This is a genomic window from Sphingobium lignivorans, assembly GCF_014203955.1.
GTDB lineage: Bacteria > Pseudomonadota > Alphaproteobacteria > Sphingomonadales > Sphingomonadaceae > Sphingobium > Sphingobium lignivorans.
Genome location: NZ_JACHKA010000001.1, coordinates 280760 through 504956 on the forward strand (window position 1 = coordinate 280760; position 224197 = coordinate 504956).

Genomic DNA, 224197 nt, shown 5'->3' on the forward strand with positions numbered 1-224197 from the left:
GGGAGGAATCACGACGAAGCCGCGGATCGCGTCCCGCTCCATGAGCGCGCGCGCGGGCGCGACGCCGCGCAGCAGCGTGACGCTGAAATAAGGCGAATGGACATAGGCCTGCGCCAGCCGCGCGGCCGGGGCGCTCTCGTCCTGCACCACCAGGGCGATTTTCGTCTCGCGCGGGTCGAGCGAGATGGCATAGCCGAAGAGGAAGAGCAGCAGCAGCGGCATGGCGAAGGCGATCAGGAACGTTGAAGGGTCCCGCCGGATCTGCGCATATTCCTTGATGACCAGCGCGCGCATGCGCCGGCTCGCGCTGCCGCGCGGCGCGGGCGCCGGCTCGCCGGACGGGGGCGGGAGGGCGCTGTCGCTCATGCCGCTTTCTCCGTGCCGTCTTCGTCGCGATGGGCGTCCGAGGCTTCGATGAGCGCGATGAAGGCATCTTCCATCGTCGGGTCCGGCCGGCCGGTCAGCACGGCCGTCTGCTGCTTGAGCGCATCGGGCGGGCCGCTCGCGATCTGCCGGGAGCGATAGATCAGGGTCACCTGATCGCAATATTCCGCCTCGTCCATGAAATGGGTCGTGACCAGCACCGTGACGCCCCGGCGGACGAGCCCGTTGATATGCGTCCAGAATTCCCGGCGCATGACGGGATCGACACCCGAGGTCGGCTCGTCGAGGAACAGCACCGGCGGCTCGTGCATCACCGCGCAGGCGAGCGCGAGCCGCTGCTTGAACCCGAGCGGCAGGGTGCCGGCATTGCGGCGCAGATGATCGCCCAGTTCGAAGATGTCCGTTACGCGCTCGATCGCCGCGCGCGCCCGGCTGCCGGAAAGATCATAGGCCCCCGCGAAGAAGTCGAGATTCTGGGCCACGGAGAGGTCGCCATAGAGCGAGAATTTCTGCGCCATGTAACCCAGTGAGGCACGGGCCTGCGCAGCGGCTCGGCGCAGATCATGGCCGGCGACGGACCCGCTGCCCTCGCTCGGCGTCAGCAGGCCGCAAAGCATCTTGAAGGTCGTCGACTTGCCGGCGCCGTTGGGGCCGAGGAGGCCGAAGGTCTGGCCGCGCGGCACGGTGAAGCTCACGTCCTTGGCGGCGGTGAAATCGCCGAAGCGCCGCGTGAGGCCTTTCGCCTCGATGGCAGGCGCATCGCTCGGCGGGATCTCGCGATAGGCCTGGGCCAGCGCGCTCGTCCCTTTCGGCCCGCCGCCGAGCTGTTCGATGAACCCGTCCTCGAAGCGGGCGGGCGTGGGCTCCACGTTCGTGTCCGGCCCGAGGTTGAGCGCGGCGGCGTCGGGGACTGCGTGGCCCTGCCCGATCAGCAGGCGAATGGCCCGGCCCTGCAACGTGCCGTCGACCACATCGGGCCTGTCGAGCGCCTTCGTCAGTGCCTCGCGCCGCCGGTCTGAAAAGCCGGTGACACGGATCACCCGGTCCGCGATCGAATCCGTCAGCGTGGCGGGCGGACCGGAGAAGATCAGGCGGCCCTCGTTCAGCAGGTACACATGGTCGCACAGCTCGGCTTCGTCGAGATAGGCCGTGGACCAGAGCACGCCGATGCCTTCGCTGGTCAGCTCCGCCACCATGGCCCAGAGTTCGCGCCGGCTGATCGGGTCCACGCCCACGCCCGGCTCGTCGAGCAGCAGCAGTGGCGGCGTGCTCACCAGCGCGCAGGCGAGGCCGAGCTTCTGCTTCATGCCGCCCGAGAGCTTACCCGCCGGGCGCGTTTGAAAGCGCGCGAGATCAGTGAATGTGAGCAGCCGCTCGAACACCGCGCCCTGTTCGGAACGCGGCAGGCCGCGCAACTCGGCATAGAGGACGAGATTCTCCCGGACGGTCAGGTCTTCGTAGAGGCCGAAACGCTGCGGCATGTAGCCGATCGAATCGAGGCGTTCGACAGGCGGTCCGCCCAGGATCGAGACCGCGCCTTCGTCCGGTTTCATGAGGCCTGCCAGGATGCGGATGAGCGTGGTCTTGCCCGCTCCGTCCGGCCCCACCAGTCCGGTCACTTGGCCCGGCGCGATGGTGAGGCTTACGCCCTCCAGCGCGGCGGGGCCGGTGCCGAAGCGCTTGACGATGTCGCGGACCAGCGCGACCGGCGCGCTGGCGTCTCTGGGAGTGGCGGCGGCGGTCATGCCAGTCGGCTGCGCGCCGGACGGCGATGCCACCGCCCGCGCGCCTGCTCGCTGCGCCAATCCCGGATGGGCCATGACATGGAGGGCATGACCTTAGTTCGCTTTCGCGTTCGGCCCGGTGATCTCCACCGTCACCGGCTGTCCCTGGCGCAGCTTGCCATCCGGATCCTCCACGATGATGCGCAGGCGATAGACAAGGTCCGTGCGCAGGTCGCTGGTCTCCACCGTCTTGGGCGTGAACTCCGCGCGCGGCGAGATATAGCCGATCGTGCCGGTATAGCGCTTGGGGTTGCCGTCCGCCGTGACGGCAACCTTCATGCCGGGCGCCACGCGGCTGAGCTGCTTCTCGCCCACATAGGCGCGCACGCGCAACGGCCGATCGATGGCGAGCGTGAAGACCGTTTCCCCGGGCGCAACGATGGCCCCCGGCTCGCGCGCACGCGTGATCACCGTGCCGTCGACGCTGGCGGTGAGCCGCGTATCACCAAAGTCGGTGCCGACACCTGCCCGCGCGGCCTGCGCTGCCTGCAATGCGGCCTGCGCGGCTTCGATGTCTTCGCGGCGCGGCCCCGTGCGGACGAGCGAGAGCGCTGCCTGCGCTTCGCCAAGCTGCGCCCGCGCGCGATCCCGGGCGGCGACGGTCGCGTCCCAGACATCGCGGCTGATCGCGCCGGGCTCGACCAGCGGCGCGCGACGGGCATAATCGCGCTCGGCTGCGTCGGCGGCGGACTTCGCCGCGGTGAACCGCGCCTGCGCCTGCGCGACGTCCTCGGCGCGGCTGCCACGCTGCAGCTTGAGAAGTTCGGCGCGGGCCTGCGCGACCTGCGCTTCCGCCTGCGCCACTGCGCTGTCGATCGAGGCACGGTCGAGTTCGGCGAGCAGATCGCCCCGCTTCACGCGCGCGCCTTCCTCCACCGGTATTTCCGCGATGCGCCCGCCCACCCGAAAACCGAGATCGACCTCGCGGATATCGACATTGCCGTAGAGCAGGAGCGGGCCATCACCGCGTTCGAACAGGCCGAAGCCGCGCGTTACAAGCGCTGCGATCAACAGGGCGGCAATGGCGACGAGGATGATCAGGCGCTTGCGGTTCATGGCATCAGCTCTCCATGAGCAGGGTTCGGGCGGAGCGACGGACGCTCGCAATCAGCATGTCCGCCGTCTCGGGATCGATGTCCTCGGCCTCCATGGTCCGCGCCACGCAGGCGCGCGCGATGCGCAGCACCAGCGCCATGCCGAGGCAATGGAGGACGAGGGCGCGCCGGGCCTGTTCGTCCAGCGATGGCCGGGCAAGGGCGAGCAGTCCCACGGCGGTTTCCAGCACAGGTGCCATCACCCGCGCATATATCCGCTCGAAAGCCTCGGTGGGCCGCTGCTGCTCGCGCACCACGAATTGCGAGAAGCGCTCGGATTGCGGCGCCAGCATGAACCGCGCGAAGTTTTCCAGCAGCGCCAGAAGCGCCGTCCGCGCCGACTCCGCGTCAGCGGGCGGATGCGCGCGGATCTGGTCGAGCAAGGGCGCATGCACGGCGCCGATCTGCTCGGCCACATGGTCGGCACAGGCCAGATACAGGCCTTCCTTGCCACCGAAATGATATGTGATCGATGACATCGCCGTGCCGGATGCCCGCGCGATCTCGCGCGTGCTCGCGCCCGCGAACCCGGCGCAGGCGAACTGCTGGATCGCCGCCTCGATGATTCGCAGGGATACGAGGCTGCCGTCCTGACCGGCACGGTCCTGAGCCGGGCGGTCGGTGGCCGTGACGGACGGCATTCCTGGCGCCGAACTGGCCAGGCCAGCCGCGCTCCCCTGAACACTCGCGCTGGCGAGTCCGGGAGAATCGGGGAGAGGCGTCAGGGAAGAGCCCATGCAAAATTACTGTTCGATCGAACGAACATTGTCAAGCGGAGCTTCTCCTTCGCCCGATTTGCCAGGCCTCGCCGTCAGTTCACTGGATCGTTGTCCCCCGGCGCTGGCTGCTCCGGTCCGCCTGTCAGGCCGCCTGCCCGCTCGCGCGCCTGCCCCTTGCGGCGGCGAAGATTGTTTCGCAGCGCCCGCGCCAGTCGCTGCTGCCGGTCTTCCTTGCTCTCGCTCATGCACCGCGCCTACCGAATCCCGGCCGTGCACCGCAAGTCGCCTTGACAAGAGCCGTACCGCAGGGCCATAGGCGCGACCTTGCTGACGCGGGGCACCCTCCGCGTACGGTCGTGCTGCCGTAGCTCAGTGGTAGAGCGCATCCTTGGTAAGGCTGAGGTCGTGAGTTCAATCCTCACCGGCAGCACCATCATTTCCTGATCGATCATTTCCCCGTTGGGGGGCTCCGCGGGGCTCTCGCTGCCGCAATCCGTCGACGCCGCGCTTTCGCGGCTCTTCGGTGCGAACCTAACCTTCATATGCGATGATCTGCCGGCGGCACCCAGGTTGGGGGGCGGACGGGTGCCGCCGGCAGGGGCGCCCTTAGCGGGCGCGCCGGGCGGCGGCTTCCTTGCGGAATGCCGCCAGCTCTGTCGGGTCGACCACGCCGTCACCATTGGAATCGGCGCGATCGAACACGGGCATGGGGGCCTTCTGGAACTCCTCGCGCGTCACGCGTCCGTCGCGATTGGCGTCCATCTGCTCCATGAGCTGCGCGATGCGTTCGCCGATCTGGCGGCGCGCCAGCATGCCGCCGGACTTGTCGTCGTCATTGATGACGCCATCGCCATTGCGATCCAGCCGCTCGAACATCTGCATTCGCGCTTTCTGATATTCGGCCCGGGTGATGCGTCCGTCGCCATTGGCGTCCGCACGCTCGAGCAACTGGCCGGGGTCACGCTGCGGCTGGGCATGGGCCGCGCCGGCCAGGGCTGCCATGCAGCCGGAAAGCGCGAGCGCCATGATGGGGGTGAGGGAAAGTTTCATGATCTGGGCCATCCTCAATCGCGCCGGGAGTAAGTGCGCGTACTGCTCACCGCACGCCCGGAGCCGGTTGCGGCGTTGCGGTCGACGGTGACCGAGTCGCCGTTCACCGAGACGTCGCGTGTCGCCGAATAGCTTCGGCCGCTGGACGTAGCGCCGCTCCGCGTGCGCGTGTAGCCATCGTCCGTCCGGTAGATCGTGCTCCAGCCTGACTGGCTGTTCCCCGCGGGGCCCGTGCGATCGCGCTGGACGCTTACGGAGCCGTCGCCATTGCGCACGAGCGAGCTGTCGCGCGACATGCCGGTGCCATTGGCATAGCGCCTATCGACGCTGTTGGTCACGGCGCCGTCGCCCCATTGGGTGGAGCGGGTCTGGCCGTAACCGCGCCCGCCATAGGTGGCCGCGCCGCGCGTCACCTGCGTGGAGCCGGGCTGGCGGGACACATGGCGGCCGGCCACATAGCCCCCACCATAAGGGCCCTGGGCCCTCACGATCCGGCCGTGCTCACGCGCTTCGGCCGGCGCAGCGACAAGGGCGCCGGCGCCACCGGCCGCCAGCATCGCAAATGCCGGAATGATCGCAGATCTGAACATGAATAATCTCCTGCATGGATGAGGCACCCTTCATCCCCCGCCCCGGTAAGCCGGCCATGAACCCATGGTGAGGAACGGCAACGAAGTGTAACAGCCGCCGATTCGGTCTTGAGATGCGCTCGCCATCCGGTGACATGAAGCGCATGACCCGTGCCGAGCCCGCTGCGGAACGCACTTTCATCGCCCTTGTCGAGGATGACGAGGACATCAGCGAACTGGTGAGCGATCTGCTTGTCCGGGAAGGCTTCGAGGTGGGTGCCTGCCGCTCAGGCGCCGAGCTGGACCGGCTCAAGGACCGACGCCGGGTGGATCTGGTGCTGCTGGACCTCATGCTCCCCGGCGAGGACGGCCTGTCCATCTGCCGCCGCCTCCATGCCGCGGCGCTGCGCATCCCTGTCATCATGATCACGGCCAAGGGTGACGATATCGATCGCATCCTCGGGCTGGAGATCGGGGCCGATGATTATCTGCCCAAGCCCTTCAATCCGCGCGAGCTCATTGCGCGCATCCGCGCGGTCCTGCGCCGGACGCGCGAGGCGCACCGGCCATCCCCCGTGGCCGGCCGATGGTATCGCTTCGCCGGGTGGAACCTGGACGCCGGCTCGCGGCTGCTGCGCGACCCCGGAGGCGAGGCCGTGGAACTGACCGGGGGCGAGTTCGATCTCCTGATCGCCCTGCTTGATCATCCCCAGCGCGTGCTGACGCGCGACCAGCTGCTCGACTGGACGCGGGGCCGCGATGCCGGCCCCTATGACCGCACGATCGACGTGCAGCTGAGCCGCCTGCGCCGCAAGCTCGGCGACGATCCACGCAGCCCGGTGATGATCCGCACCGTGCGCGGCGGCGGCTATCTGTTCGCGCCCGCGGTCGAAACCGGCGGCGCCTGAGATGGGGCGGATCACCGGCAGCCTGCTGTTTCGCATCGCAGCGCTATTCCTGCTTGGCCTTCTCGCGCTGCAGATGACGATCCTGCTCGCGGCGATGTGGCCCGACGGGCGGCCTATCATGTTCCGCCTGATCGCGCCGGAAGATGCTCGCGAGATCGCGGAAGCGATCGAACAGGCGCCCCCGGCACTCCGTCCCGCGATCGTGGCGGCCGCGAGCACCGGCCCGACCAGCGTTGAGCTTCTTCCGTACTTTCCCGAGGAAAACGGCGCCGGCGCGCGCGAGGGTGAGGCCCGCCCGGCGCCATGGCTCGAAGAGCGATTTCGCCGCTATGCCGAGGCGCTGAGCGGCCGGCCGCTCCGGGTCCAGGCGCGCGAGGGCACCATCTTTTCCTGGAACCGCCGGCCCGGCGAGCCGCCGCGCGGGCCGATCCGCGTCCTCATTGGCTTGCGCAGTGGCGAAGTGCTGGCCATCGAGCGCGCCCCGCTCGCCCTCCAGCAGCTGGCCTCGCGCTATCTCCTCGTCGGGCTGGTGGCCGGCGCAGTGCTGCTGCTCATTCTGTTGACCCTGCTCTGGCAGGTGGTGCGGCCGGTCGCCCGGCTCGCGCAGGCGACCACGGCCTTTCGCGAGGATATCGCGGCGCCGGACATCGTGCCGGGCGGCGCACGGGAAGTCCGCATCCTGGGCGAGGCCTTCAACGCCATGAAGCAGCGGATCGGCGCGCTGGTGGGGGAGCGCACCCGCATGCTGGCGGCCATCGCGCATGATCTGCGAACCTGCCTTACCCGCTTGCGGCTGCGGGCCGACCATATCCCCGAAGACCGGCAGCGCATGCGCGCCGTCAATGATATCGAGGAAATGAGCCGGCTGCTGGAGGACATCCTGCTTTTCGCCCGTGCAGAGACGGGCCCGCCGGCGCAGGACCAGATCATCGACGCCCGGGCGGAAGCGCTCGCTTATGTGGAGCTGCGTCAGGAGACGGGAGACGAGATCAGCTTCTCGGCGGCAGAGCAGGCCATGCCCTGCCGGTGCGCGCCGCTCGCCTTCCGTCGCATTCTCGCCAATCTGCTCGACAACGCGATCCGCTACGGCGCGCGCGCGCATGTGTCGCTGCGCCAGGAAGACACGAGCATCGCCGTTGTGGTGACGGACGAAGGCGCAGGCGTGCCGGAGGATATGATCGCGCAGATCACTGCGCCGTTCGAGCGGCTGGAACAATCGCGCGGCCGTCACGGCGGCGGAGTCGGCCTTGGTCTTTCGATCGTGAAGGCGCTGGCCGAAAGCCATGGGGGCAGCCTGACGCTGGAAAGCCCGGGCGACTGCGGTCTTCAGGCAACGGTCAGACTACCGGCGGCGGCCGGAGGATGAGAAGCGCCAGGATGGCCAACCTCAGTTGAACTGCGCCTTGCGATAGTCGCCGGGACTGACGCCGAAACGCCGGCGATAGGCGCGTGTGAAGAGCGGCAGACTCGTGAAGCCCAGCCCATAAGCGATCTGGGCGACCGTCGAGCCGCGCCAGCGCGGGTTGCGGAGCTGGCGCGCCGCCAGTTCGAGCCGGCGGCGCAGGATATAGGCCCGCAGGCTGTCGCCTCGGCGCGAGAACATGGCGGCCAGCTCGCCAGCGTCGATGCCGATCGCGCCGGCCACGAGCTGGGCGTTGAGGCCGGGATCACGGATATGGTCCTCGATGAAGTTGAGTACCCGCTCCTGATAGACCGCATCCAGGTCGGGCCCGTTCAGCTCGCTGCCGAAGGCGACGCTGTAGGAAGTGGAGATCATGTCGAGCAGCTGATGGGCAATGCTGTCGTCATGGGCTGATCGGAAGCCGCGTTCGAGCTGCTTCCACAGGCCGCAGGCCATCAGGGCTGCGGTCGGGGTGAGCCCTTCGCGCGCCGGAAGGCGGCGGCCGCACAGCAGCTCGGGATGCGGCAGATAATCGTTGATGACATCTCCCGGCACCCGGACGAGCAGCATTTCCGCGTCATCGTCCAGATTGAAGAAATGCGGGACGGCATTGTCGCACATGGTGAAGTCGCCTGCGCGCAGCATCGCCTCATTGAGGCCCTGATGGAAAAGCCCGCGCCCGGCGAGCTGGATCAGGAACGAGTAGACGCGCGGCGTACTCCCGCTGATATGGTCATCCGTGCGGCGAATGGTGCAGGGGCCCGTGACCAGCCGCGCGAGGCTGATCTGCCCCAGCCCGCCCAGCTTGAGGCCGGCGCTGAAATTCCCGTGCTGCGGAATGAAGTCGGTTGCGGACAGGCGTGTCGAATAGATTTCGTTCCAGGCCTGGGCGCGCCCCCTGCACACCAGTGCCTCCGTGCTGAAGCTTTCCATAGCCCTCCGCGCTCCACGCCTCCGGACGAGCCGGCGACGCTTCCTCTCCCGCTGATCCTCTCGCTCGGAAATCCTATATCAGATAGGAAAATTCTTTCCACGAGAAGAGTTCAGCTCTCCATCGCTCGCCTTAGGGCCGATGTCGATCCGGGACTTGCACCAGTCGGAAGGAAAGAGGGCCATTTCCCGCGTCTCCGACGCCGCACACTGTGAGCGCGCAATCGGCCGCTGATCGCCCGTCATGCCGGGACATCGGCAACTCGTTATATTTTCTCGTTATATTGTCGACCCTTTATCCACCCGCCCCGGTCGAGGAACGGATGGTCGACCAATATTTGTCACATATCGGTCAGCGCCTAGATTGGAGGGGACGGTCCCCAAAAAAGGAAGGCATTCATGATGAGAAATTCCCTCAAGATGGCCCTTGTCGGTGCCGCGATGGCCGCAAGCGCTCCGCTTTTGGCTCAGGAAGCGGCCCCGGCGCCCACCCCGGCGCCCGCGCCGGCCCCAAATTCGCCTGCTGATCCCGCACAGCCTGGCATGCCGCCGGCGGCGACCGAGCAGTATTCCGACGCGGACCTCAAGGCATTCGCCCGCGCCGCGATCGAGGCCAGCAAGATCCAGCAGGACGCCGCTGTGCCTGCGGAAGAAAAGCAGCCCAAGATGCTCGCCGCGGTCCAGGCGGAGGGGCTCGATCCAGTGAAATTCAATGAGATCGCGCAGGCTTCGCAAGCCAATCCCACGCTTCGGCAGCGCATCCAGCAGGTCGCTTCGGCTGAAGCGCAACCTGGCGCTCAGCCGCAGAACTGAGGCAAAAAATGCCCGACGGTCGCCGCCGGCTCCGGAAACGGGGCCGGCGATCCGTTTTTGCGGGGCACCTTATCCCCTGCTGACCAGCCCTTTCGTCCATGAGCGATCGGGGCGTGCCTGCCGCCCCTTTCCAGCGTGTGTTTGTTGCTGATAATGCCCCTCATGACGCCAGAACGAGCGGGTGAGGATCAGCAGCGCCAATGTCGATGATAGAAGTGCATCACCTGCCTCCCGGCACCCGGGCGGGACGAGCACGCGCCTGGGAAGAGCTTTACGCCACTCAGGTGGAACGGGCCACTGTCACGCTTGGCGAATCCGAGACGGGGCCGACCCTCAGCAGCGGGACGCTGGGCCCGATACGACTGGTGCGCATCGAGATGGACTCAGGCTTGCTCCAGCGGACGGCCGAGGAAATCGGCCATGTCGCCGAACCCGCTTACTCCTTCCTGCTGCAGATCGCGGGTCAGGCCAGCTTCTCCCACTACGGGCAGGATTGTGTCCTGGGTCCGGGCGACATGTCGCTCTGCAACAATGCTGTCCCCTACAGCTACACCGCGCACGGCCCTGTCGAACTGCTCCTCATCCGCGCGGGGATCGGCACGATACGCGAGCATCTGCCTTCGCCGGAACAGTTTTGCGGGCGGCACCTGCGCGCCGCGGAGGGGCTGGCCGAACACGCTGTTGGGCTGTCCCAAAGTGTCTTTTTCCAACTCGCCGCGGACCTGCCGGAAGCCGTCCACAATCGCGTAGCCCGCAATTTGCTGGACGCGCTGGCCACCGCCTTCGCGATCGGCTTCGATGACCTGATCTCCTCTTCTGCAGTCCTCACCGGCCGCCATGCCCGGGTGCGTCTCTTCATCGAGGAGAATCTCCGAAATCCCGATCTCAGCCCCGGCTTCATCGCCACGCGCCTCAAGGTATCCTCCCGTTACCTGCGCATGATCTTTGCGGCGGGCAACGAGACCGCCTCGGCCTATGTCCTGCGTCGCCGGCTGGAGGAGTGCGCCCGGCAGATGGCTGATCCAGCCTGCGCCCATCTCACCATCACCGACATCGCGTTCGGCTGGGGCTTCAACAGTGCGCCCCATTTTGCCCGCAGCTTTCGGGAACGGTTCGGCGAGGCGCCGCGTGTCTATCGACGCGAGAAACTGGCAGCGCTTGCCACCGGCGGCGGCGCGCTATCCGCAGGCGCCACCGAGAGCGTCTGACGCGGCATCAACGCCCGGCCGGTGCGCCGCCGCGCGCCCTGTTCAACGCGTAGTTCCGTCTCGTGCAAGTCGCAGGTGGCGTTCGCTCGCAATGGTGCGCCGTTTCCGAAATGGCCAGACGGACCTGCGCGCATGAGCCTCAACCGCCCCGTTACGATCTTCAATGTCGGCGTGGTCCGGATCGGACAGGGCGTCGTCCTGTCCTGCGCGGAGGATTTCGCGGCACGGGGTGCGACCTCGGTGCTTCTCGTCACCACCCCGCCGACACGCGGCCTGTGCGCGCCCCTGATCGCGGCGCTGGAAGCCCGCGCGATGAGCGTGACCGTCTGGGACGCGCTGACCGGCGAGCCAACCATCGAGAACTTCCACGATGCTCTGGCGACCACGCGCGCCTGCGGGGCCGATGCCGTCATTGGCTTGGGCGGAGGCAGCGCGATGGACGTTGCCAAGCTCGTCGCTGCATTGGCGGACGGACGGCAGGGCATCGAGCAGGTCATTGGCGTGGATCTGCTTGCCGGCCGGGCCTTGCCGCTCGCCTGCGTGCCCACCACGGCCGGCACCGGCAGCGAAGTGACGCCCATCGCCATCCTCGGGGACGAGGAGGAGGATCTCAAGAAAGGCGTAGTCAGCCCCTGGCTCATACCCGATTTCGCTTATCTCGATCCGGAACTCACCGTCTCCATGCCGCGTGCCGTGACGGCCTCGACCGGCGTGGATGCGCTCACCCACTGTATCGAGGCTTATGCGAACCGCTTCGCCCATCCCGTGGTCGACATCTTCGCACTGGAAGGCATAAGCCTGATCGCATCGCATCTCGAGCGCGCCTGTGTCGACGGCACCGATCTGGTGGCACGCGAGGCGATGCTGCGCGCAAGCTATTATGGCGGCCTGTGCCTCGGCCCGGTGAATACCGCCGCGGTGCATGCCCTGGCCTATCCGCTGGGAGGGGAATTCCACATCCCGCACGGGGTCGCCAATTCCATCCTGCTCCCGCATGTGCTGCGCTTCAATCTCGCGGCGGCTCCGGGGCGCTATGCCGCCATCGCGCGCGCCATGGGCATCCCCGACGGGCCGGACGACGAAGCGACCGCCCGTGCCGGCATCGAATTCGTGGCCGATCTGTCCGCCCGCGTCGGCATCCCCGCCGGTCTCTCCGGCATGGGCATCAGTGCCAACGCCATTCCCCGGATGGCCAGCTCCGCGATGAAAGTAACGCGCCTCCTCGAACGCAACCTGCGCGACCTGACCGAACAGGACGCAGCGCGCATCTATGAAGCGGCGCTGTAGCGCGGGACGACATTCATCCAATATTTTCGTCATGCTGAACTTGTTTCAGCATGACGTTTTACAGGGAGGCAACGCGCCCCAGAGGTTGAATGTCGATCAGCCTAGAGCGCGGGGCGACAGCTTGACAATCTGAGCAAAGTGGCCGGGCCGCCTTTCGTGTGAAGTGCGGAGGGATCGCCGCCCGGCCATGTCTGGGCTCTCGATCTCTCGGGCTATGAGGAGCCCTCGCTCAGCCTGTGGGGCGCCTGGCAGGGCGAGGCGCTCGCCGGTATGATTGCGCTCAAGCGGATCGCCCCGGGCCATGGCGAGATCAAGTCGATGCGCACACATCCCGATCATCTGCGGCAGGGTGTCGGCAAGGCACTGCTCGTCCATCTCGTGGAGGCGGCACGTGGGCTGGATTTCGTGCTGCTCTCACTGGAAACGGGCCGTGGCGAAGCGTTCGAGCCCGCGCTGGCGCTCTATCGCGCCCATGGTTTCACGGATGGGCCGGCTTTCTCGCATTATGAGGCCAACGCGTTCAGCCAGTTCCTGCACATGCGCCTGACCTGACGCCTCTCCTCCAGCAACGGCGACGAGTTTACGGCTTCAGTCGGTCGTGGCGCTCACCAGCAGCTTGTCGATCTTGCGCCCGTCCATGTCGAGCACCTCGAAGCGCCATCCTTGCTGGTCGAAATTCTCACCTTCCTCGGGCAGGCGACGCAACACCGCCAGCACGAAGCCGGCCACCGTTGCGAAGTCGCGGTCCTCGGGCAAGCTGATATCCAGCCGCTCGGCCAGCGCATCGATGGACATCTGACCGGAGACCAGCAGCGATCCGTCCTCCCGCTCGGTCACCATGGGCTGCGCGTAGAGATCGCTGTCGGAGGCGAACTCGCCTGCGATGGCCGACATGAGGTCGGACGGCGTCACGATCCCTTCGAAGTGACCATATTCGTCATGGACCATGAGCATGGGTACGTCGGCTTCGCGCAGCCGGTTGAGCGCGTCCATCGCGTCCACCTGATCGGGAACGATCGGTACGGTGCGCATCAGGGCGCGCAGGTCAAGCGCTTCCCCGCGAAACAGCGCCGCCATGATGTCGCGAGCCTGGACCACGCCGATGATGTCTTCCACGCTGCCCTGCGCCACCGGCAACCGCGTATGGGGCGTCGCCAGCAGTTTCTGGCGCAGGTCCGCAGCGTCACCGTCCGCGTCCAGCCAGTCCACTTCCGGCCTTGGAGTCATCACTTCGCGAACCGGCCGGTCCGCGAGGCGCACGACGCCCGAGATGATCGCCCGTTCGCTTTCCTCGATCACGCCCTGCCGGCTCGCTTCGGCCACGATGAGCTGCAGTTCCTCGGCCGTGACATGGTTGGAGGAATCCGGCTTGATCCGCAGCAATCGGAATACCAGCTCGCTGGACTTGTCCAGCAGCCAGACGAGAGGGGCCGTGGCCCGGGCCAATCCCTGCATCACCGGCGCGATCACCACCGCCAGCGGCTCGGGATTGCGCAGGGCCAGCTGCTTGGGGACCAGCTCACCAATGATCAGCGAGAGATAGGTGGCGAAGAGGATGGCGATCGTGAAGCCTGCATTCTCGGCGATATTCGGCGCGACGCCATAGCTGGCGATGATGGCGCCGAGCGGCCCGCCCAGCTTATCACCGGAATAGGCGCCCGACAGCACGCCGATGAGCGTGATGCCGATCTGCACGGTGGACAGGAAGCGACCCGGCTCGGCGCTCAGTTCCAGCGCGGCGGCCGCCCCTCGCTTCCCTGCCTTGGCCATTCCCTGAAGGCGCGGACGGCGCGCGGAGACGATCGCCAGCTCGGACATTGCGAACAGGCCATTGATGGCGGCGAGCGCAACGACGATCGCCAGATCGATCCATGGAAAAGCGGGGGTGACTTCAGGGAGGGGCATGAAGTGAGACTCTAATAGACATTTTTTTGCGGCGCGCCACAACGGAGAGCATGTCCAGGCAGTCAGTGTGATGGCGGATTTCGGCAGATTATATTGCCCTGCTTCCCGGAGCCTTTTATTTTGGCGCGAGAGCGAGCGACCGGCGCCGGGTGCCAGAATTGGTTCCAAGGAGAGATGGCCGTTCAGGGAACGATCAGGTTTTGAGGTGCGTTATGGGCGCGCCCGTGCTGGGCGGGCCCTGTAGAGGATGAGGGAGAAAGACATGAACGTTCGCAGCCACCCCCGAATTGCCCTAGCCGGGGCGGCGCTCGCGGCACTGGCTCTCTCCGGCTGCGTCACGGATCCCGAGACCGGTAACCGCACAATCTCCAAGGCAGCGATCGGCGGCGTCGGCGGGGCTCTGGGCGGCTATCTCCTTGGCGATCTGCTCGGCGGCCGGAACGACAGGACCGAGAAGATCGTCGGCGCAGGCATCGGCGCGATCGCCGGCGCGGGCGTCGGCGCCTATATGGATGCGCAGGAAAAGAAGATGCGCGAACGCACCGCCGGCACTGGCGTGGATGTCGTGCGTCAGGGCGACGAGCTGCTGCTGCGCATGCCCTCCGGCATCACTTTCGCAACCAATCAATCGAGCATCCAGCCGCAGTTCCAGCCCACGCTCAACGAGGTAGCAGCGACGCTCGCCGAATATCCAAAGACCATGATCGATGTGCTCGGCCACACCGATTCGGATGGTACGGAAGCCTATAATCAGGCGCTCTCCGAGCGGCGCGCGCAGAGCGTAGCCGATTATCTGGCGTCGCACGGAGTCGCGCGGGTGCGCGTGGCGACGATGGGCTATGGCGAGACGCGGCCCATCGCATCGAACGAGACCCCCGAGGGCAAGGCGCAGAACCGTCGCGTCGAGATCAAGATCGTCCCGGCCGTGGAAGGCTGAGGCCGGATCTCGCCCGGGCGCCGCATTCGTTTCACGCGGCGTCCGGGCCCCCTTCTGCCGTGTGGTCACCGTGTGAAGGGGCTGGGTCGGCCTTCCCGGTCCACGGCGACCATCGTGAAGGTCGCCGCTGCCGACTGCCGGCGCTCCCCCGTCATCAGATCTTCCGCCCGCAGGTCGACTGCGACCCGCAACGAACTGCGTCCGACTGACAGCACGCGCGCGGCAAGATCGACCATTTCGCCTGACCGGATGGGCGAGGCGAATTCGATCCGGTCGGAAGCCGCCATGACGATCACGGCCCTTGCATGGCGGGACGCGGCGATGAACGCGGCCTTGCCCATCATCTTGAGCGCGTCGCCGCCGTAGAGCGTGCCATAATGATTGGTCTGCGGCGGGAAGACCATGTCCACCATGCGCAGCATGCCCTCTTCGGGAGCGGCGCTTGGCTCCCCGTGTCTCTCCGTCGTCAGTGGTGGCAGCGGAAGTTGCGTGCCAGGCCCCTTGACCGCGACGAGCGTGAAGCGTCCCCGGGTGCACAGGCGCCGCTCGCCGGTCACCGGATTTTCGGCGACCAGTTCCACGTCAACATCCAGCGCGCTGTTGCCCACGCGCGCCACGCGTCCGCTCGCCTCGATCATGTCCCCGGTGCGTGCCGGCGCGGCGAAGTCGATCTTCTCGGAGGCCGCCGTCACGAACGGCGCCCGGCCGTGACGGGTCGCGGCAAGGAAGGCGATCTTGTCCATGTGCGCCAGCGCAACACCGCCGAAAAGCGTGCCGTGGTGATTGGTGTCGCCGGGAAACACCATGTCGATCAGCCGGACGGTGCTGTCGTTCGTAGCGGGCTGGGTGGTCTGGGTCATTGCATCGTAATCCCGATTGGGACGGAGCAACGGACGGACGCCAGAATCCATCGCGCGCCCGTGGCGGGCACGGCTGGGCAAGCGGCCAGCCCGGACACCCCGCCGGTGGACGTTATCGCGCCTGAGGCAGGTCTCCTGGCTCGCGGGTCAGCGCGGACGGTCTGGCCTTCCCGGCAAGTGTGCTTGCCAGTGACGCGTAATGACCGCCGCTCGCCGCTTACAGTTGCGGGGGCAGCGCCGGCTTTCCACCGGCTTCCCTCTTGGCTCCGTCCGGCACGGGCCAGACGGAGAACCTCGACGGCGTGGACATCGCCGGAGCGGAGAGAGGCGTCAAGGGGCACGGTTCGTATCCGTGCGCCCGGTTCGTTTGGCCGCCGTCGGGAGGCCGGGCGCTTCAGCCCTTCGCGTTGACTGCCGAATAAAGCACCGGCCATTCCCAGGCGCCGCGACACACCGGCATGGATCGCGCCTCGGTCAGCCGGAACAGGGCGCCGTCCCAGCGATAGGTCTCCGCAGTGCCGCAATCGCCCAGACCCCGCCCCTTGGCGAAGCTGGAGAGCTCGCCGCGAGCCGGATTCCAGCGCGCATTGACGAGCATGGGCGGCGTGCCGGGATCGCCGGTGAAGCCCGGCACATGGTCGAAGCGGGCGATGCTGAACCGCCACTGGCCGTCCCCGCCGGTCGCAAGGAGCGGCACCATGCTGACATTATAGGCGCCACTGTCGCAGGGCAGGAGAATGAGAGCGTGCTGCGGATCGAGCCGGTGGGTTTCCAGTGGGGGCCCTGCGTCGACCTGTCCCTCGCAAGCCGCGAGCTGCCGGGCCGCGATCTGCTCCTGCGCCGTGAAGATGGGGGGCGGGCTGTCCGGTACGGCTGGCGCCGCGGGGGCGAGGTCGCTGTCCGGCGGCAGGGGCTTGGCAAGATCGGCCGGGCCGTCGCCCAGCGCAGCGAGCGCGCCCTTGCTGCCCACCCGGCCCTGCTGTTCGTCGATGTAGCGCAGGGCGGCGGGCAATCCGCGCAGGGACGGCGCGTCGATCAGCACCGGCGCGCTCTTCCGTTTATTCGGGCGCTCCCGCACTTCGAAAGCGTAGCTCGATCCGAGCGCGCGCATGATGTCCAGCGCCAGGGGGCCAGTCAGCTCGATCATGTCCTTGTTCGCGGTGGCCTGGGTCAGGCTCTTGTTGTCCACCACGATGTCGATCTGGCCACTGAGATGATCGGCGCCGATGAGGCGCAGCGTCGCTTCGCCCGTGGAGCCTCCAGCCCGCTGGATGGAAACGAGTACGGAATAGGCCGTGCCGGCCCCCTCCGGCACGAGTGAAACGGCACTGCAGCTGAGCCTGTTGTCGCAGCCGACTGCCCAGTCCTCGAAGATCTGGATGCGCCCGAGCATGGGACTTTCGACGCCGGGAAGTCCGGCCGCGATGGCGCCCATGCCGGGTGCGGCCGGGATCGACTGGCCCGCCTGCGATGCCGCGGCCGGTTGCGGCACTGCGGCGGACGGCAGTGCGCTTGCGGTACAGGCAAGCGACAGGGCCGCGATTCGGTTCAGGGCAGTGACTAATCTTGTCATCGTAGCTGTCATAATGCAGTTGCTCAGGATCGAGTAGAGCCTAGCATGGTTGCCGGTTCATTCATCGAAAGGATAGCGCATGCGCAAGATCGGAGTGATCGGGGCTGGCCAGATGGGCGCCGGAATCGCTCATGTCTCCGCCCAGGCCGGCTATGAGGTCCTGTTGCGCGACATGGATCTCGGCCGGGCCGAAGCAGGCAAGGCCGGCATCAGCAAGCGCATGAAACGCGCGGTCGAGGGCGGCAAGATGGCGGAGAGCGACGCGCAGGCGGCGCTGGCCCGCATCACGCCGGTTGCCGAGCTTGCGCCTTTTGCCGACTGCGATCTGGTCATCGAGGCGGCGACGGAGCGGGAGGAAATCAAGCGCACCATCTTCGGTGAGGTCGGCAAGCTGCTCGGCCCCGATGCGATCCTTGCGTCCAACACCTCATCCATTCCGATCACGCGGCTGGCGCAGGCGACAGGGGACCCGGCACGGTTCGTGGGTGTGCATTTCTTCAATCCGGTGCCGGTGATGGGCCTCATCGAGCTGATCCGGGGCCTTGCCACCGCGCCGGAGACGGTTGACGCCGTGGAGGCTTATGCACGTGCGCTCGGCAAGGAAGTGGTCCACGCCTTCGATGCCCCAGGCTTCATCGTCAACCGCATCCTCATGCCGATGCTCAACGAGGCGATCTTCGCGCTGGGCGAGGGTGTGGCGAGCATGAAGGATATCGACACCGCCATCCGCCTGGGCCTCAATCATCCCATGGGTCCACTGACGCTGGCGGATTTCGTCGGCCTCGATACCTGCCTGGAGATCTGCAAGGTGCTTCACGAGACCACCGGCGATCCCAAGTTCCGCCCGGCCCCGCTACTGGTCAAATATGTCGAGGCGGGCTGGTATGGCCGCAAGACCGGCAAGGGCTTCTACGATTATTCGGGCGAGGAACCGGTGCCGACGCGCTGAGGCGCCGGCACCGTGCCTCACGCGGAAATCAATCGGCGCGGCGTGCCCGCGCCGCCTCCTGAATGAAGCGGAAGACGGCGGCGTCGAACCCGGGGTCGGCCTTGCCTTCGCCCGTGCCGTGCCAGCTTTCCATGTCGCCGTAGAGCCGCGTCACGCCCTGCATCATCGCCGGGGTCGCGACGGACTGGAAGGGTGCGAGCAGCGCTTCCCATTCCCGCAGCAACGCCTGTGCCTCTTCCCCGGCCGGGTCGAGCGGCAGGGCGTCCTTGATCCGTGCGCCGAGGTCGGCCCACCGTGCTGCATAGCGTTCCTGATCGAAATCCGCCGGCAGTGCGGCGTGAGCCGTGGTGAAATCGTCCTTTGCGTCTTCGGTCAGATATCGGTCGGTGATCGTCCGCCAGGTCTGTGTGTTCATGGTGTTTTCTCCATCCCGGATCAGCGAGCAGAAGGTCGCGACATCGATGGGCTCGCTGCGATCGATGCGGGACAGGATGGCCGAGAGGCGCGTGCGTGCGTCGGCGATCTCGCGTGCCTGCGCCGCCAGCGACGCGATCTGTGCGGCGATCAGCGCGCGCAGGTCCAGCCGTCGGCCGGCGGCAATGCGCTGGATCTGCGCAAGGCTGAGTCCGGCCCGTTTGAGCGCGAGGATCTGATGCACCCGCTCCAGCTCCGCCGGGCCGTAATGTCGCCGACCGGATGCCGTGCGCAGCGGCGTCACCAGTCCCCGCGCTTCATAGAAGCGCAGCGCGCGGGCCGTCAGGCCCGTGCGGCGGGCGACTTCGGCAATGTCGAGCGACTCGGTCATGCCGCGTCTATGCCACTTGACGCTGCGTCAACTTCAAGGGTCCTTGGACAGCGCGTCAGAGGCTGAGCATCAGCCCTGCCAGCGCCGCGCTCATCAGATTGGCGAGGCTGCCGGCGATCAGCGCCTTGATGCCCAGTTTCGCGATCATGGGCCGTTGATTGGGCGCGAGATTGCCGGTGACCGCCATCTGGATGGCAATGGACGAGAAGTTGGCGAAGCCACAGAGCGCGAAGGTCGTGATCGCAATCGTGGCCGGCGAGAGTGCGCCCTGGACCTGGCCGAGCTCGATATAGGCGACGAATTCGTTGAGCACGACCTTGGTGCCGAACAGACCGCCCGCGATCTGTGCCTCGCTCCAGGGAATGTTGAGCAGCAGCATGACCGGCGCGAATATCTTGCCGAGCAGCATCTGGAAGCTGAGGCCCGGATAGCCGAACCAGTCGCCAACGCCCGCGAGGAGCCCGTTCGCCAGCGCGACCAGCGCCACGAAGGAGAGGACCATGGCACCCACGGCCACGGCCAGCTTGACGCCGGTCTGCGCGCCCTGCGCCGCCGCCATGATGATGTTGGCGGGCTTCTCTTCCTCATGCGTCGCGTCCGGCAGGATCACCGGTTCGATCTCGGCATCGTCGGGGTGGTCCGGCATGATGATCTTGGCCATCAGAATGCCGCCCGGCGCTGCCATGAAGCTCGCGGCGAGCAGATAGTCGATCTGGATGCCCATGGAGGCATAAGCCGCGAGGATCGTCCCGGCCACGCCGGCCATACCGCTCGACATGACGGTGAAGAGCTGCGCGGGCGTGAGGCTGGAGAGATAGGGGCGGATGACCAGCGGGCTTTCGCTCTGCCCCACGAAGACGTTCGCGGCGGCGCACAGGCTCTCCACTTTCGAGACACCGGTGACTTTCTGGATGCCGCCGCCCACCCAGCGCACGACGAGCTGCATGATGCCGAGATAATAGAGGATGGAGACGAGGCTGGCGAAGAAGATGATGACCGGCAGTGCCGCGATGGCGAAGCTGGTGCCCCCGACTTCCGGCCGGGCCAGCGGGCCGAAGATGAAATCCGTGCCCGCCTGCGCATAATGCAGCAGGTTCGAGACGCCCTGCGCCATGCCGGCGATGACAGCCTTGCCGGCCGGCACGTAGAGCACCAGCAGCGCGATGCCGGCCTGCAGTGCGAAGGCGGAAGCGACGACGCGCGGACGGATGGCGCGCCGGTTGTTCGAGAGCAGGAAGGCGATGGCGAGAATGGCGAGAATGCCGCCGAGGCCGATGACGATGGGCATGAAGAAGTGCGCGGTCCCCTGACCTCCTGCCCGAGCGGCGGAGGCACGGTCGCCCCTTATACAGGGGCGGGGCGCCGCGGCAATCCGGTGGCTCGGTCCGGGAGGATGGCGCCGTCGCGGCCGGTGCGACCTGTGGCACTTCGCCTTCGCTCGGGCCCTCCCGACGTCTCCTCAGAGCGCCGCGAGAATCGATCCGGCCAGCTTTTCGGGCTGCCGGGAGCCGATGAAGAGCACTGTCCCGTCGCGCAGCACGATCTTCACCGCGCGGTTGCCGCGCGCGCTGTACATCCGCCCCTCGCGTCCGATCCTGAGCCCCCAGCCGCCGAAATCGCGCAGCGGCCGGTATGTCACCGCTTCCACATGAGCGATGTCCATGAGCGGCACGCGCCGGCGCAATCCGGCCGGAAAGCCGAACTCGATCTCCTTCTCGTCCACCCTGGTCACGAGGCGGAAGGCATATTGGAGGGTCGCGAGGATGGCCGCCACTGCCGCGAGCAACGCGAGCGCGCCGGCGACCTCATCGCGCGGCGCGGAGACCAGTGCCGCGATCGCGACCGCGCCGATGACGGCTAGCACTGCCGCGAGCACGCCGGGGGAGAACCGCTGTTCCTCGTGAAATCGCATCCATGTCTCTCCCCGGACGGGTCAGCTCCGTGGCGGTGCCAGCAGCTCCAGCGCCGCTGCCGTCATGGCCGTGGCACCGGTCACCACCGCCGGTTCGGGCGATATCTTGAACAGCGGCGAGTGATGGGAGGCAATCGGCGCGCCGCCTGCCTTCTCCGCGTCCAGCCAGGCCTGCTCGGCGCCACCCACGGCGATGTAATAGCCTTTTACCCCGGTGTCCGGCGTGACGAAATAGGCGAAGTCCTCCGCACCCATCGTCTTCTGTTCGAAAGGCGTCACCTTGTCCGGCCCAAGCGCCTGCGCCACTGCCGCGTTGAGCTGCCGGGCGAGGGCGGGATAATTCGCGGTGACCGGCGTGCTCTCCACGACGTTCACGACCGGCATCTTGTCCTTAGGCATGCCGTTCAGTGTCGCGATGCCGCTCGCGATGCGGCGGATGCCGTCGATCAGCCGATCCCGTTCCGTCTGGTTGTTTGCCCGCACCGTGAGTTCGAGCTTGGCCTCTTCGGAAATGATGTTGTGCTTGGAACCGGCGTGGAAACTGCCCACGGTGATGACGCCCGGATCGAGCGGGGGGCGTTCGCGGCTGATGAGCCCCTGCAGCGCGATCACCATCTGCGAGGCCATGTAGACCGGGTCCTTGCCCATGTGCGGCGCCGCGCCGTGGGCGCCCACGCCCGGAAAGATCACGTCGACCGCGTCGGCCGAGGAATATTGCGTGCCTTCCGCCGCCGAGACGGTGCCCGCGAGCCGGGACGCGTCGACGTGGAAGGCAAGCGCATAGTCCGGCTTGGGGAAGCGCGTGTAGAGCCCGTCCTTCACCATCGCGATCGCGCCGCCGATCCGCTCTTCCGCCGGCTGCACGACGAACAGAACGGTGCCGGACCAGCGATCCTTCATGGCCGCCAACTGCCGCGCGGTGGCGATCAGCCCGGTAATGTGCGTGTCATGCCCGCAGGCATGCATGACCGGCTTCTCCACACCGTCGATGTCGACCTGACGCGCCTTGCTGGCCATGGGCAGGCCGGAGCGTTCCTCGACCGGCAGGCCGTCCATGTCCGCGCGGATTAGTACGGTCGGGCCAGCGCCGTTCTTCAGGACGCCCACCACGCCGGTGCCGCCCACCTTCTCCGTCACCACCACGCCGGGCACAGCCCGCAGCGCGGCGGCCATCTTCCCGGCCGTGCGGTCTTCGCGGAAGGAGAGTTCGGGGTTGCGGTGGAAGTCCTCCCACATCGCGCCGAGGTCCTTCTTGTAGTCGGCGCGGATCGCGGTGGCGTAATCGGTCTCGGCAAGCGCGGGCTGGCCGGCAAGAACGGCCGCCAGGACGGCCGGGATGGTGATGCGCATATATTTCCCCTTTTGGGCAAGCCTATCCAGCGCGGGGGCGGATGTCATCGGGATTTTTTGCGGACGCGAAGAGACGGCCGGGGCGCGCAGGGCGCCCGTTCCGCTGGCCGGAGCGACCAGCCCCGACGAAGGAAAGCGCACCGGCCGGGCGAGGGCACCGGAGCGGGAAGGAGTCCGCTGCGCCCCCTCCTCAAGGCCGCTCTTTCCGCATGGCGCCAAAGTGGATATGGATCGCGCATGCCAGCCTCCTCCACGCCGGATTTCCCCCGCGCCCGCCTCTCCACTTCGCTGTTCTTCTTCTCGGTCTTCTACGGGGGAATGGTTTGCGTCGCCGGCGTGCTCGGCAACAAGCAGGTGTCCTTGGGCCCGTTGTCGGCGATCGGCCCACTGCTCGGCGTGGGAACGTTGGCGGTGGAAGCGGGCATCTTTGCCTTCCTGCTGCTCGTGGTGGTGTCGAGCGCCGTTGCCGAAGTGCATGGGCGTGCCCTTGCCAACCGGCTGGTCGTCTACGGCTTCGTTCCGTTGCTTACCTCCATGGCGCTTTCCTGGCTGGTGCACTGGCTGCCCGCCTCGCAGGAGATGCAGCCGGCCAATCGCGAGGCGATCCAGCTCGTGCTGGGCGCGACATCGCGCATCTGGGGGGCGGGCATCATCGCTTACGGCATTTCGCAGACGCTCAATGTGACGCTCTTCGCCTGGCTCAAGGGGCGCGAGGGCAGTCGCCTGCTCTGGCTGCGCGCCGCAATTGCCAGCATCCTCTCGCAGATCGTCGATACGCTGCTGTTCGTATCGATCGCCTTCTATGGGGTGTTCCCGATCGGCGACCTGCTCATCGGGCAGATGCTCGCCAAGGTCGTGCTGTCGGCGCTGATGGTGCCGCCGCTCATCTATGTTTTCGTGGCGCTCGCACGTCGCCTGGACGCGCACTGACCCCAGGCGAACGCACCCGGGACGGCGGCATTTCTTGCGCCTGTTCCCGCAAGGGCTTATGCGCGCGCGCATGACCAATCATCACGCGCCCGACCCCGCCCTGCTCGCCAAGGCCGAAACCCTGACTGAAGCGCTGCCCTACATGCAGCGCTATGCCGGCGAGACGTTCGTCGTGAAATATGGCGGCCATGCCATGGGCGATCCGGAAGCCGCCCGCGACTTCGCGGAGGATGTCGTGCTCATGAAAATGGTCGGCATCAACGTGGTCGTCGTGCATGGCGGCGGTCCGCAGATCGGTGCCATGCTCAAGAAGCTGGGCGTGGAAAGCAAGTTCGTGAACGGCCTGCGCGTGACCGATGCGGAGACCGCGCAGATCGCCGAGATGGTCCTGGCGGGCTCCATCAACAAGGAGATCGTGGGCTGGATCAGCCAGGCCGGCGGCCGGGCGGTCGGCATTTCCGGCAAGGATGCCGGCCTCGTGCTGTGCGAGAAAGTGGGCGACAAGCGCGAGCCGGACCCGAACAGCGGGATCGAGCGCAATGTCGATCTCGGCTTCGTCGGCGATCCGGTGCGGATCGACCGGCGCATTCTCGACAGTCTCTCGCGTGACGGCATCATTCCGGTCGTGGCGCCGGTCGGCATCGGTGCCGACGGCCAGACTTACAATGTGAACGCCGACACCATGGCCGGGGCGATCGCGGCGGAGCTCAACGCGCGGCGTTTCTTCCTGCTGACCGACGTCCCGGGCGTGCTGAGCAAGGAGAAGGCGCTGCTGAGCGACCTCGATCCGGCGAAGATCGGCGCGCTGGTCGCGGACGGCACCATTTCCGGGGGAATGATTCCCAAGGTCGAGACCTGCGTGAAGGCGGTCGAAGGCGGGGTGGATGCCGCCGTGATCCTCGACGGGCGCGTGCCGCATGTCATGCTGCTGGAGGTCTTCACCAGGCAGGGCGCGGGAACGCTGGTGCATCTCTAGGCCGTACGGCGCGGGCTTGCATCCGGACGGTCGCGGACACATCTCCCTTCGGTCGGTTTTCCACGCCTCGCCCCTAAGCGCTTGTCCCCGGTGTATTAGCTGGGCTAGACTCCCTCCATCCCTTCTTCCACAGGATAAATCATGGCCCTTGCCCTCATCCAGACGCTGGCGATCCTGCTCAACGTGGCATGGTGGATCATCATCGTGCAGGCGATCCTGAGCTGGCTCATCGCGTTCAATGTGATCAACATGAGCAATGACATCATGCGCAGCATCTGGATCGCGCTCGATCGACTGACGGAACCGCTCTACCGGCCGATCCGGCGCATCATGCCCGATCTTGGCGCGCTCGATCTCTCGCCGATGGTTGTGCTCATCATCATCATCATTCTGCAGGGGCCGGGCCTGACCGCGCTGGCGTCCTTGCTGCTCTGACGGCGCGTGCCGGTCCGCCGCGACGGCGCCGATCTCATGCTTGCCGTCCGGCTCACGCCGCGCGCGGCACGCGAGCGGATTGGCGGCACCTTCGCGGACGCGCATGGCCAGCGCTGGCTGCAGGTCAGCGTCACTGCGCCGCCGGACAAGGGCCGGGCCAATGCGGCGCTCGTCGCGCTGCTGGCCAAGCGGCTCCGGCTACCGCAATCATCGATTTTACTGGAGACAGGGGATACCAACCGGCTAAAGCGCCTGCGGCTCACGGGCGCAGATCCGGGGGCTGAAGAGTCTTTGAGAGATATTGCCGGACAGGAGCGTAGCACAGCATGACTTTGGGCAAGGAAATCGACGGCAAGGCTTTCGCGGCGGGGCTGCGGGGACGCATCGCAGATATCGTGCCGGGTTTCGTGGCCCAGAAGGGCCGCAAGCCGGGCCTTGCCGTGGTGCTGGTGGGCGAGGATCCGGCCAGCAGCGTCTATGTGCGCTCCAAGGGCAAGGCGACGGTCGAGGTCGGCATGGAGAGCCTCGAGTTCAAGCGCCCCGCGATGATCAGCCAGGAAGAGCTGATCGAGCTGGTCGAGGAGCTGAACGCCGATGACAGTGTCGACGGCATTCTCGTCCAGTTGCCGTTGCCCAAGCATCTCGACGATGCGGCGGTGATCGCCACAATCGATCCTGCCAAGGATGTCGACGGTTTCCATGTCGTCAATGCCGGCAAGCTGGCGGTGGGCGATCCCACGGCGCTGGTGCCATGCACGCCGCTTGGTTGCCTGATGCTGCTGAAGGATGAACTCGGCGATCTGTCCGGCAAGGAAGCGGTGGTCATCGGCCGCTCGAACATTGTCGGCAAGCCGATGGCGCAGCTTCTGCTTGGCGAGAGCTGCACGGTGACCATCGCGCACAGCCGCACGCATGATATCGCCAGCGTCGTGCATCGCGCGGACATCGTCGTTGCGGCGGTGGGCCGGCCGGAGATGGTCAAGGGCAGCTGGATCAAGCCCGGCGCCACGGTCATCGATGTCGGCATCAATCGCGTTCCTGCCGAAGAGGAAGGCAAGACGAAGATCGTGGGCGATGTGGCCACGGCCGAGGCGATCAATCATGTCGCGGCGATCACGCCCGTGCCGGGCGGGGTCGGCCCCATGACCATTGCCGTCCTGCTGCGTAACACGCTGGTCGCGGCGCATGTCCGTGCCGGCCTGCCGGTGCCCGAGGGGCTTTGATCGGCCGGGCCGCCTCCTTCGCGGCCTGCGCGCTGCTGCTCGGCGCGACCACGGTCGCGGCCGATGCGCAGCAGCGCCGGCCGCGCGGCGCGCTCAGTGCCAATCCCAGCGCCATCGTGTCGGCGGAGCTCGCCTTTGCCCGGCTGGCGCGGGAGAAGGGGCAGTGGACGGCCTTCCGCGAAACGGCGGAAAAGGATGCGGTCATGTTCGTGCCGGATGCGGTGAACGCGCAGAGCTGGCTCCGGAAACGTGCCGATCCTCCCGAAACCGTCTCCTGGCGTCCCGATCGCGTCTTCGTGTCGTGCGACGGCACCTATGCCCTCTCCACCGGACCCTGGAGCGGGCCGAATGATACCGCTGGCAGCTTCTACACCGTGTGGCGTCGCCAGAAGAATGGCGACTACAAGTGGGTTCTGGATTTCGGCACCACCAAGCCGGCTCCGGCGCAGGAAGAAGGCGTCATCGAGGGCAAGGTCGCGACCTGTGCGGGCGGCTCACGGCCGGACCGGCGCGGGGATGATCCCGCGCGCGACCCGGTGCTGATCGCCAATCCGCCGCCGCTTTCGGGCGAGGGGCAGTCCGCGGATGGTTCGCTGCGCTGGCGCTGGGCGCGCGAGGAGAAGAGCCGCGTGTTCGAGCTGTTCATGCGGCAGGCCGATGGCGAGCAATCCGTCCTGCGCGTGGTCGAGCCGGTCGCGGAGACAGCTCCATGATCGAGTTGTTCCTTTCCGCTTTTGTCACCTTGTTCGTGGTGATCGATCCGCCGGGCTGCGCGCCGATCTTCTACGGCCTGACCACGGATGCGACATCGGCGCAGCGGCGGCGCATGGCGATCCGCGCCGTCCTGGTCGCGACGTTCATTCTCGTCGGCTTTGCCGCGGTCGGCGAGCAGCTGCTGCACGCGCTCGGCATCAGCCTCGAGGCTTTCCGGATCGCGGGCGGCATCATGCTTTTCTTCATCGCCATGGACATGGTGTTCGAGAAGCGGACCCAGCGTCGCGAGGACCGGGCCCAGAAAGTGAAGGAGACGCCCGAGATCGAGGACGTCTCCGTCTTCCCCATGGCCATGCCCATGATCGCGGGTCCGGGCTCCATCGCCACGGTCATGCTGCTGATGGCACGGGCAGATGGTGCGCCGGAGAGCTTCGCCGTGCTGGCAGCGCTGGCCGCCAATCTCATCCTCATGATCCTCGCGCTGCTGGCGGTCGGGCCGATCATGCGGCTGTTCGGCGGGCAGGTGGAAGCCGTCATCACGCGCCTTCTGGGCGTGATCCTGGCCGCGCTCGCCGTCCAGTTCGTGCTCGACGGGCTGGAGGGCAGCATCCTGTAGCGGCCCGGCGGGTACGTCCCGCTGCGGGCCGCTCGGGCGCTGCTTACTGTTTGCCCGCCACCGAATAAGTGATCGCGGCGTTGCGGGTCTTCTGGAACTCGGGAACCGAAAGACCGCGGAAAGCGGCGTAGACGTCGATATTCCCGATGCCCAGCACGGCCGCCATCTTCTCCAGCATGAAGAAGATCACCCCATAATGGATCATGCCGATCCAGTCGCGGTTTCGGATGAGGCTCTTCTCCTCTTCCGTGAGGTCCGATTCCGCAAACAGCCCCTCCGGATCCTCGACGAAGCGCTTGCGGAAGTCCGGCTCTATGAGGCGGTGCAGGAAGTGGTTGATACGGAAGCCTTTCACGGCCCTGTCGATGGTGAAGGGATATGTGCCCTCGATCTCCTCGACGCCGGCCAGCTCGCGCTTCGCCCGGGCGCGCAGTGCCTCGTCGCTTTCCGCTGGCGGCGCGGCATCGCCCTGGTCCTCGAAGAGCATGGTCGCGATGGCCGTCATGGAGGGGAGGAAATAGCTCTGGTGCAGCGTTTTCACGTCCGGCGAGAGCGCGCCGCGCATCAGCAGCCACATCACCACTTCCGCACCTTCCCAGCCGCCCTTCTTCGCCAGGTCGGTCACGGTCGCGCCGAGCAGCGATTCGGGGTCGTTGGCGAGGCGCTCCATGAACTCCATGTCCCACTCGGTATTGTTGAAGCCCGCGCGTTCGCCATGGACCTGGTGCGAGAGGCCGCCTGTGCCGGCGATCGCGACCTTGATGTCCCTGGGGTAGCTCTGGATCGCGCGGCGCAGTGAGCGACCGAAGTTCCAGAAGCGCCGCGCTTTGGGGATGGGGTGCTGCAGCACGCCGCACTGGAGCGGCACGATCCGGCATGGCCAGCCATGCTCATGCGGCAGCAGCACGGACAGCGGCGAGAAGGCCCCGTGATCGAGCCCCATGCCCTGCCAGTAGGCAAGGTCGAATTCGTCGGCGACGAGGCACTCTGCGATATGTTTGGCGAGCTCGGGATCGCCCTTGATCGGCGGCAGGTCGCGCTGGCCGCCGCCTTCGTCCGCAGGCGAATATTCCTCGCCTACGCCCAGCGCGAAATGCGAATAATGCTCGAAAAAGGAGGTCATGTGGTCGTTATAGACGTAGAAGATCACGTCCGGCTTCTGCTCGGCCAGCCACTGCTTCACCGGCTCGAAACCCTGGAAGATCGGCGCCCAGACCGGATCGTCATATTTGTTCGCATCGTGGGCGAACGCGATGGTGGGCGTATGCGAGACGGCGAAACCGCCGATGATCTTTGCCATATGACCTCTCCTGCATGTTCGGCTTCCGGGTCCGCCCGGTGCTGAGCAATGCCGGCAGACTGCCGAACTTCTGTATGTGACACAAACGAAATTTTTCGAATGGGCAGTGCGTGAAACCGGCCGGAAAATCCGGTCACTCCGGGCCGTCCACGGCCAAGCTCTGTCCTTGATCCGGCGCAAGGCGCGGACCTTTGTCGATCTCGAGCGCCTGAGAGGGGAACGGCGCGACGAGTCGCCGGGCCGTCCTCCAGTCTTCGCGCAGCCAGTGTTCCTGATCCTCCCTATGCAGGATGACCGGCATGGAGCGGGGATTGATCGCCCCGAGCAGCCTGTTCGGCTCGCATGTCAGAAGTGCGAAGCTCTGCACCTCGCTGTCGCGCCACAGGCCGGCAAAGGCGAAGGGACGCGATCCGGGCAGAGAGACCCGGTGGACGGCATGTTTTCCGGTGCGCGGGTCCACAGCCTGCGACCAGATCTGGAAGGATGTGGCCGGTATGAGGCACCGAAAGGCCGTGTGCCGCAGTGAGCCGATCCAGAACGGGCTGTCGAGATTGCGGACATGCGCGACGGGCGGCTCGCCGGCGAGCATGGCGCGTGGCGCGGGCGGCACGCCCCACAGGCGCGGCACCATGCGCCGCCCGCCTCGCGCCGTGCCGACGATGACAGGCGCGAAGCTGCCCGGCGTCACATAGCCGCCCGCCCAGGGGTCATCACCGCGATCGGCGCCGAATATGGCCGCCACCGCTTCGGCCGACGCATCGAGGCGATAGAGCCGTGTCATGCGGTGTCGATGGCCATGCGAAGAGTGGGAGCACACGGGAAAGCCTTGCGCGGCCCCGCGGCCATGGCCAGACAGGAGCCATGAGTGATCCGCAAGCCCGCGCTCTCATCGAGCGTCTGCAGCTTCAGCCGCATCCCGAAGGCGGCTGGTACCGGGAGACATGGCGGGCCGGGGCGGCGCCCGGCGCGCGGGCCGGCGCGACGGCGATCCATTTCCTGCTGGAGGCGGGGCAACGGTCCCATTGGCACAAGGTCGATGCCACGGAAATCTGGCTCTGGCATGCAGGCGATCCTCTTCTGCTCTCCACCGCACCGGGCGAGAACGGCCCCATAACCTCCCTGCGCCTCGGCGGCGATGCGCTTTGCGGACAGGTGCCGCAGCATGTCATTCCGCCGGATTGCTGGCAGGCGGCCGAGGCGGATCAGGGGTGGACGCTGGTGTCCTGCATCGTGTCGCCGGGCTTCGAATTCGCCGGGTTCACGCTTGCCGAACCCGGCTGGGCGCCGCGCGGCTGAGCGGAGGCGTTTCAGAACAGGCTGCCCTGCACGGGCTCCGGCGAGCGGAGCGGCCAACGGGCAATCACATCGTGCCGGTGCAGGCCGACGAAGCTGTGGATCAGCACGAAGTCACGCACGGCCCACCCGAACCCGGTCACTGGTCGGGAAAAGGGCTCGCCCTTGCGATAGCAGAGCGTTTCGTGCGGGCTGAATGCCCAGTCCGGCCGCAGGGCCACATCATGCGCGGCCATGGCCGCGACGATCCGCGCCTGGAGTTCCATGAGCGGCGCCACGGTCCTGCCCGGCCGCAGCGCGATGGTGTGCCGGCCGGCCGACAGCCGGTCGAGCGACAGATCGAACGGTGCAGCCCGCACTGTGTCGCCTGCCCGCCGCAGCGCATCGATCAATGACGTCGGCGCATCTGTCCTGTCGGGCGTCAGCGCCAGCGTGACGTGCAGGCGCTCCGGCTCGAGCAGGCCTGTCTGCCCGCACTCGCTTTCGGCGAAGGCATGCGTTCGCCGGGCGGTCACCGGATCGGGCCGGAGCGCGAAGAAGAAGCGATGCGCCGTCAGGCTCGGAGCGCCGGGGGCGGGAGGAATCAGGTCCATGATGTTCTTGTTATGTTCTAGACGGCGGCGGAGTCCAGCCTCAATGGCTTCCTTGGTGCCGCGCGAGCTTACGCAAAGCTGAAACCCGAGATCGCGCTCTCCATCACCACCGCGCCAAAATCCTGTCGGCCGGGTGACGACGATGCGCCGGCCGCGACCATGAGGGGCAGCAGGTGCTCCGCGCGCGGGTGGCTGGCGCGGGCATAGGGCGCGTCCTTCCAGTGGATCAGCCGTTCCGCGCGGGCGTCCGCCGGGGCAAGCGCGGCCTGCGTCAGCCACCGGTCGAACAGCGTGGAGGGCTCCAGCGCGCGTGGATCGCCATAAGCGCGCAGATTGTGAAAACTCATGCCCGAGCCGATCACCAGCACATTCTCCTCGCGAAGGGCCGCGATCGCCTCGCCGGCCTGGATGTGCAGCGCCGGGTCGAGGCTTGCGTCGAGCGACATCTCGACGAGCGGAATGTCCGCCTCGGGGAAAGCGACTTTCATCGGGATGAAGACGCCATGGTCAAGGCCCCGGTCGGGATCGATCGTCGCTTCCAGCCCGGCAGCCCGCAGCAGGTCTGCCGTCCGTTGCGCCAGCCAGGGTGCGCCGGGCACGGGATAGGCAATTTCATAGGTCTCGGGCGGGAAGCCGTAATAATCGTAGATCAGGTCCGGTCGCTCCGCGCCGGTGAGCGCGAAGCCCGTCGTTTCCCAATGGGCGGAGATGAGCAGGATCGCCTGCGGCCGCCGGGGGAGGCGTGTCGTCATATCGCGCAGATAGTTTTCCATCTCCCGCCAGATGCCGCGCGGATCCGGCATGAAGAAGCAGGGGCCCCCGCCATGGGGAATGTAGAGGCTGGGTTGCGGCGTGGTCTGATCGTTCGTCATGGGCCTCATGTGGCGTGCGCCAGGGTCGAGGAAAAGGGGTCACTCTTCCGGTGCGCCCTCCGCGCCTTCATCGGCCGGGGAGTCTTCCTCGAGGCTCGACGGGTCGAAGTCCTCGAGGTTTTCGCCGGAGGTCAGTCGGTCGATCACCCGGCGCGCGAAGGCCGAGCCCGATCCGCCATGCGGATTGTAGGCGACCGGCCCCAGCGTGACGACGGCAGCGTCATAATGTTTGTCGCGGATCTGCTGGAAGGCGAGCTGCTGACGCAGGCCGAGATCGAAAGGGGCGAGCTCGACGGCCCGCTGCAGCGCTTGCACCGCCGTGTCGGTGGGAGTGACGCCTTGCCCGACGAACGCCAGATAATAATAGACCAGCGGCAGGGGATGGTCGTTCTCCAGCTTGTTGAGCGCGAGGAAGGGAGCGCGCGCCGCGCGATAGGCGGATTCCGCGTCCTCGGCCTTCTCGGCCTTGCGGAACAGCGAGAGACCCTTCTGGACATAGGCATTGACTTGCCGGGGATCGATGGCGAGCGCGGCGTCGGCTGCGCGGATCGCGGCATCGTCATCGCCCGCGTCGTGCGCCGCCTCGGCAAGGGCGGTCAGCACGGCCGCGTCGCCGGGGTAGCGCGCGGCGATGGCCTTTGATTCGGTGAATATCTGCCCCGCTTCCTCTTCCGTCACGCCGAGCTGCGAGCGGATGCGGATCGGCATGATGGCTGCCTCGCCGTCGCTCAGTTCGCGCAGCGCTACCGGGCTCGCCTGGATCACCGCGGGAGAGAGGTGAATGTAGCTGAGCCGGGGCCGCTTCATATATTGCGCGACATAGCGCTCCAGCACATCGAGATCGCCGAAGGCTTCCTGCGCGGCGTCCACGGAGCGCTTGCCGCTCTGGAGCAGCGAGAGATATTTCTTGAGCTGCCCGCTGCGGCTCTTCTCGAGCGAGAGATAATGATAGAGCAGCCAGGACTTGCCGTAATAAGCGTCATAGCCCCGGCGGTTCTTCTTTTTCTCGTAGCTTTCCGGGTCGAGCAGGTCGCGCGCGGTGACGTCCGGCACGTAGAAAAGCTCCGCCGCCCGGTGCCGGGCGGGCATGCCGAGCATCACCGTGCCGTCCCGGCTGAACTGCGCCGAGGCGAAGAATTCCGCCGAGCCTTCCATGAACCAGAGCGGCCAGGGAAACTGGGCGATCGAATAGAGGAAGTGGTGCGTATATTCGTGGAGCAGCGCGATCATCGAGAAATCGAGCCGGCCCGTGCCGGTGTTGACGCGTGGCGTGACCGCGATCGAGGCTCCCGCGCGCGGCTTGTAGAAGGCGTAGACGAAGCCGGAGTTGTCGCGGGCCAGCTTGCGTACCTCCCGCTCGTTCTTCACCACGAAGATGGTGACGCGATTGGAGGGGCTGGGCGGCTCCTTGCCCGCGTTCAACAGGAAGGCCATGCCGCTGTGATAGCGTTCAAGCTGGTCCGAGAACTGGCGCAGCTCCTCTTCCGTGTCGTTGGCGTAGATCACGAAGTGGGCGGACGAGGCCTCGAGCCATTTGGCCTGCGCGGCGGCAGGCATCACCAGCATGGCGACAAGCAGCAGGAGCATCCTGCCCATAGCAAAATCCCCCCTTTGCTGCGGCAATGGCCGGCTTTCTCCTAACCGCTCCCGGTGCGGCCGACAACTCCCGGCAAAGCGAGGTGGGTCAGGCTGTTGATCGATTGCAGCGATCAGACTGCGCATCTTTGCTTCCTTGAAGTTGATAATCGTTCGCAATAAGTATGGAGCCTTCCACAAGGGGACCTCCGCCATGCCGCGCGACCTGCTCAAGACCTTCACTTATCTGTCGATCCACCTCATCGTCGGCTTCTCGGTGGCTTATGCCTTCACCGGTTCGGTGGGCCTTGCCGGCGGCATTGCGCTCATCGAGCCCTGCATCAACGCCGTGGCCTTCTTCTTCCACGAGAAGGCGTGGAAGCGGGCCGATGCGCGCGCGATCCGCCCGGGCGCGACGCGGGATCCCTTCTTGCGCGACGCCGTGGCGCATGGTTGAAGCCTCTCCGAACCGGTGCGGCGCCGGCACCGTCACGATTTTCTCGCACCGCGCGCCACCAAAAGCGGTGCCGGGCATTGAGGGGCCATGAAACTCCAGATCCACGCCACGCTCGATTATTCCGTTCCGGTGCCCACTGACCTTCTGCTTCATGTCGAGGCTGCACATCTGCCTGAGCAGACGGTGTCGGACGCCGTGATCCAGCTTGGCGACCATGAGCATTTCGCGCGGGTGCCCGCACAGGACAATATCGGCGAGCGTATCTCCCTCCGCGTCGCCGAGCGGCTGAGCGTCGATTACCGCGCCACCGTGGACATCAACCGGAAGCTGGCGGACATCTCGGGGCTGGAAGCCGTGCCGCCACATCTGCTGCCCGGCCCTACCGTGCCTTATCTGCTCGACAGCCTCTATTGCCCCGCCACCCGCTTCCGCAGTTTCGTGGAAGGCGAGTTCGGCCCGCTGAGCGGGGGCGCGCGCATTGCGGCGCTGCGCGATTATATCCACCAGCGCTTCCGCTATGTCCCCGGCTCCAGCACGCCGCAGACCGACGCGATGGACACCTTCGTGCAGCGCGAGGGCATCTGCCGCGATTTCGCGCATCTGCTCGTCACGCTCGCTCGCGCCTCGACCATCCCGGCGCGCTTCGCCAGCGTCTATGCCCCCTCGGTCAATCCGCCCGATTTCCATGCCGTCGCGGAAGTCTTCCTGGATGGCGAGTGGCATCTGGTGGATGCGACCGGCATGGCGCAGGAAGGCGAGATGGCGAAGATCGGCATCGGGCGGGACGCGGCCGACGTCGCATTTCTCACGGCCTTTGGGTTCGCCAACATGGTCGGCCAGAGCGTCGAGGTCACGGCGCTGTAGCGCTCGGAGCAGGCGCCGTTCCCGCCCCCGGCACTGGACATCGCCGCTGCCAGCCGCCATGCCGCCCCGGACGCGTGGGGCGGGAAGGACCAGGGCATGAGCGACAGCGAAGAAGACTATGTCTATGACGAGGCGAGCGGCGAGTGGATGCCGGCCTCGCAACTGGCGGCACAGCGCGCGGCGGCGGACGCCGTGGAAGTGCGGGACGCGGTGGGCAATCTGCTTGCCGATGGCGACCAGGTGACGCTCATCAAGGACCTGGAGGTGAAGGGCGCGGGCCAGACGCTCAAGCGCGGCACGCTCATCAAGTCCATCCGCCTCACTGGTGACCCCCAGGAAATCGACTGCAGGTTCGAGGGCATCAAGGGCCTCGTGCTGCGCGCCGAGTTCGTGAAGAAGCGCTGAGTTTTTTATCGGCGGCACCGGCCCGACGCGCCTTTCCCGAAGACGCTCAGGGCGCCTTGTCGCCCTCGAAGGGATATTTGCCCGACCAGCCGCAGCCATGGCGCAGCGCGGCCTCGCCCATCTGCAGCGTGACGACGAAAGGATAGGTCCGGTCGGACATGCCGTCGCTGCACGCGCCCGGCGTCACGGCCATGGTGATGCCGGTACCGTCGATCGTGCCGCTGTAGGAGAAGCCGCCGCGTCCGTTGAAGCGGGCGAGCGCCACGCGCTGGCCTTCCGGGCGCTCCGGCGTCTTCCAGATCATCGTCTCGCCCCTGATCTCGCCGGACCAGAAGGGCTCCGTGCCGACGATGCGCAAGATATCGTCCGGCGCCACGCCTTCATAAGGCTGGGTATCGCGCCGATCGCCTGGGATTTCCGCACCGTTCGTCCCGCCGGCATGGCAAGCCGCGAGCGCCATGGGCAGCGCCAGCGCCATCACCAGAGTGCGCGCACGCCCCGTTCGCGCGGGACTTGCGGAGGTGGCGGCAGCGGCGGGGCGCAGCGGGCGGCCGGCGGGGAGGATGGCGGTGCGTGTCATGCCGCGCCTATGCCATGGGTGGGGCAGGCTGGAACAGGGGGAATGCGCGGGGCCGGGGGCGGGGGCGCCTCGAGCCCCAGAAGTTCACGAAGATGACGACACGGGGGCATCATCTTCCGCGTCCACATCTTCCGCTTCCACCTCTTTCATGAAAGCCTCCCAGTCCCAGTCTTCCGTTTCCGACGTTTTCGAGCGGTCGGCCTTGGGCTTGTGCGCGTTCCTGAGTGCCTCGAACTGGGCCCAGAAGCGCCCGATCTCCTCGACCGTCGACAGGCGCGGCCGATAAGGCTCGTGTTTCGGGAGCGGCTCGCCCGCGTCATATGCATGGCCGTCCTTCAGCATGCGCAGCAGCAGACGGGAGAAGTCGAGCACCACCGCATCGGGATCATCGCGCTCGAATATATGTTGGTCGTTAGACTTCCCGTAGCGGATGGGATCGCGATAGCGCAGCAGGAAACGGGTGAGATTCTCGTCATAATAGCGCCGCTCGCCGATCTGCTCGCCCTGGAAGAAGACCGGGCGCGCCACGCCGTTCAACGCGCGGCTGAAGGCGGCATCGGACAGGCGCTGGACGGCATGATCCAGCGCCGCCTCCCACGCGAAGCGGAAGCTCTGCGCATCAAGGCGCGCGCGCAGGGCATAGGCCGAGTTGACCGACATGCCGACCCGCGCGCACGCCTCCGTGACGCAGCCGCTCTCGGCCAGTGCCTGGATGAAGGTCATTTGCCTTTCCGCTGTCCAGCCATCATGACGCTTGCGCACGATGACGGGCTCGAAGGCGAAATCGGGCTCATCGGGGCCATGGAAGCCGGCCCGGGGCTGCTTGTGCTTGCTCATGCGTGCATGGGGCATGAAAAGGGCGCTGTAGGACAGCTTTTTTGATGGAGACCGCGCGCTGGGCCGGGGCAGGCGCCGGGGGCTGGCGCGAGAGCGAGGCGCCAGAGCCAGCCGCCGCACTCAGGCACCGGGCTCAGGCCAGCGTGACGAAAATCTCCGCCTCGATCACCCATTGCCCGGCAACCTCGCGCCACTTGGCGGTGTAGATACCGGATGCGGCGACATCCTCCGTGCCCGCCGCCATGCCTTGCCACTCGCCCTGTTCCAGCGCGATCGGCTCGGCGGCCGAGGCAGTGATGGCGGTGGGCCGGCGCGCATAGACGAGGCGGTGCTGCGCAGCGAACTCGCGCTGCCAGACCTTCACTTGCGCCGCGCGCCCGGCAATGACGGCGCTGTCGGTGCCCGTGACCATCATGCAATCGCGCGCGAGGATGGGGCCGATGGCCTGGGCGTCACCGTCCGCGATGGCGCGATTGAAGGTCGCGCGGCGGGAGCGGATGAGGAGGTCTGCGGGGGTGGTCAATGAATGTCGAGCCCGGTTGTCATCAGATTGATCGTTCCTCATCAGAGAACAAAGCCACCAATGGGGTATTGATATAGTAATTGTTGCGCCCTGACTGATGCTTGATCAACAGCCCGGCCTCCGCAAGCTGATCGAGATAGCGAGCGGCGGTCTGTCTGGTGACGTTCAGGTCTTGCTGAACATATTCGATTCGCGTGTAGGGGTGACGGAAAAGGTTGTTCAGAAGATCCTGCGAATAGATGCGGGGATGATCCGTCCTCAGGCGGTTCTTGTAGTCGGCCATGAGGCCGCGAATGCCTTCGATCAGGTCCAGCGTCTCCCGGGCTGTATCGCCGACAGCGCGCAGCATGTAGATCAGCCATTCTTCCCATTCACCGGTTTCGCGCACGGTTTGGAGCAGGCGATAATAGTCTGCTTTTCGGGCGGTGATCGCTCGGCTGAGATAGAGAATGGGAATGTCGAGCAGGCCCTGACGGGTCAGATAAAGGACATTGATGATGCGCCCGATGCGACCGTTTCCGTCCGGAAAGGGGTGAATGCTTTCGAACTGATGATGGATGATAGCCATCTTCACCAGCGGGTCGAGGTCGCTTTGGTCGTCATCGTTTATGAAGCGCTCAAGCTCGGTCATCTGGCGAACGACATCTGTGCCATCCTGCGGCGGAACATAGACGATGTGGCCGCTTGCCTCGTTGAGCAGAGCCGTGCCGGGCGCGTTCCGGAAGCCTCCTGTCGTACGCTTGAGCACCCGGAACATGGCGATTATAGCGTTGTTGCTGAGGATGCCCTGCTGCTCCCTCAGCCTGTCGAAACCGCAGCGCAACGCATCACGATAGAGGGCGACTTCCTTGGCGGCCGGAGACCCGGGATGATCCGGGAACAGGCTGGCCTGAAACATTTCGTCCTGAGTGGTGACAATATTCTCGATCTCGGAACTCGCCTTGGCCTCCTGAAGCGAGAGCGTATCGATCAATATGCCTTGATTGGGAATGGCGGCTGCCCGGCCCTTGAGCTCAGCAAGATAACGATGGGCCCTTGCCGCTTCCCGCAGCACGGCATGGGTCTCAATGGCGCCGGAAGGCGGCAGGGCTGGGATAGTATAGGTGGGCTTGAGCGCCATATCATCCTGGTCATGTTGAGGGGTTCGCGCAGAACGAACATATCAAAAAGACGTGTTAAGGAAACGGGAATATATTAACACGTCTTTCTGAAAGGGCGGTGCTCCGGGTGACACCTTTAAAGAGAGGCGTCCACATAGTCTGTCTGGATGGACCGGATCAGAGTGCATAAACGCATTAACCCGTCACTATCATTTTCCAGCTTAGACTCCGGCAGCCTGTCCGGACCCGTGCAGGTCTCGGTATTTCGGAGCTTTCGATGCCGCACGAGATCATCGCCTTGATCGACAAGCCCTGGCTGCTGCTGGCCGTTCTGGCCGTCGGTGCGGGACTGGGCATGCTGACGGAGCGGCTTGCCGAAAAGGCCAACAAGACCAGGCGCAAGGCTTGGTGGCCGACTAGGAACAGGAGCAAGTTCAGGGCCAGAAATTCCGGCAACGGTGCGCTCGGCGCCGAGATTGCGGCTCTCAAGGGAGCGCCTTCTGCTCGACGGTTCCCGGACGCATCCGATCAGCTGCGCATCGTTCTGGGCGCACAATTTCGCGCAAGGCCGCTGCTCAACAAGCCGGAGCAACGTCTGCTTGCCCATCTCGACCGGACGCTGGCGCGTGAAGCGCCGGATTGGCGAGCAATGGCGCAGGTCTCGCTCGGCGAGATTCTGGCGAGCGAGGACCGCGAGGCCTTTCTGGCCATCAATTCAAAACGGGTCGACTTTCTGCTTGTCGACGCGGCCTCCCGGCCGCTGCACGCCATCGAGTTTCAGGGTACAGGTCATCATCAAGGCAGCGCGGCAGCGCGCGACGCCGTGAAGCGAGAGGCGCTCCGCCGGGCAGGCATTGGCTATGTGGAGATCGCCAGCGGCGACACGCCGGCGGAAATCGGTGCAACCATCCGCAAGTTGCGCGAGAAGGCGAGCTGAGCCTCCTTCCCGCGCGACCTGCATATCACTTCGGTGAGCGTCAGTCGTGCTCGCGGTCGCCGGCGCCGATGTAAAGTTCACGCCCGCCCTCGTTGTAGCGTTGCGCCATCTCCGCCATCCCCTTCTCGGCTTCCTCCGCCGCAATGAACCCGGTGCTCTCCTGATTCTGCTTCGCTGCAAATTCCCGCACTTCCTGCGTGATCTTCATCGAGCAGAACTTGGGCCCGCACATGGAGCAGAAATGCGCCGTCTTGGCGCCTTCGGCGGGCAGGGTCTGGTCGTGATATTGCTCGGCGGTATCGGGATCGAGCGACAGGTTGAACTGGTCGCGCCAGCGGAACTCGAAGCGGGCGCGTGACAGCGCGTCGTCGCGGACCTTGGCGGCCGGGTGGCCCTTGGCGAGATCGGCGGCATGGGCGGCGAGCTTGTAGGTGACGACGCCGACTTTCACGTCGTCCCGGTCGGGCAGGCCAAGATGCTCCTTGGGGGTGACGTAGCAGAGCATCGCCGTGCCGTACCAGCCGATCATCGCGGCGCCGATGCCGCTGGTGATGTGGTCATAGCCCGGCGCGATGTCCGTGGTGAGCGGGCCCAATGTGTAGAAGGGCGCCTCGCCGCAGGCTTCGAGCTGCTTGTCCATATTCTGCTTGATCTTGTGCATGGGCACATGGCCCGGGCCCTCGATCATCACCTGCACGTCCTGCTCCCAGGCGCGCTTGGTCAGCTCACCCAGCGTGTAGAGCTCGGCGAACTGGGCCTCGTCATTCGCGTCGGCAATGGCGCCGGGGCGCAGGCCGTCGCCGAGCGAATAGGCGATGTCATAGGCCTTCATGATCTCCGTGATCTCGTCGAAATGCTCGTAGAGGAAGCTCTCCTTGTGATGCGCGAGGCACCATTTCGCCATGATCGAGCCGCCGCGCGAGACGATGCCGGTGACGCGCTTGGCGGTCAGCGGGATGTAGGGCAGGCGCACACCCGCGTGGATGGTGAAATAATCGACGCCCTGCTCGGCCTGCTCGATGAGCGTATCGCGGAAGATCTCCCAGCTCAGTTCCTCGGCAATGCCGCCGACCTTCTCCAGCGCCTGATAGATGGGCACTGTGCCGATGGGGACGGGGGAATTGCGGATGATCCATTCGCGCGTGTCATGGATGTTGCGGCCGGTGGAGAGGTCCATGACCGTGTCCGCGCCCCAGCGGATCGACCAGACCATCTTGTCGACTTCGTTGGCGACATCGCTGGCCACGGCGCTGTTGCCGATGTTCGCGTTGATCTTCACCAGGAAATTGCGGCCGATCGCCATCGGCTCGGATTCCGGGTGATTGATGTTGCTGGGGATGATGGCGCGGCCGCGCGCGACCTCGTCCCGCACGAACTCGGGGGTGACGTAATCGGGGATCTCGGCGCCCCAGTCCTGCCCGTCGCGCACATATTCGGCGAGGCGCTCGCGACCGAGATTCTCGCGCTCGGCGACATATTCCATCTCCGGCGTGATGATGCCGCGGCGGGCATAATGCATCTGGGAGACGTTTGCGCCCGGCTTCGCGCGCAGGGGGCGTTTCACGACATTGGGGAAGGGGCGCACGCCGCCGGAGCGATCGGGCCCGAGCTGGCCATTGTCCTCCGGCTTCATCGCGCGGCCGTCATAGGCCTCCACATCGCCGCGGCCGAGAATCCAGTCGCGACGGAGCGCCGGCAGGCCGGCCATGATGTCGATGCTCGCCGCCGGGTCGGTATAGGGGCCGCTGGTGTCATAGACACGGATCGGCGGCTCGCCCGACGAAGGCTCCAGGTCGATCTCGCGCATCGCCACGCGGATGCCGCTGCCGGATTTCGCCGCGACATGAATCTTGCGGCTGCCGCGGATGGGGCCAGTGGTGACGCCGATCTCGGCCTTGGCGGGAATGTCTGCCATGCGGGAAATGCCTTTCTTCAGACGAAAACGGATTGCGCGGCGTCCGCCCGGCCCGTGAGCCCGGCCAGCGCGAGGAAGAGACCCAGCGCGATGCTCGCGAAGGCCCAGATGCGGGTGAAGCGCAGCGACGCCTGGCCGATGCGGATGAGCGGGCCGGGTGTGGCGATGAGCAGCGCGCCTTCCAGCAGCGCCAGCCAGCCGGCCACCGTGACGATGATCGCCAGCGGATCGACAAGGATGCTGTGAGCGATGGCCAGCGCCGCGCCGATGGCGAAGACAGTGACGCCCATCACCATCTGCAGTCCCGCCGAGCGCGCGAGATCGTCAACGATCGCCTGCCAGCGCTGCGGCGCCGCAAGGCCGGAAAGGCCCGCCACGATCATGTAGAGGCCGATTGCCTGCGCCAGATGCAGGGTCAGGCTGGTCGCCGTGGTCATTGTCCGCCTCCTTGCCTCTCGCTCGGCCGGATCGCGGGCGGGGAAGGAACGGATGACCGGTGATCCGGCGCGGTCCACTCCCTCCGCCGGTACGAGCCGGTTCAGGTTCGACGGGTCGGATGGCGCTACCCATCCCTCTCAGCCAGTCAGCAGGCTCCCCGGGGAAGGGCTATCCTTACTCTGCTTTGCCGATGGGGCCAAGCTGTAAACCGGGTTCGCCGAAGAGTAACTTGGTCAACGACCGTGCGTCCGGCGCGCTCTGGAAGCTGGAAACTGGCAGCAGACGCAAGGCGGGGCGCTGTGCCTTGTTCCCGTTTGCGTCCGCCTTGCTGTGCTTGGCGATCTTTCCATCCAATCGCGGCATTTTTTCGCAAGGCGGGCCTCCATAAAAGCCATATCCGGTGATCTTCAGCGTCCTGAGATCGTGACGGATAAGAACGACACAGCCGGAAGACTTCTCCTCTAGCCGTTTTTGAATGGAAAAGTTACGCGCACGCCCTGCCGAATGAAGTGCCTTTAGTTGAATGTGCCTCACAACGCTTCGCGCTTCGATGATCACATCGTATCCTGCGTTGTCGACCTCGCTATGCGAGACAGCGAGGTCGAATTCGCCTTCCTCCCAGAGCTGACTCCCTATTGCCGCAAGAAAGCGGTGTTCGAGAATAGCCTCTCGGGTCGATGAGTGCGTGAAAAGCGCTTGGGTCCAACGTTCCATGGCGCACCGGCGTACCGGCGCGCCGCCATTTCGTCAAAACGTGTAGGCCAGCCCCAAGCCCGCCATCCACTGGTCGCGCGATCCGGCGATGCGCACGACCGGGCTGTCCGCGATGTCGCCAAGCAGACGGGTGTAAGCGAGCCCGCCGACCAGCGAGAGACCGCCCGAGAGATCGCCGCTCAGTGAGACATTGCCCGCAGCGGCGAGCGTCCAGTCCTTCCAGCCGCTGCCCGCGCTGTGGACGGGCAGGGTGCTCGCGGCGCTCTGCTCCGGCGTGATGGAGAAGAAGGTGCGCGCATAATCATCATCCACATGATTGGCCGAGGCGGCGAGGATGACGAGGCTCTTCGTGCTGAGCGGCGTCATGTAGCTCAGCGAGGGCGTGATGATCGTGCCGCCATGCGCGCCCGCGACGTCCTTGCGGACAGTGACGGTGGCCGAGAGCCGGTCATAATTGCTGGTGATGAGACCCCAGCGGCCGATGCCCGCGAAGCCGCCCAGCTCGACCGAATGGCCGACCTTGCCGAGCGCACGGATACGCTCGTCATCGATATTCTTCACGCTCGCGCGATTGAAGCCGACGGTGGCGACCGGGCCGAGCTGGAAATCCCAGCGCGATCCGCCATCGTTGATGAGGTCGAGGCTGAGCCGATTACCGACATAGAGGAAATTGAGCCCGCCAACCTTGCCGACCGCGCCGGGCACCGGCACGAGGCTCGATCCGCTCGCCCCCTCATATTCCGGGATCAGCGCGCCGCCGAGCCCGACGGTGAGCCGGTCCCCCGCACGGGCCCGGGCCGCCGCACGCTCCTCGGCTGCCTCTGCGGCGTCCGTGGTCTGTGCGAAAGCGGGGAAGGAATGAGCGGCGAGAGCAGCGAGCAGGGCGGGCAGGACATGGAAGGGGCGCAAGTTGAAACTCCGGCATGGGGCTGATGCCATCAACGCAGTAGCTGGCACTTGGCTCCCGCTCCATGCCCGAGGCTCGTTCCACGCCCGATTTCGGGCGGCATCGGCGGGACGCTATCTGAATGGAGGCCCCGGGGCTTCCTGCCACCTTATCAATCGGATGACGGGAAAGAGGCGGTGATCCCGCTGTCTCCTCGCGTCCGGACCGGCCGCCGCGGCGTTCTGGGTGTCCTGCCCCGGGGGAAGCGGGAATGGAAAGGAGGTTGCGTCAGGCGACCAGGGTGGCGGATGCCAATTCAGCGTCGGTCTGCTCCACGGCCAGCACGAATGCTGCCAGCTTCTCGGGATCAAGCTGGCCGGCAGTCCGCACCCCGGAACACAGGTCCAGCCCATAGGGTCGAACCTGCTTGATTGCGTCGGCCACGTTCGCGGCGGACAGACCGCCCGCGAGGAAGACCGGCCTCTCCGTCGCTCGAACGAAGGCCGCACTGATGGCCCAATCATGGGCGCGGCCGGTTCCGCCAAGCTCCGCGACCGGGGCGTTCGGCCTGCCCGAATCCAGCAGGAAAGCGTGGACGTGCGGCGCATAGGCAGGGATCAGATCAAGAGCTTCCGGCCCTTCGACATGGATGACCTGAACACGACGCACATGCGGTTCCAGCGCCGCCAGCTTCTGGGATTCCGCCCGATCGATGTGCGAAACAACCTGAACCGTGGACGGATTGGTGGCTCGTATATGTGCGGAGATTGCTTCGGCCGTCGTCTCGGATGTCAGCAGGAAGGTGGCGACAGGTGGCGGAACGAGCGCCGTTATCTCGGCGATCATGGCGTCAGCGATAGGACCTGGCCCGGAAGGCATACGCGCCACCAGTCCCAGCGCGTCGGCACCCCCTCCGATTGCGATGCTTGCCTCATCAGGCGAAGCGATGCAGCACACTTTGATCCGCGTCCTCATGAGGACGCAATATCGCGACTGTAAAGCGGCGGCAATCTGTCACTTTCCCGCAGACGAACAGTATCTTGCCCGCCGGGCTAACGACTATCCGAACCGGGCCCGGTTTGCTGCAGAATGCCGGCGAAAGAGGCCACAAGGCCGCCCGCGCGCTGGGGCGCATGGCTCGCGGCGGACCTTTCGGACGTGCCCCCGCTTCTATCGCTTCTATCGCTCGTCCCGGGATCCGCGATCAGCTGCCGCGGATCGCGCTCAGCTTGCGCTCCCAGGCGAGGGCATGTTCGACGATGACCGGCAGGTCTGCATAAGCGGGCACCCAGGGCAGGGTCGCCTTGATCCGGCTGTTGTCGGAAATGAGGGCCGGCGGATCGCCTGCCCGGCGTCCCTCGATCCGGCGCTCGACCTTCATGTTGGTGACGCGGTCCACGGCGTCGAGCACTTCGAGCACCGAGAAGCCCCGGCCATAGCCGCAGTTCATGGTGAGATTGCGCGCCGGCTCGGCCATCAGCGCTTCCAGCGCCAGCACATGCGCGGCGGCGAGATCGCTGACATGGATATAGTCGCGCACGCCCGTCCCGTCCGGCGTCGGGTAATCGGTGCCGAACACGCCGACATGGCTGCGCTTGCCCAGCGCTGCCTCCACCGCGACCTTGATGAGATGTGTGGCGCCGGCCGTGGACTGGCCCGAGCGCCCCTGCGGGTCCGCGCCCGCCACGTTGAAATAGCGCAGCGCACAGAAATTGAGCGGATGGGCCGCCGCCACGTCCCCCAGCATGATCTCGGTCATCAGCTTGGACATGCCATAGGGATTGATCGGCTGCTTCGGGCTGTCCTCGCGCACCGGGCTTTCCTCCGGCACGCCATAGGTCGCTGCCGTCGAGGAGAAGATGAAATGGGGCACGCCCGCGTTCACCGCCGCCTCGATCAGCGCGCGGCTGTTGGCGGTGTTGTTGCGATAATATTTGAGCGGGTTTTCGACGGATTCGGGCACGATGATCGAGCCCGCGAAATGCATGATACCCCGCACGCCATGGGTGCGCAGGACATCCTCCATGAACGCCACGTCGCCGACATCGCCTTCGACGAAGGCCGCCTTCTCATGGACGGCCCAGCGGAAGCCCGTGGTGAGATTGTCCACCACGACCACCGGCCAGCCGCCGTCGACCAGCGCCAGAACGGCATGGCTGCCGATATAGCCGGCGCCGCCGGTGACCAGGATGGTGGGCTTGTCGGTCATGGAAACTCCCTCGCAATGGCGCCGGTGTATCGGCATGGCGCCTGTCTCCGCGGAAGGGCCAGCCTTCCCCGGTCAACCTTGTTCAATAGAAGCGCGCGATCAGCGGCACGATGACCATCACGAACAGCAGAATCGAAAGCGCAGCCAGCCAGTGTGGCCGGTTCATGCCGTTTCCGTGCCGCCCGCCGGTCATGTCTCGCCCTTCCGCTGCTTCATTGCCGCCACGGCCTTGCGCACTTCCTGTGAGCGGCCGCGCGGCAGGATGAGGATCTCGTCTCCGGTCGCGATGACGATGAGATTCTGCCCGCCGACGACGGTCACATGCGGGCCGTCGCTGCGGATCAGGCATCCATTGGCCTCGATCGCCTGCGCGGCGCCCTGCACGGCATTGCCGTCGGCATCGCGATCCGCGAGGTCATACAGCGCGTCCCAGCTCCCCACGTCGGACCAGCCCATGGCCACCGGTACGCAGGCGACCTTCTCGCCCCGCTCCATCACCGCATAGTCGATCGAATCGGACGCGCAGAGCGCGAATGCCGCTTCGGACGGGCGGATCACCTTCCCGTCCCGCTCGGCTTCCGCCATGGACTGGCGGGCGGCGGCGAGCATGTTGGGCTGATAGATCGCGAGCGCGTCGAGGAAGGCACGGGCGCTGAACAGGAAGATGCCGGCATTCCAGACATGGCCGCCCTGCGCGAGCATCGTCTTGGCCCGGTCCAGCGGCGGTTTCTCGATGAAGCGGGAGACCTTGCGTACGCCTTCAGCCAGCTCCTCGCCCAGCGCGATGTAGCCGAAGCCCGTCTCGGGCGCATCCGGCTCGATGCCGAACGTAACGAGCCAGCCTTCGGCCACGAGCGGCCGTGCCCGCTCGATCGCGGCATGGAAAGCCGCGACATCGGTGATGACGTGATCGCTCGGCATCACCAGCATGGCGCTGTCCTGTTCCTCCAGGGCCATTGCCGCAAGCGCGATGGCCGGCGCGGTATTGCGCGCGCAGGGCTCGAGAATGACGGTGATGTCCGGCCCGCCCTGGGCGCGGATGATGTCGGCATGGGCCGCGTTCGCCACGACGAGCGGCGTCTGCGCATCGGCCAGCCCGGCGACGCGCGCCAGCGTCAGCTCGAACATCGTCTGCGGCGCGGTGAGCCCGATGAACTGCTTTGGCTGGGCGGTTCGGCTGACCGGCCAGAGCCGGGTGCCCGAGCCGCCGGAGAGGATCACGGGCGTGACGGGCTGGATCTTGGGCAAGGCTGTCGCTCCTCCGGGCGTCTGGAATTCTCGTGGCCTAGTGGCGCAGGCCCGTTCGCATCGCAAGCCCCGTCAGAAGGCTTCGCTGATCGAACAGGCAGCCGGACCCAGAATGACCACGAACAGTGTCGGCAGGATGAAGAGGATGAGTGGCACGGTCATGATCGCCGGCAGGCGCGCGGCTTTTTCTTCCGCGCGCATCATGCGCTCGTGGCGGAACTCGGCCGAGAGGATTCGCAGCGCGGAGGCCAGCGGCGTGCCGTATTTCTCGGTCTGGATCATCGTCGTCACCACGCCCTTGAGCGCATCCAGCTTCACGCGCGTCGCCAGATTCTCGAAGGCCATGCGCCGTTCGGTCAGGAAGGAGAGCTCGATGGCGGTGAGCTGGAACTCCTCGCCCAGCTCGGGATAGGCGGCGCCCAGTTCCCGTGCGACGCGCGCGAAGGCGGCGTCCACGGTCAGCCCCGCCTCGGCGCAGATGACGAGCAGGTCCAGCGCATCGGGTATGCCCTTGCGGATCGCCTGCGAGCGCTTGGTGACCATATTGTCGACATAAAGGTCCGGCGCCTTGTAGCTCAGGAGCAGCGCGCCCGCGAACACGCCGAACTTCTTCATGGCGCCCCAGTGGGGCCAGAGATCGACCCCGTAGATGAGCAGGGCCGCCATGCCGCCCACCACGATCGGCAGCACGAGCCGGCCGAAGATGATGGCGATGGCCCAGTCCTTGGAGCGGATGCCGGCCTGCGCCAGCTTCACTTGCGCCACCTTGAGCTGGTCGTCCTGCAGCACCTTGAGCGACGACAGGAAGGTGCGCATCCGGTCCGTCGTGTCGTTCTGGTGAACGATCTTCGCGCGCCGCTTTCCGGTCGAGGCAGTGATGCCCGCCTTCAGTTGCTCGCGCCGGTCGTTGAGCGCCTTCACGCGCCGGTTCATCGGGTTGCGCACCGTCGAGGCGGCATAAAGCGCGACGAGCACGGCGAGCGTCGCCAGCGCCGCGAGCAGCGTGCCGAGATCGGCTGCGGTCAGTCCCATCAGGGTGGCGCCGGTGGATGACATGGTCCCTGGAGCTCCCCTAGATCTCGAAATTGATCATCTTGGACATGATGAACACGCCGATGCCCATCCAGCACATGCCGCCCAGCCCGACGAGTTGCATGAGGCTCAGCCCGAAGAGGCCGCCGGGATCGCCGTTGAAGAAGGGCGTCATATATTTGAAGTTGATCCAGCTGATGAGGCCGAACACCAGGAAAGGCAGCGCGCCGATGATATAGGCCGACGCCTTGGATTCGGACGACATCGCCCGGATCTTGAGCTTCATCTGCGCGCGCTGGCGTAGAACCGAGCCGAGATTGGCCAGCGTCTCGGCGAGATTGCCGCCCGTTTCCCGCTGGATGTTGAGCGTGATGCAGAAGAACTGGAATTCCGGCGTGCCGAGCCGCGCCGCGGTCTCCTGCAGCGACTGGTCCATGGACTTGCCGATCTTGATCCGCTCGGTGATCATCTTGAATTCCTCGCCCACGGGTCCGGGAATTTCCTGGCTCACCACCGTCATCGTCTCGCTGACCGGCAGGCCCGAGCGCAGGCCTCTCACCAGCAGGTCCAGCGCATCCGGGAAATTGGCGGTGAACTTGTCGATCCGCTTCGCGATCAGCTTGCCGATCACCCAGTGCGGCAGGCCGAAACCGGTCGCCATTGCCAGCAGCAGGGCCGGTACGAAGGAAAAACCGCGCAGCAGCAGCAAGGCGAAGACCGTGATGGCCAGCCCCACGCAGACCATCATATACTGGCTGAGCGTCCATTTCCGGCCGGTCATGGCCAGCCGCTTGGTCAGCTGCTCGGGCCGGGGGACGAGCGAGGTGAGGAGCTTGTGCTTCTCCTGCTGGGTGGAGGCGATCGCCTTGCGCATGCGCGCCTCGATCTGGTTGCCGTCATTGCCGGTGTGGCGCCCGCGGATCGCGGCCATGCGGCGCGCGCGCGCGCGCTCGGGCGACGGTCCGGAAAAGGCGAAGAACAGCATGGCGAGCATCGCCACCATGAGCAGGATCAGCAGGAGGAACCGTGCGTCCATCATCATCCCGTTCAATGACCGGGCGCGAAGTCAGCGCCGCCGCGATCCATCATCCCGAAACCAGGTCCGCACTGGCTGGGCCCTTTGCCTTGCCCTGCCGGGGCAGCTTGCCTTCCAGCAGGCGGCTGATGAGCGAGCCCCCGGCTGCCTTGCCGGCGCCCTTGCGCTCCGCCGGATCGACCGAACCGCCGCTGGTCGCGATCGTCCTGCCGAGTTGCGCGAGACCCTGGCCGAGCTTGCTGGCGCGGCCGCTTTCAGCAACCGTCTTGCCCAGCTTGGCAGCCTGCGCGGTGACCTTGGAATCATAAGGCAGGACAAGGTCGATCGGCCGCTCGATCGAATGTTCGAAATCCTTGCGCGCGATCTCCACCACGCCCGGCTGCGCCTTGTTGGCGACCACCATCACATGGCTTTGCGGCGCGTTGGACTTGAGCCAGGAGAGGATGCGGATCGTATCGCGGGCGGATGCGAGCGTGAACTCCGTCACCACGATCACCACGTTCGATTCATGCACCAGATGCGGATGCTGGATCAGCATCGAGCGCGGCAGGTCCACGAATGTCCATTCGAACGCGCTGCGAAGCTCTTCCTCCAGCTGATGATAGGCCGAGCCATCCGTGATGAGCGGCTGGCTGATCGGCGCCTCGGCGGAGAGGAGCGCGAGCGTCTCGCTGGCCCGCACCATAGCGCGCTCGATGAAGAGCCCGTCGATGCGGCTTGGATTCTCGACTGCGTCGGTGAGGCCGCGGCCGGGCTCCAGATCCATCGCGAGCGCCCCGGTGCCGAAATGCACGTCGAGGTCGAGCAATGCGGTGGGGCTCTTGCCCTTGGCGCTGCTGAGATAAGCGAGCGAGGTCGCGATCGTGGAGGCGCCCACGCCGCCCCGGGTGCCGATGACGCTGACCAGCACGTGCGGCCGGTCATCGCCGATGTCGGCCTTGGGCGCCAGGAAGACGGCGTGCGCGCCGGCCAGGGCATCGCGCAGCGTGTCGGCGGACAGCGGCTTGAGCAGATAATCCTGGATGCCGCTCGCGATGAGATCGCGATACAGGCGCACGTCGTTCACTTGCCCGCTCGCGATCACCACGGTGCCGGGCTCGCAGACTTCCGCAAGGCTGTTGATGTCGTTCAGCGGATCGCCGGATTCGGAGAGGTCGACGAACAGGACATTCGGGCTCGCCGACATGGAGAGCGACTGCACGGCATTGCGCAGGCCGCCCTTGTAGACCTTCTCGACCGGCCAGCCCAGTTCCTGGACCACGGCGCGAATGAGATCGAGGCTGTGATCATCGCACACATAGGCATGAAAGGGGTCGCGCCCATGGGGGCCGCCGGGTTTCCACGGTGCGTTCATCTCACTTGCCTCCCGCCGACATGGCCTGAAGTCCGCCGGCGCCGGTGGGCGCCTTTTCCTGATAGGCCTTGATCGCCTTGCCGCTCACGCCGTTGGTGGGATCGATGTCCGAGGCGCGTCCCTCGACGAGGTCGCGCGGGTCGGCCACCATCGCGGCGAGATTGGAGGCCGCGGCGCAGCCATAATTGTCGCTGAGGCCACCGACGAAATCGGCTTCCGCCTTGTCCCGCCAGCTCGGGCAGCCCGGCACGCTCGCCGTGGAGCGGCTGACCACGACGCGCACGCCGCCAGCGGGCGCTTCTCCGGCCGTGACCGGCGCATCGCCTTCCACCAGCAGCCCATAGCGCCCGACGACCTCGCCCACCGCGTCGCGCAGGGCGAGCGAACCGCCGGCGCTGGCCAGCGACACATGATCGCCATAGCCGAGGCGCAGCGCGCTGAACCAGGCATTGAGTCGGCTGCGGTCAGCCGAACCCAGGGTGCCGTCGCTCTCGCCCGTCACGTCGAAGACGAAGTCGGTGCGCTCGACCACCGGCTGATGCGCCGATTCGACGCCGCGCTCGGCCTTGCGGGCAACCGCTGGCGCAGCCGCCAGCACAGGCGCGATGACAAGGCAGAGCGCCAGCGCACGGGCGGCGGGCCTGAAGAAGAAGCTCGTCTTTTCCATCCTGCGTATCTTCCCTTGTCAGAAGCTGAAACCGGGCGCGGCCTGGCCCTTGTTCGACCGGGCGGCATTGCCGACCTTGTCCGGCGTCACGGTGGTCGGCTGCGCCGCCTTGGGCGCGGGCCGGCTGGCACCGGTCTCGCCGGCATGGATCTGGCCGCCGAGGATGCGCTGGCCGTCGTCGGCATTGCGATAGCCATCGGTCGGCAGCACGATCTGGCGCGCATCCACCGGCTTCACCAGATACGGCGTCACGACGATGACCAGCTCCGTCTCCTGGCGGCGATAGCCCTGCGACTTGAACAGGTTGCCGATGATCGGCAGGTCGCCGAGGAACGGCGCCTTCTCGATGGTGTTGCCGCTGGAGCTGGACAGCAGGCCGCCGATCATGAAGCTCTGGCCCGAGCCGAGTTCCACGGTCGTCTCCGCCCGGCGGGTGGAGATGCCGGGGATGGTGAAGCCGTTGAGGCGCACCGCCGAACCATTGTCGAGTTGCGAGACCTCCGGGCGGACGCGCATCGAGATGCGGCCGTCTGCAAGGACGGTCGGCGTGAAGGCAAGGCTGACGCCATATTGCTTGTACTCGACCGAGACCTGTCCCAGCGTCGTCGAGAGCGGAATGGGAATTTCGCCACCGGCCAGGAAGCTCGCCGTCTCGCCCGAGAGCGCGGTCAGGTTGGGATTGGCCAGCGTCGATGCCAGCCCCTGCGTTTCCGCCAGGTCGAGCGCGCCGAGCACGTCGAGGCCGAACAACCGGCCCTCGCCGAACAGCGACGTGCCGCTGGTGCCCGGCGTCACGGCCGTCGCGCCTTCCGACACTTTACTGCCGACCAGCAGAGGGCCGCCCATGGTCCATTGCGGATAGAATTCCCGGCCTTGCCCCACCCCGAACTTGAAGCCGCCGGTTGCGTCGGCGGTGGCGAGGTTGAAGCCGATATTCTTGGAAAGGCTCTTGTTCACCTCTGCGATGCGGACCTGCAGGTTGACCTGCAGTGGCGTCGCGGTCTTGAGGCGGCTGACGACATTGGTCTCCTTGCCCGAGAAGGCCTGGACGAGGCGCTCGACCTCGGCTGCGTCTTCCGGCGCGCCGACCGTGCCGGTCAGCAGCACCAGGCCGTTCATCGTGCTCACCTGGACATTGGCGTCCGGCATGGCGAGGCGCAGCATCTGGTCGATGCTGGTGATGTTGTTGCCCACGCGGACTGCATTGGCATAGAGCATCTTGCCATTGCCCGAGGTCACGAAGATGTTGGTCTCGCCCGGCGCTTTGGCGATCAGGTAGATCTGGCGCTGGGAGCGCACATGGACGTCCAGCACATTGGGATTGGCGATCACCACGTCAGTGAGGCTGTCAGGCAGGTTGACCACCCGGCTCTCGCCCACGGCGAGCAGCAGGGCGCCGTTTTCCTGCGGCGCGGCACCGGCGGCGAGCAGCCCGGACGGCGCAAGCGCGGCGCTGGAGGCGATGGCGAGTGCGGCGGCGAGAGCGCCGGCCGCGACGCGCGCCAGCGATGGCTGGAGGACATGGCTCATCTTCACTTGCTCCCGACCTCGACGGTAGTGACGCTGCCGCCGCGCGCCACGCGCACGACCGGCCCCGAGCCGCTGCCCCCGCCCGCGGCGACCACGGCCGGCGCATTGGGGTCGACGGGCTTGCCGGGCACGCTGCTGCGCTGGTAGCGCGAGACATCCGCGCCGGTGGAATAGGACGAGCGGCGGTCGGACGGGCTGCGCGCCAGCGCGGCGATCATCGCCTTCTCGCCCTTCTCGTCGCCCGCGCCGGACGCATCGATGTCCCCGGAGGCGAGCGCCTCCTCAAGTTCCTGATTGTTGTCCGCGATCGAGCGCAGCGAGAGCGTGATGGTGCCGACGGTCTGGGCCACGCTGATCTTCTCCGCCATGCGCGGGGTGACTTCGAGCGTGACGTTGGAGAATGTCTGGACGACCGGCTGGCCATCCTCGCCCACGGCATTGGTGCGCTGGTCAGTGGCGAGCACGCGCAGATTGCGCAGGATCGTCTCGGCGACCTTGAGCGGTTCGCCTTCGCCACCACCCACGACGCTCTGCGTGAGCACCAGATCCACCCGGTCGCCGGGGAACACGAACCCCGCGACGCTGCTCTGCACGGAAACCGGCACGGTCACGGCACGCATGCCCGGCCCGAGCGCGGCGGCAAGGAAGCCGCGGTCGCCGGCCTTGATGAGCGAGCCCTGCGTGACGGGCTGGCCCGCGGCGATCGCCGTGCGCACCACGGCGCCGGCCAGCTTCGCCTCGTCGGCCTTGCCCTGGATATAATAGGCTTCCTCGACCAGCTCTTTGGGCCAGGGCTGGTAGCGATAGGCATCCGGACCCATGATCGTGCCGACGGGCAGCGACTTGGTCGCGACCAGCACATGGGGCATGTCGGCAGGATTGGGCATCGCGGCCGCCGTCGCGCTGGGTGCGCCGCCGCCGCCGCCTCCGTTGAACATGGAGCGTGCGAGGAATGCCGTCGTCACCGCAATGATGAGGGCACCCGCCAGCAGCGCGATCTTCCTGGGTTCCATGTAGACAACCGCCTCCGATCGATGGGACCACGAGTCCCGGTCGCATTCATTATTAAGTCAAAGGGTTAAGATAGCGTTCGCCCATTACCCATAGCCCGGCGAGCGCGATGGCGACGCCATAGGGGATTTCCGGCCGGCCGATCCTGCGGCTCATCCGATGATGGACGACCGTCGCGAGCGTCACGACACCGCCGATCAGCGCCATCACCACGATGAGCAGAGACATGGCCTGGAGCGGCAGCCACAGCGCGATCGCGGCGAGCATCTTCACGTCGCCGCCGCCCATCATCCCGAGCGAGAACAGGACGGCGAAGAGCACGAACACCGTGAGCGCCAGAGCGATCTGGAGGACCACGTCCGGATAGAGCGCAAGGCCATTGGCCCACCACCAGAGGGGCGCCAGCAGCGCGATGCCGAGATTGAGGCGATTGGAGATGATGCGGCTGCGCAGGTCCGTCGCCGCGCCCCACAGCAGGAGCAGCGCCAGAGCCGCGCTCAGCAAAGAAGAAGCCCACACCCCCGACATACCGGATTATGCCTAGACGTTACGCCTTACCAAATCGTAACCAGCCGCTCATGTCCGCCCCCGCGCTCTCCCCGCTCTCGTCCGATCCCGCGGTCCTGTCCGCATGGTGACGACCGACATCCTCATCGTCGGCGGAGGCATGGCCGGGTTCAGCATGGCCGCGACTCTGGCGCCGCATGCCGGCGTCATCCTGATCGAGCAGGAGTCGCAGCCGGGCTATCACGCTTCCGGGCGCTCGGTGGCCTTCTGGGAAGAGAGCTATGGCGGACCGGGCGTGCAGCCGCTCACCAGCGCCAGCGGCCCGCTGCTGCGCGCGCCGGACCCCGCTTTTTCCGAGACCCCTTTCCTGGGCCCGCGCAGCGCCATCCACATCGGCAAGGCCGATGATGACGGGCTCGCCGAGGGCATGCTGGCGGCCTTCGCCGGGAGCGGCGTGACGTTCGAGCGGGTCGACCGGGCCGCCATGCTCCGCGCCCTGCCAGGCCTGCGGGAGCCATGGGTCGTGGGTGTCGCCGAGCCCTCCTGCCGGGACATCGACGCTGCCGGCCTGCTCGGCGCCTATCGCCGCGCGGCGATTCGCGCGGGCACCCGCGTGCAGCTCTCGACCCGCTTCGCGGCCGCGCGGCGGGAAGGGCGGGGATGGCAGGTCGAGACGAGCAGCGGAACGATCGCCTGCGGCATGATCGTCAACGCGGCGGGGGCATGGGCGGACGATGTCGCCCGGCGCGCCGGACTGGGGCCGCTGGCCATCAAGCCCTATCGCCGCACGGTCGTGCAGCTTCGCTGTCCCGAGGCGCCGGCGCATTTCCCGCTGATCGCGGATCTGGGCGGCGGCTTCTACTTCAAGTCGGAAGGCGCGGGCCGGCTCTGGCTCTCCCCGCATGACGAGACGCCGGACGTCCCGCGCGATGTGGCGCCCGAGGAACTGGATGTCGCCATCGCGATCGACCGCTTCTGCGCGGTCGTCGACTGGCGGATCGCGGCGGTCGAGCACAAATGGGCCGGCCTGCGCAGCTTCGCGCCGGACCGGCTGCCGGCCTATGGCTTCGATCCGCGCACGGAGGGCTTCTTCTGGTTTGCCGGGCAGGGCGGCTTCGGCATACAGACCGCGCCGGCCGCGGCCCTGATCGGTGGCGCCCTGGCGCTTGGCCAGCCGCTTCCGCCCGCCGTCGCGATGATCGACGCCGCGGCCTACGCGCCCGGACGGCTCATTGAGGACTGAAGCACGAGCGAGGGCGGCGGCGCGCCGGGCGCCGCCTGCCGTGCCTTATTTCAGCGTATCGAGATAGGCGATGATGTCGGCGCGGCTCTTGTCATTGGCGACGCCGGCGAACGCCATCTTGGTGCCGGGCACCACTTTCATCGGCGCGCGAAGATAATCGGAGAGGGCCGCGTTGGTCCACACCTTGCCGCTGGCCTTCATCGCCGGGGAATAATTGAAGTCGGGCAGGGCTGCCGCCTTGCGCCCGACCACGCCATGCAGCGAGGGGCCGAGGCCGTGCTTGCCCGGTTCGAGCGCATGGCAGATCTTGCACTGGGCATAGAGCTTCGCGCCATTGGCTGCGTCTCCGCCAGCGGCGGTCTCCACCGGGGCAGCCGGCGCGGGCTCGGTCGCGGCCGGCGTGGCGGCAGCGGTTGGCGTGGCGGTCGCGGCCGGAGTCGGCTGAGCTTCGGGCTCCGTCACATTGGCAGGTGCGGGCTCGCCAGCGACATTCCCAAGCGCTTCGTTTGCGGGGGCGTCAGGCACGGCCACGGCATTGCCGGCCGGTTCCGGCTGGCTGCCGCAGGCGGCGAGAAAGAGAAGCAGTCCCATGCTGATTGCGCCGGACGCGAGTCCAGCGTCGGTCTGACCTGGCCGACGAAGCTTGCCCACTTGATCACTCCCTGACTGTTCTGTCGTTCCCGTTGCCCGTGGGCAAACGGCGATCCTCTGCGCCGGGACGCGGACATCGTCAACTGGCAATCACCGCCCGCAGAGGCGCCGTGAAGCCGGGCGGTCGCGCGGTTCCGGGTGATGAGGGCAGTTGACAGGGACCGGCAAAGATGTCGATGAACGGCCAACCAGCCGCGATCACCGGATGGAAGGGGCCGAGATTGAACGAGACGGGTGAGACTCTCCTGGAGGAACCGGACGCGATGCCGAAACTGGACGGTACGACCAGGCTCGACCGGGAATATGGCTTCACTTACCGGATCATCCTGATCGCTCGGCGCTACCGGGCCCTGCTGGACGAGCAGCTTCGCCCGCTCGGCTACGGCACCGCGCGCATGGAAGCGCTGTCCACCATTGCCCGCTCCAAGGAGCCGAGCGCGCAGATCTCCATCGCCAAGCGCATCGGCATCGAAGGCCCGACGCTGACCCGGATGCTCGACACGCTCGAAGCGGACGGGCTGGTGGTCCGGCGGCAGGACCCCAATGACCGCCGCACCAAGCTCATCGAGCTGACCGCCGATGGCGAGAAGGCGCTCAAGGAAATCATGCAAGTCGCCAATGCCTTCCGCGCCAGCGTGCTGGACGCGCTCAGCGACGATGAGCTCGATCGGGCGAACGGCGTTACCGACAAGCTGATGCGACTGCTCTGCGAGGGCGCGGAACGCTGAAGGCCGGGTCGGCCGGGCGCGCGAAACGGGCCCGGGCGGTGCTGGACTTCGCCTGACAGCCCATATAGTTGCAGAGCGAATGATCTGCGGGAGGATGCGGGAATGACGGACGGCGCGGGAACGGTTGCGGGCGGTTTGCCCCGCATCGTGCATCTCGACAGGATGACGATGGGCGGCTTCGAGATTCCGCGCCCGGACTTCCCCCATGAGTGGATCGCCCATGAGTTCAGCGAGCCGGACGAGGTCGTCCAGCGCCTGCAGGGCGCGCAGGTCGCGGTCATCAACAAGGTCCGCATGGACGCGGCCACGCTCGCGCAACTGCCGGACCTGAAACTGATCGCCGTCACGGCGACGGGCACCGACGTGGTCGACAGCACAGCCGCGCAGGCGCAGGGCATCGCAGTGCGCAATGTCGTCGGCTATGCCGGCACTTCGGTGGCCGAGCATGTCATCATGCTCATCTTCGCCCTGACGCGCGGGCTCGTGCCGTTCCGCGATTCGGTGATCGACGGGCGCTGGGAGAGCGGCAAGGCCTTTTGCGTGTTCGCAGCGCCCGTGCGGGATCTGGCGGGGCAGCGGCTCGGCCTGTTCGGCAGCGGCGCCATCGCGCAGGCCGTCGCCGAACGCGCGCGAGCACTCGGCATGGAGGTCGTCTTCGCCGGACGCCAAGGGCAGGCCCCGGCGGAGGGCAGGCTGGCTTTCGAGGAGGTGCTGGCGACCAGCGACATCATCAGCCTGCATTGCCCGCTGACCGACGAGACCCGGCACATGCTGAACGCGGACAGCCTCGCCACGATGAAGCAGGGCGCGCTCATCATCAACACCGCGCGCGGCGCGCTCATCGATCTCGATGCGCTGGAAGCTGCGCTGGAGGCGGGGCGGATCGGCGGCGCGGGCATCGATGTCGCGCCGGTCGAGCCGCCGCCGCCGGGCAGCCCGATCCTGCGCCTCGCGCGCCGCAGCGACGTGATCGTCACGCCGCATGCCGCTTGGCTCAGCACCCAGGCCGTGCAGGACCTCGCCCGGCGCACCGGCGAGAACATCGCGACGTTCCTCGCCGGCCGATGAACGGCCCCATGCACAAGCGGGCGCTGCTGGAAGGCGCCTATGATGCGGCCGTCGCGGCCTGCAAGCGTCCGGAGACGATCATCGCCGCGCTGCCGCCCAAACCAGCCGGGCGCGTCATCGTGATCGCCGCCGGGAAGGGCGCAGTGCCCATGGCACAGGCGATCGAGGCGCACTGGCCGGACGCGACCGGCATTGCCGTCACGCGCACCGGCTATGGCGGCCCGCTCCGGCGGATCGAACTGGTCGAGGCAAGCCATCCGGTGCCCGACGCCGCCGGGCAGGCGGCCGCGGCCCGATGCCTGGCGCTGGCGGAAAGCGCCGGGGAGGGCGATCTGGTGCTCGTGCTGCTCTCAGGCGGCGCCTCCGCCCTGCTCGCCGCGCCCGCGCCGCCGCTCGACCTTGCGGCGAAGCAGGCCGTGACGCGCGCGCTGGTCCGCTCCGGCGCATCGATCGGCGAGATCAATCTGGTGCGGCGGCATCTCTCGCGCATCAAGGGCGGGCGCCTCGCCGCCGCCGCTTTCCCGGCGGACGTGCTCACGCTCGCCGTCTCGGACGTGGTGGGCGACATTCCCGAGGATATCGGCTCCGGCCCGACCGTGGGCGACGCCGGCACGACCGCCGACGCGCAGGCGGTGCTCGCGCGCTACGGCATTGCCGATCCGGGCGGCTGGAGCGAATCGGTGAAGCCGGGCGACCCGCGCCTCGCGCGCAGCCGGTTCGCGGTGGTCGTCCGCCCGGATGACGCGCTCGCCGCCGCCGCGGATTTCCTGCGCGCGCATGGCTACACGCCCGAAATCATCGAGAAGGAAGCGACCGGGGATGCACGCCTCGTCGCGCGGCGCCACGCGCGGATCGCCGTCGATTCCTGCAGCCGGGGGCAGCGCACGGCCCTCATCTCCGGCGGCGAGCTGACGGTGACGGTCACCGGATCGGGCTGCGGCGGGCCCAATCAGGAATATGCGCTGGCGCTGGCCGTCGCGATCAAGGGTCTGGCGGGTGTCGCCGCGCTCGCGGCCGATACCGACGGCGTCGACGGCAATCGCGATGTCGCGGGCGCCTATGTCGATGGCGAGACGCTGGACGATCTGGAGGAAGCCGACATCGACGTGGCCACCGTCCAGGCGAACAATGATGCGGGGAGCGCGCTGGGCGAGATCGGGGCGCTGTTCGTGCCGGGGCCCACGCTCACCAACGTCAATGACCTGCGCATGATCCTGGTCGATCCCTGAGATGACGCCCGAGCGCCTGGTCGTCGCCACGGAGCTGCTCGACATCGCGCTCGATGCCTGGGGCGATCCGTCCGGCCCGCCGGTGCTGCTGCTGCACGGCTTCCCTTTCGATCCGCGCTCATTCGATGCGGCGGCGGCGCTGCTGGCGCAGGCCGGCATGCGCGTGCTGGTGCCCTGGCTGCGCGGCTTCGGGCCCACCCGCTTCCGCAGCGCGGAGACGATGCGCTCGGGCCAGCAGACCGCCATTGCCGACGATGCGCGCGCGCTGCTCGATGCGATGGGGATCGATCGCGCGCTGGTGGCGGGCTTCGACTGGGGCGGCCGGGCGGCCTGCATCATGGGCGCGCTGTGGCCCGAGCGCGTGCGCGGCGTGCTCGTCGTCGGCGGCTATCTGGTGCAGGACCTTTCCGATCCGACGCGCCCCGTGCCCGCCGCCACGGAGCACATGATCTGGCACCAGTATTTCCTCTCGTCCGAGCGGGGGCGGCGAGCGCTTGCCGAGGCGCCGCGCGACATCTGCCTGCACTTGCGGCGGCAATGGTCGCCGGGACTGGTGGACGAGGCGCTGTTCGATCGCACTGCGCCCGCCTTCGACAATCCCGACTTCGCGGCCGTGAGCTGGCACAGCTATGCCCATCGCATCGGCGCGGCGCCGGGCGATCCCCGCTATGCCGCGCTGGACGCCGCGCTGCTGCCGCCACCGCCCGTCCCGGTCCCCGCCATCGTCCTCACGCGCGGCGGCGGCATGATGGGGGGCATGCGCGCCGCCGGCCAGTTCCCCGGGCTGGTGCGCGAATGGCCGGTCGAAGGCACGGGCCATGATCCCGCCGCCGAAAAGCCGCAGGCCTTCGCTGAAGCGCTGCTGGCCCTCGCTCGCGCCGCACCCTGAGCGCCACGGCGGGCCGGCGCGACATCGCGCGCCCGCCTGACAGATGGCGATCGCCCACGAACACCGGAAAAGGGCGCTCCCGAGCCGGGAATCACGCGTCTGACCGAGCAATTACCGGACAGATCAGGACACATAAACACTATCGGCTTCCTGCTGCATCGAGGCCGAGGCAGCCGGTTGACAGGCCTCGCGGCGGCCTTATGAATGATATGGTATATTATAACAATCGGGGGCATCATGATCTATCGAGGGACGGCGGTGATCGCCGCGGGGCTCTTTTCGTTTTCGGCGGCATGGGCGCAGGACGTCCCTGCGGAGCAGGAGGCAGGGGCGCCGGCGGCGCGCGATTCGCGCTCGCAGGAGGCCATCGTGGTCACCGGTTCGCTGATCCGCGGCTTGCCGCGCGAATATATCGCCAGCCCCGTGTTCACATATGACAAGACGGATGTCGTGCGCTCCGGCGCCAATTCGATGTCCGAATATATCCTCACCATCCCCCAGAACTTCGCTTCGGACCTCAGCGATTTCGGCACGGCGGCGACCAGCATCGGCACGTCGCTCAGCACCGCCACGTCCTACAACCAATATGATGCCTTCGCCGCCTTCGCGCTGCGCGGCCTGGCCTCCGACGCGACGCTGACGCTCGTCAACGGGCGACGCATGGCGTCCGTGGGCATGGTCGAGGCCTCCACCGTGTCGGTCATCCCTTCCGCGCTCATCGAGCGCATCGACATCATTTCGGACGGCGCCTCGGCAACATACGGCGCGGACGCGGTCGCCGGCGTCGTCAACATCGTCACCCGCAAGGCCGTCGACGGCGTGGAGCTGCGCGCGCGCGGCGGCGTCATGACCGAGACCGGCGCCACGAGCTGGGACGGCAGCATCCTCGCCGGCCACAGCTGGGGAAGCGGCAGCGTTTACGGCATTGCGAGCTATCAGCGCCGTGACGAGTTCGTCACCGATCCGGTCATCTCCGGCACCACGCCGCTCCAGATCAGCCAGCTGCCGCAGGAGGACCTGAGCGGCTTCTATGCCGGGGTGCGCCAGGAGGTGGGCGACGTCACGCTCTCGGTCGACGGATCGCGCTTCCAGCGGGACCGCCGTGCGCGGCTCGATTATCCGAACACGCCCAACAGCAACCGGGACTATCAGAGCCGCACGACCGGCTGGTCGATCAACGGCAACATGCACTGGGATGGCGGTGGCGAGACCGCCATCGACGTGAATCTCGACTATGGCGAGACCGATTCGGGCAGTGCCCTCACTTATGGCAGCGGCCGCGTCGTCCGTTACAATCACCAGAACACGCTGCTCGTCGCCGAGGTCACTGGCCAGACGGCGCTGGCCTCGCTCCCGGCCGGCCCCCTGATCGTCGCGGGCGGCGCCCAGTATCGCGACGAGACGCTCGAAACGGACGCCGCGATCTTCTTTCACAGGGCAGGCGGCAAGCGCACGGCCCGCTCCGTCTTCGGCGAAGTGAACGTCCCGTTCGTCAGCCCGGACATGGCCGTGCCGCTGGTGCGGAGCCTCACGCTTTCGGCGGCCCTGCGATACGAGGACGTGGAATTCGATTCCGCCCTTGCCCCCAAGATCGGCGTCCGCTGGCAGATCGACCGCTCGATCGCGCTGCGCGGCACCTACGCACGCTCGTTCCTGGTGCCGCGCTTCCGCGACACGATCGGCATCGCCGAGCAGGTCTCCTTCTGGAGCCAGCCTTACCCCTATCTGCCGGCGGGAAGCCAGAACAGCGCCCTGCCGGCCGGCGATGCGCTCGCCATCTATCGCGCCGGCGCCAATCCCGGCCTGGAAACACAGAAGGCGGACACGTTCACCGCGGGCATCGACCTCACGCCCGCCTTCATTCCCGACCTCTCGATCAAGGCCGGCTATTACCGGATCAAGATCAACGGCCGCGTGGTCACGCCCTCGCAGACCGACGCCGCCACGCTGCCGGACCTGCAGGGGTTCAACATCCTCAACCCCAGCGCAGCACAGATCAGCGCCGTCGTGAACAACCCGACCACCTTCCGCTGGTTCTCCGCCAATGTGCCGTTCGTGAACGGCGGCCGCACGGTGACATGGAATGCGGCCAGCGAAATCCCGGCCGACCTGCTCTCGCAAGTGCAGGTGATCATCGACATCAGGCCGCAGAACTTCGCGGTCGAGTTCACGGACGGGCTGGACCTCGACTTTGCCTACAGCACGAGGCTGCTCGGCGGCACCGCGCAATTCCATCTCACCGGCCAGTATATCCTCAATCTCAACCTGCAGGCCGGCAGCGGCGCGCCCGTCTCCCGCCTGGACGGCTATGCCCAGGCATCCGATCTGCGCCTGAACGGCAGCCTGGTATGGGGGCGCGGCGGCGTCTCGCTGGGCACGGTCGTCAACTATGTCGACGGGTTCACCGACAACCGGCCGAACGTCACGCCCGAGAAGGTCGGCTCCTATACGACGGCATCCCTGTTCCTGGGCCTCGATCTCGACCGCCTCACGCGGGCGCCCGCGCTCTCCGACGCGGAAGTCCAGCTTGTCGCTGCGAACGTCTTCGACCAGCGGCCGCCGACCATCCGCAACGGCTATCTCGGCTATGATCCCTACAACAACCCGCCCAATCCACGCACGATCAGCCTCGTCCTGGCCAAGCGCTTTGCCGGGCTGTGAGGGCCGCCTTGCCGGGGCCACCGCCGGGGGCCTCTCAGAACTGCCGCGAGCTATAATCCCGGCGGAAGCCGTCCGCGAAGGCCTTGAGGTCGCCGTGCGCGATCGCGTCGCGCAGGGCGGCCATCAGGGCCTGGTAGAAATGGAGATTATGCTGGGTCATCAGCATGGCGCCCAGCATCTCCCCGGCCTTCACCAGATGGTGGAGGTAGGCGCGGCTGACGCTGCCGCAGGCCGGGCAGGTGCAGCGCGCGTCGAGCGGCGTGGGATCCTCGGCGAAGCGGGCGTTGCGGATGTTGAGCGGCCCGCTCCAGGTGAAGGCCTGCCCGTTGCGGCCCGAGCGGGTCGGCAGCACGCAATCGAACATGTCGATGCCGCGTTCCACCGCGCCCACGATGTCGTCCGGCTTGCCGACGCCCATCAGGTAGCGCGGCTTCCCAGCCGGCAGATGATCCACGCAATGATCGAGGCAGGCGAACATCGCCTCCTGCCCCTCGCCCACGGCGAGGCCGCCCACCGCATAGCCATCGAAGCCGATGTCCACGAGCGCCTGCGCGGACTGGCGCCGCAGCTCGACGTCGAGCGCGCCCTGCTGGATGCCGAACAGCGCCGCCCGCGCGGCATGGTCCCCGCCGCTGTCGAACCCTGCGCGCGAGCGGGCCGCCCAGCGCATGGAGCGCTCCATGGCCTGCGCCTGCGCGTCGCGGCTGGTTGTCGTCGGCACCAGCTCGTCGAAGGCCATCACGATGTCACTGCCGAGCAGGCGCTGGATCTCCATCGATCGCTCGGGGCTCAGCATGTGGCGCGTGCCGTCGATATGGCTGGCGAAGGCCACGCCCTGCTCGGTCACCTTGGTGAGGGCGGAGAGGCTCATCACCTGATAGCCGCCGCTGTCCGTGAGGATCGGCCGCTCCCAGCCCGAAAGGGCGTGCAGGCCGCCCAGCTTCGCCACCCGCTCCGCGCCGGGGCGCAGCATGAGGTGATAAGTGTTGCCCAGGATGATGTCCGCCCCGCTGGCGCGCACCTCGGCCGGGCGCATCGCCTTCACGGTCGCCGCCGTGCCCACGGGCATGAAGGCCGGCGTGCGGATGACACCCCGCTTCATGACGATCTCGCCGGTGCGCGCCTTGCCGTCCGTGGCATGGACGCTGAAGGCGAACCGCGCCGCCTGCGGATCGGCCGGCACGCGAAACGGGGGCGGGGTCATGGATGCAGTCTCGCTCATGCCCGTGCCATAGCGGGCCACAGCTGCATTGAAACCCCCGCGCGCGGGGGTGGCTGGGCAGGGCGGCAAATTTGAGGGGCGGCTGTTGGTTTAGGGCGATGGGGAAAGTGGCGTGAGTGGATGCGACCCAAATAACGCCGTTCCGACGGAGCCCATGATTGTCAGCCCGCGCCTTAACTGGTCATCGTAGCGCCAAGTAGCAGAGCAGGTATGCGCCCATGATCGCCGTAGTACGGCGCGGTTCCACCGCCCGATTACAGTCATTCAGCTGCCAATGCGCCACGCAGCCCAGCTGGAGCTTTGCTGAAAGCGGTTGTCAGCGTTTACGCTTTGCCTCGCCCCTCCTATGGTGAGAATGGTTTAGAGGGGAAAACCAGGATGATGTTGGCTATTTTTCTGGCGGCCCAAGCCGTTGCGACTGAGCATTGCGAAAAGAGGCCTCTTGGCTGGGGCTGCCAATCACAATGGGTGGCCGAACTCCCACATGATGAGCAGAGGGTAGTCCTTCAATTACTTCATGGCGGGCTCAAGATCGAATTTCGCACCGTAGCAGAAAACGCAAAATCTAAGGCAGATTTCTGCTGGGCGACTGCGATTGCTGGATATGGCGAAGCGATGCTTATGATGGGTGCGACAAAAAATCCCGATGTGCGACGGTATCTGTCGTACAACTCTGAGGTGTTTCGTAGAGCCGCTAATCGCTCGATTTCTCTCAGTGAAGCTAACACATTAATCGCAGCGCAGCCTAATCCTTTCGAAATGAGCCCGGTTACTCCTAGCATTGCTGAGGAGATCGGCAACAAATATAAACATCAATACAAAGCGGCAGAAGACGCGTTAATTGCGTTCTCCAAGGTAGCCGCTTCCCGAACGCCAGAATGCCAATCCATTATTGAGTAGCTGCGCGGTGGCGGCTTCCCGTTCCTCTTGGCCGGCGAGCCGCCATTCGCCTACCGGCCAGGGTTGCTCGTTCCGGGGGCGATTACCGTGGAACGCGGACGTCCGCTTAACCGCAACCGGCCGGTCACCGGCACGATCGCTAATGACGGGTTTGTCCCTTTTCTACCGGAAACCGCCAGTCGACATCCCACAACCTTTCCGACATCCGATGACCCAAAAGGCCCAATAAAAGCGGCCCCCTCATCCACCTCCCGGTTTGTCCCCACTCCCTCTCTCCCCATCCCCAATTTTCCGGCTGGACCGGCCGTGCGGCCGCGCTAATGTTTGCTGGCCGAGGAGCGCATCAATGCCCCGGTCAACGCGCTGGCCCCATGCTGCCCGGGGGCTGGCTCTCATGGGGAGAGGTTCGTGGCAGAATTCGACATGATTGACGCGACGGCCTGGGCGGCGATGCTGCTCGGTGCCTTTACACTCGCCGCCGCCATCGGCGCGCTGCGCAAGCCGGGGCTGTGGCAGGCCATGGTCAGGGAAATCGAGCAATCGCCGGCGCTGCAATTGCTCTGCGGGCTGGTCGAGCTGATGCTCGGCGCCGCCATCTATCTCGCCAATCCCTGGATCCCGGCGGATATCCTCACCTGCATCATGAAGACGCTGGGCGGCATCATGATCGTCGAGGCGCTGGTGGTGCTCGCTTTTTCGGACCTCTATTTCCATTTCTGGTTGCGCAACCTGGCGCACATGCAGCGGACATGGGTGATCCTCACGCTCGTCTTCGGCCTCGCGCTCACCGTGGCGGGACTGGCGCGCCTGGCATAGCCCCAGGGGACGGGGCGGCAGGGTCGACCGGCCGCCACGCGCGCACCGCGCGGCCGGTCAGGCGGGGCTGTCCTCGAAGTGCCAGTGGCGGATGAAGGCCGAGGGCTTGTCCTCGAACAGATCCTCGCCCACACGCCGCGCCTTGCGCATGAGGCGCGCGATGCGCTTGCGGGCCAGCGCGGAGAGCAGGGCGGCGGCGGCCGGGTCCGGCAGGGCGTGCGCCTGCGCGCCGATCCGGTCCAGCAGCATGTCGAGATCATGGCGCTCGCCGAGCAGATCACCCAGACGGTCAGCCGGCGCGATCCGGTCGCCGGCATGATCGGGCGCGAGGCTGCGCAGCAGGCGCATGTGCTGCCAGTGATATTTCACCTGCTTGCGCCACTCGTGGCTGGCGGCCGATTCGGCAGGCGAGCCGTCGAGCGCGGCCAGCGTCGCCATGGCGCGCCGCGCCTTGCGATAGGTCTGGCGCAGGCCGGGCAGCAGGGCCGCCTTCCCATGATCCGTGAGCGACCAGCTTTCCGCCCGGACGCGGGCCGCGAGCAAGGGAGCCGCGCAGCCATCGAGCAGCGCCGCCGTCCGGCCGGCCGTGCGTGCGGCCTCGCCGGTCAGCGCTGTGCGCAGGGCGGCCAGCGCGGCGGGGGATATGTCGTCCCCGGCGTCGCGCGCCAGCAGCTCGATCGTCTCGCCCAGAACGCGCCTGTCGCGCGTGCCCGAAAGCGCCGCGCCGATATCGCGAAAGGCGGCATTCTCGGTGCGCCAGGCCGGGAAAGCGGGCCGCACGAGCCGCAGCAGCCCGCGCATCGCCTTGCAGGCGCGGCGGACCTGATGGATCAGGTCCTCGTCCGGCGCCGCGCGCTCCCGGACCAGCGCCAGCGCGCCATCCAGCGTCTCGCACGCGATGCGGCGAAACCCGGCTTCCACGGTGTCATCCGATGGCCTGAAACGAAAGGGCATGCGACCCCGATCCTGACCTCACCCGCCAGCGAGGCTAGTTATTTACCTCCCGAGCGGCAATGGTCCTTTTTGGGGAGGCGCCTCAGTGCGCCGCGCCCCAGCTCGCGCCGGTGCCGATCTCCACGCCCAGCGGCACGGACAGCGTCACCATCGGCGCGGCGGCGCCGGCCATGACCTCGCGGATGACGGGCGTGGCCGCGTCCACATCGCTTTCCGGCAGCTCGAACACCAGCTCGTCATGCACCTGCAGCAGCATCCGCACCCGCTCCAGCCCGGCCTCGCGCAGCGCCGGGCCCATGCGGGCCATGGCGCGCTTGATGATGTCCGCGCTGGTGCCCTGGATCGGCGCATTGATCGCCGCGCGCTCGGCGCCCTGCCGCACATGCTGGATGGATGACCGGATCTGCGGGAACCATGTCTTGCGACCGAACAGGGTGAGGGTGTGGCCGCTTGCCCGCGCTTTCTCCAGCGTCTCGTTGATGTAGACGGAGATGCCGGGGAAACGATCGAAATAGCGGGCGATCATGGCCTGCGCTTCCTCCGGGTCGATCTCCAGCCGGGCCGCGAGGCCCCAGCGCGAGATGCCGTAGAGAATGGCGAAGTTGATCGTCTTGGCGCGGCCGCGCGTATCGCGGTTCACTTCGCCGAACAGCTCCTGGGCTGTCGCGGCGTGAATGTCCTCCCCGCGCTGGAAGGCGGCGCGCAATTGCGGGACATCGGCCATGTGCGCGGCCAGCCGCAGCTCGATCTGGCTGTAGTCCGCCGCGAGGATGACATTGCCGGGCTCGGCGACGAAGGCGTCGCGGATCTGCCGGCCCATCTCGGTGCGGATCGGGATGTTCTGGAGATTGGGATCGGTGGAGCTCAGCCGCCCGGTCTGCGCGCCGGTGAGCGAGTAGCTGGTGTGGACGCGGCCGGTCTCGCGGTTGATCTGCGCCTGCAGCGCATCGGTGTAAGTCGACTTGAGCTTGGCGAGCTGGCGCCAGTCCAGCACCAGCCCGGCGATCTTCACGCCGTCCGCCTTCATTTTCTCGAGCACGGTCACGTCGGTCGAGTAAGCGCCCGACTTGCCCTTCTTGCCGCCCTTGAGGCCCATCTTCTCGAACAGGATCGCGCCGAGCTGCTGGGTGGAGCCGATGGCGAAGGCCTGGCCCGCCTCGGCATGGATCTCCTCTTCAAGCCGCGCCATTTCCTGCGCGAAGCGGCCGGACAGGCGGGAGAGATGATCCCGGTCCACTTTCACGCCGGCCCGTTCCATGCCGGCCACCACCGGGATGAGCGGCCGGTCGACCAGCTCATAGATGCGCGTGGCGCCTTCCTGATGCAGGCGCGGACGGAAACGCGTCCACAGCCGCCAGGTGACGTCCGCATCTTCCCCGCCATAGCGCGTCGCGGCGTCGAGCGGCACCTGCGCGAAGCTGATCGCCTTCTTGCCGGTGCCGGTCACGTCCTTGTAGCTGATGCAGCTGTGCTCCAGCACGGCATGCGCGATCTCGTCCATGCCGTGCCCGGCGAGCGACTGCCCGGCATCGAGATCGAAGCTCATCACCATCGTATCGTCGATGGGGCTGACCTGCAGGCCATGGCGGGCCAGCACGTTGATGTCATATTTGATGTTGTGGCCGATCTTGAGCACGGCCGGATCGACGAGCAAGGGCGCGAGGCGCGCGACGACTCCCGCCATCGGCAATTGCGGCGGCGTCTCGCCGAACATGTCGTCGCTGCTCTTGTGGGCAAGCGGGATGTAGCAGGCCGTGCCCGGCGCGGTGGCGAGGCAGATGCCGACGAGCCCGGCGGCGATGCTGTCCAGCGAATCCGTCTCGGTATCGATGGCAATGATGCCGCTTTCGCGCGCCTGCGTGATCCATGCGTCGAGCCGCTCGAAAGTCGTCACCGTCTCGTAGCTGTCGCAATCGATGGGCGGCAGGGGCACGAAATCGGGCGTGCCGGGGTCCGCCGGCGCGGCCGCCGCCGCCACCGGATCGGCCTTCGTGCGGCCCGGTGCATGGACCGCCATGCGCGAGAGCAGCGAGCTGAAGCCCTGATCCTCCAGGAAATGCCGCAGCGGCTCGGGCGGGATGCCGTCCAGCTTCAGCTCGTCGAGCGTCTGCGGCAGCGGCACTTCGCAATGCAGAGTCACCAGATCGCGCGAGAGGCGGGCGAGGTCGGCATGCTCGATGAGCCGCTCCCGCAATTTGGAGGGCTTCATGTCCGGCGCGGCGGCCAGCACGGCGTCGAGATCGCCATATTCGAGGATGAGCTTCGCGGCCGTCTTGGCGCCCACGCCCGGCACGCCCGGCACATTGTCCACGCTGTCGCCCATCAGCGCGAGCACGTCGCGCAGCTTCTCCGGCGGCACGCCGAACTTCTCCATGACATAGCTGTCGCTGCGCCGCTCGTTCTTCATCGTGTCGAGCATGTCCACGCCGGGCTGGATGAGCTGGGCAAGGTCCTTGTCCGAGGAGACGATGGTGACGTCCCAGCCCTGCGCGCGCGCCTGCACGGTATAGGTGGCGATGATGTCGTCCGCCTCGAAGCCGTCCTCCTCGATGCAGGGCAGCGAGAAGGCGCGGGTCGCTTCCCGGATCAGCGGGAACTGCGGCACCAGATCCTCCGGCGCGGGCGGACGGTGCGCCTTGTACTGATCGTAGAGATCATTGCGGAAGGTGTGCGAGCCCTTGTCGAGGATGACCGCGAGATGCGTGGGCCCTTCCTCCTTGTCCAGCGCATCGGCCAGCTTCCAGAGCATGGTGGTATAGCCATAAACGGCGCCCACGTTCAGCCCGTGGCGGTTCGTCAGCGGGGGAAGCTGGTGATAGGCGCGGAAGATGTAGCTCGAGCCATCGACGAGATAGAGATGATTCCGGGAAGACATGGAATGCGGGATAGCGCTCCCTTGGTCATGAAGCCAGCCTCCCTGCATCCCATGTCGTGCCGGGCCGCCGGCCGCGCGCGCCGCGCACTGGCGCGCTGAAATCGTCCGATGCCGCAGGCTTTCCGCCGTCTTGCGTCGATGAATACCGGCCGCACGCGCGACATTGGTCCGGGCCGCGCTTCCCTTCCGTGCGCAGCCGCCCGATTTCGGAACTGTTCGGTATCGGCACCGCCCCGTTGCCTCCGCGCCCCTGCCGCGATAGGAGGCGCGATCTTTTTCTGGGATCAAGTCGAAGGAGCCGGCCGTGGCAGGCCATAGCAAATTCAAGAACATCATGCATCGCAAGGGCGCGCAGGACAAGAAGCGCTCGGCCATGTTCTCCAAGCTCTCCCGCGAAATCACTGTCGCGGCGAAGATGGGCATGGCGGACCCGGACATGAATCCGCGCCTGCGTCTCGCCGTCAATGCCGCCAAGGCGCAGTCCATGCCCAAGGACAATATCCAGCGGGCCATCGACAAGGCGACCAAGGGGGAGGGCGAGAATTACGAGGAAGTGCGCTACGAGGGCTATGGTCCCGGCGGCGTCGCCATCATCGTGGAAGCACTGACCGACAATCGCAATCGCACCGCCACCAATGTGCGCACGGCCTTCTCCAAGAATGGCGGCAATCTGGGTGCGTCCGGCGCGGTGAGCCACGGTTTCGACCGGATGGGGCTCATCGAATATCCCGCCGCCGTGGGCGATGAGGAAAAGGTGCTGGAAGCGGCCATCGAGGCCGGGGCCGAGGACGTCGAATCCAGTGCGGACGGCCACGCCATCTGGACTGCCATGGATGCCCTGCACGAAGTCTCCAAGGCGCTGGAAGAGACGCTGGGCGCGGCCGACAGCGCCAAGCTCGCCTGGCGCCCGCAGACCACGGTGGAACTGGACGAGACCAATGCCGGCACGCTGCTCAAGCTCGTCGACATGCTCGACGATGACGACGACGTGCAGACCGTGTGGGGCAATTATGAAGTGCCCGACGAGGTGATGGAGAAGCTGGGCTGATGGACCCGCGAGGCGAGGCCATCGTCCTCGCCGCTCCGGGCGATGCACGGCCGGGCCTTGCAGGCGCGGGCGGCTCTTCCGATCGCTTGCCCACATGCTGATCCTCGGTCTCGATCCCGGGCTGGGGACGACCGGCTGGGGGCTGGTGAGAGCGCAGGGGAACCGGCTTTCGCATGTCGGCAATGGCCAGATCCGCACCGATGCCGCCTTGCCGCTGCCGAGCCGCCTCGTCGCGCTCGATGCCGCGCTTGCCGCGCTGATCGCCGCCAACGCGCCCGATGAGGCGGCGGTGGAGGAAGTGTTCGTCAACAGCAATCCGCAATCCACGCTCAAGCTGGGGCAGGCGCGCGGCGTGGTGCTGCTCGCGCCGGCGCGGGCGGGCCTTCCGGTCAGCGAATATGCCGCGCGGCTCGTCAAGAAATCGCTTGTCGGCGTGGGCAGCGCCAGCAAGGATCAGGTGCATGCCATGGTCGCCCGGCTGCTGCCGGGGGCCGTCATCAGCGGCGCGGATGCGGCCGATGCGCTGGCGGTCGCGATCACCCATGCGCATATCGGCGCGACGACCCGGCGCCGCGCGGGGCTTGCCTGAGCGCCTGTCCGGCGTCAGGCGAATAAATGTATACGATTCGTGTCCGGACTATGGCCGAGCGTTGCGCGATCGGATAAGGACCCATCAGCGGAAAGGAGGATGTTCATGACGTTACCCGTGCGGGCGATCACGTTGATCGTCCTGCTGGCATCCGTGGGCGTCCCCGCGAGGGCCGAACTGCCGGCGCCGGTCCGGGCCATGCTGGATGCGGCCATTGCGAGCGGCAACGAGAGCGATATCGCCAGCGTCGCCAAGGTCGCGAAGGTCGCAAATCCGACGGATGCGAAAGAAATAGACGCGATGGTCGCCAGCCATCGCCAGGCCGTCAAGCGGGCGGAGCTGGCGCACAAGCGTGAAGCCGGCACGTTCGAGGATTGGCACGGCAATGGCGAACTGGGCGGCTCCACGACCACCGGCAATACCCGGAGCGCCGGCCTGAGCGCTGGCCTTACATTGACCAAGACCGGCATCAAGTGGCGCCACAGGGTGCGGGCAACCACGGACTATCAACGCAATGACGGCGCGACCACCCGCAACCAGTGGATGGCCAGCTACGAGCCCAATTTCCAGCTGCGCGACAGCTTCTACCTGTTCGGCCTCGCCATGTACGAGAAGGACCGCTTCCAGGGTTTTTCCGATCGCACCACCGTGTCCGGCGGCTTCGGCTACCGCGCGGTGGAGACCGATGACCTGAAGATCGATATCAAGGGCGGCCCCGCCTGGCGCGGCACGCACTGGCTGGACGACCCGGCGACCAATGAACTTGAGGGGCTGGCCGGCACCGATCTGGTCTGGCGCCTCACATCGCGCATCGAGATCAGCGACAATGCCCAGGCGATCTGGGGCGCGGACAACAGCACCTACAGCAATACCGCCGCCTTCACGGCGAAGCTCAACGGCTCGCTGTCCGGCCGCTTCTCCTATGCCGTGCGGCACGAGACCAATCCGCCGCCCGGCTCGGTGGCGACCGACACCATCACGCGCGCCACGCTGGTCTACGGCTTCTAAGCGCGCGGCGATCAACATTCAGGGTTTCTGGCTGAACCGGCCCCCGGTCCATGGCTGCGAGATTGTTGACTAGGAAACTATAGTTGGCTAGTTTTCTGGCCGGCGTGGACAAACTGCCAGGCCATGGCGGCGTGCCCTGTCGCGTTATTCAGGATGTCATCCCGGACTTGCCCCGGGATCCCGCTTCTTCCGGTTTTCCAAGCCGGCTGGAGCGGGCGATCCTCAAGGTAGCGGGATCCCGGGGCAAGCCCGGGATGACAAAGGGAAATGGCTGAAATGCCGGCTTCCGGCTTCTTCGAAGGTCGCGAATTTGTCCGCGTTGCCTCGTCAACAAAAGGGAAGGTCATGGCTCACGGCATATCCGATCTCGAGGCGCATCTGGGCTATCTGCTGCGATCGGTCTCCAACCATGTCTCGCACAGCTTCGCGCTGGCGCTGGAAACGCAGGGCGTCACGGTGGCGGAATGGGTGATGCTGCGGGCGCTCTATGGGGAGGCACCGATGCCTCCGAGCCGCCTTGCCGAAACGCTCGGCCTCACGCGCGGCGCGATCAGCAAGCTCGCCGACCGGCTCGTCGCCAAGGCCTTCGTGCAACGCACGGCGGATGCGCGGGACGGCCGGATGCACAGCCTGTCCCTCACCCCGGCGGGCGAAGCACTGGTGCCGGTGCTCGCGCGGCTCGCGGACGAGAACGACGCGCGGTTCTTCGGAAGCCTCGCCCCGCCGGAACGCGCCGCGATCGAGACGGCGCTGCGGGCCATCATCCATCGGGAGGGCCTCGCGGCCGTCCCCGTCAACTGATCCACCATCCCATGGAGCCGCACGACATGCAGGACGAACTGAAGGACATCGCCGCCCGCTGCCTCGCCGGCGCGGAAGACGACAGCATGACATTCCCCCAGATCGTCGGCGCGCTCATCGATGCCGGCTTCGAGGGATATGCGGTGGACTATCGGGCCGGGACCGCCAGCTATTACCTGCCCGCCGGGCGCTGTTTCACGCTGCCGATCCGGGACGAGGGGCCGCCCGTGGCCGCCGCTTTCGATGCGCCCGCGATCCGCGCCGCCATCGCGCAGGCGCAGGCCCTGGCGCCCGGCTACACTTATGCCGGCTTCTGCAGGACAGTGCGGGACGCGGGATGCGCCGGCTATCTGGTGTCCTTCTCCGGCCGGCGCGCGCTTTATTATGGCCGGACTGCAGAGACGCATGTCGAGTTGTTCCCCGACGCGCCCTGAGAAGGTGCCGGGTGCGGCCCGGCGCGACGAACGCTCAGCATCTCAGTTCCGGCCCCAGAACAGGAAGGCCACCGCGCCCATCAGGCACAGGAAGGCGCCGGCATGCCGCCAGTTCACCGGCTCGCCGAGGTAGGTGACCATGAAGATGCCGAAGATGCCGAGCGCAATGACTTCCTGCACGACCTTGAGCTGCCCGGCGCTCCAGCCGCTGGCATAGCCGAGGCGATTGGCCGGCACGGCGAAGCAATATTCGAACAGGGCAATGCCCCAGCTCATCAGGATGACCAGCAGCAGCGGGCGCGTCATGCCGCCCTTGAGATGCCAGTACCAGGCGAAGGTCATGAAAATGTTCGAGACGAGCAGGAGCGCGATGGTCGGCATGGCGCCCTGAATGCCAGCAGGCTGCGGGAAACGCCATGGGGGATGTGCGGGCAGTCCGGCGGCGGGGTGACCGGGCGGCGGCGGGCGGTTCAGGTGCGCGCCACTCGCGCGAAGATCTGCCGGAGCGTTTGCGCGCATTGCTCAAGCTCCCGGTCGGAAAGATCGGCCAGCATGGCGCGCCGCTCGCTGTCGAGGATCGGCTGGATCTTGTGGACCACGGCAAGGCCCGCCGGCGTGAGCGTCACCAGCTTGGAGCGGCCGTCGCGCGGATTGTCCCGTCGCTCGATGAGGCCGTCTGCCGCCAGACCTTCCACCACGCGGACGAGGGTGGGCCACTGCACGAGCAGCCGCTGGCCAAGATCGGTCAGCGTCACCGGCTGGGGGCCGAAAGCGATGGTGAACAGCGCCTGCCAGCGCGCCCGGCTCTGCCCCGTCTCGGCGCGCAGCCGGTTGTCGATATGCGTGACCCACGAGCGGCCGGCCATCACCAGCAGGCGCGACAGGCGATACTCCCGGTCGAGCCGCTCGCCCACGGGATAGAAATCATTGTAGAAGCACGCCCAGTCGTCGAAATCGCTGATGGTGGCCCGCGCTTCGCTGTCCGTCTTCTTCATACCCCCGTCGGCAGCCATGCCCTCTCCGTCCCAGTCGTTAATCCTACCCTTGTAGACGGTTGCGGCGAGAAAGGAACGGCGTTCGTGGACAGGCTGTGGCCGGGCGCGCGCCACTTCCCGCTGGCCTCGCCGCGCGCGGCGCCTATATGGAGCGCATGACCAGTCCCACGTTCCGGCAGATCCTGGAAGATTACGAACTCCTCGAAGGCGACGAGCGCTATCGCCTGCTGATCGACCTCGGCCGCGCGCTCGAGCCCATGCCGGACGCGCTGAAGACCGACGCGACGCTGGTGCGCGGCTGCTCTGCCGCCGTGTGGGTCTACCCCACCCGGCGCGAGGACGGCGCGCTGCATTTCCTGGCGGACAGCAATGCCGCGATCACCAAGGGCATCATCGCGCTGGTGCTGCTCGCCGTGCAGGATCGCATGCCCGCCGAGGTGGCGACAGCCGACATCGAGGGCGCGCTGGCGCCCTTCGATCTCAAGCGCCAGCTCTCCTCCAACCGCACCCAGGGCCTGCCCAACATGATCGCCCTGATCCGCGAGACGGCCACGCGGCTGGCGGCCGGCGAACAGGGCTCGTAGCGGGGCATCGTCCGTCCGGCCGCCGGACGGAGGCGATGCGCGAGCGGCGGTCTTCGGGATGTGCCGCCCCTGCCTCAGGGCGCCGGGGGTGCCGGCATCATTTCCCCGCCCAGCGCGCGGTAGAGCGTGACGCGGTTGCCGGCCGCTTCGAGCAGCGAGGCGACGAGCGTGCGCCGGGCAGTGTAGAGGCTGCGCTGGGCATCGAGCGCGGCGAGGAAGCTGTCGATGCCGCCGCGATAGCGCGCGTCGACCAGATAGGCGGCATCCTCGCTGGCCTGCACGCGCAGCCGGTCCGCGCCGAGCTGGTCGTCGATCGTCGCCTGCCGCGCCAGTGCGTCGGCCACTTCGCGATAGGCGGTCTGGATCGCCTTCTCATAAGCGGCGAGCAGCGCGTCCCGCTGGGCCTGGCTGGCGGCGACACCCGCGCGCGCCGCGCCGCCCTGGAAGATCGGCCATGTGATCCCGGCCGCGCCCTGCTCAAGCTGCGTGCCACCGCTGCCGAACAGGCCATCCAGCGAGGAGCCGACGAGGCCGAACAGCGCGCCGAGCGTCACGCGCGGGAACAGCGCCGCGCGGGCCGCGCCGATCTGCGCATTGGCGGCGCGCAGGTCATGCTCGGCGGCCATGATGTCCGGACGGCGCAGCAGCACTTCGCTGCTGGTGCCGGGCGAGGGCGCGTCGATCGTCTCGCCTGCTTCCTCGATGCCGCCGGGCAGCAGGGCAGGATCGACCGGGGCGCCCACGAGCAGGGCAAGGAGATTGCGGTCCTGTGCGATCGCGGTCGTGTACCGCGCCATGTCGGATTGGGCGGTGGCGAGGATGGTCTGCGCCTGCCGCAGGTCGCTGCGCGGTGCGATGCCGCTGGCGAGCCGCGCCTGCGTGAGCGCTTCGGTCCGCTGCGCCGTCTCCGCCGTCAGCCGGCTGATCTCCAGCAGGCTCGCATCGGCCGCATGGGTGAGCCATGCCTGCGCGATGTCGCCGATCAGCGCGAGCCGCACCGCCTGCGCGTCCGCCGCGGTCGCGAGATAGCTTTCGCGCGCGGCATCGGTGAGCGAGCGGATGCGCCCGAACAGATCGATCTCATAAGCGGTGACCGACAGATCGGCAGTGGCGGTCGTCCGCGTCTCGCCGCCGGCCTGGTTGCCGCGCACCACATCAGCCCCCGCGTCGAGCTGCGGGAAGAGATCGGCGCGCTGGATGCGGAACTGGGCGCGGGCCCGGGCGACATTGGCGGCGGCCTGCCGCAGATCGCGATTATTCTCCAGCGCGATGTCGATCAGCGCGATCAGCCGCGCATCGCGGAACAGCGTGCGGTAATCGGCGGCGGGAAGGCCGGCCTGATCCGCCAGCGCGGCCGCGTCCCCGGGCCATTGCGCCTGCACGGGCGGCGCCGGGCGCTCATAGGCCGGGGCAAGCGAGCAGCCGGCGAGCAGGCAGGCCGCCAGTGGCAGGGCGCGGCGCATGCTCATGGCTCCTTCCGTCCGGCGCGCCGCGCCACGATCCGTTCGCTGATCCGCTGGAGCGTGTCGCGGGTCAGGCGGCGCACGATCACGAAGAACAGCGGAATGTAGAAGATGGCGAGGACCGTCGCGGTGAGCATCCCGCCGATGACGGCCGTGCCGATCGCGATGCGGCCATTGGCGCCCGCGCCGGTGGAGACGGCCAGCGGCAGCACGCCGAAGATGAAGGCGAAGCTGGTCATGAGGATCGGCCGCAGGCGGCGCCGCGCGGCTTCCGCCGCCGCATCGATGATCCGCATGCCCCGCTTCTCCGCCTGCTCGGCGAACTCGATCATCAGGATCGCGTTCTTGGCGGCAAGGCCCATGGTGGTGAGCAGGCCGATCTGCAGGAAGATGTCATTGATGAGGCCGCGCAGGGTCACCGCGAGGACGGCGCCCACAAGGCCCAGCGGCACGATGAGCAGCACTGCGATGGGAATGCTCCAGCTCTCGTAGAGCGCCGCCAGGAACAGGAAGACGACCAGCAGCGAGAGCGCATAGAGCAGCGGCCCCTGCCCCTGCAGCAGCCGCTCCTGATAGGAGAGGCCGGAGAAGGCGAGGCCGATCCCGGGGATGTCCGCCACATGCTGCTCGATCCGCCGCATCGCCTCGCCCGAACTGTAGCCCGGCGCGGCCTGGCCGAGCAGCTGGTAGGAGGGAATGCCGTTGAAGCGCGAGAGGCTGGGCGGCGTCATCGACCAGCTCAGCGTGGCGAAGGAGGCGAAGGGCGTCATCTGGCCATTGCCGCCGCGCACATGCCACTGGCCCAGATCCTCGGGCTTGGCGCGATAAGGCGCATCGCCCTGCACATAGACGCGCTTCACGCGGCCACGATCGACGAAATCGTTGATGTAGCGGCCGCCCCATGCGGAGGAGAGGGTGAGATTGACATCGCTCTGGTTGAGGCCAAGCGCCGCCAGCTTCTGATGATCCACGTCGACGCGCAAGGCGGCCTGATCGGGCAGTTCCTGCAGGCGGACGGCGGCCAGTTCCGGGTCCGCCCGCGCGGCGGCCACGACCTTGTCCCGCGCCGCGGCGAAATCGGCCGCGCTCAGATTGCCGGTGTTGAGAATCTGCGCCTCGAAGCCGGTGGACTGGCCGAGGCCAGGAATGGCGGGCGGCGTCAACGCAAAGATCTGCGCGTCGCGCAGGCCCGAGAGGGCGCCGCTGGCGCGCCGCGAGACGGCTTCGGCCGTGTTCTCCGGCCCCGGCCGCTCTTCCCATGGCTTGAACATGATGAAGCCGCGGCCGACATTCTGGCCGATGGCGCCGCCCGGGCCCGAGGTGCCCGCGACCGTGAACAGCGTCGCGACGGTGCCGCTCTCATGTTCCGCGAAATAATCCTCCACGGCCTTCTGCACTTCGGCCGTGCGATTGATGGTGGCGCCGGTCGGGAGCTGGAAGCTGACGATGCCCACGCCCTGGTCCTCATTGGGCAGGAAGCCGGTGGGCAGGCGCTGGAACATGACGATGAGCAGCAGCACCACCAGCGCATAGATGGCCAGCGAGAGGCCCCGCCGGTCGACGATCTTGCGGACGGCCGCCACATAATGGTCGATGCCCCGGTCGAACCGGCTGTTGAAGCCGTCGCGCGCCCGCAGGAGCCAGCCGTGAAGGCGCGGCAGGCGGCGCTCCATCCAGCTCCTGTCACCCTCCCGGATGGCGTCGCTCTCCCGGTGGGGCTTGAGCAGATGCGCCGTGAGGGCGGGGGACAGAATGATCGCGACGAACACCGAGAGGATCATCGCCGAGACGATGGTGATCGCGAACTGGCGGTAGATCACGCCGGTCGACCCGCCGAAAAGCGCCATGGGCATGAACACGGCGGACAGCACCAGCGCGATGGCGATCAGCGCCATGGTGATCTCGCGCATCGAGCGGATCGTCGCTTCCCGGGCCGTCATGCCGGGATTCTCCGCCATCAGCCGCTCGACATTCTCGACCACGACGATGGCATCGTCGACGAGCAGGCCGATCGAGAGCACCAGCCCGAACAGAGTGAGCGTGTTGATCGTGAAGCCCGCGACATACAGCACCCCGAAGGTGCCGAGCAGCACCACCGGCACGGCGATGGTGGGAATGAGCGTCGCGCGCCAATTCTGCAGGAAGACGAACATCACGATCACCACGAGGATGATCGCCTCGATCAGCGTCTTGGTGACTTCCGAGATGGAGAGCTTGATGAAGGCCGTCGTGTCCTGCGCGAAGCCATATTCGAAGCCCTCGGGGAAAGTGTCGGACAGCTCGGCGACGCGCGCCTTGATGAGCTCCGCGGTGGTGAGCGCGTCCGCGCCGGGCGCGAGCATGAACGCCACGCCGGCGCCGGGGTGCCCGTTCACATGGATGGTGACGGTGTAGTTGTCCGCCCCGATCTCGACGCGCGCGACATCGCCCAGCCGCACCGTCGCCCCGGTGGGCAGCGTCTTGACCACGATGTCGCGGAACTGCTCGGGCGTCTGCAGCCGCGCCTGCGCGGTCACGTTGACGTTGAGATACTGGTCCGGCGCGGACGGTTCCGCGCCGAGCTGGCCGGCCGCGACTTCCGTGTTCTGCGCCTGGATCGCGGCGATCACGTCGCCTGGCATGAGCTGGAAGCTCGTCAGCCGCTCCGGGTTCAGCCAGATGCGCATGGCGTTGGGCGAGCCGAACACATTGACGTTGCCCACGCCCGGCACGCGGCTCAGCGTATCCTGCAGGTTCGAGGAGAGATAATCCGAGACCTGCTGCGCGGACATCCGGTTGGACGCATCGTAGAAGCCCACGATGAGCAGCATGTCCGAATTGGCCTTGCGGACCTGCACGCCGCTCTGCTGCACCTGCTGGGGCAGGCGCGCGATGACCGACTGGAGCTGGTTCTGGACCTGCACCTGCGCGATGTCCGGGTCCGTGCCCTTGTCGAACGTGGCGGTGATGTTGGCGCGCCCGCGCGCGTCCGACGAGGAGGTGAAGTAGAGCAGGCCGTCAATGCCGTTGAGCGACTGCTCGATGACCTGCGTCACGCTGTTCTGCACCGCCTCCGCCGATGCGCCCGGATAATTGGCGCTGATGCTGACCTGCGGCGGCGCGATGTCCGGATATTGCGCGATCGGCAGCGAATAGATCGCGCCGATGCCGGAGAGCATCACGATCGTGGCGAGGACCCAGGCCAGGATGGGCCTGTCGATGAAGATGCGGGAGAGCATGGCCGCTCAGCCCCCGGCGCGCGCGGGCGCCACCGGTTGCGGAGCATCCGCCGGCACGGCCCGGATATCCTGTCCGGGGCGCAGGTCGCCGGTGCCCTGCACGATCACGCGATCGCCGGCCTTCAGGCCGTCCGTCACGACCCAGTTGGCGCCGAGCGTGCGTGGCGCCTGTACCGAGCGGGCCTCGGCCTTGTTGTCCCGCCCGGCGATGAACAGGCGAGCGCCGCCCTTGCCGTCCCGCGTGACGGCGGCCTGCGGCACGAGGAAGGCGCCGCGATCCACGGCCTGGGCGAAGCGGGCCCGCACGAACATGCCGGGCAGCAGCAGGCCATCGGGATTGGAGAAGCGCGCGCGCAGCGTCACCGTGCCGGTGGCGGGATCGACAAGCGTCTCGGAGAACTGGACGCGGCCGACGCCTTCATATTCGCTGCCGTCCTCCAGCAGGAGGCGCACGTCCGCCGAGGAGGGCGAGGCGCCGCCGCGCGCGAGCAGCCGCCGCAGCGCGAGCAGATTGCCGGCGCTCTGCTGGATATCCACGAAGATCGGATCGAGCTGGTTGATAACCGCCAGCGCAGTGGCCTGATTGCTGGTGGCGAGCCCGCCGGGCGTGACCAGCGAACGGCCGATCCGGCCACTGATGGGGGCAGGCACGGTGGTGAAGCGCAAATTGATGCGCGCCGTCTCCAGCGCTGCGCGCCGCTGGGCCACCGCCGCTTCGGCCTGCTCGGCCGCCGCGACGGCATTGGTATAGTCCTGCTCGCTGATCGCCTGGATCGCGACCAGCGGCTTGTAGCGCTCCGCAAGCGCGCGCGCCGCTTGTGCGCTGGCCTGCGCGCTCGCCAGATTGGCTTGCGCTTCCGCCGCCGTGGCGCGGTAGGGCGCGGGATCGATCTGGTAGAGCGGTTCGCCCGCGCGCACCAGCGCGCCCTCGGTGAAGAGGCGGCGCAGGATCACGCCGGAGATCTGCGGCCGCACTTCCGAGGTGAGATAGGCGTTCACGCGCCCCGCCAGCACGGTCTCGAGCGGTACATCCTGCGGCTGGACGACCACGAAACCGACAGTCTTCTGGCCCGGGCCACCGGCGCCGGGTTGCTGTTGCTTGCCGTCGCCGCCGCAGGCCGACAGCGCGACCAGCAAGGCGCTCGACAGAGTGATCGCCATCCATCGGGGTCGATAAGGCAAGATGTTGGATCCGATGCTGAAATGGCGCGGCGGGGCTCGACCTGAATTCCTACCGAACGGTAGACGATGTCAAGTCCTCGAAAAGGCTATGGGGAAAATCCGGGGCGCCATTTCGAGCCCGGCGGGTTTTGTGCCTATAAGGAGCGCGACTCGACCGGGCCGTCAATGCGGGCGGCAACGGGACGAGCGAGAGGCGAAGGAGGCAAGGCGCGTTGATCGATCCGAAGCATTTCCGCGATGTGATGAGCAGCTATCCGACCGGCGTGTGCGTGGTGACCGCCACCGCTGACACGGGGGAGCGCTGGGGGCTTGCCGTCGGCTCGTTCACGGCGATTTCGCTCGATCCGCCGCTCGTGGGCTTCCTGCCGGACAAGCGCTCGCGCAGCTGGGAGCAGATCGCGGGCGTGGGGCGGTTCTGCGTCAATGTGCTGGGCAGCGAGCAGCTCGACGAGTGCCGCCGCTTCGCCTCGCGCCATGACGACAAGTTCGACGGGATGGCGCATGGCCACAGCCCGGGCGGCCATCCGCTGCTCGACGATGCGCTGGCCTGGATCGATTGCGACGTGGCTGACGTGGTGGAGCTAGGCGATCATCTGCTCGTCGTCGGCGCCGTGCGCGCCATGGAGCGGCGGGACGGCGGCGCGCCCCTGATCTTCTACCGCGGCGGCTATCACACGCTCGCCGGGCTGGGCGAGGAAACCGCCTGACCGAAAGGCAGGATCGCTTCCAGCGCGGACAGCGGCGGCGCGCCGGGCACGGCGCGACCGAGGCGCATCAGGAAGACATGGCGCACGATCTCGGCCTGCTGCTCGATGCCATAGCGCGAGAAGGGCCGGCCGGGCTCGAACGCATAGCCATAGCGGCAGAAGGGATGCCGCCGCAGCAGGAGATTGAGCCCGCGCTGGTGCTGCCAGACATGCGTCATCTCATGCAGGAACAGGCCCTGATGGGCCAGCGTGCCCTCGCCGAAGCAGGCGCAGTAGCTGTGCCCCTGCGGATGGAAATGAATGTGTCCGCGCGGGGCCATCACGATCGCGCGCGGCTGGAACGGCCACCATTTGCGCCGGCGGATGCGCACCGCATCGAGATCGATCGCGGCGCCGAACATGGCCCCGGCAAGCGCGCGCTCGGCGGCCGTCAGCGATCGCTCGCCATCATCCTCCGCTGCCAGGACGCGCATGTCCGCCATCGCACCCAGATAGGTGCGCGGCGGGCGTGAACAAGGCGGATCAGGCCTTCGTCTTGTCCAGCACGGTGACGGCCAGCATGGTGATGGTGAAGGCAACCGTCATGCCGATGAAGACGATGACGGGCCACTGGGCGAGATGCTCCATGATCTGTTGCTCCGTAGCTCAATATTCCTTCCGCCATCCTGGCCATTGCGCGCGGCGAGGCATTGATCTGCATCAATGACGGGAACGGATTGATCGGGGAACCCGGGGTCAAGGTCTCGTTCGATGTCCGGCTGATTCTGCCGCTGATGTCGAAAGCTGGCGGGACGGATCATGCGGGGGTCCCACCAGATGGCGCAAGCCGATTGCCTTCGGGCCTTCTTTTCGGGATTATTAAGGAACCTCCGGAATGATGTCCGGCGGAAGGAGAGTCCCGTGCGCTGCCCCAGCCAGACAGAGGATGAAGAAGGACGCCTGCGTGCACTGGCCGATTATGGCCTCCGTCCGGGCGTGGTGCTGCCTTCGCTTGACGCCATCGTGGAGATCGCGGCGCGCATGTTCGACGTGCCGGTCGCGGCCGTGAACATGATCGGCAGCGATCATGTCTTCCTCCCCGCCAGCGTGGGCATCGGCGTCTGCGATGACCGGCGGGAGGTTTCCTTCTGCGCGCATGCCATCAACCAGGACGAAGTGCTCGTGATCGAGGATGCGCTGCTCGACGTGCGCTTCCATGACAATCCGCTGGTCCGGGACGGCATCATCCGCTTCTATGCCGGCGTCCCGCTGCGCACCCGCAGTGGGCATGCGCTGGGCGCGCTGTGCGTCATCGACAGCGAGCCGCGTGCCGCCTTCAGCCGGCAGGACAGCGCGCGACTGAGGGATCTGGCTTCGCTCGTGCTCGACAAGCTGGAACTGCGCCGGCTGGAAGTCTCCGCCACCAGTATCCCCCCGCGTCTCGAAGCGAGCGCGGCGATATCCCCCAACGCGGTGATCTGCTTCGATCCCGAGTCGCGCATCACCGCCTGGAACGAGGCCGCGGCCACGATGTTCGGCTACCAGGCGGCCGAGATTGACGGCCGCCCGCTCGATCTGCTGGTCGCGGAAGATGAGCGCGCCATGGTGCATAAAGGCGTCGACCTGATCCTGGCCGGCGCCCCGCCCAGCAATGTCGGCACGGACCTGACCGCCGTGCGCGCCAATGGCGATCGCTTCCCGGTCGAGTTGTACTGGTCGCGCTGGTATGAGGGCGACCGGATGCATTTCGGGGCCATCGTGCGCGACATGACCGACCAGCGGCGCGAGCGCGATGCGCTTTATCACCTCGCCAATTTCGACACGCTGACCGGCCTGCCCAACCGCAACCTGCTGCACCAGCGCGCCGCCGAGGCGATCCGGCGCGCCAGCGGCGCCGCGCTGATCCTCACGGATCTCGATGGCTTCAAGGACGTCAATGACACGCTTGGCCATGGCGCAGGTGACGCGGTGCTGCAGGTCGTGACCCAGCGCCTGCTCGGCCTCGTGCCACCCGGCAGCACCGCCGCGCGCGTGGGCGGGGACGCCTTCGCCGTGCTGCTGGTGGAGGATTGCGATCCGCTGCGCCTCGCCCGGCTGGCGCGGGAGATCGGCGCCGCGATCGCCGAGCCCATCGTCGTGGAAGGGCATGAAGTGCGCATCGCCGCCAGCTCAGGGCTCGCCGTCGCGCCAGACCATGGCGAGACGGTCGAGGAACTGACGAGCAGTGCCGATCTGGCGCTGTTCCAGGCCAAGAGTGGGGGCCGCGGCCGCGCCTGCCTGTTCATTCCCGCCCTGCGCGCGGAAGCCGTGGCGCGCAGGCGCTATGAGGCCGAGCTGCACCGCGCCGTCGAGCGCAGCGAATTCGTATTGTTTTACCAGCCGCAGATCCGCCTGGGCGACGGCGCGCTGGCCGGGGCGGAGGCCCTGATCCGCTGGAAGCATCCGGAACGCGGCCTGCTCGCGCCCGCCGCCTTCCTGCCCGCGCTCGAGAGCGGGGCGCTGGCCGCGCGGGTCGGCAGCTGGATCCTGCGGACCGCCTGCGCGCAGGCGGCGTCATGGCGCTGCGATCAGCCGGACTTCAAGATCAGCGTCAATCTCTTTGCCGAGCAGTTCCGCACCGGCAGTCTCGTGCAGGACGTGCATGAGGCACTGACCGCCAACGACCTGCCGGCCGAAGCGCTGGAGCTGGAGATCACCGAGAACATCATTCTCGACCAGCAGGAGGTGGTGCTGCGGCAACTGCGCGAGTTGCGCAAGCTGGGCGTCGCGCTGTCCTTCGACGATTTCGGCACCGGCTTCGCGTCGCTCAACATGCTGCGCACCTGCCCGGTCACGCATCTCAAGATCGACAAGAGCTTCACGCAGAGCATCCACCGCTCGCAGCAGGATCAGGCCATCGTCCTCTCCATCCTCGACCTCGCGCAGAAGCTGGGGCTGGAAGTGGTGGCGGAAGGCGTGGAGAAGAAGGCGGATGCCAGGTTCCTGCGGGAGCATGGCTGCACCAAGGGGCAGGGCTATCATTTCGGCCGGCCGGTCCCCGCCGCGGTGTTCGGCGAACTGTTCTGGCCCGAGCAGCGCACCGCCTGAAGCCGATGCCGTTCAGGCCCCAAGGCTGGGCTGCGAGCGCTTGCCGATTCGACGATGTGAGGGTGAGGAAGCTGGATGCCCGACGAGGATTCGAACCTCGATTGACGGAGTCAGAGTCCGTAGTCTTACCTTTAGACGATCGGGCAACAGGCGGCGGGCTCTAGGCCGCTGAAATCCCCGCGTCAAGGTTTTTGGGGTGCGAAAGTCCAGCAGCGCTTGCACGGACGAAGCCGCAAAAATCCCGATCGCCCGGGCGTGGATAGCGCCCTGACGCGGCCGTGCTTGCGCCGCGCGCCGCGCGCGTCTAGCGTCTGCCTCAAGTCCCGGCGCCAGCGCGCCGGCGGGAAGGTACGGCGGTCATGGCACAGAAGGCCACATCCGTGCCGCGCACGGGTTCCTGGTCGAGGCCGCCGGGTCCGCCCAGCGGCAAGGACAGCAGCGGCGACGCGATGTCGCGAATCATGCCGCGCGGCAATCTCGCCGCGCTCGACCTTGGCACCAACAATTGCCGCCTGCTGATCGCCCGGCCCGAGGGCGACCGATTCGTCGTGGTCGACGCCTTCTCGCGGATCGTGCGGCTGGGCGAAGGGCTGGGCGCCACCGGCCGGCTCTCCGACGCCGCGATCGACCGCACGATCTCCGCCCTCTCGGTGTGCGCGGACAAGCTGCGCCGGCGCCGTGTCGTGCTGGCGCGCTCCGTCGCGACGGAAGCCTGCCGTCAGGCGGCCAATGGCGCGGAATTCGTGGCGCGCGTCGCGGCCGAGACCGGCATCATGCTGGACATCATTTCCGCACAGGAGGAAGCGCGGCTCGCGGTGCTGGGCTGCCAGTCCCTGCTCGAATCGGGCGAGGGGCCGGCGATGATCTTCGATATCGGCGGCGGCTCGACGGAGCTGGTGCTGCTGGAGGACGGTCCGGACGGTCCCCGCATCGTCGACTGGCTGAGCGCGCCGCTCGGCGTGGTCTCGCTGGCCGAGGCTGTGCCCGGCCATGTCAGCGATCCGGCCGAGCGTGCCGCCGCTTACGGCCGGATGACCGCGCTGATGCGGGAGGCATTCGCCGGGTTCGCCGCGCGTCTGCCGAAAGACCGGCCGGTGCGGCTGCTCGGCACGTCAGGCACCGTCACGACGCTGGCGAGCGTGCATCTCGGCCTGCCGCGCTATGACCGCCAGGCGGTGGACGGGCTGGTCGTGCCGGCCGAGGCCATGCGCGACATCGCCCGGCGCCTCTCCGGCATGAGCATGGCCGAGCGGGTGGCGCTGCCCTGCATCGGCGAGGAGCGGGCCGATCTGGTCGTGGCAGGCTGCGCTATTCTGGAGAGCATCATGGACATCTGGCCCGCCGAACGGCTCGGCGTCGCCGATCGCGGCATTCGCGAAGGCATATTGCGGGCGCTGCTCGACAGCGGCTCGCGGCGGAAGCTCGGCTGATGGCGCGGGGAGACAAGCCCATCGGCACGCGGGTGCGCACCGCGCGCGGCCGCACCGCCCAATCCACGCGCTGGCTCTCCCGCCAGCTCAACGATCCCTATGTGAAGCGCGCCAAGGCGGAAGGCTATCGCAGCCGGGCGGCCTACAAGCTGATCGAGCTGGACGAGAAATTCGGCCTGCTGAAGGGCGTGCGCCATGTCGTGGACCTGGGCGTCGCGCCCGGCGGCTGGGCGCAAGTGGTGCGCAAGAAGGTGCCGCAGGCGGCCATCGTGGGCATCGATCTCCTGCCCGTCGAGCCGATCGCCGGCGTCACGCTGCTGCAGATGGACTTCATGGCGGACGAGGCGCCCGGGCGGCTGATCGCGGAGCTGGGCAGCGCGCCCGATCTCGTCATGTCGGACATGGCCGCGAACACGGTCGGCCACCAGCAGACCGATCATCTGCGCACCATGGGGCTGGTCGAGGCGGCAGCGGACTTCGCGATGCGGACCCTGAAGCCGGGCGGCGCCTTCGTCTCCAAGGTATTCGCCGGCGGCACGGACGATGCGCTGCTGCGTCAGCTCAAGGCTGCTTTCCGCACGGTCAAGCATGCCAAGCCGCCGTCGAGCCGCAAGGGGTCCGTCGAGTGGTTCGTCGTCGCGCAGGGCTTCAAGGGCCAGCCGCAAGGCAGCGCTCCGGCGGACGATCTCTCCGGGGAAAACTGACCGAAATCCGGACAGTCCGGACAGATCCGCCCCCGTGCGGCCGATTGCCCGGTGCCCGGCGGCGGGATAGACGATTGGCCATGATCCGCCGCACTTTCTCCATCCTGGCCGCCATCGCCGCCAGCCTCGCCGCCGGGGCGGCCGCGCAGCAGCAGGCCGGCGCGCCTTTCCTGCTGGTCGAGACCGGGCAGGGCTATGCGCGCCTTGCCGACGCGCTCGCCGCGATGGGCGAGGGTGAAGGCACCATCCTGGTCGCGCCGGGCACCTATCGCCAGTGCGCGGTGCAGGAAAGCGGCGTGCTCACCCTGCGCGCCCGCGAGCGCGGCACCGCGATCTTCGAGCGCGTCGCCTGCGAGCAGAAGGCGGGACTGGTGCTGCGCGGCCGGAGCGCGACGATCGACGGCCTCGTCTTCCAGAACTATGCCGTCCCGGACGGGAACGGGGCAGGCATCCGGCTGGAGCAGGGCGATCTCACGGTCACGCACAGCATCTTCCGGGACAGCGAGGAAGGCATTCTGACCGCGCCCGACCCGGACGGGCAGATCGTCATCGATCGCTCGACCTTCCGCCGCCTCGGCCGCTGCGACCGAGACCTCGATTGCGCGCACAGCCTCTATGTCGGCCAATATGGCGCGCTCACCGTCACGCGCTCGCGCTTCGAGGCGGGCAATGGCGGCCATTATGTGAAGAGCCGCGCGGTGCGCGCCCACATCGTGGACAACAGCTTCGACGACAGCGAGGGCCGCGCGACCAATTACATGATCGACCTGCCCGCCGGCGCCACCGGCCGCATCGAGGACAATGTGATGGTGCAGGGCCGCGACAAGGAGAATTGGAGCGCCTTCATCGCGCTGGGCGCGGAAGGCGGCGAGAACGGCTCTGAGGGCCTCGTGGTGCGCGGCAACCGGGCGAGCTTCGTCCCCGGCGTCTCCCGCAACAACACCTTCCTGGCGGACTGGACCGGCGAGAGGATCGCGCTGGGCGAGAATGTGCTGGCGAAGAGCATCAAGCCCTATGAACGGCGCTGAGCGCCTGTCCGGCCGGGCCCGCCGCAGCGTCGGCCGTCACTCCTCGATCAGGTCGAGATAAGCGATCACGTCATTGTCCGTGGCGATGAAGAGGCCGTCCTGCACGGCTTCGCTCTGCTGCGCCGCCATGGCGAGCGCGTCCGCAAGCGAACCGTACCTCAGCGTCTGCGCGCCGCCGCCTTCCGCCTCGGAGAGATGATAGAGGCGCACGGTGACGCCATCCAACGTGCTGCGCATCGCCTCAGCCCTTGAGCCCCAGCTCGTGCGCCAGACCATCGAGATTGGCGCCGGGGCGGACGATGAGCCACTGGTCGGGATGGCGCGTGTCGACGACGGTCACGGCGCGCTTGGGGCAGATGTCCAGGCAGCCGACCTCGATGATGCCGGCGCCGGACTTGGGGCCCTTGCCGAGGTGGAGCTGCTTGCGCAGCGCCTTGGCGAGCGGCTTGTCCCCGTCGGGTCCGAAGCCGCCCTTCACTTTCTTGGAGCATTTGCGGCAGACGAGCACCGCGTTGGCCCAGCGTGATTTCGCGCGGCGAGTGGTCATGCGGGCTTCCAGCTGCGACGTTCCTCGGCAGCGCGCAGCACTTCATAGGCGGTCTGGATTGCCTGGAAGCGAGTCGCGGCCTCGGCGTCGCCGGGGCGGACGTCCGGGTGATTCTCCTTGGCGAGCGCGCGCCAGTTCCGGCGCACCGCGTCGAAATCGGCATCGCTGTCCAGCCCCAGCACATCGAGCGCGCGCATCTCGTCGCGCGAGCGGGTGCCGTCGCCGGGGCCGCCCCATTGATGATGCGCGCTGCTGCGGAAGCCGGACGCGTCGCGCTGCTCGTCCTTCATGCGGGAAGCGCGCTCTTCCTCGTCCAGCCCCGCGAAATAGTCCCAGCCCTTGTTGTACTCGGCGGCGTGTTCCTGGCAGAAATACCAGCGCTCGGGACTGTTGGGCGACTTGGGGGCGGGGCACTCGCCCGGCCGGTCGCAGCCGTGCCGGTCGCACAGGCGAACCTGCTGCGCCTCGCGCGCGGAGCCATAGCCCCGCCAGCGGGGAAAGCCCCAGTCATTGGATCGCCGTGCCTTGGACATCCCACCCCAGATAGAGAGTCAATGTTACGAAATCCACCGCAACGCGTCCTTCGCCATTGCTTTGGGCTGGTTGCCATGGGCATGATCGGCACGGGGCAGGCAGCAGGGTGGGGCTTCGGCAATGGAATTGCTGGAATGGCTGAACGCGGGATTCGACCTGTTCGGGGACAAGTTCGGGGATACGGCGGCGGGCAAATGGCTGGACCATGGCCTGAGCGCCCTTTCCCTCCTGCTGTTCCTGTTCGCGCTGGCGCTCATCTATCAGGAATTCCTGCGCTGCTATCGCCTGCTGCGCCGGATGAACCCGAATGTCCGCCGGGGCTCGCGCCTGCAGGTGGCGGAAAGCGTGCTGCTGCTGGCCATCACGGACCGCGCGCTGCTCTCGCGCGACCGGCGGACGCTGCTGCGGCGCACGCGCATTCTCGTCGAGCATGAGCTGTTCGTGCCCCGGCCCCAGCCGGACTGGCGCGACGGCGGGGTGGAGGCGCCGGAAGGCGGGTTCCTTGGCCGCCAGATCTGGCGGCTCGGCGGGCGCTGGCGGGCCTGGCGCGCCTATCGCGCGGAGCTGCACGCCTGGCGGCAGGACATCCGCCATGCGCTGGCGCTGGAAGGCAACTGGACGATCCATGTCGACAATCCCGCGCTGGTGAGCGCGCGGCTGGATGACATCGGCCGCTATTTCGAATGCCTGCGCTCGCTGGGGCTGGATGGCGAGGAAGCGGATCGCTTCATCTGCCCGATCGAGATCGCGTCCGGCTTCATCGCGCCGCTGCATTTGCTGACCGGGCTGCTCATCCAGTTCAACGACAAATGGCGCCCGATCCTCGAATCCTTCGACCGGGATGCCAACAGCAGCGCCGAGGCCGCCGGCCGGCCGATCGATGCGACGGATCGCGACCTGCGCCAGATCCAGCTCTTCATCTACAATTGCTGGCTGCTGTGGGGGCCGAGCATCCCGATCTGCGAATGCCGCAACTGGGACGCGCGCTACGCCGTCGTCCAATATGGCTATGGCGACGAGAATAATTCCATCGAGGTGGTAGGCAGCCGGCGCGACATCGCCGCGGCGCTCAAGGGGCTGATGGACGGCCAGTGCCGTCATGAGCGGGCGATCGGCACGGTGGGCGCCACGCCGCCGCCCGACAAGCCCTTCACCGGCATGGCCGTGCCGGCCAATGTCATGGGGCGCCTGCGCCTCTCCCGCAGCCTTGGCCGGCGCACGGCAAGCCAGGTCAATGCCCTGCCGCAGGCGGCCCTTACCAGCTGGGGCGGCGGTCAGGATGAGCGGCCGGTGCTGTTCATTTCCGAGATCGTGAGCAGCAATGCGGTGGAAGGCGATGTGGAGCGGCGGGAAGCCAGCCGCGGCCACATCATCATGGATACCGGCGCCTATCCCTCGCGTTATTATTCGGCTTATCTCTGGGCGGCGGTGGTGGTGCTGATGCGCGGGCCGGATGGCCGGCTCACGCCGCTCACCAGCCTGCAGCCCGGGCCGGCGCAGCCGTGGAAGGACTTCATCCCCTTCTTCGAGCATGGCAATCTGGCGGACCCGGAAAGCTGCCTGTTCGGCAAGCGCCAGCTCGCCCTCAAGGTGGTGAGCGGCCTTGCCGCCGCCGTGCGCCAATGGGGCACCGATCGCGAGCCGCTGACCTTCGCCTTCGCCTGCGCGATAGACGAGGCCGGCTGCGGCCATCGCCTCGCTTATCCCGACTGGTCAGGCCATTTCACCATGCGGACCCTGATCGCCGAAGCGCTGGACAGCCTGGCGGAAAGCGATGCGGCCGCGCGCCGGCTGCGCGACGACAAGCTCCTGCGGTTCGACTATTTCAACGGCCAGCCGGGCGGGCACGACTTTTCCGCCTGCGGCTTCCCCGGCATCGTCTCGGCGCATTATGACTGGATGGACGAGACCACCGCTTCGCGCAGCGACTGAGGCCGGCCGGTGCTGCCGAGCAGCGCGCGCGGATCGCCGGGCCCGGCGAGGAAAGGCGCCGGATCGAGCAGGGCGATCGTCTCGCCGCGCGCGGCCATGCCGTCCAGCCGGTCGAGCTGGGCCATGGCCGCCGGCACGGCGTCCAGCGGGGCGCCCTTGAGCACCGAGATGCCGAAGAAGGCGGCGAGGTGCCGGCGCAGCACGGCCGGGGCCAGCGTGGCGCCCGGCAGGCCCATCACCGAATAGACCAGCGTGTCGTCGGCCGCCTGTCCGGCGGAGAGCGGCGGCTGGACATAAGGAAAATCGACCACTTTCGCGCCCATCCGTGCCCAGATGCGCAGCCGGTCGAACTGGTCCATGCCGCTATGCGCCGAATCGCGCTCATAGGCTTGCGGCGTCATGCGGAAGGGGTCGTTCTGCTCGATGAAGATGGCGACATCCGTCCCCGCACGCTCACCGAAGAGGCCGCCGATCAGGCCGTGCAACGCCTTCATGAAGGCACGCAGCGCGCCGCGCCCGCGCGCCTGCGGGCAGACATAGAGATAATTGAGATTGGCCGTGACCGGCGCGCCGGGCGTGGCGGCGTCGGGCGCCATGGCGATGAAGTTCGCGCCGCCGGTCATCGTGCCGTCCGCGCGGTCGCTGGCAATGACGCACAGCTCGCGGAACGCGCCGAAGCGCGCGGCAAGGCGCGCATGGTCCGGCCCGTGATTGAGTGCCAGGCAGCGGGCGAAACCCTCCCGATCCTCCATCTCGTCCGGCAAGGTGAACGCGCCTTCATAGCCGGTGAGGAAGCGCTCGAAGAGCGGATCGTCGGCCGTGTCGGTCTGTGCGAGCGAGAGCATGAGGTCAGTCATCGCGCGCCTTCACCACAGCGCGGCCGGGGGCGCAAGCGCGGGCAGCGGTGCAAAAATGCCAGGCGGCCTGTAAGCCGGGTTCTGTCCACCGCCGCCGTATCCCCAGGGGGACGCGCGGGCGGATGGGCGATCATTCCTCTAGGACCGTTCTCTCGAACGGCCTCAAGCAACCAACCCGGGCGGTCGGGCCGAAACATGCCCTGCGGCTTGCGCCGCGTGCCGCCCCTATTCGGTCTTGCTCCCGGTGGGGTTTGCCGTGCCGCTCCCGTTGCCGGGCGCGCGGTGCGCTCTTGCCGCACCCTTTCACTTTTCACGCGGCCGAAGCCCTAGTCCGAAGACAGACGTGACCTGCTCTCTGTTGCACTTTCCCTGACCCCCGCTTGCGCAGGAACCGCCGGACGTTATCCGGCACCGCCGTTTCGTGGAGCCCGGACTTTCCTCGCCGATCCCATGAGGATCGCCGCGATCGCCCGGCCGCCTGGCGAGGCGCATATAGGCGCGCGGGCGGCGCGAGTCATCCCCTGCCGGCAAGCAGCCAGGCGGCGCAGGCGAGATCCTGCACGATGGAGCCCAGCGACTTGTAGATCGTCACTTCGCGCGCGTCGGTCCGCCCCGGCGCGTCGCCGCTCAGCACGGCGCCGATCCCGGGCAGGACATGCGCGTCGGTCACGAGGCCCGCGGCCCGCGCGTTCAGGAACTCGGCGCCCTGCGCCAGCACGCCCTCGCGATGATCGGGAATGAAGCGCGCGCGGGCGACGAGGTCGATGTCGATCTCGGACGGCCCGGCGCGGCTGGAGCCGACCGCATTGATATGCGTGCCGTCCGCCACATCGCGCGAGAAGAGGATGGGCTCGGCAGATGCCGTGGTCGTGCAGATGATGTCCGCATTCCGCGCCGCTTCCGCCACGCTGGCCACGGCGCGGGCCGGGAGCCCGAGTTCCTCGCGGACGCGCTGCGCCATCGCCTGCGCCTTCTGCGGCGTGCGGCCCCAGAAGACCACGCTTTCCAGCGGGCGGACATGGCGGATTGCGGCGGCATGGTGCCAGGCCTGCTCGCCCGTGCCGAGAATGAAGAGGCGCGTCGCATCGGGCCGGGCAAGGACAGCGGTCGCGGCGGCGGACGCGCTCGCGGTGCGGATGGCGGTCACTTCACCGCCGTCGATCACGCCCGCCGGTGCGCCGGTGCGCGGATCGAACAGGACGATGAGCCCCTGATGCGATTTGCCCTGCGCAGCGGAGGCGGGGAAGACGCTGACGATCTTGGCGCCGAAGCCTGCCCCCTCCAGCGCGCCGGGCATCACGCCGAAGGCCGCGCCTTCGCCCAGATCGATGATGCCGCGCAGGAGCTGCTGGCTGCGCCCCTGGTGCAGCGCGATCATCGCCTCGCGCATCAGGGGGATGCAGGTGGCATGGTCGAGCCGCCGGCGGACTTCCTCGGCGCCGATGACGATCATGGCTCAGCTGCCCCAGATCGTTTCGGCATAGCGCAGGAAGTTCGTCCCGAGGATCTTCTCGATGCGCGCCGTGCGGTAGCCCTTCTCGCGCAGCAGGCGAGCGAGCTTGCGGAACTGGTCCGGCCCGCGCAGGTCGACGACGAAGGGATAGGTGTCCGGCCGCTCGCCCGTGGCGCTGATGCCGGCGGCGCGGCGCTGGGCGATCTCCTCGGCCAGCGCGGCCTCATAGACCTTGAGATCGTCGATCTGCGTGACGCTGCCATCCGTGCCGATGCCGACATGATCCTCGCCGCATAGATTCACCGCATGGTCGATATGCGCGACGACATGCTCGGCGCGGGCATGGCCGGAGACGTCAAGGAAGGGCATGAAATAGATGCCGACGAAGCCGCCCTTCTCGGCGACGAGGCGCAATTCCGCGTCGGTCTTGTTGCGGGGCAGGTCGGCGACCGCGCGGCAGCCGGTGTGATTGATGGAGATCGGCGCTTTCGAGATGCGCGCGGCCTCGAGGCAAGTGCGCTCGCCGCTGTGCGAGAGGTCGACCATCACGCGCTGTTCGTTGAGGCGCGCGATCACTTCGCGCCCGAACGGCGTGATGCCGCGATTTTCCGGCGCCATGGACCCATCGCCGATCTGGTTGGCGGGATTGTAAGTGAGCTGGAAGATGCGCACGCCGAGATTGGCGAAAATGTCGACGCGGCTGGCGTCCTCGCCCATCATCGCGCCGTTCTGGAAGCCGTAGATGATGCCGATCTTCTTCTCGGCTTTGGCGCGGCGGATGTCCGCTGCGCTCAGGATCTTGAGAAGGTCCTTCTCATGGCGGCGCAGCAGCGCGTCCGTCTCCGCCACGTCGCGCACGCTGATCTCGAACGGGTCGCCGGGTCCGGAAACATAGCCGAAGGTGCAATTGACGGCGGTGAGGCCGGAGGCATGGGCCTCGGCCAGCACGCGCGGGCTGAACGGGTCCGCCTCGCCGCGCCGGTTGGGATCGCCGAGCCCGCCCAGCGCATTGATGACGATCCAGTCATCGCCCATCGCCTCGCCTGTCGCCTTGTCTGCCGCCCATGCGGCGCGCGGCAGGAGAGCGGCAGCGGCCAGCCCTGTCGCGCCGCCGAGCAGTGCGCGCCGGTCAATCCTCATCCCTGCCTCCCATTTCCGCCTTGGTGACGGGCCTGTAGTCCGCGCGGCGATAGGCCCGGCCGCGCTTCACTGTCGTCTCGATGCTGCGGACATGGTCGATGTCCTGGAGCGGATCGGCGGTGAGGACGATGAAATTGGCGAGCTTGCCCGGCTCGATGGAGCCCATCTCCTTTTCCTGCCCCGCCGCCCGCGCGCCGATCAGCGTGGCGGCGCGGATGACCTCCAGCGGCGGCATGCCGACATCATGCTGGAGGAAATGAAGCTCGTCGAACAGGGCGGGCCATGGATCGTCAGGCTTGTGCACGAAGTCCGTGCCGGCCGAGATGGGCACGCCCGCCTGCCAAGCCTGCCGGGTGAGGCGGGTCGTGGTCGGGCCGGTGCAGCGCAGCGGCTTGGCGGCCGGGTTGTTCCGCCGTTCCTCCTCGAACAGCACGAACAGGCTGCCGGTCGCATCGAGCACGGCGCCGCGCTCCAGCATGGCGCCAAAGAGCTTCGCCATCACCGGGTCGTCCCCGCTGGCGGCAAGGCGGCGCTCGTCGACCGGGGTGCGGTCCTCATAAGCGGGCAGCATGGCCGGCTGGGTCTGGTATGCGAGATAACAGACATGGCTCAGCGAATCCGGCCCGGCCGCGATGACGTCCGCCGGCCATGTCGGGAAGACGGCGCTGTGCGCCCAGATCATCATGCCCTGCCGATGGGCTTCCTGCGTGATCCCGGCGATGAGGCCGGCGGGCAGATTCGCATAAATCTTGATCGCGGTGGCGGAGGTTCCCTTTGCCAGCGTCACGGCCGTGCGCAGGTCGGTCTTGTCGTCGATCGCCTGCATCCAGGGCGCGGTGCCGGGCGTCTTGCCGAGGCTGACCGCGAGGACGCGCGGGTCCTCGAAGAAGGACGGGCCGGCCATCAGCGCAGCGTAGAAGATGTCCGGCGCGGGGATCTCCCCGGCCAGCGAGGCGCGGGAGAGTTCGCCCACCGCGCGCAGGTCGTCGGCCATGTCGCGCACGGCCGTGACGCCGCCGTAGAGCTGCCGGCGCAGCATCGCTTCGGCCCGCCCCCGATTGGGCGGCGTGGCGAGATGGACATGGCTGTCGATGAGGCCGGGCATCACATGGCGGCCGGAGAGGTCAACCGTTCGCGCGCCGCCGGTCCGGGCCGCGTCGAGCGTGCCGCTGGGCCCGACCGCCTGGATCCGCTCGCCGCGCACGAGGATGTCCTGATCCTGCCGCGCCGCTGCGCCTGTCCCGTCGATCAGCGTCGCGTGCGTATAGAGCACGGCTTCGGCCGCCTTGGCCGGCGGTTGCGCGGTGGCAGGCAGGCCGGCGGCGAGGAACGTCGCGGCCGCGAGGAAAGCGGCAATGCGGGGTAAGGTCGTCATGACCTGTCGATATGGAAGCAACGGACGGCTGGCAAGCGTGGCCGTCTCGCTGGCAGCCTTGCTTCTTCCACCCCTCTGAACCCCGAAGGCGTCCGTAAGGTGGTGTCGATCCGTCCTAGTCGTCGCCGCGGGGGCGGGGCAGGAGCAGGGCGAGGAGGATCGCCCGGCATTCGCCATCGATCACACCGTCGATCAGCTCGGGGCGGAAGCGCCGCTGGAACGCGACGACGGCGGCCTCGGGATCGGAAATATCATAGCCGAAGCGCTCGAGCGCCAGCATGAAGCCGCCGTCCGACCAGTGCGGGTCCATGAGATTGCGGGTGGGACGCGGAAGGGCGAGCCGCAGCCGGGCCAGCTTGTGCCAGGGAAACAGCTCGCCCGGGTCCTGCTTGCGCGCCGGGGCGATGTCGCTGTGGCCCACGACATTGCCGCGCGTGATACGATGGCGCGTCATGATGTCGTGCACCAGCGGGATGAGCGCGTCGATCTGCTCGTCCGGGAATGGGCGATAGCCCCATTCATGGCCGGGATTGATGAGCTCGATGCCGATGCTGGCGGAATTGATGTTCGAGATGCCGCGCCACCAGGAGACCCCGGCATGCCAGGCGCGCTTGCGCTCGTCCACCATGCGGATCACTTGCCCGTCCTCGGTCACCACATAATGCGCGGAGACCTTGCTTTCCGGGCTGGCCAGCCACTGGATCGCGCTCGGCGCATCGGGCATGCCGGTATAATGCAGGACAAGGACGGAGATCGGCAGGGTGCGCTCATCGAAATTGGGCGACGGCGTCTCGATCATGCAGGCTCTGGTGCCCCTGGTTCTTCCTGCCGCGACGAAGCGGCTCCCTGTCCCCTAGCCGATCGGCGGGCCGGGCGGAAGGGCCGTTCAGCCGGCGAGGCGGCTGATGACGCCATTGGCGGCGATCGGCCGCTCGGCGACATAGATGCAGCTCAGTTCCCGGCAATTGGTGAAGGCATTGTTGCCGCCCGCCAGCATCTCGCCGGCGCCGAGCACGAGGAACGTGCCCGGCCGGGCATGGCGGGCCAGCTGGTCCTGCGCGAGGCGGCGCTTGTCCTCCGGAAAGTAGAAGAGGAGATTACGGCAGAGGATCAGATCGAACAGGCCGGAGACCCGGCTGGTGTCGAGGAGATTGTCGGCCTGGAAGCTGACCATGGCGCGGATTTCCTCCGCGATCTGCCAGTCCTCGCCGAGCGGGCGGAACCAGCGCAGCAGATCATTGACCGGCAGGCCGCGCTGCATGTCCATCTGCGCGTAGCAGCCGCGCCGTGCCGTCGCGATGGAGATCTCCGAGACGTCCGTGCCCAGGATGTTGATGCGCCAGCCGTCCCACATGTCGCCCATGCGGCGGATCATCATGGCCAGCGAATAGGCCTCCTGCCCCGTGGAGCAGCCGGCCGACCAGATGCGCAGCACCTTCTCGCGCGCCTGATCGCGGATGCGGGGCAGCACCTGGTGCTCGATCGCCTCGAAAACCGCATGATCGCGGAAGAAGGAGCTTTCATGATTGAGCATCGCGTCGATCGCCTGACGCGTCAGCCTGCCGTCCGGATCGGCATCCAGCGCCACGAGCAGCGCATCCAGCGAGGGAAGGCCGCGCGCGCGCAGCAGCGGCCGCAGCGAGGTCTCGATGCGCCAGCGCCGGGCTTCGGTCAGGGTCTGTCCGGTCCGGCTGGCGAGCAGATCGCCCAGCCGCGCGATCGTCTGGTCATGCGTGCCGGTGCCGCTCATGCCGCGGCCCGCCATTGATCGAGGATGAGTTCGCCGATCGACCCGGGCGGCAGGATGGCACTGGCGAGGCCGGCCCGGGCGACCGAGCCCGGCATGCCCCACACGGCGCTGCTGGCATGATCCTGCGCGATCATCCATCCGCCGGCCTCGATGATGGCATGCGCCCCGGCCAGCCCGTCGCGGCCCATGCCGGACAGGATGACGCCGCACGCCCCCGGCCCGTAAACCCGCGCCATGGCCTGGAACATCGGGTCGACGGCGGGGAAGCTGCCATGCAGGCACCGCTCGCGCGAGAGGCGGATGGTCACCCGCCCGCGCGCTTCCCGAACCAGCGAGAGATGTGCGTTGCCCGGCGCGACATGGATGACGCCGGCGCGAACCGGCAGCCCTTCCTCGGCGATCACCACCGGCATCTGCGTGGCGCGATGGAGCTGCTCGGCGAAGAGCGGCTGGAAATTGGCGGGCAGATGCTGGGTGATGAAGATGGGGAAGGCATTGCCCGGGTTGAGGCCCGAGAGCAGAGTCATGATCGCGCTGATGCCGCCGGTCGATCCGCCCACGCCGACCGCGCGCACCATCGAGCCGAGCGGCCGCAGCCGCGCGCTTTCCTCATCGATGCGCTCGGGCGTCCGGTTGCGCTCGGGCGCGGGGACGAGATGGCCGAGCCGGTCGAGCAGATGCTCGACGAAATTGTCGCTGAAATGGCCGGCGCTGGGCTTGGCGACGACATCGCTGGCGCCCATGGCGAGCGCCTGCAGCGCGATCTCGCTGCCTTCGCGGCAGGTTCCGGAGAGCAGCACCACCTGCACCTTGCGCTCGCTTGCCAGCAGCCGGGGGAGCACTTCGAGCCCGTCCATGCCGGGCATCTGCATGTCGAGCAGCACCAGATCGACCGGCTGGTTGCGCACGAAGTCGATGGCCTGAGCCCCGCTGGAAACCGCGCCCGTCACGCTGAACCGGTCGTCCGCCGCCAGCACCTTCGCCATGATCCGCCGGACGACGACCGAATCATCGACGATGAGAACATCGACAGGCCGGCGGGGACCATGCGGCTCGGCGAGGTCGAAGGAGATCGGCGTCATGGGACGATGCCCGCAGGGGGATTAGAGGACGCCGACGATCTGGAGCTTGCTTTCCAGCGTATCGCGGTCGAACGGCTTCATGACATATTCGTCCGCGCCGGCGTCGACGGCGGCGCGGATGTGATCGACACCATTCTCCGTGGTGCAGAAAATAACCTTGGGCGGCCGGGGCAGGTTGCGGCGGGAGAGTTCCTTGAGGAAATCGAGGCCGCTCATGATCGGCATGTTCCAGTCGAGCAGCACCACGTCGGGCACGCTGGCATCGCATATCTCCAGCGCCTCGCGCCCATCCCCCGCTTCCTCCACCTGGAGATCGAGGGATTCGAGGATGTGGCGGGCGACCTTGCGGATCACCTTTGAATCATCGACCACGAGACAGCTCGGCATGGTGCGCAACCCTTCGGCTTGTTGTTGTCCGGTCTATATCCTTGGGACGTAAGGTTTTCGTAAATGAGGTAAACGTCAGGCCGCGAGCGCGCTGCCGGCCGGCGACCCCACGAAATCCGGCAGGCTGAGCAGCAGGTGGCTGCGCCCGTCCCACTCCACCAGACCGGAGGCGAAGGGCGCCCATGCCGGATCGATGCGTCCGCGGATCGGCTGGATGCCCTCGGCCGCGGTGCAGATGTCACTGACCGAATCGACCAGGAAGCCGTAACTGTGCGCGGCGATGTCCGCGATGATCGCCAGAGTCGCTGCCTGCGTCCCCCGTCCCGTCCCGAACACGCGCGCGTCCATGTCGATGACGGTGAGGACCCGGCTGCGCAGGGCCGCGAGGCCGCGCACATAAGGCGGCATGAGCGGGATCGGGACGATGTCGCCGATGCGGACGACGGCCTCGATCTGCGAGGCGCGGATCGCGACGGGCGTGTCCGCGATGGACGCGAACAGGAAAAGCGTGTCGGTCATGCGGCCCTCCGCGCGGCTTCGACGATGGCGGCCATGATCTTCTCGCGATCGTAGCGGTAAATGGAGGTGTGGGTGTCCCCGGCGTCTTCCGCCACGTCGCGCAGCATCAGCACCGGCACGTCGCCGGCCGCATCGTCCGGCGGCGAATCGCCACACAGGATCACGTCCGGCGATTCGGCCTGCGGGCCGAAGCTCACGTCATGTCCCGCCCGGATCAGCAGCGGCGCGAGGATGTTGCGCAGCCATGGGTCCTGGGCATCCGCGATCAGGCAGCGGATCGGCTGCCCCGCCGCAGCGACCTGTCGCGTCCGCGCGGCATCGGCGAACAGTGCGAAGGGGTCGATCATCTCGAGCTGGCTCTCGCCGACCATGACGAGACCGGCGATCCGTCCCGCGCCTATCGGCACGTCCAGCGTCGCGGGGACCTCGATGATGTCGATCACGTCCTCGATCAGGTAGCAGATCTGGTCGCGGCCATCATGGAGGCGCAGGGACTTGGGCAGGCCGCTTTCCTCACCCTGCGTGTTGAGCGCGGGCAGCAGCCGGTCCTCGATGCGGGCGAAGGCGCGGCCGTTACTGGCGGTGATGCGGGAAGCCTCCAGATCTTCGACGCGGTCGACCACCGCGAGCGGCAGCAGCCGCGTCGTGCCGTCGCGCTCCCGGAAGACCAGCGCCTGGATCGTCTCCTCGCGCGCATCGGCCATGGCGGCGGCAGGCGCGGACCGCGTGCGCAATTCCGCCTCGCGCAGCGGCAGCTCGGCGACCTGCGCCAGGCCGGCCGCATCGAGCAGCAGCATCGGCTGGCCATTGTCCGGCAGCGTCATGCCCGCGAACACGCCGGCCGCGGTGATGGCGGGCGAGGCGGGGCGGATCACCAGCTCCTCGTTGCTTTCCACGGACTGGACGCCAAGCACATAAGGCTGGCCGAGCGACGAGCGGATCACCATGAGGGTGCGCGGGCCGCTTCCCTCGACACGGGGGAGCCCGAGGATGTCCTCCAGCTCGACCAGCGAATAGTGCTCGCCGCGAATGGTGGCGATTCGTGCGCCGCCGACCGCCTCGATCGAGACCATGCTGCTGTTCTGGTGCAGCAACTCGACCACGTTGCCGCGCGGCATGGCGAAGAAATGCTCGCCGCAGCGGACGATCAGGCCGGGAATGATGGTGAGGGTGAGCGGCACGCGCATGGTGATCGTCGTGCCCTGGCCGGGCAGGCTGGTGATACCGATCACGCCGCCGATCTGCTCGATATTCGCGCGCACCACATCCATGCCCACGCCCCGTCCGGAGACCGAGGTGACGCTGGCGGCGGTGGAGAGTCCGGGGTGGAAGATCAGGCCCAGCTTCTCGGCATCGCTGAGAGTCGCCGCCTCGACGGCCGTGCAGAGACCGGCTGCCACCGCTTTCTCGACCAGCGCGGCCCGGTTGATGCCGCGCCCGTCGTCACTGATCTCGATGACGATCTGGTTGCCGGACTGGCGGGCCACGATGCGCAGCGCGCCGGCTTCCGGCTTGCCGGCGGCGAGCCGCGCCGCGGGTGCCTCGATGCCGTGATCCAGCGCATTGCGCACGATGTGCGTCAGGGGATCGACGACCATCTCGACCATCTCGCGGTCCATCTCGACATCGCCTCCGTCGAGGCTCAGCACGGCCTTCTTGCCCAGCTCGCGCGTGAGATCGCGTACCATGCGCGGGATCGCCGCATAGAGCCGGTCGACGCGCTGCATGCGGGTCTTGCTGATCATGTCGCGCAGGTCCGCGACATTGGCGGACAGGCGCTCGAAGCTGCTCTCCAGATCGGCCTCGACGCCATGGTCACGCATCTTGCGGGCCAGGTCGTTGCGCGCCAGCACCATGTCCGAGATGCCGTTCATCAGCTGGTCGATCAGCGCGAGCGGCAGGCGGATGGTCCGGGGCGCGCGATCGCGGTTGCCGCCATCGCTGCTGCGGCGCGCCAGTGGTTCGGGCGCGGGGGCGATGTCCGTCCCGCATTCCGCGCCGTCGGGCTCGGAAGCGCTCTCGGGCAGGGGCTCGAAGATCTCGAAGCCGCCGGAGCTGATCGACAGCGCGTCGAGCAAGGCATCATCCTCGGAATCGGGGATCTGCACATCCTCGCCGATGCCGCGTGCGAGCGCGCCAATGCGGTCCATCACGGCGAGCACCGCGCTCACCGTGGCCGGATCGGCGACCCGCTCGCCCCGGCGCACGGCGGCCAGCACGTCCTCCGCGCCATGGGCCAGCCGCTCGAAGCGGGGCAGGTTCAGGAAGCCGCAGCTGCCCTTGACGGTGTGGAAGAAGCGGAAAAAGGCGTCCAGTCGTGACCTGTCGGTCGGGTCCGCTTCCCATGCGACGATCTCGCCGGAGAGCGTCTCCAGCGTTTCCAGTGTCTCTGCGATGAATTCCGCGAGTATCTCGTCCATGCGGCCAGCCCCGGTGTCAGGAGCGTCCTCATTGGCCGGACAGCGTTAAATCGTGGTAAATCCTTCGCAATTGCCGGGCGATATCCGCGCTTATATCCGGATCGGCAGGCTCGCGCCAAACATGAGGAAAGCTTCCTCCGGCGCGGAGATCATGATCTGCCCGCCCGTCTGGTCGGCGATGGAGCGGATCAGATAGGCGACCGAGGTGCGCGTGGTGAGGTCGCCCGCGCCGGCCAGTGCGCTGCGGATCGCCGGATCGAAGGTGATGCGCTGGCCTTCGCCGCGCACCACGATCTCGATCGCGGCCGCGCCGACTTCGGCGCCGATCGCCAGCGTGCCGCCGCGCGGCAGGGCCTCGCCGGCCAGCATCACCAGATTGAGCAGCAGCTTGGCCGCCGGCTTGGGCAGGCTGTCGCCATCGATCAGCCACTGGATCTCCAGACGCCCGCCCGGAGGGAACAGACCTTCCACCGCCGCGCGTACCTCATGCACCGGGATGCCTTCGCCGAAGCCGCCAGCGGCGCCGAACGCGAGGCGGAAGAATTTGAGCTTGCCAGCCGTGGTGCGCGCGCTGTCGCCGAGCAGGCCCATGCATTGCTCGCGCATGTGCGGATCGGTCTCGTCGGCCAGCAGTTCGATGCCGTTGTTGAGGGCCCCCACGGGGCTCAGCAGGTCATGGCACAGGCGGGAGCAGAGCAGGCTGGCGAAGTCGATGGGATCGGTCGCGGGCGTCTGTGCCAAAACGGGCATCCTCTTGTTCAAGAAACCGCGCCCTAATGCCGGTCGGGCGCAGGGGGCGCAAGACCGGCATTAGGGCAGGGGGTTCAGTTCGACGGGTTCGAAGCACCCGTGGACACTGCCCGAAGGCAGGGCGCGCCATGCCTTGATCGCGCCATCCGCGCCCGCGATCAGCCAGAATTCCCCCCGCCCTTCCGCCATGGCGGCGTCCACAAGCGAGGGAATGGGCGCGCCGCCCGGATGCGAATGATAATGGCCGATGATGGCGGGCCCCCCTTCGCGCGCCGCGCGATGCGCGCGCAGCAGCGCGATCGGGTCGATCTCGAAGCGATGGAGGGGCGCGTCCGCGACGTTCCCGGCGGGCACGATCGCATGCACGTCGCTGCCCGTGCCGAGCAGCAGGCCGCAGCATTCGCGCGGCGCGTCGGTGCGCGCATGGGCGCGAATCCGGTCGAGAAGCGTGGTTGAAATGGCAAGGCTCATCCCCACATTCCTAGCATGACAGAGGGGGTTGTCAGCTTTTCGGCGGAGATCACGCCGGCGCTTGCCGGTGTGCGGCTTGACCGTGCGCTCGCGACGCTGGTGCCCACCCTCTCGCGCGAGCGAGTGAAGGCGCTCATTCTCGCCGGCCATGTGCGCGGCCCCGGCGGACGGCCGGTCAGCGATCCCGCGCTCAAGGTGAAGGCGGATACGGCCTTCGCGCTCGCGGTGCCCGAGGCCGCCCCGGCCGAGGCGCAGCCCCAGAAGATCGCGCTCGTCATCCCCTATGAGGACGAGCATCTCATCGTCATCGACAAGCCCGCCGGCATGGTCGTGCATCCCGCCGCCGGCAATCCGGACGGCACGCTGGTCAATGCGCTGCTGCATCATTGCGCGGGGCGCCTGTCCGGCATCGGCGGCGTCGCCCGCCCGGGCATCGTCCATCGCATCGACAAGGATACGTCCGGGCTGCTGGTGGTCGCGAAGAGCGATGTCGCGCATGAGGGACTGGCCCGCCAGTTCAAGGACCACAGCATCGAGCGGCGCTATCTTGCGCTGGTGAACGGCGTGCCCGCGCCTGCCGCCGGCACGGTGGACCAGTGGATCGGCCGCTCGGATGCCGACCGCAAGAAGATGGCCGTGCAGCGCGCCGGGCGCGGCAAGCACGCGGTCACGCATTATCGCACGCTGCAGAAGCTGGATCGCGCGGCGCTGATCGAGTGCCGGCTGGAGACCGGCCGCACCCATCAGGTGCGCGTCCACATGGCGCATATCGGCCATCCGCTGCTGGGCGACCCCGTCTATTCGCGGGGCGGCCCGCACAAGGCACTGCTCGGCGAACTCGGCTTCCGGCGGCAGGCACTTCATGCCGCCTTTCTGGGTTTTGTTCACCCGGTGACAAGAAAGGCTGTGCAGTTCGATAGTCCGATTACGGATGACATGCAGCAACTGTTCAGTCATCTTCGCGTATAGGAGTCGACGCGGTGCCAGCATCCTCCCCTGCATCCGCGTCACACGAAAAAGGATCACGTCCGTGAGTAATGGCAGCAATGTCCCCGCGACAATTCCGGCGCTTGGCAGCGATGCCAGCCTGAACCGCTATCTGGCGGAAATCCGGAAGTTCCCGGTGCTCAAGCCCGAGGAAGAATATATGCTCGCCAAGCGCTACCAGGAGCATGGCGATCCGGAAGCCGCCGCCCGGCTGGTGACCAGCCATCTGCGCCTCGTGGCGAAGATCGCGATGGGCTATCGCGGCTATGGCCTGCCGGTCAGCGAGCTGATCTCCGAGGGCAATATCGGCCTCATGCAGGGCGTGAAGAAATTCGAGCCCGACCGGGGCTTCCGCCTCGCGACCTATGCGATGTGGTGGATCCGCGCCTCCATACAGGAATTCATCCTGCGCTCGTGGAGCCTCGTGAAGATCGGCACGACGGCCGCGCAGAAGAAGCTCTTCTTCAACCTGCGCCGCATGAAGAACCAGATCGAGGCCTTCGAGGACGGCGACCTGCGCCCCGAGGACGTCACCAAGATCGCGACCGACCTCGGCGTGTCCGAGGACGACGTCATCTCGATGAACCGCCGCATGGCGATGGGCGGCGACACCTCGCTCAACGTCTCGATGAACGAGGATGGCGAGGGCCAGTGGCAGGACTGGCTGGCCGACGAGCGTCCGCTGCAGGACGAGCGCATCGCGGACGCGCAGGAAAGCAATGTGCGCCACGACATGCTGCTGGCGGCCATGGACGACCTCAATGATCGCGAGCGGCACATCCTCCAGGAGCGTCGCCTTGCGGAGGAGCCCAAGACGCTTGAGGAGCTCTCGCAGGTCTATGGCGTCTCGCGCGAGCGGGTCCGCCAGATCGAGGTGCGCGCCTTCGAGAAGCTGCAGCGCGCGATGATGCGCATCGCTGGCGAGAAGCGGCTTATTCCCGCCTGAAACGGCGTGGGACGGCCCTAGCGGTCTGTTAAGCATTTCCGGCTAACGGGAAGGCTCCTCATTCTGGGAGCCTTCCGTCATGACCTCCATGGCCGTTCATTTCCGGTCGCTTTGCCTTTGCGGCGGCCTCGCGCTGCTTGCCGCCTGCGGTGGGCAGAAGGAAGCGGACAATCTCGCCGAACTGGACGCCCGGCTGACCAACGGCAGCGATGCCTTGTCCGACGATGCCAGCGATGCGATCGCCATTGCCGAGGCCGGCGGCAAGATCGAGAAGGCGCCACCCGCGAAGGAAACCGGCGAGACCCCGGGTCGCGCGACGATCGGTGGCCTTGTCCGGCGCGGCGACGGCGCCGGTGCGGCGCCCGCGCCGGGCGGCTGCGCCAGCGATCTCAAGTCGGGCTCCGAATGGGCAGAGCGGATGCCCCGGCCTTTCCGGCTCTATCCCGGCGCCCGGCTGACCGAGGCTGCGGGCATCGACCGGGAACAGTGCCGCCTGCGCGTGGTGAGCTTCGCGACCGACGCCGGCATCGACCAGATCATGGACTATTATTACACGCAGGCACGCCGGGCGGGCTATGATGCCGAGCATCTGCTGAGCCAGGGCGAGCATCAGCTCGGCGGCACGCGGGAGAAGGACGGCGCGGCCTATGTCGTCTTTGCGCGCGCCGGCAAGGATGGGCAGACCGACGTGGACGTGATCGCCAATGCCGAATGACCGGCTGGCCGCTGCGGCGGACCAGCCTGGGACCGAACGCGCGCCGATGCGCGTCTTCAGTCCAGCGGCCCGGGGGCATCTCGCCATCGAGGTGCGGGAGCGGGACGGCTGCGTGCGCGTGTTCGGCGCCGGGCTGTGGTCGCCCGATGAGGCGCAGGCGCATTTCCGCGCATTGGAACAGACCATCCTGAAGCTGCGGCGCGAGCGGGCCCCTGTGCGGGTGCTCGTGAACCTGCGGGAAGCGGCAGTGCAGACCGCCCAGACTGCCGACCTGATGCGGACATGGACGGCGCGCATTTATCGCGCGGCCGATCGCGTGGCGGTCGTGTGCGCGACGACGCTGCTGGCGCTCCAGATCCGCCATGTCGCGAACGTTCCCAATCTCGCGACGTTTCAGGACGTCTTTCTCGCGGAGAAATGGATCGGCGAGCCCGATCCGGCCTGAGCGCTCGCACCCGGGCATCGTCGCTTTTTTCACCGCGCGTCGGGGTCCGGATGAGTCTCTTGCGGGCCGATCGCGCCCTGAATGATGCCGGCATTCTCTTTTGCGCGCGGATGCTTTAGGGGCGAGCCATGGTGAACATGTTCCTCGTCATGGCGGGCGGCGCGATCGGCGCCGGGCTGCGCTATCAACTCGGCCGGGGCGCCCTGCGCCTGCTGGGTCCCGGCTGGCCGTGGGGAACGCTGGCGGCCAATGTGCTGGGCGGTCTGGCCATGGGTGTGCTGGTCGGCTGGCTCGCTGCCCGTTCAGCGCCCGGGGCGGAGCCGATCCGCCTGTTCGTCGCCGTGGGCATCCTCGGCGGCTTCACGACTTTCTCGGCCTTCAGCCTGGAGACGATCCTCATGGTCGAGCGGGGCGCGTGGCTTTCCGCGCTGGCTTATGTGCTGGTGTCCGTGCTGGCGGCCGCGAGCGCGCTGGCGCTGGGGCTGATGACGATGCGGACGGTGGCGTCATGAGCCGGGGCAAGGCAGGCGATCCGGCGGCCGTGCGCCAGTTCACCGTCGCTGCGGATGACGATGGCATTCGCCTCGACCGCTGGTTCAAGCGGCATATGCCCGATGTGACTTTCGCCACGGTCTCGCGCTGGGCGCGGACCGGCCAGTTGCGCGTGAACGGCGCGCGCGCCACGCCGGGCGACCGGATCGAGGAAGGGCAAGTGCTGCGCGTGCCGCCGCTCGAGGCCGCGCCAGACCAGAAGGCCGGCCGGACGCCGCGTGCCCGGCCGGTGCTGAGCGAGGACCAGATGGCGTTCGCCGAGAGCCTCGTCATCCACCGCGACGCGCAGGCGCTCGTCATCAACAAGCCGCCCGGCCTCGCCACGCAGGGCGGCACCAAGACGCATGAGCATGTCGATGGGCTTCTCGACGCGCTGATGTTCGAGCGGGACGACCGGCCGCGCCTCGTCCACCGGCTGGACAAGGACACCAGCGGCGCGCTGCTCTTGGCGCGCACGGCGCGCGCCGCCGCGCAGTTCGCGAAATCCTTTTCCTCGCGGACCGCGCGCAAGGTCTACTGGGCGATCGTGATGGGCGTGCCCGACGTCGCGGACGGCGTCATCGACCTGCCTCTCGCCAAGCAGCCGGGCACCGGCGGCGAGAAGATGCATGTCGATGAGGAGAACGGCATGCCCGCGCGCAGCCGCTATCGCATCATCGAGCGGGCGGGCAATCGCGCCGCCTGGGTCGAGCTCCAGCCCTATACCGGGCGCACGCACCAGCTGCGCGTCCACATGGCGGCGATCGGCCATCCCATTGTGGGCGACGGGAAATATGGCGGCAAGGATGCGTTCCTGAGCGGTTCGATCAGCCGCAAGATGCATCTGCATGCCCGCCGCATCCGCATCGATCATCCCGACGGCTCGCCGCTGGACGTGCGGGCGGACCCGCCCGCCCATTTCGCCGAGACGCTCGCGAGCCTGGGCTTCGACGTCGCCGAGGGCGACCTGCCACTCGAAGTGGACAGCCAGCCGAGCGTGTTCGAAAAGAAGGCCGCGGAAAAGCGTGCCGCCAGCCAGCATGCCAAGGATATGCGCAAGGCCCGGCGCGGCGAGCGGCGCTCGCGCGCCGGTGGGGGCGCCCCGGGTGGCAAGCCGGGTGGTGGCAAGCCCGGCGGTGGTCGACCCGGGGGGAGCAAGCCGGGCACGGGCAAGCCGGCGGCCGGCCGACCGGTGGCTGGCAAATCCGGTGGCAAGTCCGCCGCGGATGGCCGCGCATCAGCAGGGAAAGTCCGGCCCCGGACCACGGGCGCACCGGCCCCGGGTTCACACGGGAAGAAGCGCTGAGGCGCCCGGCGCCCGCGATTCAGATCCCTACCGCCGCGCTCGTCCCATGGGCCGTGTCGCGGGTCCGTTGTTGAGGGCGAGCTGGCCGGTGTCCTCCCGGTCGCGTTGCGCGGCCGCCGGCGCGGCGCGCAACAGTGGGCCACAGGCGGGCGCCCGGGCCTGATCGGGATCGACGAAGCCGAACATCGCGCGCAGATTGGGCAGGGGGAAAGTGAAGCCGAGGAAGCTGGCCGGGCTGGACCAGGCGATCGGCTCGCGTGCGACGAGTGGGTCCGCCAGCGTGCCGGCGATGCGCAGCGGGTGGGGGCGACTGAAGAAGGCGAGGCGCTTGCCGTCCGCCTGCAGGCGCAGGTTAAGGGATTCGTCGCGCAGATCGAGGAAGCCGCTGCCGGACAGCACATGCCCGCCGGTATCGATGAGGATGGGGTCGGCGCTCGCCAGCCCGTTGCGCACGGTGAAGGCGATGAGGCCGCAATTGACGTCCGTCGCCTGCTGCGCCTCGTCGCGGAACATGGCCTCGCTCAGCGTCGCCATGTCGAGCGCGGAGGCACTGGCGCGCCGGGTACGCATCTCCCCGCCCGGAATGACGAGCGCCATGCGACCGTTCGCTTGCCCGAGCGCCTCGCGCAATGTCATGCCGCGCCCCGTGAGTTCAACACGGCCCTTGGCCATCACGGTCGTTCCGGCAGGCGCGATGCCCCAATCGTCCAGCAGCCGGCCCATCGGGGTGGGCGAGAGGCGGATGTCGGCGCGGACCAGCGCCGGGCTGGTGCGGGCGTCGACCAGCAGGTCGGACGAGATGAAGCCGCCGGCCATGTCGACGCTGGCGGGGGAAAGCTGCAGGATGCCGCCCACCAGCGCCAGCCGCATGGCGAGGTGGCGGGGTGCCTGCGTGGTGCCGATGATGCCGGCGGCGCTATAGTCCACGACCGCATCCACCTGACCGAGCGCTTCGGGCGAGAGGCTGGCATCCGGCATCAGCCGCGCGCGCGTCGGGGCGAGGGGGCCGAACGAATCCGCCTCGACGAGCGGCGCATCGTGCAGGCCGAACAGAGCGCGGGCATCCGCCAGATCGAGCCGCCGGGAAGCGAGGCGCCCGACGATGCGCGGCCGTGCGCCGCGCTTGTCCAGCGTGAGCTTGCCGCTGATATCGGTCCGCCCGATCCGGCCTTCGATCCGGCTGAAGAGCCAGCCTTGCGGCGCATGGCTGAGCTGCCCGCTCAGCGCATAACCGGGCATGGAGGGCAAGGCGATGCCGGCAAGATCGGCAAGGCGCGCGAAGTTGGCGCCTTCCGCCCGGGCCTGAAGGCGCGCGGTTGCGAGGGCGGAGGGCCGCTCCGCCGTCCCGCTCAGGGCCAGCGAGAGGCCCTGCATGCGGGCATTGAGATCGATGGCGGCGTCGCCGCTCTCGGATGTTTCCAGCGTGCCCCGCATGGCGAAGCGCTCGTCCGCGACGGTGCCGCCGCCCGCCATCGCGATCAGGCCCGGCCCGGCGGCGGAAAGAGCGATCCGTGCCTGCGCGTCTCTGGCGGGGTCGTGATAACGCAGCGTCACGCCGTCCGCGTCGAAGCGGCGGATCGCGGTCAGATCGTATACTGTCTCGCGCTGGCCGTCCGCCCAGCTCATTGCCTTGCCGTCGGCTGAGCGCTCGAGGTCGAGCGTTCCGCCGCGCAGCGCGAGCGCGCGGGGCACTGCGCGGCCGATGAGGAAATCGAAGGTCGCGAAGCGGGCCGTGAGAGCGCGCACATCGAGCAGCGTCTCGCTGCGCGCCCATGCGGGATTGGCGATCCGCACGTCAGCGGCCGAGATGGTGACGGAGAGGGGCGTGAGCAGGATACGGACCGGGCCGCCGATCGACACCTCGCGGTTGAGCGCCGCGCTCGCCTCACGCGCCAGCGCGCCCTTGAGCGGCGTCGCCGCGCCGGCATAAAGCGCGGTCCAGCCAATCGCGGGCACGGCGAGGGCGGCCCAGACCAGCCCGCGACGGCGCTTGCCCGCGAGCGCCGGTGGAGAATCGGGCTGATGTGAATAGCCGGCCCCGACATCCTCGGGCAGTCCCTGCGCGGGCATGGGGAGGTTCGCGGCGGAACCGGACGGGAACGAACCGCTCATGGCTCCGTCTTGGCGATTCGTTGCTGAACGCAGGCTGAGTGCCGGGCACGGCCATCGGCGCATCGCCCCGGTCGCTCGCTTCGTCGCCGGGAAAAGGCGGATTTGCAATCGGTTAATCCCGGGGCCATGATGGCGGCATGTCTTCTCCCGTATCGTCCCCGGTCATCACGACCGACGTTCCCGCGAGACTGGACAGGCTCCCCTGGGGGCGCTTCCACTGGCTGGTGGTCGTGGCGCTCGGCGTCACATGGATCCTCGACGGGCTGGAAGTCACGCTCGCCGGCTCCGTCGCGGGGGCACTGCGCGAGAGCCCGGTGCTGCAATTCTCGGCCTCGGACGTGGGCCTCGCCAACAGCGCCTATCTGGCCGGCGCCGTGCTGGGGGCGCTGTTCTTCGGCTGGCTGACGGACAGGCTGGGGCGCAAGAAGCTCTTCAGCATCACGGTCCTGCTGTATCTCGTCGCCACGGCCGCGACGGCCTTTTCCTGGGATCTGGGCAGCTTCATGCTGTTCCGCTTCCTCACCGGCGCGGGCATCGGTGGGGAATATAGCGCGATCAACAGCGCGATCCAGGAGCTCATCCCGGCGCGGCGGCGCGGCTGGACGGACCTCGTCATCAACGGCAGCTTCTGGATCGGGGCGGCGGTGGCGGGCGGTGCCTCGATCATCCTGCTCGATCCGCGCATCGTGGACCCGGAGACAGGCTGGCGACTGGCCTTCTTCGGCGGCGCGGCGATCGGCCTCGTCATCCTCTTCTTGCGGCGGCACATTCCCGAGAGCCCGCGCTGGCTCATCATCCATGGCCATGCCGAGAAAGCGGAAGGCATCGTCTCGCAGATCGAGGCGGGGTTCGAGCGGGCCGGGCACAGCCTGCCGCCGCCGACGCATCAGGCGCGGCTGCGCGCCCGGCGCTACACGCCGCTGCGCGACGTGTTCGGGGCGCTCTTCCGCCTCTATCCGCAGCGCACGCTGCTAGGGCTCTGCCTGATGGCGGCGCAGGCCTTCCTCTACAATGCCATCTTCTTCACTTACGCCATGATGCTGACGGACTTCTACGGCGTCCCCTCGGAAGAAGCGGGCTATTATGTGCTGCCCTTCGCGCTCGGCAATGTGCTGGGCCCGCTGCTGCTGGGGCGCCTGTTCGATACGATCGGGCGGCGCACGATGATCGTGTTCACATATGGCATGTCGGGCCTGTTGCTGGCCGCGACCGGCCTGCTGTTCCAGCAGGGCATGCTCGATGCGACGACGCAGACCCTGTGCTGGAGCGTCACTTTCTTCTTCGCCTCGGCGGCGGCTTCATCGGCCTATCTCACCGTGGCGGAATGTTTCCCGCTGGAAGTGCGGGCACTGGCCATCGCGATCTTCTACGCATTCGGCACCGCCATCGGCGGCGTCATGGCGCCCTGGGCGTTCAGCGTCCTCATCGAGAGCGGATCGCGCGATCAGGTGCTGCTGGGCTATCTCTTCGCCAGCGCACTCATGGGGCTGGCGGCGCTGGTCGCCGCGCTGCTGGGCGTGCGCAGCGAGCGCCAGCCGCTGGAGAGCGTCGCACGCCCGCTCTCCTGGCATGATGACGACTGACGCCCTGCGCCGCCTCCGGCAGGGTTGCCGGAGGCGGCGGGCAGGTCAGGCCTCGGTCTTCGCCTCTTGCTCGGCGGCCTTGATGGACGCGTCCAGATCGGCGGCGCTGTGCCGCTCGGCAATGCCGCCGCCGGGCCGGCCGGCGCTGTTCACGAGCAGGCCCCGCTTGACGCCGGTGCGCTCGGAAAGCTGCGTCACCCAGCGATCGACATTGCGATATTCATGGGTGGAGAGGAACTCCTGCGCATTGTAGCCGCCGCGCATGATCGATCCGTACCAGGGGAAGATGGCGAAATCCGCAATGGTGATCTCGTCGCCGATCATGAACTCGCGCTCGGCCAGGTTCTTGTCCAGCACGTCGAGCTGGCGCTTGGTCTCCATGGCATAGCGGTCGATCGCATATTCGATCTTGAACGGCGCATAGGCATAGAAATGCCCGAAGCCGCCGCCCACGAACGGGGCCGAACCCATCTGCCACATCAGCCAGTTGAAGGTCTCGGTGCGCTTGCGGATCTCCGTGGGGAGAAAGGCGCCGAACTTCTCGGCAAGATAGACCAGCATCGATCCGCTTTCGAACAGGCGCAGCGGCGGATCCATGCCATGGTCCATCATTGCCGGGATCTTGCTGTTGGGATTGATCGCGACGAAATCGCTGCCGAACTGCTCGCCGGCGTAGATCTTGATGAGCCAGGCATCATATTCCGCGTCGAAACCGGCCGCCAGCAGCTCCTCGAGCATGATGGTGACTTTCTGGCCGTTCGGCGTGCCCAGCGAATAGAGCTGGATGGGGTGCTCGCCCACAGGCAGCGTGACGTCCTGCCGGGCGCCTGCCGTCGGCGCATTGATGTTGGAGAACTGCCCGCCATTCTCCTTGTCCCAGGTCCAGACCTTGGGCGGCACATAGCCTGTGGGCTGGTTCATGGAGGGGTCGCTGTCGGCCATTGTCTCGTCTCCTGAGGACTCGTGCTGATAGGTAAACAGTCTAGCGTCTCGCGGGGCGCTGGCTAGCCGTGGCGCCGGATGACTATTCTAGGCAGTGAAATAGCCGTGCTTTAGGGCCCATCAGTTATTGCGAACCTTTCGCAATCTTGTAGGTTCGGGGCACCGTCACCGGAGGTTCCCATGCATCGTCTTGTCGTCCTTCTCCCAATCCTCGTGCCATGCGCCGCGCTCGCCCAGACCGGCGAGGCGCCGCGTCCCCAGATCGTCGTCACGAGTGCCGCGACGATCCCGAGCCCGCCCGACCGTGCCGTCGTGAGCTTTTCCGTTCATGGCGAGGGCGCGACAAGCGACGAGGCCGTGCGCGCCATGGTGGCGAAACGGGATGCGATCGAGAAGGGGCTGGCAGGCGTCTCCGGCCAATCCGAGCTGCGCGCCGCGCAGGTCGCAATCGCCGAGGTGCGTGGGCGCGACTGCAATCGCAACTATGGTAATCCGCAGCTCTCCACCGGCGAATGCGCGATCATTGGCTATACAGCCGATCTTCAGGTGGAGGTGCGCACCTCAGCTGTGAACGATGCCGGCACGATGGTGTCGCTTGCCGGCCGCCTGGGCGCGACCAACCCCCGCATCGATCGCTTCTTCCTCGCGGAGGACAAGGAGATAAGGCGGCGCGGGATCGCGGAGGCGCTGGCCGAAGCGAAGCTCCAGGCGGAAGCCATCGCCCGGGCCTCCGGCGTCAAGCTTGGCAGTGTCATCAGCGTTTCCAACCTCAGCTTCAACGGCCCGGGTCCGTATGACGAGATCGTCGTCACGGCGCAGGGGGTCGCCGCGCCGCCCGCACCGCCACCCCCGCCGCCAGTGGCGATTGGCATGAAGCCCCGTGCGATCGAAACGCAGGTGCGCGTGCAAGTGGTCTATGCCATCCAGCCCTGATCGATCCTGATTGGAAGCGCGGCAGCCGCCCTGGAATGACGACTGCTGCGTCAGGCCACCAGCCTTCGAAGCAGGCATCAGACAGTCTGGGGCAGGCGTCTCCTCAGAAGGGCATCCAGCGCCGCTTCTCGCTGAACTTCATGTAGCCGGCATTCACGCCGAGGCGATAGCCCACGCCGAGCCGGATCGGGATGATCACGACGTCCTTCCAGCGCATGTAGCTCGCCGTGAAGCCGCCGACGAGATAGGCCGTGCCCTCGCCGGCGGGGAAGCGCTTGTAGAGATTCTGGCTGTCGTAGAGGTTATAGACCAGCACGAAGGTCTTGCTGGCATTGCCGCCCAGGTCGAAGCCGAGCGAAGGGCCGGTCCAGTAGACGTCGCGCTGGCCCTCGATCTTGTGGAAAAGCGTGCCCGAGCCATAGCGCAGGCCCACGCCGATGGCGCCCGAGGCCTCGCGCCCGGCGATATAGGCGACGGGTTCGCCCTGATCCTTCAGGATGTTCTCGATCATGCCCGCGAGGCCCTCGGCGCCCTTGCCGAACACGCCTTCCGCCGCGCCGATGAGGTCGTCCTGCTGATAGGTGCTCGCCGCCGCATTGGCGGGAACGCCAGCCTCCGCCGCCGAAGCGGTGGGCGGCGAGGCGGGCGCGGTGGTTGCCGTTTCCGACGTCGGTGGCGGGGGCGGAAGGTCCGCCTCGTCCTCATAGGCCGGGGGAGTGGGGACGGTGGCGTCGCTGGCCGGCGCGCCGGGCGCCAGATCGGCATCGATCGCGGTGTTCGGATCGACAGTGCCGACCTGCGCGGCGGCTGGCGCTGCCGCCAGTCCGGCCGCGATCGTCGCCGCCACGGCAAGTCTTGTCCAGTGACGGAGCGCTGACGTCATCCGGTTCATTTCATAATTCTCCCCGGCCGGTCGGCCGATCATTAGCTGCGCGCAGGCGCGACCCATTCTCACTCCTCGTCTATCCGCCGCGCGAGATGAAACGACAATGAATGAACGGCGAGGCGAATCGATTTCGCGCCGGACCGAGTCGTTCCGGTCAACGGCTCACCTCCCACGACACACGGCCGGTCGCGAGAAACGGGTCCTCAGGTGCGCTCGCCTGCCGCCGCGCGATTGAGGGCATTGATCGCGGCATGGACGCGCGCTTCCGCTTCCGCGCGAGGCAGGCCGGTCGGAATGACCTCGCCGACCCGGTACGTGATCGTGCCGGCGCGCTTGAGGAAGCTGTTGCGCGGCGACAGCCGGCCGCTGTCCACGGCGATCGGGACCACCGGGCAATCGAGTACCGCATAGAGCCCGGCGAAGCCCGACCGCAGGTCCGGGCATTCTCCGTGCGGAACGCGCGTCCCTTCGGGATAGAAGATCACCGGCCGCCCCGCCGCGAAGGCGGCCCGCGCTTTCGTGCGGATGGCGCGCAGCGCGCTCGCGCCGCCGTTGCGATCGACGATGATGAGCCCGTAAGCGCGCGCCACCGCGCCCCACACCGGGATCCGCCCCAGCTCGGCCTTGGCCGCGATGACCGGGCGGCGGAAGAGGCAGAGCGCATCCAGCGTCTCGAACATCGATTCATGCTTGCAGACGATGAACCGGGGCTCGTCCGGCAGTCGGCCTTCCACCACGATCTTCTGCCCGAGCACATGGCGTACGAGCAGCCGGTGCATTCGCGCCCATGCTTCCGCAGCCGGCGCGACGGTGCGCGCGCGAAAGGCCATCATGACGAGGGCCACCATGAGCAGCACGACGGTCAGGCAGTAGAAGAGCAGGGCGAACAGCACTGACCTCAGGAACGTGACGACGAGCGCTGGCGGCGAAAGCGGCGGCATATCGATGGCGCTCAGACGCCGAGGAGGCCGGCGGCGCGGCGAAGCAGATATTTGTGATATTCGCGCAGCAGGACCATCAGGCTGGGATTGGACCGCACGGCATCGGGGACGATGGTCACTGGGCCCTCGATCTGGCGCGAAAGCTCGTACCGCGCCCGGCGCATGTGCCAGTCCGCGGTGATGATCCGCACCGAGCGATATTTGTTGCGCGCGAGCCACTGGCTGGTTTCCACGGCATTCGAGCGGGTGTCGATCGCCTCGCGGCCGAGCGTGACGCAGCAGTCCATCAGTTCCTGCGGGACATCATAGGCCGCGGCGAATTCCCCCCGGCGGACATCCCGGTCGACGCCGGAAACGAGCAGCTTCTCACTCTGCTTGCGACGCAGCAGGGCGAGGCCCCGATCGATCCGCCCGGCCGATCCGGTGAGGACCACGATGGCTTCGGTCGGCTCGTCGCCGCGCGGCTGGGGCAGCAGCAGCGCGAACCAGGCGAAACCCAGCGCCCAGACCAGCAGCATGAGGGCGATCAGCCGTCGGGTCATAGCGACCGTTGCAGCGCGCGCTGCAGCGTGACGCGCGCGGAGAGCCAGGCCACCGCCACGCCGGCGAGCGGCAGCAGCGGCAGCAGCACCCACGCGAAGCCGGGCAGGGAAACGCTCTGGATGAGGTCCGAGGCGACGGCCGCCATCGACCGGCCGACCAGGATGATGACGGCGATGGCGCAGGTGAAGCCGATGACGGCGCCGAACAGCGCGTCGAGCATCATCCGCTGCTGGAACAGGCGGACGACCTGCGCGTCGGTCGCGCCCAGCATGTGCATGATGTCGATGGTGCCCCGGTGCGTCGCATGGGCGCCGCGCGCCGCCAGCACCACCACGGCGCCGGTCGCGATCGCGACGAGCGCCACCACGCCGAAGGAAAGGAGGCCGATCGCCCCGACCAGCCGCGCGAGCGGGGCAAGATAGGCCGCGTGCGGTTCCACGCGGGCCTGCGCGCTGATCGCCTTCACGGCCTTGTCGAGATCCGCGATCCGGCTGTCCCGTTCAGCGCGGGAGGCGACGAGATCCGCGTCGATCAGCGCCGGGAGGGGGATGTCGCTGATCCTGAGATCGCTGCCGAGCCAGGGGGTGAGCTGCGCGGCGAGGCGCGCCTCTGGAATAACCTCGACATTGCCCACGCCTTCGGTCTGCTCCAGCAGCGTCACGACGCTCCGGACCGCGCGCCCCCGCACTTCGGGATCGGCTTCCGCGATCTGGATCGTCAGGCGGTCCGAGACGTCCGCGCGCAGGGCGAAGGCGGCATGGTTGAGCGCGATGCCGGCCGCCGCCGCCAGCACGGTCAGGAACATCATGATGGCGATCACCCAGGGCATGGGCCCGGTCAGCCGGCCCTGCGGCAGCAGCGAGCCGGGCGCATAGGGCTTGTTGGGCGTCTCTTTCTGCTCGCGCGCCATGGCTCAGTCGGCTCCGGCGGGGCGCGGGGGGTAATGAAGGCCATCGGCGGGTTCGGCGAGCCGGCCCTTCTCCAGCCGCAGCATCTGGGCATCACTCACCTTGCCGAGCAGATTGAGGTCGTGCGTCGCGACGACGATGGTGGTGCCCAGCTTGTTGAGCGCCTCGAACAGCGTGATGAGCCGGGCTGCCATGTCCACGTCCACGTTGCCGGTCGGCTCGTCGGCGACCAGCAGTTCGGGCCGGCCGATCACGGCGCGCGCAATGGCGACGCGCTGCTGCTCGCCGCCCGAGAGCGTGGCGGGCAGTGCGCGGGCCCGGTCGGTCAGCCCGACCCAATGGAGCATTTCCTCCACCGGCGGGCGAAGCTGGTCATCGGTCACGCCGGCGATGCGCAGGGGCAGCGCGATATTGTCGAAGGCGGAGAGGTGCGGCACCAGCCGGAAATCCTGGAAGACGACGCCGATCCGGCGGCGAAAGCCGGGGAGACGCGCGCGCGGCAGCGTCACCACGTCCGCGTCGAACAGGCGGATCGCCCCGCGGCTCGGCCGTTGCGCCAGATAGAGCAGCTTGAGCAGCGACGTCTTGCCCGCGCCGGACGCCCCGGTGAGGAAGTAGAACGCCCCCTCATCGAGCGAGAAGGTCAGGTCCGACAGCGTCTCGGGGCCGGGCCCGTAGCGCAGCCCGACATTCTCGAACTGGACAATCCTTGCCATCGCGGCGCTGCATATCCCCATTTTGCGGGCGCTTGTCTGCCGCGCCCGCGGACCATCGCGGCGTGCATGGCACAGGCTCCCGGTGCGGGCAAGGCGAAGCGCGCCCACGCGTGCCATCCCGGCAAACGCTCCCTTGCTCTCCTGCGAAAAGCGGTGTTTATGGGCGCCAAATGATCCTCATCTGTCCGCAATGCGCCACGCGATATGTCGTCCCTGATAGCGCCATCGGTTCGTCCGGGCGGCAGGTCCGCTGCGCGGCGTGCCGGCATAACTGGTTCCAGGAAGGCATCGAGATCCAGCGTCCGGAGCCGGCCCCGGCGGAACCGGCCAGCGCCGTGCCGGCGTCTCCGGCACCCGCGCAGCCCATGCCGCCTGCGCAGCCGGATATCGCTGCTGCCTCCCCGCCCGCGTCGGCGCCGGCCGTACCCGAGCCTGCCGCGCCCGAGCCGCCTTTCCCGGCCCCCGAAACCGCGCCCCCGGTCCAGCGGGAACCCGAGGCCGCACCGGCCCCGGTTACGGCGGAGCAGGCCGTTCCGCGCCATGATCCGGTGGACGCCGCGCCCGTGGCCGCACGGCAGCCGGCGCCCGAGGAGTTCGTCCATTATCCCGACGAGGCCTATGAGGCGCCCGTCCGTCGCCGCCGCAACCCGGCGAAGCTCTGGACGATCGGCGCGATCATCTTCTTCCTGCTCGTCAGTGCCGCGGGCGCGGCGCTGGTCTATTTCGGGCCGCCGTCATGGGCAGTGAATCTCGGCCTTTCGGCCCGGCAGGATGAAGCCGGCCTCGTCTTCTACCTGCCCAAGCCGCCCGAGCGGCGCAACCTGCCCACCGGCGAGGAATATTTCGCGTTCAGCGCGCGCATCCTCAACGATACCGATCAGGAACTGCCGGTGCCGCCGGTGGTGGTCGAGCTGAGGGACGATCAGGGGCGTCTGGTGTTCAGCTGGATGACCAAGGCGGATAAGTCCCGCCTGAAGCCCAACGAGGAAGCGCGCGTGTCCGAAAGCCGGCTCGACATTCCCAAGAATGCCCGCAATCTGGAGCTCAGGTTCGTCGATAGCGCGAGCTGACGAACCAGAAGCGGCCGCCCTGCAGCAGCATGGCGGCGACCATGCCCAGCGCGGACGCGATCGCCAGCCCTGCCGATCCCCATGCCAGCGTCCACGCCGCCCAGCCGGCGAGCGACATGATGCCGAAGAAGGCGATGATGCCGTTGACGCCCGCCATCACCTGATCGCCCAAAGAACGCAGCGCCGCGACCAGAATGGCCTGCAGCCCGTCGCACAGGATGAATGGCGCGAGGATCATGACCATGAGGATCGCTTCGCGCGCGACGGCGCGGTCGGCGGTGAGGGCATTGACGATCGGCCCGGCGAACAGGAGATAGACAAGCACCACCGCGCCCATCACCACGGTCGAGAGACCGCAGGCGATGAGCGTGCGCGACTGCGCCGCCCATGGCTCGCCCGCACCCACCGCATTGCCGACGCGCACGCCTGCCGCCGACCCCAGGCCCAGCGCGAGCGCGAAGCCGATATTGTGCAGCGAGAGCATCACCTGAAAGCCGCCGGCGATGATTTCCCCCATGCGGGTTGAGAGGATCATCAGGAACGAGAAGCCGAGCACTTCCATCGCCGCGCCCACGCCCGGCACGACGCCGAAGCGCACGATGGCGGGAAAGCCGGCCAGCGCCTCCCGCCAGGCGCGCAGGTCGGTCCGCCGGATCTGCCGGGCATGGGCGCTCGGCAGGGTCCACGCCATGATCGCCATCGCCAGCCCGCCCAATGTGCTCGTGATCGAGGTGGCGAGCGCGGCGCCCACTGCGCCCATCGCCGGCATCCCGAGATGGCCCAGCGTCATCGCCCAGGCCAGCAGCGCGTTGACCGGCAGGGTCATGAGATTGACGATCAGCACCCGGCGCGGCGCGCTGACGCCTTCCAGAAAGAAGGCGCAGGCGATCGAGAGCATCTGCCCCGGCAGCCCCAGCATCATGGCGCCCAGCACCGCGGCGCCGGGCGCGACCAGATCGGGCGCCACGCCGGTGAGCGCGAGCAGCGGGCGGGCGGTCAGCCCGATCATGAGGGCACTGGGAATGCCCAGCAGCAGGCCCGCGAGCACGGCTTCCCGCCAGAGCGCGCCGGTGCGCGGCAGGTCGCCGGCGCCGTCCGCCCGGCTTGTGAACACGATGATGCCCGAGAGGCCGCTCAGCAGCAGCATGAGGATGACGAACATCACCGCGCGCCCGGCCGCCAGCCCGCCCAGCTCGTGCGTGCCCGCGAATCCGACGACGGTCACGTCGATCAGATGCATGATCGTCCAGTTGAGATTGGTGAGGACGATGGGCCAGGCGAGGCGCGAGATGCGCCGGGCTTCCCGCAGAAGCGAATCCCGGGCGGATGGGGCGTGCTCGATGGTCTTCATTCCAGGGGGGTCATCCGGGGCGCTGCACTGTTTCTCAACCGCGAGCGCGCAGCGGCCGGGCACGAAGGGCGAGCAGCGGCGCGCCGATCGCGGGGCGGGTGCCCGGAAGGTTCGGCATGGCGGATACTCTCCTGTTCTGCTGCGCTGCATCGGGCCGGCGCCCGGCCTTGCGTCCGCCGGTCAGTCACGCGCGCGGGCGAGGAGCGCCGGATCGCCCGTTCGCCCGGCGAAGTCAAGCCGCGCGCGCGGCGCGGGACGCCATGTTCGAGAACATGATTTTCGACAGTTGCATAGCGCATGACGCTTTGCTAATGGCCGCCGCCTACCTGGGAGCCGACCGGCTTCCAACCCTCCTGATGTGCGGTCGTGGCGGAACTGGTAGACGCGCAACGTTGAGGTCGTTGTGGGCGAAAGCCCGTGGAAGTTCGAGTCTTCTCGACCGCACCATTCCCGGTCAAAGATGGGCATTTGGCTCTCCTTTGACGCCGCTGCCGAGATGGCAGCGGTTTCGAGGGTAGAGTTCTGCCCCCCTGATAGTGACCCGGTCTTGGTGTCGGTGCCCGGGCATGCGGAAACCACCACCTCCTCGACGAACATGCGAGCATGGTTTCGCTGTTGTTGAGCGCTATCCTCCCGACTTTATCCCGAATGAGTTTGCTCAACCGGACGAGCACATCGCGGGTGAGCGCCGTCGACTCCCAAGCAAGTTGCCGCTCCAGCAGCGAATCCGCTCGGACAGGATCGCAACGCGCGTTTCGTCCCGCACGCGCTCCGCGCCCGCAAAGATGCAACGCAGCGCATGGAAGTCATAGCCAGGGCCCTGGGGCAGGGGAACGGGTGAAGGAAGTTCAATGGAGCGCTTGGCCTGAGAGTTCGAACTCCCGTGCGTGCTTGCGACCCTGCCCTTCAACCAGACTTGCCCGGCAGTGCTGGCCAGGTTCTGCTCTGCAGGCGCGACGTGCTTGCCGCAAGTGCGGGAGCCGCGACTGTTCTCGGGCTCGCCGGCTGTGGGGGCGGGAAGGAACGGCATCCCCTGCCCCAGCTAGCCGCTGTAATCGATTGGAGCGTCGGCCAATCGCAGCCATCTCATTGGCCGACAAGTTTGCAGGCAACGACACGGAGCCGCACTGGCCAGGTGGCAATCCCTCATGCCTGAAGCGCATCTTTCCCACCGGGGATTATGGCTCGTGGAGCCCGGTTCGCACGGACTGATGCCACCTCCTGACGATAGGCGGTCGCTGCTCTGCCGGCGTGGGACGGATTGTCGTTGGAACATCCAACGACAGGGTCGCGACGCTACGGCGCAGGCACCTTGGATGCGCTTTCGTGAAACTTGAGGGGATGCTCTGGCCGACGCTTTTATAGTTGACCGACGATTAAATATCATTAGCGGAAACTCAAGAAGTCGGCGGCTCCAATTTTCTGGCGCTTGTTGCCTTCGACAAGGGCAAACCGTCGGTAACGGCGGGACGCAAAGCCTCCGGCCCCATGGGGTAGCGGGGTTGCCGGAGGACAAGCTGAGCACTGCTGTAATTACTGCACCCTGAATGACGGTTCGATCCGGCCAGCCTGAACAGGCCGGCTGAGCGCTATCATTCCGCGCAGGCATGCACCCGCCATCGAGGGCGGGCAGCGCTTTCCCTCCGACACGACCATGCGCTGCTGCGCCCCGGTTCGCCCTTTGCATCGCTTTGAAGACCGATTGCACAGGGGAACGATAATGCAGGTTGAGGATCGCACAAAGAACAGCACCGTCCGCAAGTCTCTGAAGGCAGGCTTTTTCACGAGTGTTGGACTGGCAGGACTGCTGGCCGGTGCGCCGGCCTGGGCAGAGCCCAGCGTGTGCGAAACGACTGGCGATGTCATGTTCTTCAACTGCGGCACATCAATCACATACCGCGCCGAGAGCGGCGAGACGAGCCTCACCGTCACGGGCGCTGAGCTGACCGACGGCACCATCAACTACAACGCCAATGCGAATGCGGAAGGGCCACTGACCTCAACGCTGACCGTGACGGACTCGATCGTCAACGCGACCGATTATGGCGGCATCAACATGTTCTCGGCCAATGAGGGCGGCAATACGGTCACGATCTCGCTTGGCGAAGATGTCTCGATCACCAGCAGCGCCGGGTTCGCCGGTGTGTGGGTCCGCAACGAAGTGGGCGGTGACATCGACATCACCAGCGCAGCCGAACTGAATGTGTCGGGCACCGACACCAACGGCATTTCCGCCACCACCAACAGCGGCTCGGTGCACATCAACAACAGCGGCGACATCACGGTCGCCGAAACTCTCAACCCGGCAGATTATACCCAGCGCGGCATTTATGCCGATGGCGGCTACACCAATGTCGAGCCTGTGGAAGTTGAGGTCATCAACAGCGGCAAGGTCAGCGCGCAGGCTGCCGGTATCCGCGTGGTCAATTACAATGGCCTGGCAAGAATCGAAAACAGCGGCGAGGTCAGCTCCGTCAACAATCAGGGGCTGGTGGCCTGGACGCCCAATGGCGAGGTGGAGATCGTCAATAGCGCTCAAGGGAGCGCCACCTCCCTGTCTGGCCCAGCCATTCAGGGCGCCTCCCAGATTGGCGACATCAGCATCGCCAACGATGGCTCGGCCGAAGGTGTGTCCGGCATCCTTGCCATCGCGGGATTTGACAGCGGGCAGCCCGGCGGCGGCAGCATCACGATCAGCAATTCCGGTGCCGTCACGGCCACCGGCGGCATCGGCGTCAGCGCCCGGACGCCGGACGGCGACGTGTCCTTCACGAACACTGGAAGCATCTCAGCCGTTTCGGCAGGCGTTGACCTCGACACGATCGATGGCAAGGTCCTGATTACCAACAGCGGCACGATCGAGGGCTATCACGGCATCGTCACGAATGATGCGGCGACCCGGATCGTCAATTCCGGCACCATTGCGACCAATGGCAACGGCTCTGCGATCGTGATGGGTTCGGGGGACGTGACGCTCGAACTGCATGCCGGTTCTGCGATCAACGGCTTGGTGCAGGATGCCGACCCCGTCAACGGCACGAACACGCTGGTGCTTGGCGGGGCGGACAACGCCTCCTTCAATGCCGGTTCGATCGGCGCGGATGCCCAGTATCGCGATTTCGACGCCTTCGTGAAGGCGGGCGACAGCATCTGGACACTAAATGGCGAAGGCACCACGGGCTGGACGGTCGAAGCCGGCACGCTGACCGCTGACACTGGCGGAGCCTTCGGCGTGGATCAGGCCTATGTCGTGAATGGCGGCACGCTCGATTTCGCAGGCACGACGGCCAGCATCGCCAGCGTTACTGGCACGTCTGAAGGTTCGGTGAACATCGGCACAGGTGGCGGCCTGACGCTCAACCAGGGCACCGACGGCACCTACGCTGGCCAAATCACGGGCAGTGGCAAACTCACCAAGGCCGGAAGCGGCACCCTGACGCTGACGGGTGACAGCAGCAGCTTCAGCGGCAATCTGTTCCTGACAGGCGGCGAAACCGTGCTCGATGGAAACAGCATGGCCGCGGGCATAGTGTTCCTTGGCTCAACGGATGAGCCGATGCTAACGGTTCAGAATGGCGGCGTGCTGAATGCTGCCAACGTCATCGTCGGTAACAGCACCAACAGCTATGCCCCTTATTTGGCAGACGAGAGCGGTTCGCTTTCTGTCACGGGCAGCGGGTCTGCCGTCAATGCGGATTTCCTGACAGTTGGTTACTATGGCGATGGCGCCCTGTCGATCTCCGGGGGCGGCACAGTGACGACCTCGACCGTAATTACGGTCGGCTCCGTCGCGGACAGCGCAGGCACGATCACCATCTCAGGCGAGAACAGCCGCCTCCAGGGAGGCAATCTCCAACTCGCGGGGAGCGGCACAGCAGTACTCAGCGTTTCCGAGGGTGCTACGATTGAGACGTCGTTCGGTGGCCTCGGTGTCAATGCTGGCAGCATCGGCACCGCCACAATCAGCGGCGCAAATACCCGTTGGGACATCACCCAATCCGGCCTTGCGATCGCAACGTCAGGGGAAGGGCAGGTTTCCGTTCTGGACGGCGCCACTGTCGCCGCAAGCAGTGGCGATATCAGGCTCGGTGCTGCCGCTGGAGGCCAGGGCAGTCTCACGGTGTCGGGCATGGGCAGCAGCGTCAGCACGACTGAAAATTTCATCGTCGGCAGCTATGGCACGGGCAATGTCACTGTCGATGATGGCGGTCAGATCCAAGGCGACAAGCTGATTGTCGGCTTCGTTGATGGTGGCGCTGGCACGCTCAATCTAAGTGGTGCCGGAACGCACGTGCAAGGCAACACCTACATCATGGTGGGTACCTACGCAGGAAGCAGCGGTACGGTCACATTGTCCGATGGCGCGACCTTGAAGGCCGATGGCACCCGGGGCATTACCCTGGCGTTCGAAGCGGGATCTGCCGGTACGCTGAATATCGGCGCGGCGGCAGGCGAGGACGCCGCAGCGGCGGGATCGATCGAGGCTGAATATGGGATCCAGTTCGGCAATGGGACTGGCAACCTTGTTCTGAACCACAATGAAGCCGGCTATGAACTGGCGACAGGGCTTTCGGGTGCTGGCGTCATCAACATATTGGCCGGCGAGACGATCTTTTCGGGGAACGGAAGTGCGTTCAGCGGCACGCTGGACATATCCGGCGGCAGCTTCGAAGTGACAAGCACACTTGGAGCGGACCATGTCTCGGTCGGCGGCGTGGAAAGCGCGCATCTTTCGGTCGTGCAGGGCGGCGTGCTCGAATCCAACACGGGCTCCATCGGCATGGGTGGGACCAACGGCAGCGTGACGATCGATGGCCCGGGATCATCCTGGGTCAGCAGCGGCGGCATCCAGATCAGTCGTGACGGAGGCTCGACCGGCTCGCTCGCCATCACGGACGGCGGATCGTTCGAGACGGTTCTGGGCGGGCTCTACATGGGCGCGGGCGGCTCCATCAGCGTCAGTGGCGAGGGTTCATCGCTGCTGATCGGCACGCTGCATAGCGAGCTGCCGGCAAGCTGGAACGATGCGGACGGCTGGTTCAGCGTTGACGAAGGCACCGTCTCGATCACCGATGGTGCGCTGCTGGCCACTGACGGCAGCTATATCGGCGGCAGCGGCACAACCGTCGCCACCATGACCGTCGATGGCGAGAATACCGTCTGGTCCAACGGCATTCCGCTGTTCATCGGCGGCACCGGCAATGGCACTGTGGGTCATGGTGACGTGACGGTCTCGGGTGGCGCGACCGTCACATCCTACACCAGCGCCCTGGGCGTCGACACCGGCTCGAGCGGCAAGCTGACGCTCACCGGCGAAGGCACGATCTACACCGTGCTCGACCGCGAAGGCTTCGCCGGCAACATGCGCGTGGGCTATAACGGCACCGGGACGGTGACCGTGTCGAACGGCGCCCTGCTTGCCGCCGCGGCGCTGGTCGACGTCGCCAGCCAGTCTGGCAGCGAGGGCACGCTCCTCATCGAGAATGGCGGTCATGTGACCGGACAATCCATGCGGATCGGCGGGCAGACGGAAACGGTCGGCAGCGTCACGGTGGATGGCGAGGGTTCCACGCTCGTGATCGGCAGCGACCGGATTGGCGTCGGCATCTCCGGCAACGGCACGCTGACGGTCAGCAACGGTGGATCGGCCAGCTCGGAAGGCGCAGTGATCGGCTGGGAAGCCGGGGGCAAAGGCACGGTCACTGTCACCGGCGCCGGCAGCACCTTCAGCAATGACGGCAGCCTCTATGTCGGCAATGTGGGCGAAGGCACGCTCAACGTCAGCGATGGCGGCCGCGTGACCAGCACCGATGGCTATGTCGGCACGGTCGCTGGTTCGAAGGGCGTCGTCACCGTCAGTGGCGCAGAGTCCATCTGGGATATGAGCGGCGTCTTCATCGTGGGTAATGAGGCAACTGCCCGAGCCGAGGCCACCATCTCGGATGGCGGTACACTCCGCGCGGTTCAGGGGACGCTGGGCAATCTCAATTCCTCATTCGGAAGAATGACGGTTACCGGCGCCGGCTCCACATGGAGCGCTTATGATGATGGCATCACGAACTGGGCGGGCTATCTGAATGTCGGCCTCTCGGGTTCCGGACTCCTGAACGTTTGGGACGGCGGCACGGTCGACGCCGTTCGTCTCTACATCGGCAATGATGCCGGATCGAGCGGCACCGTGCTGCTGACCGGTGCTGGCTCCACGATCAGGACGGAGCAGGGCCTTTACGTCGGCGCAGAAGGAACCGGCGAACTCACTTTGATGAATGGCGCTCACATCGAGGCCCAGACCATCAAGGTGGGCTATCTCGCGGGGTCAACCGGCACGCTGATCATCGGCGGGCTGGCAAGCCAGCCGGCGGCAGCAGCGGGCACCATCAATGCCGATGAAATCCATCTCGGCAGCGGCAATAGCCGGCTCGTCCTCAACCATACGAGCACCGATTATGAGCTCGGGGCCAATCTCACCGGGTTCGGTGATGTGGATGTGCTCGCCGGCACGACTGTGCTCTCCGGCGACAGCAGCACATTTGCGGGCAGCCTCGCCATCGACGGCGGAAGGCTCATCCTCGCCAGCGCCTCCAATGCCGTCTCGACAAGCATCGGCACCGAAGGCACGCTGCAGATTGGCAATGGCGGCACCAGCGGCTCGCTCAACGGCGACATCGTGAACAACGGTTCGCTGGTTTTCGATCGGTCGGACGCGCTCCATCATAATCGGGTGATCTCCGGCACAGGTGATCTGACGGTTGCGGGCGGTGTCATCACGCTGAGCGGAATGAACACATTTACCGGCGCCACGATCATCGATACGGGAGCAACGCTGGCGCTCTCAAATCAGGGCCGGATCAACCAGTCCAGCCTGGTAACCGTCAACGGCACGTTTGACGTAACCGAAGGAAGCGCGCCACGGATCAAGGACATTGCCGGCAACGGCACGGTCGTCCTGGGCAACGCGGGGCTCCAGATCGACAACGCCTCGCATGTCTTCTCCGGCAGCATTACCGGCGAGGGCGGGCTGAACCTCAACGGCGGCATTCTGACCCTGACGGGCGCAAGCGATTTTACCAATGGGCTCGGCATCAGCAATGGCGCCGTCGTCAACATCGGTAATGGCGGTACAAGCGGATCCATCACATCCGGCACGACCAATTACGGCACGCTCGTCTTCGACCGTAGCGACGAATGGACCTATGGCGGAGCGATCACCGGTCAGGGCGAGATCATTCACGCCGGATCGGGAACCACTAACCTGACCGGCGGAATGGGCGGCAGCCACTTCATCATCGAGAACGGCACGGTCAACATGAACGGTGGGCTGGTGGCGCTGCTCGGTGATGGCGCCGGCATCTCGGTCGAAGGCCAGACTTCCGTGCTCAATGTCAGCAATGTCGGCGCGCGAGCCAATCACACGGTCTATCGCGTCAGCGATGGCGGCTCGCTTGCCATCAACGGCGGATCGGTCCGGGTCGGCACGGCTGCCGGATCGGCCGGCGTCCATCTGGTTTCGGGCAGCGCCTCGGTCACCGGCACCAGCTTCGATGTCAAAGGCGCCAGCACGTACGGCGTCATTGTCGAGGCCGGCAACACGCTCACGCTGGCTGACAGCAGCATCAAGACGATCGGCAATTCCGCGATCGGCGCACTGGCGCGGGATGGCGGCGTGCTGGATATCAGTGGCAGCACCGTCCAAACGACGGGGACGGATGCCTACGCCGCCTATGCCGCCAATGGCGGACAGATCACCCTGGCGAACAGCACGATCTCCACGTCCGGCATGGTTGCCGATGCGCTGGTCTCTGATGGCGAAGGCAGTCTGATTAGTGCTACCAACACGACGATCGAGACCAACGGCACCCAGACAGCGGCCGTCGTGGCCCGCAACAACGGGGCCATCGATCTGAACGGCGGATCGGTCTCGGCGACCGTCAATGAAGAGAGCCCGGCGGCCGTCTGGGCGCTGCTGGCCAAGGATGGCGGATCGATCACCGCGACCGACGTCAACCTCTCGCTGACCATGCTGGACAACAGCGCCTATGTGACCGGCGTTGCCTATGCGATGGATGAGGGCAGCAGCATCACCCTCACCGGCGGCACGGCCACGGCGACCGGCAAGCGCGCGAACGGCATCTTTGCCTATAACAGCGGCTCGGTGAGCGCCGAAGGCCTGACCATCTCGACCTCGGGGGAGCAGGCACGTGGTGTCTATGCGAATGCTGACAGCAACGCGGCAGGCTCGGTGACGCTCAAGGATGCGAGCATCAGCGCGAATGGCACGAGCTCGCACGGTCTCTTCGCGGAGCGGGACAGCGGCTCGACAGGCAACCAGATCGCTACCATCACTGGCGAGAATGTGAACATCACGACCTCCGGCGATCAGGCAAATGGCATCTATGCGGCCGTGGGCGGTGTCATCACGGTTACGGGCGGATCGGTCACGACCACTGGTTACCAAAGCATGGCTTTGGCAGCGAGCGGTTCGGAGTCTGGCATGACTGGTGGCGGCATCCTGACCGTCTCGGATGTGACCGCCCACACACTGGGGAACTCTGCAGCAGGAGCGAATGTATACACCGCCGGTCAGATCGTCGCAAATAACGTCACAATCCTGACGGAAGGCTCTTCGGCACAGGGCATCGTGGTTGCTGCCGGCATCGGCACATTCGCAAATTCCACAATCGCAACCACCGGCAATAGCTCAACGGGGACACTGGTCAGATACCAAGGCCAACTGACCCTTACAAACAGCGCGATCACGACCAGCGGGGCCCAGTCGGCCGGGGTTACCGTAGGCGGCAATTCACAGGCTCAACTGACCGACAGTTCGGTGGCAACCTCGGGTGAGGGCGCCCGCGGCCTGTTTGCCTCCACGGGGTTGATCTCCGTGACTGGCGGCAGCGTCACGACCAGCGGCGCGGGATCAGATGGCCTCAATACACGCGGTAATGGCGCGATCAGCCTGACCGGCACCGAGATCACCGTCAGAGATGCCAGTTCAGCCGGCGCAAGCATTGAGGACAACGGCATCATCGACATGACCGCCGGCAGCATCCGCAGCGCGGGATCGACCCTGGCAGCGACCTCGACGGACGACAGCCTAGCGCGGTTCAGCTTTGCGGGAACCGACCTCGCCAGCGATAGCGGCGCGCTGCTCTCCGTGGCGCACGGTCCGGGTGAAGGCACTGGCATCGTGGGCTTGTTGCTCACCGACGGCAGCACGGCAAAGGGCGACATTGCCAGCACCGGCGAGGGCATTCTTGACGTTTTGGTCAGCGCATCCAGCCTTGAAGGTGGCCTCTCCAATGTCTCGAAGCTGACGCTGGACAATGCGGCCTGGACGGTGACGAACCTTGCGGGCCTTGGCGAGCTGGAGATTGCGACGGGCACCGCCACGATCAGCACGACAGGCACGGTCAGCCATGATGGTGCGCTGACCGGCAGCGGCACCTTCAACAAGACCGGCACCGGGCAGTTCATCCTTGCGGGCAACGGCAGCGATTTTGCCGGCGCCACGCAGATCGATGCCGGCTCCATGCTGCTCACCGGGTCGCTCGCCGGCAGCCTGCGCATCAATGCGCAGGGCACGATGATCGTCGGTGACGGCGTGACCAGTGGTGACCTGATTGCCAGCACGGTGAATGACGGCACGCTGATCTTTAATCAGCTTGGCGATTATGACTATGCCGGCGCGCTCTCGGGCAGTGGCGGGCTTGTCAAGCGGGGCAGTGGCACGCTGCTGCTCTCGGGCGATTATGGTTATACCGGCTCGACTGTTGTGGAGGGCGGCAAGATCAGGCTGCTGGCGCAACTCGACAGTGCCACCGATCTTGTCATCAATGACGGCGAGTTCGACCTGAGCGGCACCGACCAGACCGTCGCCGGCCCTGAGCGGCACCGGCGGCACGCTCAACATCGGGACCAGCACGCTAACCGTCAATCAGACCGAGAACACGGCCTTTGGCGGCGTGTTTCAGGGCGGCGGAATGATCGTCATGCAAGGGCCGCAAGCGGGCCTCCCGCCTACCATTTACCTGACCGGCCAGAGCTTTAGCGGCTTCAATGGCGATCTGTGGCTGCAAGAGATCGTCGCACGCGTCAACGGCTCGCTGGGCGGAACGATCACTGTCGGCGAAGACGCGGGTCTTGGCGGCGCGGGTAGGGTCGACAACATCGTCGTGACCGCTGGCGGCACGCTGATGCCGGGCAACTCGATCGGCACACTCACCGCGTCCGGCAATGTCGTCTTCGAGACCGGATCGGTCTACGAGGTCGAGGTTAATGCCGATGGCGAGAGCGACAAGCTGCTCGTCGGCGGCACCGCGACGATCGAGGGCGGCACGGTCTCCGTGCTGACGGCAGCGGGCAACTACCGCTTCTCCAGCGACTATGTCATCATCAGCGCAGCCGGCGGCGTGACCGGCACGTTCGATGATACGGATGTCGACCTGCCATTCCTGACGCCGTATCTGAGCTATGACCCCAACAACGTCAGGCTCACGCTGGTCCGCAACGATCGCACTTTTGCGAGCGTTGCCGCCACGTCCAACCAGATCGCCGTGGCCTCGGCCCTCGATGCAAGCAATCAGGAGGCGAGCCTGCCGCGCGCGGTAGCCGGGCAGATCGAGGAAGAGGGGGCGGTACGGGCCTTCGACGCGCTCTCCGGCGAAATCTGGGCGACCACCGGCACGCTGATGATCGACCGCAGCCGCCGCATGGGGGACATGGTGATCGGCCGTCTGGATCAGGCGGACAGCCTCAGCGCCTCGCTGGCCTCGGCCCGCAGCGCCGCGCGCCAGACCCGCGACGGGCAAACCGCCGTCTGGGGCCAGGGCATCGGCGCATGGAACATGCTCAAGAGCAACGGCAATGCCGTGAAGGCCACGCAAAGCAGCTTTGGCTTCATCACCGGCCTCGACACGATGCTGGGCGACTGGCGCCTGGGCGTGGCGGTGAGCCAAAGCGAGGACAAGGTCCGCGTGGATGGCCGAAGCAGCGAAGCGACGGTCAAGGGCACTAGCGTGGCGGCTTATGCCGGCGGTGGCTGGGGCGCGCTGCGCACGCGGATCGGCGCCAGCTACAGCTGGCTCGATGTCGACGGCAGCCGCAAGGTGGTGTTCCCGGGCGTGAACGATGCGCTCTCGGGCAGCTATGACGCCAGGAGCGTCACGGCCTTTGGGGAAGTGAGCCTGGCTTTCGCCATGGGCGGGGCGAGCATCGAGCCCTTCGCCGGGGTGAACCATGTCCATCTCAAGAGCGACGCCTTTGCCGAGAGCGGCAGCGCCCTCACCGCGCTGGGCGTCGAGGAGAGCACTCGCAGCGTCACCTACACGACGCTGGGCCTGCGCCTGGGCAGCGTGATGCCGATCAGCGAGAGCGCCGTGCTTGCGCCTCGCGTCTCTGCCGCATGGCTGCGCAGCTTTGGCGATACCGATGCGACCAGCCGGCATATCCTCCCCACCGGGCAGGCGTTCTCCATCGCCGGCCTGCCGACCACGCGCGACACGCTGCGCATCGAGGGTGGCCTCCAGGCTAACATCCTGCCCGGCGGATCGATCGGCGCTACTTATGTCGGCAATATTGGTGACCAGTGGAAGGACCATGGCGTGAAGCTGGGCTTCTCTTACAGCTTCTGAGATCAGTCGCTTATTCCAGGAGGCGCGGCTTGAGTCGCGCCTCCTCGTTGGCCCCTGTCGCCGGCGTTCGATGGCCTTCCATTTGATCCTTTCGCGCCGTTGATGATGGCTTCGGCCCTGCTGGAGCAGGGGCTCGCTGGGTCATGACAGGCATCTGGTCCTGTCCTGACCCAGCCGCGAAAGAGCGCGGCAACTTCGGTGGCCGATCCGGCTCCTCCCCTTTTCGAAATGATCCCGGCTTCGCCCCTGGCATGAGAGCCGTCCCCCAGATCCCGCTGAAAGCGGGCATTCGCGCATGAGGTCCGCTCGGGTCGCCATGTCCTTCCTGTCGCGCGCGGACGAAACCAGAAGCCGGGAGGGCCGTTAACAAGGAAGAGGCTTTCAGCAGGGAAAAGGACGGCATGACCGGGAATTCGGAGACGAAACCCGCCCACCGGCGCCTTCGGCGCGCAGCGACAAGCCGGCCGGCCGATCATGGCGTTCCCCGGGCCGAAAGCCGCCCGGTTCGACAACAGCCACGAGGTGCAGTGATGGACGTGCAGATCAACAGCGACAATGTGACGGATTTCCGCTCGGACAAGGTCCAGACCGCGGAGGACCAGATCCGGTCGCGGCTGGATCGCTTCTCCAGGCGGCTGACGCGCGTGGAGCTTCATCTTCGGGATCATGACGGCCCGCAGACGAGAACCGCCGATGGCCTCGAGGCGATGCTTGAGGCGCGGCCCGCCGGCGGGCAACCGCTCGCCGTATCCCACAAGGCGCGAGAACCTCTGGAGGCGCTCGGCGGCGCGCTCGCCAAGCTGGTGGCCCGGCTCGACAGCGCGTTCGGCAAGGCGGACCGGGTGCGCGTCGGCCATGAGCGCAGCGCTCCAATGACCTCATGATCCCGCTATGAGTTTGCTGGCCTCCGGGGCGATCCCCGGGGGCCAGAGTCTCCCGTCACATCGCGGTTATCAGCGCGATCATCACAGGAAACCCAGCCTTCCCCGGCCGTCGGTCCCTCCCGAGCCTTATTCCGCCCGAATGCGCACCGGCACGGACTTGGATGCCGGCGTCTTCGAGAGCTGGTCATGATGGGACAGGGCGATCAGCGGGTTCATCTCGGGATAATAGGCTGCCACGCAGCCGTCCGGCAGCGAGAAGGGCGTGACGACCAGGCCGCCGACTTCCCGATGCTCGCCATCCCCGGCATCGCTGACCAGCGCAACGACCTGCCCGGTCTCCAGCCCCGCGCGGGCGATCTCGTCCGGGTTCATCAGCAGCACGTCGCGCGTGCCTTCCACGCCCCGCATCCGGTCGGAATAGCCATAGATGGTGGTGTTGAACTGGTCGTTCGAGCGCAGCGTGATGAGGCGGTAGCGGCCCGGCGCGTCTTCGAAGCCGCACGCGCGGAGCGTGGTGGGCAGGGTGAACTCGGCCTTGCCGCTCTCGGTGGCCCAGATCCGCTCGCGCGCCTTGTTGCCCCGGTAGAAGCCGCCGGGGGTGAACATGCGCTTGCTGAAATCGGCGAACTGGTCGGGATATGTCGCTTCGATCAGGTCGCGGACCTTGCCATAGTCGCCGGTCCATTCGTCCCATCTGACCTTCGGGTTCGTCGGGAGCGTGGCCTTGGCGAGCCCGGCGACGATCGCCAGCTCGGAGAGCAGATGCTCGCTGGCCGGCTTGCGCTTGCCGACCGACCCGTGAATGCAGGAGAGGCTGTCCTCCATCGTCACCGTCTGGGGTCCGCTGGCCTGCATGTCCTCCTCGGAGCGCCCGAGACAGGGCAGGAGATAAGCGACCTCGCCATTGACGAGGTGGCTGCGGTTGAGCCGGGTGGCGATCTGCACCGTGAGGCGCATGCCGGTCCACGCCTTCTCCATCCTGGCGCGTTCGGGGATGGCGCGCACGAAATTGCCGCCCAGCCCGATGAATGCCTTCACCCGGCCCGCGATGATGCCCTCGCACGCCTCGACCGTGTTCATGCCCTTCTCTGTCGGCGGATCGAAGCCGAACAGTTTCTTCAGCGCATCCAGCGGCACCAGCTCGGGCTTTTCGGCAATGCCAACCGTGCGCTGGCCCTGCACGTTGGAATGGCCGCGAACCGGCGAGATGCCGGCGCCTTCCTTGCCGAGATTGCCGCGCAGCATGAGCAGGTTCACCAGCATGCCGATGGTCTGCGAGCCATGGACATGCTGCGTGACGCCCATGCCATAGACGCCGATCACGTTGCGCGCCTCGCAATAGATGTCGCCTGCCGCCGCCAGATCCGCGCGCGAAAGGCCGGATTCCCGCTCGATCTCTTCCCAGCCCGTCTGCTCGACGCACTGGCGGAATCCGTCGAAATCCTGCGTGTGCTGCGCGATGAAATCCACATCGATGAGATGGCGCTGTTCGCTGGCCCATTGCCGGGCTTCCCGCTCGAGCACATGCTTGCACAGGCCCATGATCGCCGCGAGGTCGCCGCCCGGTTTCACCTGGAAATAGAGCTCGGAGATCGGCGTGTCCTTCCCGGTCAGCATTTCCGTGGGGCTCTGGGGATTGCGGAACGCGATCGATCCCCTTTCCCGCACGGGATTGAATGTGACGATCCGGCAGCCCCTCTGCACGGCCTCCTGGAGCGGGTGGAGGAAGCGGGGGCTGTTGGAGCCGGTATTCTGGCCGAAGAAGAAGATCGCGTCGCACAGCTCGAAATCGGAGAGGACGCAGGTGCCGACCGGCGAGCCGATCACTTTCTTGAGCTCGACCGATGTCGTCTCGTGGCACATGTTGGAACTGTCCGGCAGATTGTTGTGGCCATAGAGCCGGGCGAACAGCGCGTAGAGATAAGCGGTCTCCAGGCTAGCGCGCCCGGACGTGTAGAAGATAGTCGACCAGGGATCGAGTGCCTGCAGCTCGGCCCCGATGGCGTCAAAGGCCTCCTGCCAGCTGGTCGGCACATAGCGGTCGCTGGCGCGATCATAGCGCATCGGGTGAGTGAGGCGGCCTTGCTGTTCCAGCGCATGGTCCGTCCAGCCCTGCAGCTCGGAGACGCTATGCTCCGCGAAGAAGTCCGGCGTGCAGCGGCGGCTGGTCGCTTCCCACAGCGTCGCCTTGGCGCCGTTCTCGCAGAATTCGAAGGGATGCGGCTTGGCGGGCTTGCCCCAGGCGCAGGAGACGCACATGAAGCCGCCCGGCTTGTTCTGCCGCCGAAGCGTTTCCAGCACGGCAGGCGAATCCATCTCCTTGCCGAATATCCGCGCGATGCCCTGAAGCGAGCCCCACCCGCCGGCTGGGCCGTCATAACCGACGGTTTCGTCACTGCTGTCGCTCATCCTGCTCCCTCCGTTGCGGCCGAGATCACGGCGGAGGCGCCGCGACCGGAATATGTGGCTGGCGGATATGGGGCTAACGGCCACGCGGGCGCGATGTTCCCGCGCGATTCCGGAAACGTCCGGTCGCTGGCCGGCCCGGCACCCCTCTTGACAGGGCCCCCCATGCGCCGCAGCTTGCTGGCGCCGGGAATGGCCGGCGGAGGGGGATGTTCTGACGGTGCTCTGAAAGCGGCAGCGGCTGACCGCCGTGGCCATCGGGAGGCCCAGCAGCTGACGACTTTATATCGCGCCCTGACAGTGCCATTCCGGACGACGCCTTCCCGGCGAGCCGCGCGGCCATGACCGAGGCGCTCGTCATGAGCTGGCTCGTCCCGGCGCTGATGATGCTCGGCGCAGGGTTGCTGGCCGGTTTCGCGGCGGGCCTTTTCGGGATCGGGGGCGGGTTCGTGGTCGTGCCGGCGCTGTTCGCCGTGCTGCCGCTGCTGGGCGCAGCACAGGACGAGCTGGCGCATGTCGCGGTCGGCACGTCGCTGGCGACGATCGTGGCGACCTCCGCCCGATCGGTGCAGGCCCATGCCCGCAAGGGCGCCGTGGATTTCGACCTGCTGCGCAGCTGGGCGATCTGGATCGTGCTGGGCGTGGGCGCGGGCGTGATGCTGGCGGCGCGGATCAGCAGCGACATGCTGGCGCTCATCTTCGGTGGCGGCGTGATGCTGATGGCGCTGCATTTCCTGTTTCCCGTGCTGGCCCGGCGCCAGATCGCCTCGGAGCTGCCGGGCGGCTATGCGCGGGCGGGCATCGCCGGCGGTCTGGGCGCCTTCTCCTCGCTGCTCGGCATCGGCGGCGGCACCATCGCCATCATCGTGATGACGCTGTGCGGCAAATCCATCCACCGCTCGATCGCGACTGCGGCGGGCATCGGCTTCATCATCGCGCTGCCGGGGATGATCGGCTTCATGCTCATCGGCCTTGGCATGCCGGGCCTTCCCGCAGGCTCCGTGGGCTATGTGAACATTCCCGCGACGCTCGCGATCATCGCGACTTCGGTCATCACGGCGCCGTGGGGCGCGGCGGCGGCGCACCGGCTCAGCCCGGCGATGCTGCGCCAGATTTTCGGCATCTACCTGCTTTGTATCGGCGCACTCATGGTCCGGCATGGCCTGACATGAGCGGGGGCGCTTTCTGGTGAAGAAAGGACTGTGACGATGACATTCGAGCTTTCCCGGCGCCACCTGTTCGGCGCCGCGTCCCTTGGCACGGCAATGGCGCTGGGGGGCGCCCCTTCCATCCTGCGCGCAGCGAGCGCACCGGCCGAGGCCACGCTCTTCGGCCCGGCGCCCGGCGTCGCGCAGCTCTCACGCAACGAAAATCCTTACGGCCCCAGCCCGAAGGCGATCGAGGCGATGATGGCCGCCGCGAGCAGGAGCTGCTATTATTCGGACGTGGGCGTGCGCGTCCTGACCGAGATGATCGCCGAGCGCTTCAACGTGCGGCCCGAGCAGGTCGTGCTGGGCGAGGGCTCGACGGAAGTGCTCAACGCGGCGGCACTGGCGCTCGCGCAGGACGGGCATATCCTCTGCCCGGACCTGTTCTGGGACACGACGGTCAATTATGCGGCGAACCAGGGCGCCCGGGTGGTGCGCGTGCCGCTGAAGGCGGACATGAGCGTCGACCTCGACGGCATGGCCGCGGCGGTCTCGCCGGACACGAAGCTGGTGCAACTGTGCAATCCCAACAATCCGACCGGCATGCTGGTCGACGGTGCGACCATGGCCGCGTTCGTCTCGAAAGTGGGACCGAAGGCGACCGTGCTGGTGGACGAGGCCTATAACGAGCTGGCCGATGCGCCGGAAGCCGCCTCGGTCGCCCATATGGTGAGCGCCGGGGCGAACCTCATCGTATGCCGCACATTCTCCAAGATCTACGGCATGGCCGGCCTGCGTGTCGGCTATGCGATCACCACGCCCGAGCTGGCCGCGAAGATCCGCAGCCACATCATGAGCTTCGGCGGCAATACGATGGGCCTTGCCGCGGCGATCGCGAGCTATAACGACACGGCGTTCATGTCCGCGTCCAAGGCGCAGATCGTGGAAGCGCGCGGCATCATGCAGGAGGCGGCGAAGCGCGCAGGGCTGGAAGTGCTGCCTTCGCAGGCCAATTTCCTGTTCGTGAAGGTCGCGGATGCCGACCGGCTACGCACCGCCATGGCGGACCGCAACATCATGATCCGCGGCGCCTATGGCAAATGGACGCAGTGGTCGCGCGTGTCGACCGGCCGGATCGAGGATGTGAAGCGCTACGCAGCGGCGCTGCCCGAACTCGTGCAGGCCTGATCCCGTGGCCGGGCGCTGGCCCGGCCTGAACCACTCGCGCCTTCGCGCGTTGCCCGGGCATCGCTTCTTCGGACGGAGATGTTGATGACCAGCGGAGCACTACGCGGAGCTGCCGGTTCCCCTTTCCCCGCCGTCGCAGGCCTCGCGCGGTGCGTTCCGGCCATGCCTGCCAGGGAAAGAGAGCCGAGGTGACCGAGCCGCGTGAAGAATTGAGGGACATGGAACTGCTTGTCGATCGCTTGCCCGGCGATCTCGAGCGGGCGGTGCGCGCCGTGCTGTCGCAGGCCTGCGAACGCGACCTCAGGCTGGCGACGGCCGAGAGCTGCACCGGCGGCCTGCTCGCCGCCCTGTTGACCGACGTCGAAGGATGCAGCCACGCTTTCGAGCGCGCGTTCGTGACCTACAGCGAGGAAGCGAAGACGGATATGCTCGGCGTCGACCCGGGGCTGATCGCCGAGACGGGCGCGGTCAGCGCCGCCGTCGCTCGCGCCATGGCCATCGGCGCGCTGGAGCGCAGCCGCGCCGACATCGTGCTCGCGGTGACCGGCTTTGCCGGTGCTGCCGGGCCGGAGGACGAACCCGGGCTCGTGCATTTCGCCTGCGCGCGCCGGGGCCGCGAACCCGTGCTGCGCGAGGCCCATTTCGGCAATCGTGGCCGCAGCGCCATCCGGCTGGAAACCGTGCGGATGGCGATCAGCATGATGCGCGACGCGCTGGATTGAAGGCATCCTGCTGCGAGTCGTTCGCAGGGAACCGCAGCCCCATGCCGTGGCTTCTTGCAGCAGTCCGCACGAAGGAGATGATCCCCATGGCCACTTCGCAATTCACCGATGCCATCGCGCTGCTCAAGGCCGACCATCGCAAGGTCGAAACGCTCTTCGAGGAATTCGAGAAGGCGCGCTCGAGTAATCGCAAGCAGAGCATCGCTCACGAGATCTGCGTCGAACTGAAGGTTCACACGCTGCTCGAGGAGGAAATCTTCTATCCCGCCTTCCGCGGCAAGATCGAGGATGACACGCTCGATGAGGCCTATGTCGAGCATGATGGCGCCAAGCTGCTCATCAACGACATCGAGGCCGGGTCGCCCGAAGACGATTTCTACGACGCCAAGGTCAAGGTGCTCTCCGAGGAGATCAAGCATCACGTCCATGAGGAAGAGATGCAGAGCGAAGGCATGTTCGCCCAGTGTCGCAAGACCGACGTCGATCTCGTGGCGCTCCGCGACCAGATGCTGGCGCTCAAGGAAGAGCTGATGGCCAAGGCCAAGAGCGATGGGCTGCCGCCCGCCCAGCCGCGCGCCGTCAACGTGGTCCCGGCCTGACCGGTGCCGGGGGCAGGGCGGGACTTCCCGCTGCCCCCGGGCAGAGCCTTTCGCTGAAATCACATGTGACCTGAAGCGCGCTTTACCCCAATTCCCTTTGTCATCCCGGACTTGATCCGGGATCCCGCTTCTTCCGGTTTCTGAAGCCAGCTGGTCCCGGCGATCGTCAAGGCAGCTGGGTCCCGGATCGAGTCCGGGATGACGTCGTGAATGAAGAGATATGGCGCGCCGCCATCGCCGGGGACTTTATCCACGCCTGCCTCAGAGGTCCGGCAGGGTCTGCGTCACGAAACCCCAGCCCTGCAATGCCTTGTCCCGCGCCCGGTCCATGAGCGTCTTGGCATCGCTGATGCTGAAGGGGTGCGCGTCCTTCATCTTGTCCAGCTCTTCCCAGCTGATCGGTATCGCCACGGGCGCGCCGGCGCGGGCGCGGGCCGAATAAGGCAGCACCGCCGTGCTGCCGCGCTGGTTGCGCAGCCAGTCGATGAAGATGCGGCCCTTGCGCTTCGCCTTGCTCATCGTCGCCACGAAGCGGTCCGGCTCGGCAAGGCTCAGCGCCTCGGCGAAGCGCTTTGAGAAGTCCTTGTGCGTTTCCCAGTCGTGGCCGGGCGTCAGCGGCACCACCACATGCACGCCCTTGCCGCCGGAGAGCATCGCGAAGCTCACCAGCCCCAGGTCGGAGAGTCGCCGCCTTATGTCCCGCGCGGCGCGCTTCACTTCGTCGAATCCCAGGCCCTCGTCGGGATCGAGATCGAAGATCATCCGGTCGGGCTGCTCCACATCCTCCGCCTTCGCGCCCCAGCCGTGGAACTCAATCGTGCCCATCTGCACGCAGGCGAGGATGCCGTCCGCATCGGTGATGTAGAGATAATCCTCGGTCCCGCCGTCCTTCTCGCGGATCGGGACGTGGGAAACATGGGGGCCGAACGAGCCGCTGTCATGCTTCTGGAAGAAGCAGTGCCGCGCCCGTCCCTGCGGGCAGCGCACGAGGCTGATCGGCCGGCCCGCCGCGAAGGGCAGCATCAGCGGCGCGATCGTGCGGTAATAATCGGCAAGCTCGCCCTTGGTCTGCCCGCTTTCGGGGAAGATGACCCGGTCCGGACTGGAAATGCGGACGTCGCTGCGCGGCTCCGGCGTGTCGGCAGGCGTTTCGGGCGTCACGTCTTTCGCCTCCTTGTCGCTGCGCAGGCCGAGGAAGCTCCCGTGGCGAACGCGCCCTTCCGCCGTGAACTCGGCGAAAGCGATCTCTCCCACCAGCTTCGGGCTCAGCCATTGCGCCCCCCGGGCCTCGGCGCGCGGCACCTCCGCCGGGGCGGTGGCGCGCGCGAGCCTGCCCATCCGCTTCGCCAGATCCTCCATCGTCGCCCGGTCGAATCCGGTGCCGACCTTGCCCTTGTAGACCAGCTTGCCGTCTTCATGCTGCCCGAGCAGCAGCGAGGCGAAGGCGCGGCCGCGCGCCGCGCTCTTCGTCCAGCCCAATATCACGAATTCCTGCCGGCGCGTGCATTTGATCTTGAGCCAGTTGTGCGTCCGCTTGCCGCGATAGGGCGCGTCCACCCGCTTGGCGATGATGCCTTCCTGCCCCGCGCCGCACAAAGTCTCGAAAAGCGCCTCGCCCGCGCCGATGACATGATCGGCGACCTGCAAGGGGGCCGTCGCATGGCGCAGCAGCGCTTCAAGGCGCTCCTTGCGCTCGATGTTGGGCAGGGCTTTCAGGTCCTCGCCGGCAAGGCTGAGCAGATCGAAAGCGAAATAAGCGAGCGTCGCCTCCCGCCCTTCCTTGAGCGCGGCCTGCAAGGCGGAGAAGCTGGGATTGCCATGCCCGTCCAGCGCCACGACTTCGCCGTCGATCAGCGCGGCGGGCAGGTCCAGCGCGGCCAGCGCCTCGGCGATCGGCGGGAATTTCTCGGTCCAGTCGAGGCCGGAGCGCGTGAACAGGCGCACCTGGGTGCCCTTGACCGCCGCCAGCACCCGATAGCCGTCAAATTTGATCTCGTGCATCCACTGGTTGCCGGTGGGCACAGTGTCGACGAGGGTCGCGAGTTGCACGGGCTCGAAGCCGGGGAGCCTGGCGTCCTTGCTCTTGCGGCGGGCGGGCCCCCGGGCGGATTGGCGATTATGCGCCGCCGCATCGGCCATTACGGCATTGAACGCCTTGCCCCGCTTCCCGGCCAGGGAGCGCACGCCTTCGCGATCGGCAGCGATTTCCGCCATCGTGCGGCCGGTGAGCACGCTGGTCAGTTCGCGCTCGACCAGAATGTCCCCGGTGCCGGCTTCGGCATCGTCGATCTTGCGCAGCAGCCAGTTCTCGCGCTTCTCGCCCGGGCGGGGCTTCATGCGGACCAGCAGCCATTCGCCCTTCATGCGCTCGCCCTGGAGCTGGAAATGGAGATGGCCCTTCTCGATGTCCTTCGCGCTCTTGCCCTTGATCGGCGCCCAGACGCCCTGATCCCAGAGCATCACCGTGCCGCCGCCATATTCCCCCTCGGGAATGCCACCCTCGAACTGCGCGTAGGAAAGCGGATGGTCCTCGGTGCGCACGGCGAGCCGCTTGTCATGGGGGTCGAGGCTGGGCCCCTTCGTTACGGCCCAGCTCTTGAGCACGCCACCCATCTCGAGGCGGAAGTCCCAGTGCAGGCGCGTCGCGTCGTGCTTCTGCACCACGAAGAGATTGCCGCCCTCGCTGCGCCGGGCCTCGCCGGCCGGCTCCGGCGTCTTCCCGAAGTCGCGCTTCGCATTATAGGCGGCGAGCGGATCGGTCCGCGCCATCACTCGGCGTCCGTTCCGGAGCCGCGCTCGCGGTGCTTGAGCCAGCGCTCCTCGGCCACGCCGAGCACGGTGAGCATGACGACCGCCACCAGCGCGGCCACCAGCACCAGCGGCCATTGCCCGGCGCCGCAGGCGATGCCGATGATCGCCGCCAGCCAGATGTGCACCGCGGTGGTGAGATTGCGCACCTCGCCCTTGCTGACCACGATGAGGCCCGCCGCGATGATGCCGACGAACGTGCCGGTCCCCTCGAAGATGCGCAGCGGGTCCATCCGCGTCCCCTCGGTGGCGAGCTGGTGATAGAGGGCAATGGCCGAGACGGTCATGACAGCGGCAGTGAAGCACACGATGCCGTGCGTGCGCAGCCCCGCGCTATGGCCTTTCAGCTCCCTGTCGAGCCCAAGCAGCAAGCCCAGCACCGCCGCCAGGCCCAGTCGGAACACCACGTCGGTGTCGATCCAGTGCAGCGGGACGGCGGGATTGAGGACCATGTCAGGCGCTCTTGCGACGCCTTGCCGGCGCGGCGGCGCGCTTGGTGCCACCGGACGAGGCCTTGCCGGAGCCCGACTTGGCTGATGCTGACTTCGCGCTTCGGGAGGCGGTGCTTTCCTTCGTGCCGGAGGAGGACCGCTCCGGCGTGCGGCCGCCGCTGCCGACCGACTTCTTCAGCGCGGCCATGAGGTCGATCACATTGCCGCCGCCCTGCTGGCCGGGCTCCTCGACATCCTCGAGAATGCGCTTGCCGCCCTTGGCCTTGCGCTTCTTCTCGATCAGGCGCTCCAGCGCATCGATGTAGCGATCGTGGAATTCCGCCGGCTTGAACGGCGCGGATTTCTTCTCGATGAGCGTGACGGCAAGGTCGAGCAGGTCCTCCTGCGGCGTCGCCTCGCCGATCTCGCGGAAATAGCCCTGCGCCTTGTGGACTTCGTCAGCATAACGCAGCACTTCCATCACCATGCCGCGTCCGCAGGGCTTGATGGAGACGAGGCGTTCGCGCCCGCGCACGGAAAGCTGGCCGAGCCCGACGCGTCTGGTCTGCCGCAGCGCGTCGCGCAGCACGACATAGGCTTCCTCCGCCAGGTCGTCGGCCGGCACGATGAAATAGGGCTTCTCATAATAGAGGACGTCGATTTCGCTCGCCTCGACGAACTGCACCAGCTCCAGCGTCTTGCGGCTCTCGATCCTGACCGCTTCGATCTCGTCCTCGTCGAGCAGCACATAGCTGCCCTTGGAGACTTCGAAGCCCTTCATGATCTCGTCGCGATCGACCGGCCCGACGCCGGGCGCGACCTTTTCGTAGCGAATGCGCTTGCCGCTCGGCTCGTGGATCTGGTGGAAGCTGATCGCCGCGCCGGATCGCGTGGCGGGATAGACCTCGACGGGGATCGAAACGAGGGCGAGCTTGATCTGCCCCTGCCAATATGCGCGTGCCACCATGGAAACCTCCAGACCAGAAAGCCGTCCGGGCCCTGTTGGTTCCCGCGCGCGGCAGGCGCGGCGTGGGGGCGTGTGCGGAGGGCGGGCGCAGGACCGCTCCCCCGCGCCTATTGCCAATCCGGCCATCCCGGACTAGTCGCTGCAACTCACTATCAATAGCGAACACTGAAGGTCCGTGAGCAGGCAATCCATCCGTGTCTGGTATCTCGTCCACAAATGGACGAGTCTCGTCTGCACGGCGTTTCTCCTGATGCTGTGCGTCACCGGCCTGCCGTTGATCTTCCACGACGAGATCGACGCGCTGACCGAGGACCAGTCCGCGATGGAGACGGCCGGTCCGGCCTCCTCCGGCGAGGGCCCCGGCCTGCAGCCGCTCGACGCCATGCTGGGCAAGGCGCTCGCCGCGCGGCCGGGGGAAGTCCCGGTCTTCATGGCCTTCGACAACGAATCCCCGATCCTGACCGTGACCACGGCGCCGCGCCCGGATTCGCCGGCGGCGGACATGACCATCCAGCTGTTCAACCGCACCACCGGCGCGGCGGTGGGGCAAGTGCGGGACGAAGGCGTCATGCACTTCATCCTCCAGCTCCATACGGACATGTTCCTCGGCCTGCCGGGCATGTTGTTCCTGGGAGCGATGGGCGTGCTGTTCCTCGCCGCGATCGTCTCGGGCGTGGTGCTTTACGCGCCTTTCATGCGCAAGCTGCCGTTCGGCACGCTCCGGGTCTCGCGGAGCCGGCGCCTCAAATGGCTCGATTATCACAATCTGCTCGGCATCGTCGCGCTGGCCTGGATGACCGTGGTGGGCGCCACCGGCGTCATCAACGCGCTGGCGACGCCGATCATCCAAGTCTGGCAGATGGGCGAGCTGGCGGAAATGACCCGGGCCTATGCCGGGCGCGAGGCACTGCCCCCCTCGCGCTATGGCTCGCTGGACAAGGCGATGGCCGCGGCGCGTCAGGCGATCCCCGGCAACAATCCGCAGTTCATCGCCTTTCCCGGCGGTTCCTTCAGCAGCCGGCATCATTATGCCGTGTTCTTCCAGGGGGCCACGCCGCTCACCGAGCGCGCCCTCACGCCGGCGCTCATCGATGCCGAGACCGGCGCCCTGACCGATGTGCGGCCCATGCCCTGGTATGTGCTGGCGCTCACTTATTCGCAGCCGCTGCACTTCGGCGATTATGGCGGCCTGCCGCTCAAGATGCTGTGGGCCGCGCTCACCCTGTTCACGATCGTCGTGCTTGGCTCCGGCCTGTATCTCTGGCTCGGCAAGCGCCGCTCTTCGCTCGACGCGCGCCTGCGCGAAGTCGAGTCCGGCGGGCGGCTGGCCCCCGCGGAATGAAGGGCAAGCTGCCGATGATGGCGATCTTCGCCGTGCCGACCGCGCTGGCGGCGCTCAGCCTTGTCGGGCTGGTGAGCGCGCTTACGGGCGATGGACTGCGCGACGCGATTTCCTGGGCGACTCTCGCCATGCCGCTCGCGGCTGTTTTCTGGGCGATGAGAGCCCGCCGATCCTGATTTGAGATGATGCGCGTGCGTGCGCGCAGGGAGATACAATCATGAATGCGTTCCGTTTCCCGACCCTGCTTCGCCTGACCGCCGCCATGCCGGCGCTGGTCCTTGGCGTGCCTGCGCTCGCGCAGGCGCCAGCGGACGATCCACAGGACATCATCATCACCGCGCAGCGCGCGAACGAGACGCAGGTGCGCGCCGGTGGCAGCGTCGGCGTGCTGGGCGACAAGGCGGCGGAAGACGTGCCGTTCAGCATCCGGGGCTACAATGCCGCGCTCATTCTCAACCAGCAGCCGCAGACGCTGGGGCAGGTGCTGGAAAATGATCCGACGATCCGCACCACTTACGGGTTCGGCAATGCCGCCGAGCAGTTCGTGATTCGCGGCTATCCGCTCTATGGCGACGATGTCGGGCTGGACGGGCTCTATGGCATCGCGCCGCGCCAGCTCGTCGCGCCGGAACTCTATGAATCGGTGCAGGTCTTGAATGGCGCCAGTGCCTTCCTGAATGGCGCGGCGCCCGGCGGAACGGGCATCGGCGGCAGCGTCAACCTCATCCTCAAGCGGGCGGACCGCGCGCTCAATCGCGCCACGCTCAATTATGCGTCGGGCGAGCATTTCGGCGGCTCGGTGGATCTGGCGCGCCGCTTCGGCAGCGGCGAGGCGTTCGGGCTCCGGCTGAACGGCGTCGCGCGGCGCGGCGATGTCGGCGTCGATGACGAGTTCCGCAGCACTTATGCGGTGGGCGGCGCGTTCGATTATGATGGCGGGCCGCTGCGGCTCTCGCTCGATCTCGCCTATAATCGCGTCCATGTACGCGGGCTGCGGCCCAAGGTCACGGTCGGCAGCGCCGAGATCCCCGTCGTCCCGGACGCCGCGCATAATTATGCGCAGCCCTGGACCTACACCACGATGCGGGACATCTTCGGCATCGCCCGGCTGGAATATGACCTGGCCGACAATGCTTTGTTCTATGCCTCCTTCGGCGCGCGCGATGGCATGGAGGACGGGATCTACGGCGGCATCACCGTGACGGATGCGCAGACGGGCGCCGCGACCGGCAATGCGCTCTACGTCCCGCGGACGGACAATAACGAGGCGGCGCAGGCGGGCGTGCGGATCGACCTGGCGGCGGGCGGCGTCACGCAGCAGTTCAACATCGGCGGATCGGCGGTCTGGCAAGTCAACCGCAATGGCTATGACTTCCTCTACGGGCCCGGCTTCGCGGGCTTCGCCACCAATCTCTACGTAACGCCGGAAGTTCCGATCCCCGCCTCGGCGCTCGTCGGCGGCGATCTGGACAATCCTTTCCCGATCAGCCGCTCGAACCTGTTCAGCGTCTTCGCGTCGGACACGATCGGCCTGTGGCAGGACCGCATTCTCCTGACGGTGGGCGGGCGCATCCAGAACATGCGCTTCCGCAGCTATTCCTATGCCGATGGCGCGCTGGCCTCGGATTATGAGAGCAGCGCCATCACCCCGGTGGTCGGACTGGTGCTCAAGCCCGTCGCGGGCGTCTCGTTCTTCGCCAATCGCATCGAAAATCTGGCGCAGGGGCCGACCGCGCCGCTGTCCGGCTTCTATCCCGGCCTCGGCACGCTGCCGGTGAGCAACGCTGGCGAGATTTTCGCGCCCTATCGCGCGGTGCAATATGAAGTCGGCGGCAAGGTCTCGCTGGGCGGCATCGATGCGAGCCTCGCGCTGTACCAGACCGAGCTGCCCGTCGGCCAGGTGGGGCCGGACGCAGACAATCCGGGTTTCCTGCGCTTCGACCTGTTCGGCGAGCAGCGCAATCGCGGCATCGAGTTCACTATCGACGGCGAGGTGGCGCGCGGCCTTCGCGTCATCGCGGGTGGGTCCGTGATCGAGGCCGAGCTGCGCGATACGCCCGGTGGCGTGCAGGACGGCAACAAGGCGCAGGGCATTCCCGATTACATGCTCAACGCCAATGTCGAATGGGATGTCCCGTTCCTGCCCGCGCTCACGCTGACCGGCCGCGTGGTCCACACCGGCAAGCAGTGGTTGAGCACCGCCAACACCCAGCGCCTGCCCGAGTGGACGCGCTTCGATCTCGGTATGCGCTATGTGGCAGTGGTAGGGGACAAGCCGCTCACCTTGCGCTTCAATGTCGATAACGTCGCCAATGAGCGCTACTGGGCCTCGGCCTTCGATGCATTCAACCAGACCTTGCTGCAGGGTGCCCCGCGCACCTTCAAGGCATCGGCTTCGATCGACTTCTGAGGGCAGCGAGTGAAGGGAGGCGAGGACGCCTCCCTCGTGGGCGGGGCGCCGGCGCAACGCGATTCGTGGCGCCGAACTTGCGATTCGTTATCATTATCATTATTGCCGATTCGGCGGCCAAGGGGCCGATGCGCATGCCGGGGCGGGGTTTTTCACCAGCGGCACCCTGCGTATTCGGCCGGCGAGGAGAAGGAGCCCGGCATGTATGATTTCATCGACCGCCCGATCGCCAGGCTGGATGGCGGCGCTGCTCTTCTGCTCGCCGCGATGCGCCTGTGGGTGCGGGCTGCGGAGGAAAAGCGCTGCCCGTGCCGCGATGTCGCCGGGGCGTTTCGCGCCCGGGAACATATCGCCGCTCTCCCTCATTTCCATGTGACGATGGCCATGCTCAACCGGGACGCGACCGAAAGTCTCGGGTTCGGGTCTGTTGACTATCCGCTGGTGAGCGAGCATGAGGCGCTGATCCTCAGCATGGTCGGCTCTGTGGTCAGTCGGCCGGCGGATGAAGCGTGCGCGACTATGGCGCTGATCATGGCACCGGACGCGGTGAAGCCGCTGTTCATCGCCATGTCGGCCCTGGCGCGGTCGCTTGCGAAGGGCGGCCTGTTGCCGGTCGCGCCTGTCTCTGATCCTGATTGTGCGAGATTTTCCGAATGAACGACATGGCCCACCAGGGTTTCGAACTCGAACCGACCAAGGCGCTCAGCGTGGAGAAAGTGCTCTGGGTGCGGCACTGGAACGAGCATCTGTTCAGCTTCGCGGTGACGCGCCCGGCGAGCTTCCGTTTCCGCTCCGGCGAATTCGTGATGCTGGGCCTGCAGGTGGAGGGCAAGCCGCTGCTGCGCGCTTATTCCATCGCCAGCGCCGCTTATGCCGAGGAGCTGGAGTTCCTCTCCATCAAGGTGCCGGACGGCCCGCTCACCTCGCGCCTGTGCAACATCAAGGAAGGCGACCAGCTCTATCTCGGCCGCAAGCCGACCGGAACGCTGGTGGCCGATGCGCTCAAGCCGGGCAGCCGGCTGTTCCTGCTCTCGACCGGCACGGGCCTCGCGCCGTTCCTTAGCCTGGTGCGCGATCCGGACATCTATGACTGTTTCGGCCAGGTGATCCTGGTCCATTCCGTCCGGCGCGTCGCTGATCTTGCTTATCGCGAGGAGCTGGAGAGCCAGCTTGCCGACGATCCGCTGGTGCAGGATCAGGCGCTGCTGCAATTCCATTATGTGCCGACCGTGACGCGCGAGCCGTTCCGCACCAGCGGCCGGATCGGCACGCTCATCGAGGACGGCACGATGTTCCAGGGCGTCAGCGGCCCGGCGAAGCTCGATCCGGAGACGGATCGCGTCATGCTCTGCGGCTCCATGGCGATGATCCGCGAGCTGGCGGCCCAGCTTGAGGAATGGGGCTTCGAGGAAGGTTCGAATGCCAAGCCCGGCGACTATGTGATCGAGCGGGCTTTCGTCGACTGAGCTCTTCTGGTGGGGTCCCGGGGGTGCGAAGGGGGCCCCCCGGGGAGAAGGGCACGAGAGACGCGACACGGAAAAGGGCGGCCATGGAGCCGCCCTTTTTTCGTCCGCCGTCCATTCATTCCCGGCTTGCCGCCACGCGGGGCATGGCGGCAGGCCGCATGGCTCACAATTTGCGCGTGTTGGCGTCCATCAGCTTCTTGGCTTCGCTCAGCGCGGCCGCCGTGCTTGTCCTGCCCTTCGCGACATCATCGCCCAGCTCGAGCAGTCGGCCGGAAATGACGGTTCCCGTCTCGGCCTCCTCCTGGATGGCGATGCCGCCCTTGGCCGCCGCGATCCGGTCCCACTCGGCGCGGATAGCTGCCCAATAGTCCTTTGTCGCGGCCCAGTAGTCGTCAGCGGCCTTCACGTCATAGCCGTCGAACCGGGTATAGCTGTTCAGCACATATTCCTGCACGATCGGGGCGAGCTTGCCGTTCTTCGGCCCCATCTTGCTGTTGTCCTGCCAGTGGATCCACCCGTCGGGCGTGTTCTGGTGGCGATTGATGGAAAGATAGCGGTCGTAGACGGGCTTGCGCACCGCGTCCCGCCGGGCGAGCGGCCGCCAGGTCCAGTTGGAGCGCCAGCGCCGGACACCGCCCTGCGTCTCGAACTGGCCCCAGCCGCCATAACGCGGGGAATCGTCCACTTGCCACACGGTTTGCGACCAGCGGCCGGTGCGCATCCGCTCCGGCACCTCCTCGAAGGTCCAGGCATTGCGGTCGGAATAGACGAGCACGCGGGCGGGCTCATACTCCCAGTCCTGCCGCCAGTGCTTGATGATGTGGCTCTGCCCCTCCATCTCGACCACCAGCAGATGCTGGAGGACGATCTTGCGCCCCGTATCCTCGACCACGCGGACGACTTCATGTCCGCCGGAAATCTTGCGGTCGAGCGGCGTGTAGGCGCTGTCCCAGCGGGTCGATTCCTGCATGTCGAAGCGGACCTTGTAATTGCCGGCCATCGCGAGGATGTCGGCACGGTCCTGCTCGAAGGTCGCGGCGGCCTGCTCCGCCGCGATCGGCGGATGGGCAAGGGCGGGACTGACGGCGAAGGCGAGCGTGAGCAGGCCGGCGCCGAGGAAACTGCGGATGGAAATCATGATCGTTCGTCCTTTCGGCACGCTCAGAAACGATAGCTGAGCGAGAGGCTGGCGTTGCGTCCGGGCTGGGTGTAGGCGTCGGTCACGGTCGAGGAGGCGCTCAGGCCCCGCACGTCGCTCCACCACGCATATTTTTTGTCGAGGATGTTGAAGATGCCCGCGCGCAGCGTGAGGCCGTCCATCGGCTTCACGAACATCGTGGCATCGAGGATGGTGAAGGCGCCCGGGCGATAGCATGGCGCGCCGCTGCAGATGGTCGTCGGGCTGCCGTCCGCATCCGTGCCGGTCGTGCGATCCTCGGACTTGCGGGCGCTGTGCGTCGCGATGATCTGTCCGCCGAACAGGCCGCCCGGATCGCGATAGCCCACGCCCACCACCAGCTTGATCGGGTCGATGGTGGTCAGCGGCAGATCGGTCAGGCCGGAGCCGTCGACGTCGCCCGTCGCATAGGAGAATGCGAGCGTGCCGTGCAGGCCGGACTCCGCGCGGAACTCGGCGCGCGCCTCGGCGCCTTTCACTTTCACCCGCGAGAGATTGATGAACTGATAGATCGCCGGATCGCTGGGCGTGAAGCCGCCGCCCACCACTTCCTGGCTGATGAAATCATGGTAGATCGAGGAGAAGGCGGTCAGATCGAGGTTCACGTTGCGGCTCGCGAAGCGCACGCCGCCCTCGAAGCTCTCGCTTCGCTCCGGCTTGAGGTCGGGATTGGGCTCGGACTTGTAGCCGAACGCCAGATTCTCGAAGAACTGGTTCACTTGCCCGGGCTCGGGCGCCTTGAAGCCGGTGGCATAGTTCGCGAACAGCCGGATGCCCTTGTCCAGCTTGAGCACGGCGCCCAGCTTGGGTGACAGGCGCGAGCCGTCCTGCGCCGCGCCTGCGAAAGTGGGCAGCAGCGGGTCGTCGTCCGGCGAGAGATCGTAGAAGTCGAAGCGCAGCGCCGGATACAGGGTGAAGAGCCCGTCCGCGAGGCTGATCTCGTCGCCCACGAACAGGCCGCCCCGGGTGAAGTCGGTGCTGGGGAAGGCGCGGGTCGGGAAGGTCTCGCCGGCCGGCGGCACGGTGCCGTCCCGCAGGCCGCGCTGGCGGGTTTTGCTCACGTCGCCGCCGAAGACGAGCCGGTGCGACAGCGCGCCGGTGGCGAATTCCGATTGCGCGTCGGCGGCCGCGCCGATCACCCGGTTCTCGAACGTGTTGAGCCGCTCGCGATCGACCGCGGGCGTGCGGTCCTCGTCAGTGAACTGGCTGTCGAGCCCATCCTGCCAGTAGATGGCGGCCCGGGCGGCCGTGATGGCGCCGGTGCCGGTCCAGCTCCAGTCCAGCGCGACGCGCTTGCGCTCGCCGGTGTCGCGGCCGTGCAGCAGCTCCACGGTGGAGCTGAGGCCGGTCAGGCCGTTGGTGAACAGCCAGGTGTCGAGATATTCGCCGGTCAGCCGGATCTTGTGGCCGCTGCCGGACGGCGCATAGACGATGCGGCCGAGCAGGGCATTGGAATGGCCATCCTGCGGGTTGGGCTCCGTGCGCGCGGCGCCCGTGCCGCCGACGCTGCCCTTGTTCTTCAGCTCGTTGAAGTCGCGCCGCGTATAGGCAGCCATGGCCGACCAGTCGCCGGCCCTGCCGGCGAGGATTGCGGTTTCGCTGAACTCGTTGTCCGCGCTGCTGTAGGCCGCGCGCACGAGCCCGCCGACCGAGGCGCTGCCTTCCAGAAAGTCGACGGGGTCGGCAGTGATGAAGCTCACGGCGCCCGCGAGCCCATCACTGCCATACAGCGCGGAGGACGGGCCGCGCAGTATCTCGACGGATTTGATGAGGCCAAGGTCGACATAGTCGCCGCGCCCGGCGGCCTGCGCGCCGAAGCTGAAGCCGTCCGGCACGCGCACGCCGTCCACCTGGATGAGCACGCGATTGCCGCCGATGCCCCGGATGTTGAAACTGTCGTTGCCGGTGCGCCCCGTCGCGCTCAGCGCGGCATTGAAGCGGGCGGGCTGGCGCTGGACGCTCACGCCCGGTTCGAAGCGGACGAGGTCGCGAATGTCCGTGACCAGCTCGTCTGCCATCTGCTCCTCGTCGATGATGGAGACGGTGACGGGCGAATCCTCGATCCGCACCGGGGTGCGCGTGGCCGTGACGACGATGCGGTTCAGCCGGTTGAGCAGGTAAAGCCCGTCATTGTCCTGCGCCATGGCTTCGGTGGCGCAGAGGGCGCTCGCGAGCACCAAGCTCGCCGCGCTTGCATACCGGATCGTGCCCCGGCCATGGCGCCGCGCACGCGCGGTTCGCTGGTCGATGCCCGATTCCGGCGCCCGCCGGCACGCCACGGCTGCTGATCCCGCACTCGTCATCTCTTATAGTCCCCTTCTTCCCTCTTAAGAATGCGAATCATTCGCATTAGCAGTGCGAATTGCGCCGGGCCGATCGCTTCGTCAAGGGAGGAGTTGTCCGGGGCGGATCGAGCGGGGTAGGAAAGCAGCCGGGATCGTCCGCCGGGCTCTTGCCAGATCAGCACAGCCGATCCGCCGGAATCGTCATGGATTGTTCAGCCGGTTCCGGGCAATCATCGCTAGCCGGGCCAATCTCCCGCTGGACAAACGGACGCTTGTGCCTAGAGAGATAATGGTTGGAATATACAACGATATGACTGGAAGGATCGACTGTGGTTTCGCAAAAGGCAAGGATCGCCGGACGGATCGGCGCCGCGACGCTCGTGGCCACGCTGGCCCTCGCGCCGCTGGGGCAATTGCTCGCGCAGCATGAGGGGCATGGGGGACATCAGCAGGCCGCGCCGGCGGGTAATGCCGAGAAGGGCAAGGCCGTGTTCGAGAATGCGGCCTGCGGGGCTTGCCATGTCCTCGCCGCTGCGGAAGCGACGGGCGAGATCGGGCCTTCGCTCGATGGCAACGCCAATCTCACCCATGCCTTCGTCCTGAGCCGCGTGCGGGACGGGCAGGGCGCCATGCCGCCTTATGCCGGCCAGCTCAGCGACGAGGATATCGAGAATGTCACGGCCTATGTGCTGAGCGCTGCCGCCAAGAAATAATCCGGTCGCACCGGCACGCCCTGTCGTGCCGGTGGCGCCATCCCGCGCCAGATTTGCTCGCGGCGTGGGCGTGGTCCTGAAAGTTGCCCGTGAGGGGCGACGAGCTACCCGCCAGTCGCCGGCCGCTCATTCGCGCCGGGCTGCGCGAAATAGTTGGTCACGCCGTCGGGATCATTGAGCCACACGAAGCGGATGCTGAAATTGGGCAGGCCGCCCAGCGGCTCCTCGACCGTCACCTTGTCCCGCAGCGCGGCGGCATTCACGCCGTCGACATTGCCGATCACATATTGGATGCCGGCGCTGCCCGTGTCGGCGGGCAGGTCCTTGCCGGCCGACCACAGGTTGATCGTCGTCTCGCCATGGCGGAAGGGATATTTGGTCACGCCCAGCAGCCTGTCCTCCACCGGCGGCAGTTCCTCAAGGCCCACGAAGCTGCGGTAGAAGGCCCGGCTGCGCTCGAGATCCGAGACGTTGATGCCGACATCGACGCCCGGCCGCGCCTGCGGATCGATGACGAGCTGGATGCCGAACCCGGCGGGATCGCTCACCAGCGCGCCGCGCAGGCCGCCGCCCATGTCCTTGAATGCCGGGGCCGGGAAGCCCGCGGCCTTGAACCGGGCGGTCAGCGCGGCTTCGTCCGGGTAGCGCAGGGCGAAGAGGCGGATGCCGGTGGCATCGGCGGGCCCGCCCACATGATGGAGTCGCCCTTCCTTGAGGCCGGCCGCCAGCTTGATCTGCCCGGTGCCGATGCCGAAGAGGATCATCTGCTGGCTGGCGTTGAGCTGGATCGGCTGGAGCGGCTTCAGCCCGAGCGCTTCGCCGTAGAATGTCACCATCTGCGGTGTCAGGCCGGGTTCGAACCGCCGGTAGACATTCATCGAGTCCTGCGTGAAGCGCGGCTTTTCCGGCGTGGCGGCGGGGGCAGGGCTGGCGCTGGGCTGGGCCATGGTGGCCGGGGCCATCAGCAGCGATATCGCGACAAGGGCGGTCTTGAATGGGCCGTGCATCGCATCTCTCCTGTTCGTCGGTTCATTTCGGCAGGGCGAAGACCATGAGCGATTCATTGTTGCTCGGCTTGCCGCCCGCGCCCTGCGGGCCGCTCACCGCGCCCCATCCGCCGGCCATGACGGCGACATATTGCCGTCCGTCCTTGCCCTGATAAGTGATGGGGACGGCCTGCGCACTATATTCGAGCTTCGCTTCCCACAGTTCCTTGCCGTTGCGCGCATCGAAGGCGCGGAAGCGCCGGTCGTCCGTCGCTCCGATGAAGACCAGCCCGCCGGCCGTGACAATCGGCCCGCCAAACCCGTTGTTGCGCCCCGTGTCCTTCCTGTCCTCGGGCAGGTCGTCGCTCACGCCGAGCCGGGTCGCCCAGGCGATCTCGCCGGTCTTGCCGTCCACGGCGATCAGCCGGCCCCAGGGCGGGCGGATGCAGGGCATGGTGACCTTGCGCCCGTTCTCGTCCTCATAGCTCGCGGTGAAGGTGGAATAGGCGCCGGGCCCGCTCAGGCTGGCGCGGTCGTAAAGCTGCTCGGAGCCGGCCGTGCCGCGTCCATAGTCGGCGCCTTCCTTACGCTTCTCCATGAAGCCGATGCTGCCGCCTTCGCTCACATTGATGAAGATGAGGCCGCTCTCCGGGTCCACGGCGCTGCCGCCCCAGTTCGAACCGCCATTGTTGGGCAGGTTGATGGAGGCTTTCACCGGCCCGCCGTCCTCATGCAGGAAGAAAGGCGTGAAGGGGCCGGCATTGAAGAAGGTGCCGCCATAGCTCTCCAGCAGCGCGCGGCAGGCGGCGGCATGGGCCTCGTTCGTGTCGGCGGCGGAAACGATGTCTTCCGGCGTCCAGTGATTGCGCACGAGGTCGCGCGGCTTCACCGGGATGGGCTGGGTCGGCGAATACCATTCGCCCGGCACGTCCGCCGCCGCGACCGGCTTTTCCTCCACGCCGAACACCGGCTTTCCGTCGTGCCGGTCCAGAATGTACATGAGGCCGGGCTTGCCGGTCTCGGCCAGCGCCTGCACTGTCCGCCCGCCCACCTTGGCGTCGTAGAGCACCGGCGGCGCGGGAAGGTCGGAATCCCACAGGTCGTGGTGGATCGTCTGGAAATGCCAGCGATATTTGCCGGTCAGCGCGTCCACCGCGACGATCGAGTTGCCGAACAGGTTGGCGCCGGGCCGGTCCCCGCCATAATAATTGGCCGAGGGTCCGCCCACCGGCATGTAGAGCGTGTCCGTCTTCTCATCGACGGTCATGTACCAGACCCAGACATTGGTGCCGGATCGGCCTTTCCAGCCGTCGTTCAGCCATGTCTCGTGGCCGACCTCGCCGGGCTGCGGCACGGTGTTGAATTCCCAGAGCTTCTCGCCGGTGCGGGCATCGAAGGCGCGGCTGTTGCCGGATGGGCCGACGAGCATCTCCGCGACATTCGCGCCGACCACGAGCACATTCTTGTAGACGGTCGGCGGGGACGCATAAGGAACCCCGAGCGCGACCGAGCCGTCCTTGCCGAAGCCCGTGTCGATCTCGCCCGTGCGGGGGTCGAGCGCGGTGATGCTGGCGCCGTTGCTGTAGAAGAGGCGCGGGCCGAGCGTGCCATCGCCGGGCCACCAGGAGACCGTGCGCCGCGCGAGGCCCTTGACCGGATGGCGCCAGAGCTCCTTGCCGGTGTGGCCTTCCAGCGCCACCACCGCATTGCCGATGGGCAGATAGAGCACGCCGTCCACCGCGATGGGCGTGGAGCTGCCGACCAGCCCGCCGCCGCCCTCGGGGCGTACCCGGAACGACCAGGCCTGGCTCAACTTGCCGACATTGCCGCGATCGATCTGCCGGAGGGGCGAGAAGCGCGTGCTGCCAAGGTCGCGGGCGTAGCGCGGCCAGTCGCCGGGCGGCGGCGCGGAGCCGGATTGCGCCTGCGCCGTCTGTGCCAGCAGGGCAGCGCTCAGCATCAGGGCCATCGAACGACGCATGCAATACCTCCCCCCATGTCGGCCTCGTCCCCGTGCATGTCTCGCCGGGTTGTGCGGGCAGGATGAACTCTCGCAGGTCTTGTATGCGCAATCTCGTTCCGCCTGCAACAGTAGAGATGCTTATGGCAGTAAGATTCAACCTTTGAGATAAGTAAACATTATTGAGAGCCCGGGCGCCGCGATCGCGGGCGGCCCTGCCGCGCATCCCGCCATGCCCGCATGTTTCGCGCCCCGTCGCAATTTTTCGCCAAGGCTCCGCCTCGCCGGTTCCGTCAGGACTGGCAGAGGCTGGAGAGGAACCCGGCCTGGGGATCAAGAAAAGACCGGAGCTTTCATGCGTTGCTATCTGCTTGCCTCGACCTGCTGTGTTGCTCTTGCGTCGGCCGCCACGGCCGAGACCACCATCACCACGAAGCAGACTGCCCCCGTGCGCACCTCGACCATCAAGAGCGGCGCGCCGGATGACATCAAGATCACCTCTGCCGGTTCCCTCGAGCTGACGGTCGCCGGCCCGGCAATCACCGTGGACAGCGCGAACAAGGTGACTAACGAAGGCACGATCCAGATCGCCAATACCGATGATGCCCGGGGCATCGTCGCGCTGGCCGGCACGTCGGGCGGCATCGTCAACACCGGCAAGATCGTCCTCGATGAAAGCTACTCCCCGACCGACAGCGATAATGACGGCGATATCGACGGCCCCTTCGCGGTCGGCAAGAACCGTATCGGCATCCATGTCGGCGGCGCCTATACCGGCGACATCGCCAATGATTTCGGCGGCTCGATCGCCATCGAGGGCAATGACAGCTTCGGCATCCGGCTCGACGGGCCGCTGAACGGCAAGCTCACCCACAATGGCTCGACGACCGTGCTCGGCGACCGGGCGGTGGGCATCCAGGCGGGCGCGATCAACGGATCGGTGCGGCTGGCCGGCACCGTTGCGACTGTCGGCCTCGGCGCGGTCGGCGCCCGTTTCGACGGGCCGATCGACGGCACGCTCACGATCCAGGGCTCTATCACCTCCACCGGCTATCGCTACACGACGCCGCCCGCGGACACCTCCAAGCTCGATGCCGACGATCTGCTGCAGGGCGGATCGGCCGTGATCGTCGCGGACAATGTGGCCGGCGGCATCATCCTCGCCGTGCCGCCCAAGGACAACAGCACCACGGACAATGACGAGGACAAGGACGGCATCGAGGACAGCAAGGAAGGCTCGGCCGCCGTTCGCTCCTATGGCGCCGCGCCCGCGATGCGCATCGGCTCGGCAACCAAGGATATCGCCATCGGCGCGGTGCCGGCCACCGGCACGGGCTATGGCCTCATCATCGATGGCACGATTGCCGGCAGTGGCCTTTACAAGGACGTGACCGGCACGGGCCTCAGCGTCGGCGGCCTTGGCGGGAGTGTGACGATCGCCGGCGGCATCGGCGTGAGCGGCACCGTCTCGGCGAGCTCCGTCAACACGTCCGCGACGGCCATCCATCTCGGTGCGGGCGCCTCGACACCGCTCATCCATGTCACCGGCACGGTCTCGGCGAGCGGCAGCAGTGCGGCCAATACCGTCGCGGGCGGCATCGTGGTCGATGCCGGCGCCTCGCTGCCCACCATCCGCAATGCCGGCTCAATCAAGGCCGCGACCACCGGCGAAGACGGTACGGCCGTCGCGATCTGGGATCATTCCGGCACGGTCGGCCTCGTCGAAAATGCCGGCACCATTGCCGCGACGGGCGCGAAGGCGGACTCCGGCCGCAACGTCGCGATCGATCTCTCCGCCAACAATAGTGGCGCGACGATCCGTCAGACGCAGGTCGCGGCCGGCATCACGGCCCCCAGCATCACCGGCAACATCCATTTCGGCGGCGGCAATGACGTGCTGGATGTCGCGGACGGCACCGTCACCGGCAACACCTCTTTCGGCACCGGCGCGGACACGCTGCGGCTGAGCGGCGACGCCATCTACAAGGGCGACGTTGATTTCGGCACGGGCGGCGCGACCATGACGCTCGCGGGCACCGCGCAGTTCCAGGGCAAGGCGGACTTCAGGGGAGACGCCTCCACGCTTGGCATCGCGACCGGGTCGATCTTCTCCGGCAGCCTCGCCAATGCCGGCGCGCTGGCGCTCACCGTGAACGGCGGTGCGCTCGATCTCACCGCGCCGGCCGCGATCGGCAGCCTCGCGGTCTCCGACAAGGGCATCCTTGCCGTCACGCTGAGCGATGCCGGCAACACAACGCCGATCCTCGATGTGGCCGGCACCGCGAGCTTCGCGGCGGACTCCCGCCTCGTCCTGCGCGTGACCGATGTGGAGAATGCGGAAGGCAATCATCTCGTGCTGCGGGCCGGCACGCTCACCGGCGCGAGCAACATCACGGCGGATACCGCGCTGGTGCCCTGGCTCTACAAGGCGAGCCTCTCCTCCACGGCGAATGCGCTCAACGTCGCGCTCGCGCGCAAGTCGACCAGCGAGCTGGGCCTCAACCGTTCGGAAGCGGCGGCTTTCGATGCGATCTACGCGGCGCTCGGCAAGGACGCGAAAGTGGAAGGCACTTTCCTCTCCATCATGAACGAGGAGACGTTCGGGCTCCAGATGCAGCAAATGCTGCCCGATCATGCCGGCGGCATCTTCTCCGCCGTCACGCAGGGCTCGCGGCTCTTCGCGGGCATGCTCCAGGATCCCACCGGCCCGTTCAAGGACGAGGGCAAATGGGGCTACTGGATCAATCAGGTCGCCTGGGGCGTCGAGAAGGACCGTGGCGACACCAGCGCCTTCGAGAACAGCGGCTGGGGCATTGGCGGCGGTGGCGAGATCAAGACCGGTCTCGGCAGCTTCGGCGGATCGCTGGCCTATCTCTGGAGCCGCAATCGCGGCACCGAGACGGCGAATCAGACCAATGCCAAGCAGTTCGAGCTGGCAGCCTACTGGCGCCTCAAGTCCGGCGGGCTTCGCGCCACGGCGCGCGGATCCATGTCGTTCATCGACCTGGACGGAAGCCGCGCCTTCGAGGGCATGAACGGCACCGAGAAGGTCTCGCTCACGGCAAACAGCGATCGTGGCGCCCGCCTCTATTCGGGCTCCGGCTCGCTGTCCTATGACTGGGTGTCGACCGGCGGCATCTCCTTCCGTCCCGTCGTCGCGCTGGATTATTACCGCCTTCACGAGAAGGCCTATACCGAGACGGGCGGGGGCGATGCCTACAACCTCGCCGTGCGGTCCCGCACCAGCGACGAACTGGCCGTCACCGGCAGCGCCGTGGTCGGCCTCGACATGGGCGGCGAGGATCAGTGGTCCGGCTGGTCGCGGTTTGAGCTCGAGGCCGGCCGCCGCGAGATCGTGAGCGGCAATCTCGGCAAGACGGTCGCGCGCTTCGCGTCCGGCGGCGAGGAATTCACGTTGCTGCCGGACGATCGCGAAAGCGGCTGGATCGGCCGCCTGCGCGGCCTTGCCGGCAATTCCGCCTTCCAGATCGGCGGCGAATTGGGCGCTGAGCAGCATCAGGGCAACTGGGCCCTGTCGCTCCGCGCCAGTCTCCGCGTCGGCCTCTGAGTCCCGGATGCCGACGCCTGGGCAAGAGGGAGTTCGCGATGCCCCCCACCGACCGACTCCCTCTTGCCCAACCTGGAGACGACGCAGAATGCATGCGACCGGCCTGAGGAGCGCCATGACGCGAGACCGCGACCCCCGCGGGTCAGCCCCCCGCCGCGCCGGGCAGCCCTTGCATGGCACCCCCACGCCGTTATATGCCGCGGCGACCGGGGGGATGCAGGCAGGAGCCCGTGCCGATCTGGCGCGGCGCATGGACCGGACAAGGCAAGCAATGACGGGAGAGCGCGGTCAGGGAATGGATGCCGTGCTGCTGGCGCATCGCCCGCAGCTCATCCGCTTCCTCGAGGCGCATGGCGCCGGGGACGCGGCGGAGGATCTCGTCCAGGAACTGTGGATGCGCGTCACGCAGCGCCCCACGGGTCCGGTCGCCAATCCGCTTGCTTATCTTTATCGCGCGGCCAACAATCTGATGGTGGATCGCTATCGCGCCGAGCGTCAGGCGCGCGTGCGCGATCAGGCCTGGACGGAAGCGCGCGGCGCCACGGGCGAGCAGGTTCCGGAGCCGAGCGCGGAGGAAACGATGGTGGCGCGCGAGGAATTGCGGCGGATGGACGCGGTGCTTGCCACGCTGGGCGAGCGCGTCTCCCGTTGCTTCCGCCGCTTCCGCCTGGACGGCATCCCGCAAAAGCAGATCGCGCTGGAGCTGGGCGTCAGCCTCAGCACGGTCGAGAGCGACTTGCGGCGCGCCTATGCGGCCCTGCTTGCCGCACGGAGGCAATCCGATGACGCATGATCCGCATCTCGAGACGACGGCGATCGACTGGCTGATGCGCCAGCGCGATCCGGCCTTCGAGGACTGGGAAGCGTTCGCGGACTGGCTCGCGGCCGATCCGGCGCATCAGCGCGTCTATGCCGAGCTGTCCGCGCTCGATGCCGATCTCGCGGGACTGCCGGGACCTCCGGCGCGTCACTCGGTCGGCGATGTGGATGCGTCCCCTGCCGCGCCGCGCCGGTTCGGGCGGCGGCAATGGCTCGCCGGGGCGCTCGCGGCATCGCTGGTCGGCGTCGTCAGCGTGGGGCTGCTCCAGCGCGCGCCGGACAGCTACCGGATCGAGACCGCGCCGGGGCAGGTGGAAGTCGTCTCGCTGGACGATGGCAGCAACATCGTGGTGAATGGCGGCTCCTCCGTGTTGCTCAGCCATGCCGATCCGCGCCGCGCGACGGTGGAGCGCGGGCAGGCGCTCTTCACCGTGCGGCACAGCGACGAGGCGCCGTTCCGCGTGGCGGTCGGCAATGCCCAGCTGGTCGACGTGGGCACGGTGTTCGACGTGACGCGGACGGACGACCGCACCGTCGTGGCCGTCTCGGAAGGCGCCGTGATCTACAATCCCGATGCGGATGCCGTTCGCGTCGATGCCGGCGCGCGCCTCGCGGTGCGCGATGGCGGCGCGGCGGAAGTGTCGCCAGTCAGCCTCGCGGCGGTCGGCGGCTGGCGTAGCGGCCAGCTCGTCTATGACGGCGTGCCGCTGGCGGATGTCGCGGCGGAAGTCTCGCGCACCACGGGCATTCCCATTCGCACCGCGCCGGGCGCGGGCGGCATCCTGTTTCGCGGCGCGCTGCAGGCCGGGCGGGACGAGGCGCGCATCGTGAATGATCTGGCCGGCCTCTCGGGCACGCGCGCGACCCGGGATTCAGGAGGGTGGACGCTCGCGAGGTGACTCGATCCGGCCTGCTTCGCCTCGGCGTCGTCGCGCTGGTTTGCGCCGGCGCGCCCGTGTGCGCGCAGGCTTCCGAATCGCGCCGGATCGATGTGCCCGCCGGGCCGCTGGCGCAGAGCGTGCCGCAACTGGCGCGCCAGTCGGGCGTGAGCATCAGCGTGACCAGCCACGAACTCTGGCAGACGAAGGTGCGCGGAGTGCGCGGCCGGCTCACGGCAGGCGAGGCGCTGGCGCGGATGCTCTCGGGCACGCGCAGCCGCGCGGTGCAGCTCAGCGCCACGAGCTGGCGGATCGAGGCGATGCCGGCCCCGCTCGCCGCGCGCGACGCCCCGCCGCCCAAGCGGCGCGTGCCCGAGCAGCCGCTGCCCACCGTCTCGGATGACGAGACGCCGATCATCGTCACCGCCAGCAAGATGGACCAGAGCTACCAGGATTTTCCCGGCACCGCGCATGTCATGAACGGGCAGGATCTTGGCTTCGGGGGGGAGCGCGGCACGGAGTCCATTCTCTCGCGCATGGCGAGCGTCGCTTCCACGCATCTTGGCTCTGGCCGCAACAAGCTGTTCATCCGCGGCGTCGCGGATTCGAGCTTCACCGGGCCCACGCAGGCGACGGTCGGCCAGTATCTCGGCGACCTGCGCCTCTCCTACAATGCGCCCGATCCGGACCTGCGCCTGCATGACATCAAGCAGGTCGAGGTGCTGGAGGGCTCGCAGGGCACGCTTTATGGCGCGGGGTCGCTGGGCGGCATCATCCGGCTCGTGCCCAATGATCCGGACCCGCGCGCCTTCTCGCTGGAGACGATGGTCGGGGTCAGCGCCACCTGGCATGGCGAGCCGGGCGGGGACATCGCCGCGACGATCAACATGCCGCTGGGGAAGAGCGGCCATGCCCTGCGCGTCACCGGCTATGGGCTGAGCGACGGCGGCTATATCGACAATCCCCTGCGCGACGCGGAGAATGTCAATCGCACCCGCATCGGCGGTGGCCGCGCGGCGCTGCGGCTGGAGGCCGGCGATGGCTGGACGGTCGATGTCGGCGGCATCTACCAAACGACCACGATCGACGATTCCCAATATGCCGACCGGGATGGCCCGCCGCTCAGCCGCGCGAGCGCGGTGGTCGAGGATGCCGACGCCGATTATGGCATGGCGATGGTGGTGGTGCGCAAGGCATGGGGCGACCTGCTGTTCCAGTCCTCCAACGCCTGGGTGAGCCATGGCCTTGGCGAGCGCTTCGATGCCTCCTCCTCCACCGAGAAGCCGAGCGTGTTCGATCAGCGCAACCGGACGCGGATGTGGGTGAGCGAGAACCGGCTGTGGCGCCCCGTGACGGACGGGGTCGGCTGGGTGATCGGCGCGAGCTTCATCGACAACCGGACGGAGCAGCGCCGCGCCTTCGTGGAAGGCGGCGAGCGGCGCCCCATCACCGGCGTCACCAACCGCGTGACGGAAGTCACCGCCTATGGGAAGCTCAGCCTGGAACTGAAGCCGGGCCTGCTGCTCAGCGGCGGCGGGCGCCTGACCCACAGCCGGCTGGGTGGCGAGGGCGAGGACGTCCAGCCCCTGTTCGCGGTGAGCGGCCGCTCGATCACGGCGGAACGGACCGAGACCGAATTGCTGCCCTCCGTCGAGCTGCTCGCGCATGTCATGCCCGGCGTCACGCTCTACAGCCGCTTCGAGGAAGGGTTCCGGCCCGGCGGACTTGCCATCGAGACGCATTTCGTCCGCCGCTTCCGCAACGATCATGTGGAAAGCTGGGAAGCGGGCGCGCGGTTCGGCAGCCCGCGTGACGGCATTGCCGCCAATCTTTCGCTCACGCATGTCTACTGGCGCGACATCCAGGCCGATTTCATCGATGGCAGCGGCCTGCCGAGCACCGCCAATATCGGCAATGGCCGGATCACGTCGGTGGCGGCGAGCGTGGCCCTGGCGCCGACCCGTGACCTGCGCATTGACCTCAGCGCAGTCTATAATCACAGCCGCGTCATTGCCCTGACGCCCGAGGTGGCGCGGCTTGCCGCCTCAGCCTCGCTGCGCCTCCCGGTCACCGGATCGAGCTTCGGCCTGCCCCTGCAGGGAACGCTTGGCACTTTCGAGCCGGAGGCGCGCCTCGGCCGTATTCCGAACGTGGCCGATTATGCGATCCAGGCCAGTTTCGATTACCGGATGCCCGTCGGTCGCGACGATCTCCGGGTGGGCGGCTGGCTCAAATATATCGGTCCCTCCCGGCTCGGCATCGGGCCCGTGCTGGGGGACGAGCAGGGCGACTATGTCGATACCGGCTTCGCGGCCCGGCTGGGCGATGCGTGGCGCGGCATCACGCTTTCGCTCACCAATCTTCTCGATACGCAAGGCAATCGCTTCGCGCTCGGCACGCCGTTCGACATCGAGACCGGCGGCTTCATCACGCCCCAGCGTCCGCGCACCATCCGGCTGGCGTTCGACTGGCGCTATTGATTCTCCCCTGATCCTCCTCCGGGGGACAACCACCAGACGCCGCCGGGTCGACAGGCCCTTTCGCCACGGCTCATGCGGGACGTGGCGCCGCGCAAGGATGCGCGGGAGCGTGGACAAGTGTCTCAAGCTATATATAGAAGTATATAGCTCATCTGCTTCGGGAGGACCTTGCCTTGTTCCTGCGCCATGCCTGCCTTGCGTTGCTTCTCGCCGGTGCGGCGGGGACAGCGCTCGCCCAATCCGCCTGCGAAGCGCCTGCCTTGCCGGCGCATCTGGCCGGCTGGTCCGCGCCCGTCGCACGCGTGGCGGCCCGGGATGCCGCATCGGCGCAGGCGGCGCCGCTCGTGCCCGGGCAGGCCGTCGACTTGGCGCTCGCACCGGTGCGGGAGGTCCGCTTCGCTGCCGAGCCGGGGAAGCACCCCGATCCCGAGAGCCATGCCGGGCTCGCCGGGTTGACGGTGACGAAGGCCGGGAAATATCGGGTCGCCGCGGACAGCCCCGTCTGGATCGATGTGGTCGCCGCCGGGCGACCGCTGCCGTCCGCCGGGCATGGCCACGGCCCGGCCTGCTCGGGTATCCGCAAGATGGTGGACTTCCAGCTGGAGCCCGGCCGCTATCTGCTGCAGATCGCGGGCAGCGCCGGGGCTTCGGCGCGCGTGCTGGTGGCGGCCCTTCCTGCCGGCGAGGTGGAAGCAGAGGGCAGTCGCTGAAAGGCTTCAGAACATCCCGTTCACATTCGGCCCGCCGGTCACGACATCCTGCGCCACGTCCCAATGTTCCGCGATGAGGCCGTCCTCGATGCGGAAGATGTCGATCACTGCCCATCCGGCATCGTCTGGCCAGCGGCGGACATGATAATGGACGATGACATGGTCCCCGTCCGCGAACATGCGCTTCACGTCATGGACGCCGTGCGGGTTCAGCGCTTTGATCGTGTCCAGAAACGCCTTGAGCGGCTCGCGCCCCGTTTCGACATTGGGATTATGCTGGATGTAGCCGGGCGCGATGAACCGGTCGACCGCGCCTGAATCCATGGGATTGAGCACGTCGTCGAAGAGCCCGCGCACAAGCTCCAGATTGGCCTGCTCGGCCGGCGTATAGGGCATGTCCTCTCCACTCTCCGCTTTGCCGGAGACTATATGAGCGGTCGGATCAGGCCCGCAAGGTCGCGTCCGCTCAGCCTGCCAGTCCGGGGGCATGGGGTTGCTCTTCGTCGCTGTCCGGCGGCGTATCCTCGTTCCTGTTGGCCGCCACGAGCGAGGCGGTCGGTTCGCCGTCGTCGTCATCGAGCGCATCGAGGAAGCTGCGCAGCCACCAGTGGACATCCTCGCGCTCGACATTCGCCATGAGCGCTTTCCAGCGCGACTGGCGCTCGGCAAGCGGCATCCGCAGGGCCTGCGCCAGCGCATCCGCCAGTTCCTCGGGACTGAAGGGATTGACGAGCAGCGCTTCCTTCATCTGCTCGGCCGCCCCGGCGAAGCGCGAGAGGATCAGCACGCCGGGGTCGTCCGGGTCCTGCGCGGCGACATATTCCTTCGCGACCAGGTTCATTCCGTCCCGCAGCGGCGTGACGAGCGCGGCGCGCGAGGCGCGGAACATGCCGGCCAGGGAGGCGCGGTCATAGCCGCGATTGACGTAGCGCAGCGGCACCCACAATGCGGTTGCGAACTCGCCGTTGATATGGCCGGACAGCGCATCGAGCTGCCGGCGGATATCCTGATAGCTCTCGACATTCTCGCGCGAGGGCGGCGCGATCTGGAGCAGCGAGACTTTCTCCTGATATTCCGGATGGTCGGCGAGGAGTCGCTCATAGCCGTGAAAGCGCTGTTCCAGCCCCTTGCTGTAGTCGAGCCGGTCGACGCCGATGATGAGGGCACGGCCATCGAGGCTCTTGAGCATGTCGAGCCGGGCCTGCTCGGCTTCCTCGCTGCGGGCACTGGCCACGAATTCCCGCGTGTCGATGCCGATGGGGCAGGCGACAACGCGCACGGTGCGCTCGCCCAGCCGGATCGTGCCGTCCTCGGTCACATCCGCTTCGGCGAACTGTTCCCGCACGTAGAGCAGGAACGAATCGAGCCATGTCTGGCTCTGGAAGCCGATCAGATCGTAATCGAACAGGGCCTCCACGAGCTGCCGGTGGCTCGGCAGGGCTAGCAGCAGCCGGAGCACCGGCCAGGGCGTGTGCAGGAAGAAGCCGATATGATTGGTGACGCCCCGCTGGCGCAATTCGCTGCCCAGCGGAATGAGGTGATAGTCATGCACCCAGATCAGGTCTTCGGACGTGACGAGCGGCAGCATGGTTTCGGCGAAGCGGGCATTCACCCGCTCATAGCCGCCCGCGAAGGTCCGCTCGAACTCCGCCAGGTCCACCCGGTCATGGAACAGGGGCCAGAGCGTCCGGTTGGCGAAGCCGTTATAATATTCCTCGACGTCCTGCGCCTCGAGGTCGACCGTGGCGGTGGTCACGCCGTCGTTGCGGGCAAAATTGATCTGGCCGGTGAAGGCGTCGATCTCGTTGCCGGACCAGCCGAACCAGATGCCGTTGGTTTCCCGCAGCGCGGAGGACAAGGCGACGGCGAGGCCGCCCTGGTTAGCCTTGCCTTCCCCCACGGGAGGACTCACGCGATTCGAGACGACGATGAGCCGGGTCAACGGATGGCGCTCCAGGGTTTGCTCAGCAGGACAGCGCAATTGATCAGTCCGACCAACGAATAGGTCTGGGGATAGTTGCCCCACAGCTCCCCGGTCACCGGATCGATGTCCTCTGAGAGCAGCCCCGCGGCGGTCCGCCGGCTCAGCATTTCCTCAAACAGGACGCGGGCCTCACTGATGCGCCCGGTGGCGTGCAGTGCCTCGATGAGCCAGAAGGTGCATACGTTGAAGGCGGTGGCGGGCAGGCCGAAATCGTCTTCCGTGGCGTAACGCAGCATGTGGCTGCCGCGCCGCAGCCCTTCCTCCACCGCCTCGAGCGTGCCGAGGAAGCGGGGGTCGTCCGGCGCCAGGAAGCGCAGGTCGAGAAGCTGGATGATGCTTGCGTCCAGATCATCGCCGCCGAATGTCGCGGAGAGGCGATTGGTATCCGGGCGCCAGGCTTCCCGCTCGATGGCCGCGCGAATGACGTCCGCGCGCGCCTGCCAGAATTCGGCCCTTTCAGTGAGGCCCAGCGCGGTCGCGGCATTGGCGAGCCTGTCGCAGGCCGCCCAGCACATGGCCGAGCTGTAGGTGTGGACATGGGCGCGGGTGCGCAGTTCCCACAGGCCCGCGTCCGGCTTGTCATAGACGGCCCATGCCCGCTCGCCGACGGCTTCGAGCGCATGGAAATCCTCGATGCCGCCCATGCGCAGCAGGCGCTGGTCGAAGAAGCTCTGCGTATTGGAAAGGACGATCTGGCCATAGGCATCGTGCTGCACCTGTTCGGCCGCCTGATTGCCCACGCGGACCGGACCCATGCCGCGATAGCCCTCGAGCCCGGGCGCGATCCATTCCCTGAGCGTCGCTTCCCCGCCCACGCCATAGAGCGGCTGGATGTGGCCGCCCCGGGCATTGTCGACGATGTTGCGCAGATATTCGAGATAGGTTTCGAGGACGTCCAGCGCACCCAGCCGGTTCAGGGCCTGCACCGTGTAATAGGCGTCGCGGATCCAGCAGTAGCGATAGTCCCAGTTGCGGCCGCTGTCGGCATGCTCGGGAATGGACGTGGTCAAGGCGGCGACGATGGCGCCGGTTTCCTCATGCTGGCAGAGCTTGAGCGTGATGGCGGCGCGGATCACCGCGTCCTGCCACTCGACCGGGGTAGCGAGCCCCCGCACCCAGCCCTGCCACTCGCGCACCGTGCGATCGAGCATGGAATCGAGCGCCAGCCGCAGGTCCTCGCCGAAGCTCTCGTCCGGGCCGAGGAAGAAATGCAGGGGGCGCTCCACGCGGAACAGCCGCTCGTCCTCGATCCAGCCGACCGGCGCGGTGGTGGTGAGCCGCAGCGTCATGGTGTCGAGCAGATAGCGCACATGGTTGGTGCCGCGGGTATGGCCGGGGTCGCTGGCGCCCCAGTTGCGGGCCGGGCGCAGGCGCACCCGGATGCGCGGCGATCCTGCCACCGGCCGCACGATCCGCGCGAAGGCGACGGGCCGGTACATCCGGCCGCTGCGGAAGAAGCGCGGGCAGAAATCGGTGACTTCGATGGCGTTGCCCGCCGCGTCGCAGTGGCGCGTCACCAGCACTGGCGTGTTGCGGATGTAGCGCTGCGTCGTCTCCACGCAGTCTTCCAGGTCGATTTCCCAGAAGCCGCGTGCGCCCGGCGCGGCGCGGGCCGCAGGGTCGAGCAGGGAGGAGAAGGTGGGGTCGCCATCGACGCGGGGCAGGCAGCCCCACACGAAGCGACCGGCCCGGTCGACGAGCGCGGAGACCTGGCAATTGCCGATCGGCCAGAGGTCGAGCGTAGCAGTCATTGCGCCAGCCGCCCCAGCCAGCCGCGCACCGCGTCCGGGTCCGGCAGGGCGTGGATCGCCGCGGTCGGTTCGCGATGGCCCACGAGCACACCGGCGCCGCCCAGCGATCGCGCGGCGGCGAAGCCCGGTTCGTCCGTGGCGTCGTCACCCAGGAACCAGGGGAGCGTGCCCTGCATCGGGGCGCGATCCATGAGCATCAGCAGAGCCTTGCCCTTGTCGCCGCCCGGCAGGCGCAGCTCCGTCATCATCTTTCCCGGCTGGACGACGAGATCCAGCGTGTCGGCAAGTATGTCCGCCAAGGCCTGCGCTTCCTTCTCCACATCGGGGGCCATGCGGTAGTGCAGGGCCACGCCGAAGCTCTTGTCCTCCACCAGCACGCCGTCGCGCCCTTCGGCAAAAGCGCGCAGCCTCTCGCGGGCCTCATTGAGACCGCGGGGGCGGATGGGGTGGGCCGTCACGCCGCGCCAGCGATGTTCGCTGCCATGGCTGCCGGACAAGGCGAGCCTGTCCGCCACGGGACCCAAGATCGCATCCATCTGCGCGATCGACCGGCCGCTCACCAGCGCGAGCCTGCCCTCCAGGCGATCAGCGAGCCGCAGCAGCAGGGTGCGCAACGCCTCGTCGGCAACGACGTCATCGGGCCGGTCGACCAGGTCGAGGAGCGTGCCGTCGAGATCGAGGAACAGGCTGATGCCATCCGCTTCCGGGATGGGCGGGACGGTGAGGCGGAGACGTGGTGGTTCGAAAATGGTTCTTTCCCCCTGTCGTGTCTGACATTCTCGGCAGAGTCGTTTTCCAATGCAACGCATCGGATGCCGCCGACGTTCCCGCACCGGATGATCCACGGGAGGCAGAGCGGAATGACAGCGGCGCGCGGGCCTGCTACCGGGCGGCAATGGCCGTTCTTCCGCGACCCGCCGCGCTCTTCGTCTGCCTCGGCAATATCTGCCGTTCCCCCCTGGCGCAAGCCGCCTTTGCCCATGAGGCAGGGCGGGCGGGGCTGGACGTGCTGGCGGATTCGGCCGGAACCGGCGACTGGCATGTCGGCAACCCGCCCGATCTGCGGGCGCAGGCCGTGGCCCTGCGACACGGGATCGACATTTCCGGCTATCGCGCCCGGCAGGCCGGGCCGGCGGATTTCGAGCGGTTCGACCTCATCTATGCGCTGGACCACAGCAATCTCGAAGCACTGCGCGGAATCGCGCCGAGGGCCGGGCGCGCGCGCCTGTCGCTCCTGCTCGATCTTGTCCCGGGTCGCGCCGGGCAGGCGGTCGCCGATCCCTATTTCGGGCCGGACAGCGGCTTCGAGGAGAGCTGGGCCGATGTGACGGCCGCCGCCCGGGCGCTGGTGGCGCGCCTGCGCCGCTGAAGGCAGGTCGGTCTCCCGCGCCGCTCGGCTGATCCGGTCGGGCATAAGCAACAGAGTTGCACGTCACAGGGTGAAATACCCGCGTGTTGGCAAGACGAATTTTCTCTGCAGATGCCGGGAAAGACATTATGTTTCGATCGCGCCCGAGGCGGCGGTTCGACGCGAAAATACGGGAATTTCGGGCTCCGTTTGGGTCTCGCGACCCTTCCCGCGCAGGGCGAGTGAAGGGCCCATCTCCCGCCTCGCCAACCCTGCGATTCAAATTGTTTATTATCTCAACCATTATTAGAGTGACGGGAGTCGGCGCAAGAACCGGACTTAATCAAGAAGGCTGATCGGCACGAGCGGTCGGCGGGGCTGAGAGGAAAGATGCGGACCAGTCGCAATGACGAGGCGCGCGGATCGGGCAGGGAGCGCAGGGCGTCCCCGGCACGCATCCGGTCCTGGCTGGCGCGGGCGCTTGGCCTGTCGCTTCTCCTCGCAACCACGACTTCCGATCTGGCCGCGGTTCCAGACCAACCGGACGTCACGACCGCTCATGGCTATGCCGTCTTTGGCGAGCTCAAATATCCCGCCGATTTCAAGCATCTCGATTATGTAAACCCGGATGCGCCCAAGGGCGGCATCTATCGCTATGCCCAGACCGGCAGCTTCGACACGCTGAATTTCTTCGGGTTGCTCGGCACGCCGCCCTTCGCGCTGCTCTGGATCTATGACACGCTGATGCAGCGCAGCCTCGACGAGCCTGCCTCATATTATCCGCTCATCGCGGAGACGATCAGCTATCCCAGGGACCTTGCCTGGGTGGAGTTCCGGCTGGACCCGCGCGCGCGCTGGCATGACGGCAAGCCGATCACCCCCGAGGACGTGATCTTCACTGTCGCCAAGTTCAAGGAACTGGTGTCGCCCACTTACCGGCGGATCGGCGCGGCCGTGAGCCGCGTGGAGAAGACCGGTCCGCGCAGCGTGCGCCTCTATTTCGTGCAGAAGGGCAATCCGACGATGCCCACGGTGGTCGCGGCGATGCCTGTCGTCCCCCGGCATGTATGGCAGGGCAAGGATTTCACGGCCTCGACGCTGGAGCGGCCGGTGGGCAGCGGCCCCTTCCGCATCGGCCGGATGAGCCCGGGCCGCTGGCTCGAGATGGAGCGGGTGAAGGACTATTGGGCGAAGGACCTGCCCATCAACAAGGGCAAATGGAACTTCGACATCATCCGGCATGATTTCTATCGCGATGTCGGCGTGATGAACGAGGTCTTCCTCTCGGGGCAGGCGGACCTGCGGTTCGAGGGCAGCGCGGCGCGCTGGGACGCGCAGGACCAGATGCCTGCCTTCAAGGCGAAGAATCTCGTCCGCGACGTGATCCGTTACGAGAATGGCGCCTTCTACATGGGCCTGATGATGAACAGCCGCCGCCCGTTTCTCGCGGACCGGCGCGTGCGCAAGGCGATCACGCTGGCTTATGATTATGAATGGGTGAAGCGGGTGCTGCTGGCCGGGCATCATGGCCGGCTGGCGAGCTTCTTCGCCAATACCGAGTTCGCGGCGGAGGGCTTGCCCGGCGAGGACGAGCTGGCGCTGCTCGCCCCGTTCCGCGACCAGCTGCCGCCCGAGCTCTTCACGCAGCCGCCGGAGCTTCCGGTCGCCGGCCAGTGGGGCAGCCGCAGGGAGAATCTGGTGCAGGCGGCCGCGCTGCTGCGCGAGGCGGGCTATCGCATCGAGGACGGCCTGCTCATCGATCCGCGCACGCGCCAGCCGGTGCGCCTTGGCCTCGCGGCCTATTCCGCGCTCATGGACCGGCAGGTGAGCCTGTTCATCGAGAATATGCGCCAGCTCGGCATCACGGTGGATTTCCGCAGCTACGATACGGCGCAGTTCCGTCACAAGATCCGCAATTTCGATTTCGATCTGATGATCAACCTGCCGAGCTTCCCGCCGCTGGTGACGCCGGGGCTGGAGCTCATGCAGTTCTGGTCGTCGCGGGCGGCCGATACGCCGCAATCGTTCAATTATATGGGCGTGCGCAGCCCGGTGGTGGATGCGCTGGTCATGAAGGTCGGCACCGCGACCGATCGCGCCACGGTGGTGAGCGCCATGCGCGCGCTCGATCGGGTGCTGCTCTGGGATTATTACGCCATCCCCTTCCAGCATACCTATCCCGCGCCCATGGGGCAGGTGCCGATCACATACTGGAACCGCTTCGGCCGGCCGGCCAAGGACCCCACTTATAATTTCCCCTTCCTCACCATGGATCATTGGTGGATCGACAAGGAGAAGGAAGCGCGGCTGACTTATGGCGACTTTGGCCGCCGGGCGCAGGGCAAGTGACGGACCGCCCGATGCCTCCCACGCCACCATCCGTGCAAATGGAATTGTTTCGGATATCAACCAACGATAGGGAAAGGCCATGCCGGCGCGAGAACCGGCGAAGCTCGGGCCAGGGGCGGTCATCCCGTCCTCTGCATGGCTGGGAAAGGAATGCGATGGCGAAGCGCGTGGACGGCGCGTGGACGCGAAGCAGTGCATGGGGCCGGGCCATGCATCGCGTCAGGGGCGGCGCGCGCTTCTGCTGGCTTCCGGTGGTGCTCTGCGCCGTGACGGCCGACGCCGTGGCGGTGCAGGAGGAGCCCGAGATCAGGACCGGCCATGGCTATGCCGTGTTCGGCGAGCTCAAATATCCCGCCGGCTTCACTCATGTCGATTATGCCAATCCGGATGCGCCCAAGGGCGGCACATACCGCTATGCCAATATCGGGAGCTTCGACAGCCTCAATCTCATGAACCTGCTCGGCACGCCGCCACTCAGCATGGTCGCCATCTACGACACGCTGATGCGGCGCAGCGCGGACGAGCCTGCCGTGCGCTATGCGCTTGTCGCTCGCTCGATCAGCTATCCGCGCGATCTGGCCTGGATGGATTTCCATCTCGATCCGCGCGCGCGCTGGCATGACGGCCGGCCGATCACGCCGGAAGACATCATCTTCACGATCGACCAGTCTCGCGGGCTGGTGGCGCCGGCGCTCAAGCGGGTGGCGCAGGCCGTCGCTCGCGCCGAGAAGCGCGGCCCGCGCACCGTGCGCGTCTGGTTCGTGCAGAAGAACAATCCCACGCTTCCCAGCGTCGTCATGGATATGTGGCTGCTGCCGCGCCATCATTACGAGACGCACGATCTGATGGCCGCCTCGCTGGATCGCCCGCTCGGCAGCGGACCCTACAAGGTGGGCCGGTTCAGCGCCGGCCGCTGGATCGAATATGAGCGCGTGAAGGATTATTGGGCGAAGGACCTGCCGATCAACAAGGGCCGCTACAATTTCGACATCGTCCGGCACGATTATTACCGGGACGCGACCATCGCCAACGAAGCCTTCTTCGCCGGCAATGCCGATCTGCGGTTCGAGACCAGTGCCGTGCGCTGGGCCAGCGAGGCGAAGATCCCCGCCTTTCGGGCCGGCCGCATCCGGCGGGACTTCATCCCCTACAGCAATGCCGCTTTCTACATGGGGCTGGTGATGAACACCCGGCGCCCGATCCTCGAGGACCGGGCGTTCCGCAAGGCGCTGATGCTGGCCTATGATTTCGAGTGGGTGCGCCGCGTCATCCTTGCCGGCCACCATGGCCGCCTGCCGAGCTTCTTCTCCAACAGCGAGTTCGAGGCGAACGGCCTGCCGGAAGGACGCGAGCTGGCCCTGCTGGAGACAGTGCGCGATCAGGTGCCGCCCGAAGTCTTCACTACCCCGCCCGGCCTGCCGGTCGGCGGGAGCTGGGCCAATCGCCGCGCCAATCTCGTCGAGGCGGCGCGGCTGCTGCGTGCGGCGGGCTATCGCGTGGTCGATGGGCAGCTGCGCGACAGGCGGTCCGGAGAGCCGGTGGTGCTGCAGCTGGTCGCCTATACGCCTCTCATGGACAAGCAGGTCTCGCTGTTCATCGAGAATGCGCGCCAGCTCGGCATCACCGTCAATTTCCGCGCCTTTGACAGCGCCCAGTTCCGTCATCGGCTGCGCCATTATGATTATGATCTGCTGGTGAACGTCCCCATGTTCCCCGGCGCCGAGACGCCGAGCACCGGCATGCTGCTGATGTGGGGCTCAAAGGCGGCGGACATGCCGCAGCAGCTCAATTATGCCGGCGTCCGGAACCCCGCCGCCGACGCCATGATGGAGCGGATGATCCAGGCGGAGGATCGCGAGACGGTGGTCGCGGCGATGCGCGCGCTCGATCGCATCCTGCTGTGGAATTATTATGCCGTGCCTTTCCAGCACAATTATCCCGCGCCGCTCGGCGAGATGCCGATCACTTACTGGGACCGCTTCGGCAAGCCGGACAAGCAGCCGCTCTACAACTTCCCCTTCACGACGCTCGACACCTGGTGGATCGATCCGGCCAGGGACGCGAAGCTCATGCACGGACGGTCCCAATGACAGCCCTCTGGTCCTACATCGCGCGCCGCCTGCTGCTGATGGTGCCGACCCTCATCGGCATCGTGACGGTGAGTTTCATCATCATCCAGTTCGTGCCCGGCGGGCCGATCGACCAGATCCAGGCGCGCTTCGCCGGGCAGGCCATGGACGCCACCGCCACGATCAGCGGCAGCACGGACGTGAGCGGCGGCGGCGGCCTCACGCCCACCGGCGAGCTGGACCCGGAAATGGTGAAGGAGCTGGAGAAGCTCTACGGTTTCGACAAGCCGGTGCTCTATCGCTATTTCAAGATGCTCGGCGATTTCGCCCGCTTCGAGTTCGGCAACAGCTATTTCAAGGACCAGCCGGTCGTCGATCTCATCATCGAGAAGCTGCCGGTTTCCGTGTCGCTCGGCCTGTGGACGACGCTCATCACCTATCTCGTGGCCGTGCCGCTGGGCATCCGCAAGGCGGTGCGGGCGGGCACGTCCTTCGATGCATGGACCAGCTTCTTCGTCACGGTGGGCTATGCCATTCCCGGCTTCCTCTTCGCGGTGCTGCTGGTCGTGTTGTTCGCCGGGGGCAATTTCTGGAGCATCTTCCCGGCGCGCGGCCTCGTGTCCGAGAATTGGGAGGAACTCTCCACGCTGGGCAAGATCGGCGATTATCTCTGGCACATCACCCTGCCGGTGACGGCGATGGTGATCGGGGCCTTCGCCAATCTCACCATGCTCACCAAGAATTCGATCCTCGATGAAGTGAGCAAGCAATATGTGACGACCGCGCGCGCCAAGGGGCTTTCGGAGAATGGCGTGCTCTACGGCCATGTCTTCCGCAACGCGATGCTCATCGTGATCGCGGGCTTTCCCGCCGCCTTCGTGGGCGTGCTGTTCACCTCCTCGCTGCTCATCGAAGTGATCTTCTCGCTGGACGGGCTGGGGCTGCTCGGCTTCGAGGCGACGATCAACCGGGATTATCCGGTGATGCTCGGCTCGCTGTTCATCTTCTCGCTGCTCGGCCTGCTCGCCAATCTCATCGGCGACATCACTTATGTGCTGGTCGATCCGCGCATCGATTTCGAAAGGCGGGACGTCTGATGAACGCCGAAGCGAAAGTCGCGACGGGGGGCGAGGTCGCGAGCGGCCCGGCGAAGCGCAGCCGGTTCAGCCCGCTCACGCGCCGCCGCTGGGCGAACTTCCGCAATCACAAGCGCGGCTACTGGAGCCTGTGGCTCTTCCTCGCGCTTTATGGTGTCAGCCTGTTCGCGGAGCTGATCGCCAACGACCGGCCGATCCTCATGAGCTACCGGGGCGAACTCTATGTCCCGGTGCTGAAGGCCTATCCGGAAACCGCGTTCGGCGGCGTGCTGGAGACCGAGGCCAATTACAAGGACCCGGCAGTGCGCGAGATGATCGCGCAGGGTGGCGGCTGGGCGCTCTGGCCGCTCATTCCCTACAGCTACCGCACGATCGATTATGACATTCCCGTGCCCGCGCCCGCGCCGCCTTCCGCGCGGCACTGGCTCGGCACTGACGATCAGGCGCGCGACGTGCTGGCGCGGCTCATCTATGGCTTCCGTCTCTCGGTCACTTTCGGTCTGGTGCTCACTTTGCTCAGCTCCATGATCGGCGTGACCGCCGGCGCCATCCAGGGTTATTTCGGCGGCTGGACTGACCTGCTCTTCCAGCGCGGCATCGAGATCCTGCAGAGCCTGCCGATGCTTTACCTGCTCATCATCATGTCCAGCTTCCTCCAGCCCGGTTTCTTCACGCTGCTGGGCGTGCTGCTGCTGGTGAGCTGGATGACACTGGTGCATGTCGTGCGGGCGGAGTTCCTGCGCGCGCGCAATCTCGATTATGTGCGGGCCGCACGCGCGCTCGGGCTGGGCAACCGGAAGATCATGTTCCGCCACATCCTGCCCAACGCGATGGTGGCGACCATCACGTTCCTGCCCTTCATCCTGTCCAGCTCGATCACGATCCTCACCGCGCTGGATTTCCTGGGCTTCGGCATGCCGCGCGGTTCGCCGTCGATCGGCGAGCTGCTCAACCAGGCCAAGAACAATCTCTACGCGCCCTGGCTGGGCATTGCCGGCTTCGCCGTGATGGCCACCATGCTCTCGCTGCTGATCTTCATCGGCGAGGCAGCGCGCGACGCCTTCGATCCGAGGAAATCCAGATGAGCGCGAGCGAGACGAACACCGCAGCTCAGCCGCTGCTGGCCGTGGAGGACCTGACCTGCTGCTTCCACTCGGAAGGCAAGGTGGTGGAAGCGGTCCGCGGCGTGTCCTTCACGCTGGAGAAGGGCGAGACGCTGGCGCTGGTGGGCGAATCCGGATCGGGCAAGTCCACCGCGGCGATGTCGATCCTCCAGCTCCTGCCTTATCCGATCGCGTTCCATCCCGCCGGGTCGATCCGGCTGGACGGGCAGGAGATTGTCGGCGCGGACGAGCGGACGATGCGCAGGATCAGGGGCCGGCGCGCCGCGCTCATTCCGCAGGAGCCGCTCACCGCGCTCAATCCTCTGCACACGATCGACCGGCAGATCATCGAGGCGATGAAGCTCCACCATCCGGAGATCTCGCAGGCGGAAGCGACCGCGCGGACCATCGACCTGCTGAAGCTCGTCGGCCTGCGCGATGCGGAGAACCGGCTGAAATCCTATCCGCACCAGCTTTCCGGCGGGCAGCGCCAGCGCATCATGATCGCCATGGCGCTCGCCAACGAGCCCGACCTGCTGATCGCGGACGAGCCCACCACGGCGCTCGACGTGACCGTGCAGGCGCAAGTGCTCGACCTGCTCAAGAGCCTGCAGGAGCGGCTCGGCATGGCGATGCTGCTCATCACGCATGATCTGGGCGTGGTGCGCAAGATGGCCAGTCGCGTGTGCGTGATGACGGCGGGCCGGATCGTCGAGGCGGGCGACACGGCCCGCATCTTCGATGATCCGCAGCATGCCTATACGCGCAAGCTGCTGGACGCGACGCCGCGCGGCGAGCCGCTGAAGATCGAGGGCGATCCGCCCGCGCTGGTGCGCACCGAGAATCTGCGGGTGCATTTCCCCGTCAAGGGCTGGTTCGGGCGGCCGCGCAGCGTCGTGAAGGCGGTGGACGGCGTCTCGCTCTCCATTCCGCGCGGGCACACGCTGGGCGTGGTTGGCGAATCCGGCTCGGGCAAGAGCACGCTGGGGCTGGCACTGCTGCGCATCAGCCGGAGCGACGGGCCGATCTTTTTCGATGGCGAGCCTCTGCACGAGCGCAACTGGAAGCAGATGCGCCCGCTGCGCCGCCGCATGCAGATCGTCTTTCAGGATCCCTTCGCTTCGCTCAGTCCCAAGATGACTGTCGGCCAGATCGTCGGGGAGGGCCTGCCCATCCATCGGCCCGATCTCACGCCGGGCGAGCGGCACGCCGCCGTCGCCACGATCATTGGCGAAGTGGGTCTCGCGCCCGATGTGCTCGATCGCTATCCTCACGAATTCTCCGGCGGCCAGCGCCAGCGCATCGCCATTGCCCGCGCCATCATCCTGCGGCCCGATCTGGTCATTCTCGACGAGCCCACCTCGGCGCTCGACATGTCCGTGCAGGCACAGATCGTCGATCTGCTGCGCGACCTGCAGGCGAGCCACGGCCTCACTTATCTGTTCATCAGCCATGATCTCAAGGTGGTGAAGGCGCTCGCCCATGAAGTGGTGGTGATGAAGGAGGGCAGGATCGTCGAGCAGGGCACTGCCGAGCAGATCTTCACCGCGCCGCAGACCGACTATACGCGGGACCTCATCGCCGCCGCGCTGGAACTGAAGGCAAGGCAGGCCGCCTGAACCGGGCCACCCCGCCTCACGCGCGGCAATCGGCAGGAATTGTGAACGATCACTGCCGTTCTGCGCATGGTCGGGCTGTTGCGCGTTCGCTAGACGGCGAAGTGGCAATCAAGACCATGGAGGACAGGATGGCAGAGGCAAGCAGTGCACGCGTTGGTGACAGGCAGCGGGGCAGGATGCGGTCCCGCCTTGTGATGGCCGGCGCCGTTCTCGCCATGCTCACCAGCGGCTGCGCCCATGCGCAGAGCCGCGCCGATGCCGGCCCCGGCCCGATCGCGGTCTATGGCAACACCACCACTTTCGAGATCGCGCCGGTCTTCGTCGCTGCCGAATCCTATTATCCCGGCGTCGCGACCGTGAAGATGGGCAGCGTCACCAATCTGGTCGGCGAGGCGTCCGTCCCCGGCTATGGCAGCGAAGGCGTTGCCGACGTGGCGACGAACGCCGAGACGCAGGCCCTGCGCTATTCGCTGCGCAATCCGGACATGCGGATCATCATGACGGTGACCGAGGGGCTTTATCGCATCGTGGCGAAGCGCTCGTCCGGAATCAACAAGCTGGCCGACCTCAAGGGCAAGAAGATCGCCACCATTTCCGTCACCTCCTCGGGCTACTTCACCCAGAAGATGCTGAAGACCGTGGGCCTCACCAGCGATGACGTGACGATGGTCGGCATGCGCCTGCCCGACATGCCCAAGGCGCTTGCGGACGGGGCGGTCGATGCGGTGGCCATCTGGGAGCCCGAGGTCGAGCGGGCTGCGCAGGCGATCGGCTCGGATGTCATCGAGTTCACCGGCAAGGGCGTCTATCGCGAGCTGTTCAATCTCAACACCATCGCGCCCAACCTCGCCGATCCCGAGAAGCGCCGGAAGATCGTGACGTTCGTGCGCGCGATCATCGATGCTGCGGCGGAGGTTCGCGAAAAGCCCGCCCGCGCGCAGGAACTGGTGTCGGAGCACAGCAAATATCCGCTCGATCTCGTCAAGCAGAGCTGGTCGCACCATGCCTTCATCGCCAACTGGACCGGCGATCTGCTCGACGTGATGGTGGAGGAAGAGGCCTGGCTCGCCAGGCAGGACAAGCGCACGCCGCGCACGCGCGCGCAGCTCGCCACGCTCATCGACACCAGCGTGCTCGAGGAAGCGATGGCGATGAAGCCGCTGCCCCGGCGGAAATAGGCGCGCCGGGAGCAAGGGCGGCGCAGGCACGCGGCCGGCGGACTTGTCCGTCGGCGCCCGCGCGCCACGCCCTCCGGCGGGTTCAGCCTTCCTCGGTATCCAGCTTGCGGATGAAGCCGATCAGCCCGGTCTGCCGCGAGCGCTTGAGGCGCTCGGCGTGCAGGATGGTGCGGACCTTGGCGAAGCAGGCGTCCGCATCGTCATTGACGAGCACATAGTCATAGCCGTCCCAGTGCGCGATCTCGCTGTGGGCGCGGGCCATGCGGCGATCGATCACGTCGTCGCTGTCGGTCCGGCGGCCGCGCAGGCGCTTCTCCAGCTCGGCCATGGATGGCGGCAGGATGAACACGCGGACCACATCCCCGCCGGCCAGCTGATAGAGCTGCTGCGCGCCCTGCCAGTCAATGTCGAACAGGATGTCGTGGCCGCGCTCCAGCAGGCCTTCCACGGGTGCGCGCGGGGTGCCGTAGCGATGGTCGAAGACATGCGCCCATTCGAGGAAGGCGTTGTCGGACACCATTTCGCGGAACTTCTCCAGATCGACGAAATGATAATCGCGCCCGTCCTCCTCGCCCGGCCGCATCGGCCGCGTGGTGGCGGAGACGGACATGGTGAGGCCCGCATCGTCGGCCAGCAGCTTGCGCGAGATGGTGGACTTGCCGGCTCCCGAGGGGGAAGACAGCACGAAGAGCAGACCCCGGCGCTTGAAGGAGGCGGGCTGGGCAAGCGCGTCGGCGCTGGCGTTTTCGGTCATGTCGGCCATGCCCGCTCCTGCCGCGACTTGCGGGCCGCGTCAATCAGGCTAGCATGGCGAGGACGACAAAAGCGCCGGGATGACGAGTCGCCGCAGGGCCCTGATCGAGCACGGCAACCGTTCCGTCGGCCGATCGTTCTTCCATGTGATGAAAGATGGAGGAAACAAGATGACTCGCAATGCCATCATCGGCTTTTTGCTCGGCGCGACCCTGATGCTCAACGCTTGCGCGACCGTGAAGGGCGTGGGCCGCGACATCGAATCGGTGGGTGAAGCCGGCTCGGAAGCGATCGACCAGTAAGAAGCGGCGAATGAGGAGGACAGCATGGTTCAACCCGAGGGAGGCAGGCCTGTGAACAATGATCCCGCACGGGAGAATGCCGAGCAGGACGAAAGCGATACACAGGCGCAGGACGTCGCCAGCGATGCGCTGGAAAACCCCTGGCGTGGCGGCGAGGAAACCGAGCATGGCGGTCGCCCCAATGTCGCTCAGGTCATTCCCGACGATGTGCAGGATGTGGTCGACCACATGACCGACATGGAGCGCAGCGGCCGCATCGACATGGATGCGTTCGAAGGCGAGGAGAATATGGACGACGAGGACGGATCGGTGCCCGATACGGGCGCCTGATCCTGTCACCCCGGCGAGCAGAGTCCCCGGCCGGTCGCAAGGACCAGCCGGGGCTTGTCTCAGGCGTGGTCGATCACTGATCGATCACTGGATGCCGGTGCCCGGCGTGGTGGTCTGGCCTGTGCTGCGCGCGGAAAGGGGCGTACCGGCCGGAAGGCTGGCCGCGCCGCCGCTCGCTGCTGCCGCTGCGGCACGGGCGAGCTTCCCGTCGGGATCGGGAATCCCGGCCGCCTTGTTCAGCTCCCAGAGCATCGTGGTCGCATGTTCCGAGAGATGCAGGGCCGTGGCGCTCTCGGCCTGCGTGAGCAGCTCCTTGGAGCGGCCGCAGAAGGCTTCGCGCGTCAATGTGCCGGAATAGCCATTGTAGACCTTGGTCATCTTGTCGTCATAGACTTCCTGCCATTTCTTCCCGCCGGTGGCGCGGAAATGCTCCACCGTGGCCCGCGCCGCTTCCGCGAGCAGGCCTTTGTGCGTGTTGAGCAGGCGGTTGTAGCTCGCGACCATCGCCTCGTTGTCCGGGCCCTGGCACAGCAGGACCGCGACGTTGAGGCCGGAGCGCAGATGCCACAGATCCTCGCTGCGGCTCTGGTTGATCAGCACCGGGGGCGGTGGTGGCGGCGGCTCGATGAGCGGGATATTCTCCGGCAGCGGCGCCGGGATGTTCGCGATCGGCGTTTCGGTCGCCTTGGGCGGCCCGCAGCCCACCAGCGCGGCAAGCGGCAGGGCAAGCGCCACCAGGGCGGACGCTCTGGTCATGCGCACGGCCATTTCCATTCTCCCCAATGAGGCGGCGCCTTGACGCGCGCCCGTTGATGCATTCCCCCGTCCTGATCCCCATATCTTCTCATCCGAGTCGCATGGCAAGAGTCCGCGCGACTCGGCTCATCGTTTTGGCGGGGATCTGTGGAGCAGCGGGCACGCGCATGCCGCGGGCCGGGAGACTGCGCAGGGTCGCCGCGCACCGGGCGACAGTCTCGCCCGGCAGCATGGCGCCCCGTCGGGTCAGGGGATCAGGCGGCCGTTCGGGCCCGCTCGTCGGCAGCGATCATCTGCTGCAACACCACCACGCGCTCTCGCTCACGCGTCCAGTCGCGCGAGGGATTGGCTTGGATCTGCTCGATCAGGCTGCGCAACTCCTTCTTGCGATCGTCGATGGTTACCGGTGTCATGAACATCCTCCTGCAGAAAAGGGCGATCCGCCGGTCCGCTGGCGCATGTGCGGGATGTCTCTCCGGCGCGCTGCCAGCGCCCGTGGTCGCACGGGCTCTCCCGGCAATACGCATGCGCACGGCGCCGGTTCCCTTGCGCACCCTTGATGCCCGTCAAGGCCGGCGGTGGCCCCATCGGCAAGGTGCGGGCGAGGAGGGCAAGCCGCCATGCGCATCTTCATCCTGCTGGGCCATCCGGACGCTGCGAGTTTCAACGGCCGGATCGCCGACGCCTATGAGGCCGCCGCGCGCGCCGCGGGGCATGAGGTTCGCCGCCAGGATGTCGGCGCGCTCGCCTTCGATCCGATATTGCGCCGGGGCCATCGCGATCCGCCGCCGGTCGAGCCCGATGTCGCGGCCGCGCAGCAGGCGCTGATGTGGTGCGAGCGGTTCGTGCTTGTCTATCCCATGTGGTGGGGCGGCATGCCGGCACTGCTCAAGGGCTGGATCGACCGGGTGCTGATGCCCGGCTTCGCGTTCCGCTATCATGATGCCGATCCATGGTGGGACCGGCATCTGGCGGGCCGCACCGCGCACATCATCTCCACCTGCGATTGCCCGGTCCTCTATGCGCGCTGGCGCTATCGCGACTGTGATTTCACCGGCCTGCGCCACGCCATTCTCGGCTTCTGCGGCATGCGGACGGCGCGGACGAAGCGCATCGGTCGCGTCAAGTTCCTGGACGCGGCGGCGCGGGAGGGAGCGCTGGCGGGCGTGGCCAGGATGGCGCGCCGTTGAGCCGGGCGCTGCACCGGATTGCATGGCCCGCCGCTTTGTGGAAGATCGGCGCGGAATGAGAAAAGGAATGGTTATGAAGGGCTCGCTTCTGCTGGCCGCGCTGCTCGGCGCGGCGCTCGTGCTGTCTGGCTGCGCCACGGTCAAGGGCCTTGGGCGGGACATCGAATCGGTCGGTCAGGCCGGCTCGGACGCGATCAACCGCTAGGGCTGATTGACATTGTCCTGTGGACGCCTTCGGCTCCAGCGCTGGAGCGCGTCGCCTCCCCATGACGAAAAGGTTGGCGGGAAGGGTGCGTACTCAACCCCGGAAATGAAGGCCGCTCCGCCCGAGGGCCGATCAGTATCCCGCGCCCTGCTTCAGTCCACGGCGCGATGGCTGAGGCTGAGGACGCGCGCGAGGCGCCACGGGCCTTGCCCGTCCTTCTGCCAGAGCTGGACGAAGCGCGCCCGGCCGACCAGCCGTTCCGGCCCGTCTCCCTTGCGTTCGTAGAAGAGATGCTCGCCTTCCTCGATCGCGCCGAAGCCGGGGACGGGCTCGACCTTCAGGCTGTCCTCCACCAGTGCGCGGCGGCTGCGCCAGGCATCCGGGCGGGACCGCGCGGCGCATCCCTGCGCATAGAGCGCGATGAAGCTCTTGCCGTCCCGCGCCACGACGCCGTCCCGGTCATGATACATCTCGAAGTCGGGCGCGACCATCTCGCTCAGCGCGTCCGGATCGCACCGCTCGAAGAACAGGGTGAAGAAGGCCGTATCCGCCGCCTGGATATCCGCACGCAACGTGGCGGCGTCTGTCGGGATGGGCGAGGCGGTACCCTGCGCAAGGGCGGCGGCAAGCAGCAGGGAAAGCATGGCGGCCTCTAATGTGTATTATGATGATAATACGCTTGGGAAGGTCGACGCGCAAGCGGCGCTGACTGCATCGTAACCGAAGCATGCGAAAACGGCGCGGGGCAAGGGGGCCCGCGCCGTTTCCATCTCATGCCGGCGGCTGTCCGGCGGGCGATCGAGGTCGCCCGCGGCCGCCGGGTCGCTTGTTCAGCGGCAGACCACGTCGCCGCGATCGATCTCGCGACCGATCATCGCGCCGGCGCCGGCGCCCAGCACCGCGCCCAGGATGGACGAGCGGCCCTGGTCGATCTGGTCGCCCAGCAGCCCGCCGACCGCCGCGCCGATGATGAGGCCGGTGGTGCCGTCCGAGCGGCGGCAATAATAGCGGTTGTCATGGCCGCGATAGACGCGGGTCTCGCGCGTCACGCGGATCGGGGCATAGCCGCCGCGATAATAACGGTCCGCATAATAGCCGCGATAGCGCGGGTCGGGCCGGTTCCAGTCATAAGCATAGACGACGCGCGGCGCCGGGCGGACGACAGGGCGGCGATCGATCACCACGACCCGGTCCGGCCCGCGACGGTCATGCTTCCAGTGGCGGTCATTCCGGCGGTCATGATGCCGGCGATCGTCGCGATCGCGCTTCCAGTGGCGGTCATTGTCCCGCCCGCGATCGGCATAAGCCGGGGTGGCGGCCAGACCGCCGATGGTCACCGCGCCCAGCACGAGGGCCGCGACGCTCTTCTTCAGTGCCTTGTACATCTGTCTCACTCCGACATCTGTTCTGTCTCTCCCGGCAGCGGGGAGAACAGGTCGGAGCCTAACGCGATTCGCCTGAACCGGCAGCGACGGGCGGTTCATGTGGGAGAAAGGGGTTATTTCGGTGCCAATGGCATTTCTGCTATCTGCGTTCGGCTTTGGCAGTCACGGCAGAAAGCATCGTCGTAGGCCGTTCCCAGCACCCATTCTTGCTGCGCTTCATTCCACTCGGCCCATGCATCTAGCGCAACGGCCGTGCCCTGGCAGTTCAGGCAGATATATGTGACGGGCTTGCGACCAGTTTGCACCTGAGTAGGATCGCACGCTGTGGCAAAGGGGGCAAGTAAACGTGACGAAAAGTTGGTCCGATGCGGTGACCGATGCTGTGAGACGACACGTCGCCGCCACGGGTTTGCGAACCTTCACGCGTCAAGCGCTTATAGATTCTCAGTTAGACAATATTGTGTCGGAAACCGGCTCTGCTGGAGCGACACCTCACCAGACCCTCAGTCGGGAATTGCAGCAACTTCGCGATAGGGGATTACTCGAATTCCTCGATCATGGAATCTATCGTTGGATGGGTGCTGCGCCTAACCCGGATCGCAAAGGGCTGCATAAAGGCGTCTTCGTTATCGGGTCACATTCCATTTATCAGGATGAACCTGATCGTTTTTATCGCTTCCCGGTAAAATGGCTTGCCAATGCGTCCAAGATCGAAGGCAACTGGATTATCTATCAAGAGCCCCGGCGTGCCGGACGGCGGGGCTATTATGCTGTTGCCAGGTTCGAAAAAATTGTTCCTGACCCGGCTAAAGAGAAAATGTACTTGGCCCTCATAGCGCCCGGTTCATATTTGGAATTCGGTCGTGACGTACCTTTTCAGGTGGAGGGCGCGGCGGTCGAGCGAGGGCTCCTAAATCCCGATGGTCGGCTGAACAACGGACGAGCCATTCAATCCATAAGGCCGATTTCGGACGAGGATTTCAATCGTATCGTTGGCCTGGGCCTTGTCGATGAAGACGAGCTTTTGCCGAGAAGCGAGAATGCTGAGGTCCTCAACACCGTTCGGGAAGAGGCTCTGCCCTGGCACGGCCCGATCGACCGGGCCACAATGCTTGTAAATCGCGCTGTCAGAGATCGGCAGTTTCGTAAGCGTGTTCTTGATGTCTACGATTGCCGTTGTGCACTGACTGGGATGAAGTTGATCAACGGCGGTGGTCGTGCTGAAGCACAGGCCGCGCATATTATGAGTGTCGCAGCCGGTGGGCCTGATCTAGTTAACAACGGAATCGCTCTTTCCGGCACCGTTCACTGGATGTTTGACAGAGGACTGATCTCGTTGAGCGATGATGGCGAGATTTTACTCTCTCGCAAAATCAACGACATTGAAGGCGTCCGCAGGCTCATCCATGATGACCAGAAAGCTCGATTCCCGATCTCTTTGGCGCATCGTCCCCATGCGCGTTACCTTGATTGGCACCGGCGCGAGTGCTTCAGCCCTTAAGGTTCAAACTTCCGAGGGCAGAGGAATTGCTTCTCTGTAGCCCTACTCCGCCGCCACCCCGGCCCGAGAGAACATATCCTCGCCGCCTTCGGTTTCGTCGCCTGCGCCGTCGTTCGCGCGCATTTTCTTGCGGCTGTCGAAGCTGTCCCACACTTCGTTCCAGTTGCCGCGCGTGGCGCCCTTGGAATATTCGGTGGCGCGGGTCTCGAAGAAGTTGGCGTGCTCCACGCCGTTGAGCAGCGGGGTGAGCCAGGGGAGCGGGTGCTCCTCGATCATGTAGACCGGCTTGAAGCCGAGCTGGCCCAGGCGCCAGTCCGCGATGTAGCGGATGTAGCGCTTGATCTCGTTGGCGGTCATGCCCGGCACCGGCCCCTGCTCGAAGGCGAGATCGATGAAGGCGTCCTCCAGCCGCACGGTCTTCTGGCAGCAGTCGATGATGTCTTCCTTCACCGCCCGGGTGAGGCAGTCGCGCTCCTTCACGAATTCGTGGAACAGGCGCACGATGCCTTCGCAGTGCAGGGTCTCGTCGCGCACGGACCAGGTGACGATCTGCCCCATGCCCTTCATCTTGTTGAAGCGCGGGAAGTTCATCAGCATGGCAAAGCTTGCGAAGAGCTGCATGCCCTCGGTGAAGCCGCCGAACATGGCGAGGGTGCGGGCGATGTCCTCGTCGCTGTCCACGCCGAACTGCTGCATATAGTCATGCTTGGCACGCATCTCGTCATATTCGAGGAACATCGAATATTCGCTCTCGGGCATGCCGATGGTGTCGAGCAGGTGCGAATAGGCCGCGATGTGGATCGTCTCCATGTTGCTGAACGCGGTCAGCATCATCTTGATCTCGGTCGGCTTGAACACGCGGCCATATTTGTCGTGGTAGCAATCCTGCACTTCCACGTCCGCCTGGGTGAAGAAGCGGAAGATCTGCGTGAGCAGGTTGCGCTCATGGTCGGAGAGCTTCTGCGCCCAGTCCCGGCAGTCCTCGCCCAGAGGCACTTCCTCGGGCATCCAGTGCACCTGCTGCTGGCGCTTCCAGAAGTCATAGGCCCAGGGATATTCGAAGGGCTTGTAGACCTTGGAGGCTTGAAGAAGAGACATGGGATTACTCCGGAACGGCAGAAGAAGCGTGGATGGACGAGGGCCGGGCGGGGGCGGCGAGGACCGGTCCGGCGGTACGAAAGGAATATGGGCGGATCTGGTGCCCGGGGGAAGAGCGGACGAGCGCCGCGCGGCCGGGAAAAGCGCGCGCCTGCATGCCTTGCCGCCCGCGCGACCGGCGGCGCATATCGCTGCCCGGACAGGACAAGGACGGCATTGATGAAGGACTCCCCGCTGGACGTTGCAACACCAGATCAAGGGGTATGCTACGCCGATTCACCACAATGTCTAGCGTCGAGATGGGAGTTGCCCACAGCAAAATTTCTTCCCCGCGGGCTTGACTTTCCCGCAGGCGGGCGCGGTCCGCGCGTCAGCCCTGGATGCGCTCCAGCCCCCAGGCGAAGATGGCGAGGATGAGCGCGAAGGAGAGCGCCATCGTCCCGGCGATGCGCTTGAGATAGACGGCCTGCATGCTGCGCGCGGGGCGGGCGAGCAGGATGCCTCCCGCGAGCGCGGAGACGGCCGCCACGCCGGCCATCACGAGGGGCGGCGTTATTTCCAGAACAGTTCCTTCCGGTTGCGCGCGCGCCGCTGGCGGTACATCTGGAGATACATCCACATGCCCGATCCCGCGAAGAACAGCAGGGCGAAGCCGGCGAGAAGCGAGATGATCACGCCCACGGGGCCGAAGAACTCGCCCGAGTGGAGATGATGAAACAGGCCGACGAGCTGGCGCGCGGAACTTGGTGCTGGTGGCGTGGTCGGAGCCGTCGCGGGCGCCGTCGCTGCGCCTGCGGCCGGAGCGGCGCTCGCGGGCGCGCCGCGCGGCGGCCCTTCGCTCTGCGCCTGCTCGAAGAAGCTGCCGCGCGCATACATTGCCGCGAAATGGCTGCCCAGCCCGGTAAGGGCAATGAACAGCATGAAGATGCCGATGAAAACCGTGATCCAGCGATGCCACTTGCGCATGTTGTGTTCCTTGCGAGGACGGGGACGTGGCAGCGGAATTCAGCGCGATCGCCAGCGATCGACGTAGACGGTGACGGTCTTGGATTTCCGCGCGCCCACGCCGAACACGACGATGCCGAGGAAATAGCCGAAGTCGTACCAGCCGCCCGTGTTCGGCACGGCATAGATGGCGACGTCCGGGAAGATCAGCGAAAGCAGCCAGGCGACCGGAAAGATGAAGCCATGCCACAGCCCGAGCAGGAAGCCCGGCGTATCCGGCGCGGTGGAGACGGCCTGCGCGCTCTGGCGCGCGCACGCAGCCAGCGCCAGCAGCGCGGAAGCGGCAAGAGCGAGGCGGGGCCATGCGATCACGAGGGCAGACGGTAGCGAAGGCCCCGATGGCTGGCAACTCAGGGTTTCCCCGCATTGCGGCGCGGGGCGGCGCGTGGGCCTGGCTCCGGCAGGACGTTAGAGAGTCGCGCCGTGCTGCGCGCCTTTCCGGGAACCGCGGGCCGGGCCCGGGGGTTGTCCCCACGTCAGTGGGAGACAATCATCATGCATGAGGGACTGCGGATCGAGCCCGGCTCGGACGTCATCGATGCGAACGGGCAGCGCGTGGGCACGGTGCTGTCCGTGGAAGGCGGGATCATGCGCATGGCCTTTCACGACGCCGGGGTCTCGCCCAGCCTGCCGATCCGGGTGAACGGCATTGCGCGTGTCGATGCGGATGGCGTTCATCTCGCCGGGCCGGTGTCGCAGGACCTCGGGGGCGAGGGGGACGAGGACGGGAGCGGCATCGATCTCAACCCAGCCGCCCTGAACGCCCTTCACCGGGGACAGGCGCGCTCGGCGCCCTGAGGCGCCGCTCCTGAACGGGAGGCCATTGTCCTGCCTGACCCGGGCGGTCGCGCCCGCGAGCTCCATCGGATGACGCGTCCGAAGGGACGGCCGGTGCAGCCCTTGCGTCCGGCCGCATCGATCCTATCTCCTGTTTACCGGGTTCATCTCCCACAAGGGAGGAGAGAAACTGCGAGGCGACGGACTCCCACACGCCGCCTTCCGGTTGAAATGGTCCGGCCTTCCATCCCCCCGGAAGGCCGGACTTTTCTTTTCAGGCTCTTGCGGGCTGTCCGCGACCGCTCACCCCTGCGTCACTGGCAGGCGAGGCACTCGTCATAATCGGTGTTCGGCAGCTCGATCTTCTTGAGCTCGGCGGTGTTGTCCGCCTCGACCCCGCCCGCAAAGCCGGCGCGCTGGATCGACTTGGAGCGCAGATAATAAAGCGACTTCACGCCCAGCTCCCAGGCCCGGTAATGGAGCATGAGCAGATCCCATTTCTCCACATCGGCGGGGATGAAGAGATTGAGCGACTGGGCCTGATCGATGAACGGGGCGCGGTCGGCGGCCAGTTCGAGCAGCCAGCGCTGGTCGATCTCGAAGCTGGTCTTGTAGGCGTCCTTCTCGTCCTGCGTCAGGAAGTCCAGATGCTGGACCGAGCCGCCCTTCTCCAGGATCGAATTCCACACATTGGTCGAATCCTTGCTCTTGGCCTGGAGGATATTCTCCAGATACGGGTTCTTGACGATGAAGCTGCCGGACAGCGTCTTGTGCGTATAGATGTTCGCCGGGATCGGCTCGATGCAGGCCGACGTGCCGCCGCAGATGATGCTGATCGAGGCGGTCGGCGCGATCGCCATCTTGCAGGAGAAGCGCTCCATCACGCCCTGGTCGGCGGCGTCCGGGCAGGGGCCGCGCTCATGGGCGAGCAGCATCGATGCCTCGTTGGCCTTGGCGTTGATATGCTTGAAGATGCGCAGGTTCCAGCTCTTGGCCATCGCGCTTTCGAAGGGGATGCCGCGCGCCTGCAGGAAGCTGTGGAAGCCCATGACGCCCAGGCCCACCGAGCGCTCGCGGCTGGCGGAATATTTGGCCCGCGCCATCTCGTCCGGCGCGCGGTCGATATAGTCCTGCAGCACATTGTCGAGGAAGCGCATCACGTCCTCGATGAAGCTCTTGTCCCCCTGCCACTCGTCCCAGGTTTCCAGGTTGAGCGAGGAGAGGCAGCACACGGCGGTGCGATCGTTGCCGAACTGGTCCTTGCCGGTCGGCAGCGTGATTTCCGAGCAGAGGTTGGACGTCGAGACCTTGAGCCCCAGGTCGCGGTGGTGCTTGGGCATCGTGCGATTCACCGTGTCCGAGAACACGATATAGGGCTCGCCGGTCGCAAGCCGCGTCTCGACCAGCTTCTGGAAGAGCGAGCGGGCATCGACCTTGCCGCGCACGCTGCCGTCCTTGGGGGACCTGAGCGCGAACTCGCTGCCGTCCCGCACCGCTTCCATGAACTCGTCGGTGACGAGCACGCCATGGTGGAGGTTCAGCGCCTTGCGGTTGAAGTCGCCCGAGGGCTTGCGGATCTCGAGGAACTCCTCGATCTCCGGGTGGGAAATGTCGAGATAGCAGGCCGCCGAGCCGCGCCGCAGCGAGCCCTGCGAGATGGCGAGCGTGAGCGAATCCATCACCCGCACGAAGGGGATGATGCCGCTGGTCTTGCCGTTGAGGCCGACCGGCTCGCCGATGCCGCGCACGCTGCCCCAATAAGTGCCGATGCCGCCGCCGCGCGAGGCGAGCCAGACATTCTCGTTCCAGGTGTTGACGATGCCTTCCAGGCTGTCGTCCACCGAGTTCAGATAGCAGCTGATCGGCAGGCCGCGCCCGGTGCCGCCGTTGGAGAGCACGGGCGTCGCGGGCATGAACCACAGCCGCGAGATATAATCATAAAGCCGCTGGGCATGCGGCTGATCGTCCGCATAAGCGGCGGCCACACGGGCAAACAGGTCCTGGTAGGATTCGCCGGGCAGCAGATAGCGGTCCCGCAGCGTCTCCTTGCCGAATTCGGTCAGCAGCGCGTCGCGGCTGGCGTCCGTGGCGATGTCGAAGCGGCGCGCATCGACGCTGTTCGAGGCCGCGGCCTTGCGCGTCTCCCGCGCCTTGGGCTCGGGACGCGCGCTTTCGGTCGCCGGCTCGGCGACAACCAATTCCGCTGCTGAACCTTCTGCCTGCAAATCGCGAAACTCCATGCTCAAGACCCCCAATATTTTCTCTACATTCGCTTCGATCAAGGGGCCGCGGCGCGGATGCGCGCGGCGGCGGGAAAACGCGCTGCAGTGCCGACTTCAGCCTGCCTGCAGCCACAATCTGTTGCGTGAACCCCTGTTCCTGACCACCATCGATTGTGCCACAGCGGCACGGCGATGCAAGGCGTAAACGTTCCGGTCATGATTCATTTCGTCGATGAAATGACTCGTCTCATGGACGGCGGGGCGGGCCGGCAGGGCGCGACGCGCGGCCAGTCCTCGCCTGCCGGAAATGCAAGGGAGAAAGCGCTGGCGAAAAAATAATCCTGTGGACAGCGGGAAGGGGCTCGCCGCGCCGCCTTCCCTCCGATCCGCCGTCCGCGTCGCCGCCGATTCCCGCTTCCGGGCCTGCAAGGCGCTTTCCCTCGCCACGCAACTCCCTTACTGGCAATGCCCGGCCGCCATGCTTATGATTGGCGCCGTTTCGCACGATTTCCGAAGGGGCCTCCATTGAGCCAGAACCTCATCCTGATCGTCGTCGCACTGCTGGTCGCGGTGCTGGTCATCTGGCTGCTGCGATCGCGCTCCAGCCAGGCGGGGCATCATGTCGACAGCTCGGCGACCGCCGTCGGCGCGGCGAGCGAGACCGCCCGGAACGTGGCGGAAGAGGTCGCCCAGACCGTCGAGGATTCGCTGGAGGCGGACGTCGTCGCGAGCGGCGCCCGGCCGGACGACGCGTCCGCGGTGGCGAGCAATGCCGCGGCGATCATGGCCAGCGGCGGCGCGGCGGCCGGCGCCATGTCCTTCACCGAGATCGGCGTGCCCGCCGACAGCAGTGCGCCGGACGATCTTCGGCAGCTCAAGGGCGTGGGCCCCAAGCTCGCCAGCCTGCTGACCAGCCTCGGCATCACTCACTTTGATCAGATCGCGGCGTGGAGCGATGCGGACATCGTGGCCGTGGACAGCCAGCTCGGCACGTTCAAGGGGCGGATCACGCGTGACAACTGGGTGGAGCAGGCCCGCTTCCTCGCCGCCGGGGATGTCGCCGGCTTCGAGGCGAAGTTCGGCAAGCTGGACAGGCCGGGCAACAACTGACGGATCGATCGTTCCGGACCATGGCCCATCGCACCGATAGCGGGTCGCGGCGCGACACCCCGTCCGCCGCACCCGAGAAGCTGCCGCTCGGGCAGATCATCCTGCTCGCCGCGCTGACGGCAGTACTCCCCGCGTCGATCGATGGTCTCTCGCCTGCCCTGCCGGCGATTGCCGCCGCGCTCGATACCCGGGCCGCGCATGTGCCCGCGGCGATCAGCGCCTTCGTCATCAGCTTCGCCATTGCCCAGCTGCTGGGCGGCATGCTGGCCGATGCGCTGGGCCGTCGCCCGGTCGTGCTCGCCGGCCTTGCCATTTATGTGCTGGCCAGCGTCCTCGCCCTGTTCGCGACCAGCTTTCCCTTGCTGCTTGCGGCCCGCGCGCTGCAGGGGCTGGGCGCCGCCGCCGCCGTCCTCCTGGCGCGGACGATCGTGCGCGATCAGCTCCCGCGTGAGGCGGCGGGGCGGGCGCTGGCGCAGATCGGCATCTTCTTCTCCTGCACGCCCATCATCGCGCCGCTCATCAGCGGCGTGCTGGTGAGCGTGGGCGGATGGCGCGCGCCGCTGCTGGCCATGGCTGTGCTGGGCGTCGTCATCGGCGCCGCCAGCCTGCTGCGCCTTCCCGAGACGCTGGCGCGCGACAAGCGCCTGCCGTTTGATGGCCCGGGGCTGCTCGGCTCCTTCGCGCGCCTGTCCCGCTCGCCCGCGCTGCTGGCTTATGTGCTGGCCAATGCCTTCGCCTATAGTGGCATACTGCTTTTCTCGGCCGCTGCGCCGCAGGTCATGATCGATCATATGGGGCTTGGCGCGCTCGATTATGCGCTGCTGTTCGCGCTCTCGACCATGGGCTTCATGGCGGGCAATGCGGCGTCCTTCCGGCTCGTGCGGCGGCAGGGCGTCGATGGCACGCTGCGCATTGGCGTGCCTTTCCAGCTCGCCGGCCCCATCGCCATGCTCGTGGCGACGCAGCTGTGGCCCAATGCGTGGGCAGCGCTGATCGTCCCGCAGATTCTCTACACCTTCGGCTGGGGCATCGTGCAGCCGCAGGCGCAGGCCGGTGCGCTCTCCACGCATCCTGAGAGCATCGGCCAGGCTTCCGCGCTGCTCGGCTTCGTGCAGCTCGCCATCGCGGCGATCATCGTGGCGGTCTTCTCGCGCCTCACTGGCGGCACTTCGCTCGCCCTGGCCCTCGGCATGGCCTTCTGCGGCGCCGGAGCGCTGCTGTGCGGCTGGCTGCTGGTCGGGCGGCGCTAGGGGGACAGCCGCGCCCAGGCTTCAGCCCTGCTCCTGTCAGGCCACGCGTTCGCGCTGCGGGAGCGGGGCGGGCTGGTCCGCTTCGGCCTGCGCGGCCGCCCGGCTGACCGGGTCCTCATAAGCGAGCTGGAGCACGCCCCAGTGGCGGCCCGCCACATGGATGGACGCGATCACCTGCTTGAGCAGCATGACGCCGCCCGTGGCGACCGGCCGGCGATAGGCCTTGAGGCAGAAGGGCTGCGTCATCTGGCATTGGTCGCGCGTGTCGGAGAAATTGAAGATCTGGCCGGCGCGCGAATATTCGAGGTTCCAGTCGATCTGGCCGGAACGCTGGGGCAGCGACCGCTCCGGCATGGCGACGGCGCCGAAGGCATTGCGGTCGGTGCAGCTCATGCCGAAGAAGCCCGGCAGGCTGCGGGCCTTCTCCTGCCACGGGCGCGCCGCGCGGGTGATGATCGGCTGGGCGGGATGCGCGTAGAGCGGCGGATCGCTCCCCGGCACCGGCTCATAATGGTCGCTGAGCATGGCCTCGGGCGTGATCTCGCCGGCCGCGAGCGCGGCTTCCAGGCCCAGCACGATGCCCGCCGCCGCTTCCAGGCCGAACTGGATATAGGGCGAATCGGGCAGGTCGACGCCGCTTTCCGCCAGATACTGGAGCAGCAGGTTCGTGTCGTCACTGACCGAGGTCACGCGCGTGGAGAGCCGCTGCAGGCCGATCGCATTGTCGATCGAGGCGTCGGCAAGGTCGCTCAGCCCGCCCCGGATCTCGCCGATCGCGCCCAGGATGGAATGGACATTGCCCGAGACCGCCTCGCTGTTGTCGGACAGGCCGAGGATGAGGTCGCGCAGCCGGTCGACGAGCGCGCCGATCTCGCCGGACGCGCGATGCGCGTCATTGGCCTTCTCGCTGCCCGCCACGATGCGCGAGAGCATGGCCTCGGCCTCGCTGGTCAGCTCGCGGATGGAGCCTTCGATCTGCTGCGTGGCGAGCGCTGTTTCCTGCGCGAGCTTCTTGACCTCGCTGGCGACGACCGCGAAGCCCCGGCCGGCATCGCCCGCGCGCGCGGCCTCGATGGCGGCATTGAGCGCGAGGAGATTGGTTTGCCGGGCAATGGTGCTGATGATCTTGCTGGTATGGCCGACGCTGGAGAGCGCGTCGTTGAAGCTGCCCAGGCCGTGATGGATGCGGGAGACCTGCTCGATGAGTTCGAGCACATTCTGGGACGCGGAGCTGAGCTGCTGGCTGGAATCGTCCACCACGGCGCGCGCGGTGTCGGCCTGGGCGCGGGCGGCATCGACCTTCTTCTCCACCTGGTCGCTCGATTGGGCGAGGCCGATCGCGGCTTCCTCCAGGGATTCGAGCATCGCGGCCTGATCGGTCACGCGGTCGGCGAGTTCGGCGATGTCGGCCTGCAGGTCGAGCGTCCGGAGGCCGAGGTCTCCGACATTCTCGACGGTGCGGATGATCGTGGTTTCCAGTTTGCTCGTCTGCGCCACGCTGCTGTGTCTGCCTGTTAGTCCCTGCCCCGGTTTCGCTAGATGAAAGCGGTTAACAGGCCCTTGTCCTTCCGCTTGCATAATATGCATCATGAGGCGGCGGGGCGGGTGCTGGCCAGCGCCGCGTCAGAACGACATGGCCGGCTTCGCGTCGGCCGGAAAGGGAGCGGATGACGATCGAGATGGAGACCGTGGCGGAGGGGCTCGAGTTTCCGGAAGGGCCCATCGCCTGCGCGGACGGATCGGTGCTGCTGGTGGAGATCGCGCGGCAGACCCTGACCCGCGTGCGGCCGGACGGCACGGTGGAGATCGTCGCGCATCTGGGCGGGGGGCCCAATGGCGCCGCCATCGGCCCGGACGGCGCCGTCTATGTCGTCAACAATGGCGGCGCGCTCGAATTCCCGGAAGGGTGGAAGGAGGCCGGCAAGCTCGGCCTGCCCGCGCATTATGAGGGCGGCTATGTCCAGCGGGTCGATCTCGCGACCGGCGCTGTCACGCGGCTCTACGACAATTGCGACGGCAAGCCGCTCAATGCGCCCAACGACATCGTGTTCGATGCCGCCGGCGGCATGTGGTTCACCTGCTTCGGCTTCTCGGACGGGGAGACGCGGCGGCTGGGCGGGGTCTATTATGCCAGGCCGGACGGCTCGGCGATCACGCGCTGGCGCTCCGAGCAGATCTCGCCCAACGGCATCGGCCTCTCGCCGGACGGCCGGATGCTCTACTGGGCGGATTCCATGCTCCAGCGGCTCTGGTCGCTGGATATTCTGGAGCCCGGCGTGGTCGCGCCGGAAGCGGGCCATGACAGCGGCGCGATCCTCACCAACCTGCCCGGCATGCAGTGGTTCGACAGCCTGGCCGTCGAGGCGGGCGGCAAGGTCGCGGTCGCGACCCTGTTCAATGGCGGCATCACGCTGGTCGATCCGGCCGACGGCAGCGTGGCGCATATCCCCGTGCCCGATCCCATCGCCACCAACATCTGCTTCGGCGGCGCGGACATGCGCACGGCCTGGATCACCGGATCGGCGACGGGCAAGCTCTTCCGCTGCCGCTGGCCCCGGCCGGGCCTGCGCCTCAATTTTCAGGCGGTCTGACCGGCCGGCGCGGCGCCGGCGCGCCGGGAAAGGCAATGAGCGCGGGGAGCAGGGCGAAGATCACTTGCCCGGCAAGGCCGATCCAGCCCGGCGTGCGCAGGAGGTCGGCCGCCCATGCGGCAGGATCGCGCCCTTCGAGCAGCAGCGCCAGCCCCGCGTCCGCCGCCATCAGCAGCACGAAGGCGATCGCCCCCATGCCGAGCGCCGCCGGCACGCCCATGCCGCGCTGGCGCACGATCCGCCGCGCCACATAGCCGCTCGCGGCCAGCATGAGCGGCAGCTCGATCAGCACCGCACTCGTCGCATCGGTCGCGGGCGAAAGCCAGATCGCCCGCATCGTCCCCAGCAGGAAGCCCAGGACGAAGATCACGCCGAAATAATTGAACGCCGGAAGGATCATGCGCCCCTTCTAAGCAGCGCAGGCAAAACCGGACAACCGCCGTGCGCGATCCATGCCGAAAAAAGGGACAGGACGGGACACGATGAAAACGAGAGGTCATCTCGTCCTCCCATCGTCATTCCCGCGCACGCGGGAATCCAGCTTAGCGACGTTGCGATGAAGCGCTGCCGCAGCCTCGGTTTCGCGCCGCGAGGGTGACTGGATTCCCGCGTGCGCGGGAATGACGGGAAATGGGAGTGTTATTTCTGCTCCCACAACAATTCAGCCTTTCAGGACACCACAACATTGCGGACGTTACCGCTGGCCATTCTCTTACGGAAGACGATGCGCTTTCCTTCCCGGACGAAGCGCGTCCCCGCTCAGTGCCACGCCCCCACGAGCGCCAGCACGACCCCGGTGACGACCAGCGCCAGCCCTGCCACTTCGCTGCGCCGGAGCGGCTCGCGCAGGTAGAAATGGGCGAAGCTCAGCGTGAAGAGCACTTCCACTTGCCCCACGATCCGCACCAGCGCCACCGGGGCGCTGGCGAAGCCGGTGAACCAGCAGGCCGAGCCGAGCGAGGAGAGCAGGCCGACCTGTCCGGAGATGCGCCAGCTGGTGAACACCGCGCGCACCTGCAGGGGCTCGCGCCAGATCAGCCAGGCGCCCTGCATCAGCGTCTGCAGGGTCACGGTCACGGCCAGCACGATCAGCGCGGCGGAAATGGTGTCGGTGGTCGGCACTTCCATCGTCGCGCGCCGCACGCCCACGGCGGTGAAGGCGAAGAACAGGCCGGAGGCGATGCCGTAGCGCGCCGCCGGATGGCCGAGCGCGCGCAGGAAGTCCGCGGCGCTCATCCGCCGTCCGCCGGTGGAGAGGATCATCACGCCCGCCACGCCCGCGCCGATGCCCGCCCAGGCCAGCAGGCCGAGCCGTTCGCCGAGCAGGGCCCAGGAGAGCAGGGCGCCCTGCGCCGCTTCCGTCTTGGAATAAGCGGTGCCGACGACGAAATTATGCTCGCGAAAGGCCATCAGCAGCAGGTTGGTGGCGATGATCTGGGCCAGCCCCGCCGCCGCGCTGAACATCAGCAGGCGCCCGCCCGGCATGGGCAGGGCACCGCCATGGACGATCGCGTGATAGCCCAGCGCCAGCAGCAGCGCGAAGGGCAGGCCGTAAAGATAGCGCACGAGCCCGGCGGCGTTGACGGAGAGGCTTTGCCCCACCCGTCGCTGGACGGCCGTGCGCCAGGCCTGCAGCGCGGCGGCGGCGAGCGTGGCGGGCAGCCAGATGAACGAATGGATCAGAAGACGCTCCGCAAGGAGAGGGGAGGAGGGCGCGCACGAATGGCGGCCCGGCGGGATTAATGCGATGCGCTCTCCTATCCGGCGGCGCGGGGGAATCAATGGCTGGCGCGCAGTCCGCGCTTGCCCCGCCCGGGCGATCCGTCGCACAGAGGGACGATGATCGCTCATCTTCGCTGGGTCCTGCCCCTGCTCTGCTGCGCCGGTGCCGCCACCGCCGCCATGGCTTCCACCGCCGCCGCCCCGCCACCCGCAGACGCCGCGCGCGTCTGGGCGGCCTTCGATCGCGCGGGTATCCGCGCTTCCGATGCGTCCGGCCTCGCCGATCGCAGGACCGGCCGGTCCGTCACGGCGGATGACGCGGCGCGCATCGCGTCGGTCTCCAAGCTGGCGGTCGCGCTCGGCGTCATGCGCCTTGTCGAGGCGGGCCGGCTCGATCTCGATGAGGATGTTTCCGTGCGGCTCGGCTGGCCGCTGCGCCATCCCGGCTTCCCGGACCAGCCGGTGACGCTGCGGGCGCTCCTCTCGCACACCGCCGGCATTCGCGACGGGATCGATTATGCCTTGCCGCTCGACGCGGATCTGGAAAGCGAGATGCGCCGCCCGGAAGCCTGGGACGCCGCTCACGGCCCCGCGGCGGGCTTCTACACATACAGCAATCTCAATTTCCCGGTCATCGCGGCGGTCATGGAAGCGGCGACGGGCAAGCGCTTCGATGTGTTGATGAAGGAGGAAGTCTTCGCGCCGCTCGGCATTGACGCCTGTTTCAACTGGACGACCTGCAGCGACGATGCGGTCGCGCGCGGCGTCGTGCTCTATGATGGCGAGGGGCAGGCGCTGCGGGACGACAATGGCGGCGTCCGCCCCGCCTGCGGCGCGATTCCGGCGCGGGACGGCTCCTGCGACGTCGCGACGTATCGGCTCGGCCGGCAAGGCGCCTTCTTCTCCCCGCAGGGCGGCATGCGCATTTCTGTGAAGGGCCTCGCGCGGATCGGCCAGCTGCTGCTCGGCGCGGTTCCGGAGTATCTGCCCGCCGCGCGGATCGCCGAGATGATGCAGCCCCAGTGGCGCTATGATGGCCGCAACGGGGACATCGAGAATGGCTATCCCTGCGCCCTCGGCCTCGGCGTCATGATCCTCGCCTTGCCGGACCAGCTGGCCGTCTGCCGCGACGATCCCTTCGGCGATGGCCGCACGCGCATCGGCCATAGCGGCGAGGCCTATGGCCTGCGCTCGGGCCTGTGGGTCGATCCGCAGGGCGGGGAAGGCGTCTCCTTCTTCGTCACCGCGCTGCCCGCCGACACGCCCCGGGGGCGCACGGCCTTCACGCTGGCCGAGGAGGACATGATCGCCCGCGCCCGGCGCTGAGGCGGTTGCTCAGCCCGGCGCGGCGCGCCTCATGCCTTCTCCAGCAGCCCTTCCTTGGCGATCTTCTCGCGCCAGACGAGCGGGGCGAGCTGGTGGACATTGTTGCCTTCGCTGTCCACGGCCACGGTCACGGGGAAGTCCTTCACCTCGAATTCGTAGATCGCTTCCATGCCGAGATCGGCGAAGCCCACGACCTTGCTGCCCTTGATGGCCCGCGCCACCAGATAGGCTGCGCCGCCCACGGCCATCAGATAAGCGCTCTGCGCGTCCTTGATCGCGGCGGTTGCCGCCGGGCCGCGCTCGGCCTTGCCCACGCAGGCGAGCAGGCCCTGATCGAGCATCATGCGCATGAAGCTGTCCATGCGGGTTGCGGTGGTGGGGCCGGCGGGGCCGACCACTTCCTCGCCGACCGGATCGACCGGGCCGACATAATAAATGACACGCCCCCGGAAATCGACCGGCAGTTCCTCGCCCTTCGCCAGCATGTCCTGGATGCGCTTGTGCGCGGCATCGCGCCCGGTGAGCATCTTGCCGCTCAGCAGGATGCGGTCGCCCTGCTTCCAGCTGCGCACCATTTCCGGCGTCAGCGTGTCGAGGTCGACGCGGATCGCCGCGCTGTCCGGGGCCCAGTCGACCTTGGGCCACTCGTCGAGCTTCGGCGCTTCCAGATAGGCGGGGCCCGAGCCATCGAGGCTGAAATGCGCATGGCGGGTCGCCGCGCAATTGGGGATCATCGCGACCGGCTTGGAGGCGGCGTGGCACGGCGCGTCGAGGATCTTCACGTCGAGGATGGTGGCAAGGCCGCCCAGCCCCTGCGCGCCGATGCCGAGCGCATTGACCTTGTCGAAGATCTCGATGCGCAGCGCCTCGAGATCATTCTGCGGCCCGCGCTCCTTGAGCAGGCTCATGTCGATCTGCTCCATCAGCGCCTTCTTGGCGAGCAGCACGGCATGCTCCGCCGTGCCGCCGATGCCGATGCCGAGCATGCCCGGCGGGCACCAGCCGGCGCCCATCTGCGGGATCATCTCCAGCACCCAGTCGACGATATTGTCGCTGGGGTTCATCATCTTGAACTTGGACTTGTTCTCGGAGCCGCCGCCCTTGGCCGCCACGTCCACATGCACATGATGCCCCGGCACCATCTCGACATGCAGCACGCAGGGCGTATTGTCCTTCGTGTTGCGGCGCGTGAAGGCGGGGTCGGCGAGCACGGAGGCGCGCAGCTTGTTCCGGGGGTTGAGATAGGCGCGGCGCACGCCCTCGTCGACGATCTCCTGCAGCGACTTGCTGGTGTCGTCGAGGCGGCAATCCATGCCCCATTTCACGAACACGTTGACGATGCCGGTGTCCTGGCAGATCGGCCGGTGGCCTTCCGCGCACATGCGGCTGTTGGTCAGGATCTGCGCGATCGCGTCCTTCGCGGCCGGGCCTTGCTCGGCCTCATAGGCCGCGCCGAGTGCCCGGATATAGTCCATCGGGTGGTAATAGCTGATATACTGAAGCGCGTCGGCGACGCTTTCGATGAGATCGGCGGTCTTGATGGTCACGGTCATGGCGCTTGGCGGGCTCCCGGCAGGACGGCGGAACAGGGCGGACGGGCGGGCTATACGCCATTGCCCGGAGGTGACAAGATGCCGGAACGCTTGCGTTCCATCTGTATTGCTGCGATAACACACGTGGACGGCCCGGCGCCTGCCCCGTCCGTCGCGAAGGCATCAGGAGAGCGGAACGCCATGGGACGTGTTATCGGCACCATCATCGTCGGGTTCATCGTGGGCGTGCTTGCGCGGTTCTTCTATCCCGGGCCCGTGCCCATGGGCTTTGTCGGCAGCGTGCTGCTCGGCATCTGCGGGTCGCTGGTCGGCGGGTTCGTGCCGCGCCTGTTCAGCGGCAACCGCTCGACGGCGCCATTCGAGCCGGCCGGGATGGTGGGCTCGGTACTGGGCGCCATTCTCGTGATCTTCCTGGTGCGCGCGCTGTCCTGATCGCGCGTTTCCGGTCGGGGTGCGTGCGCTTCAGCGGCGCATCGCCTTGCTGAAGAGCGGCAGCCGCGCCAGGTCCTCGCGGTCGAGGTCGAGATGGAACTGCCCGGCGAGGCAGCGGTGATAATCGTCCGGCCCGGCAAGCACGGCCTCGTGCAGCACGCCGCCGCGATGCACCTTGAGCGCCTGTTCGGTCAGGGATGCAAAGCCGTCCGGCAAGGCGATGCTCACCACATGCAGCGTCGTGAAGCGCGTCGCCGGGCGCGTGGCGGTCCAGTGATTGCACTGGTCGAGATCGGCCTGCACGACGGGCAGCAGATCGAAGCCATATTGCGCCTGCCAGTCCGCCTGCGGGCCGGCGCGCCCGTCGGTCGCACCCGCGTCGCCGGCGCGTTCCAGCAGCCATTCCCCGCCGGGATCGCCGGCCTCGCCGATCCTGCGCAGCCGGTGCGCCGCGCCGTCGCCGGTCCGCACGGATGCGCCGTCGCGCAGCGGCAGCGGCGGCACATAGCTGCCGCCGAAGCCCGCATCCGCGATCCAGGGAGCGCCGTCGATCTGCGCGAGCAGCAGCACATGCGTGCGCGGCGGCGTCTCGTCCGGCGCCACGCCCAGCCGCACCCGCGCCAGCAGCGGCCGGTTGGGGATGCCGAGCATCGCCAGCATGTCGCTGAACAGGCGGTTATGCTCGAAGCAATAGCCGCCGCGCCGCCGCGTCACCAGCTTGCCGAACACCGCGTCGCTGTCGATTGCCGGCGGCCGGCCGAGCCGGACATCGAGATTCTCGAAGGGGATGCGTTCGCGATGCGCCGCCTGCAGCGTGGCGAGGCCTTCCGCGCTGGCCGGGGGCGCGTGCTCGAGGCCGAGGCGGTCGAGATAGAGGGAGAGACGATCGGGACTGGTCATGGTCCGGCCAGTGGCACGATTGTCGCCCGGGCTCAATCGATGCTCACCGGGCGCGATCAATCGTCGCCGCCCGGCCCGACGCAATAGAAGCAGAGCTTGTTGCCATCCAGGTCACGCACATAAGCGGCATAGAAGGCCTGGCTGCCGTCGGCGCCGCGCACGCCTGGCATGCCCTCGTCCGATCCGCCCAGTTCCAGCGCCTTGGCGTGAAGCGTGCGGACCTTGGCGCGGGTCCGCTGGCCGAGCGCGATCATCACGCCGTTGCCCGGCGTGGCGCGGCTGCCGTCATAGGGCTTGGCGACGCCGAAGATCGGCTTGCTCCAGTTCACGCCCCAGGCGGCGATCTGCGGCAGCTCGAGCAGGCGCGTGATGCCGACGCTCCCGAAGAGCGCATCATAGAAGGCCATGGCCCTCTGCAGGTCATTGGTTCCAACCGTTGTGTAGCCGATCATGGATCAAGCTCCGGTCCGGCCGTTGCGAGGCGCGCGACTCGTTTTATCACCGACGATATAGGATATAGCGTTTCCGGGTGGGGCGGACCAGCGATGCTTGGCTGGCCGCTGCCCCGAAATGAACCTGGCGGCGCAGGCGCCCGGGCCCCGTTCAGCTCTCGTCCTCGGTGCCGCGGCAGACGCCCACGCGCTTGGCATTGACGGACATCTTCATGGACATCGCACCCATCGGCGAATTGCCCTCGGCCCGGGAGCTCATGTCCATGCGATAGGTGTCGGCGGAATAGTCGCCCTTCATGGTCATGGCCATCTTGCCCTCGGCGCCCCGGTCGCAGGTCATGCTTGCGTCGATCTTGCCGCCGGACAGCGAGAATTTGTCATATTTGCAGCTCTTGTCGTCCATATCGCCGGTGAAGAAGGCCTTCTGCTGCTTGACGTCTTCCTCGGTGACGCAGCTGACGAAATTGTTGGTGCGGCTGAGCTGGGCCCGCATCTGTTCCTTGGCCTCGGGCGGCATGTTGGGCACATCGATCTCGTGAATGGTCATCGCGCCTTCCCACCGGCCGGGCTGCACCATGATCGTGTCGCCGGCCCCGGATGCCGCCAGCTTCTCCTGCACTTCGGCCTGTGTCGCGTTGGTGGCCGTCACGCTGGGGCCGCTGTCGCAGGCAGCGAGGGGCAGGATCAGAGCAGTGACGATCGGGGCAAGACGCATCTGGATTATCCTCTCATGCTGGGAACGGCGCGACCGGCGCCCCTTCGGGGTCTGCAGGCGAGATGCCGCCTTCGATCCGGCGGGGCAAGGCCTTTCGCTTCCGGGGAGCGAAAGGGGCAGTGTGAGGAAAACGACTCCGGTGGGCTCCGCTCCCCGGAAGGGCCTGTCATCCGATACACAGCCCGGAAATGCGACGAGCCGAGCCAATAGTTCCCGGGCCAGCGGCAAGGCGTTGCTAAATCGGGTTAATTTTCTGTTACCTAATGGGATCGATTGGGCTGCAGGGGCGTATAAGGGCCGGGGCGAGGCATCTTTGCGCGTGCACGACGCGTCTGGGTGTCCGGCCTCGTGGGAAAACCATGGGAGAAAAATACATGAAACCCTATCTCTTGGCGGGGGCGCTTGCCGCGCTCGTGGCAACGACTCCTGCTGCGCAGGCGGCTGTGTTCAACGTGGGAAGCGACAACTTCTTCCTGACCAGTGGCGATCCGTTCAGCCCGTCGATCACGGCGGTGTTCTTCAACGGCTTCGAAACGACGACGGAGTTCGACGACACCTTCCAGTTCACCATTCCCCAGAATGGCGTTGGCAGCGGGTCGATCTCGACGAGCTTCTCGAGCAACCTCAACATGCTCGTCATCGATGAGCTGTGGATCAACGATGTGCTCTACAACGTTCCCTCGACCGGCAGCGGCCAGTCGGTGACCGTGGGCAACATTCCGATCTTCGACGGCGTGCTCAACTCGATCCGCGTTGTCGGCCGCACCTTCGGTTCGGGCAGCTATTCGGGCACGGCGACCTTCTCGGTCAGCCCGATTCCGGAGCCCGCTTCCTGGGCGCTCATGATCGGCGGCTTCGCGCTGGTCGGCTCGGCGATGCGTCGCCGCGCGGTGAAGGTTTCCTTCTCCTGAAATTGAGGCTTGAGCCGCCGGCGGAGCGCCGGCGGCTCAACCCCTTGGGCAGGCAGGCGAATCGCCGCCTTTTCCCTTCCGGCAGCGCGCCGTTTCCCCCATTTTACGAACGATCCCAAGGCTGATCTCAAAGCGGACACAGTTCGTCGCGCGCGTACCCCATAGTAAATAGAAAATTTACTTCTCTGCTGCTTAGTGATCGCACTGCACGACGCGGGCGTTCTGCAAGCGCACATCAAGATAGCGCGATCAGGGATGTCCCGAACGGGTAGAGCCGGTGATTTTCGGCCACTGCTCGAGTGGTGGCCGGCACATGCCATAGTCGGGAGAACGGGGGCTTCGTTCACCTCAACGATCTGACTGCAAAGCAGCTGCTTTGCAGAACGACGCCGCGTGTCGACCGACTTGGCCAGAGACAACCCACTGTCAAAGGTCGCTACGCAATGACGCTCATGCTTTTGGATCAAAGGGAGAAGGTTGGCCCTCCCTTCAGCCGCTTCCGGGACCTCGATGAGACCCAGACGCTTTATTCAGCGGATGTGACGACGGCCACGCCTGGACAGCCGTCCAGCCGGCTCGACGTCCGGCTGGCCACCAGCGATGCGGATCGCGCGGCGGCCCGCGAGCTCATCAATCATCGCTATGAGTGGCGGGGCTATGGCAACAGCCATGTCCTTCCCGCGCGCCGGACCCATTCCACCTTCATCGCGGCGCTCGACGACGAGATCGTCGGCACCGTCACGCTGGCGGTCGATTCCCCCGCCGGCCTCGCCGCGGACACGATCTTCCGCGATGAGATCAACAGCTATCGCCGGGTTCCGGGCGCCAGCGTTTGCGAACTGACCAAGCTGGCATTCGATGCGGAGATCCCCTCGCGCAAGCTGCTCGCCTCGCTGTTCCACATCGTCTTCATCTACGGGCGGCGTCAGCATCGCTGCACGGACCTCTTCATCGAGGTGAACCCCCGGCACCGGCGCTATTATGAAGCGATGCTGGGCTTCAAGCCTATCGGCGAGCTGCGTACCAATCCCGGCGTCAATGCGCCCGCGCAGCTGATGTGGCTGCGGGTGGCCGACATCGCCGCGCGGATCAGCGAATTCAGCGGCCAGGGCGAGGCAGCGAACAGCCGTTCGCTTTATCCCTTCTTCCTCAGCCGGTCGGACGTGCGCAATGTCCACGCCACGCTCAGCCGCGGCTTGCGCCGGAGCCCGATGCCACCGCCGGGCCTGATGGCTGGCGGCGCGGCCGGCATGGAAAATTTCGCCTGATCCCGGCTGCATGAGCTGATCCCGGGGAGCGACTCAGGCGGCTCCAGAGTCGCTCCCGGGCCATCTCTTTCATTCCCCGGCCTGTGGGCGTGGGAGGGCACCCGGGCCGATTGATGTTGAAACGGCCCAGTCGCCGGCGGGTTCCCGAGGCCGGAATGCAGGGTTCCGCGACCGGCCGGGGCCGCCTTGCCCCACATTTGTTCTTCTCCGCATTGCCGCCGGGCGGTCCGCTCGCCATATTGCCGCCATGGCGATCCAGATCCGCACCACGCTCGATGAACCCCAGACCGGCGACGCCTTCGTGCCGCACCGGCCCGCGAGGCCCGAAAAGGCCGAGGGCGGCCGCAAGTTCCGGCTTGTCTCCGACTATGAGCCGGCGGGCGACCAGCCCACCGCGATCGCCGAGCTGGTGGAAGGCGCGATGGCAGGCGAGAAGGATCAGGTGCTGCTTGGCGTCACCGGCTCGGGCAAGACCTTCACCATGGCCAAGGTGATCGAGGCCGTGCAGCGCCCCGCGCTGGTGCTCGCGCCCAACAAGATCCTCGCCGCGCAGCTCTATGGTGAGTTCAAGAGCTTCTTTCCGGACAATGCCGTCGAGTATTTCGTCAGCTACTACGATTATTACCAGCCAGAGGCCTATGTGCCGCGCTCCGACACCTATATCGAGAAGGAGTCGAGCGTGAACGAGGCGATCGACCGGATGCGCCACTCGGCCACCCGCGCCCTGCTGGAGCGGGACGATGTACTCATCGTCGCCTCGGTCTCCTGCCTGTACGGCATCGGCTCGGTCGAGACCTATTCGGCGATGACCTTCTCCCTCAAGAAGGGGCAGGTCGCCGACCAGCGCGAGATCGTCCGCAAGCTCGTCGCCTTGCAGTACAAGCGCAACGATGCTGCCTTCGCGCGCGGCAATTTCCGCGTGCGCGGCGACAATCTGGAAATCTTTCCCAGCCATTATGAGGACAATGCCTGGCGGATCAGCTTCTTCGGCGATGAGATCGAGGAGATTGTCGAGTTCGATCCGCTGACCGGCAAGAAGGCCGCGAGCCTCGATTACATCAAGGTCTTCCCGAACAGCCACCATGTCACGCCCGGCCCCACGCTCAAGCAGGCGATGGAAGCGATCCGCCATGAGCTGACCGAGCGGCTCAAGGAGCTGGTCGAGGAAGGCAAGCTGCTGGAGGCCCAGCGGCTGGAGCAGCGCACCAATTTCGACTTGGAGATGATCGCCGCGACGGGCAGTTGCGCGGGCATCGAGAATTATTCCCGCTTTCTCACCGGCCGCCTGCCGGGCGAGCCGCCGCCGACCCTGTTCGAATATCTGCCGGAGAACGCGGTCCTGTTCGTGGACGAGAGCCACCAGACCGTGCCGCAGATCGGCGCGATGGCGCGGGGCGACCATCGCCGCAAGGTGACGCTCGCCGAATATGGCTTCCGCCTGCCCAGCTGCATCGACAACCGGCCACTGCGCTTCAACGAATGGGATGCGATGCGCCCGCAGACGGTGAGCGTCTCGGCGACGCCCGGCCCGTGGGAAATGGAGCAGACCGGCGGCACTTTTTCCGAGCAGGTCATCCGCCCGACCGGCCTCATCGATCCGCCGGTGGAGATCAAGCCGGTCGAGGACCAGGTCGACGATCTCATCAACGAGGCGCGGATCACGGCCGCGAAGGGCTATCGCACGCTCGTCACCACGCTCACCAAGCGCATGGCAGAGGATCTCACCGAATTCATGCACGAGGCGGGCCTGAAGGTGCGCTACATGCACAGCGACGTCGAGACGCTGGAGCGCATCGAGCTGATCCGCGACCTGCGGCTGGGCGTCTATGACGTGCTGGTCGGCATCAACCTGCTGCGCGAGGGGCTGGACATCCCGGAATGCGGCCTTGTCGGCATTCTCGATGCGGACAAGGAAGGGTTCCTGCGCTCCGAGACCAGCCTCATCCAGACCATCGGCCGCGCCGCGCGCAATGTCGACGGGCGCGTCATCCTCTATGCCGATCGCATCACCGGCTCCATGGAGCGTGCGCTCAACGAGACGGGCCGGCGCCGCGAGAAGCAGATGGCCTATAATCTCGAGCACGGCATCACGCCGGAGAGCGTGAAGAAGCAGATCGGCGACATCATCGCGCATGTCTCGAGCAAGGATCAGGTGACGGTCGAGACCGGGCTGGAGGATGCGCCGCACCTCGTTGGCCACAATCTGCGCGCCTATATCGAGGAACTGGAGAAGAAGATGCGCGCCGCCGCCGCTGACCTCGAATTCGAGGAAGCCGGCCGCCTGCGCGACGAGATCCGCAAGCTGGAAGCCGAGGAACTGGGCCTGCCCGCCGATCAGCAGGTCACCGCCGGCGCCGGCCGCTATCAGGGCCGCGCGACCGAGGGCAAGCCGGGGACGCGCAAGATGCGCTACGGCAAGACGCAGCGGAAGATGGGGCGCTAGGCGGCGCGGAGGTGCCGCTGGCTTGGCGTAACGGCGTCATCCGGGGTTTTCGTCCAGGAGCAGCCTGTCGGGGTGCGAAGCCAAGTCCGTTGTGGAATTCTCCTGTTCTGACGTTGTCGAGGGGCGCCTCTAAGCGGATTGGAGGCCCTCCAGCTTAGTTCAAGGTCATGCAAGCCGTCCGGCGGCGAAGTCGCGCGCGAGTGCGATAAAGGCTTGGAAGGCCGCGGAGGAATTGCGCCGATTGGAATAATAGAGGCACAGCGGCACCAGCGGCGGCGTCCAGTCTTCGAGAATGCGCACGAGCCGACCCGCCGCAATGTCGTCGCGTATGTCGGCTTCCATGAAATAGCCGACCCCTACGCCGTTGGTCACCGCGATCCGGGCTAGCGACGCTTCGTCGAGGGTGATCGGGCCCTCGACATCGAGCTGCAATTCTTCGCCGCCCTTCTCGAACCGCCATCGGAACAAGGCGCCATTGGGAAGCCGCACGCGAAGGCAGGGATAAGTGAGCAGCTCCTGCGGCACTTGCGGGATGGCCCTGCTTTCGAAAAAGGCGGGGGACGCGGCAACCGCCATGCGTCGCATCTGACCCAGCGGTATGGCGATCGCGTCGCTGGGCACCAGATCCGCGCTGCGCACGCCCAGATCGAAGCCCGCCGCCACGACGTCGACCAGCCGTCCTTCGGTGACGAGGTCGATATGAACCTGCGGATAGCGCTGCAGATAGGTCAGGACCAGCGGCACCATGATCTCGCGCGCCGCCGTCGCGAAGGCATTGATGCGCAATGTGCCGGACGGCGTCTCCTGCTGGGAACGCGCCGTGTTCATCGCCTTCTGGATGTCCTCCAGCGCTGGCTTGATCTGTGCGACGAAGATCCGCCCCGCATGAGTGAGCGAGACGCTGCGCGTGGTGCGATTGAACAGCCGCACGGCAAGCTCCCGCTCGAGCTTGCCCACCGCGTTGCTGATGGCCGTGGTCGACATGCCGAGGTCCAGCGCCGCCGCTCGAAACGAGCCGCACCGGACGATGGCGAGAACCGCCTCGAGCTCGATCAGCGAATGGCGATTCATTGTCCCGATATCCGCAACATCCTATGTCGATTTGTCTCGATTATCAGGCGAAATGTCCATCGCTAAATAGGCCTCCTCACTGTCGAGGAGATGACCATGTCAATGGACCTGCCCAAGCCGATCGCCGACTATGTCGAGGCGAATGCCCGTCTCGATATCGACGGCATGTTGAAGCCCTTCCAGCGCGATGCCGTCTTCATCGACAACGGCAAGCATTTCGAGGGACAGGCGGCGATCCGCCAGCTGTTCGAGGAAGAAGTGATCCCGGTGAAGGCGATCTTCACGCCCGATACCATCCGGGAAGACGGCGACGATATCGTCGTCGAAGGTCCCGCTCATGGTGACTTCCCGGGCAGCCCGCTGCGCTTCACCTACCGCTTCACGCTGGCGGATGGCGCCATCAGGACGCTGGAGGTCACGCTATGAGCATCAAGGTCGATCCCACCGAGTTCGCCGGCAAGCGCGTGCTCGTCAGCGGCGGCACCAAGGGTCTGGGCCGCGCCACGGTCGAGCGCTTCCTCGCCGGCGGGGCCCGGGTCATCACCGCCGCCCGCGCGATCAGGGACCCCATGGAGGGCGTCGAATATGTGCAGGCGGACCTGACCACGCCCGAGGGCGGCCAAGCGCTGGCCAGGGCGGCGCGCGAGCGGCTGGGCGGCATCGACATTCTCGCCCATGTCATCGGCGGTTCGGCTTCGCCGGCCGGTGGCTTCGCCGCGCTGACGGACGAGCACTGGCTCGCCGAGCTGAACCTCAATTTGCTGGCGACGGTCCGGCTCGATCGGCTGCTGATCCCGCAGATGATTGAGCGAGGCACCGGCGTGGTGGTACACATCACCTCGATCCAGTCGGTCCTGCCGCTGCCGGAATCCACGACCGGCTATGCCGCCGCCAAGGCGGCGCTCAGGACCTACAGCAAGTCGATCTCGAAGGAGCTCGGTCCCAGGGGCGTGCGGGTCAATTCCGTCTCGCCCGGCTGGATCATGACGGAGGCCGCCGGAGATTTTCTCGGAATGCTTCAGGCTGCCAATGGCGGCACGATCGACGATGCGCGCCAGTCCGTGCTCGATGCCCTGGGCGGGATCTCGATCGGGCGGGGCGCCGAGCCCGAAGAGGTGGCCGACCTCATTGCCTATCTCGCCTCGGACCGTGCCGCCGCGATCCATGGCGCCGAGTTCGTCATCGATGGCGGGACCATCCGCACCGTTTGAGCGGCCATCCGGCGCTCGTCCTCGGGGGAAGCTCCTCGCGCAAATGCTGAACGGCAGCTTCTGACAGGGGCTGCCGTTCCACCTGTCGCACGAGAAGGACGGCTTGGTCCCTCCGGGCCGTTTCATTTCCGACGCGCGGATAATTTCAGTGTGTTTTTCATAGCACTATTGGGCGCGCGATGCAGTATAACGCTGCCACGGCACAGTGAAACCGATTGACTCAAGGTTGATGAACTCTACAGAGACTGCCGGTCGTTTCGGGCTGCGCTGGCGGTCCGGAGGCGAGATACAATCAGCCACACGCCAAGCTTAATGCCCTGTTCATGGCGGAAGGACCACATGGCCGCAGGCCATGGCTGGCCGGCCGGCGGGGGGACGAGAATGTTGCAGCTGCGAAATTTCTTCGAATCCGGCTTGTCGGTGGTGATTTATTCGGATAATACAGTTCGGACCACGAGGGGCGCTCATGCGCCGAGGCGGCGGAACCCATGAATTACGAAACCAACATGAAATACGAGGCCATGCTGGGGGACGAAATCGACGCGGAGACGGCCCGCAAGCGGCGCAGGATGCTCCTTTTCGTTGGCCTTGGCGTGTTGCTCGCGCTCGCGGTCTTCATTGGCTATCGCATGTTTGCCGGCTCCGGCAACGAGGGTGAGACGGCCAATCAGGTCCCGCTGGTGACGGTCGCCGTGCCCGGGCAGGAAGCGGTCACGCGCATGGCGAATGCCACCGGCACGCTCGCGGCCCGCGTCGACATGCCCGTGGGCGTGGTGGGCGAGGGCGGTCGCGTCCTCGCGGTCCATGTCCAGCCGGGCGATCGCGTCGGGGCCGGCCAGATCCTCGCCTCGATCGAGCGTTCGGTCCAGGCCGAGCAGATCGCGCAGCTGGCCGCCAGCGTGGAAGTGGCGAAGGCCGATGCCAAGCTCGCCCAGAACAATCTCGATCGTGCCCGGGCCCTGCTTTCGGACGGCTTCGTCTCGCAGGCCGATATCGATCAGCGCGTCGCGACGCGGGATGCCGCCGTGGCGCGGGTCAATGTCGCGGCTGCCCAGCTCAATTCCATGCGCGCGCAGGTCGGCCGGCTCGATATCCGTGCCCCTGCCGCCGGCATCGTGCTCACCCGTGATGTCGAGCCCGGCCAGGTGGTCAGCGGCGGCAGCGGTGTGCTGTTCCGTATCGCCCGTGGCGGCGAGATGGAGCTGCGCGCCCTGCTTTCGGAAGACGAGCTTGCCCGCCTGAAGATCGGCACGGTCGCGAATGTCACGCCCGTCGGCTTCGAGCGCAGTTTCGAGGGCCATGTCTGGCAGGTGTCGCCGGTGATCGACCAGTCGACCCGGCAGGGCATCGCGCGCATCGCGCTGCCTTATGATCCTGCCCTGCGCCCCGGCGGCTTCGCCAATGCCCAGATCGCGATGGAGCGGCTGGATGCTGCGGTGCTGCCGGAATCGGCGGTGCAGAGCGACCAGAAGGGCAGCTTCGTCTACATCGTGGGCAAGGACAACAAGGTCGAGCGCCGCGACGTGCGGACCGGTGCGGTCACCGCTGGCGGCATCGCGATCACGCAGGGTCTCCAGGGTGGCGAGAAGGTGGTGCTCTATGCGAGCGGCTTCCTCAACCCCGGCGAGACGGTGAATCCGCGAATCGAGAAGAAGAGCAGCTAAAGGCGCGTCCGCGCCGGCGATCGGCCGGCGGGTCGCAGCCTGACGGAGCAAGTGGCTATGCGCAATATTTCGGCCTGGTGTATCCGCAATCCGGTGCCGCCCATCGTCATTTTCCTGGGGTTGCTGCTCGCGGGCATCATCTCGTTCATGAACATGGCGGTCGTGGACAATCCCGACATCGATTTCCCGGCGGTGGAGATCACGATCACCCAGCCGGGCGCCGCGCCGACGGAAATCGAGACGCAGATCACGCAGCGCATCGAGGCCGCGGTGCGCGGCATCAATGGCGTGGACGAGATCCAGTCGACGGCGCGCGAGGGCTCGAGCGAGACTTTCGTCCAGTTCCAGATTGGCATCGATCCCAATGTCGCCGTGCAGGAAGTGAAGAACGCGGTCGACCAGATCCGCTCCGACCTGCCGGAGGGCATTCTCGAGCCCTTCGTGCAGAAGGTGGACGTGGGCGGCGCGGAAATCGCTTATTATTCCGTCCAGGCGTCGGACATGACGATCGAGCAGCTGAGCTGGTTCGTGGACGATACGGTGGCCAAGCGCCTGCTCGGCATTCCCGGCATGGCGCGCGTGGGCCGCGGCGGCGGCGTGGACCGCGAGATCCGCGTCATCCTCGATCCGGTGAAGATGCAGTCGCTGGGCGTCACGGCCACGCAGATCAATCAGGCGCTGCGCCAGGTGAACCTGAACGCCGCGGGCGGCCAGGCGGAAATCGCCGGCTCGCGCCAGTCGGTCCGCGTGCTCGGCAACGCGCAGTCGGCTTATGATCTGGGCCAGACGCAGATTTCGCTCGGCAATGGCCGCAGCGTGCTCCTCTCCGAGCTGGCTACCGTGACGGACGGCTATGGCGAGCAGAAGCGCATGGCCAAGGTCGCCGGCAAGCAGGTCGTCAATTTCTCGATCGAGCGCGCCAAGGGCGCCTCGGACGTGAACGTCTATGACGAGACGATGCGCGTGCTCAAGAGCCTGGAGGAAACCAATCCGGGCGTGAAGTTCTACCAGCGCTTCACCAGCGTCAATTACACCAAGAACCAGTATAACAGCTCCATGCACGCCATCGTGGAAGGCGCGGTGCTGGCGGTCATCGTGGTGTTCATCTTCCTGCGCGACTGGCGCGCCACGGTCATCAGCGCCATCGCCATCCCGCTCTCGGCGATCCCGACCTTCTTCTTCATGGACATCATGGGGTTCAACCTCAACTTCCTGTCCCTGCTGGCGCTCGGTCTGGTCGCGGGCGTGCTGGTCGACGATGCGATCGTGGAGATCGAGAACATCGTCCGGCACATGCGCATGGGCAAGACGGCCTATCAGGCGTCGATCGACGCGGCGGACGAGATTGGCCTGGCGGTCGTGGCGACCACCATGTCCATCGTCGCGGTGTTCCTGCCGGTCGGCCTCATGCCCGGCATCTCCGGCCAGTTCTTCAAGAATTTCGGCTTCACGGTCGTCATCTCGGTGCTCATCAGCCTTGCCGTCGCGCGCATGATCACGCCGATGATCGCTGCCTATTTCCTCGAGCATCATGGCGAGGAGAAGCATGGCGAAGGCTGGCTGATGGACCGCTATATGGGCCTGCTGGCCTGGGCGCTCGATGACCGGCGGGCCAAGGCCTATGCCAGCGGCGGCGGCTTCGGCCGGCGGTTCCGCGCCAAGTTCCTCGATCATCGCCTGTGGATGATGGGCTTCGGCCTCGCCGCGTTCGTCCTGACGATCGTGCTGCTGATGACGATGCCGCAGCAGTTCGAGCCGAACCAGGACAATGACTTCAGCCGCATCAACATCGAGATGGTGCCGGGCACCACGCTGCGGCAGTCGGAAGCCGTTGCCGATCGCGTCGCGGCGCTCATCAATGCCCAGCCAGAGGTGGAAAACGCCATGGCGAACATTGGCGAGGGCAATGCGCGCATCTTCATCACGCTGAAGAAGGATCGCAAGCGGTCCAGCATCGAGCTGGAGCGCGAGCTGGCGCCGCGGCTTGCCGAATTCCCCGATGCGCGCGTCACCTTCGCGTCGCAGCAGGGCGGCTTCGGCACCGGGCGTGACATCTCGGTCATGCTCAACGGCTCGGATCCCAAGGTGCTCGAGGAGACCGCCGCGCAGCTCGCCGAGGAAATGAAGTCCATTCCCGAGGTGGTGGCCCCGCGCGTGAATGCGGACATGCAGCGCCCCGAGCTCATCATCCGTCCCCGGCTCGATCTGGCTGCGCAGCTGGGCGTCACCACGACCTCGCTGAGCCAGGCGATCCGCATCGCCACGCTGGGCGACATCGACCAGAACAGCGCGAAATTCTCGCTGTCGGACCGGCAGGTGCCGATCCGGGTGATGCTGCCTGAATCGTCCCGTCGCAATCTCTCGACCATCGAGAACCTGCCGGTGCAGACGGCGGCCGGCGGATCGGTGCCGCTCAGCCGCGTCGCCGAGATCAGCTTCGGTGCCGGCCCGACCTCGATCCAGCGTTATGCCCAGCAGCGCCGCATCTTCGTCGGCGCGGATCTGGCGCGCGGGGCCGTCAAGGGCCCCGTGATGAACAAGATCAACGAGCTGCCCACGATGAAGAACCTGCCGGCCGGCGTCACCAACCAGGCCGTCGGCAGCGATCGCTGGCAGCAGGAGCTGATCGTCAACTTCATCGTCGCGGTCGCGTCGGGCGTGATGCTGGTCTTCGCGGTGCTGGTGCTGCTCTACAAGCGGTTCATTTCCCCGCTGGTCAACATGTGCTCGCTCGCGCTGGCGCCGCTCGGCGGCCTGCTTTTCCTGCTCGTGCTGGGCGAGCCGATCTCGCTGCCGGTCTATATCGGCCTGCTGATGCTGCTCGGCATCGTGGCCAAGAACTCGATCCTGCTGATCGACTTCGCGCTGGAGGAGATGGATCGCGGCGTGCCCAAGTTCGAGGCGATCATGGAAGCGGGTCACAAGCGCGCCCAGCCGATCGTCATGACCACGGTCGCGATGACCGCGGGCATGGTGCCGACTGCCCTGTCGCTGACCGGCGATGGCGCCTGGCGCTCGCCGATGGGCATCACGGTGATCGGCGGCCTCGTGCTCTCGACCCTGCTGACACTGGCAATCGTCCCGGCGGCCTTCAGCCTGGCGGACGGGCTGGAGAAGCGGCTCGGGCCGTGGCTGCGCCGCCGCTTCCTCACTTATGACGGTCGCGAAGGCGGCGCGCCGGCGGCCACGCACCCGGCCGAATAGCGCGCTTTCGGGAACCAAAGCGCGCCATCGGGCTTGTCACCATGCCGGGTGGGCGGCATGACAGGCGAGCGATGGGCGGCGAGAGAGGCATGATCCGGATTTCCGCTGGCGGCGGCGGCGCACGGCAGATGCGGATCGTCGCCACCGGCCTGCTGCTGGTCATGGCCGCGCTTTACGTCACCGCGCGCAGCTTCGAGCCCATGCATCCCGGCATAGGCTTCGTGCGCGCCTTCGCGGAAGCGGCGATGGTCGGCGGACTGGCGGACTGGTTCGCCGTCACCGCGCTGTTCCGCCATCCGCTCGGCCTGCCGATCCCGCACACCGCGATCATCCCGCGCAACAAGAACCGCATCGGCGACACGCTGGCGGCCTTCCTGCGCGACAATTTCCTCACGCCCGCCGTTGTTGCGCGCCGCATGGGCCGGGTCGATGTGGCCGCCGCCGCTGGGCGGCTGCTCGCGGCGCCATCAGGCACGGACGACCGGCTGCGGCGCGGCGCCTCGCGCCTGCTGGCGGACGGGCTCGAGGCGCTCGATGACCAGCGCCTTGGCGGCATGATCAAGGCCGCGCTGGTGCAGCGCATCGGCCAGGTGCAGCTTGCGCCGCTCGCCGGGCAATTGCTCAGCGCCGCGATGCGGGAGGGGCGCCACCGCCCGGTCATTGACGCGCTGATCCGCTGGGCCGCGCGCACGCTGGAAGCCAATGCCCCGCTCATCCACCAGATCGTGCACGAGCGGTCGGGCACGATCATGCGCTGGACCGGGCTCGACGAGACGCTGGCGGGCAAGATCATCCAGGGGCTCGAGAATCTGCTGCAGGAAGCCGCCGACGATCCCGAGCACCGCTTGCGCGCCAAGGTGGAGGAAGGGTTGATGACGCTGGCCTTCGATCTGCAGCATGACCCGAAGATGCAGGCGCGGGTCGATCGCATGCGGGACGAGATGATTGCCAATCCCGCGATGCAGCGCTGGCTGGACGGGCTCTGGCAAGCCGCGCGCGAGGGGCTGCTGCGCGCCGCGCGCGATCCTGAGGCGGTGCTCGCCGGCCGTCTTGGCGAGTTCACCCGGCAGATCGGCGAGACCATGCGGGACGATCCGGCCCTGCGCCGGCTGGTGAACCGCTTCGCCCGGCGCGTCGCCGTGGGCACGGCCGCGCGTTATGGCGGCAGCATCGTGACGCTCGTCTCGGAGACGGTGCGCAGCTGGGATGCCCGCACCGTGACCGACCGGCTGGAAAGCGCGGTCGGCCGGGATCTGCAATATATCCGCATCAACGGCACGCTGGTCGGCGGACTGGTCGGCGTCGGCCTGCACAGCATGTCGGCGCTGTTCCCCAGCTGAGGGCCGGGGACGCCGCAGCCCGTCAGCGCCGGCCGTCGATCAGCCTCACAGTTGCGCGCATGGCCGCAGGGCCGTGCGCAGCGTCGCCGGGGCGTTCGCGAGCGAGGCCTCGCCTTCCAGCTTGCCGTTCAGCCGGAGCATCACCGTGCCTTTCTGCTGCATGAGCAGTGGCAGCAGCTGCGTGCCGGAGACGCTGCCGATCCACTGGGTGCCGTTGTTGCTGGCGGCGCGCACCGGCAGATTGACCAGCCGTCCCGAGAAGTTCCACGTCATGGTGAGCGCGCCCGGGCGGGCCGGCTTGTTCAGCAGCATCGCCATATAGGGCTTGCCGCCCTCGCAATAGAGGCTGAGCGATTCGATGTTGGGCGATCCGGCGGCGCTCACATAAGCGAGGGGCGCGCGGCCCTGCACCGGCACCAGCTCCCAGGGCGTACCCGGCAGCGGCACGGCCGTTTCCGGCGGGCTGTTCTGCAGCATGGTCGCGATTTCGGCGGGCACGGGGATGCGGCCGCCCTGCGCGGGGGGATAGACGGTCAGCTTGCCCTTTTCCCAGAGGCCCACCTGCACGGCCTTGCGCGCGGGGTCGATCAGCACATAGGCCTGCTCGACGCCGCCCTGATGCTGCGCATTGCCGGAGATATAATAGAGATTGCCCTGCCGGCCGAGCGGGCCGACCACATTGAGGTTGGTCTTGAGAACCTCCATCTTCGGGCCGAGCCGGCTGCGCAGCGCGGCGGCGACCGCGCCCTTGTCGAACAGGTCGATATTGTCCCGCGCATAGCTGCCGGGATATTTGCCGACGAGGCTCGGCAGGTTCGTCCATTCCATCGGCAGGCCCGCGACCGGCGCGGGCCGGCGCGGCCGCTGCCTTGGTCGCCGCCGGGGCAGCGGTCACCGCCGCGCCGGTGCCCTTGCAGAGCTGGAAGGGCGAGGCGGACGTGAAGGCCGCCTGGAAGGGATCGGCGCGCTGCCCCGGCCCCAGATCGGCATCGAAGCGGATGACGCCCCGCTTCTCGTCGTCATTCACGAACATGATGAGCCGGCCGAAATCGCTTTCGCTGACCGGGAAGGGGAAGAAGACGGACGTGATGCCGTCATAGGTCGGCCCCATGAAGGATGCGGCATATTCCACGCGGTGCTGGGTCACCGTGCGGCCCGTGGCGCGAAAGGTGAAGCCCTTGTCGTCGATGGTGACGCTCGGCCCGCTCGCGCAGTCGCCGCGCGGCGCATAGCTGCCGTAGATCTCGCCAAAGGCGTCGCGCGTGAGGCCGTTCAGCGTCACGGCTTGCGCACTGCCCGATATCAGCAGCGCCGCGATGCCCAGCGCAAGACCATGTCCGTGCCGGGCCACTCGCCCGGGGCGTGCAATCTCATTCGCCATATCCTGTTACCTCCCACCATGAACCCAGGCGAAGAATAATGCGGCGAAATGAACGATGGTGGAATGGACTTGTCAGTATTTCGACAGCGCACCGCTGTCTCAGCCTCTCATCGGCGTCTTACGCTGGGCAGGTAAAAGCGAGGCGGGTTTCCCCCGCCGGCGCGCCATCCGGCGTGAAGCGCCGCTCGATGATCGTGCCCTTGCCGGCCCGGTCGATCGCCACCACGCTGCTGCACCGCGTGCCATAGACGGGATTGCGGATGAACACCGGCGACTGGCGCGGCTCCTGCGCGATCTCGGACGGGATGGCGGGCGCCTGCCCGAAATCGGGGAGCTGTTCCTGCCGCAGCGGGTCGAGCAGCGCGGCGGGGTCGCCGGCGTCCGTCAGCAGCCAGTCGAGCAGGGCGGCCTTCAGCTGCACGGTCTTGGGCCAGGGCTCGTCGAGCGCGCCGTTGGAAAGGCCGTAGAGGCCCGGCCCCAGCCGCGCGCGGTCGGGCGCCGGCCGGTTGGTCAGGAACAGCGCGCCCTGCCGGTCGGCAACGATCAGGTTGAAGGGATTGAACGCGGCAAGGTCGGCCGTCCGCGCGTCGGCATGGCGGCCTGTCCCGGTGAGCAGGTCGGCAACCAGCGCCCCGCGCGAGGCCCGGCCGGGCGCCGGCGGGCCATAGCCGCGCAGATTGGTCACCACGGCGAAGCGGCCTTCCTCGGAGACGCCGAGCCAGCTTCCGCCCGATTGCAGGTCGCGCCCGCCGATCACATGCGCCGCCTGCGGCCAGCGCCCGAGCGCCGCCGCCGGGCGGTCATGCAGCTCGTCGCGATTGCCCGCCATCACCAGCGCCCAGCGCGGGTGGGCATCCCAGGCGAAGGCCAGCACGCACATCGCTCAGACCGCCACGATCTCGGCGAGGATGCCGTCGAGCAGCAGCATGCCCGCCGGGGTAGTGGCGAGCCGGTCGCCCGCGCGCGTCACCAGCCCGTGCCCGGCCAGTCGCGCCACGGCCGCCTCGTCGATGAGGGCGTCGGGGGCGAGGCCGGTCCGCGCGGCGATGGCGCGCAGGTCCACGCCATCGGCGAGGCGCAGCCCCATCATCAGCGCTTCCCCCGCCTGCTCGGCGGGCGAGAGCAGGCGCTCCTCCACGAGGCCATGGCCATTGCGCTCGATGGCGCGCATCCAGTTTTCGGGCTTGCGGTGGCGCGCGGTGGCGGTGCCGCCGCGCCGGCCATGCGCGCCCGGCCCGATGCCGGCATAATCGGCATAGCGCCAGTAGGCGAGATTGTGCCGGCTCTCCTGACCGGGGGCGGCATGGTTGGAGACTTCATAGGCCGGGCGCCTCGCCGCGCCCGTCATGGCGCGCGTCAGCTCGAAGAGGTCGGCGGCATGGTCCGCATCGGCGGGCGTGAAGGCGCCGCGCCGCACGTCCGTCTCGAACCGCGTGCCCGGCTCGATGGTTAGCTGGTAGAGCGAGAGATGATCGGTGCCGAAGCCGAGCGCGCGGCGCAGCTCGCTGTCCCAGTCGGCAAGGCTCTGGCCGGGGCGCGCATAAATGAGGTCGATGCTCACGCGATCGACGCAGGCCTGTGCCGCGTCCAGCGCCGCGAGTCCTTCGCTGAGGTCGTGGGCGCGGCCAAGGAAGCGCAGCGCCGCGTCGTCGAGCGCCTGCAGGCCCAGCGAGAGGCGATTGATCCCGGCATCGGCCGCCTGCCGGAAGCGCGCCGCTTCCGCGCTGTTCGGATTGGCCTCCATGCTGATCTCGATGGCCTCGTCGAAGCGCCAGTGCCCCGCCGCCGCGTCGATCAAAGCGGCAATGGTGGCCGGCGGCATCAGCGAGGGCGTGCCGCCGCCGAAGAAGATGGAGCCGAGCGTCCGGCCCGGCAGCAGCGCGGCCTCATGGGCCAGGTCGCGCAGCAGCGCGTCCCGCCAGGCCTCCTGGTCCACCTCTTCCCGCACATGGCTATTGAAGTCGCAATAGGGGCATTTGGCGACGCAGAACGGCCAATGGATGTAGAGGGCAAGAGGCGCCGCGGGAGTCATCGCGCCGATATAGCGGCTGCGCGCGGAAAGTCAGCCGGCCTGCGTCTCCCGGGCCGCGCCCAGCAGTCGCAGCGCGGGCCAGTAGAGCAGCCGTTCCTCGCGCTCCATCATGGCGCGCAGCTGGTCGAGCATCTGCGAGAGCGCCTGCGCATAACCGGCCCGGTCCGCGTCGATGGCGGGCAGGGTCCATCTGCGCACATGGTCGGAATAAGCGCCGTGCCCGGCCCGGCATTCGGCGATCAGCGCCGCCGCGCCCGGGATCTGGTCGATCCGGCCGCTGCCCATGAGCGGCCTGACGATCGTTTCCTCCTCGGCCTTGAGATGCGCCATGGCCAGCCCGGCGAGGCGCACGCGCAGCTGCGCGATCTCCTCGAGTCGCGCCGGTGGCGTGCGGCGCGCCGTTGCCAGCAAGTCTTCCCCCGCCGCGATCATCACGCGGTGCTGCCTGAAAATGTCGTCCGTCATTGCGGACTACCCCTTTATTGACCCTGTCCAGGTGGTCATCGGCGGAAAGACCATAGCATCTGGTTAACGAGGGCCGGCGCAGGGGCGGAAAACTGCGAAAAAAGGCGCGTCCGCGCCTCCGCCGGGGTCAGAAGAGCCCGGCGACCAGCCGCTCGAAGGCGCGGGTGCGGTGGCTCATCGCCTTCTTCGCCTCGGGCGCCATCTCGCCGAAGGTCAGGCTCTGGCCGGCGGGCTGGAACACCGGATCATAGCCGAAGCCCTGCCGGCCGCGCGGCGGCCAGACGAGCAGCCCTTCGGCGCGTCCCTCGAACAGGGCGGTCTCGCCGTCCGGCCAGGCGAGGCAGAGCGTGCAGACGAAGGCCGCGCTGCGGTCGGCATCGGGGCCGATCTCGCACAGCAGGCCCTCGACCTTGCCCATCGCCATGTACCAGTCCCGGCCCTTCTCGCCCTCGAACCATTGCCGCTCCGCCCAGTCGGCGGTGTAGACGCCGGGCCGCCCGCCCAGCGCCGCGACTTCAAGGCCGCTGTCGTCGGCCAGCGCGGGCAGGCCGGACGCGGTGGCGGAGGCCAGCGCCTTGATCCGCGCATTCTCGGCGAAGGTCGTGCCGGTCTCCTCGGGCTCGGGCAGGCCGAGCGACCCGGCCGAGACCGGTTCCATGCCATGCGGTCCAAGCAGCGCGGTGATCTCGCGCACCTTGCCTTCATTATGGCTGGCGATGACGAGGCGGCCGGGGGGGAGGGTGCGGGTCATGGCAGCGTGCGCGGGCTCAGCGCCCCGTCGCCTTGTCCTGCGCCGCGAAGATCTGCGTGCAGCCGATGCGGGCGAGGCGCAGCAGGCGCAGCAGTGCTTCCTCGTCATAGGTCGCGCCTTCCGCCGTCGCCTGCGCCTCGGCGATGTTGCCGTTGGAGAGCAGCACGAAATTGGCGTCGGCATGGGCATTGCTGTCCTCGATATAATCGAGGTCGAGCACCGGATTGCCTTCATAGATGCCGCAGGAGACGGCCGCGACCTTCGCCTGGATGGGGTCCACGCTCAGCGCGCCGCTCGCCAGCAGCTTGTCCACCGCGATGCGCAGCGCCACCCATGCGCCGGAGATGCTGGCCGTGCGCGTGCCGCCATCCGCCTGGATGACGTCGCAGTCGAGCGTGATCTGCCGTTCGCCCAGTGCCTTCAGGTCCACCACGGCGCGCAGCGAGCGGCCGATGAGCCGCTGGATTTCCTGCGTGCGGCCCGATTGCTTGCCCTTGGCCGCCTCGCGGCTGCCGCGCGTGTGCGTGGCGCGGGGCAGCATGCCATATTCCGCCGTCACCCAGCCCTCGCCCTTGCCGCGCAGGAAGGGCGGCACGCGCTCCTCGATGCTGGCGGTGCACAGCACCCGCGTATCGCCGAAGGAAACAAGGCAGCTTCCTTCCGCGTGCACGGTGAAGCCGGGCTCCATCGCGATGGTGCGCATTTCGTCGGGGGCTCGGCCGGATGGGCGCATGAACGTCGGTTCCTTCTTTGCTGACTCGAGGGCGCTCTAGAGCGATTCCGGGCGCGGTGGAACACCCGCCGGGCCGAAATCGCGCGATGAGCGCATATCGCGCGAGAATGCTTGGCCCGCGCCCCGCGGCGTCCTACATTGGGCAGCATGACAGGCCCGCCTCTCGATTTTCTGAGTGATCGCGCACGCGACATCTTCCGGGTGGTGGTCGAATCATATCTGGGCACCGGCGTGCCGGTCGGCTCGCGCACGATCAGCCGGCTGCCCGGGCTCAACCTGTCGCCCGCCTCCATCCGCAACGTGATGCAGGATCTCGAGGAAGCCGGCCTGCTCGCCGCGCCGCACACGTCGGCCGGGCGCATGCCTACGGAAACCGGGCTGCGCCTCTTCGTCGACGCGATGATGCAGGCGGATGAGCCGCATGATGACGACAAGCGGGCCATCGAGCGGGAGCTGTCCGGCGAAGGGCCCATCGAGAATGCGCTCAACACCGCCACGGCCTTGCTGTCCGGCCTGTCCGCCTGCGCGGGGCTGGTGATGGTGCCCCGGCGCGAGGCGGTGGTGAAGCAGTTCAGCTTCGCCTGGCTCTCGGGCACGCAGGCGCTGGCCGTGCTGGTCGGCGCGGACGGCAGCGTGGAGAACCGCGTTGTCGATCTGCCGCCCGGCACCACGCCCTCCATGCTGATCGAGGCGGCCAATTTCCTGTCCGCCCATGCCAGCGGCCGCACGCTCGGCGAGGCGCAGCAATGGCTCGCGCAGCAGATCGCGGATGGCGAGCACGCGCTGGACGCGGCGGCGGCCAATCTCATCGCGCGCGGCCTCGCCGCGTGGAGCCGCGATTCGGAGGACCGGCCGGTGCTGCTCGTGCGCGGGCAGGCCAATCTCATCGATGCGCATGCGACGGCCGATCTGGAGCGGGTGCGGCAATTGCTCGACGAGCTGGAAGGCAAGAGCGAGATTGCGCGCCTGCTGGACAGCGCCCGGGCCGGCGCGGCGACGCGCATCTTCATCGGTTCGGAGAACAAGCTCTTTTCCCTGAGCGGTTCTTCGGTCATAGCGGCCCCGTATCGCGGCCCCGGCGGCCGCGTGATCGGCGTGGTCGGCGTGATCGGCCCCACCCGGTTGAACTATGCCCGTGTCGTCCCCATGGTGGATTTCACGGCGCAAACCCTCAGCAGATTGATGCAGTGACGGAATGACATGACTGACGAGACAAGGAACGAGAACGAAACGCTGGCCGCCGACATGGCGGAAAGCACCGGCAACACCGGATCGCCCGAGGAAGCCGTCGCCGCGCGCATCGCCGCGCTGGAAGACGAGCTGGCGACGGCGAAGCAGGAAACGCTCTACGCCATGGCCGAGACGCAGAATGTCCGCCGCCGGCTGGAGAAGGAGCTGGCCGACACGCGGGCTTATGCCGCGACGGCCTTCGCCCGGGACATCCTGTCCGTCGCCGACAATCTCTCGCGCGCGCTCGATGCCATTCCGGCCGAGCTTCGCGACGACGAGAAGATGAAGGGGCTGATCGCCGGGCTGGAAGCCACCGGTAAGGAGCTGGAAAGCACCTTCCGCAAGCATGGCGTGGAGAAGTTCGTCTCCGTGGGCGAGGCGCTGGACCCCAACCGGCATCAGGCGATGGTCGAGATCCCGTCCGATGCCCCGGCCGGCACGATCGTGCAGGAGATGCAGGCGGGCTACACGATCAAGGATCGCCTGCTGCGTCCCGCCCTCGTCGGCGTCGCCCGCGCGGCGGACTGACCGGGCGGCCATGCCCTTTTCCGGACGAGGCGGGCGCGCCGCTCTTTTCGCGGCCCTCGGCCTCGGCGTCGGGATGCTTCCCGCTCCCGCACAGGCGCAGGCGATGAACGCGCCGGACGCGCCGACCGCCTCTGCATCGGCCCCGGCCGCCCCCGCACTGGCCGATGCGCTCGCCGCCTTCGGCGCGGGCCGCGTCGGCCCGGCCGATCTGCGCGAGATCCAGTGCAGCCCGGCCGCAGCGGAAGAGCCCACCGAACATGAATGCCGCTGGGAACAGCGCACCGCGCGCGGCTGGTATCGCTATGCGAGCTGGCTGGCGCATGACGGGCGCGGCTGGACCCTGCTCGAAGACCCGCTCCCGGTGCCCCGGGGCGATGACTCAAAGCTCAGGAAAGCTCTCTAGGCGAGCTGGACAACTTCCCCGACTTTGAGGGAGCCAGAAGCGCGCTCTTCAGCCATTTTCCTTCGTCCTCCCGGGCTTGACCCGGGATCCCGCTGCCTTGAATCTTGCAGGTCCAGCCTGTTCTGAGAAACAGCAAGAAGCGGGATCCCGGATCACGTCCGGGATGACATCGTTCATGACGCGATGGTGCCGCCGCCATGGCTCTGGAATTTGTCCACGCCGCCCGCGCCGCTTTGATCCCGGCCCGCCGTTGAACCGCAAGGCCGGGATCAGCTTCTCGTCAGGCGATGGCGGGCTTCATGGCGCCGAAGCGAATGGTCCGCCGCCGCAGCGATGCCCCGATGAGCGCGAAGCCGCCGATCATCATGGCCCAGCTTGCCGGCTCCGGCACGGCGCTCGGCCCGAACATGTCCGCCGTGGTGATGCGCAGATCGGGGTCGGCGAGAGCATCGAGGCTGAGATTCCAGCCGAGCGCATCGAACATGGCGAGGTCCAGTGCCCTCAGGACGCCCATTTCGCCCTTCGCGGCGGTCGGGTCCATGATGCCCAGCCCTTCCTTCCAGTGCGAGGCCTGCTGGCCATCGCCCCAGTTCGCGCCGGTCGAGAAGGCGCCGCCCAGCAGGGCCGTCTCGCCGCCATCGATCGAGAAGAAGGGCGTGCCGCCCAGCGACCAGTCCAGCCCGTCTTCCGAATAGCGGAAAATGTCGGTGCCGTGGCCGATCCAGTCCCAGTCCCAGTGATAGCCGTCCGAGGGCGCGAAGGCGTCATAATAGTCGACACCGGAAGTGAAGCCGAGGATGTGGCCGATCTCGTGGAAGGCAGTGAAGGTGAAATCATAGCTGCCGGCATCGATGCCGTCGGTCGGATCGAAGTCGAAGGACAGGTCGGAATTGAAATTGATCGAACCGTCCTTGTAGCTGTCGACATAGACCAGCCCCAGCGCCTTGCCGAGCGCCCATGTCACGCCGAAGGTGCTGTTGTTGTTGCTGCCGTCATTGTCCCATTGCTTGGCGAAGGGGTCTGCACCCGTCTGCGCCACGGGATCGGTATAGGCCGGGGTCCACATGCCGATGGAGCCGGAGCTGGCATCGGGCAGATGAGCGATGGTGGTCTGATCGATCGCCGAGCCCGAAGCGACGCTGGCCATGGCGTTCAGCACCGTGGAGACGTTCGCGGTGTAGTAATAGTTGCTGGTGCCGCCGATCGGGCCGTTGATGCCCTGCGCATTGAAATAAGTGTCGATGCGCACGGTGGTATCCGTGGTGATCAGCTTTTCCCAATAGTTCGCCGCCGTGCGGAAGGCGGTATATTGCGCCGTGCCCTGCGCCATGCCGCCCATGTCGAACAGATCGATGGTGAGTGCCTGTGCCGGCGCGGCGGCAAGAGTCGAGGCCAGAAGAATGGCGGCGACCGACGTCCTCATGATGATGATACCCCCCTTGTTAACTATGTCGGCGAAGCTGGTCCACGCGCCGCGAAAGTCAACTGCCGACATGGCGGCATGGCCCAATCCGGGACATTCGGCGGGGGATCGAATCGGCGGGACCATTCGCCCGAGGGCGGCTACCCCCGCCCGATGAACGGCATCTTCGTCGGCATCACCGTCAGGAACTGGGCGTTGGCGTCCGGGGGCAGGCTGTCCATATAGGCGACCGTTTCGCCCACCACGCTGGCATCCATCACCGGCTCGGGCACCAGCCGGCCGTCCGCCTGCGGCACCCCGCGCGCGAAGGCTTCGGAGAAGGCGCTGGCGGCATTGCCGATGTCGATCTGTCCCACGGCGATGTCATGCCTGCGCCCTTCGAGCGCGGCGGCCTTGGTCAACCCCAGCACGCCATGCTTGCTGGCGCAGTAGGCGACGGTGTCCGGACGCGGGTTGTAGGCGGAGATGGAGCCGTTGTTGATGATGCGCCCGCCGCGCGGCTGCTGCGCCTTCATCACGCGGAAGGCCGCCTGCAGGCAGAGGAAGGCCCCGGTCAGGTTGACGTCCACCACCTCGCGGAACAGCGCGACGTCCATGTCCTCGATCGGGAAGCGCCCGCCATTGAGGCCGGCATTGTTGAACAGCAGGTCGACGCGGCTGAAGCGCGCCACCGCCTTGTCGAACAGCGCCGCGACGGACTGCGCGTCGGAAACGTCGGTGGGCACGCACAGGATCGGCTCGGGCGATCCGCTGGCGAGCGCGGCGGTCTCGTCCAGCGCGTCCGCCCGCCGCCCGGCCAGCACGAGCCGATAGCCTCGCGCGGCGAGCGTGAGCGTGACGGCGCGGCCGATGCCGCTGCCCGCCCCGGTGATGACCGCGATGCGTCCCGTCATGCTGCGTGCCTTCAGAGATACACGGCGGTGCCGGTGGCCGAGACCATCAGCATCGATCCGTTGGCGCCCAGCACTTCATAGTCGAGGTCCACGCCGATGACGGCATTGCCGCCGAGCGATGCGGCGCGCTCGCGCATCTCGGCCAGCGCTTCCTCGCGGGCGCGCGAGAGCACTTCCTCATAGGCGCCCGCGCGACCGCCGACGATGTCGCGCACGCTGGCGAAGAGGTCGCGGAAGAGATTGGCGCCGACGATCACTTCGCCGGTCACCACGCCGCAATAACGCTGGACGGGGCGGCCATCCACATTGTTGGTGGTGGTCACGATCATCTCGCCCGGGCTGCCGCCCCATGGTCCGTCGGTCATATCGCCTGTCCTCTCACACTGTACCGGGTTGGGGTCCCGGGGAGGATGGCTAGCGCGCGCCACGCGAAATGACCAGAGGGGCCTTATTCCATGCCGAGCGCGGCCAGATAGGTCTGGAGGATGGCTTCCATCTCCTGGCGGTCATGGGCCGGCATCTTCCGCAGCCGGATGATCTGCCGCATGATCTTGACGTCATAGCCGGTGGCCTTGGCTTCGAGATAGACGTCCTTGATGTCGTCGGCGATGCCCTTCTTCTCTTCTTCCAGGCGCTCGACGCGCTCGATGAGAAGGCGCAATTGATCGGCGGCGATATTGTCGCTCATGATGTGATGGTCTCCGGAAAGGAATGTGGGTCAGAATCGGATGCGCGCTCCTAGCCATCCGGCC

At 67.1% G+C, this 224197-nt stretch carries 206 protein-coding genes, 3 tRNA genes, 1 other RNA gene, 3 pseudogenes and 3 riboswitches (1 of these 216 only partly in view); of the genes and pseudogenes, 99 read left to right on the plus strand and 114 right to left on the minus strand.

What is annotated here, in order from left to right; all coding sequences use genetic code 11:
• The 5 genes from HNP60_RS01310 to HNP60_RS01330 all read right to left on the minus strand — a co-directional run.
• Positions 1–366 carry the start of an ABC transporter permease gene (locus HNP60_RS01310; RefSeq protein ID WP_221414656.1) on the minus strand. The gene continues 813 nt to the left of window position 1, outside the view, so 366 of the gene's 1179 nt are visible here — the first part of the coding sequence; it begins with the start codon at positions 364–366; its stop codon lies beyond the left edge, outside the window.
• Entirely contained in the window at positions 363–2162 is a 1800-nt protein-coding gene (locus tag HNP60_RS01315) for an ATP-binding cassette domain-containing protein (protein WP_476712838.1), read from the minus strand. The genes HNP60_RS01310 and HNP60_RS01315 overlap by 4 nt, the downstream gene beginning before the upstream one ends.
• Before the next feature lie 60 nt (positions 2163–2222).
• Positions 2223–3224: a secretion protein HlyD gene (hlyD, locus tag HNP60_RS01320; RefSeq protein WP_184149230.1), complete on the minus strand. Its 1002-nt coding sequence runs from the start codon at positions 3222–3224 to the stop codon at positions 2223–2225.
• A gap of 4 nt (positions 3225–3228) precedes the next feature.
• A complete protein-coding gene (locus tag HNP60_RS01325) occupies positions 3229–3903 on the minus strand; it encodes a CerR family C-terminal domain-containing protein (protein WP_184149233.1) in 675 nt (224 codons plus the stop codon).
• A 170-nt stretch (positions 3904–4073) separates the two neighbouring features.
• Positions 4074–4226 (minus strand): hypothetical protein, encoded by a 153-nt coding sequence (locus tag HNP60_RS01330; RefSeq protein WP_184149236.1) that lies wholly within the window; start codon positions 4224–4226, stop codon positions 4074–4076.
• Between the two features lie 113 nt (positions 4227–4339).
• Between HNP60_RS01330 and HNP60_RS01335 the strand changes: the two genes are divergently transcribed.
• Positions 4340–4414 (plus strand) — tRNA-Thr (locus tag HNP60_RS01335).
• 173 nt (positions 4415–4587) lie between these two features.
• On the opposite strand, the gene HNP60_RS01340 is transcribed toward HNP60_RS01335, so the two are convergent.
• Together HNP60_RS01340 and HNP60_RS01345 are read right to left on the minus strand one after the other, a co-directional pair.
• Positions 4588–5031: an EF-hand domain-containing protein gene (locus HNP60_RS01340; RefSeq protein ID WP_184149239.1), complete on the minus strand. Its 444-nt coding sequence runs from the start codon at positions 5029–5031 to the stop codon at positions 4588–4590.
• Positions 5032–5045: 14 nt separating this feature from the next.
• Positions 5046–5621: a hypothetical protein gene (locus tag HNP60_RS01345; RefSeq protein ID WP_184051456.1), complete on the minus strand. Its 576-nt coding sequence runs from the start codon at positions 5619–5621 to the stop codon at positions 5046–5048.
• Positions 5622–5755: 134 nt separating this feature from the next.
• Here HNP60_RS01345 and HNP60_RS01350 point away from each other — a divergent pair, with 134 nt between their 5' ends.
• Together HNP60_RS01350 and HNP60_RS01355 are read left to right on the plus strand one after the other, a co-directional pair.
• Positions 5756–6508 carry a response regulator gene (locus HNP60_RS01350; protein ID WP_184149242.1) on the plus strand — a complete coding sequence of 251 codons (753 nt, stop codon included), beginning with the start codon at positions 5756–5758 and terminating at the stop codon, positions 6506–6508.
• 1 nt (position 6509) lies between these two features.
• On the plus strand, positions 6510–7874 hold the full coding sequence (locus HNP60_RS01355) for a sensor histidine kinase (protein ID WP_184149245.1): 1365 nt from the start codon (positions 6510–6512) through the stop codon (positions 7872–7874).
• A gap of 21 nt (positions 7875–7895) precedes the next feature.
• Here HNP60_RS01355 and HNP60_RS01360 read toward each other — a convergent pair whose 3' ends face one another.
• Positions 7896–8843, minus strand: coding sequence for an AraC-like ligand-binding domain-containing protein (locus HNP60_RS01360; RefSeq protein WP_184149248.1), 948 nt, complete (start codon positions 8841–8843; stop codon positions 7896–7898).
• A 540-nt stretch (positions 8844–9383) separates the two neighbouring features.
• Here HNP60_RS01360 and HNP60_RS01365 point away from each other — a divergent pair.
• The 4 genes and pseudogenes from HNP60_RS01365 to HNP60_RS01380 form a co-directional block, all read left to right on the plus strand.
• Positions 9384–9653: a DUF4168 domain-containing protein gene (locus HNP60_RS01365; protein WP_260394599.1), complete on the plus strand. Its 270-nt coding sequence runs from the start codon at positions 9384–9386 to the stop codon at positions 9651–9653.
• A 200-nt stretch (positions 9654–9853) separates the two neighbouring features.
• Positions 9854–10861: a helix-turn-helix domain-containing protein gene (locus HNP60_RS01370; protein WP_184149254.1), complete on the plus strand. Its 1008-nt coding sequence runs from the start codon at positions 9854–9856 to the stop codon at positions 10859–10861.
• A 132-nt stretch (positions 10862–10993) separates the two neighbouring features.
• Entirely contained in the window at positions 10994–12148 is a 1155-nt protein-coding gene (locus tag HNP60_RS01375) for an iron-containing alcohol dehydrogenase (RefSeq protein ID WP_184149257.1), read from the plus strand.
• A gap of 228 nt (positions 12149–12376) precedes the next feature.
• Positions 12377–12700: pseudogene (locus HNP60_RS01380) on the plus strand (GNAT family N-acetyltransferase); the annotation flags it as partial.
• 36 nt (positions 12701–12736) lie between these two features.
• Here the strand turns inward: HNP60_RS01380 and HNP60_RS01385 are convergent.
• Positions 12737–14053 (minus strand): hemolysin family protein, encoded by a 1317-nt coding sequence (locus HNP60_RS01385; protein WP_014074643.1) that lies wholly within the window; start codon positions 14051–14053, stop codon positions 12737–12739.
• A 262-nt stretch (positions 14054–14315) separates the two neighbouring features.
• Here HNP60_RS01385 and HNP60_RS01390 point away from each other — a divergent pair, with 262 nt between their 5' ends.
• Complete coding sequence (locus HNP60_RS01390; protein WP_014074644.1) at positions 14316–14990, plus strand: YiaD family glycine zipper/OmpA-like lipoprotein; 675 nt, start codon at positions 14316–14318, stop codon at positions 14988–14990.
• A gap of 65 nt (positions 14991–15055) precedes the next feature.
• Here HNP60_RS01390 and HNP60_RS01395 read toward each other — a convergent pair whose 3' ends face one another.
• Together HNP60_RS01395 and HNP60_RS01400 are read right to left on the minus strand one after the other, a co-directional pair.
• Entirely contained in the window at positions 15056–15850 is a 795-nt protein-coding gene (locus HNP60_RS01395; protein ID WP_260394600.1) for an acyl-CoA thioesterase, read from the minus strand.
• 108 nt (positions 15851–15958) lie between these two features.
• Positions 15959–16162, minus strand: a riboswitch (cobalamin riboswitch).
• Between the two features lie 82 nt (positions 16163–16244).
• Positions 16245–17423 (minus strand): DUF1176 domain-containing protein, encoded by a 1179-nt coding sequence (locus HNP60_RS01400; RefSeq protein ID WP_184149260.1) that lies wholly within the window; start codon positions 17421–17423, stop codon positions 16245–16247.
• Between the two features lie 79 nt (positions 17424–17502).
• On the opposite strand from HNP60_RS01400, the gene HNP60_RS01405 reads away from it, so the two are divergent.
• A complete protein-coding gene (locus HNP60_RS01405; protein WP_184149263.1) occupies positions 17503–18372 on the plus strand; it encodes a 3-hydroxybutyryl-CoA dehydrogenase in 870 nt (289 codons plus the stop codon).
• 28 nt (positions 18373–18400) lie between these two features.
• Here the strand turns inward: HNP60_RS01405 and HNP60_RS01410 are convergent, their stop codons facing one another.
• From HNP60_RS01410 to HNP60_RS01425, 4 genes are all read right to left on the minus strand, one after another.
• Positions 18401–19177 carry a MerR family transcriptional regulator gene (locus HNP60_RS01410; RefSeq protein ID WP_184149266.1) on the minus strand — a complete coding sequence of 259 codons (777 nt, stop codon included), beginning with the start codon at positions 19175–19177 and terminating at the stop codon, positions 18401–18403.
• 55 nt (positions 19178–19232) lie between these two features.
• Positions 19233–20465, minus strand: a complete 1233-nt coding sequence (locus tag HNP60_RS01415; RefSeq protein ID WP_184051435.1) for a NupC/NupG family nucleoside CNT transporter — start codon at positions 20463–20465, stop codon at positions 19233–19235.
• Between the two features lie 171 nt (positions 20466–20636).
• Positions 20637–21089 (minus strand): hypothetical protein, encoded by a 453-nt coding sequence (locus HNP60_RS01420; protein WP_184149269.1) that lies wholly within the window; start codon positions 21087–21089, stop codon positions 20637–20639.
• 21 nt (positions 21090–21110) lie between these two features.
• A complete protein-coding gene (locus HNP60_RS01425) occupies positions 21111–22439 on the minus strand; it encodes an amidohydrolase (protein WP_184149272.1) in 1329 nt (442 codons plus the stop codon).
• Between the two features lie 237 nt (positions 22440–22676).
• On the opposite strand from HNP60_RS01425, the gene HNP60_RS01430 reads away from it, so the two are divergent.
• The 7 genes from HNP60_RS01430 to HNP60_RS01460 all read left to right on the plus strand — a co-directional run bounded on the left by HNP60_RS01430 (position 22677) and on the right by HNP60_RS01460 (position 27333).
• Positions 22677–23369 (plus strand): queuosine precursor transporter, encoded by a 693-nt coding sequence (locus HNP60_RS01430; RefSeq protein WP_184149275.1) that lies wholly within the window; start codon positions 22677–22679, stop codon positions 23367–23369.
• 58 nt (positions 23370–23427) lie between these two features.
• Positions 23428–24345, plus strand: coding sequence for an acetylglutamate kinase (argB, locus tag HNP60_RS01435; protein ID WP_184149278.1), 918 nt, complete (start codon positions 23428–23430; stop codon positions 24343–24345).
• Positions 24346–24486: 141 nt separating this feature from the next.
• Positions 24487–24780, plus strand: a complete 294-nt coding sequence (locus HNP60_RS01440) for a YggT family protein (protein ID WP_014074655.1) — start codon at positions 24487–24489, stop codon at positions 24778–24780.
• A 36-nt stretch (positions 24781–24816) separates the two neighbouring features.
• Positions 24817–25110: a DUF167 family protein gene (locus tag HNP60_RS01445; protein WP_184149281.1), complete on the plus strand. Its 294-nt coding sequence runs from the start codon at positions 24817–24819 to the stop codon at positions 25108–25110.
• Positions 25107–26003: a bifunctional methylenetetrahydrofolate dehydrogenase/methenyltetrahydrofolate cyclohydrolase FolD gene (gene folD / locus HNP60_RS01450; RefSeq protein ID WP_184149284.1), complete on the plus strand. Its 897-nt coding sequence runs from the start codon at positions 25107–25109 to the stop codon at positions 26001–26003. Before HNP60_RS01445 ends, folD begins: the two co-directional genes overlap by 4 nt.
• On the plus strand, positions 26000–26716 hold the full coding sequence (locus tag HNP60_RS01455) for a hypothetical protein (protein WP_184149288.1): 717 nt from the start codon (positions 26000–26002) through the stop codon (positions 26714–26716). Before folD ends, HNP60_RS01455 begins: the two co-directional genes overlap by 4 nt.
• The gene (locus HNP60_RS01460; protein ID WP_184149291.1) at positions 26713–27333 is read left to right on the plus strand and encodes a MarC family protein; all 621 of its coding nucleotides are present in this window, start codon (positions 26713–26715) and stop codon (positions 27331–27333) included. The genes HNP60_RS01455 and HNP60_RS01460 overlap by 4 nt, the downstream gene beginning before the upstream one ends.
• Before the next feature lie 43 nt (positions 27334–27376).
• Here HNP60_RS01460 and HNP60_RS01465 read toward each other — a convergent pair whose 3' ends face one another.
• Positions 27377–28633, minus strand: coding sequence for a gallate dioxygenase (locus tag HNP60_RS01465; RefSeq protein ID WP_184149294.1), 1257 nt, complete (start codon positions 28631–28633; stop codon positions 27377–27379).
• A gap of 133 nt (positions 28634–28766) precedes the next feature.
• Positions 28767–29414, minus strand: a complete 648-nt coding sequence (locus tag HNP60_RS01470) for an SOS response-associated peptidase (RefSeq protein ID WP_184149297.1) — start codon at positions 29412–29414, stop codon at positions 28767–28769.
• Between the two features lie 80 nt (positions 29415–29494).
• Between HNP60_RS01470 and HNP60_RS01475 the strand changes: the two genes are divergently transcribed.
• Positions 29495–29929 carry a cupin domain-containing protein gene (locus HNP60_RS01475; protein ID WP_184149300.1) on the plus strand — a complete coding sequence of 145 codons (435 nt, stop codon included), beginning with the start codon at positions 29495–29497 and terminating at the stop codon, positions 29927–29929.
• 11 nt (positions 29930–29940) lie between these two features.
• Here HNP60_RS01475 and HNP60_RS01480 read toward each other — a convergent pair whose 3' ends face one another.
• The 3 genes from HNP60_RS01480 to HNP60_RS01490 all read right to left on the minus strand — a co-directional run bounded on the left by HNP60_RS01480 (position 29941) and on the right by HNP60_RS01490 (position 32987).
• Complete coding sequence (locus HNP60_RS01480) at positions 29941–30519, minus strand: 2'-5' RNA ligase family protein (RefSeq protein WP_184149303.1); 579 nt, start codon at positions 30517–30519, stop codon at positions 29941–29943.
• Positions 30520–30587: 68 nt separating this feature from the next.
• On the minus strand, positions 30588–31391 hold the full coding sequence (locus HNP60_RS01485) for a DODA-type extradiol aromatic ring-opening family dioxygenase (RefSeq protein ID WP_184149306.1): 804 nt from the start codon (positions 31389–31391) through the stop codon (positions 30588–30590).
• Positions 31392–31430: 39 nt separating this feature from the next.
• A complete protein-coding gene (locus HNP60_RS01490) occupies positions 31431–32987 on the minus strand; it encodes a hypothetical protein (protein WP_184149309.1) in 1557 nt (518 codons plus the stop codon).
• Positions 32988–33180: 193 nt separating this feature from the next.
• On the opposite strand from HNP60_RS01490, the gene HNP60_RS01495 reads away from it, so the two are divergent.
• The 3 genes from HNP60_RS01495 to HNP60_RS01505 all read left to right on the plus strand — a co-directional run bounded on the left by HNP60_RS01495 (position 33181) and on the right by HNP60_RS01505 (position 34692).
• Positions 33181–33423 (plus strand): DUF2061 domain-containing protein, encoded by a 243-nt coding sequence (locus tag HNP60_RS01495; protein WP_184149311.1) that lies wholly within the window; start codon positions 33181–33183, stop codon positions 33421–33423.
• An 87-nt stretch (positions 33424–33510) separates the two neighbouring features.
• Entirely contained in the window at positions 33511–34287 is a 777-nt protein-coding gene (locus HNP60_RS01500; protein WP_184149314.1) for a transglutaminase-like domain-containing protein, read from the plus strand.
• 96 nt (positions 34288–34383) lie between these two features.
• Positions 34384–34692: an alkylphosphonate utilization protein gene (locus HNP60_RS01505; protein WP_184149317.1), complete on the plus strand. Its 309-nt coding sequence runs from the start codon at positions 34384–34386 to the stop codon at positions 34690–34692.
• 46 nt (positions 34693–34738) lie between these two features.
• On the opposite strand, the gene HNP60_RS01510 is transcribed toward HNP60_RS01505, so the two are convergent.
• The 4 genes from HNP60_RS01510 to HNP60_RS01525 form a co-directional block, all read right to left on the minus strand.
• A complete protein-coding gene (locus HNP60_RS01510; RefSeq protein ID WP_184149320.1) occupies positions 34739–35272 on the minus strand; it encodes a COG3650 family protein in 534 nt (177 codons plus the stop codon).
• Positions 35273–35356: 84 nt separating this feature from the next.
• Positions 35357–36109 (minus strand): hypothetical protein, encoded by a 753-nt coding sequence (locus tag HNP60_RS01515; RefSeq protein ID WP_184149323.1) that lies wholly within the window; start codon positions 36107–36109, stop codon positions 35357–35359.
• 133 nt (positions 36110–36242) lie between these two features.
• A complete protein-coding gene (locus HNP60_RS01520; protein WP_184149326.1) occupies positions 36243–36632 on the minus strand; it encodes a nuclear transport factor 2 family protein in 390 nt (129 codons plus the stop codon).
• 22 nt (positions 36633–36654) lie between these two features.
• A complete protein-coding gene (locus HNP60_RS01525) occupies positions 36655–37752 on the minus strand; it encodes a Fic family protein (RefSeq protein WP_184149329.1) in 1098 nt (365 codons plus the stop codon).
• 257 nt (positions 37753–38009) lie between these two features.
• Here HNP60_RS01525 and HNP60_RS01530 point away from each other — a divergent pair, with 257 nt between their 5' ends.
• Positions 38010–38669 (plus strand): DUF2726 domain-containing protein, encoded by a 660-nt coding sequence (locus HNP60_RS01530; protein WP_184149332.1) that lies wholly within the window; start codon positions 38010–38012, stop codon positions 38667–38669.
• Between the two features lie 40 nt (positions 38670–38709).
• Here the strand turns inward: HNP60_RS01530 and thiC are convergent, their stop codons facing one another.
• From thiC to HNP60_RS01600, 14 genes are all read right to left on the minus strand, one after another.
• The gene (gene thiC / locus HNP60_RS01535; RefSeq protein ID WP_184149334.1) at positions 38710–40584 is read right to left on the minus strand and encodes a phosphomethylpyrimidine synthase ThiC; all 1875 of its coding nucleotides are present in this window, start codon (positions 40582–40584) and stop codon (positions 38710–38712) included.
• Between the two features lie 17 nt (positions 40585–40601).
• A complete protein-coding gene (locus HNP60_RS01540) occupies positions 40602–41021 on the minus strand; it encodes a DUF2065 domain-containing protein (RefSeq protein WP_184149337.1) in 420 nt (139 codons plus the stop codon).
• Between the two features lie 61 nt (positions 41022–41082).
• Positions 41083–41192: riboswitch (TPP riboswitch) on the minus strand.
• Positions 41193–41196: 4 nt separating this feature from the next.
• The gene (locus HNP60_RS01545; protein ID WP_184149340.1) at positions 41197–41736 is read right to left on the minus strand and encodes a hypothetical protein; all 540 of its coding nucleotides are present in this window, start codon (positions 41734–41736) and stop codon (positions 41197–41199) included.
• A 33-nt stretch (positions 41737–41769) separates the two neighbouring features.
• A complete protein-coding gene (locus HNP60_RS01550; protein WP_184149343.1) occupies positions 41770–42645 on the minus strand; it encodes a MipA/OmpV family protein in 876 nt (291 codons plus the stop codon).
• 265 nt (positions 42646–42910) lie between these two features.
• Positions 42911–43597 (minus strand): phosphoribosylanthranilate isomerase, encoded by a 687-nt coding sequence (locus HNP60_RS01555; RefSeq protein ID WP_184149346.1) that lies wholly within the window; start codon positions 43595–43597, stop codon positions 42911–42913.
• A 229-nt stretch (positions 43598–43826) separates the two neighbouring features.
• Complete coding sequence (gene galE, locus HNP60_RS01560) at positions 43827–44831, minus strand: UDP-glucose 4-epimerase GalE (RefSeq protein WP_014074678.1); 1005 nt, start codon at positions 44829–44831, stop codon at positions 43827–43829.
• 189 nt (positions 44832–45020) lie between these two features.
• On the minus strand, positions 45021–46079 hold the full coding sequence (locus tag HNP60_RS01565; protein WP_014074679.1) for a mannose-1-phosphate guanylyltransferase/mannose-6-phosphate isomerase: 1059 nt from the start codon (positions 46077–46079) through the stop codon (positions 45021–45023).
• A gap of 72 nt (positions 46080–46151) precedes the next feature.
• Complete coding sequence (locus tag HNP60_RS01570; RefSeq protein WP_184149349.1) at positions 46152–47135, minus strand: type II secretion system F family protein; 984 nt, start codon at positions 47133–47135, stop codon at positions 46152–46154.
• Between the two features lie 16 nt (positions 47136–47151).
• Positions 47152–48147 (minus strand): type II secretion system F family protein, encoded by a 996-nt coding sequence (locus HNP60_RS01575; protein WP_184149352.1) that lies wholly within the window; start codon positions 48145–48147, stop codon positions 47152–47154.
• Positions 48148–48196: 49 nt separating this feature from the next.
• Complete coding sequence (locus HNP60_RS01580) at positions 48197–49501, minus strand: pilus assembly protein CpaE (protein WP_184149355.1); 1305 nt, start codon at positions 49499–49501, stop codon at positions 48197–48199.
• A gap of 1 nt (position 49502) precedes the next feature.
• Positions 49503–50168 carry a CpaD family pilus assembly protein gene (locus HNP60_RS01585; RefSeq protein ID WP_184149358.1) on the minus strand — a complete coding sequence of 222 codons (666 nt, stop codon included), beginning with the start codon at positions 50166–50168 and terminating at the stop codon, positions 49503–49505.
• Positions 50169–50186: 18 nt separating this feature from the next.
• Positions 50187–51698: a type II and III secretion system protein family protein gene (locus tag HNP60_RS01590; RefSeq protein WP_184149361.1), complete on the minus strand. Its 1512-nt coding sequence runs from the start codon at positions 51696–51698 to the stop codon at positions 50187–50189.
• Between the two features lie 2 nt (positions 51699–51700).
• Positions 51701–52711, minus strand: coding sequence for a Flp pilus assembly protein CpaB (gene cpaB / locus HNP60_RS01595; protein WP_184149364.1), 1011 nt, complete (start codon positions 52709–52711; stop codon positions 51701–51703).
• Between the two features lie 52 nt (positions 52712–52763).
• Positions 52764–53237 carry an A24 family peptidase gene (locus HNP60_RS01600; protein ID WP_184149367.1) on the minus strand — a complete coding sequence of 158 codons (474 nt, stop codon included), beginning with the start codon at positions 53235–53237 and terminating at the stop codon, positions 52764–52766.
• A 103-nt stretch (positions 53238–53340) separates the two neighbouring features.
• Between HNP60_RS01600 and HNP60_RS01605 the strand changes: the two genes are divergently transcribed.
• Complete coding sequence (locus HNP60_RS01605) at positions 53341–54459, plus strand: NAD(P)/FAD-dependent oxidoreductase (protein WP_184149370.1); 1119 nt, start codon at positions 53341–53343, stop codon at positions 54457–54459.
• A 45-nt stretch (positions 54460–54504) separates the two neighbouring features.
• On the opposite strand, the gene HNP60_RS01610 is transcribed toward HNP60_RS01605, so the two are convergent.
• Positions 54505–55050, minus strand: a complete 546-nt coding sequence (locus HNP60_RS01610) for a c-type cytochrome (protein ID WP_184149373.1) — start codon at positions 55048–55050, stop codon at positions 54505–54507.
• 236 nt (positions 55051–55286) lie between these two features.
• Here HNP60_RS01610 and HNP60_RS01615 point away from each other — a divergent pair, with 236 nt between their 5' ends.
• The 5 genes from HNP60_RS01615 to HNP60_RS01635 all read left to right on the plus strand — a co-directional run bounded on the left by HNP60_RS01615 (position 55287) and on the right by HNP60_RS01635 (position 61685).
• Positions 55287–55838, plus strand: a complete 552-nt coding sequence (locus HNP60_RS01615; RefSeq protein ID WP_184149376.1) for a MarR family winged helix-turn-helix transcriptional regulator — start codon at positions 55287–55289, stop codon at positions 55836–55838.
• Positions 55839–55940: 102 nt separating this feature from the next.
• Positions 55941–56906, plus strand: a complete 966-nt coding sequence (locus HNP60_RS01620) for an NAD(P)-dependent oxidoreductase (protein ID WP_184149380.1) — start codon at positions 55941–55943, stop codon at positions 56904–56906.
• Positions 56903–58135, plus strand: a complete 1233-nt coding sequence (locus HNP60_RS01625) for a glycerate kinase type-2 family protein (protein ID WP_184149383.1) — start codon at positions 56903–56905, stop codon at positions 58133–58135. Before HNP60_RS01620 ends, HNP60_RS01625 begins: the two co-directional genes overlap by 4 nt.
• 1 nt (position 58136) lies before the next feature.
• Positions 58137–59024 (plus strand): alpha/beta fold hydrolase, encoded by an 888-nt coding sequence (locus tag HNP60_RS01630; protein WP_184149386.1) that lies wholly within the window; start codon positions 58137–58139, stop codon positions 59022–59024.
• A 237-nt stretch (positions 59025–59261) separates the two neighbouring features.
• Entirely contained in the window at positions 59262–61685 is a 2424-nt protein-coding gene (locus HNP60_RS01635; protein ID WP_184149389.1) for a TonB-dependent receptor plug domain-containing protein, read from the plus strand.
• A 34-nt stretch (positions 61686–61719) separates the two neighbouring features.
• Here HNP60_RS01635 and tgt read toward each other — a convergent pair whose 3' ends face one another.
• The gene (gene tgt, locus HNP60_RS01640) at positions 61720–62889 is read right to left on the minus strand and encodes a tRNA guanosine(34) transglycosylase Tgt (protein ID WP_184156809.1); all 1170 of its coding nucleotides are present in this window, start codon (positions 62887–62889) and stop codon (positions 61720–61722) included.
• Positions 62890–63285: 396 nt separating this feature from the next.
• On the opposite strand from tgt, the gene HNP60_RS01645 reads away from it, so the two are divergent.
• Both HNP60_RS01645 and HNP60_RS01650 read left to right on the plus strand, forming a co-directional pair.
• Positions 63286–63807 (plus strand): hypothetical protein, encoded by a 522-nt coding sequence (locus HNP60_RS01645; RefSeq protein ID WP_184149392.1) that lies wholly within the window; start codon positions 63286–63288, stop codon positions 63805–63807.
• A gap of 408 nt (positions 63808–64215) precedes the next feature.
• Positions 64216–64623, plus strand: a complete 408-nt coding sequence (locus HNP60_RS01650; RefSeq protein WP_184149393.1) for a hypothetical protein — start codon at positions 64216–64218, stop codon at positions 64621–64623.
• 57 nt (positions 64624–64680) lie between these two features.
• On the opposite strand, the gene HNP60_RS01655 is transcribed toward HNP60_RS01650, so the two are convergent.
• The gene (locus tag HNP60_RS01655; protein ID WP_184149396.1) at positions 64681–65577 is read right to left on the minus strand and encodes a CHAD domain-containing protein; all 897 of its coding nucleotides are present in this window, start codon (positions 65575–65577) and stop codon (positions 64681–64683) included.
• An 82-nt stretch (positions 65578–65659) separates the two neighbouring features.
• On the minus strand, positions 65660–68452 hold the full coding sequence (polA, locus tag HNP60_RS01660) for a DNA polymerase I (protein WP_184149399.1): 2793 nt from the start codon (positions 68450–68452) through the stop codon (positions 65660–65662).
• Between the two features lie 304 nt (positions 68453–68756).
• Here polA and HNP60_RS01665 point away from each other — a divergent pair, with 304 nt between their 5' ends.
• The 5 genes from HNP60_RS01665 to HNP60_RS01685 all read left to right on the plus strand — a co-directional run bounded on the left by HNP60_RS01665 (position 68757) and on the right by HNP60_RS01685 (position 72332).
• Complete coding sequence (locus tag HNP60_RS01665) at positions 68757–69500, plus strand: YebC/PmpR family DNA-binding transcriptional regulator (RefSeq protein WP_184051351.1); 744 nt, start codon at positions 68757–68759, stop codon at positions 69498–69500.
• Between the two features lie 94 nt (positions 69501–69594).
• Positions 69595–70089, plus strand: a complete 495-nt coding sequence (ruvC, locus tag HNP60_RS01670) for a crossover junction endodeoxyribonuclease RuvC (RefSeq protein WP_184149403.1) — start codon at positions 69595–69597, stop codon at positions 70087–70089.
• Positions 70090–70194: 105 nt separating this feature from the next.
• Positions 70195–71097, plus strand: a complete 903-nt coding sequence (locus tag HNP60_RS01675; protein ID WP_184149407.1) for a DUF481 domain-containing protein — start codon at positions 70195–70197, stop codon at positions 71095–71097.
• Positions 71098–71442: 345 nt separating this feature from the next.
• On the plus strand, positions 71443–71898 hold the full coding sequence (locus HNP60_RS01680) for a MarR family winged helix-turn-helix transcriptional regulator (RefSeq protein ID WP_184149410.1): 456 nt from the start codon (positions 71443–71445) through the stop codon (positions 71896–71898).
• Positions 71899–71924: 26 nt separating this feature from the next.
• Positions 71925–72332 (plus strand): DUF1398 domain-containing protein, encoded by a 408-nt coding sequence (locus tag HNP60_RS01685; RefSeq protein ID WP_184149413.1) that lies wholly within the window; start codon positions 71925–71927, stop codon positions 72330–72332.
• A 42-nt stretch (positions 72333–72374) separates the two neighbouring features.
• On the opposite strand, the gene HNP60_RS01690 is transcribed toward HNP60_RS01685, so the two are convergent.
• Positions 72375–72713 (minus strand): DMT family protein, encoded by a 339-nt coding sequence (locus HNP60_RS01690; RefSeq protein WP_014074702.1) that lies wholly within the window; start codon positions 72711–72713, stop codon positions 72375–72377.
• Between the two features lie 89 nt (positions 72714–72802).
• A complete protein-coding gene (locus tag HNP60_RS01695; protein ID WP_184051342.1) occupies positions 72803–73345 on the minus strand; it encodes a MarR family winged helix-turn-helix transcriptional regulator in 543 nt (180 codons plus the stop codon).
• Positions 73346–73482: 137 nt separating this feature from the next.
• Here HNP60_RS01695 and HNP60_RS01700 point away from each other — a divergent pair, with 137 nt between their 5' ends.
• The gene (locus tag HNP60_RS01700; protein ID WP_184149416.1) at positions 73483–73911 is read left to right on the plus strand and encodes a SufE family protein; all 429 of its coding nucleotides are present in this window, start codon (positions 73483–73485) and stop codon (positions 73909–73911) included.
• A 74-nt stretch (positions 73912–73985) separates the two neighbouring features.
• Here HNP60_RS01700 and HNP60_RS01705 read toward each other — a convergent pair whose 3' ends face one another.
• The 3 genes from HNP60_RS01705 to HNP60_RS01715 are packed head-to-tail and all read right to left on the minus strand — an operon-like array spanning position 73986 to position 79753.
• Complete coding sequence (locus HNP60_RS01705; RefSeq protein ID WP_260394604.1) at positions 73986–75380, minus strand: efflux transporter outer membrane subunit; 1395 nt, start codon at positions 75378–75380, stop codon at positions 73986–73988.
• Positions 75377–78592 carry a multidrug efflux RND transporter permease subunit gene (locus tag HNP60_RS01710; RefSeq protein ID WP_184149419.1) on the minus strand — a complete coding sequence of 1072 codons (3216 nt, stop codon included), beginning with the start codon at positions 78590–78592 and terminating at the stop codon, positions 75377–75379. The genes HNP60_RS01705 and HNP60_RS01710 overlap by 4 nt, the downstream gene beginning before the upstream one ends.
• A 6-nt stretch (positions 78593–78598) precedes the next feature.
• On the minus strand, positions 78599–79753 hold the full coding sequence (locus HNP60_RS01715) for an efflux RND transporter periplasmic adaptor subunit (RefSeq protein WP_184149422.1): 1155 nt from the start codon (positions 79751–79753) through the stop codon (positions 78599–78601).
• A gap of 233 nt (positions 79754–79986) precedes the next feature.
• On the opposite strand from HNP60_RS01715, the gene HNP60_RS01720 reads away from it, so the two are divergent.
• The gene (locus tag HNP60_RS01720; protein WP_184149425.1) at positions 79987–80481 is read left to right on the plus strand and encodes a flavin reductase family protein; all 495 of its coding nucleotides are present in this window, start codon (positions 79987–79989) and stop codon (positions 80479–80481) included.
• Here the strand turns inward: HNP60_RS01720 and HNP60_RS01725 are convergent.
• Complete coding sequence (locus HNP60_RS01725) at positions 80445–80963, minus strand: vgr related protein (RefSeq protein ID WP_184149428.1); 519 nt, start codon at positions 80961–80963, stop codon at positions 80445–80447. The genes HNP60_RS01720 and HNP60_RS01725 overlap by 37 nt on opposite strands.
• Positions 80964–81381: 418 nt before the next feature.
• Here HNP60_RS01725 and HNP60_RS01730 point away from each other — a divergent pair, with 418 nt between their 5' ends.
• Complete coding sequence (locus HNP60_RS01730; protein ID WP_338056681.1) at positions 81382–83547, plus strand: putative bifunctional diguanylate cyclase/phosphodiesterase; 2166 nt, start codon at positions 81382–81384, stop codon at positions 83545–83547.
• Positions 83548–83619: 72 nt separating this feature from the next.
• On the opposite strand, the gene HNP60_RS01735 is transcribed toward HNP60_RS01730, so the two are convergent.
• A tRNA-Gln gene (locus HNP60_RS01735) sits at positions 83620–83693 on the minus strand.
• Positions 83694–83906: 213 nt separating this feature from the next.
• Here HNP60_RS01735 and HNP60_RS01740 point away from each other — a divergent pair.
• The 3 genes from HNP60_RS01740 to HNP60_RS01750 all read left to right on the plus strand — a co-directional run bounded on the left by HNP60_RS01740 (position 83907) and on the right by HNP60_RS01750 (position 86709).
• Positions 83907–84977 (plus strand): Ppx/GppA phosphatase family protein, encoded by a 1071-nt coding sequence (locus HNP60_RS01740; RefSeq protein WP_184149433.1) that lies wholly within the window; start codon positions 83907–83909, stop codon positions 84975–84977.
• Positions 84977–85681 carry an RlmE family RNA methyltransferase gene (locus HNP60_RS01745; protein WP_184149436.1) on the plus strand — a complete coding sequence of 235 codons (705 nt, stop codon included), beginning with the start codon at positions 84977–84979 and terminating at the stop codon, positions 85679–85681. The genes HNP60_RS01740 and HNP60_RS01745 overlap by 1 nt, the downstream gene beginning before the upstream one ends.
• An 80-nt stretch (positions 85682–85761) precedes the next feature.
• Positions 85762–86709 carry a right-handed parallel beta-helix repeat-containing protein gene (locus HNP60_RS01750; protein ID WP_184149439.1) on the plus strand — a complete coding sequence of 316 codons (948 nt, stop codon included), beginning with the start codon at positions 85762–85764 and terminating at the stop codon, positions 86707–86709.
• A gap of 36 nt (positions 86710–86745) precedes the next feature.
• Here HNP60_RS01750 and HNP60_RS01755 read toward each other — a convergent pair whose 3' ends face one another.
• The 3 genes from HNP60_RS01755 to HNP60_RS01765 are packed head-to-tail and all read right to left on the minus strand — an operon-like array spanning position 86746 to position 87789.
• On the minus strand, positions 86746–86946 hold the full coding sequence (locus tag HNP60_RS01755) for a hypothetical protein (protein ID WP_184149442.1): 201 nt from the start codon (positions 86944–86946) through the stop codon (positions 86746–86748).
• Between the two features lie 4 nt (positions 86947–86950).
• A complete protein-coding gene (locus HNP60_RS01760; protein WP_014074716.1) occupies positions 86951–87256 on the minus strand; it encodes a hypothetical protein in 306 nt (101 codons plus the stop codon).
• Positions 87253–87789 (minus strand): J domain-containing protein, encoded by a 537-nt coding sequence (locus tag HNP60_RS01765; protein ID WP_014074717.1) that lies wholly within the window; start codon positions 87787–87789, stop codon positions 87253–87255. The genes HNP60_RS01760 and HNP60_RS01765 overlap by 4 nt, the downstream gene beginning before the upstream one ends.
• 121 nt (positions 87790–87910) lie before the next feature.
• On the opposite strand from HNP60_RS01765, the gene HNP60_RS01770 reads away from it, so the two are divergent.
• Positions 87911–89722, plus strand: a complete 1812-nt coding sequence (locus HNP60_RS01770) for a hypothetical protein (RefSeq protein ID WP_184149445.1) — start codon at positions 87911–87913, stop codon at positions 89720–89722.
• On the opposite strand, the gene HNP60_RS01775 is transcribed toward HNP60_RS01770, so the two are convergent.
• The 13 genes from HNP60_RS01775 to HNP60_RS01835 all read right to left on the minus strand — a co-directional run bounded on the left by HNP60_RS01775 (position 89680) and on the right by HNP60_RS01835 (position 101926).
• Positions 89680–90579, minus strand: coding sequence for a hypothetical protein (locus tag HNP60_RS01775; protein WP_184149448.1), 900 nt, complete (start codon positions 90577–90579; stop codon positions 89680–89682). The genes HNP60_RS01770 and HNP60_RS01775 overlap by 43 nt on opposite strands.
• A 54-nt stretch (positions 90580–90633) precedes the next feature.
• Positions 90634–91061: RNase P RNA component class A (gene rnpB / locus HNP60_RS01780), an RNA gene on the minus strand.
• 32 nt (positions 91062–91093) lie between these two features.
• Entirely contained in the window at positions 91094–92032 is a 939-nt protein-coding gene (locus HNP60_RS01785) for an ornithine cyclodeaminase family protein (RefSeq protein WP_184149451.1), read from the minus strand.
• 3 nt (positions 92033–92035) lie between these two features.
• On the minus strand, positions 92036–93172 hold the full coding sequence (locus HNP60_RS01790) for a dipeptidase (RefSeq protein WP_184149454.1): 1137 nt from the start codon (positions 93170–93172) through the stop codon (positions 92036–92038).
• Positions 93162–94547: an amidohydrolase family protein gene (locus tag HNP60_RS01795; RefSeq protein ID WP_184149465.1), complete on the minus strand. Its 1386-nt coding sequence runs from the start codon at positions 94545–94547 to the stop codon at positions 93162–93164. Before HNP60_RS01795 ends, HNP60_RS01790 begins: the two co-directional genes overlap by 11 nt.
• 115 nt (positions 94548–94662) lie before the next feature.
• Complete coding sequence (locus tag HNP60_RS01800) at positions 94663–95346, minus strand: N-acetylmuramoyl-L-alanine amidase (protein WP_014074723.1); 684 nt, start codon at positions 95344–95346, stop codon at positions 94663–94665.
• A gap of 87 nt (positions 95347–95433) precedes the next feature.
• A complete protein-coding gene (locus HNP60_RS01805) occupies positions 95434–96312 on the minus strand; it encodes a CheR family methyltransferase (RefSeq protein ID WP_260394605.1) in 879 nt (292 codons plus the stop codon).
• Positions 96294–97379: a chemotaxis protein CheB gene (locus HNP60_RS01810; RefSeq protein ID WP_184149467.1), complete on the minus strand. Its 1086-nt coding sequence runs from the start codon at positions 97377–97379 to the stop codon at positions 96294–96296. Before HNP60_RS01810 ends, HNP60_RS01805 begins: the two co-directional genes overlap by 19 nt.
• Positions 97380–97400: 21 nt before the next feature.
• Positions 97401–97766, minus strand: a complete 366-nt coding sequence (locus HNP60_RS01815; RefSeq protein WP_014074726.1) for a response regulator — start codon at positions 97764–97766, stop codon at positions 97401–97403.
• A gap of 75 nt (positions 97767–97841) precedes the next feature.
• Entirely contained in the window at positions 97842–98285 is a 444-nt protein-coding gene (locus tag HNP60_RS01820; RefSeq protein ID WP_184149469.1) for a chemotaxis protein CheW, read from the minus strand.
• Positions 98282–100705 (minus strand): chemotaxis protein CheA, encoded by a 2424-nt coding sequence (locus HNP60_RS01825; protein ID WP_184149472.1) that lies wholly within the window; start codon positions 100703–100705, stop codon positions 98282–98284. Before HNP60_RS01825 ends, HNP60_RS01820 begins: the two co-directional genes overlap by 4 nt.
• Positions 100706–100795: 90 nt before the next feature.
• A complete protein-coding gene (locus HNP60_RS01830) occupies positions 100796–101455 on the minus strand; it encodes a histidine phosphotransferase family protein (protein ID WP_184149475.1) in 660 nt (219 codons plus the stop codon).
• 60 nt (positions 101456–101515) lie between these two features.
• Complete coding sequence (locus HNP60_RS01835; protein ID WP_184149478.1) at positions 101516–101926, minus strand: M67 family metallopeptidase; 411 nt, start codon at positions 101924–101926, stop codon at positions 101516–101518.
• A gap of 15 nt (positions 101927–101941) precedes the next feature.
• On the opposite strand from HNP60_RS01835, the gene HNP60_RS01840 reads away from it, so the two are divergent.
• The 6 genes from HNP60_RS01840 (at position 101942) to HNP60_RS01865 (ending at position 106856) form a co-directional block, all read left to right on the plus strand.
• Entirely contained in the window at positions 101942–102895 is a 954-nt protein-coding gene (locus HNP60_RS01840) for an RluA family pseudouridine synthase (RefSeq protein WP_184149481.1), read from the plus strand.
• A gap of 61 nt (positions 102896–102956) precedes the next feature.
• Entirely contained in the window at positions 102957–103859 is a 903-nt protein-coding gene (rpoH, locus tag HNP60_RS01845) for an RNA polymerase sigma factor RpoH (RefSeq protein ID WP_014074732.1), read from the plus strand.
• Positions 103860–103938: 79 nt separating this feature from the next.
• Positions 103939–104574, plus strand: a complete 636-nt coding sequence (locus tag HNP60_RS01850) for a hypothetical protein (protein WP_260394606.1) — start codon at positions 103939–103941, stop codon at positions 104572–104574.
• Positions 104564–105019, plus strand: a complete 456-nt coding sequence (locus HNP60_RS01855; RefSeq protein ID WP_184149484.1) for a hypothetical protein — start codon at positions 104564–104566, stop codon at positions 105017–105019. Before HNP60_RS01850 ends, HNP60_RS01855 begins: the two co-directional genes overlap by 11 nt.
• Positions 105020–105147: 128 nt before the next feature.
• Complete coding sequence (gene crcB / locus HNP60_RS01860; protein ID WP_184149487.1) at positions 105148–105531, plus strand: fluoride efflux transporter CrcB; 384 nt, start codon at positions 105148–105150, stop codon at positions 105529–105531.
• Positions 105528–106856, plus strand: a complete 1329-nt coding sequence (locus HNP60_RS01865) for an RluA family pseudouridine synthase (protein ID WP_184149490.1) — start codon at positions 105528–105530, stop codon at positions 106854–106856. The genes crcB and HNP60_RS01865 overlap by 4 nt, the downstream gene beginning before the upstream one ends.
• A gap of 27 nt (positions 106857–106883) precedes the next feature.
• On the opposite strand, the gene HNP60_RS01870 is transcribed toward HNP60_RS01865, so the two are convergent.
• Positions 106884–108968 (minus strand): AsmA family protein, encoded by a 2085-nt coding sequence (locus HNP60_RS01870; RefSeq protein ID WP_184149493.1) that lies wholly within the window; start codon positions 108966–108968, stop codon positions 106884–106886.
• Positions 108969–109105: 137 nt separating this feature from the next.
• Here HNP60_RS01870 and HNP60_RS01875 point away from each other — a divergent pair, with 137 nt between their 5' ends.
• Positions 109106–110551, plus strand: coding sequence for an MFS transporter (locus tag HNP60_RS01875; RefSeq protein ID WP_184149496.1), 1446 nt, complete (start codon positions 109106–109108; stop codon positions 110549–110551).
• 45 nt (positions 110552–110596) lie between these two features.
• Here HNP60_RS01875 and yghU read toward each other — a convergent pair whose 3' ends face one another.
• On the minus strand, positions 110597–111493 hold the full coding sequence (yghU, locus tag HNP60_RS01880) for a glutathione-dependent disulfide-bond oxidoreductase (protein ID WP_184149499.1): 897 nt from the start codon (positions 111491–111493) through the stop codon (positions 110597–110599).
• 180 nt (positions 111494–111673) lie between these two features.
• On the opposite strand from yghU, the gene HNP60_RS01885 reads away from it, so the two are divergent.
• Positions 111674–112426, plus strand: coding sequence for an SIMPL domain-containing protein (locus HNP60_RS01885; RefSeq protein ID WP_184149502.1), 753 nt, complete (start codon positions 111674–111676; stop codon positions 112424–112426).
• Positions 112427–112529: 103 nt separating this feature from the next.
• Here HNP60_RS01885 and HNP60_RS01890 read toward each other — a convergent pair whose 3' ends face one another.
• From HNP60_RS01890 to ftsE, 5 genes are all read right to left on the minus strand, one after another.
• The gene (locus tag HNP60_RS01890; protein WP_184156823.1) at positions 112530–113309 is read right to left on the minus strand and encodes a DUF1134 domain-containing protein; all 780 of its coding nucleotides are present in this window, start codon (positions 113307–113309) and stop codon (positions 112530–112532) included.
• A 206-nt stretch (positions 113310–113515) separates the two neighbouring features.
• A complete protein-coding gene (locus HNP60_RS01895) occupies positions 113516–114253 on the minus strand; it encodes a lysophospholipid acyltransferase family protein (protein WP_184149505.1) in 738 nt (245 codons plus the stop codon).
• An 11-nt stretch (positions 114254–114264) separates the two neighbouring features.
• Positions 114265–114795, minus strand: a complete 531-nt coding sequence (locus HNP60_RS01900) for a YdcF family protein (protein WP_184149508.1) — start codon at positions 114793–114795, stop codon at positions 114265–114267.
• Entirely contained in the window at positions 114792–115706 is a 915-nt protein-coding gene (locus HNP60_RS01905) for a cell division protein FtsX (RefSeq protein ID WP_184051273.1), read from the minus strand. Before HNP60_RS01905 ends, HNP60_RS01900 begins: the two co-directional genes overlap by 4 nt.
• A 3-nt stretch (positions 115707–115709) precedes the next feature.
• The gene (ftsE, locus tag HNP60_RS01910; RefSeq protein ID WP_014074745.1) at positions 115710–116420 is read right to left on the minus strand and encodes a cell division ATP-binding protein FtsE; all 711 of its coding nucleotides are present in this window, start codon (positions 116418–116420) and stop codon (positions 115710–115712) included.
• Positions 116421–116590: 170 nt separating this feature from the next.
• On the opposite strand from ftsE, the gene HNP60_RS01915 reads away from it, so the two are divergent.
• Positions 116591–117490 (plus strand): zinc-ribbon domain-containing protein, encoded by a 900-nt coding sequence (locus HNP60_RS01915; protein WP_184149510.1) that lies wholly within the window; start codon positions 116591–116593, stop codon positions 117488–117490.
• On the opposite strand, the gene HNP60_RS01920 is transcribed toward HNP60_RS01915, so the two are convergent.
• Positions 117465–118841: an MATE family efflux transporter gene (locus tag HNP60_RS01920; protein WP_184149513.1), complete on the minus strand. Its 1377-nt coding sequence runs from the start codon at positions 118839–118841 to the stop codon at positions 117465–117467. The two genes, HNP60_RS01915 and HNP60_RS01920, sit on opposite strands and share 26 nt — an antisense overlap.
• Before the next feature lie 360 nt (positions 118842–119201).
• On the opposite strand from HNP60_RS01920, the gene HNP60_RS01925 reads away from it, so the two are divergent.
• From HNP60_RS01925 to HNP60_RS01940, 4 genes are all read left to right on the plus strand, one after another.
• Positions 119202–119288: transfer RNA gene (locus tag HNP60_RS01925), tRNA-Leu, on the plus strand.
• 989 nt (positions 119289–120277) lie between these two features.
• Positions 120278–120351: riboswitch (cyclic di-GMP riboswitch) on the plus strand.
• 210 nt (positions 120352–120561) lie between these two features.
• On the plus strand, positions 120562–128892 hold the full coding sequence (locus tag HNP60_RS01930; protein ID WP_184149516.1) for an autotransporter-associated beta strand repeat-containing protein: 8331 nt from the start codon (positions 120562–120564) through the stop codon (positions 128890–128892).
• Positions 128834–130474 carry an autotransporter family protein gene (locus HNP60_RS01935; protein ID WP_184149532.1) on the plus strand — a complete coding sequence of 547 codons (1641 nt, stop codon included), beginning with the start codon at positions 128834–128836 and terminating at the stop codon, positions 130472–130474. The genes HNP60_RS01930 and HNP60_RS01935 overlap by 59 nt, the downstream gene beginning before the upstream one ends.
• 530 nt (positions 130475–131004) lie before the next feature.
• Complete coding sequence (locus HNP60_RS01940; protein WP_184149535.1) at positions 131005–131358, plus strand: hypothetical protein; 354 nt, start codon at positions 131005–131007, stop codon at positions 131356–131358.
• A 126-nt stretch (positions 131359–131484) separates the two neighbouring features.
• Here HNP60_RS01940 and HNP60_RS01945 read toward each other — a convergent pair whose 3' ends face one another.
• Positions 131485–133767 carry an FdhF/YdeP family oxidoreductase gene (locus HNP60_RS01945; protein ID WP_184149538.1) on the minus strand — a complete coding sequence of 761 codons (2283 nt, stop codon included), beginning with the start codon at positions 133765–133767 and terminating at the stop codon, positions 131485–131487.
• Positions 133768–134105: 338 nt separating this feature from the next.
• Here HNP60_RS01945 and HNP60_RS01950 point away from each other — a divergent pair, with 338 nt between their 5' ends.
• From HNP60_RS01950 to HNP60_RS01965, 4 genes are all read left to right on the plus strand, one after another.
• Complete coding sequence (locus HNP60_RS01950) at positions 134106–134936, plus strand: sulfite exporter TauE/SafE family protein (protein ID WP_184051263.1); 831 nt, start codon at positions 134106–134108, stop codon at positions 134934–134936.
• Positions 134937–134972: 36 nt separating this feature from the next.
• Positions 134973–136100 carry a pyridoxal phosphate-dependent aminotransferase gene (locus tag HNP60_RS01955; RefSeq protein WP_184149541.1) on the plus strand — a complete coding sequence of 376 codons (1128 nt, stop codon included), beginning with the start codon at positions 134973–134975 and terminating at the stop codon, positions 136098–136100.
• Positions 136101–136318: 218 nt separating this feature from the next.
• Positions 136319–136822: a CinA family protein gene (locus tag HNP60_RS01960; RefSeq protein ID WP_184156825.1), complete on the plus strand. Its 504-nt coding sequence runs from the start codon at positions 136319–136321 to the stop codon at positions 136820–136822.
• Positions 136823–136908: 86 nt separating this feature from the next.
• Positions 136909–137421, plus strand: coding sequence for a hemerythrin domain-containing protein (locus HNP60_RS01965; protein ID WP_184149560.1), 513 nt, complete (start codon positions 136909–136911; stop codon positions 137419–137421).
• 261 nt (positions 137422–137682) lie between these two features.
• Here HNP60_RS01965 and ligD read toward each other — a convergent pair whose 3' ends face one another.
• From ligD to ku, 3 genes are read right to left on the minus strand one after another with little or no spacing between them, the layout of a single operon-like run.
• Positions 137683–140190: a DNA ligase D gene (gene ligD, locus HNP60_RS01970; RefSeq protein WP_184149563.1), complete on the minus strand. Its 2508-nt coding sequence runs from the start codon at positions 140188–140190 to the stop codon at positions 137683–137685.
• Positions 140190–140681, minus strand: a complete 492-nt coding sequence (locus tag HNP60_RS01975; protein WP_184149566.1) for an MgtC/SapB family protein — start codon at positions 140679–140681, stop codon at positions 140190–140192. Before HNP60_RS01975 ends, ligD begins: the two co-directional genes overlap by 1 nt.
• 1 nt (position 140682) lies before the next feature.
• Complete coding sequence (gene ku / locus HNP60_RS01980; RefSeq protein ID WP_184149569.1) at positions 140683–141627, minus strand: non-homologous end joining protein Ku; 945 nt, start codon at positions 141625–141627, stop codon at positions 140683–140685.
• 175 nt (positions 141628–141802) lie between these two features.
• Here ku and HNP60_RS01985 point away from each other — a divergent pair, with 175 nt between their 5' ends.
• The 5 genes from HNP60_RS01985 to HNP60_RS02005 all read left to right on the plus strand — a co-directional run bounded on the left by HNP60_RS01985 (position 141803) and on the right by HNP60_RS02005 (position 146845).
• The gene (locus tag HNP60_RS01985) at positions 141803–142969 is read left to right on the plus strand and encodes a PepSY domain-containing protein (protein WP_184149572.1); all 1167 of its coding nucleotides are present in this window, start codon (positions 141803–141805) and stop codon (positions 142967–142969) included.
• Entirely contained in the window at positions 142966–143145 is a 180-nt protein-coding gene (locus HNP60_RS01990; RefSeq protein ID WP_184149574.1) for a hypothetical protein, read from the plus strand. The genes HNP60_RS01985 and HNP60_RS01990 overlap by 4 nt, the downstream gene beginning before the upstream one ends.
• Positions 143146–143186: 41 nt before the next feature.
• On the plus strand, positions 143187–145379 hold the full coding sequence (locus tag HNP60_RS01995) for a TonB-dependent receptor (protein WP_184149575.1): 2193 nt from the start codon (positions 143187–143189) through the stop codon (positions 145377–145379).
• Positions 145380–145580: 201 nt separating this feature from the next.
• Complete coding sequence (locus HNP60_RS02000) at positions 145581–146036, plus strand: hypothetical protein (RefSeq protein WP_184149577.1); 456 nt, start codon at positions 145581–145583, stop codon at positions 146034–146036.
• Complete coding sequence (locus HNP60_RS02005; RefSeq protein WP_014074763.1) at positions 146033–146845, plus strand: ferredoxin--NADP reductase; 813 nt, start codon at positions 146033–146035, stop codon at positions 146843–146845. Before HNP60_RS02000 ends, HNP60_RS02005 begins: the two co-directional genes overlap by 4 nt.
• 163 nt (positions 146846–147008) lie before the next feature.
• On the opposite strand, the gene HNP60_RS02010 is transcribed toward HNP60_RS02005, so the two are convergent.
• The gene (locus HNP60_RS02010; protein ID WP_184149579.1) at positions 147009–147983 is read right to left on the minus strand and encodes a DUF6607 family protein; all 975 of its coding nucleotides are present in this window, start codon (positions 147981–147983) and stop codon (positions 147009–147011) included.
• Between the two features lie 23 nt (positions 147984–148006).
• Positions 148007–150325, minus strand: a complete 2319-nt coding sequence (locus HNP60_RS02015; RefSeq protein WP_420825215.1) for a TonB-dependent hemoglobin/transferrin/lactoferrin family receptor — start codon at positions 150323–150325, stop codon at positions 148007–148009.
• Between the two features lie 311 nt (positions 150326–150636).
• Here HNP60_RS02015 and HNP60_RS02020 point away from each other — a divergent pair, with 311 nt between their 5' ends.
• The gene (locus HNP60_RS02020; RefSeq protein WP_184149581.1) at positions 150637–151020 is read left to right on the plus strand and encodes a c-type cytochrome; all 384 of its coding nucleotides are present in this window, start codon (positions 150637–150639) and stop codon (positions 151018–151020) included.
• 104 nt (positions 151021–151124) lie between these two features.
• Here the strand turns inward: HNP60_RS02020 and HNP60_RS02025 are convergent, their stop codons facing one another.
• Entirely contained in the window at positions 151125–152027 is a 903-nt protein-coding gene (locus HNP60_RS02025; protein ID WP_184149583.1) for a VOC family protein, read from the minus strand.
• A gap of 22 nt (positions 152028–152049) precedes the next feature.
• A complete protein-coding gene (locus HNP60_RS02030; protein WP_184149585.1) occupies positions 152050–153987 on the minus strand; it encodes an outer membrane protein assembly factor BamB family protein in 1938 nt (645 codons plus the stop codon).
• 334 nt (positions 153988–154321) lie between these two features.
• Between HNP60_RS02030 and HNP60_RS02035 the strand changes: the two genes are divergently transcribed.
• From HNP60_RS02035 to HNP60_RS02055, 5 genes are all read left to right on the plus strand, one after another.
• Positions 154322–157534 (plus strand): autotransporter domain-containing protein, encoded by a 3213-nt coding sequence (locus HNP60_RS02035; protein ID WP_184149588.1) that lies wholly within the window; start codon positions 154322–154324, stop codon positions 157532–157534.
• 214 nt (positions 157535–157748) lie between these two features.
• On the plus strand, positions 157749–158327 hold the full coding sequence (locus tag HNP60_RS02040) for a sigma-70 family RNA polymerase sigma factor (protein WP_014074771.1): 579 nt from the start codon (positions 157749–157751) through the stop codon (positions 158325–158327).
• Positions 158317–159252: a FecR family protein gene (locus HNP60_RS02045; RefSeq protein ID WP_184149591.1), complete on the plus strand. Its 936-nt coding sequence runs from the start codon at positions 158317–158319 to the stop codon at positions 159250–159252. Before HNP60_RS02040 ends, HNP60_RS02045 begins: the two co-directional genes overlap by 11 nt.
• Positions 159234–161711 carry a TonB-dependent receptor gene (locus tag HNP60_RS02050; RefSeq protein ID WP_338056683.1) on the plus strand — a complete coding sequence of 826 codons (2478 nt, stop codon included), beginning with the start codon at positions 159234–159236 and terminating at the stop codon, positions 161709–161711. Before HNP60_RS02045 ends, HNP60_RS02050 begins: the two co-directional genes overlap by 19 nt.
• 173 nt (positions 161712–161884) lie before the next feature.
• Complete coding sequence (locus HNP60_RS02055) at positions 161885–162421, plus strand: hypothetical protein (RefSeq protein ID WP_184149594.1); 537 nt, start codon at positions 161885–161887, stop codon at positions 162419–162421.
• A gap of 6 nt (positions 162422–162427) precedes the next feature.
• On the opposite strand, the gene HNP60_RS02060 is transcribed toward HNP60_RS02055, so the two are convergent.
• The 4 genes from HNP60_RS02060 to otsB form a co-directional block, all read right to left on the minus strand.
• Positions 162428–162817: a nuclear transport factor 2 family protein gene (locus HNP60_RS02060; RefSeq protein ID WP_184149597.1), complete on the minus strand. Its 390-nt coding sequence runs from the start codon at positions 162815–162817 to the stop codon at positions 162428–162430.
• A 70-nt stretch (positions 162818–162887) separates the two neighbouring features.
• Positions 162888–164363 (minus strand): alpha,alpha-trehalose-phosphate synthase (UDP-forming), encoded by a 1476-nt coding sequence (locus tag HNP60_RS02065; protein WP_184149600.1) that lies wholly within the window; start codon positions 164361–164363, stop codon positions 162888–162890.
• Complete coding sequence (locus HNP60_RS02070; protein WP_184051224.1) at positions 164360–166156, minus strand: glycoside hydrolase family 15 protein; 1797 nt, start codon at positions 166154–166156, stop codon at positions 164360–164362. The genes HNP60_RS02065 and HNP60_RS02070 overlap by 4 nt, the downstream gene beginning before the upstream one ends.
• Positions 166153–166965 carry a trehalose-phosphatase gene (gene otsB, locus HNP60_RS02075; RefSeq protein WP_184149617.1) on the minus strand — a complete coding sequence of 271 codons (813 nt, stop codon included), beginning with the start codon at positions 166963–166965 and terminating at the stop codon, positions 166153–166155. The genes HNP60_RS02070 and otsB overlap by 4 nt, the downstream gene beginning before the upstream one ends.
• Before the next feature lie 86 nt (positions 166966–167051).
• On the opposite strand from otsB, the gene HNP60_RS02080 reads away from it, so the two are divergent.
• From HNP60_RS02080 to HNP60_RS02110, 7 genes are all read left to right on the plus strand, one after another.
• The gene (locus HNP60_RS02080; protein ID WP_184149620.1) at positions 167052–167525 is read left to right on the plus strand and encodes a low molecular weight protein-tyrosine-phosphatase; all 474 of its coding nucleotides are present in this window, start codon (positions 167052–167054) and stop codon (positions 167523–167525) included.
• Between the two features lie 369 nt (positions 167526–167894).
• Entirely contained in the window at positions 167895–169853 is a 1959-nt protein-coding gene (locus HNP60_RS02085; RefSeq protein ID WP_184149623.1) for an extracellular solute-binding protein, read from the plus strand.
• Positions 169854–170008: 155 nt separating this feature from the next.
• Positions 170009–171943, plus strand: coding sequence for an extracellular solute-binding protein (locus HNP60_RS02090; RefSeq protein ID WP_184149626.1), 1935 nt, complete (start codon positions 170009–170011; stop codon positions 171941–171943).
• Positions 171940–173019: a microcin C ABC transporter permease YejB gene (locus tag HNP60_RS02095; protein WP_184051214.1), complete on the plus strand. Its 1080-nt coding sequence runs from the start codon at positions 171940–171942 to the stop codon at positions 173017–173019. The genes HNP60_RS02090 and HNP60_RS02095 overlap by 4 nt, the downstream gene beginning before the upstream one ends.
• Positions 173019–174104 (plus strand): ABC transporter permease, encoded by a 1086-nt coding sequence (locus HNP60_RS02100; RefSeq protein WP_184149629.1) that lies wholly within the window; start codon positions 173019–173021, stop codon positions 174102–174104. The genes HNP60_RS02095 and HNP60_RS02100 overlap by 1 nt, the downstream gene beginning before the upstream one ends.
• Positions 174101–175741: an ABC transporter ATP-binding protein gene (locus tag HNP60_RS02105; RefSeq protein WP_184149632.1), complete on the plus strand. Its 1641-nt coding sequence runs from the start codon at positions 174101–174103 to the stop codon at positions 175739–175741. The genes HNP60_RS02100 and HNP60_RS02105 overlap by 4 nt, the downstream gene beginning before the upstream one ends.
• Before the next feature lie 176 nt (positions 175742–175917).
• Positions 175918–176919 carry an ABC transporter substrate-binding protein gene (locus HNP60_RS02110; protein WP_184149635.1) on the plus strand — a complete coding sequence of 334 codons (1002 nt, stop codon included), beginning with the start codon at positions 175918–175920 and terminating at the stop codon, positions 176917–176919.
• 82 nt (positions 176920–177001) lie between these two features.
• Here HNP60_RS02110 and gmk read toward each other — a convergent pair whose 3' ends face one another.
• Complete coding sequence (gene gmk / locus HNP60_RS02115) at positions 177002–177682, minus strand: guanylate kinase (RefSeq protein WP_014074787.1); 681 nt, start codon at positions 177680–177682, stop codon at positions 177002–177004.
• A gap of 160 nt (positions 177683–177842) precedes the next feature.
• Here gmk and HNP60_RS02120 point away from each other — a divergent pair, with 160 nt between their 5' ends.
• The gene (locus HNP60_RS02120; protein ID WP_148276671.1) at positions 177843–177974 is read left to right on the plus strand and encodes an entericidin A/B family lipoprotein; all 132 of its coding nucleotides are present in this window, start codon (positions 177843–177845) and stop codon (positions 177972–177974) included.
• A gap of 24 nt (positions 177975–177998) precedes the next feature.
• Complete coding sequence (locus HNP60_RS02125; protein ID WP_184149638.1) at positions 177999–178304, plus strand: hypothetical protein; 306 nt, start codon at positions 177999–178001, stop codon at positions 178302–178304.
• An 84-nt stretch (positions 178305–178388) separates the two neighbouring features.
• Here the strand turns inward: HNP60_RS02125 and HNP60_RS02130 are convergent, their stop codons facing one another.
• Both HNP60_RS02130 and HNP60_RS02135 read right to left on the minus strand, forming a co-directional pair.
• Complete coding sequence (locus HNP60_RS02130; protein ID WP_184149641.1) at positions 178389–179060, minus strand: hypothetical protein; 672 nt, start codon at positions 179058–179060, stop codon at positions 178389–178391.
• A gap of 254 nt (positions 179061–179314) precedes the next feature.
• Positions 179315–179473: a hypothetical protein gene (locus tag HNP60_RS02135; protein ID WP_184149644.1), complete on the minus strand. Its 159-nt coding sequence runs from the start codon at positions 179471–179473 to the stop codon at positions 179315–179317.
• Positions 179474–179680: 207 nt separating this feature from the next.
• Here HNP60_RS02135 and HNP60_RS02140 point away from each other — a divergent pair, with 207 nt between their 5' ends.
• Entirely contained in the window at positions 179681–180250 is a 570-nt protein-coding gene (locus HNP60_RS02140) for an NAD(P)H-dependent oxidoreductase (protein WP_184149647.1), read from the plus strand.
• Positions 180251–180323: 73 nt separating this feature from the next.
• Positions 180324–180455, plus strand: a complete 132-nt coding sequence (locus HNP60_RS02145; protein WP_014074793.1) for an entericidin A/B family lipoprotein — start codon at positions 180324–180326, stop codon at positions 180453–180455.
• Positions 180456–180607: 152 nt separating this feature from the next.
• On the opposite strand, the gene HNP60_RS02150 is transcribed toward HNP60_RS02145, so the two are convergent.
• The gene (locus HNP60_RS02150) at positions 180608–181099 is read right to left on the minus strand and encodes a nuclear transport factor 2 family protein (RefSeq protein ID WP_184149653.1); all 492 of its coding nucleotides are present in this window, start codon (positions 181097–181099) and stop codon (positions 180608–180610) included.
• A gap of 186 nt (positions 181100–181285) precedes the next feature.
• A complete protein-coding gene (locus tag HNP60_RS02155; RefSeq protein ID WP_184149656.1) occupies positions 181286–181840 on the minus strand; it encodes a glycine zipper 2TM domain-containing protein in 555 nt (184 codons plus the stop codon).
• A 346-nt stretch (positions 181841–182186) separates the two neighbouring features.
• Between HNP60_RS02155 and HNP60_RS02160 the strand changes: the two genes are divergently transcribed.
• Positions 182187–183341 (plus strand): HNH endonuclease, encoded by a 1155-nt coding sequence (locus HNP60_RS02160; protein WP_338056684.1) that lies wholly within the window; start codon positions 182187–182189, stop codon positions 183339–183341.
• Positions 183342–183383: 42 nt separating this feature from the next.
• Here HNP60_RS02160 and HNP60_RS02165 read toward each other — a convergent pair whose 3' ends face one another.
• The 4 genes from HNP60_RS02165 to HNP60_RS02180 all read right to left on the minus strand — a co-directional run bounded on the left by HNP60_RS02165 (position 183384) and on the right by HNP60_RS02180 (position 185756).
• Positions 183384–184439, minus strand: coding sequence for a ribonucleotide-diphosphate reductase subunit beta (locus HNP60_RS02165; protein ID WP_184149659.1), 1056 nt, complete (start codon positions 184437–184439; stop codon positions 183384–183386).
• Between the two features lie 370 nt (positions 184440–184809).
• Positions 184810–184977, minus strand: a complete 168-nt coding sequence (locus tag HNP60_RS02170) for a hypothetical protein (RefSeq protein WP_014074798.1) — start codon at positions 184975–184977, stop codon at positions 184810–184812.
• A 14-nt stretch (positions 184978–184991) separates the two neighbouring features.
• Positions 184992–185444 (minus strand): PepSY domain-containing protein, encoded by a 453-nt coding sequence (locus HNP60_RS02175; RefSeq protein WP_338056748.1) that lies wholly within the window; start codon positions 185442–185444, stop codon positions 184992–184994.
• A complete protein-coding gene (locus tag HNP60_RS02180; protein WP_014074800.1) occupies positions 185445–185756 on the minus strand; it encodes a hypothetical protein in 312 nt (103 codons plus the stop codon).
• Between the two features lie 183 nt (positions 185757–185939).
• Here HNP60_RS02180 and HNP60_RS02185 point away from each other — a divergent pair, with 183 nt between their 5' ends.
• Complete coding sequence (locus tag HNP60_RS02185; protein ID WP_184149668.1) at positions 185940–186242, plus strand: DUF2171 domain-containing protein; 303 nt, start codon at positions 185940–185942, stop codon at positions 186240–186242.
• Between the two features lie 293 nt (positions 186243–186535).
• On the opposite strand, the gene HNP60_RS02190 is transcribed toward HNP60_RS02185, so the two are convergent.
• Complete coding sequence (locus HNP60_RS02190; RefSeq protein WP_184149671.1) at positions 186536–188461, minus strand: ribonucleoside-diphosphate reductase subunit alpha; 1926 nt, start codon at positions 188459–188461, stop codon at positions 186536–186538.
• Positions 188462–188968: 507 nt separating this feature from the next.
• Here HNP60_RS02190 and HNP60_RS02195 point away from each other — a divergent pair.
• Positions 188969–189553: a hypothetical protein gene (locus HNP60_RS02195; protein WP_184149674.1), complete on the plus strand. Its 585-nt coding sequence runs from the start codon at positions 188969–188971 to the stop codon at positions 189551–189553.
• A 20-nt stretch (positions 189554–189573) separates the two neighbouring features.
• Entirely contained in the window at positions 189574–190803 is a 1230-nt protein-coding gene (locus tag HNP60_RS02200; RefSeq protein WP_184149677.1) for a multidrug effflux MFS transporter, read from the plus strand.
• A gap of 36 nt (positions 190804–190839) precedes the next feature.
• Here HNP60_RS02200 and HNP60_RS02205 read toward each other — a convergent pair whose 3' ends face one another.
• Positions 190840–192300 carry a methyl-accepting chemotaxis protein gene (locus tag HNP60_RS02205; RefSeq protein ID WP_184149680.1) on the minus strand — a complete coding sequence of 487 codons (1461 nt, stop codon included), beginning with the start codon at positions 192298–192300 and terminating at the stop codon, positions 190840–190842.
• A gap of 170 nt (positions 192301–192470) precedes the next feature.
• Here HNP60_RS02205 and HNP60_RS02210 point away from each other — a divergent pair, with 170 nt between their 5' ends.
• Positions 192471–193394: an SMP-30/gluconolactonase/LRE family protein gene (locus HNP60_RS02210; protein WP_184149683.1), complete on the plus strand. Its 924-nt coding sequence runs from the start codon at positions 192471–192473 to the stop codon at positions 193392–193394.
• Here HNP60_RS02210 and HNP60_RS02215 read toward each other — a convergent pair.
• Complete coding sequence (locus tag HNP60_RS02215) at positions 193375–193794, minus strand: hypothetical protein (protein ID WP_184051181.1); 420 nt, start codon at positions 193792–193794, stop codon at positions 193375–193377. The genes HNP60_RS02210 and HNP60_RS02215 overlap by 20 nt on opposite strands.
• Positions 193795–194153: 359 nt before the next feature.
• Positions 194154–195077 (minus strand): DMT family transporter, encoded by a 924-nt coding sequence (locus HNP60_RS02220; RefSeq protein WP_184156830.1) that lies wholly within the window; start codon positions 195075–195077, stop codon positions 194154–194156.
• A gap of 156 nt (positions 195078–195233) precedes the next feature.
• Here HNP60_RS02220 and HNP60_RS02225 point away from each other — a divergent pair, with 156 nt between their 5' ends.
• On the plus strand, positions 195234–196442 hold the full coding sequence (locus HNP60_RS02225; RefSeq protein ID WP_184149686.1) for a serine hydrolase domain-containing protein: 1209 nt from the start codon (positions 195234–195236) through the stop codon (positions 196440–196442).
• Between the two features lie 29 nt (positions 196443–196471).
• Here the strand turns inward: HNP60_RS02225 and HNP60_RS02230 are convergent, their stop codons facing one another.
• Complete coding sequence (locus HNP60_RS02230) at positions 196472–197995, minus strand: fumarate hydratase (protein WP_184149689.1); 1524 nt, start codon at positions 197993–197995, stop codon at positions 196472–196474.
• A gap of 180 nt (positions 197996–198175) precedes the next feature.
• Here HNP60_RS02230 and HNP60_RS02235 point away from each other — a divergent pair, with 180 nt between their 5' ends.
• Complete coding sequence (locus HNP60_RS02235; protein WP_014074813.1) at positions 198176–198427, plus strand: GlsB/YeaQ/YmgE family stress response membrane protein; 252 nt, start codon at positions 198176–198178, stop codon at positions 198425–198427.
• 30 nt (positions 198428–198457) lie between these two features.
• On the opposite strand, the gene HNP60_RS02240 is transcribed toward HNP60_RS02235, so the two are convergent.
• The 3 genes from HNP60_RS02240 to HNP60_RS02250 form a co-directional block, all read right to left on the minus strand.
• A complete protein-coding gene (locus HNP60_RS02240; RefSeq protein WP_184149692.1) occupies positions 198458–199327 on the minus strand; it encodes an arylamine N-acetyltransferase family protein in 870 nt (289 codons plus the stop codon).
• Positions 199328–199383: 56 nt separating this feature from the next.
• A complete protein-coding gene (locus tag HNP60_RS02245; RefSeq protein WP_014074815.1) occupies positions 199384–199779 on the minus strand; it encodes a VOC family protein in 396 nt (131 codons plus the stop codon).
• A 151-nt stretch (positions 199780–199930) separates the two neighbouring features.
• On the minus strand, positions 199931–200494 hold the full coding sequence (locus HNP60_RS02250) for a DUF3617 domain-containing protein (protein ID WP_184149695.1): 564 nt from the start codon (positions 200492–200494) through the stop codon (positions 199931–199933).
• A 374-nt stretch (positions 200495–200868) separates the two neighbouring features.
• Between HNP60_RS02250 and HNP60_RS02255 the strand changes: the two genes are divergently transcribed.
• The 3 genes from HNP60_RS02255 (at position 200869) to uvrB (ending at position 205116) form a co-directional block, all read left to right on the plus strand.
• Positions 200869–201405, plus strand: coding sequence for an FxDxF family PEP-CTERM protein (locus HNP60_RS02255; protein ID WP_158512662.1), 537 nt, complete (start codon positions 200869–200871; stop codon positions 201403–201405).
• Between the two features lie 539 nt (positions 201406–201944).
• Positions 201945–202673, plus strand: a complete 729-nt coding sequence (locus HNP60_RS02260) for an N-acyl amino acid synthase FeeM domain-containing protein (RefSeq protein WP_184149698.1) — start codon at positions 201945–201947, stop codon at positions 202671–202673.
• 247 nt (positions 202674–202920) lie between these two features.
• Positions 202921–205116, plus strand: coding sequence for an excinuclease ABC subunit UvrB (uvrB, locus tag HNP60_RS02265; protein ID WP_184149701.1), 2196 nt, complete (start codon positions 202921–202923; stop codon positions 205114–205116).
• A 165-nt stretch (positions 205117–205281) separates the two neighbouring features.
• Here uvrB and HNP60_RS02270 read toward each other — a convergent pair whose 3' ends face one another.
• On the minus strand, positions 205282–206187 hold the full coding sequence (locus tag HNP60_RS02270) for a LysR family transcriptional regulator (protein ID WP_184149704.1): 906 nt from the start codon (positions 206185–206187) through the stop codon (positions 205282–205284).
• Positions 206188–206283: 96 nt separating this feature from the next.
• Here HNP60_RS02270 and HNP60_RS02275 point away from each other — a divergent pair, with 96 nt between their 5' ends.
• The 5 genes from HNP60_RS02275 to HNP60_RS02295 all read left to right on the plus strand — a co-directional run bounded on the left by HNP60_RS02275 (position 206284) and on the right by HNP60_RS02295 (position 213606).
• Positions 206284–206613 carry a nuclear transport factor 2 family protein gene (locus HNP60_RS02275; protein ID WP_184149706.1) on the plus strand — a complete coding sequence of 110 codons (330 nt, stop codon included), beginning with the start codon at positions 206284–206286 and terminating at the stop codon, positions 206611–206613.
• Positions 206610–207398 (plus strand): SDR family oxidoreductase, encoded by a 789-nt coding sequence (locus HNP60_RS02280; protein WP_184149709.1) that lies wholly within the window; start codon positions 206610–206612, stop codon positions 207396–207398. Before HNP60_RS02275 ends, HNP60_RS02280 begins: the two co-directional genes overlap by 4 nt.
• 488 nt (positions 207399–207886) lie before the next feature.
• Positions 207887–209062: an efflux RND transporter periplasmic adaptor subunit gene (locus HNP60_RS02285; RefSeq protein WP_184149711.1), complete on the plus strand. Its 1176-nt coding sequence runs from the start codon at positions 207887–207889 to the stop codon at positions 209060–209062.
• A 51-nt stretch (positions 209063–209113) separates the two neighbouring features.
• Positions 209114–212266, plus strand: coding sequence for an efflux RND transporter permease subunit (locus HNP60_RS02290; protein WP_184149714.1), 3153 nt, complete (start codon positions 209114–209116; stop codon positions 212264–212266).
• 89 nt (positions 212267–212355) lie between these two features.
• Entirely contained in the window at positions 212356–213606 is a 1251-nt protein-coding gene (locus HNP60_RS02295) for a DUF445 domain-containing protein (protein WP_184149716.1), read from the plus strand.
• A 45-nt stretch (positions 213607–213651) separates the two neighbouring features.
• Here the strand turns inward: HNP60_RS02295 and HNP60_RS02300 are convergent, their stop codons facing one another.
• Complete coding sequence (locus tag HNP60_RS02300) at positions 213652–214434, minus strand: hypothetical protein (RefSeq protein WP_184149719.1); 783 nt, start codon at positions 214432–214434, stop codon at positions 213652–213654.
• Between the two features lie 281 nt (positions 214435–214715).
• Here HNP60_RS02300 and HNP60_RS19810 point away from each other — a divergent pair, with 281 nt between their 5' ends.
• Positions 214716–214838: a hypothetical protein gene (locus HNP60_RS19810; RefSeq protein WP_260394609.1), complete on the plus strand. Its 123-nt coding sequence runs from the start codon at positions 214716–214718 to the stop codon at positions 214836–214838.
• Positions 214839–215105: 267 nt separating this feature from the next.
• Here HNP60_RS19810 and HNP60_RS02305 read toward each other — a convergent pair whose 3' ends face one another.
• From HNP60_RS02305 to rph, 5 genes are all read right to left on the minus strand, one after another.
• Positions 215106–215867, minus strand: a complete 762-nt coding sequence (locus tag HNP60_RS02305) for an NRDE family protein (RefSeq protein ID WP_184149722.1) — start codon at positions 215865–215867, stop codon at positions 215106–215108.
• Positions 215868–215870: 3 nt separating this feature from the next.
• Complete coding sequence (gene hemW / locus HNP60_RS02310; RefSeq protein ID WP_184149725.1) at positions 215871–217019, minus strand: radical SAM family heme chaperone HemW; 1149 nt, start codon at positions 217017–217019, stop codon at positions 215871–215873.
• Between the two features lie 30 nt (positions 217020–217049).
• Positions 217050–217484 (minus strand): hemerythrin domain-containing protein, encoded by a 435-nt coding sequence (locus tag HNP60_RS02315; protein ID WP_184149728.1) that lies wholly within the window; start codon positions 217482–217484, stop codon positions 217050–217052.
• 127 nt (positions 217485–217611) lie between these two features.
• A complete protein-coding gene (rdgB, locus tag HNP60_RS02320; protein ID WP_184149731.1) occupies positions 217612–218235 on the minus strand; it encodes an RdgB/HAM1 family non-canonical purine NTP pyrophosphatase in 624 nt (207 codons plus the stop codon).
• 16 nt (positions 218236–218251) lie between these two features.
• Positions 218252–218968, minus strand: a complete 717-nt coding sequence (gene rph / locus HNP60_RS02325) for a ribonuclease PH (RefSeq protein ID WP_014074831.1) — start codon at positions 218966–218968, stop codon at positions 218252–218254.
• Positions 218969–219115: 147 nt separating this feature from the next.
• Here rph and hrcA point away from each other — a divergent pair, with 147 nt between their 5' ends.
• From hrcA to HNP60_RS02340, 3 genes are all read left to right on the plus strand, one after another.
• Complete coding sequence (gene hrcA, locus HNP60_RS02330; RefSeq protein WP_184149734.1) at positions 219116–220159, plus strand: heat-inducible transcriptional repressor HrcA; 1044 nt, start codon at positions 219116–219118, stop codon at positions 220157–220159.
• A 54-nt stretch (positions 220160–220213) separates the two neighbouring features.
• Entirely contained in the window at positions 220214–220726 is a 513-nt protein-coding gene (gene grpE / locus HNP60_RS02335) for a nucleotide exchange factor GrpE (protein ID WP_420825237.1), read from the plus strand.
• A gap of 73 nt (positions 220727–220799) precedes the next feature.
• Complete coding sequence (locus HNP60_RS02340) at positions 220800–221129, plus strand: hypothetical protein (RefSeq protein ID WP_184149740.1); 330 nt, start codon at positions 220800–220802, stop codon at positions 221127–221129.
• Positions 221130–221409: 280 nt separating this feature from the next.
• Here HNP60_RS02340 and HNP60_RS20260 read toward each other — a convergent pair.
• The 5 genes and pseudogenes from HNP60_RS20260 to HNP60_RS02360 all read right to left on the minus strand — a co-directional run.
• Positions 221410–221526 (minus strand): annotated as a pseudogene (locus HNP60_RS20260) (PEPxxWA-CTERM sorting domain-containing protein); the annotation flags it as partial.
• A 75-nt stretch (positions 221527–221601) separates the two neighbouring features.
• Positions 221602–222678: pseudogene (locus tag HNP60_RS19815) on the minus strand (NF038122 family metalloprotease); the annotation flags it as partial.
• Between the two features lie 14 nt (positions 222679–222692).
• The gene (locus HNP60_RS02350; protein ID WP_184149746.1) at positions 222693–223445 is read right to left on the minus strand and encodes an SDR family oxidoreductase; all 753 of its coding nucleotides are present in this window, start codon (positions 223443–223445) and stop codon (positions 222693–222695) included.
• 11 nt (positions 223446–223456) lie between these two features.
• Positions 223457–223774: a heavy metal-binding domain-containing protein gene (locus tag HNP60_RS02355; protein ID WP_184156831.1), complete on the minus strand. Its 318-nt coding sequence runs from the start codon at positions 223772–223774 to the stop codon at positions 223457–223459.
• A 119-nt stretch (positions 223775–223893) separates the two neighbouring features.
• Complete coding sequence (locus HNP60_RS02360) at positions 223894–224133, minus strand: DUF2312 domain-containing protein (RefSeq protein ID WP_014074838.1); 240 nt, start codon at positions 224131–224133, stop codon at positions 223894–223896.
• Positions 224134–224197: the final 64 nt, after the last annotated feature.

What these genes read in the sequence shown, in the direction of transcription:
- HNP60_RS02170 (WP_014074798.1), bottom strand. Translation starts at nt 184,977, where the DNA reads ATGGCCGGCGTGGCGGCCGTCTCCGCGCTCGCGGGAGGCATCCTGCTC.
- crcB (WP_184149487.1), top strand. Translation starts at nt 105,148, where the DNA reads ATGGTGAACATGTTCCTCGTCATGGCGGGCGGCGCGATCGGCGCCGGG.
- HNP60_RS02080 (WP_184149620.1), top strand. Translation starts at nt 167,052, where the DNA reads ATGGCCGTTCTTCCGCGACCCGCCGCGCTCTTCGTCTGCCTCGGCAAT.
- HNP60_RS01940 (WP_184149535.1), top strand. Translation starts at nt 131,005, where the DNA reads ATGGACGTGCAGATCAACAGCGACAATGTGACGGATTTCCGCTCGGAC.
- HNP60_RS02315 (WP_184149728.1), bottom strand. Translation starts at nt 217,484, where the DNA reads ATGACGGACGACATTTTCAGGCAGCACCGCGTGATGATCGCGGCGGGG.
- thiC (WP_184149334.1), bottom strand. Translation starts at nt 40,584, where the DNA reads ATGGCAGACATTCCCGCCAAGGCCGAGATCGGCGTCACCACTGGCCCC.
- HNP60_RS01370 (WP_184149254.1), top strand. Translation starts at nt 9,854, where the DNA reads ATGTCGATGATAGAAGTGCATCACCTGCCTCCCGGCACCCGGGCGGGA.
- HNP60_RS02145 (WP_014074793.1), top strand. Translation starts at nt 180,324, where the DNA reads ATGAAGGGCTCGCTTCTGCTGGCCGCGCTGCTCGGCGCGGCGCTCGTG.
- HNP60_RS02110 (WP_184149635.1), top strand. Translation starts at nt 175,918, where the DNA reads ATGCGGTCCCGCCTTGTGATGGCCGGCGCCGTTCTCGCCATGCTCACC.
- HNP60_RS01440 (WP_014074655.1), top strand. Translation starts at nt 24,487, where the DNA reads ATGGCCCTTGCCCTCATCCAGACGCTGGCGATCCTGCTCAACGTGGCA.
- HNP60_RS02045 (WP_184149591.1), top strand. Translation starts at nt 158,317, where the DNA reads ATGACGCATGATCCGCATCTCGAGACGACGGCGATCGACTGGCTGATG.
- HNP60_RS01740 (WP_184149433.1), top strand. Translation starts at nt 83,907, where the DNA reads ATGGCACAGAAGGCCACATCCGTGCCGCGCACGGGTTCCTGGTCGAGG.
- HNP60_RS01795 (WP_184149465.1), bottom strand. Translation starts at nt 94,547, where the DNA reads ATGACGACCTTACCCCGCATTGCCGCTTTCCTCGCGGCCGCGACGTTC.
- HNP60_RS02240 (WP_184149692.1), bottom strand. Translation starts at nt 199,327, where the DNA reads ATGACCAGTCCCGATCGTCTCTCCCTCTATCTCGACCGCCTCGGCCTC.
- HNP60_RS02035 (WP_184149588.1), top strand. Translation starts at nt 154,322, where the DNA reads ATGCGTTGCTATCTGCTTGCCTCGACCTGCTGTGTTGCTCTTGCGTCG.
- HNP60_RS01825 (WP_184149472.1), bottom strand. Translation starts at nt 100,705, where the DNA reads ATGGACGAGATACTCGCGGAATTCATCGCAGAGACACTGGAAACGCTG.
- HNP60_RS01745 (WP_184149436.1), top strand. Translation starts at nt 84,977, where the DNA reads ATGGCGCGGGGAGACAAGCCCATCGGCACGCGGGTGCGCACCGCGCGC.
- HNP60_RS02120 (WP_148276671.1), top strand. Translation starts at nt 177,843, where the DNA reads ATGACTCGCAATGCCATCATCGGCTTTTTGCTCGGCGCGACCCTGATG.
- HNP60_RS02250 (WP_184149695.1), bottom strand. Translation starts at nt 200,494, where the DNA reads ATGCGTCTTGCCCCGATCGTCACTGCTCTGATCCTGCCCCTCGCTGCC.
- HNP60_RS01420 (WP_184149269.1), bottom strand. Translation starts at nt 21,089, where the DNA reads ATGCGATTTCACGAGGAACAGCGGTTCTCCCCCGGCGTGCTCGCGGCA.
- HNP60_RS01540 (WP_184149337.1), bottom strand. Translation starts at nt 41,021, where the DNA reads ATGACCACGGCGACCAGCCTGACCCTGCATCTGGCGCAGGCAATCGGC.
- HNP60_RS01805 (WP_260394605.1), bottom strand. Translation starts at nt 96,312, where the DNA reads ATGGCGGGCCGCGGCATGAGCGGCACCGGCACGCATGACCAGACGATC.
- HNP60_RS01395 (WP_260394600.1), bottom strand. Translation starts at nt 15,850, where the DNA reads ATGACCCAGACCACCCAGCCCGCTACGAACGACAGCACCGTCCGGCTG.
- HNP60_RS01995 (WP_184149575.1), top strand. Translation starts at nt 143,187, where the DNA reads ATGAATGCGTTCCGTTTCCCGACCCTGCTTCGCCTGACCGCCGCCATG.
- galE (WP_014074678.1), bottom strand. Translation starts at nt 44,831, where the DNA reads ATGACCGACAAGCCCACCATCCTGGTCACCGGCGGCGCCGGCTATATC.
- HNP60_RS01365 (WP_260394599.1), top strand. Translation starts at nt 9,384, where the DNA reads ATGCCGCCGGCGGCGACCGAGCAGTATTCCGACGCGGACCTCAAGGCA.
- HNP60_RS01870 (WP_184149493.1), bottom strand. Translation starts at nt 108,968, where the DNA reads ATGAGCGGTTCGTTCCCGTCCGGTTCCGCCGCGAACCTCCCCATGCCC.
- HNP60_RS02130 (WP_184149641.1), bottom strand. Translation starts at nt 179,060, where the DNA reads ATGACCAGAGCGTCCGCCCTGGTGGCGCTTGCCCTGCCGCTTGCCGCG.
- HNP60_RS01340 (WP_184149239.1), bottom strand. Translation starts at nt 5,031, where the DNA reads ATGAAACTTTCCCTCACCCCCATCATGGCGCTCGCGCTTTCCGGCTGC.
- HNP60_RS02230 (WP_184149689.1), bottom strand. Translation starts at nt 197,995, where the DNA reads ATGACCGTGACCATCAAGACCGCCGATCTCATCGAAAGCGTCGCCGAC.
- HNP60_RS01410 (WP_184149266.1), bottom strand. Translation starts at nt 19,177, where the DNA reads ATGACCGAGTCGCTCGACATTGCCGAAGTCGCCCGCCGCACGGGCCTG.
- HNP60_RS01855 (WP_184149484.1), top strand. Translation starts at nt 104,564, where the DNA reads ATGCCGAATGACCGGCTGGCCGCTGCGGCGGACCAGCCTGGGACCGAA.
- HNP60_RS02225 (WP_184149686.1), top strand. Translation starts at nt 195,234, where the DNA reads ATGATCGCTCATCTTCGCTGGGTCCTGCCCCTGCTCTGCTGCGCCGGT.
- HNP60_RS01890 (WP_184156823.1), bottom strand. Translation starts at nt 113,309, where the DNA reads ATGACGTCAGCGCTCCGTCACTGGACAAGACTTGCCGTGGCGGCGACG.
- HNP60_RS02200 (WP_184149677.1), top strand. Translation starts at nt 189,574, where the DNA reads ATGGCCCATCGCACCGATAGCGGGTCGCGGCGCGACACCCCGTCCGCC.
- HNP60_RS01405 (WP_184149263.1), top strand. Translation starts at nt 17,503, where the DNA reads ATGCGCAAGATCGGAGTGATCGGGGCTGGCCAGATGGGCGCCGGAATC.
- HNP60_RS01815 (WP_014074726.1), bottom strand. Translation starts at nt 97,766, where the DNA reads ATGCCGAGCTGTCTCGTGGTCGATGATTCAAAGGTGATCCGCAAGGTC.
- HNP60_RS01755 (WP_184149442.1), bottom strand. Translation starts at nt 86,946, where the DNA reads ATGCGCAGCACGTTGGATGGCGTCACCGTGCGCCTCTATCATCTCTCC.
- HNP60_RS01425 (WP_184149272.1), bottom strand. Translation starts at nt 22,439, where the DNA reads ATGCGCATCACCATCCCGGCCGTCCTGGCGGCCGTTCTTGCCGGCCAG.
- hrcA (WP_184149734.1), top strand. Translation starts at nt 219,116, where the DNA reads ATGACAGGCCCGCCTCTCGATTTTCTGAGTGATCGCGCACGCGACATC.
- HNP60_RS01790 (WP_184149454.1), bottom strand. Translation starts at nt 93,172, where the DNA reads ATGAGGATTGACCGGCGCGCACTGCTCGGCGGCGCGACAGGGCTGGCC.
- HNP60_RS01515 (WP_184149323.1), bottom strand. Translation starts at nt 36,109, where the DNA reads ATGAGCAAGCACAAGCAGCCCCGGGCCGGCTTCCATGGCCCCGATGAG.
- HNP60_RS02245 (WP_014074815.1), bottom strand. Translation starts at nt 199,779, where the DNA reads ATGATCGGCTACACAACGGTTGGAACCAATGACCTGCAGAGGGCCATG.
- rph (WP_014074831.1), bottom strand. Translation starts at nt 218,968, where the DNA reads ATGCGCCCATCCGGCCGAGCCCCCGACGAAATGCGCACCATCGCGATG.
- HNP60_RS01725 (WP_184149428.1), bottom strand. Translation starts at nt 80,963, where the DNA reads ATGGCGGACATGCGCGTCCTGGCAGCGGAGGATGATGGCGAGCGATCG.
- HNP60_RS01590 (WP_184149361.1), bottom strand. Translation starts at nt 51,698, where the DNA reads ATGAGCCATGTCCTCCAGCCATCGCTGGCGCGCGTCGCGGCCGGCGCT.
- HNP60_RS01580 (WP_184149355.1), bottom strand. Translation starts at nt 49,501, where the DNA reads ATGAACGCACCGTGGAAACCCGGCGGCCCCCATGGGCGCGACCCCTTT.
- HNP60_RS01950 (WP_184051263.1), top strand. Translation starts at nt 134,106, where the DNA reads ATGACCGAGGCGCTCGTCATGAGCTGGCTCGTCCCGGCGCTGATGATG.
- HNP60_RS01355 (WP_184149245.1), top strand. Translation starts at nt 6,510, where the DNA reads ATGGGGCGGATCACCGGCAGCCTGCTGTTTCGCATCGCAGCGCTATTC.
- HNP60_RS01850 (WP_260394606.1), top strand. Translation starts at nt 103,939, where the DNA reads ATGACCTCCATGGCCGTTCATTTCCGGTCGCTTTGCCTTTGCGGCGGC.
- HNP60_RS01885 (WP_184149502.1), top strand. Translation starts at nt 111,674, where the DNA reads ATGCATCGTCTTGTCGTCCTTCTCCCAATCCTCGTGCCATGCGCCGCG.
- ftsE (WP_014074745.1), bottom strand. Translation starts at nt 116,420, where the DNA reads ATGGCAAGGATTGTCCAGTTCGAGAATGTCGGGCTGCGCTACGGGCCC.
- HNP60_RS01600 (WP_184149367.1), bottom strand. Translation starts at nt 53,237, where the DNA reads ATGTCGGGGGTGTGGGCTTCTTCTTTGCTGAGCGCGGCTCTGGCGCTG.
- HNP60_RS01695 (WP_184051342.1), bottom strand. Translation starts at nt 73,345, where the DNA reads ATGGCTGCCGACGGGGGTATGAAGAAGACGGACAGCGAAGCGCGGGCC.
- HNP60_RS01325 (WP_184149233.1), bottom strand. Translation starts at nt 3,903, where the DNA reads ATGCCGTCCGTCACGGCCACCGACCGCCCGGCTCAGGACCGTGCCGGT.
- HNP60_RS01625 (WP_184149383.1), top strand. Translation starts at nt 56,903, where the DNA reads ATGAACGGCCCCATGCACAAGCGGGCGCTGCTGGAAGGCGCCTATGAT.
- HNP60_RS02255 (WP_158512662.1), top strand. Translation starts at nt 200,869, where the DNA reads ATGAAACCCTATCTCTTGGCGGGGGCGCTTGCCGCGCTCGTGGCAACG.
- HNP60_RS01485 (WP_184149306.1), bottom strand. Translation starts at nt 31,391, where the DNA reads ATGACGAACGATCAGACCACGCCGCAACCCAGCCTCTACATTCCCCAT.
- yghU (WP_184149499.1), bottom strand. Translation starts at nt 111,493, where the DNA reads ATGGCCGACAGCGACCCCTCCATGAACCAGCCCACAGGCTATGTGCCG.
- otsB (WP_184149617.1), bottom strand. Translation starts at nt 166,965, where the DNA reads ATGCGTTGCATTGGAAAACGACTCTGCCGAGAATGTCAGACACGACAG.
- HNP60_RS01615 (WP_184149376.1), top strand. Translation starts at nt 55,287, where the DNA reads ATGAACGGCCAACCAGCCGCGATCACCGGATGGAAGGGGCCGAGATTG.
- HNP60_RS01585 (WP_184149358.1), bottom strand. Translation starts at nt 50,168, where the DNA reads ATGGAAAAGACGAGCTTCTTCTTCAGGCCCGCCGCCCGTGCGCTGGCG.
- HNP60_RS02300 (WP_184149719.1), bottom strand. Translation starts at nt 214,434, where the DNA reads ATGGAATGGACGAACCTGCCGAGCCTCGTCGGCAAATATCCCGGCAGC.
- HNP60_RS01750 (WP_184149439.1), top strand. Translation starts at nt 85,762, where the DNA reads ATGATCCGCCGCACTTTCTCCATCCTGGCCGCCATCGCCGCCAGCCTC.
- HNP60_RS01965 (WP_184149560.1), top strand. Translation starts at nt 136,909, where the DNA reads ATGGCCACTTCGCAATTCACCGATGCCATCGCGCTGCTCAAGGCCGAC.
- HNP60_RS02190 (WP_184149671.1), bottom strand. Translation starts at nt 188,461, where the DNA reads ATGGAGTTTCGCGATTTGCAGGCAGAAGGTTCAGCAGCGGAATTGGTT.
- HNP60_RS02165 (WP_184149659.1), bottom strand. Translation starts at nt 184,439, where the DNA reads ATGTCTCTTCTTCAAGCCTCCAAGGTCTACAAGCCCTTCGAATATCCC.
- HNP60_RS01375 (WP_184149257.1), top strand. Translation starts at nt 10,994, where the DNA reads ATGAGCCTCAACCGCCCCGTTACGATCTTCAATGTCGGCGTGGTCCGG.
- HNP60_RS01800 (WP_014074723.1), bottom strand. Translation starts at nt 95,346, where the DNA reads ATGATCGAGACGCCGTCGCCCAATTTCGATGAGCGCACCCTGCCGATC.
- HNP60_RS01920 (WP_184149513.1), bottom strand. Translation starts at nt 118,841, where the DNA reads ATGAAGACCATCGAGCACGCCCCATCCGCCCGGGATTCGCTTCTGCGG.
- HNP60_RS01345 (WP_184051456.1), bottom strand. Translation starts at nt 5,621, where the DNA reads ATGTTCAGATCTGCGATCATTCCGGCATTTGCGATGCTGGCGGCCGGT.
- tgt (WP_184156809.1), bottom strand. Translation starts at nt 62,889, where the DNA reads ATGACCCCGCCCCCGTTTCGCGTGCCGGCCGATCCGCAGGCGGCGCGG.
- polA (WP_184149399.1), bottom strand. Translation starts at nt 68,452, where the DNA reads ATGTCTTCCCGGAATCATCTCTATCTCGTCGATGGCTCGAGCTACATC.
- HNP60_RS02295 (WP_184149716.1), top strand. Translation starts at nt 212,356, where the DNA reads ATGATCCGGATTTCCGCTGGCGGCGGCGGCGCACGGCAGATGCGGATC.
- HNP60_RS02040 (WP_014074771.1), top strand. Translation starts at nt 157,749, where the DNA reads ATGCAGGCAGGAGCCCGTGCCGATCTGGCGCGGCGCATGGACCGGACA.
- ruvC (WP_184149403.1), top strand. Translation starts at nt 69,595, where the DNA reads ATGCTGATCCTCGGTCTCGATCCCGGGCTGGGGACGACCGGCTGGGGG.
- HNP60_RS01490 (WP_184149309.1), bottom strand. Translation starts at nt 32,987, where the DNA reads ATGGGCAGGATGCTCCTGCTGCTTGTCGCCATGCTGGTGATGCCTGCC.
- HNP60_RS01760 (WP_014074716.1), bottom strand. Translation starts at nt 87,256, where the DNA reads ATGACCACTCGCCGCGCGAAATCACGCTGGGCCAACGCGGTGCTCGTC.
- HNP60_RS01415 (WP_184051435.1), bottom strand. Translation starts at nt 20,465, where the DNA reads ATGCCCATCGTCATCGGCCTCGGCGGCATTCTCGCCATTCTCGCCATC.
- HNP60_RS01530 (WP_184149332.1), top strand. Translation starts at nt 38,010, where the DNA reads ATGCCGCACGAGATCATCGCCTTGATCGACAAGCCCTGGCTGCTGCTG.
- HNP60_RS01875 (WP_184149496.1), top strand. Translation starts at nt 109,106, where the DNA reads ATGTCTTCTCCCGTATCGTCCCCGGTCATCACGACCGACGTTCCCGCG.
- HNP60_RS02060 (WP_184149597.1), bottom strand. Translation starts at nt 162,817, where the DNA reads ATGCCCTATACGCCGGCCGAGCAGGCCAATCTGGAGCTTGTGCGCGGG.
- uvrB (WP_184149701.1), top strand. Translation starts at nt 202,921, where the DNA reads ATGGCGATCCAGATCCGCACCACGCTCGATGAACCCCAGACCGGCGAC.
- HNP60_RS01945 (WP_184149538.1), bottom strand. Translation starts at nt 133,767, where the DNA reads ATGAGCGACAGCAGTGACGAAACCGTCGGTTATGACGGCCCAGCCGGC.
- HNP60_RS02235 (WP_014074813.1), top strand. Translation starts at nt 198,176, where the DNA reads ATGGGACGTGTTATCGGCACCATCATCGTCGGGTTCATCGTGGGCGTG.
- HNP60_RS01555 (WP_184149346.1), bottom strand. Translation starts at nt 43,597, where the DNA reads ATGAGGACGCGGATCAAAGTGTGCTGCATCGCTTCGCCTGATGAGGCA.
- HNP60_RS01915 (WP_184149510.1), top strand. Translation starts at nt 116,591, where the DNA reads ATGATCCTCATCTGTCCGCAATGCGCCACGCGATATGTCGTCCCTGAT.
- HNP60_RS01905 (WP_184051273.1), bottom strand. Translation starts at nt 115,706, where the DNA reads ATGGCGCGCGAGCAGAAAGAGACGCCCAACAAGCCCTATGCGCCCGGC.
- HNP60_RS02215 (WP_184051181.1), bottom strand. Translation starts at nt 193,794, where the DNA reads ATGATCCTTCCGGCGTTCAATTATTTCGGCGTGATCTTCGTCCTGGGC.
- HNP60_RS01500 (WP_184149314.1), top strand. Translation starts at nt 33,511, where the DNA reads ATGAAACTCCAGATCCACGCCACGCTCGATTATTCCGTTCCGGTGCCC.
- ku (WP_184149569.1), bottom strand. Translation starts at nt 141,627, where the DNA reads ATGGTGGCACGCGCATATTGGCAGGGGCAGATCAAGCTCGCCCTCGTT.
- HNP60_RS02070 (WP_184051224.1), bottom strand. Translation starts at nt 166,156, where the DNA reads ATGACTGCTACGCTCGACCTCTGGCCGATCGGCAATTGCCAGGTCTCC.
- HNP60_RS01895 (WP_184149505.1), bottom strand. Translation starts at nt 114,253, where the DNA reads ATGCCGCCGCTTTCGCCGCCAGCGCTCGTCGTCACGTTCCTGAGGTCA.
- HNP60_RS01525 (WP_184149329.1), bottom strand. Translation starts at nt 37,752, where the DNA reads ATGGCGCTCAAGCCCACCTATACTATCCCAGCCCTGCCGCCTTCCGGC.
- HNP60_RS01360 (WP_184149248.1), bottom strand. Translation starts at nt 8,843, where the DNA reads ATGGAAAGCTTCAGCACGGAGGCACTGGTGTGCAGGGGGCGCGCCCAG.
- HNP60_RS01570 (WP_184149349.1), bottom strand. Translation starts at nt 47,135, where the DNA reads ATGTCATCCACCGGCGCCACCCTGATGGGACTGACCGCAGCCGATCTC.
- HNP60_RS02275 (WP_184149706.1), top strand. Translation starts at nt 206,284, where the DNA reads ATGTCAATGGACCTGCCCAAGCCGATCGCCGACTATGTCGAGGCGAAT.
- HNP60_RS02010 (WP_184149579.1), bottom strand. Translation starts at nt 147,983, where the DNA reads ATGATTTCCATCCGCAGTTTCCTCGGCGCCGGCCTGCTCACGCTCGCC.
- HNP60_RS01935 (WP_184149532.1), top strand. Translation starts at nt 128,834, where the DNA reads ATGCAAGGGCCGCAAGCGGGCCTCCCGCCTACCATTTACCTGACCGGC.
- HNP60_RS02135 (WP_184149644.1), bottom strand. Translation starts at nt 179,473, where the DNA reads ATGACACCGGTAACCATCGACGATCGCAAGAAGGAGTTGCGCAGCCTG.
- HNP60_RS01430 (WP_184149275.1), top strand. Translation starts at nt 22,677, where the DNA reads ATGCCAGCCTCCTCCACGCCGGATTTCCCCCGCGCCCGCCTCTCCACT.
- HNP60_RS01840 (WP_184149481.1), top strand. Translation starts at nt 101,942, where the DNA reads ATGACAGAGGGGGTTGTCAGCTTTTCGGCGGAGATCACGCCGGCGCTT.
- HNP60_RS01715 (WP_184149422.1), bottom strand. Translation starts at nt 79,753, where the DNA reads ATGGCGATCACTCTGTCGAGCGCCTTGCTGGTCGCGCTGTCGGCCTGC.
- HNP60_RS01930 (WP_184149516.1), top strand. Translation starts at nt 120,562, where the DNA reads ATGCAGGTTGAGGATCGCACAAAGAACAGCACCGTCCGCAAGTCTCTG.
- HNP60_RS01955 (WP_184149541.1), top strand. Translation starts at nt 134,973, where the DNA reads ATGACATTCGAGCTTTCCCGGCGCCACCTGTTCGGCGCCGCGTCCCTT.
- HNP60_RS01330 (WP_184149236.1), bottom strand. Translation starts at nt 4,226, where the DNA reads ATGAGCGAGAGCAAGGAAGACCGGCAGCAGCGACTGGCGCGGGCGCTG.
- HNP60_RS02000 (WP_184149577.1), top strand. Translation starts at nt 145,581, where the DNA reads ATGTATGATTTCATCGACCGCCCGATCGCCAGGCTGGATGGCGGCGCT.
- grpE (WP_420825237.1), top strand. Translation starts at nt 220,214, where the DNA reads ATGGCGGAAAGCACCGGCAACACCGGATCGCCCGAGGAAGCCGTCGCC.
- HNP60_RS01400 (WP_184149260.1), bottom strand. Translation starts at nt 17,423, where the DNA reads ATGACAAGATTAGTCACTGCCCTGAACCGAATCGCGGCCCTGTCGCTT.
- HNP60_RS01700 (WP_184149416.1), top strand. Translation starts at nt 73,483, where the DNA reads ATGACCAGTCCCACGTTCCGGCAGATCCTGGAAGATTACGAACTCCTC.
- HNP60_RS02140 (WP_184149647.1), top strand. Translation starts at nt 179,681, where the DNA reads ATGCGCATCTTCATCCTGCTGGGCCATCCGGACGCTGCGAGTTTCAAC.
- HNP60_RS01470 (WP_184149297.1), bottom strand. Translation starts at nt 29,414, where the DNA reads ATGACACGGCTCTATCGCCTCGATGCGTCGGCCGAAGCGGTGGCGGCC.
- HNP60_RS01770 (WP_184149445.1), top strand. Translation starts at nt 87,911, where the DNA reads ATGGAATTGCTGGAATGGCTGAACGCGGGATTCGACCTGTTCGGGGAC.
- HNP60_RS01630 (WP_184149386.1), top strand. Translation starts at nt 58,137, where the DNA reads ATGACGCCCGAGCGCCTGGTCGTCGCCACGGAGCTGCTCGACATCGCG.
- argB (WP_184149278.1), top strand. Translation starts at nt 23,428, where the DNA reads ATGCGCGCGCGCATGACCAATCATCACGCGCCCGACCCCGCCCTGCTC.
- HNP60_RS02030 (WP_184149585.1), bottom strand. Translation starts at nt 153,987, where the DNA reads ATGCGTCGTTCGATGGCCCTGATGCTGAGCGCTGCCCTGCTGGCACAG.
- HNP60_RS01545 (WP_184149340.1), bottom strand. Translation starts at nt 41,736, where the DNA reads ATGGAACGTTGGACCCAAGCGCTTTTCACGCACTCATCGACCCGAGAG.
- HNP60_RS01610 (WP_184149373.1), bottom strand. Translation starts at nt 55,050, where the DNA reads ATGGGACTGCTTCTCTTTCTCGCCGCCTGCGGCAGCCAGCCGGAACCG.
- HNP60_RS02355 (WP_184156831.1), bottom strand. Translation starts at nt 223,774, where the DNA reads ATGATCGTGACCACCACCAACAATGTGGATGGCCGCCCCGTCCAGCGT.
- HNP60_RS01830 (WP_184149475.1), bottom strand. Translation starts at nt 101,455, where the DNA reads ATGCCCGTTTTGGCACAGACGCCCGCGACCGATCCCATCGACTTCGCC.
- HNP60_RS02005 (WP_014074763.1), top strand. Translation starts at nt 146,033, where the DNA reads ATGAACGACATGGCCCACCAGGGTTTCGAACTCGAACCGACCAAGGCG.
- ligD (WP_184149563.1), bottom strand. Translation starts at nt 140,190, where the DNA reads ATGGCGCGGACCGATCCGCTCGCCGCCTATAATGCGAAGCGCGACTTC.
- HNP60_RS01460 (WP_184149291.1), top strand. Translation starts at nt 26,713, where the DNA reads ATGATCGAGTTGTTCCTTTCCGCTTTTGTCACCTTGTTCGTGGTGATC.
- HNP60_RS01690 (WP_014074702.1), bottom strand. Translation starts at nt 72,713, where the DNA reads ATGCCGACCATCGCGCTCCTGCTCGTCTCGAACATTTTCATGACCTTC.
- HNP60_RS01635 (WP_184149389.1), top strand. Translation starts at nt 59,262, where the DNA reads ATGATCTATCGAGGGACGGCGGTGATCGCCGCGGGGCTCTTTTCGTTT.
- HNP60_RS02085 (WP_184149623.1), top strand. Translation starts at nt 167,895, where the DNA reads ATGCGGACCAGTCGCAATGACGAGGCGCGCGGATCGGGCAGGGAGCGC.
- HNP60_RS01810 (WP_184149467.1), bottom strand. Translation starts at nt 97,379, where the DNA reads ATGACGCCGATCTCCTTCGACCTCGCCGAGCCGCATGGTCCCCGCCGG.
- HNP60_RS02185 (WP_184149668.1), top strand. Translation starts at nt 185,940, where the DNA reads ATGCATGAGGGACTGCGGATCGAGCCCGGCTCGGACGTCATCGATGCG.
- HNP60_RS01445 (WP_184149281.1), top strand. Translation starts at nt 24,817, where the DNA reads ATGCTTGCCGTCCGGCTCACGCCGCGCGCGGCACGCGAGCGGATTGGC.
- HNP60_RS01495 (WP_184149311.1), top strand. Translation starts at nt 33,181, where the DNA reads ATGCCGCGCGACCTGCTCAAGACCTTCACTTATCTGTCGATCCACCTC.
- HNP60_RS02090 (WP_184149626.1), top strand. Translation starts at nt 170,009, where the DNA reads ATGGCGAAGCGCGTGGACGGCGCGTGGACGCGAAGCAGTGCATGGGGC.
- folD (WP_184149284.1), top strand. Translation starts at nt 25,107, where the DNA reads ATGACTTTGGGCAAGGAAATCGACGGCAAGGCTTTCGCGGCGGGGCTG.
- HNP60_RS01655 (WP_184149396.1), bottom strand. Translation starts at nt 65,577, where the DNA reads ATGCCCTTTCGTTTCAGGCCATCGGATGACACCGTGGAAGCCGGGTTT.
- rdgB (WP_184149731.1), bottom strand. Translation starts at nt 218,235, where the DNA reads ATGACCCGCACCCTCCCCCCCGGCCGCCTCGTCATCGCCAGCCATAAT.
- HNP60_RS01960 (WP_184156825.1), top strand. Translation starts at nt 136,319, where the DNA reads ATGGAACTGCTTGTCGATCGCTTGCCCGGCGATCTCGAGCGGGCGGTG.
- HNP60_RS01480 (WP_184149303.1), bottom strand. Translation starts at nt 30,519, where the DNA reads ATGGACCTGATTCCTCCCGCCCCCGGCGCTCCGAGCCTGACGGCGCAT.
- HNP60_RS02210 (WP_184149683.1), top strand. Translation starts at nt 192,471, where the DNA reads ATGACGATCGAGATGGAGACCGTGGCGGAGGGGCTCGAGTTTCCGGAA.
- HNP60_RS01510 (WP_184149320.1), bottom strand. Translation starts at nt 35,272, where the DNA reads ATGACACGCACCGCCATCCTCCCCGCCGGCCGCCCGCTGCGCCCCGCC.
- HNP60_RS02285 (WP_184149711.1), top strand. Translation starts at nt 207,887, where the DNA reads ATGAATTACGAAACCAACATGAAATACGAGGCCATGCTGGGGGACGAA.
- HNP60_RS02015 (WP_420825215.1), bottom strand. Translation starts at nt 150,325, where the DNA reads ATGACGAGTGCGGGATCAGCAGCCGTGGCGTGCCGGCGGGCGCCGGAA.
- gmk (WP_014074787.1), bottom strand. Translation starts at nt 177,682, where the DNA reads ATGGCCGACATGACCGAAAACGCCAGCGCCGACGCGCTTGCCCAGCCC.
- HNP60_RS01705 (WP_260394604.1), bottom strand. Translation starts at nt 75,380, where the DNA reads ATGAGCATGCGCCGCGCCCTGCCACTGGCGGCCTGCCTGCTCGCCGGC.
- HNP60_RS01575 (WP_184149352.1), bottom strand. Translation starts at nt 48,147, where the DNA reads ATGGACGCACGGTTCCTCCTGCTGATCCTGCTCATGGTGGCGATGCTC.
- HNP60_RS01645 (WP_184149392.1), top strand. Translation starts at nt 63,286, where the DNA reads ATGATGTTGGCTATTTTTCTGGCGGCCCAAGCCGTTGCGACTGAGCAT.
- HNP60_RS02155 (WP_184149656.1), bottom strand. Translation starts at nt 181,840, where the DNA reads ATGTACAAGGCACTGAAGAAGAGCGTCGCGGCCCTCGTGCTGGGCGCG.
- HNP60_RS02280 (WP_184149709.1), top strand. Translation starts at nt 206,610, where the DNA reads ATGAGCATCAAGGTCGATCCCACCGAGTTCGCCGGCAAGCGCGTGCTC.
- HNP60_RS01675 (WP_184149407.1), top strand. Translation starts at nt 70,195, where the DNA reads ATGACGTTACCCGTGCGGGCGATCACGTTGATCGTCCTGCTGGCATCC.
- HNP60_RS02100 (WP_184149629.1), top strand. Translation starts at nt 173,019, where the DNA reads ATGAACGCCGAAGCGAAAGTCGCGACGGGGGGCGAGGTCGCGAGCGGC.
- hemW (WP_184149725.1), bottom strand. Translation starts at nt 217,019, where the DNA reads ATGACTCCCGCGGCGCCTCTTGCCCTCTACATCCATTGGCCGTTCTGC.
- hlyD (WP_184149230.1), bottom strand. Translation starts at nt 3,224, where the DNA reads ATGAACCGCAAGCGCCTGATCATCCTCGTCGCCATTGCCGCCCTGTTG.
- HNP60_RS19810 (WP_260394609.1), top strand. Translation starts at nt 214,716, where the DNA reads ATGAAGGATGCGGCATATTCCACGCGGTGCTGGGTCACCGTGCGGCCC.
- HNP60_RS01680 (WP_184149410.1), top strand. Translation starts at nt 71,443, where the DNA reads ATGGCTCACGGCATATCCGATCTCGAGGCGCATCTGGGCTATCTGCTG.
- HNP60_RS02340 (WP_184149740.1), top strand. Translation starts at nt 220,800, where the DNA reads ATGCTTCCCGCTCCCGCACAGGCGCAGGCGATGAACGCGCCGGACGCG.
- HNP60_RS01350 (WP_184149242.1), top strand. Translation starts at nt 5,756, where the DNA reads ATGAAGCGCATGACCCGTGCCGAGCCCGCTGCGGAACGCACTTTCATC.
- HNP60_RS01620 (WP_184149380.1), top strand. Translation starts at nt 55,941, where the DNA reads ATGACGGACGGCGCGGGAACGGTTGCGGGCGGTTTGCCCCGCATCGTG.
- HNP60_RS01865 (WP_184149490.1), top strand. Translation starts at nt 105,528, where the DNA reads ATGAGCCGGGGCAAGGCAGGCGATCCGGCGGCCGTGCGCCAGTTCACC.
- HNP60_RS01990 (WP_184149574.1), top strand. Translation starts at nt 142,966, where the DNA reads ATGAAGGGCAAGCTGCCGATGATGGCGATCTTCGCCGTGCCGACCGCG.
- HNP60_RS02305 (WP_184149722.1), bottom strand. Translation starts at nt 215,867, where the DNA reads ATGTGCGTGCTGGCCTTCGCCTGGGATGCCCACCCGCGCTGGGCGCTG.
- HNP60_RS01385 (WP_014074643.1), bottom strand. Translation starts at nt 14,053, where the DNA reads ATGCCCCTCCCTGAAGTCACCCCCGCTTTTCCATGGATCGATCTGGCG.
- HNP60_RS01605 (WP_184149370.1), top strand. Translation starts at nt 53,341, where the DNA reads ATGGTGACGACCGACATCCTCATCGTCGGCGGAGGCATGGCCGGGTTC.
- HNP60_RS01710 (WP_184149419.1), bottom strand. Translation starts at nt 78,592, where the DNA reads ATGCTCTCCCGCATCTTCATCGACAGGCCCATCCTGGCCTGGGTCCTC.
- HNP60_RS01820 (WP_184149469.1), bottom strand. Translation starts at nt 98,285, where the DNA reads ATGACCGACACGCTTTTCCTGTTCGCGTCCATCGCGGACACGCCCGTC.
- HNP60_RS01505 (WP_184149317.1), top strand. Translation starts at nt 34,384, where the DNA reads ATGAGCGACAGCGAAGAAGACTATGTCTATGACGAGGCGAGCGGCGAG.
- HNP60_RS02105 (WP_184149632.1), top strand. Translation starts at nt 174,101, where the DNA reads ATGAGCGCGAGCGAGACGAACACCGCAGCTCAGCCGCTGCTGGCCGTG.
- HNP60_RS02025 (WP_184149583.1), bottom strand. Translation starts at nt 152,027, where the DNA reads ATGCACGGCCCATTCAAGACCGCCCTTGTCGCGATATCGCTGCTGATG.
- HNP60_RS01835 (WP_184149478.1), bottom strand. Translation starts at nt 101,926, where the DNA reads ATGAGCCTTGCCATTTCAACCACGCTTCTCGACCGGATTCGCGCCCAT.
- HNP60_RS01900 (WP_184149508.1), bottom strand. Translation starts at nt 114,795, where the DNA reads ATGACCCGACGGCTGATCGCCCTCATGCTGCTGGTCTGGGCGCTGGGT.
- HNP60_RS01685 (WP_184149413.1), top strand. Translation starts at nt 71,925, where the DNA reads ATGCAGGACGAACTGAAGGACATCGCCGCCCGCTGCCTCGCCGGCGCG.
- HNP60_RS02095 (WP_184051214.1), top strand. Translation starts at nt 171,940, where the DNA reads ATGACAGCCCTCTGGTCCTACATCGCGCGCCGCCTGCTGCTGATGGTG.
- HNP60_RS01475 (WP_184149300.1), top strand. Translation starts at nt 29,495, where the DNA reads ATGAGTGATCCGCAAGCCCGCGCTCTCATCGAGCGTCTGCAGCTTCAG.
- HNP60_RS01765 (WP_014074717.1), bottom strand. Translation starts at nt 87,789, where the DNA reads ATGTCCAAGGCACGGCGATCCAATGACTGGGGCTTTCCCCGCTGGCGG.
- HNP60_RS01465 (WP_184149294.1), bottom strand. Translation starts at nt 28,633, where the DNA reads ATGGCAAAGATCATCGGCGGTTTCGCCGTCTCGCATACGCCCACCATC.
- cpaB (WP_184149364.1), bottom strand. Translation starts at nt 52,711, where the DNA reads ATGGAACCCAGGAAGATCGCGCTGCTGGCGGGTGCCCTCATCATTGCG.
- HNP60_RS01775 (WP_184149448.1), bottom strand. Translation starts at nt 90,579, where the DNA reads ATGACTGACCTCATGCTCTCGCTCGCACAGACCGACACGGCCGACGAT.
- HNP60_RS02125 (WP_184149638.1), top strand. Translation starts at nt 177,999, where the DNA reads ATGGTTCAACCCGAGGGAGGCAGGCCTGTGAACAATGATCCCGCACGG.
- HNP60_RS02350 (WP_184149746.1), bottom strand. Translation starts at nt 223,445, where the DNA reads ATGACGGGACGCATCGCGGTCATCACCGGGGCGGGCAGCGGCATCGGC.
- HNP60_RS01785 (WP_184149451.1), bottom strand. Translation starts at nt 92,032, where the DNA reads ATGATCGTCATCGGCGCCGAGGAAGTCCGCCGGCGGCTCGACCATGCC.
- HNP60_RS02150 (WP_184149653.1), bottom strand. Translation starts at nt 181,099, where the DNA reads ATGCTTTCCCTGCTGCTTGCCGCCGCCCTTGCGCAGGGTACCGCCTCG.
- HNP60_RS01975 (WP_184149566.1), bottom strand. Translation starts at nt 140,681, where the DNA reads ATGGTCCTCAATCCCGCCGTCCCGCTGCACTGGATCGACACCGACGTG.
- HNP60_RS01390 (WP_014074644.1), top strand. Translation starts at nt 14,316, where the DNA reads ATGAACGTTCGCAGCCACCCCCGAATTGCCCTAGCCGGGGCGGCGCTC.
- HNP60_RS02360 (WP_014074838.1), bottom strand. Translation starts at nt 224,133, where the DNA reads ATGAGCGACAATATCGCCGCCGATCAATTGCGCCTTCTCATCGAGCGC.
- HNP60_RS02270 (WP_184149704.1), bottom strand. Translation starts at nt 206,187, where the DNA reads ATGAATCGCCATTCGCTGATCGAGCTCGAGGCGGTTCTCGCCATCGTC.